The sequence below is a fragment of the Leptospira noguchii serovar Panama str. CZ214 genome, assembly GCF_000306255.2.
In the GTDB taxonomy this organism is placed as follows: domain Bacteria; phylum Spirochaetota; class Leptospiria; order Leptospirales; family Leptospiraceae; genus Leptospira; species Leptospira noguchii.
In genome coordinates this window covers 1-166,162 of sequence record NZ_AKWY02000010.1, presented here as the reverse complement: position 1 = coordinate 166,162, position 166,162 = coordinate 1, and the positions used below count along the sequence as shown (strand labels likewise).

General features: G+C 35.0%; 128 protein-coding genes and 3 pseudogenes. 75 read left to right on the top strand and 56 right to left on the bottom strand.

Going from position 1 to position 166,162, the window contains the following annotated elements; all coding sequences use genetic code 11:
• Positions 1-131: 131 nt before the first annotated feature.
• From LEP1GSC059_RS23985 to lpdA, 3 genes are all read left to right on the top strand, one after another.
• Positions 132-362, top strand: a complete 231-nt coding sequence (locus LEP1GSC059_RS23985) for a transposase (RefSeq protein WP_004426853.1) — start codon at positions 132-134, stop codon at positions 360-362.
• A gap of 47 nt (positions 363-409) precedes the next feature.
• Positions 410-811, top strand: a complete 402-nt coding sequence (locus LEP1GSC059_RS23980; protein ID WP_238323701.1) for an IS5 family transposase — start codon at positions 410-412, stop codon at positions 809-811.
• Positions 812-1,330: 519 nt separating this feature from the next.
• Positions 1,331-2,749 carry a dihydrolipoyl dehydrogenase gene (gene lpdA, locus LEP1GSC059_RS04645; protein ID WP_020980362.1) on the top strand — a complete coding sequence of 473 codons (1,419 nt, stop codon included), beginning with the start codon at positions 1,331-1,333 and terminating at the stop codon, positions 2,747-2,749.
• Here lpdA and perRB read toward each other — a convergent pair.
• Positions 2,746-3,183 (bottom strand): peroxide-responsive transcriptional repressor PerRB, encoded by a 438-nt coding sequence (gene perRB, locus LEP1GSC059_RS04640; RefSeq protein ID WP_002178866.1) that lies wholly within the window; start codon positions 3,181-3,183, stop codon positions 2,746-2,748. The genes lpdA and perRB overlap by 4 nt on opposite strands.
• A gap of 916 nt (positions 3,184-4,099) precedes the next feature.
• On the opposite strand from perRB, the gene LEP1GSC059_RS04630 reads away from it, so the two are divergent.
• Positions 4,100-5,545 carry a sodium:proton antiporter gene (locus tag LEP1GSC059_RS04630; protein ID WP_002178885.1) on the top strand — a complete coding sequence of 482 codons (1,446 nt, stop codon included), beginning with the start codon at positions 4,100-4,102 and terminating at the stop codon, positions 5,543-5,545.
• 535 nt (positions 5,546-6,080) lie between these two features.
• Here LEP1GSC059_RS04630 and LEP1GSC059_RS04625 read toward each other — a convergent pair.
• Positions 6,081-7,052, bottom strand: coding sequence for a hypothetical protein (locus LEP1GSC059_RS04625; protein WP_017214534.1), 972 nt, complete (start codon positions 7,050-7,052; stop codon positions 6,081-6,083).
• Between the two features lie 390 nt (positions 7,053-7,442).
• A complete protein-coding gene (locus tag LEP1GSC059_RS04620) occupies positions 7,443-8,054 on the bottom strand; it encodes a helix-turn-helix domain-containing protein (protein ID WP_002178678.1) in 612 nt (203 codons plus the stop codon).
• Positions 8,055-8,941: 887 nt separating this feature from the next.
• Between LEP1GSC059_RS04620 and LEP1GSC059_RS04615 the strand changes: the two genes are divergently transcribed.
• The gene (locus tag LEP1GSC059_RS04615; protein ID WP_020980366.1) at positions 8,942-9,721 is read left to right on the top strand and encodes an RluA family pseudouridine synthase; all 780 of its coding nucleotides are present in this window, start codon (positions 8,942-8,944) and stop codon (positions 9,719-9,721) included.
• A gap of 419 nt (positions 9,722-10,140) precedes the next feature.
• On the opposite strand, the gene rsmI (LEP1GSC059_RS04610) is transcribed toward LEP1GSC059_RS04615, so the two are convergent.
• From rsmI (LEP1GSC059_RS04610) to LEP1GSC059_RS04600, 3 genes are all read right to left on the bottom strand, one after another.
• Entirely contained in the window at positions 10,141-10,875 is a 735-nt protein-coding gene (gene rsmI, locus LEP1GSC059_RS04610) for a 16S rRNA (cytidine(1402)-2'-O)-methyltransferase (protein ID WP_020980346.1), read from the bottom strand.
• Between the two features lie 643 nt (positions 10,876-11,518).
• Positions 11,519-12,331, bottom strand: coding sequence for an HAD family hydrolase (locus tag LEP1GSC059_RS04605; RefSeq protein WP_002178829.1), 813 nt, complete (start codon positions 12,329-12,331; stop codon positions 11,519-11,521).
• On the bottom strand, positions 12,332-13,120 hold the full coding sequence (locus LEP1GSC059_RS04600; protein WP_020980350.1) for a M23 family metallopeptidase: 789 nt from the start codon (positions 13,118-13,120) through the stop codon (positions 12,332-12,334). It abuts the gene before it with no gap.
• 929 nt (positions 13,121-14,049) lie between these two features.
• Between LEP1GSC059_RS04600 and LEP1GSC059_RS04595 the strand changes: the two genes are divergently transcribed.
• The gene (locus LEP1GSC059_RS04595) at positions 14,050-15,864 is read left to right on the top strand and encodes a WGR domain-containing protein (protein WP_020980331.1); all 1,815 of its coding nucleotides are present in this window, start codon (positions 14,050-14,052) and stop codon (positions 15,862-15,864) included.
• 463 nt (positions 15,865-16,327) lie between these two features.
• On the opposite strand, the gene ruvA is transcribed toward LEP1GSC059_RS04595, so the two are convergent.
• From ruvA to LEP1GSC059_RS04575, 3 genes are all read right to left on the bottom strand, one after another.
• Positions 16,328-16,966 carry a Holliday junction branch migration protein RuvA gene (ruvA, locus tag LEP1GSC059_RS04590; RefSeq protein WP_002178730.1) on the bottom strand — a complete coding sequence of 213 codons (639 nt, stop codon included), beginning with the start codon at positions 16,964-16,966 and terminating at the stop codon, positions 16,328-16,330.
• A gap of 508 nt (positions 16,967-17,474) precedes the next feature.
• Positions 17,475-17,954, bottom strand: coding sequence for a flavin reductase family protein (locus LEP1GSC059_RS04585; protein ID WP_017214526.1), 480 nt, complete (start codon positions 17,952-17,954; stop codon positions 17,475-17,477).
• A gap of 600 nt (positions 17,955-18,554) precedes the next feature.
• A complete protein-coding gene (locus LEP1GSC059_RS04575) occupies positions 18,555-19,508 on the bottom strand; it encodes a helix-turn-helix transcriptional regulator (protein ID WP_017214524.1) in 954 nt (317 codons plus the stop codon).
• A 250-nt stretch (positions 19,509-19,758) separates the two neighbouring features.
• Here LEP1GSC059_RS04575 and LEP1GSC059_RS04570 point away from each other — a divergent pair, with 250 nt between their 5' ends.
• Positions 19,759-20,148 (top strand): hypothetical protein, encoded by a 390-nt coding sequence (locus LEP1GSC059_RS04570; RefSeq protein ID WP_017214523.1) that lies wholly within the window; start codon positions 19,759-19,761, stop codon positions 20,146-20,148.
• Between the two features lie 468 nt (positions 20,149-20,616).
• On the opposite strand, the gene yqeK is transcribed toward LEP1GSC059_RS04570, so the two are convergent.
• Positions 20,617-21,213 carry a bis(5'-nucleosyl)-tetraphosphatase (symmetrical) YqeK gene (gene yqeK, locus LEP1GSC059_RS04565; protein ID WP_002179626.1) on the bottom strand — a complete coding sequence of 199 codons (597 nt, stop codon included), beginning with the start codon at positions 21,211-21,213 and terminating at the stop codon, positions 20,617-20,619.
• 999 nt (positions 21,214-22,212) lie between these two features.
• Here yqeK and LEP1GSC059_RS04560 point away from each other — a divergent pair.
• Positions 22,213-22,749 carry a DUF1564 domain-containing protein gene (locus tag LEP1GSC059_RS04560; protein WP_017214520.1) on the top strand — a complete coding sequence of 179 codons (537 nt, stop codon included), beginning with the start codon at positions 22,213-22,215 and terminating at the stop codon, positions 22,747-22,749.
• 216 nt (positions 22,750-22,965) lie between these two features.
• Here LEP1GSC059_RS04560 and radA read toward each other — a convergent pair whose 3' ends face one another.
• Positions 22,966-24,345: a DNA repair protein RadA gene (radA, locus tag LEP1GSC059_RS04555; protein ID WP_017214519.1), complete on the bottom strand. Its 1,380-nt coding sequence runs from the start codon at positions 24,343-24,345 to the stop codon at positions 22,966-22,968.
• Complete coding sequence (locus tag LEP1GSC059_RS04550; RefSeq protein WP_017214518.1) at positions 24,342-24,980, bottom strand: ribonuclease D; 639 nt, start codon at positions 24,978-24,980, stop codon at positions 24,342-24,344. Before LEP1GSC059_RS04550 ends, radA begins: the two co-directional genes overlap by 4 nt.
• Positions 24,981-25,096: 116 nt before the next feature.
• On the opposite strand from LEP1GSC059_RS04550, the gene LEP1GSC059_RS04545 reads away from it, so the two are divergent.
• The 3 genes from LEP1GSC059_RS04545 (at position 25,097) to LEP1GSC059_RS04535 (ending at position 29,416) form a co-directional block, all read left to right on the top strand.
• Complete coding sequence (locus LEP1GSC059_RS04545; RefSeq protein ID WP_017214517.1) at positions 25,097-27,037, top strand: glycoside hydrolase family 36 protein; 1,941 nt, start codon at positions 25,097-25,099, stop codon at positions 27,035-27,037.
• Between the two features lie 55 nt (positions 27,038-27,092).
• Complete coding sequence (locus LEP1GSC059_RS04540; RefSeq protein WP_002179636.1) at positions 27,093-27,578, top strand: putative lipoprotein; 486 nt, start codon at positions 27,093-27,095, stop codon at positions 27,576-27,578.
• A 182-nt stretch (positions 27,579-27,760) separates the two neighbouring features.
• Positions 27,761-29,416, top strand: coding sequence for a hypothetical protein (locus LEP1GSC059_RS04535; protein ID WP_235592089.1), 1,656 nt, complete (start codon positions 27,761-27,763; stop codon positions 29,414-29,416).
• Between the two features lie 43 nt (positions 29,417-29,459).
• On the opposite strand, the gene LEP1GSC059_RS04530 is transcribed toward LEP1GSC059_RS04535, so the two are convergent.
• The 4 genes from LEP1GSC059_RS04530 to LEP1GSC059_RS04515 form a co-directional block, all read right to left on the bottom strand.
• Positions 29,460-30,032 carry a hypothetical protein gene (locus LEP1GSC059_RS04530; protein WP_020980370.1) on the bottom strand — a complete coding sequence of 191 codons (573 nt, stop codon included), beginning with the start codon at positions 30,030-30,032 and terminating at the stop codon, positions 29,460-29,462.
• Positions 30,033-30,203: 171 nt separating this feature from the next.
• A complete protein-coding gene (locus LEP1GSC059_RS04525; protein WP_017214513.1) occupies positions 30,204-31,313 on the bottom strand; it encodes a SpoIIE family protein phosphatase in 1,110 nt (369 codons plus the stop codon).
• 1 nt (position 31,314) lies between these two features.
• Positions 31,315-32,130 (bottom strand): hypothetical protein, encoded by an 816-nt coding sequence (locus LEP1GSC059_RS04520; protein ID WP_002179640.1) that lies wholly within the window; start codon positions 32,128-32,130, stop codon positions 31,315-31,317.
• 2 nt (positions 32,131-32,132) lie between these two features.
• On the bottom strand, positions 32,133-33,041 hold the full coding sequence (locus LEP1GSC059_RS04515) for a histone deacetylase family protein (RefSeq protein WP_002179635.1): 909 nt from the start codon (positions 33,039-33,041) through the stop codon (positions 32,133-32,135).
• Positions 33,042-33,142: 101 nt separating this feature from the next.
• Between LEP1GSC059_RS04515 and pyk the strand changes: the two genes are divergently transcribed.
• The 8 genes from pyk to LEP1GSC059_RS04475 all read left to right on the top strand — a co-directional run bounded on the left by pyk (position 33,143) and on the right by LEP1GSC059_RS04475 (position 43,071).
• Positions 33,143-34,570: a pyruvate kinase gene (gene pyk, locus LEP1GSC059_RS04510; RefSeq protein ID WP_017214512.1), complete on the top strand. Its 1,428-nt coding sequence runs from the start codon at positions 33,143-33,145 to the stop codon at positions 34,568-34,570.
• Positions 34,571-36,029: 1,459 nt separating this feature from the next.
• Positions 36,030-36,986 carry a sensor domain-containing diguanylate cyclase gene (locus LEP1GSC059_RS04505; RefSeq protein ID WP_017214511.1) on the top strand — a complete coding sequence of 319 codons (957 nt, stop codon included), beginning with the start codon at positions 36,030-36,032 and terminating at the stop codon, positions 36,984-36,986.
• Positions 36,987-37,092: 106 nt separating this feature from the next.
• Entirely contained in the window at positions 37,093-38,037 is a 945-nt protein-coding gene (locus LEP1GSC059_RS04500) for a sensor domain-containing diguanylate cyclase (RefSeq protein ID WP_017214510.1), read from the top strand.
• A 28-nt stretch (positions 38,038-38,065) separates the two neighbouring features.
• Positions 38,066-39,019 (top strand): sensor domain-containing diguanylate cyclase, encoded by a 954-nt coding sequence (locus LEP1GSC059_RS04495; RefSeq protein WP_002179651.1) that lies wholly within the window; start codon positions 38,066-38,068, stop codon positions 39,017-39,019.
• Positions 39,020-39,042: 23 nt separating this feature from the next.
• Positions 39,043-39,981: a sensor domain-containing diguanylate cyclase gene (locus tag LEP1GSC059_RS04490; protein ID WP_002179669.1), complete on the top strand. Its 939-nt coding sequence runs from the start codon at positions 39,043-39,045 to the stop codon at positions 39,979-39,981.
• A gap of 79 nt (positions 39,982-40,060) precedes the next feature.
• Positions 40,061-41,008: a sensor domain-containing diguanylate cyclase gene (locus LEP1GSC059_RS04485; RefSeq protein ID WP_002179637.1), complete on the top strand. Its 948-nt coding sequence runs from the start codon at positions 40,061-40,063 to the stop codon at positions 41,006-41,008.
• Between the two features lie 84 nt (positions 41,009-41,092).
• On the top strand, positions 41,093-42,013 hold the full coding sequence (locus LEP1GSC059_RS04480) for a sensor domain-containing diguanylate cyclase (protein WP_002179666.1): 921 nt from the start codon (positions 41,093-41,095) through the stop codon (positions 42,011-42,013).
• Positions 42,014-42,117: 104 nt separating this feature from the next.
• On the top strand, positions 42,118-43,071 hold the full coding sequence (locus LEP1GSC059_RS04475) for a sensor domain-containing diguanylate cyclase (RefSeq protein ID WP_020980357.1): 954 nt from the start codon (positions 42,118-42,120) through the stop codon (positions 43,069-43,071).
• Positions 43,072-43,143: 72 nt separating this feature from the next.
• On the opposite strand, the gene LEP1GSC059_RS04470 is transcribed toward LEP1GSC059_RS04475, so the two are convergent.
• From LEP1GSC059_RS04470 to LEP1GSC059_RS04450, 5 genes are all read right to left on the bottom strand, one after another.
• A complete protein-coding gene (locus LEP1GSC059_RS04470) occupies positions 43,144-44,400 on the bottom strand; it encodes a chloride channel protein (RefSeq protein WP_017214509.1) in 1,257 nt (418 codons plus the stop codon).
• A gap of 10 nt (positions 44,401-44,410) precedes the next feature.
• A complete protein-coding gene (gene purM / locus LEP1GSC059_RS04465) occupies positions 44,411-45,445 on the bottom strand; it encodes a phosphoribosylformylglycinamidine cyclo-ligase (protein ID WP_051196095.1) in 1,035 nt (344 codons plus the stop codon).
• 122 nt (positions 45,446-45,567) lie between these two features.
• Positions 45,568-46,176: an adhesin Lsa19 gene (gene lsa19, locus LEP1GSC059_RS04460; protein ID WP_002179671.1), complete on the bottom strand. Its 609-nt coding sequence runs from the start codon at positions 46,174-46,176 to the stop codon at positions 45,568-45,570.
• 512 nt (positions 46,177-46,688) lie between these two features.
• Positions 46,689-47,732, bottom strand: a complete 1,044-nt coding sequence (locus LEP1GSC059_RS04455) for a putative porin (protein WP_002179653.1) — start codon at positions 47,730-47,732, stop codon at positions 46,689-46,691.
• Positions 47,729-48,031 carry a Bor family protein gene (locus tag LEP1GSC059_RS04450; RefSeq protein ID WP_002151573.1) on the bottom strand — a complete coding sequence of 101 codons (303 nt, stop codon included), beginning with the start codon at positions 48,029-48,031 and terminating at the stop codon, positions 47,729-47,731. Before LEP1GSC059_RS04450 ends, LEP1GSC059_RS04455 begins: the two co-directional genes overlap by 4 nt.
• A 679-nt stretch (positions 48,032-48,710) precedes the next feature.
• On the opposite strand from LEP1GSC059_RS04450, the gene LEP1GSC059_RS04445 reads away from it, so the two are divergent.
• Positions 48,711-49,904 (top strand): kelch repeat domain-containing protein, encoded by a 1,194-nt coding sequence (locus tag LEP1GSC059_RS04445; RefSeq protein WP_002179660.1) that lies wholly within the window; start codon positions 48,711-48,713, stop codon positions 49,902-49,904.
• A 56-nt stretch (positions 49,905-49,960) separates the two neighbouring features.
• Here the strand turns inward: LEP1GSC059_RS04445 and LEP1GSC059_RS04440 are convergent, their stop codons facing one another.
• The 5 genes from LEP1GSC059_RS04440 to LEP1GSC059_RS23975 all read right to left on the bottom strand — a co-directional run bounded on the left by LEP1GSC059_RS04440 (position 49,961) and on the right by LEP1GSC059_RS23975 (position 54,839).
• Positions 49,961-50,386: a thiol-disulfide oxidoreductase DCC family protein gene (locus LEP1GSC059_RS04440; protein ID WP_002179670.1), complete on the bottom strand. Its 426-nt coding sequence runs from the start codon at positions 50,384-50,386 to the stop codon at positions 49,961-49,963.
• Between the two features lie 415 nt (positions 50,387-50,801).
• Positions 50,802-52,961: an alpha-glucosidase gene (locus tag LEP1GSC059_RS04435; protein ID WP_017214506.1), complete on the bottom strand. Its 2,160-nt coding sequence runs from the start codon at positions 52,959-52,961 to the stop codon at positions 50,802-50,804.
• Between the two features lie 90 nt (positions 52,962-53,051).
• Positions 53,052-53,546, bottom strand: coding sequence for a hypothetical protein (locus LEP1GSC059_RS04430; protein ID WP_020980353.1), 495 nt, complete (start codon positions 53,544-53,546; stop codon positions 53,052-53,054).
• Between the two features lie 198 nt (positions 53,547-53,744).
• A complete protein-coding gene (locus LEP1GSC059_RS04425) occupies positions 53,745-54,593 on the bottom strand; it encodes a sulfurtransferase (RefSeq protein ID WP_017214504.1) in 849 nt (282 codons plus the stop codon).
• A 54-nt stretch (positions 54,594-54,647) separates the two neighbouring features.
• Positions 54,648-54,839, bottom strand: a complete 192-nt coding sequence (locus LEP1GSC059_RS23975) for a hypothetical protein (RefSeq protein WP_235592088.1) — start codon at positions 54,837-54,839, stop codon at positions 54,648-54,650.
• On the opposite strand from LEP1GSC059_RS23975, the gene LEP1GSC059_RS04420 reads away from it, so the two are divergent.
• The 4 genes from LEP1GSC059_RS04420 to LEP1GSC059_RS04405 are packed head-to-tail and all read left to right on the top strand — an operon-like array spanning position 54,816 to position 59,384.
• Positions 54,816-55,652: an LIC11113 family protein gene (locus LEP1GSC059_RS04420; RefSeq protein WP_036057056.1), complete on the top strand. Its 837-nt coding sequence runs from the start codon at positions 54,816-54,818 to the stop codon at positions 55,650-55,652. The genes LEP1GSC059_RS23975 and LEP1GSC059_RS04420 overlap by 24 nt on opposite strands.
• Positions 55,645-57,099 carry a S1C family serine protease gene (locus LEP1GSC059_RS04415; protein ID WP_017214503.1) on the top strand — a complete coding sequence of 485 codons (1,455 nt, stop codon included), beginning with the start codon at positions 55,645-55,647 and terminating at the stop codon, positions 57,097-57,099. The genes LEP1GSC059_RS04420 and LEP1GSC059_RS04415 overlap by 8 nt, the downstream gene beginning before the upstream one ends.
• On the top strand, positions 57,096-58,433 hold the full coding sequence (locus tag LEP1GSC059_RS04410) for a PDZ domain-containing protein (RefSeq protein ID WP_017214502.1): 1,338 nt from the start codon (positions 57,096-57,098) through the stop codon (positions 58,431-58,433). Before LEP1GSC059_RS04415 ends, LEP1GSC059_RS04410 begins: the two co-directional genes overlap by 4 nt.
• Before the next feature lie 36 nt (positions 58,434-58,469).
• Positions 58,470-59,384, top strand: a complete 915-nt coding sequence (locus tag LEP1GSC059_RS04405) for an ATP-binding response regulator (RefSeq protein WP_020980339.1) — start codon at positions 58,470-58,472, stop codon at positions 59,382-59,384.
• Here the strand turns inward: LEP1GSC059_RS04405 and LEP1GSC059_RS04400 are convergent.
• Genes LEP1GSC059_RS04400 through LEP1GSC059_RS04390 form a run of 3 tightly spaced genes read right to left on the bottom strand, consistent with a single transcriptional unit; the run spans position 59,364 to position 63,341 of the window.
• Positions 59,364-61,091, bottom strand: a complete 1,728-nt coding sequence (locus tag LEP1GSC059_RS04400; RefSeq protein ID WP_020980336.1) for a hypothetical protein — start codon at positions 61,089-61,091, stop codon at positions 59,364-59,366. The two genes, LEP1GSC059_RS04405 and LEP1GSC059_RS04400, sit on opposite strands and share 21 nt — an antisense overlap.
• The gene (locus LEP1GSC059_RS04395) at positions 61,088-62,374 is read right to left on the bottom strand and encodes an oligosaccharide flippase family protein (RefSeq protein ID WP_002179647.1); all 1,287 of its coding nucleotides are present in this window, start codon (positions 62,372-62,374) and stop codon (positions 61,088-61,090) included. The genes LEP1GSC059_RS04400 and LEP1GSC059_RS04395 overlap by 4 nt, the downstream gene beginning before the upstream one ends.
• 1 nt (position 62,375) lies before the next feature.
• Positions 62,376-63,341, bottom strand: a complete 966-nt coding sequence (locus LEP1GSC059_RS04390) for a phosphatase PAP2 family protein (protein ID WP_017214499.1) — start codon at positions 63,339-63,341, stop codon at positions 62,376-62,378.
• Between the two features lie 225 nt (positions 63,342-63,566).
• On the opposite strand from LEP1GSC059_RS04390, the gene LEP1GSC059_RS04380 reads away from it, so the two are divergent.
• Entirely contained in the window at positions 63,567-64,364 is a 798-nt protein-coding gene (locus LEP1GSC059_RS04380; RefSeq protein WP_002179644.1) for a lysophospholipid acyltransferase family protein, read from the top strand.
• A 28-nt stretch (positions 64,365-64,392) separates the two neighbouring features.
• Positions 64,393-67,770 carry a methylmalonyl-CoA mutase family protein gene (locus LEP1GSC059_RS04375; RefSeq protein WP_020980344.1) on the top strand — a complete coding sequence of 1,126 codons (3,378 nt, stop codon included), beginning with the start codon at positions 64,393-64,395 and terminating at the stop codon, positions 67,768-67,770.
• 1,206 nt (positions 67,771-68,976) lie between these two features.
• Here LEP1GSC059_RS04375 and LEP1GSC059_RS22805 read toward each other — a convergent pair.
• Entirely contained in the window at positions 68,977-69,150 is a 174-nt protein-coding gene (locus LEP1GSC059_RS22805; RefSeq protein ID WP_155243399.1) for a hypothetical protein, read from the bottom strand.
• Positions 69,151-69,835: 685 nt separating this feature from the next.
• Here LEP1GSC059_RS22805 and LEP1GSC059_RS04365 point away from each other — a divergent pair.
• A complete protein-coding gene (locus tag LEP1GSC059_RS04365) occupies positions 69,836-70,969 on the top strand; it encodes an alpha/beta fold hydrolase (RefSeq protein ID WP_017214496.1) in 1,134 nt (377 codons plus the stop codon).
• A gap of 761 nt (positions 70,970-71,730) precedes the next feature.
• Here the strand turns inward: LEP1GSC059_RS04365 and ilvD are convergent.
• On the bottom strand, positions 71,731-73,413 hold the full coding sequence (gene ilvD / locus LEP1GSC059_RS04360) for a dihydroxy-acid dehydratase (protein WP_020980334.1): 1,683 nt from the start codon (positions 73,411-73,413) through the stop codon (positions 71,731-71,733).
• Between the two features lie 720 nt (positions 73,414-74,133).
• On the opposite strand from ilvD, the gene LEP1GSC059_RS04355 reads away from it, so the two are divergent.
• Positions 74,134-75,480 (top strand): leucine-rich repeat domain-containing protein, encoded by a 1,347-nt coding sequence (locus tag LEP1GSC059_RS04355; RefSeq protein WP_017214494.1) that lies wholly within the window; start codon positions 74,134-74,136, stop codon positions 75,478-75,480.
• 20 nt (positions 75,481-75,500) lie between these two features.
• A complete protein-coding gene (locus tag LEP1GSC059_RS04350; protein ID WP_002177666.1) occupies positions 75,501-75,791 on the top strand; it encodes a YciI family protein in 291 nt (96 codons plus the stop codon).
• Here the strand turns inward: LEP1GSC059_RS04350 and LEP1GSC059_RS04345 are convergent.
• The 3 genes from LEP1GSC059_RS04345 to LEP1GSC059_RS04330 form a co-directional block, all read right to left on the bottom strand.
• Positions 75,788-77,113: an adenylate/guanylate cyclase domain-containing protein gene (locus LEP1GSC059_RS04345; RefSeq protein ID WP_002245757.1), complete on the bottom strand. Its 1,326-nt coding sequence runs from the start codon at positions 77,111-77,113 to the stop codon at positions 75,788-75,790. The two genes, LEP1GSC059_RS04350 and LEP1GSC059_RS04345, sit on opposite strands and share 4 nt — an antisense overlap.
• Before the next feature lie 865 nt (positions 77,114-77,978).
• Entirely contained in the window at positions 77,979-78,872 is an 894-nt protein-coding gene (locus LEP1GSC059_RS04335) for a glycosyltransferase family 2 protein (protein WP_017214492.1), read from the bottom strand.
• 63 nt (positions 78,873-78,935) lie between these two features.
• Complete coding sequence (locus LEP1GSC059_RS04330) at positions 78,936-80,999, bottom strand: O-antigen ligase family protein (protein WP_020980364.1); 2,064 nt, start codon at positions 80,997-80,999, stop codon at positions 78,936-78,938.
• 139 nt (positions 81,000-81,138) lie between these two features.
• Here LEP1GSC059_RS04330 and LEP1GSC059_RS04325 point away from each other — a divergent pair, with 139 nt between their 5' ends.
• From LEP1GSC059_RS04325 to LEP1GSC059_RS04295, 7 genes are all read left to right on the top strand, one after another.
• Positions 81,139-81,441, top strand: coding sequence for an STAS domain-containing protein (locus LEP1GSC059_RS04325; RefSeq protein ID WP_002177655.1), 303 nt, complete (start codon positions 81,139-81,141; stop codon positions 81,439-81,441).
• Positions 81,438-81,875, top strand: a complete 438-nt coding sequence (locus tag LEP1GSC059_RS04320) for an LIC_11090 family protein (protein ID WP_002177652.1) — start codon at positions 81,438-81,440, stop codon at positions 81,873-81,875. Before LEP1GSC059_RS04325 ends, LEP1GSC059_RS04320 begins: the two co-directional genes overlap by 4 nt.
• Positions 81,876-81,990: 115 nt before the next feature.
• Positions 81,991-82,938: an MbnP family copper-binding protein gene (locus tag LEP1GSC059_RS04315; RefSeq protein ID WP_017214490.1), complete on the top strand. Its 948-nt coding sequence runs from the start codon at positions 81,991-81,993 to the stop codon at positions 82,936-82,938.
• Positions 82,939-82,992: 54 nt separating this feature from the next.
• Positions 82,993-84,192 carry an MbnH family di-heme enzyme gene (locus LEP1GSC059_RS04310; protein ID WP_002177685.1) on the top strand — a complete coding sequence of 400 codons (1,200 nt, stop codon included), beginning with the start codon at positions 82,993-82,995 and terminating at the stop codon, positions 84,190-84,192.
• On the top strand, positions 84,164-85,042 hold the full coding sequence (lsa30, locus tag LEP1GSC059_RS04305; protein ID WP_017214489.1) for a laminin/fibronectin-binding adhesin Lsa30: 879 nt from the start codon (positions 84,164-84,166) through the stop codon (positions 85,040-85,042). The genes LEP1GSC059_RS04310 and lsa30 overlap by 29 nt, the downstream gene beginning before the upstream one ends.
• Complete coding sequence (locus tag LEP1GSC059_RS04300; protein ID WP_020980358.1) at positions 85,042-86,028, top strand: LIC11086 family outer membrane transporter; 987 nt, start codon at positions 85,042-85,044, stop codon at positions 86,026-86,028. Before lsa30 ends, LEP1GSC059_RS04300 begins: the two co-directional genes overlap by 1 nt.
• A gap of 173 nt (positions 86,029-86,201) precedes the next feature.
• Entirely contained in the window at positions 86,202-87,566 is a 1,365-nt protein-coding gene (locus LEP1GSC059_RS04295) for a class I SAM-dependent RNA methyltransferase (protein WP_017214487.1), read from the top strand.
• Positions 87,567-88,250: 684 nt separating this feature from the next.
• On the opposite strand, the gene LEP1GSC059_RS04290 is transcribed toward LEP1GSC059_RS04295, so the two are convergent.
• A complete protein-coding gene (locus LEP1GSC059_RS04290; protein WP_002177687.1) occupies positions 88,251-89,387 on the bottom strand; it encodes a hypothetical protein in 1,137 nt (378 codons plus the stop codon).
• Between the two features lie 291 nt (positions 89,388-89,678).
• On the opposite strand from LEP1GSC059_RS04290, the gene LEP1GSC059_RS04285 reads away from it, so the two are divergent.
• Positions 89,679-90,803, top strand: a complete 1,125-nt coding sequence (locus LEP1GSC059_RS04285; protein WP_002177658.1) for a SpoIID/LytB domain-containing protein — start codon at positions 89,679-89,681, stop codon at positions 90,801-90,803.
• 411 nt (positions 90,804-91,214) lie between these two features.
• Here the strand turns inward: LEP1GSC059_RS04285 and LEP1GSC059_RS04280 are convergent, their stop codons facing one another.
• Positions 91,215-91,598 carry a hypothetical protein gene (locus LEP1GSC059_RS04280; RefSeq protein ID WP_002245756.1) on the bottom strand — a complete coding sequence of 128 codons (384 nt, stop codon included), beginning with the start codon at positions 91,596-91,598 and terminating at the stop codon, positions 91,215-91,217.
• 1,022 nt (positions 91,599-92,620) lie between these two features.
• Here LEP1GSC059_RS04280 and LEP1GSC059_RS04275 point away from each other — a divergent pair.
• Genes LEP1GSC059_RS04275 through LEP1GSC059_RS04265 form a run of 3 tightly spaced genes read left to right on the top strand, consistent with a single transcriptional unit; the run spans position 92,621 to position 96,759 of the window.
• A complete protein-coding gene (locus LEP1GSC059_RS04275) occupies positions 92,621-93,316 on the top strand; it encodes an ABC transporter ATP-binding protein (protein ID WP_002245760.1) in 696 nt (231 codons plus the stop codon).
• A 5-nt stretch (positions 93,317-93,321) separates the two neighbouring features.
• Positions 93,322-95,796 (top strand): ABC transporter permease, encoded by a 2,475-nt coding sequence (locus LEP1GSC059_RS04270; protein ID WP_017214486.1) that lies wholly within the window; start codon positions 93,322-93,324, stop codon positions 95,794-95,796.
• A gap of 60 nt (positions 95,797-95,856) precedes the next feature.
• Complete coding sequence (locus LEP1GSC059_RS04265; RefSeq protein ID WP_002177656.1) at positions 95,857-96,759, top strand: hypothetical protein; 903 nt, start codon at positions 95,857-95,859, stop codon at positions 96,757-96,759.
• An 819-nt stretch (positions 96,760-97,578) separates the two neighbouring features.
• Here the strand turns inward: LEP1GSC059_RS04265 and LEP1GSC059_RS04260 are convergent.
• Entirely contained in the window at positions 97,579-97,992 is a 414-nt protein-coding gene (locus LEP1GSC059_RS04260; protein ID WP_002177647.1) for an ExbD/TolR family protein, read from the bottom strand.
• Positions 97,989-98,513 carry a MotA/TolQ/ExbB proton channel family protein gene (locus LEP1GSC059_RS04255; RefSeq protein WP_004436270.1) on the bottom strand — a complete coding sequence of 175 codons (525 nt, stop codon included), beginning with the start codon at positions 98,511-98,513 and terminating at the stop codon, positions 97,989-97,991. The genes LEP1GSC059_RS04260 and LEP1GSC059_RS04255 overlap by 4 nt, the downstream gene beginning before the upstream one ends.
• A 356-nt stretch (positions 98,514-98,869) precedes the next feature.
• Between LEP1GSC059_RS04255 and LEP1GSC059_RS04250 the strand changes: the two genes are divergently transcribed.
• From LEP1GSC059_RS04250 to LEP1GSC059_RS04240, 3 genes are all read left to right on the top strand, one after another.
• On the top strand, positions 98,870-99,622 hold the full coding sequence (locus tag LEP1GSC059_RS04250) for a ubiquinone/menaquinone biosynthesis methyltransferase (RefSeq protein ID WP_017214485.1): 753 nt from the start codon (positions 98,870-98,872) through the stop codon (positions 99,620-99,622).
• Between the two features lie 140 nt (positions 99,623-99,762).
• Complete coding sequence (locus tag LEP1GSC059_RS04245; RefSeq protein ID WP_017214484.1) at positions 99,763-101,802, top strand: LruC domain-containing protein; 2,040 nt, start codon at positions 99,763-99,765, stop codon at positions 101,800-101,802.
• Between the two features lie 44 nt (positions 101,803-101,846).
• Positions 101,847-103,217: a PrsW family glutamic-type intramembrane protease gene (locus LEP1GSC059_RS04240; RefSeq protein WP_020980359.1), complete on the top strand. Its 1,371-nt coding sequence runs from the start codon at positions 101,847-101,849 to the stop codon at positions 103,215-103,217.
• On the opposite strand, the gene LEP1GSC059_RS04235 is transcribed toward LEP1GSC059_RS04240, so the two are convergent.
• The 3 genes from LEP1GSC059_RS04235 to rpmG form a co-directional block, all read right to left on the bottom strand.
• Entirely contained in the window at positions 103,210-105,309 is a 2,100-nt protein-coding gene (locus LEP1GSC059_RS04235; protein WP_061231634.1) for a hypothetical protein, read from the bottom strand. The two genes, LEP1GSC059_RS04240 and LEP1GSC059_RS04235, sit on opposite strands and share 8 nt — an antisense overlap.
• Positions 105,310-105,870: 561 nt before the next feature.
• Positions 105,871-106,323 carry a TraR/DksA family transcriptional regulator gene (locus tag LEP1GSC059_RS04230; protein ID WP_002177673.1) on the bottom strand — a complete coding sequence of 151 codons (453 nt, stop codon included), beginning with the start codon at positions 106,321-106,323 and terminating at the stop codon, positions 105,871-105,873.
• Between the two features lie 21 nt (positions 106,324-106,344).
• A complete protein-coding gene (gene rpmG, locus LEP1GSC059_RS04225) occupies positions 106,345-106,509 on the bottom strand; it encodes a 50S ribosomal protein L33 (protein ID WP_001206796.1) in 165 nt (54 codons plus the stop codon).
• 1,626 nt (positions 106,510-108,135) lie between these two features.
• Between rpmG and LEP1GSC059_RS04220 the strand changes: the two genes are divergently transcribed.
• Both LEP1GSC059_RS04220 and LEP1GSC059_RS04215 read left to right on the top strand, forming a co-directional pair.
• Positions 108,136-110,463: a putative Ig domain-containing protein gene (locus LEP1GSC059_RS04220; protein WP_020980347.1), complete on the top strand. Its 2,328-nt coding sequence runs from the start codon at positions 108,136-108,138 to the stop codon at positions 110,461-110,463.
• 119 nt (positions 110,464-110,582) lie between these two features.
• Positions 110,583-111,110: an Lcl C-terminal domain-containing protein gene (locus tag LEP1GSC059_RS04215; protein WP_004436203.1), complete on the top strand. Its 528-nt coding sequence runs from the start codon at positions 110,583-110,585 to the stop codon at positions 111,108-111,110.
• Positions 111,111-111,970: 860 nt separating this feature from the next.
• Here the strand turns inward: LEP1GSC059_RS04215 and LEP1GSC059_RS04210 are convergent.
• The 3 genes and pseudogenes from LEP1GSC059_RS04210 to LEP1GSC059_RS23570 form a co-directional block, all read right to left on the bottom strand.
• The gene (locus LEP1GSC059_RS04210; protein ID WP_017214481.1) at positions 111,971-112,678 is read right to left on the bottom strand and encodes a hypothetical protein; all 708 of its coding nucleotides are present in this window, start codon (positions 112,676-112,678) and stop codon (positions 111,971-111,973) included.
• Positions 112,671-113,234, bottom strand: coding sequence for an orotate phosphoribosyltransferase (gene pyrE, locus LEP1GSC059_RS04205; RefSeq protein WP_036057063.1), 564 nt, complete (start codon positions 113,232-113,234; stop codon positions 112,671-112,673). Before pyrE ends, LEP1GSC059_RS04210 begins: the two co-directional genes overlap by 8 nt.
• A 21-nt stretch (positions 113,235-113,255) precedes the next feature.
• Positions 113,256-113,351 (bottom strand): annotated as a pseudogene (locus tag LEP1GSC059_RS23570) (orotate phosphoribosyltransferase); the annotation flags it as partial.
• On the opposite strand from LEP1GSC059_RS23570, the gene nadE reads away from it, so the two are divergent.
• Entirely contained in the window at positions 113,350-115,278 is a 1,929-nt protein-coding gene (gene nadE, locus LEP1GSC059_RS04200; RefSeq protein ID WP_020980380.1) for an NAD(+) synthase, read from the top strand. The pseudogene LEP1GSC059_RS23570 and the gene nadE sit on opposite strands and share 2 nt — an antisense overlap.
• Positions 115,279-115,969: 691 nt before the next feature.
• Here the strand turns inward: nadE and LEP1GSC059_RS04190 are convergent.
• Positions 115,970-116,671: an LIC_20245 family lipoprotein gene (locus LEP1GSC059_RS04190; protein WP_002177649.1), complete on the bottom strand. Its 702-nt coding sequence runs from the start codon at positions 116,669-116,671 to the stop codon at positions 115,970-115,972.
• Positions 116,672-116,784: 113 nt separating this feature from the next.
• Between LEP1GSC059_RS04190 and LEP1GSC059_RS04185 the strand changes: the two genes are divergently transcribed.
• The 6 genes from LEP1GSC059_RS04185 (at position 116,785) to recJ (ending at position 122,499) form a co-directional block, all read left to right on the top strand.
• Complete coding sequence (locus LEP1GSC059_RS04185) at positions 116,785-117,525, top strand: LIC11073 family putative lipoprotein (RefSeq protein WP_017214476.1); 741 nt, start codon at positions 116,785-116,787, stop codon at positions 117,523-117,525.
• Positions 117,522-118,274: a 16S rRNA (cytidine(1402)-2'-O)-methyltransferase gene (gene rsmI / locus LEP1GSC059_RS04180; RefSeq protein ID WP_020980354.1), complete on the top strand. Its 753-nt coding sequence runs from the start codon at positions 117,522-117,524 to the stop codon at positions 118,272-118,274. The genes LEP1GSC059_RS04185 and rsmI (LEP1GSC059_RS04180) overlap by 4 nt, the downstream gene beginning before the upstream one ends.
• Before the next feature lie 12 nt (positions 118,275-118,286).
• On the top strand, positions 118,287-118,610 hold the full coding sequence (locus LEP1GSC059_RS04175) for a flagellar biosynthesis anti-sigma factor FlgM (protein WP_002245764.1): 324 nt from the start codon (positions 118,287-118,289) through the stop codon (positions 118,608-118,610).
• 76 nt (positions 118,611-118,686) lie between these two features.
• Entirely contained in the window at positions 118,687-119,853 is a 1,167-nt protein-coding gene (locus LEP1GSC059_RS04170) for an iron-containing alcohol dehydrogenase (RefSeq protein WP_002177674.1), read from the top strand.
• A 394-nt stretch (positions 119,854-120,247) separates the two neighbouring features.
• Entirely contained in the window at positions 120,248-120,568 is a 321-nt protein-coding gene (locus LEP1GSC059_RS04165; RefSeq protein ID WP_002153107.1) for a bactofilin family protein, read from the top strand.
• A complete protein-coding gene (gene recJ, locus LEP1GSC059_RS04160; RefSeq protein WP_017214475.1) occupies positions 120,568-122,499 on the top strand; it encodes a single-stranded-DNA-specific exonuclease RecJ in 1,932 nt (643 codons plus the stop codon). The genes LEP1GSC059_RS04165 and recJ overlap by 1 nt, the downstream gene beginning before the upstream one ends.
• 605 nt (positions 122,500-123,104) lie before the next feature.
• On the opposite strand, the gene pcnB is transcribed toward recJ, so the two are convergent.
• Positions 123,105-124,568 (bottom strand): polynucleotide adenylyltransferase PcnB, encoded by a 1,464-nt coding sequence (pcnB, locus tag LEP1GSC059_RS04155; protein ID WP_002177638.1) that lies wholly within the window; start codon positions 124,566-124,568, stop codon positions 123,105-123,107.
• Between the two features lie 53 nt (positions 124,569-124,621).
• Here pcnB and LEP1GSC059_RS04150 point away from each other — a divergent pair, with 53 nt between their 5' ends.
• Both LEP1GSC059_RS04150 and LEP1GSC059_RS04145 read left to right on the top strand, forming a co-directional pair.
• Positions 124,622-125,638: a M23 family metallopeptidase gene (locus tag LEP1GSC059_RS04150; RefSeq protein WP_002177688.1), complete on the top strand. Its 1,017-nt coding sequence runs from the start codon at positions 124,622-124,624 to the stop codon at positions 125,636-125,638.
• Positions 125,639-125,946: 308 nt separating this feature from the next.
• Complete coding sequence (locus tag LEP1GSC059_RS04145; protein ID WP_002177689.1) at positions 125,947-126,903, top strand: prolipoprotein diacylglyceryl transferase; 957 nt, start codon at positions 125,947-125,949, stop codon at positions 126,901-126,903.
• Between the two features lie 819 nt (positions 126,904-127,722).
• Here LEP1GSC059_RS04145 and LEP1GSC059_RS04140 read toward each other — a convergent pair.
• Together LEP1GSC059_RS04140 and LEP1GSC059_RS04135 are read right to left on the bottom strand one after the other, a co-directional pair.
• The gene (locus LEP1GSC059_RS04140; RefSeq protein WP_017214473.1) at positions 127,723-128,346 is read right to left on the bottom strand and encodes a class I SAM-dependent methyltransferase; all 624 of its coding nucleotides are present in this window, start codon (positions 128,344-128,346) and stop codon (positions 127,723-127,725) included.
• Between the two features lie 1,223 nt (positions 128,347-129,569).
• Positions 129,570-132,395 (bottom strand): FtsK/SpoIIIE family DNA translocase, encoded by a 2,826-nt coding sequence (locus LEP1GSC059_RS04135; RefSeq protein ID WP_017214472.1) that lies wholly within the window; start codon positions 132,393-132,395, stop codon positions 129,570-129,572.
• 153 nt (positions 132,396-132,548) lie between these two features.
• On the opposite strand from LEP1GSC059_RS04135, the gene LEP1GSC059_RS04130 reads away from it, so the two are divergent.
• The 8 genes from LEP1GSC059_RS04130 to LEP1GSC059_RS04100 all read left to right on the top strand — a co-directional run bounded on the left by LEP1GSC059_RS04130 (position 132,549) and on the right by LEP1GSC059_RS04100 (position 138,806).
• The gene (locus LEP1GSC059_RS04130; protein ID WP_002177648.1) at positions 132,549-133,919 is read left to right on the top strand and encodes a DUF389 domain-containing protein; all 1,371 of its coding nucleotides are present in this window, start codon (positions 132,549-132,551) and stop codon (positions 133,917-133,919) included.
• Between the two features lie 468 nt (positions 133,920-134,387).
• The gene (locus LEP1GSC059_RS23565) at positions 134,388-134,525 is read left to right on the top strand and encodes a hypothetical protein (protein WP_002245774.1); all 138 of its coding nucleotides are present in this window, start codon (positions 134,388-134,390) and stop codon (positions 134,523-134,525) included.
• A gap of 50 nt (positions 134,526-134,575) precedes the next feature.
• Positions 134,576-134,848, top strand: coding sequence for a DUF736 family protein (locus LEP1GSC059_RS04125; RefSeq protein ID WP_002245767.1), 273 nt, complete (start codon positions 134,576-134,578; stop codon positions 134,846-134,848).
• 64 nt (positions 134,849-134,912) lie between these two features.
• Positions 134,913-135,515 carry a LemA family protein gene (locus tag LEP1GSC059_RS04120; protein WP_017214470.1) on the top strand — a complete coding sequence of 201 codons (603 nt, stop codon included), beginning with the start codon at positions 134,913-134,915 and terminating at the stop codon, positions 135,513-135,515.
• Between the two features lie 162 nt (positions 135,516-135,677).
• Positions 135,678-136,871 carry a TPM domain-containing protein gene (locus LEP1GSC059_RS04115; RefSeq protein WP_020980337.1) on the top strand — a complete coding sequence of 398 codons (1,194 nt, stop codon included), beginning with the start codon at positions 135,678-135,680 and terminating at the stop codon, positions 136,869-136,871.
• 15 nt (positions 136,872-136,886) lie between these two features.
• Positions 136,887-137,450: a TPM domain-containing protein gene (locus tag LEP1GSC059_RS04110; RefSeq protein WP_020980361.1), complete on the top strand. Its 564-nt coding sequence runs from the start codon at positions 136,887-136,889 to the stop codon at positions 137,448-137,450.
• A gap of 3 nt (positions 137,451-137,453) precedes the next feature.
• Positions 137,454-137,816: an MmcQ/YjbR family DNA-binding protein gene (locus tag LEP1GSC059_RS04105; RefSeq protein ID WP_002245769.1), complete on the top strand. Its 363-nt coding sequence runs from the start codon at positions 137,454-137,456 to the stop codon at positions 137,814-137,816.
• 480 nt (positions 137,817-138,296) lie between these two features.
• Positions 138,297-138,806 (top strand): DUF3592 domain-containing protein, encoded by a 510-nt coding sequence (locus LEP1GSC059_RS04100; RefSeq protein WP_020980374.1) that lies wholly within the window; start codon positions 138,297-138,299, stop codon positions 138,804-138,806.
• A gap of 351 nt (positions 138,807-139,157) precedes the next feature.
• Here LEP1GSC059_RS04100 and LEP1GSC059_RS04095 read toward each other — a convergent pair whose 3' ends face one another.
• Complete coding sequence (locus LEP1GSC059_RS04095) at positions 139,158-139,556, bottom strand: SufE family protein (protein WP_002177657.1); 399 nt, start codon at positions 139,554-139,556, stop codon at positions 139,158-139,160.
• Positions 139,557-141,028: 1,472 nt separating this feature from the next.
• Positions 141,029-142,135 carry a hypothetical protein gene (locus LEP1GSC059_RS04090; RefSeq protein WP_017214467.1) on the bottom strand — a complete coding sequence of 369 codons (1,107 nt, stop codon included), beginning with the start codon at positions 142,133-142,135 and terminating at the stop codon, positions 141,029-141,031.
• Between the two features lie 653 nt (positions 142,136-142,788).
• Here LEP1GSC059_RS04090 and LEP1GSC059_RS04085 point away from each other — a divergent pair.
• The gene (locus LEP1GSC059_RS04085) at positions 142,789-144,816 is read left to right on the top strand and encodes an LIC_11051 family fibronectin-binding protein (RefSeq protein ID WP_017214465.1); all 2,028 of its coding nucleotides are present in this window, start codon (positions 142,789-142,791) and stop codon (positions 144,814-144,816) included.
• 168 nt (positions 144,817-144,984) lie between these two features.
• Here the strand turns inward: LEP1GSC059_RS04085 and LEP1GSC059_RS04080 are convergent, their stop codons facing one another.
• Positions 144,985-146,334, bottom strand: coding sequence for an ankyrin repeat domain-containing protein (locus LEP1GSC059_RS04080; protein WP_020980335.1), 1,350 nt, complete (start codon positions 146,332-146,334; stop codon positions 144,985-144,987).
• A 612-nt stretch (positions 146,335-146,946) separates the two neighbouring features.
• Between LEP1GSC059_RS04080 and LEP1GSC059_RS04075 the strand changes: the two genes are divergently transcribed.
• Positions 146,947-147,810 carry a hypothetical protein gene (locus LEP1GSC059_RS04075; RefSeq protein WP_235592121.1) on the top strand — a complete coding sequence of 288 codons (864 nt, stop codon included), beginning with the start codon at positions 146,947-146,949 and terminating at the stop codon, positions 147,808-147,810.
• Between the two features lie 202 nt (positions 147,811-148,012).
• A complete protein-coding gene (locus LEP1GSC059_RS04070) occupies positions 148,013-148,837 on the top strand; it encodes a WGR domain-containing protein (RefSeq protein ID WP_017214461.1) in 825 nt (274 codons plus the stop codon).
• Positions 148,838-149,092: 255 nt separating this feature from the next.
• Here the strand turns inward: LEP1GSC059_RS04070 and LEP1GSC059_RS04065 are convergent, their stop codons facing one another.
• The gene (locus tag LEP1GSC059_RS04065; RefSeq protein WP_017214460.1) at positions 149,093-150,268 is read right to left on the bottom strand and encodes an SH3 domain-containing protein; all 1,176 of its coding nucleotides are present in this window, start codon (positions 150,266-150,268) and stop codon (positions 149,093-149,095) included.
• Between the two features lie 817 nt (positions 150,269-151,085).
• On the opposite strand from LEP1GSC059_RS04065, the gene LEP1GSC059_RS04060 reads away from it, so the two are divergent.
• The 5 genes and pseudogenes from LEP1GSC059_RS04060 (at position 151,086) to LEP1GSC059_RS04040 (ending at position 155,931) form a co-directional block, all read left to right on the top strand.
• On the top strand, positions 151,086-152,342 hold the full coding sequence (locus LEP1GSC059_RS04060; RefSeq protein ID WP_036033946.1) for an adenylate/guanylate cyclase domain-containing protein: 1,257 nt from the start codon (positions 151,086-151,088) through the stop codon (positions 152,340-152,342).
• 41 nt (positions 152,343-152,383) lie between these two features.
• Positions 152,384-152,829, top strand: a pseudogene (locus LEP1GSC059_RS23970) (hypothetical protein).
• Positions 152,830-152,934: 105 nt separating this feature from the next.
• Complete coding sequence (locus tag LEP1GSC059_RS04050) at positions 152,935-154,197, top strand: ankyrin repeat domain-containing protein (RefSeq protein ID WP_017214457.1); 1,263 nt, start codon at positions 152,935-152,937, stop codon at positions 154,195-154,197.
• A gap of 448 nt (positions 154,198-154,645) precedes the next feature.
• Entirely contained in the window at positions 154,646-154,993 is a 348-nt protein-coding gene (locus LEP1GSC059_RS04045) for a hypothetical protein (protein ID WP_020980351.1), read from the top strand.
• A gap of 515 nt (positions 154,994-155,508) precedes the next feature.
• Positions 155,509-155,931, top strand: a complete 423-nt coding sequence (locus LEP1GSC059_RS04040) for a hypothetical protein (RefSeq protein ID WP_002177650.1) — start codon at positions 155,509-155,511, stop codon at positions 155,929-155,931.
• Positions 155,932-156,020: 89 nt separating this feature from the next.
• Here LEP1GSC059_RS04040 and sph read toward each other — a convergent pair whose 3' ends face one another.
• The 4 genes from sph to LEP1GSC059_RS04020 form a co-directional block, all read right to left on the bottom strand.
• Positions 156,021-156,737 (bottom strand): sphingomyelinase, encoded by a 717-nt coding sequence (sph, locus tag LEP1GSC059_RS04035; protein WP_017213173.1) that lies wholly within the window; start codon positions 156,735-156,737, stop codon positions 156,021-156,023.
• Positions 156,738-156,987: 250 nt separating this feature from the next.
• Positions 156,988-157,758 (bottom strand): glutamate racemase, encoded by a 771-nt coding sequence (gene murI, locus LEP1GSC059_RS04030; protein ID WP_036025899.1) that lies wholly within the window; start codon positions 157,756-157,758, stop codon positions 156,988-156,990.
• A gap of 32 nt (positions 157,759-157,790) precedes the next feature.
• Complete coding sequence (locus LEP1GSC059_RS04025; protein WP_017213172.1) at positions 157,791-159,095, bottom strand: pyridoxal phosphate-dependent aminotransferase; 1,305 nt, start codon at positions 159,093-159,095, stop codon at positions 157,791-157,793.
• A gap of 38 nt (positions 159,096-159,133) precedes the next feature.
• The gene (locus LEP1GSC059_RS04020; protein WP_002245775.1) at positions 159,134-160,231 is read right to left on the bottom strand and encodes a S1C family serine protease; all 1,098 of its coding nucleotides are present in this window, start codon (positions 160,229-160,231) and stop codon (positions 159,134-159,136) included.
• Here LEP1GSC059_RS04020 and LEP1GSC059_RS04015 point away from each other — a divergent pair.
• From LEP1GSC059_RS04015 to LEP1GSC059_RS03995, 5 genes and pseudogenes are all read left to right on the top strand, one after another.
• Entirely contained in the window at positions 160,230-161,345 is a 1,116-nt protein-coding gene (locus LEP1GSC059_RS04015; RefSeq protein ID WP_004441530.1) for an aminopeptidase, read from the top strand. The two genes, LEP1GSC059_RS04020 and LEP1GSC059_RS04015, sit on opposite strands and share 2 nt — an antisense overlap.
• A 268-nt stretch (positions 161,346-161,613) precedes the next feature.
• A complete protein-coding gene (locus LEP1GSC059_RS04010) occupies positions 161,614-161,997 on the top strand; it encodes a DUF4087 domain-containing protein (protein WP_017214455.1) in 384 nt (127 codons plus the stop codon).
• 38 nt (positions 161,998-162,035) lie between these two features.
• The gene (locus LEP1GSC059_RS04005) at positions 162,036-162,995 is read left to right on the top strand and encodes a family 43 glycosylhydrolase (protein ID WP_002177644.1); all 960 of its coding nucleotides are present in this window, start codon (positions 162,036-162,038) and stop codon (positions 162,993-162,995) included.
• 812 nt (positions 162,996-163,807) lie between these two features.
• A complete protein-coding gene (locus tag LEP1GSC059_RS04000) occupies positions 163,808-164,839 on the top strand; it encodes an LIC10774 family surface protein (RefSeq protein WP_017214454.1) in 1,032 nt (343 codons plus the stop codon).
• A gap of 771 nt (positions 164,840-165,610) precedes the next feature.
• Positions 165,611-166,140: pseudogene (locus tag LEP1GSC059_RS03995) on the top strand (DUF1564 domain-containing protein).
• Positions 166,141-166,162 lie beyond the last annotated feature (22 nt).

Genomic DNA, 166,162 nt, shown 5'->3' with positions numbered 1-166,162 from the left:
CTTGTTCTTTAAACTCCGGAGAGTATTTTCCTTTTTTATTCATTTTTCACCTTTACCTCATTTGCTGAGAAAAAGGTGTCCGTTTTTACGTAACTAGGTTAGGTCGCAATCGAGTACCAACACGAGTAGTAATGTCAGGTATCATCTATCGAATGAAAACAGGCTGTCAGTGGCGTGCCATTCCGAATGAGTTTGGATCAGGCCAAACTTGTCACAGAAGATTTCAAGAATGGGAACGAGCAGGAGTATTCAAAAAGATTTATAAATCTATTTTAAAATATTATGATGTAAAGAATCAAATAGCATGGGACTGGGCTTCGATGGATTCGGCAATGGTTAAAGCTCCCAAAGGGGGAGCTTAACTGGGAAAAACCCTACAGACCGTGCCAAATTAGGGGTTAAACGGCATATTCTTACAGATGGAAATGGAATTCCTTTGGCAATTACATTGACTGGAGCTAACGTTCATGACAAACACGGTGTAAAAGATACGTTGAATTCAATCCTAATATTTTCCGGAAAAAGAAGAAAGAAGCCAAAACATATTTGTTTAGATAAAGGTTATGATTTCAAAGATATAGAAGTTTTAATCAAAAGAAGAAACATTCAATCTCATATTCGGAAAAAAGGTGAAAAGCCTCTCATCGGTAAATATAAAGGAAAACCTAGACGTTGGGTCGTTGAAAGAACTAACAGTTGGCACAATCGATTCAGGGCTATCCTAATTCGTTGGGAAAGAAAATCTGAAAATTATCTTGCATCTCTTTATCTCGCAAGCTCTATCATTGCTTTTAACTTTTTTGATAGGTAGTTTTGAGACCGGCTCTTAGTTATTAACGGTCGAATTTTGGGAAAAATAGAGTTATTTAAAAATTAACGCAAATGCGGGATTTGCGATATTTTAGAGCATGGCTAAAACATTCAAATTATTGAAACAATCTAATCTAAGTATTCTATTTATGCGTCCGAGTAGTAATTTATTATAGAATCCCGCTTCAATTGATTTTAATTCAGTAATTAGGAATATTATAGGTTACGATTTGTAATTGCCTAAAAATGATAACAGTAACTAACGTGTGTTAGACGGAAAACCAAGCCGAACTAAAAACTCAAGTGTTACAGATTGTACATAATAATCTCTTTCACATTGGTTATACCGAACTAGTATTAAAATAGTGAATGCAGAATCGAAGTGAAGATCGGCACTAGCAGGTTCGTCTATTGTTTGAAACGTAGTAGCCACCATGATTGTTTCAAAGTTATTCTTAAAAAAATCCTTGCACAATCTTTTCCGATTCGATTCTAATAACTCCGGAGAATTTATAAATTTATGCCAGAATCTTACGATCTCACAGTCATCGGCGCGGGGCCAGGCGGTTACGTAGCCGCAATTCGAGCCGCTCAATTGGGAATGAGCGTTTGTATTGTCGAAAAAGACAAACCAGGTGGAATCTGTTTAAACTGGGGTTGTATTCCCACCAAAGCTCTTTTAGAATCGGCCCATCTTTTAGAAAAACTCCATTCTGCCAAAGAATATGGGATCAATCTTTCGGAAGCTAAACCTGATTTTACCGCAATCATTCAACGTTCTAGAAACGTAGCGGAAGGTATGGCTTCCGGTGTGGAATTTCTTTTAAACAAAAATAAAATCACTCGTAAAAAGGGTACTGCAGTATTCAAAGATCCGAATACGATTTGGCTTCCGGATTCTTCCAAAGAAGAGATTACATCTAAATATTTTATTCTCGCAACTGGAGCAAGGGCAAGAGAACTTCCAGGTTTACCTTTTGACGGAACCGCGGTCCTTTCCTCAAAAACTGCCATGATCCAGGAAAAAATTCCAGAATCTCTTTTGATCGTTGGTGCGGGCGCGATCGGCGTGGAGTTCGCCGACTTTTATTCTACGATGGGCACCAAAGTTACGTTAGTCGAAATGTTAGATCAAATTCTTCCCGTTGAAGATAAAGAAATTTCAACGTTCCTTGAAAAGTCTTTTGTCAAAAGAGGAATTAGAGTTCTTACCGGAGTTGGAGTTTCCGATCCCAAAATCGAAAACGGCAAAGTAAAAGTTCTTCTCAAAGGTAAAAATCTTCCCGAAGTGGGAGAATCTTTTGAAGCAGAAAAAATTTTGGTTTCCATTGGTCTGGTTCCAAACACGGATTCTATACGTTTGGAAGAAATCGGAATTTTTCTTCAGAAAGGTTTTGTTAAAACGGATACTAAATATAAAACGAGCGTTCCTCATATCTACGCAATCGGAGATTGTAACGGCCCTCCACTTCTTGCTCACGTTGCTTCTATGGAAGGAATCAAAGCAGTAGAAGCAATTTCAATTCACTCCGGAAATCCCCATCATCTTAGTTATATTCCGATTGACTACAACGCAATTCCGGGTTGTACGTATTGTCATCCGGAAGTCGCCTCCATAGGATTTACCGAAAAAAAAGCGACTGACATGGGTTATACGATCAGTGTGGGTAAGTTTCCATTTGTTGCCAGCGGTAGGGCCAAGGCCATGGGAGATACTGGAGGTTTTACAAAAGTAATCGTAGATAAAAACTCGGGTGAAATTTTAGGAGCCCATCTCATTGGTCCCGGTGTGACAGAACTTTTACCTGCGGTTTCTTTGGGAATTACTCAGGAGCTGACTGCAAAAGAAATTGCGTCTACGATTTTTGCTCATCCAACACTTTCAGAAACCGTAATGGAGTCTTTTGGGGCGGCACTTGGTGAAGCAATCAATCTCTAGATTTCTAAAACTAGGTTTCCGGTAAGTAATATATCTGTTTTGTTAACCTGAAATTCGGGTGGGAGTTTAGAATTAAGAGAAAGTAAAGAAGGATCTATATCGTGAAACTTTCCGCTTTTCTCGTCAAAGAAATGATAGTGATCTATGATATTGCTGTCATAAACCGACTTTCCCAAACAGGAAAATTTAAACTCTCTCAATAATCCGGCGGAAACTAAAATGTTCAAAGTATTATAAATAGTCGCTAAACTCATTTTAAACGAACGACTATCCACCCACTCTTTGACTACTTCCGCAGTTGGATGATCGGCTTCACAGAGTACATACTGACAGATTGATATTCTCTGCATTGTAGGTTGTATGGAAACTGATTTTAATCTCCGCTCTATTTCCATCGGAGTGAGACAAACTTTTTTAGCAAATAACGCTTCCATTTTTTTAGAATCCCGTTTTCGGGAACCTCTTACCAATAAGACATCCGAAAACTTTGTTTCCGCACAATTTTATTTGGAACTTGTTTCAAAACCGATCAATCCATATTCTGTAAACTGTGGTAGTTCCCACAGTTTACGTCACATTGGATAGTAATTTTGTATGCACCGGCTCGTCCGACAAAGAAGTATAAAAATGATATATGAGTTCGTCTTAAAAGTTAGAACTCTTTCTAAAAAGCCAATTATCCTGGAATAAACAAGTTCGCGTAAAAACTTGATTTGTATGAGTTCCCACATTTTATTTTTTAACGAAAACATAAATCACGATTCTTTAAAACCAGCCCAAGTTCCTCGGGCCAACCAACAATCACATCTTAGTTTCTAAAAAATGTGGGAACTACCACTTTTTTTATTACAAACAATTCTAATAGAGTTGTTGGAAAATGAATCGCCATTTAGTTTCTGTTTCATGCAAACGGTCGATTGAAGTAGTTTTATTGATCGTTACTATGAAATTTTTCAACAATTCTAATGAATAAATATTACTCAGAATCATAAAATAAAATAGTCAATATTTTGCACTGAAGCAGTTTTTTTACGATAAAAATGAAAGATGCTCAAGTTTTATAAAGATCAGTAGGATATAAAAAAAATTCCCGTAGAAAACCATTTGTAGAAATCATTCTGCACAAAGTGGCGTTTTACGAACCTCGACAAAACACGGATTTTTAAAAATTCCTCCGCCTAACCTCTAAAAACAACTTTGTCTTTCGAAATTTTTTATGTTTTGAAACATTTTCAAACGCAAAGCTCGAATCTAAAACCACGTAAAAAAAAATAAACAGAAAGTCTTTTTACTTTTACTCTTTCTTTCAAATTCATAATATGTCTAAAAATTCTTCAGATGATACAAACCATGAAACAAAAATTTACATCCGTCTTTCTGGCGATTCTACTTACCCTATCCGCTTCAACACTTTTAGCAGACGAACCGCAAAGTACGGCCCAAGATTCTTCTCATACACAAGAAGCTAACTCGGGCCACCATGAAGTCGAAGGAGAAGATCTTCCCTACTGGAGTGTAATTCCTTTTGCACTTATACTTTTAAGTATAGCACTGTTACCAATCGTTTCGCACACAACCTCTCATTGGTGGGAAAGTAATACCAATAAACTGATCCTATCACTAATGTTAGGCGCAGTTTCTTTTGTTATTTTAGTACTACACGGTTGGTTTGGTAAAATCGTTCATACATTGGTGTTCGAATACGTTCCATTTATCATTTTACTAGGCTCTCTATTTTACATCTCCGGAGGAATTCGTCTGAAAGGTGATATAGAAGCAACTCCCTTAAATAATACTATCTTTTTGATCATTGGAACCTTCCTGGCTTCATTTATTGGAACTACAGGAGCTTCCATGCTTTTAATTCGTCCAATTTTAAAAACGAATTCGGAAAGAAAACACGTAGTTCACACAGTAGTCTTTTTTATCTTTTTAGTTTCTAACATAGGAGGTTCTTTAACTCCTCTCGGAGATCCTCCTCTATTCTTAGGTTATCTGATCGGAGTTCCGTTCACTTGGACATTTAAACTCTTACCTGAATTACTAGTCGCAGGAATTCTTCTTTTGATTCTTTATTTTATCTGGGATTCGATCGCTTATAAAAAAGAAACCGCAAAGGATCTAAAAAAAGATCATACTCATAAGGAAAAAATCAGCCTAGAAGGTCAGGTAAATTTTATCTGGCTACTCGGAGTTGTCTTGTCTGTCGCATATTTAAATCAAAACTACATTCCCGCAATCCATGAAAATCCTTATATAGCATTCATAAGAGAAGGGGTATTGGTCGGTTTGATTTTCGCGTCTAAGTTTACTACCAAGGGGCATGTAAGAGAACACAACAAATTCACACTTCACCCAATTCAAGAAGTCGCTTATCTGTTCATAGGAATTTTTATCACTATGATTCCTGCACTGATTCTATTAGAACATCACGGAAAAGATTTGGGAGTTACCGAAACCTGGCAATTTTTCTGGGTAACCGGTTTATTTTCGGGAGTATTAGACAACGCACCTACTTACCTGACATTTCTGTCTTTGGCAAAAGGAACTCTGGGATTGAACAATGTCGCTCAAATTCTTGCAGATCCACACGCAGAAAGTATTCTAAAAGCAATTTCGGTTGGGGCCGTTTTTATGGGCGCTCTTACGTATATCGGAAACGCACCTAACTTTATGGTAAAAGCGGTTGCAGAAGAAAATAAGATTAAGATGCCTAGCTTCGGTGGGTATGTACTTTATTCTTTTGCAATATTGGTTCCTACCTTTATACTTCTTACATTTATCTTCTTTCGTTAAGAAAAAATTTTCTCCGGCCCTTTTCTATTCGAGAAGGGCCTTCTTCTCGAGTTGTAATATTCAGACCGAAAACGGACAAACTCTTCTTGGCTCGTTTTAATCTAATGCGGATTTAGTGTAAGAAATTTAGAATATAATGTGAATTTGAAATAGAACTTTTCTCAAAACTTCAAAGAATTTTTTTACACGATCATTCTTTAGAAATTTTTAATAAAATAGAGTAGTTCCCACAAATTTTTAAACAATAGAATTATTGAAAAAATTCCATAGTTCAGATTAACAAAACTGTTTTAATCAGCGCTTCCATGAAACAGAAACAAATAGAGATTCATTTTTCAACAACTCTATTGTATTAAAGAATGGATCGATAAAGTTCAGATCCGAATTTTTTTCAGAAAAATGAATTCCTTACACCGAACTCACATTATAGTATAAAACTAAATTTTTCGTAAAAAAGCTGAATGTGAGAACTACACGTTCTTTCTATAAAGAAATTTAATTTTATGAAAGTTAGTTCTTTAAATCAAATTCACGACTACTTAGAATCTTCTGGAGGAAAAAAGATCACGGAATCAATCTGTTTTCCTTCGATATAATTTACTTCTAATTTTCTTTCCAAAGCCGGCTTATACATCATTAAAGCAGAAATCAAATCGTAGACGGTTAAAGAATAATCGATCGCAGTGACAACCGCTTGAAAAACCAAAAATCTAGATTTAGTAACTGGCTTTATTTCTATTTCTTTCCCAGCGATCATCCATTTGTAAATTCGAGTAGAACGATTGACGTCTTTTAAAAATTCTAAATCGATCTTTCCTTCTGGAAGAACTGCTTTCGTTTGACGAAACACAACCTTGATCGGAATCTTTTTTTCCTTGGATTCTTTTAAAGCCGCGGACAATTGTAAATCAAACGTATCATCATCTAAATATTCAATTTCATTACAGCTTGCAAAAACTGTATTACAAATATCGCCGTATTTACGATGAACAAAATAAATAAGAAAGACGTTTAATGTCTCAGGATGGTATAAAACTTTAGCGTGATAGTCGGAAGTTTTTCTATAATAAATTTTTTTATAAATCCTTTTAAAGACATCCCAACCAACAAGACCAACATCCTTAAGAAAAGGAGGATCAGGAAGTTGAAATGAACGAACAGCAATATGTAGTTTTTCGATCGCAACCTTACCATCTCGTTTTGAAATTTCTTCCAAAATGGTTCTAACATCGCTCAAATCTTCCGAATCAAATTTTCTAGGAAAATCGGAAGAATCGATCAGAATTTTTCCAGCATTCTCCGACATAAGATCTAAAACCTTAGATCGAACACCTTCAGAAAGAAGCTCCTCCAATTTAAAAGAGATACAATCGTTTGGATGACAGGAAATCTGTTCCGCATAACTCGATTCAGACGAAACACTTTCCGAAAATAAAAACGAAAATGGAATTGTAACAAGAAAGAAACTTAAAAAAAACAAAACAATTGGATGAAAACGTTTTAACATTCTTTTTTAGATCCAAAGGAGAATATCGTAAAATTCAAAATTGTAATAGTTCCCACATTTACTAGAATAAGACTTAAAACTACATCATTCATCCTTAAAATCAGATATAAAATTGTATCTACTTTAACGAAACAATAAACGTTCAAGAATCTCTACAAAATTCCAATACAACGATCTATCATTAAATTTCCTGCATAAAATCGCCGTTTGTCGACTATTCTTAAATAAAAAATTCATTTTATAGAGGTTTTCCTTTAATAAAATAGATTCTTAAACTTATGCCAAAGGATGGAAAAAATTTTACTAAAAATGAAGACATATTTTAAAATTTGAAACGATAAACTAAGATTTTTTACTCAATCAAAAGATATTTAAAAGATTTATAATTTTCTAATTTATTTCGTCTCTATAATCCATAACCAAATACATTAGAGTTTCTTGATCTGTCGGATTAGAATATTCATGAGGAATATCCGCTCTGAAAAAAACGGAATCTCTTGGTTCCAACTCCACAACTTTTTCGCCAACCCTAAGGCGAAGTTTACCAGAAACTACAACAATATTTTCAGTCGTGCCGGATGAGTGAGGGTCCGCGACTTCGATCCCTCCCGGTTTTAAAATAAGTTCATAAAACTCTGTTTTGCGATTTCCATTATAAGGAAAAAGCGCTCGGCTGGAAAAAACTTTAGAACTAGAAAATAAAACCTTGGTGTTTTCCGCCTTCATAACAATTACACCTTCGGTGCCTTTTTCTTTGAGTAATTCGCTGAAAGGTACATTGAGCCCATTTGCAATCTTCCAAAGAACGGAAATGGTTGGAACACTTTTCCCTTGTTCAATTTGAGAAAGCATCGCCCTACTGACTCCGCATCGAGAAGCGAGTTTATCCAAAGAGAACCCTTTAGTATGGCGAATGAGTTTTAGATTTTCTTTGACGACTTCGGTGATATGTTCGGAGGAAGACTCCTTCCCCTCTTCTAATTCTTCCATAGCTGGGTTCATTTGCTCTTTTTTATCTAATATAGCAGAAATTTGTCAATCTAAAACTACCACTTGAAAAAATAGACGTAACGCTTGTCTCAAAACTTAAAAACTACGAAAATTTACTGTTAGTACGTATAAAAATAATACTAAAAGTTCCAAATCGATTTTACCAAAGATATGAAAGTTTTGGAAAAATTGCATTTAACTCCAATTTATAGACTTTTTGAAAGAGATCTAACGTGTTAAGTTTTGAAATAAGTACAGCATAAGTATTATTTTTATGCGTCAGAGTAATAATAAAAACTGTAACGTTTTCAAACATCCAGTGGAAACTCCAGTATTATATTAGAAATTTCTAAAGAATTATTATTACTACCTCAAATTTTTATCGCAAAATCTTATTACAAAAAAATATTGATTATTTTATTTGATAACTCTAAACAATATATTTTTATAAGTTTTTGTAGGAATAGAATCTTAATAAAATCAAAGATAAAGGAGTTGTTTAAAAATGAATCTATTTCATGGAAATAGTCAATTGAAATGGTTTTGTTAATCTGAATTATGAAACTTTTCAATAACTCTTATTTTAAAAATCGGATTTTACATAAAATTACCGTTTAACAATCATTATCAAATGAAAAATTCATTTTACACAAGTTCCATTAACGAAAGGCCGAATCCTTTCATTTAAAACAAACTAAAAACGTCCATTCTCACTTTACAATCCAGTATAAAAAATTAGAATGAAAACCTTCGAAGTTTTAAACAAATCCAAAAAATCTATAACAAAAAGTTTCTATTTTATAAAAAAAGTAAAAGAATCCAAAAGTAACCTCACAAACGGAAGACTTTTTTAAAAATAAAATAAACCAAAATTTTTCTTTAACCTCGACAAAAGAACTATGGAAAAACATTCTAATATTAAAATATTCTATGAAAGTAAATCTTTTTTATTTGCAGAAAAACCTCCTGGCATTCCAGTTCATGCAACCAAAGATTCGAAACGAGAGAATTTTACTGACCAACTTCAAAAACAACTTTCTTTAGAATATCTTAGAACTGTAAATAGATTGGATTTGGATACAAGTGGTCTCGTATTTTTTTGTAAAAATCCGGATAAAAACGAAGAAGCCAACCAGATTCTAAAAAATTCATTAAAGATTTATATTTGTGTAACTTCTGGACAAATTACAGAAAAACATTTTACGGAAACCTGTTATATCAAAGACGGAAACAAAAAAGTTCGTAAAGTTTTTTCAGGTGGAGATAAAGCGATCACGGAATTTTTGACTCTGAAACAGAACTCCAAAGAAAATTATTCTGTTTTACTCGCAAAACTACATACTGGCAGAAGACATCAAATTCGATTTCATTTAAGCGAAAAAGGATATCCTATCTTAGGAGATTGTGTTTATGGAAAAAACAACGAACCAAATGTAAAAGAATTAAAATTCGTTTCACCAGTTCAGACAAAAAACAAAATTTTAAAAAAAAACTCAAACGAGTTTCATATAAAAAATTCACCCGTAAAACGTACACTATTACACGCAATTGGTTTTGCATTTCAAACAGAAGAAGGTAAAGAAGAAAAAATTTTTTGTCCTCCTCCAGCCGATTTTCAAGAATTTTTAGAAGACGTCATTTTAGATCTTTCTATTTTTTCTAAATTCTCTCTAAAATAACGTAAATTCGATGTAAAAAATCTATATCTACGATTAATAAAACGTTTTTATCAATTCGTTTTAATGAAAAAAAGAAAACTAATTTTCCAACAACTCTATAAACTATTTCAAAAATATTTTAGAATAACTACAATCAGCATTTTAGGTAAAGATAAAGTATTTTTGAAATGGTTTTTAATGAGAAAAAATATATACTAAAATTATTGAAAAATTCCATAGTTCAGATTAACAAAACTACTTCAATCGATCGTTTCCATAAAACAGAAACAGACGGAGAATTTATTTTTAAACAATTCTAATTTATAAATAGTATATTTTAATTTACTTATAAATTTTCTTTCATCTTACTTTTACCAACTTTTAAAAAAAAATGAATTATGGATCCCTTACATTAAATTTAGGTTATTTTACTGAAAACTTCATCTTAATTTTTTTGATTTTGAAAATCGATCCCACTTTTCTTTTCTTTGAGAAATAACTATCACAGGATTTCCTTTAGGAAGAGTATCTAAAATTTTTAGAAGATTTTCTAATTTACCACGAAACTGAAATTCGGAATTCAGTGTTAAATCCAAACAGAAAAAAATTTCTCTATCATCCTTTATCTTTTTAAAAACCCAATCCAAGTCGCGAAGCACCGCTTTATATCGGTACGGAGTCTCGTAAAAAACAATCGTATGTCCAGGTTTTAAATAATAGATCAGTTCTTTTTTTCGCTCGGCAGAATCTCTGGAAAAAAAACCACAAAAAGTAAACGGAGAAATTTTAAAACCGGAAATACTCAAGGCAGCTCCAAACGCAATTGGACCTGGCGCACTACGTACATTTCCGCCTCTTCTCAAAACCTCTTGTATAAGTTCCCTGCCGGGATCTTCAATTCCAGGAGTTCCTGCATCAGAAACCAAAACGGTTAATCCCGCATTGATCACCGCTTCTCCAAGACTTCTAATCTCTTCAGGAGTTGTATGTTCATTACAGAGAAAAAACTGTTTAGAGATTGAAATCGATTTGAGTAATTTAGAAGTAATCCCAGGTTCTTCCCCTATAAGTATATCAGAATGTTCTAATAAATCTTTAGCCCTTGTAGTCAGATCACCAGGATTCCCCAAAGAAACAGAAACTAAAACGAGGGTTTTTTGAAATTCGATTTTCATACTTTATAACTCTTTTAAATTTCGAATTTTATTGTAATTCAATTCCATTGATAACTATGTAGCGAACAATTCCGTACTCGAACGAGTTTTTGCGATAAAAATTCGTAACACTCTGTTATATAGTTTTGAGTAAGACAAAATATTTTTAAAATTGTTTTTATCCATTAGAGTTGTTGAAAAATTAACTTTCTTTCGTTTCTTTTTTATTAAACAGAAATACAACTTCTCTAATACTAATCTCTATAAAAATAAATACCGTTAATTCTATCACAAAACGCTGATTCTATGTAAAATATTAGGTACTTTATAATATAGTTTTGAGTAATAGGTAAAAAACTCTTCAATAACTCCATTATATTCAATTCTAAAGAGGTTACCGAAAATATAAAAACTAGTTTCAAGATCACATTGGATCACTTAAAAGTTGATACTACTTTTCCAGAAATATGTTTTTAACTTCCACTTTACGCCTACTATACATATAAGAAATCTATATAAAATAAATGTTTAATTTGATGATAACCACATAACAAGATTTTATGGGAAAGTGATTGGACGATTCTTATTTTTAGATTTGATAGAATAATTCTATAACTAAAATTTTTACGTTCTATCTAAGTTTGTAAATTCAAAATTAAAAGAATCATACAAACACTTGATCCAATACTTTCCAATTTTCAACCGGTTGAATTTTTACGGACAAAGGAGGTATTACACCTTTCCCCCTATCTAAAAAAATTCCCGCTTGGGTTGCCGAATTTAGTAAATCGAAATCATTGATAGAATCTCCAAAAACAAGATCTGCATAACCGCCCATCGCTATTTTTAATCTTTCTACTTTTCCAATTCCATACGTGAAAGGTTCTAAAATTTCAGGAGAGTGAACTTCGTTTTTAACGGACAACTGCATTCCCAAAACCATTTCACTCGGAATTCCAAAAAGATGAGAAACAGATTGTATGATTTCTTCTGGAGAAGCTGTCACGATCCAAATTTTCCATTTGTTTTCAATTAGATGATCTAAGAGTTCTTTCATCGGTTGGTAAATTTTAACGGAATGTCTACCTGAATCGATAGCGTGTTGGTTCCAGACCTTCTTAGAAATTTCTTTCAATTCTCTGGGAGAATGACCAGAAAATATCCAAGAACTCCACCGATAAGACGCTTCCAGTCCAAATTGAGATTGAATAGTCTCGTATTGAGAAAGAACAATAGAACGAAATAAATCCGGATTTTGAAATCTATAAGAAAGCGCTTTGCCCCCATTCTCTCCTAAAAGAATAGAAATGTCTTTTTTATAGGCCGGAACTCCTTCCAAAAGAAAGGACTCCATTACTGCTTCCCCAAAGTCGTTTTTTACAAGAGTATTATCAAAATCGAATGCAGCCGTGCCTGGCCGCAACTGCATTAGAATATCATAATGTTCAGGATCCCAAAAATCCCGCGTGAGAGTCACTTATTCTTCAATTGTCTCCCGAGCAATCGCAACACGAGCCTCGGAAGAAGATTGAAAGACCGGAAGATAATGTTCCGGGTTTAATACTACGTTCTGATAACGAACTTCAAAATGTAAGTGAGGTCCAGTAGTATGGCCCGTATTTCCGGAAAGTGCAATGATCTGTCCCTTTTTTACTTTATCCCCTTCTTTTACATAAAGAACAGAATTATGCGCGTAGAGTGTATTGATTCCGTTGATTCCAGGATGAGAAAGTAGAATTTTATTTCCATAACCGCCATCTTTTTTTGATTCTAAAACCGTTCCATCCGCAGCGGCAATGACAATAGACCCTGTTGGGCAGGCTATATCAACTCCGGAATGCATTGCGTTCCACCTTCTTCCCAATCGAGAAGTTACAAACGAATGTTTGAAACTGATCGGCCAAATAAATTCTCTCTGATCAGATCTAAATATTTCACGTCCCTTATCTTCTAATAAAAGACTTCTAATAAAGTTTTCGTTGTAGGGAAAAAATACAGGTTCAGTGAGTGGAATCCTTGTATTATCCGGAATTCCATTGATCCTTTTGATTTCGTGTTCGGTCGTTCCAAAATTATGAATCAAATCCCCTATCGATTCTTTAACTCGATTGGGAACGATCCAAATCCCTTCTTGACCTCTGTAGGTCTGAAGGTATTGATTATCTAATTTAATTTCTTCGAGATTTGTATTGGCAAAGGATTTAATGCTGAAGAGCAACCCTATTACAAGGAATCCCGCCAGTATGTAACCGGTTTTTTTTTTCATTTTGTTTCTTCCAAAATATGTCGCCAAAGAAAACCCGAGGAGACCCGAGACCTAAATGGAACTTCGGCAACGGAAAACAACTTCTGAAGTCAGTCTTCTAATTTTAGAATTCCATTCAAGGATTTTTCCTCATAGTTTTTGATATAAAAATCAAAGATATTTGATAATTTAAAAGGAAAATCTTTCATTTTTACTTAAAAATATACTTTATTACTCTTTTTTAAAGAATTTTTACTTTTTTCGTTTTATTGAGAATTTATTCTTATTTAAGAATGAACGTAGATTTTCAAACGAACACAGTTCAATAAAAATTTTATCCGTAAAATCTAAAATTTGTAAGAGTTCCCACATTTTTAGATTTTATCTGTAAAATCTCTAATTCGTAAGAGTTCCCACATTTTTAGATTTTATCTGTAAAATCTCTAATTCGTAAGAGTTCCCACATTTTTAGATTTTATCTGTAAAATCTCTAATTCGTAAGAGTTCCCACATTTTTAGATTTTATCTGTAAAATCTCTAATTCGTAAGAGTTCCCACATTTTTAGATTTTATCTGTAAAATCTCTAATTCGTAAGAGTTCCCACATTTTTAGATTTTAATATACAAATAATTAGTAATTTAAAAAACTTAAATCGTTGGTCATTTTAAAAATCTAAATCAAATATCCATGAGAAAAACAAATCTTAAAAAAATCTAAGCTACAACAAAAGATTTCAGCGCTACAGGCCAAAAAACGTGTCTTAAAATTTGGAAAATATCTTTTATAAGAGCCCATAAAAAATGAACAAAATACCAACACAAGATTTACAAAGAACCATTTTGAAATTTTCTCAAATAAAAATGTTAATTCCAAAAAACTAAAGTAAAGTTTTATAAAAAGAATTTGTTTTTAAACAATCCCAAAATTGCAATCAAAGTCATAAACGTATATGAAACATCACCTAATATTCAAAGAAGGAAACTCCAATAAATTTTGGCAGATAGAAGTTTCCGGAAATTCTTTCACCGTAATCTATGGAAAAACTGGTTTTTCAGGTCAAACACAGACTAAAAACTTCGATGATAAGGAAACCTGTCTTAGAGAAGCAAAAAAATTACTCTCTGAAAAATTAAAAAAAGGTTATATAGATGAGAACGAATTTGTAAAAGCTACTACACCAGAACCTGTTCTAAAAAATCATATAGAAAAATGGAACGAAATTATAAAGTCCAAAGACTTACAAAAAGAGTTAATTAAATATTTTGAATATTTAATGGATACAGACGGATACAAACAAATCTTAACTTCTCTATTTAGTCAAGTCGAAGACGCAAAAATAAAAAACGATACACTTACGATTCTTTTTAAAAAAGGTTTCCAATTGATAGCCGGACCACCAGGAGATAAAAATAAATATACCAAGTGGCCTCAAACATTCCAAGAAAAAATGGTTCATCATTCTACTCTATCCTTTATAGACGAAAATCATAACGGTGTATTTTTACAAGAGGTGGATTTAGATCCTGTATATGATCTTGAATTAGACGAAACTGAGTTGAACGAGTATCAGCTAAAATCAATAAAAATACCAATGAGCGATTATTCAAATTTCTGGATATACCATCCGAAAGAAAAAAATCCCTCAAATGAACCTTCTCTTATTTTTTACGATCACGGCGGAATTCTTGATCTTACCCCTAACTTTAACATAGGCGCTGCATTTTTAAAAAGATGCGCTGAATTATTAGATCTTCGTTTAGAACCGGAACCTGCAAAAAAAATCCAAACCAATCAGCTCAATATAAAAAAGATAGGAACACTTACTTTACCGGAAAATATTGAAATTCGATATATTCGATCATTCATCTTTCCTAAACAAAAAATATTAGTTGCAAAAATAGATTCCCCTAATATCAATTCAGACCTATTAGTATATTATGATATAACTAACCCTTCGTTGCCTATTTTACTTAAATCGGAAAAATCTAATTCATTTCACAAAGTTCGAATCCAAGAAAATACTTTAGAAATCTTTCATGATCATTCGGTCCGTTTTATCAAATTGGAAAATAACGAATTTCAACAATTAAAAAAAATAGACGGACCAATGCATGGTGCAAGAATTTATAAGAATAAGATTTATTTTTCAAATTCTGTTACACAATGGCGGGGATTGCACGTTTATGATATAGAGACGGACTCGGTTGTAAAGTTAGATGATGCTATGGATAAATACAAATCTCACGTCGAGGCTGGGGATATTTGTATTTGGGAGGATCTTCTATGGCTGATCGGGCAGGATGAGGTAATTTTGTATCAATTGCAAAACTCGTCCGTTCAACGTTTAGTTTTAAAACCTCATAATACAATTATAGAACCCGAAGTAATTTCTATGTTAGACAAAAATAGAATTGCAGTCGTCGATAAAAACGACGATCCAGATTCAGGCTTCGGTCTCTATTTGATTACTTATGCAGATAAAAAAATAAACACTATGGCAAGACTTTTCCCAAAAAAAGGAGTTGTTGCATGGAAATTTTTTGAAAATCAATTTTACCTCATACTATTATCTAAACGCAAAAATAAAAACTACTACAGCTTTTCTATTTGGCAACCAGACACAAATCAAATTACAGAATATGAACTCCCTGAACTAACTTGCGAAAAACACTTCTCTCAGGGAATATGCGACTTTCTGATAGAAAAAGAAATGATTTATCTTTATAAAAATAACGGAGAAATTTTTACAATAACCGGATTCTAAACGAAAGATAAATTTACAGTAGAATTGTTGAAAAATTAATTCTCCATCAGTTTCTGTTTCATGGAAATGATAGATTAAAGCAGTTTTATTGATCGGGAACTATCGAATTTTTCAACAACCCTACTGTATTCCAGTATTTTATCAAAAGATCAATCTGTATCGCTTCTATTTATTACTATAATTTATCTCAAAAATACTTTATCTTTGCTTAAATGCTGATTCGATTATTCTAAGATATTTTTGAGATGACTTCCAATAACTACAAACTACAATATTTTGTGTTCAAAAAGGTTTTTTACGATAAAAATTAGCGGTATTTTTTTATCCTTTCGTTCTGAGTAAATACTCAACAAATTCTTATATCTTTCTTAAAGACTTCAGTTACGGGCAAAAAAACGAACTCTCGTTTAGATATAGAATTTTAATATATACTGTTTTTCTAATCAATTAAAAACTAAAGTTCTCAAAGACTTTTTAGGATCTCGCGAATAATTTCTCCGGGATCGTTCGATGAGAAATTTTTTAGGATCTTATCTACCTCTTTAGAGGCTGTCTTTTCTTCAAATCCTAATTGAACTAAACCAAGAATTACAGTTTCTCTCTTTTTGGAAAATGCAATTTCTTCCGGAGATTGAGAAAGAGAAGTTAAAGTTACGGAAGACTCTTTCGAAGAACCAGATAAAAATAATTCTAGTTTTTTGAGATTTTGTTTTACTTCGAAAAAAATTTTTTCCGAAGTTTTACCTTTCACCTTTGGAATTTTTTCCAGTTCTTTTGCTTCTCCAGATTGAACGATTCGATACAACTCTTCCGCAGAAAAAAAGGATAAAATTTTGAGTGCGGTCAATTCTCCAATTCCTTGAAGACCTTTCATTACCTTGAAAAACTCTTTGTCTTGTTCCGTTAAAAAACCAAATAGTTTTTGTCCTCTTTCATTAATCGCGTGAAAAATTTGCAATTGAATTTCCTTTTGCAAAGGAAGATTTTTTAATTCCAAATAGGTTTTAAAAGAAATCGTCACTTCATAAGTGATTCCCCCAGTTTCTATATGTGCAAATCCTACTTCTAATTTTTTAAGAGTTCCTTTTAAACCTGAAATCATAAATCCACTTGGAGTTTTTTATTTTTATAGTAAAGATAAATTTTTAATCTACGAACATTCAACTAAAACAAACATCTTAGCGATAAGATAAAATGACAAACTACAGATATTCTACCGTTCCATTCAATCATGTAAATTCAGTGTAAAAAAATTTATGCGAATCCGACGTTGCTGGACCGCGCTTTCACTTTCAACTCCAATCAACAAATCAGGGGGTTGCTTAAAAACAAAATCTTTTTCTAAATTCAATTTGTTATAGAACGCAATCTACAGAACGACCCGTCAGGAGTGAGACGCTGAGTTACTTCGAACGCTCATAGAAACGAAACGCTGAAATTTGAAAGAGTGTTCTGCTGAGTTCCCCGCGTTAATCGATGCTCTGTCACAATCTTTATGAGTATTTGATTTCATAGGGATCGGTTCTAAACACAAAAAAGAAATACACAGTAAAAATTCAACCAACTTAAAACATACCTTCATTTTTGAAATAAAAGTATATTTAAATATTCTAAATTGAATAATAATTACGTCTGTAATACAATAGAGGTCGTAGTTCATCATCCGATCCTGCAGAAATCACTTTTCCGATTACAATAGAATGATCCCCACCGTCTACAAACCGATCCACTTCGCATTCAATGTAAGAAAGAATTCCTGGTAAAATAGGAACTTTTAAATCGCCGGTTTTACAACCAAGTTCCTCAATGAAAGAATGTTTATCAGTTTTACCTGATGCAAACTGATTGGAAATAGTATCTTGCCCTTGAGCTAAAATGTTCACTACAAATTTTCCAGAATCACGAATAGGATCGTGACTCGTTATATTCTTTTGAAGACAAAATAAAACCAAAGGAGGATCTAAAGAAAGAGAACTAAAACTACTAACGGTAAGACCGCTGTGTTTTCCAAAATAAGAATATGTGATAACGGTTACACCTGATGGAAAATGGGAAAGTGCGTTTTTAAAAACTTCGTCTGTAATTTTCATAAGGTCTACCTTAAAATAGAAAGGCCCTCTGTCAATCGATCGAAATAAGAAAAGAAAGATAGGGAAATCATAAAACTACAACTTTTTGACTGGCCATTTTTTTTCAATTATCCCAATAAATAGATTGGATTTTGCGATTCGAACCTATCGTTTTTAAAGTCCTATCAAAGAAGAAAAATCTATAATCAAAGAGAGTATTAGAGTTGTTGAAAAATTCCATAGTGTTGATTAACAAAATTGCTTCAATCGATCGTTTCCATAGAATAGAAACAAATGGAGAATTCATTTTTAAACAACCTTATTGTATCTTTGATTTGAATGAGTATAGTAATTTTTCTAAATATTCATTTGTGTAAATAAATCTTTATAATTTGCCTTACCCTTTCAGAAACTTATGCTCTAGAATATTATAATATAAATACATTATGAAAATTAATTCTATGTCAATTTTACTGCTCTTATTATTTGTAATGAATTTAGAAGCAGGAAATTAAAAAGGAAATAAAAAATTGAACAAAAAAGGAAGTAATTGCACTGATGGAAACAAAAAATAATTTTAAAAGAGTTAAATTAAACAAAAATAAATTTTCAATAACTCTATTATAAAGTTTTAGAATAGAAATCTATAATTTTTTCTACAGAACTCAACACAACCTTTCGCAATTCCTCTGGTTCCCATAAAACGACACAATCCCCTAAACCTAAGATATGATGTAACGCCCATTCCTTGGTTTCAAGATCTGCTTTTACCTCAACCCAATCCTTATCTATTTTTGAATATTCTAATATTCTTGCGGATAATATATTCTTAAAAAAAGAGAATTTTGAAACGCGAATTTTAAAATGCACCGGATAAGTTGGAATTTTAGATAAAAAATTCAGTGTATTATCTTTCCAGTATCTCTCTAAATCAAACTTCTTTGGTCTTTCAAATGAATCCCGTAACTTGGCTTCTATAATCCTTGAAACTCGGAAAGTCCTGAATTCTTTTTCATATTTCGCTACCAAATACCAAATTTTTCCTTTAGCTACAAGTCCCAAAGGAGAAACGATTCTCTTTTTAGATTCTTCATCCGTTTTATATCGCAATTCGATTTTCTTTTCCTGCCAGACTGCTTCTTGTATGAGAGATAAAAAAGGGAATTCCTCTTCTGAACAACTCCAACCAGCACCATCTACATATATTCTTTGTCGAACCATCTCCGCTTCTTTTTGATAAGCAGGAGGAAGCGAAGCCATAAATTTCATAAGTGCCGAATCTAAATCCTTTCTTCGTCCAAGATCGGATGCAATTCGAGTAGAACTCGTGAGAATCATAGAAAAGATCTCTTCCTTTTTCATTCCGGTAAGATTGGTTCTATATCCTTCCGATAATTCCCAACCTCCTTTGGATCCTCGCTCCGCAAATACTGGTATTCCAGAAGCGCTCAAGGCTTCCATGTCTCTGTGAATCGTTCTTTCAGAGACTTCTAGTTTTTTTGCCAGATCCTTAGACGAGATCCTGCCCTTTGCTTGCAGTTGTAAAAGTATGGAAAGAAGTCTATCGGCACGCATGTTTCCAGTTTACTGTTCAATATAAGACAAGTATTGTCATATATAATTTTTAATTTCAATACAAATCTTTTTTGATTATGATAAAACTGATTTTCGTTTTATTTAAATTTAGAAAATAAATGACATCTCTTGTCAATTTCTTAGATTAAAATTTTGTTATGAATCAAAAATATATAATTATGAATTGTGTTCCAATATAGCGGCTCGTAAGCTGCTTTTAAATTTTACTATGTGATTTACAAGGAATATTATGAAACAACATTTAGTTCGTATCTTTAGTTATGGTTTTTTAGTCTGGTTAATTCCTTTTGCTGTTGCAATTCCGTTTCATTCCAGAGACGGAAAATTACTGACCGATTTATTTTTATTCAAAACCGTGATGATTCTTGTAGGAAATTTCACAGGTTGCGTTTTGTTAGCCTCTCTTATTTTGAAAATTTCAGGGAAAAAATTTAGGATTCTCTTCGCCACAGGATTCATCTGGCTTGCAATCAATTGGAGCCTGGACTTTTTAATTTTACTTCCTATGTCTAAAATGAACGTGGAGAATTATTTTATCCAAATAGGACTTCGTTACCTCACTATGATTTTTATTTCTTTTACGGTGGGTTGGGTTATGGATCGATCAACTAACAATTAAAAGACGATCTTTCTAAAACCAGACATTTCGTTTTAAGCGCTCTTAAAATCGCGGACTTAAAAGTTTTTTTGATTTTTGGAGAACCTCTAAAAAAGATTCTACCTGATAACATTTTGGATATTAGAGTTGTTGAAAAATTCTATAGTTCAGTTTAAAAAAATTGCTTCAATTGACCGTTCCCATCAAAAATAAACTGATGGAGAATTAATTTTTCAACAACTCTTTTCCATTGTGCTATGTTTCAGCAAAAATTCATTTCCGAATAACGATAATAACACGACTCAAAATCTGTAATTATTTAAAAAAATGTAATTTATATAAACTACTACGTTTTGTTACAATGCGACAATAGACTCATTTTTTTAAGTTTTTGAGACAGAAGAATTCTGCATTCAAAAAATTCACACATGAAACGAAACACGGTATCAATTTAATATTTAGAATTTTATGAAATTTAAATATTATTATTTAGGATAAAAAACATTTTGAGATTGCAAGATTGTAAGTAAAAACAGTTTGCGGATGAATCGATTTTCCAGATGAGATCAAATCTTCTATCGTATTTCTGGCTTTACACAAAACTCCTTGATATAAATTTTTTTTAGCTTCTTCTTTCCAATTTTTGTAATGTGGATTTTGTTCTGCGTATTCTGAACCTAAAAAATCGGCTGCGTATAATATTAGATCCAAAGGCCCGGGAGTTTCTGCTCCTAAAGTATGGTTTTTTACTGCGGATAATATTTTTTCGTTTTGTAAATTATATTGCGATTTGAGATAAATCGCCGCCGAATATGCATGCCATGCGGCAGAAGGAAGTTGTTCCAATTCTTTCTGATTCGATTCCATGAACAACGTTCTATGAAATTCAGGAGTCTTTTGTTTTGTTATATCGTGTACAATCCCAGCTAAATAAGCAAACCCTGCTTCTTCTTTACAATGAACGATCGCAAGTTCTTTTGCAATTTCTGCCACGCGTATGGAATGTTCCCAACGTGTTTTCGTAATTTCTGTGGGAACGATCTCTTTAAACTTTTGAATTTGAATTTCCAATTCTTGTAAAGTCATTGAATTCTAACTTTTGAAATCGTGTTGGTATGTCCAGCGACTTACTGAATATAAAAACGATGGTAATGTTTCGTAACTCTACTGGATTGTCTTAAAAACTTAAATTTTCAATTTTTTAATTATCCAAAAGTCTATAAATTGCTGTAAGAAACGTAATTTGTGGGAACTACTGCTAAAACTAGACCCGAATTTAGGCTCAGATAAATGATACTAAAAATTAATAAGTGCCTTTGTGAAGATGTAAAGGTTCTTACAAATTACATCGAATCTGGAATGAACGGCTTTTTTTGTGGTAGTTCCCACAAATTACAGTTTAAAACTAGATCAAACTAACATGCGTCCGAGTAGTAATGTGAATTCAACATAAGTAATTTTTAATTTTGGAAAATTTATCTTTCTTCAAAAATGTGGGAGCTACTACAGCTATTTTTACGGACCAACTCAAGTAAAATTCCAAAGTTTTTGAAAGTTTCATTGTGAAATTTTAATTTGTAATAGTTCCCGCATTTCCAAAATCCAACTGTAAAACATAGATTTATGAAAGATTCCACAAATTACGTCTCTTTTTGCTTTTACACGACTGTGCCATCAATTTGAAGAAGGCTCACTTTTTTGAAATTTAAAATTGTACTTTCATAAAAAACTCTGCAGTAGTTCCCACACTTTCAAAAAATTCTATCTACCTATATTAACTTTACATGCAAAAAAGGGAATTTTACTTTTTTGCATGTATTTTTTTAAGGGAACTCCTCTAAAATAAATTTTTAATTTCTATGATACTCGTAAAACGGCAATGTCACACAAAAATTTGATTGGACAATGATTCTTTTTGCATTTTATAGAGGTTACTTTAAATTAAACTCAGGTTTTAAAAAAATATTCTAAAATTATAATAAGCTTATGTTTTTTTTAGTTTTGGCTCTCAATTTTTTTTTTAAGATATGTGATTTTTTGATTCAAATTGAATCCGTTTTACTCTTTGCGAGAACCGTAATGAGTATGGGCGTTTTATTACTCAACTCTGATCATGAAATTAGTTCTACACTTCAAAAAGATCCTTCCGAGACTGTGACTCTTTTGATTCCAGAAGATACTTGGCTTCTTTTTCCTGAAAAAGACGTTAAGTTGCTTACTAAAAAAATTCCTGTACTTTTGAAAATTTATGGGAAATATCTTTCTTCGTCGGAACGTCTCGGCAACAAGGCGGGCAGAACTTTATATCAACCTAGTCCAGGTAAATTAAAAATGAAACGAATCAATGTTCGTGTTCCTTCCGGAAGTTGGACTCTTTTGGGAACGTTGGCTCAGGCTCATGGTGTGTCTAGGTGTTATCTTTTTAATTATCTTTTGAAATTGGAAGCTCTTGGGGTCGGGAATTCTATCTTGAATACGGTTCGGGCGGGAGTTCCCACATTTCACTGGTCTTACAGTTATATCCTGCACTTAGACCTGCCAAACAACCGAGTAACTCGAAAACTATACTGTGAACCAGAATCCTATTTTCACGTTTTAGACTTGGAATGGTTTTCTACGTAAAATTACTGTTTGGCTCTTCGAGAGTTAAGGTCAGCGAGCAAATTCAAAAGAGCACAACATAATAATTGCGTTCGCCTTGTTACTTACAGAAACGAAAAGATCGTCCCAAAGCGATAGGCCTTTAAATTTTTGGTTTCCTAGGATTTTATGAATATTTTGGAACAAACGTTAAATTATAAAAAAAGAATATTCAAAAAATATACTTTATTAAATAATTCAATTGGCTCCCGGAAAAATAGAACGGAGATCGTTCAAAGAACGAATCCCTTTGATTTGTATCTCTAAGTTTTGATCCAATTCGCTTAAATTTCCTTCGGGCAAAATTACTTTCTTCATACCAACTCCAGCCAATTCCTTAACCCTAAGATTAGCCTGACCAATACTACGTACTTCTCCCGAAAGCCCAACTTCACCCAGAACACAAGTCCCTTTGGGAAGAGGTTGATCCAGATAACTAGATATAATCGAGGCACAAATCGCAAGATCCAAAGCTGGTTCATCCGCACTCAAACCTCCCGCAAGATTACTAAATAAATCACATTCCCCTAATTTAATTTTAATATACTTTTCAATCACAGCGGCAAGTAAGATCACACGACGAGTATCCGGGCCTTCCGCCATTCTCCTTGCCTGAGCAAAACCAGTTTTACTGACCAAAGCCTGCACTTCCACAGTAAGCGCCCTGCTACCTTCTAGCACCGCACTGATCACAGAACCGCTTCTTTCTTCTGCACCAGCACTTACAAAAACACGGTTTCGATCCCCTACCTCTCTTAAACCGCCAGAAAACATTTCAAAAATCGCAAGATCACCAACTGCACCAAAACGATTTTTCACCGCTCTAAGCAAACGATAATAATTAAGTCTATCTCCTTCAAAGTAAAGAACCGTATCTACAAGATGTTCTAAAACTTTAGGTCCGGCGATCGTCCCTTCCTTGGTAATATGTCCGGTCATTAAAATTGGAATTCCAGATCGTTTTGCAGTCTCCAATAAAACTTGAGTACATTCTCTGAGTTGTGTTACAGTCCCAGCTTGGTTTGGAAGAGCCTCTCTTGCAATCGTCTGAATCGAATCTACAAAAACCACGGCGGGCCTTTCTCCTTCAATCATCGAAGAAATATTTTCAGCAACCGTTTCAGATGTAACAAAAAGATTAGAAGCGCGTATCTTCATTCTTTCGGCGCGCATCCTAATTTGAGAAGGTGATTCTTCTCCAGAAATATAAAGAACGTTTTTATTTGACTGTGTCAGATAACGTGAAACTTCCAAAATTAAAGTGGACTTACCAACACCAGGTTCTCCACCGATCAAAGTCAGAGAACCTGGAACCAGTCCTCCCCCTAAAACGAGATCCAGCTCTTTTAAACCGGTGTTCATCCTTTTGAGAGATTCTTCTTCTACTCTGTCTAAAGGAATTGGTTCCTTATAAGATTTATTTTTTTGAGAACTTACATTCAAAGAAGAGAAACGTTCACCACCGATCTCTTCCACAATTGAATTCCAACTCCCGCAGGATTCACATTTCCCCGCCCAACGAGTATAATCCTGACCACAAGATTGACAGATAAAGGTTCGAATAAGTTTCTTTTTCAATGTTCAAAAAGAGTCGGCATTTCAAGCCAATCGATCTGATTAAAAACCGGAAGACAACGAAAAGCTTCTCTTGCCAAAGAATCCCTACCTTCTCTTACTAAAATTTCAGTAAGTTTTTGTTCTAGAGAAATCAGATACTTAACGTCTCCACTAGCATACTCTACCTGATCTTTAGTAAGAATTTTTTTTCCCCAATCGGAAGACTGATTTTTTTTATCAATGACCTCGTCGTAAAATTCTTTGATAAGATCTTTTAGACCGTGTTTGTCCGTATAAGTACGAGCGAGTTTACTAGCAATCTTTGTACAAAATACATTCTGCAAATTGATTCCCAAACGATAACGTAGAAAAAGAGAATCCATTCTCGCAAAATGAAAAATTTTTACGATCTCAGGATTTTCAAATAAAGACTTAAGTAATGGGGCTTCTTTTTGATCTGGAAGAATTTGAACCAAACTTACGTTATTCGAAGAATCACAAATCTGTACTACACAAAGTCTGTCTCTTCTAGGATTGAGTCCCATCATTTCACAATCGACTGCTAAACGATCGTCCAATTTATATTCTTCAAATCTTTGTTCCGAAAGATCTCCAAGAAAAAGCTCTGGTTTTATAGTTGAAGGTTTTAGAGGCATAATTTCATAATAATCCGTGCCACGCGGTTTTCGGGAATCAAAAATACGAAGTGGAAATTCTCTTATTATAGAAAAGTTTCCATTCGGAAAAAAGAAAAAGATGAGCGATAGAGATTATGAGAGCCATTTTAAACTACAAAGTCTATGAGAATTCCTTTACATCCATTTTTGAAATATCAAGTAAAGAAACCAAAACCTACAGCGATTGTCGAAATTTTTCACTTTCTCTTGGGCATAAAAAAACAGGAAAGAATGAAACTTTCAAACCTCATCTAGAATGGATCGGAGAGCAAAGACCCAAGGCTGGAACAGAATTACTTACCCTGGAAATTGAACTTCCATCACACCAACTGAGCGAACCTAAAATTTTTCAACACGGTTATCAATCCTGGAGCCTTTCCGGAGTTTATCCACTTTCGGAAGTAGACGAATCTCCAAAGCTGGATTTTCTAAGATATTGTCAGGAGAATTTTTACACACATCATTCCGGTGCAAATGGAGATTGGCACAGCGAAGGAATGGTCCTTCTGATTTCTTCTTCAAAAGAACCAAATTACTTTGCAGGTGCAATCGGCCCGGGAGAACAAGGAGTAAAATTCAGAGTCATCTCTACTTCCAGAAAAGAAGAACTGGAAAATTCTAAAAAGAAACCTGAAATTTCCAACTCAGGAATTTCTTTGATCTATGACTTTTATCATTACGAGGATTTTAGAGGAAATAAAATTTCTCTGACTCCAATAGGAATTTCGCGTTTTACGATCGAACCAGAATCACACTTAAAAAAGTATTTTAGTGAATTAGGAAAAGCTCATAAAGTAAAAATTTCCACCACTCCAGTTCCCACCGGATGGTGTTCTTGGTATCAATACTATACTAAAATATCCGAAAAAATCATTCTGAAAAATCTTTCACTCGTAAAAGAAAAAAAACTTCCGATCCAATTCTTTCAGATAGACGACGGTTATCAAAAAGAAATAGGAGACTGGTTGACTACAAATGATAAATTTCCTGGCGGAATGAGACTGTTAGCCGAAGAAATTCGAAGAGAAAAATTGACTCCTGGAATTTGGCTCGCTCCTTTTTTAGTTCGAAAAAAATCCGAATTTTTCCAAAAATATCCAGAAGCAGTTTTAAAAGACAGAGACGGAAAACCTACTCCCGCACTCTGGAACCCTCTTTGGGGAATGGATCATACGTATTGTATAGACGTAACTCATCCTACTTCTAAAGATTTTTTAGAAAACGTGTTTAAAACAATCGTAAAAGAATTTAATTATTCTTATCTCAAACTAGATTTTCTCTACGCAGCCTTACTTCCTGGCTGGACTTACGACCGTGGAGTTTCACCTCACAAGCGTTATACGGATACGATCAAGTTCATCCGCAAGGTAGTAGGAAAAGAAATATTCCTACTTGGATGTGGAGCCCCTATCTATCCTTCGATCGGACTTTTTGACGCGATGCGAATCAGTTGCGACGTAGCTCCTTTTTGGGGAAGAGAAAAAGTGAGAATTCTATCTAAAGACAAACACGCCATTTGTACGGAAAGAGCTTTGATCAACGATATTAACCGTTCTTCGATGCATAGAAATTTATGGATCAATGATCCGGATTGTCTTTTAGTTCGAGAAAGTAAAAATAAAATGACCGCCTCACAAACCCAATTGATGGCGAGCGTAATGGCGGTAAGCGGAGGAATACTTTTTATCAGCGACGATCTTTCTCTGATCGGAGAAGAAAGACTCAGCTTTTTAAAAAGAACTTTGGAATTAGGAACCAAATGTAAAAATAAAACTCCGATTCCGGTAGGAATCAGTTCCGGGCTTTTTCCATCTGCGCTTTACAATCCGGCCGGTTTTTTAGGAATTTGGAATCCTAGCGAAATAGAAAATACAATCGAAATAAAAACTCCTTTCGTTTCCAAACTCAAACAATTTACAGATTATTGGACCGGGCAAGTTCCAGAATCTTTGGAATATTCCGGAAAAACGGGGATTTTAAAACTAAAACTCCCAGCTTATGGATCCGTGGTATTACAAACCGGAAAAGTTGTTTGACTGAAGGCCAAGCTATAAAATAAGATTCCAACCGAAAATAAGGAGACTTCGTTTGATGAAACGTATTCAAAAACTACTGATCGCTTTTATATTCGGGCTGACCATCATTTCTATCAATGACTGTATTATTTCTGACTCCGTTTCCAAGGCAGTCGATTCTCTCAGTAAATCCTCCGATTCTTTGGAAAGTCTTTCTAAATCAATCAAATCACTTTCCACGTCGGTAAGCTCTATCTTTTCATCTTCTTCAGACGATGACGAAAAAAAAGAAAAAGCGTATCTCAAAGATGTTAGAGATTTGACAGCAATTCACGTAGAAAACGGATTTCAAGAAATTGAATTTAAAAATGATCTTACGACTTTGGCTCTTCACAACGGACTCACAAACTGGAAGTCGTTGCGCGTAACGTATGTAGGAATTGGAAGTGGGCTTAAAAAAGCGGGAGTAAAGGAAGACAGATTTCAAACCTTTCTTTCCGAAATCAAAACTTCCAATCCAGAAATTGTAGAATCCATCCGAAAAGGATTTCATCAATTCTAAATTTTTTTTCCATTCTGTTTTGGATAGCCCTGTTCTTTGCGACGGGGCTTTACTCAACTCCTACAACCGCAGATTTTATTTATGTAGATTCGAACATAGGGCAATCCAGTGGAGGACATACCGGAATTCGAATCGGAAACAAAGTATATCACTATCAATTCTTTCCAGACGATATTTTTCATCTGGTTCGAGAATCCTACGACGATTTTGCTTTTGATTATAATATCATCTCTAATAGAACCAGCGTTCTAACTAGACTCAAACTAACCCAACAACAAATATCCGTATTAGAATCCGGACTCAATCGTCTTTATCTGGTCCAATTTAGACACCTGCAAAATCTGGAAATGTTAAAAAAGGAAACCAAGTTCTTAGAAGAATTAAATTCTCCCGAAAAAAAAATAGGACTGAGAGCCACCGCCTACTTTACTTCCAAAAACAAATCAGTTCTTTCTAAAGATTTAAAATCAAAACTTATGACCGCGTTAGGCGAGAATTTTCTAAAAGACTTAGAACAAAACTTGAAGGACGAAATGCTCTCGCCTAATAACTTACTTGTAAAAATGGAGTTTTCTAGTTTTCCCGAAAAAATGCACAAGTATGTTTTTCCGTTTTTCAAACCGGGGTCTTATTTAAAAATAAGAGATATACTCGAAGGAATTTTATTTTGTCAAATTTTAAGGGAAGAATGGGCCTTAAACCAAGAATTCAAAATATTGAATATACAAGAATCATTAACTACAAAAGAAAAAGAACTTTTAGAAAACTTCGGTCAAAAACAAGCAGAAGGATTGATACAAATCTTATCCGACCAAGATCCTGGTTGGGCTTATAGCGCACTTGTAACTTTAGCCAGGTTACACACAATCGAAGAAAGTATTCGAATAGGATCTCCCGTTTTTTTATCTAGTTTTCCGGACAATTCTACTATCGTTTATAAAGAAGATTCACAAGACGAACAAGCGCTTCGCCATCTTTCCAAAGAAACATGGGCAATCGTTTCACTCGCTCGAAAAAAAATTTCCACCTTAAACGAACTTACAGAAAAAGAATATCAAATCTGGGAAGATTCGTCCAACAGAGCCTTTGAATTCCAAGAAGGGATTCAAACTTCAATTCCGGTACGAGTGACCTCTGAGAAATTGCTTCCTCAAAGGGAAAACAAATTTCTAATTCCTATGTATTTGCCAGAAAACTCAACACTTCAAGAATATCTAATATTCGCAAAACAAAGGGAAAAAGAATACCATACACATTTAAAAAAACTTTATCCTTTTCGGATACTATTTGAAAACTGCACGACCGAAATTTTAAAAAGCGCCCAGAATTCTTTCGACCAAAAAGAAATTCCTTTTCCTGGAAAAAAGATAAATTTTAATTTTTCGCTCTCCTTTATTCCTTTTTACGCCTCTTATTCCGTTTCCAACAACTGGAACAATGAAGGAGAAAAAATTTTACTTTCATATAGAAGAAAAAAATTGGCCAAACTACTTGAACAAAATCCGAATTTAAAAACTCGTATTTTAGAATCGTTTACATTTTCTTCTTCTATTTATAAACCAAATCGAGAAGATCATTTCTTTCCATTATTTACAGACGACGTATTTTGGGGTAGACCCTTGTATGGAACCGTAAACTTAACGGCTGGGTTTGGCGCGAGTTTGATAGGAATTTTCACATCGCCCTTTGACAGAGGAGAAAAACTTCAAAAAGGATTCCAATCCTTATTCTTCAGTCTTCCAGAATTAACTTTTTTTAATATTCGAAAAGGAACATTTCCTTCCGTTTCCATAAAAGAAATCCCAGAAGAACTTTTTCAGTTTCAAGACGAGGATTAAAGACAAGATTTCAACAAAACTTTGTTTAAAATATCAATTACAATCATTCTTGATCTGCTTCCCACAACTGATCTTCAACGTTCGCTTTCTCTTGAGCTTTTTTTAGAAACACACTGTCGGAACTTGCTCCGAGAATCCTTTGAGTAGCAGAAACGTTTTCAAACATCCAAATCATTCTATTTTGAGATTCAGGCATACTTGTTTGAGATTTAAGCCTTGTAATGGCTTCTAAAAAAATTTCCAGGACAATCGGATCTTTGATCGCTTTCATTTTTTCTTCTAAAACGGGTAATGCATCCTTATAATCAAGATCCGCGAAAAGGGCGGCGATGTAACCTAACTGATCGTAAAATTTACAATCTTTTAGAAATTTAAGCGCCTCAGAACCGTTTTTTTCTAAAATTTCAAATACGGCATCTAAATATTTACGGTATAGATCGTTTATAAAGGAGTTATAATCTTCCCAATTCGGATTGTATTTTTTAGAAATCTTATGATGATACAAATCGCCATAATCATAGGCTTTAATTTTTTTGAGAACGATCATCGGATCTTTGTTCCGTTTTTTTTCCAATTCCCCGATTTCAAAAAGAATTTCGTCTTTAAAACTTTCCATTGATCAACTTTCGTAAACTACTTTTAAGCGAAATAAAAATCATACCAGACATTCGGTATTTTCAATCAAGTATCAAATCAAACAATGAATTTATTTATTATATTTCCTTCATATTCAATTTAAAATTGGCAGAATCTATTGACCCAAAAACGAGCAACTATCAATTCTTTTTCAATGAATTTCTAAAAGAATATAAGAAGAGTCGTCTCTATATTCCTTAGAAGGAATCGAAGTACGAACAAAATCATCCAAAGCTTTTTTCATAGGTTTGATAGGATTCTCTTCTGACTTATGGATACGATCTAACTCTGAAATCAAAGGATGGTTAAGATTATTTATAATCCCGTCTGAAAAAAGAAAAATTACGTCATTATCTTCCAAAAAAACTTCATGACTCGGAAAATCTAAGTCTTCTAAAATTCCCAACAACTGGCCCGATTTTTCTTTTAAAAAAGAAAATCCATCCTTATGAAAATGTACAGGAAACGGATGTCCCCCTCTCGCATATACCAACTTCTTATCATTAGGAAAAAGAAGTACACAAGCAGCGGTCATACTATGAGTTCCGATATTCAGACAAAGTTCTTGATTCATTCTGTGAAGAATGTCGCTCGGATTATTAGAATTTTTGAATTCTTCTCTAGCAATCGTAGTCATCAAAAGAGCAATGAGTCCAGAAGTAACTCCGTGATCTTCCACGTCTCCTAAAAGTACAAGAGCCGATTTTTCTTTTTTTAGGATCACATTAAAATCTCCGCTTACAAAGGAAACCGGAGTAATATCCGCTTCCACTTTATACGGACTTAAATCCGGAATAGAAAAAATTTTTCCTTGAACCCTGGAAGCGAGACGAAGGTCTCTCATGATCACTTCTTCTCGTATATCTTTTTCTTTTAGAATAACATAATAATCGTATGCTTTTTGAATTGCAATTTGAACCGTTTGAATTGAAAAAGGTTTTAGTAAAAAATCGCTCGCCTTATGTGTCAAAGAAGTGACCACATTATTGATGTCCCTTTCGCCGGTCATCATAATCACTTGGGTTTTAGATTCCAAATTTTTAAAATAGGGAAGAATTTCAAGACCACTCGTACCGGGCATGTGAATATCCAGAAAAACAATCGGGTTCAATTCTTTTTCGAAGTATTGTTTTCCTTGTTCCACAGAATCGAAAAATACACTTTGATAACCTAACTTATTTAGGATAAGCTCTAAAGTTTCTCCGACATCTCTGTCGTCGTCTAAAATGATGATTTCTGGTTTTAGGGAAAATTCGATCATATTATATTTTCCTGATATACCTTGTTTCGGAAACGATCCTTTTTACTTTTTTATCATATTCTTCGTCAAAAAGAGTCGCTTCCATATAAGAATTGACACAGGAAACCATTTCTCCGTATTTCCAAACGTAAATATTTCCAGTGGAAGCCTCATAAATTTTCTCTTTGTGAATTTGATCGCTCAGTTCCCTCAAATTGGTTCTGCTAAAAGATTGGAGAATCGCTCTAAACCTTCCCTCTTTTTCGGGGTCCACAAATTGAAAAGACTTATGAAATAAAACCGCGTCGTGAAAGTATTCTGGAATATTAAAAGCTCCGTATGCTCCCAATTTGGCTGCAAGAATTTTAATAAACAAAGTGATTTCATTCATCAGAGAAAGTCCAGGATACTCTTGTCCCTGATAGAGTTTCTTTTTGGCTTTCATATTTTTCATTTTTAAATTCTGAGTCAGGAGCCAGTCAATATAAACGAGCTTATAGGAATGATCCAGCTTTTTAAACTGAAAGTCGGAAAATTTTAAACGCATATGGACCAAAATTCCGCCAGAAGGATCTTTGATATAAATTCGATTGTCCATATCAGAAATTCCATCCAAAGAAATTTCGTAATCTTGATAACCTCTCACTTTCAAAATCCGAAAAATACCCGCGCTTTCGAGTATCTCTTTTACTTCTTCTTGAGAAAAACGATTAAAAAGTCTATTTTCGATTCCTAGAGAAGTATGAAATTCCCTGGAAATGTCGATCATTCCCAACTCTTGGCCATCCCAAAAACCTGGGTTTCCTTTTTTCTTGTCGGAATCGGAAAAGATACCCATGCTCAGTTGGCCGCAAATATTTTAATCGTGTTATAATGGATCGTTACCGTATCGTAAAAATCTTTTGCATATCCTCCGGCGGGAAGAATAACAACCCGAGTGTCGTTCAACGAACATGCAAAGTCTTTTACTATCTGATCCCTTTTTCTCAAACCCTGAAATGTAAGTTTTAAATCACCTAGAGAATCTCCTTCAAACGGATCTGCCCCCGCGATATAAAAAATCAAGTCCGGTTTAAAATTAGATTCAATTTTACGTAAAGATTTTTCTAAAAGTTCAAGATATTCTTTATCGTCTGTTCCTTCTTTTAAAGGAACATCTAGATCAGACTTTTCTTTCTTTGGATATAAATCCTCCTGATGCATGGAAAACGTAAATACATTCGGGTCATCTTGAAATACAAATGAATTTCCATTTCCTTGATGAAGATCCAAATCGATAAAAAGAATTTTTTTACCTGGATGTTCTTTCTGATACAACTTACTCGCAATCGCCGCATCATTCAGATAACAGAATCCTTCCGCACGATCGGGCATACTATGATGGAAACCGCCGCCTATATGATAAATAAACTTATATTTCTGGGTCAGTTCCATAGAGAGAATGGTACCTCCCACTGCTAAAACAAAACTATGAACGATTTGTTTTGTAAGAGGAAGTTCGGAATACTGAGTTTTTTCTGTGATTTTAAGAGAGAAAAAATCATCTAAGAATTCTTGAGTATGAACTAAAGATAAATCTTTAGTTTTAGCTATATCCGGTTTATAGATATAAAGATTGGAAAGTTTAGAATCCCGTTTTACAAGATCATAAACCATTTGGTATTTCCTTGCGGGAAATACATGAGGCCCCAGATCTAAATTATAATCCGGGTGATAAACCAAACCGATACGTTCTAAGTGCTTCTCCAAGAAGAGGACGCCTATTTTTGGTTATTCTATTTTCCGGTTTCCGTTCGTAAAGAGGAAATATTCGCTGGAAGAACGAGTATATTTATCTACAATTGCCTTGTATGAAAATTCTAAACGGGAAAAAAACCAAAATCGTCTGTACCATAGGCCCGGCTTCTTCTTCCGAAGAAACCATACTTTCCATTCTCAAAGCGGGAATGGATATAGCTCGGATGAATTTTTCACACGGCACGCATGATTCTCATAAAAGAGTCTATGACACGTTACGCAAGTGCGAACAAATTTTCGGATTTCCTTTAGGAATCATGGCAGATCTGCAAGGCCCTAAAATTCGAACTGGAAAATTAAAACTCAACTCCATTCTACTTCATAAGAATCAAGAAATTCAAATCGTTCCAGACTCTGATATTTTAGGCGACGAACATACAATCGGTTGTACATATCCAAATCTAATTAGAGATATACAAGAAGAAGACAAGATTCTAATCGACGACGGTAAGTTAACTTTAAAAGTGATTTCTAAAAAACCGGACTCCGCCATTTTAAAAGTGATCGTAGGTGGAATCTTATGGAGTAACAAAGGAATCAATCTTCCAGGAACTCCTATCTCCGCTCCTGCACTTTCAGAAAAAGACATAGAAGATCTTAAGTTTGCGCTTTCTTTAGGGGTAGATTACGCGGCTCTTAGTTTTGTTCGTACTGGGGCCGACTTAGAATTAGCAAGATCTTATTTGGAGGGCACATATACCGGACTCATCGCAAAGATAGAAAGACCAGAAGCAATCGGAAATATAGAAGAAATCATAGAAAGAGCAGACGGAATCATGATCGCAAGAGGAGATCTGGGAGTAGAAATTGATACTGAAAAAGTTCCCATTCTACAAAAAGAACTTATCTATAAACTCAATCAAGCGGGTAAACCGGTAATTACCGCGACTCAAATGTTAGAATCTATGATTGAAAATCCAAGACCGACTCGTGCAGAAGCAAGTGACGTAGCAAACGCGGTCATGGACGGAACAGACGCAGTTATGCTTTCGGCAGAATCGGCTAACGGTCATTATCCGGTTGAATCCGTTGAAATCATGTCTAAGATCATTCAAGAAACTGAAACCATCGATCATATCTATGAGGTTCACTGGAATATTAAAAAGACACTCTTAGAATCGGAAAGAACCGCACTGGGAAACGCCGCAAGAGAAATAGCCCACGGAATCCACGCAAAAGCGATCATCAATTTTACAAGAAGTGGTTATTCCGCATTGATTACCTCTGAAATGAGACCCAAAGTTCCAATCTACTCTTTTACTCCTTTTACGACCACCGCCAGAAAGATGAAACTCTATCGAGGTGTGGTTCCATTTGTAATGCCTTTCTTTACGAGATTAGAAGATATGATTGCTTACATGAATCAGAAACTCAAAGAGGACGAATTTCTTTTTCCAGGAGACAAGGTGGTAATTCTTTCCGGAGCACCAGGAACCACGGTCAGAAGTGTAGATTTTTTACAAATTTATAAAATACATTGAGAATTTGACATACAAACCTAAAAATGTGGGAACTCACACAAATTCTGAAATTGACTTTATAAGTCAGGCAAATCATATCATCTACACATTGTTAGTTTGTAATTAAAACGATGAGTCTCTATTGAACATGATTCATTTTTCTGAAAAAAGTTAGGATCTGAATTTCGCAGATCGATTCTTTAAATGTGGGAACTAACCACAATTTAAAACATGGAAGTTTATAATAATTGAACTAGTCGTATCCAAGTGTGGTACTATTACAAATCTGAACTTAAACTTTACAAATCGGTTAGGGCCACAGCCAATCACGATTTTATGAACAAATTCTAAAATTGTGGGAACTATTACTTTTAAAAAATTCTTTCTCAGCCGAACTCGCCTTAAAATAAATGAGATTTAAATTTTGATGATGGCCGGAAAACAGCGTTTTTGTTCAGAAATCTAATTGGACAATGACTCTTTTTGTATTTTGTAATAGTTCCCACAATTTAGAAATCTAACTGTAAAATCTCGATTTGTAATAGTTCCCACATTTTTCAAAGTTTAACTGTAAAATCTCGATTTGTAATAGTTCCCACAATTTTAAAGTTTAACTGTTAAATCCACGATTTGTAAGAGTTCCCACAATTTTCAAAGTTTAACTGGTAAATCCATGACTTGTAATAGTTCCCACATTTATTTTTTTACAAAAAAATTGACCTAAGACAAAACTGATTTCTTACATCAAACTCACGTTATTTTAGAGTTCTATAATTCTACCGAAAATCATTTAAGGAAAGTTATCTGGTCAATTCTATAAATTATCTCTAAAATTTTTCCATTCAAAACTACATAGTTGAACACCTAACATTTTTTACTAAAACAGGACGTTACCATAAATTGATGATGCCAATTTTATAAAAAAACGAAAGTTCGATTCCTATTTTAAAAATAAAAATATTAAATTCGCCTAAACCTGATTAGATGGGTACAATAAAAATGTAAAAAAAACAAAAGTTCGGTATAAGAAATCCATTTTATAAAAATTCATTTTTAAGTATTTTGAAATCGGATAGATGCACGTAGAGATCTAATCAGCACATCTTAATTCATATTATCAATTGGCGCATTTTATAAAAAGCTGAATAGGAAAGATTTTAAATAAACATTCAACAATCTTCCGTTTTTATAATTTTAATTTTCAAAAAACAAACATTCTATAATTCGAATACAATTTATTATATAATGTTCATCTTTCAATTTGGTTTTTTTACTTTGCAGTTATGATTTTTAGTTATAAAATTGCGTCTATTAAAACTACTTTTACAAGAGGCAAAACAAAAACATCTGTGGAGTCAAAGAGAATCACTCTTCATTCATACAAAAACTTTTTACAAAACGTCTCAAACCGAATTCTTATGACTAAACAAAACTTCTTCTTTAATTACCTCATTCATTTCTTTTATATCCGAGGAATCGTATGAAATACGAAGAAATGAAATACGATATCGAAAAATTTTTTGATTATTCTTTAGATATGCTTTGTATAGCAAAACTAGACGGATGCATACTCAGAATCAACCCTTCTTTCCAAAAAGCATTTGGTTGGAAAAACGAAGATTTACTTGCCTTCGGTTCTTATATATTCCTACATCCAGACGATGTGGAGCCCACCTATCAAGTCGTAGAAAAATTAAAAAAGGGCTCTCCTATCTTATCATTTCAAAATCGCTATCGTTGTGCCAATGGAGAATACAAAAACTTTTCTTGGACGGCCTTTCCAGATTTGCGCTCTGAATTGATTTACGCCATCGCAAGAGACATTACCGAAATCGTAGAATCTAACCGTAAACTCAACCAACTCGCGGCGGAACTCAAAGACGCAAACGATAAATTATTTGAACAAGCCAGCACAGACCCTCTCACAAGGTTAAAAAATAGGAGAACATTTAACGAAGAATTAAACGATCGAATCGTCCACACGAACAAAAAAAAGGGGTTTTTATCTTTACTGATGATCGACGTGGACCATTTCAAAACATACAACGATCAATTTGGACATCCCGCGGGAGATCGGGTTTTAATCCGCTTAGCTTCCGTTTTTACTTATACCCTACGAGTTAGCGATTTGTTGGCTCGATTTGGCGGAGAAGAATTTGTAGTCGCATTACCCGACACCGGAGAACACAAAGCAATTGAAGTCGCAGATCGATTAGTAACTACAATCGAAAAAGAAACCTGGGAAAACCGACCTATCACAATCAGCGTAGGAATTGCAACCTTAGACTTCAATCTTCCAGTTTCTGCTATTTGCGGTACAGATCTTTCCACACGGATTGTAGAAGAAGCAGACCGGGCTCTCTATCGTTCCAAAGCCAATGGAAGAAACCGGGCTACTCATTGTTCCCAGATTTATTGTGATCCAAATTCTAAATAAAACAATTAGGATTCATTTTGAAAACGAACTCCATTTTCAGATTAAAAATGGCAAAGTCGACTCGTTGTAAAAGAAGTTAATTTTATAAGTTACCGGAGAAAATAATTTGAAATATAAAAACGAATACAATCTTGAAAAGTTCTATAACTATTCTCTGGATCTATTCTCCATTCAGAGAATGGATGGAACCGTCATTTCCGTAAATCCATCCTTTGAGAGAATTTTAGGTTGGAAAGAAGAAGAACTACTAGGTAGAAGCCCTTTCCACCTTTTACATCCTGAAGATCAAGAAACGATCGTACAGGAATTTCAAAAATTAGACGGAGGAATTCCCAGATACTCCATCCAAAATCGTTGTAGATGCGCAGATGGAACTTATAAACATTTTGCCTGGACTGGTTTTCCAGATGTAGAATCCGGTTTGGTTTATATTACAGGAAGAGATATTACCGAAACGATCGAATCCAACCGTAAGATCAGTCAATTAGCAACCGAACTAAAGGACGCCAACGATAAACTGTTCGAACAAGCTTCTACAGATTCGTTAACAAAACTTAAAAACAGAAGAGCTTTCAACGAAGCATTAAATCATCTAGTCCATTTTTCTCAAAAACAATTCAGTCCACTTTCCCTATTGATGATCGACGCAGATCATTTTAAAAACTACAACGATACGTTTGGACATCCTGAAGGAGATAAAGTTTTAATCACTTTAGCGGATCTTTTAACAAAAGCATTTCGAAAAAATGACGTACTCGCTAGATACGGAGGAGAGGAATTTATCGTAGCCCTTCCATTAACCTCCGAAAATGAGTCGGTCGAGATTTCGGAAAGACTCATTCAAACCGTGAGAGAATTTAATTGGGAAAAAAGAAGTATCACAATCAGCGTAGGCGCGGCCACACACGAATTTGATTCAAATCCTAAAAACATAAATATAGAATATTCTATAAGTCTAATTGAACAAGCAGATAAAGCCCTCTATTGCTCCAAATTGAACGGCAGAAATAGAATCACGCATTTTTTAAGAATACACTCCCTCCCCTTATAACAACATCAGAATACGGAATTAGGAAATTATGAATTTTGAAAACGAATATGACCTCGAAAAACTGGTAAATAACTCTTTGGATTTACTTACAATCGTAGATTTAAACGGAAACGTTCTACTCGTAAATCCCGCTTTTGAACGAACTTTAGGTTGGAAAAAAGAAGACCTAGTCGGTAAAGATCCATTTCATCTTCTTCATCCAGAAGATAAAGAAAGCACTTATCGAGAGTTTGAAAAATTAAACCAAGGCTTACTTACTCTATCCTTTCAAAATCGATACATTTGTGCAGACGGACAATATAGATATTTTTCCTGGACCGCTTCCCCGGATTTGGTGTCTGGTCTTGTCTACGTTACAGGAAGAGACATCACCGATGTGATCGAATCCAACCGTAAGATCAGTCAATTAGCAGTAAAACTCAAAGAAACCAATGACAGATTATTCGAACAAGCATCTACCGATCCGTTGACAAAACTTAAAAATAGAAGAATGTTCAACGAAGAATTAAATAGTCTCATCCATGTTTGTAATAAAGAATCAACTCCTCTTTCCTTGTTGATGATTGACGCAGATCACTTTAAAGATTATAACGACAAATTCGGACATATTGCCGGGGACAGGGTTCTAGTAGAATTAGCATCTCTTTTGACAAAAATTTTTCGAAAAAAAGACGTTTTAGCTCGATATGGCGGTGAAGAATTTATCGCGGCTCTTCCCAATACATCCGAACCAGAAGCGAACCAAATTGCAGAAAGACTCGTTCAAGCCGTGAGAGAATTTAGTTGGGAAAAAAGATCCGTTACGATCAGTGTGGGGATTACTACATCTAATTTTAATCCAACTTCGAAAAGTATAAATTCAGAATACCCTCTAAATCTAATTGAACAAGCCGACAAGGCTCTTTATTGTTCTAAAGTAAACGGCAGAGATAAAATTACACATTTTTCATGGATCCAAAATAAAAAGAACGGATCTATCTAAAACTAATATTATGGAATTGTAAAATGACGAATTTTGAAAAAGAATACAATCTTGAAAAACTTGTAAATAACTCTTTGGATTTACTTTCAATTCAGAGATTGGACGGGACTGTGTTACAAGTAAACCCCGCCTTTGAACGTCTTCTAGGTTGGAGAGAGGAAGAACTGATTGGTAGGAACCCATTTCATTTACTCCATCCGGAAGATCGAGAAAGTACCTTTCAAGAGTTTAAAAAATTAAACCAAGGTTTACCTGTCTTTGCCTTTCAAAATCGTTTTCTTTGTTCCGATGGAACCTACAAATATTTTTCTTGGACCGCTTCTCCAGATTTGACAGCAGGTTTAATTTATGTAACCGGAAGGGACATCAGCGATCTAATTGAATCCAATCGTAAAATCAGCCTGTTAGCCGCGGAACTCAAAGACGCAAACGATAAATTATTTGAACAGGCTTGTACCGATCCATTAACAAAACTGAAAAATAGAAGAGCCTTTAACGAAGAACTAAATTCTCTAATCCAATTGTCTCAAAAACAATTCAGCCCTCTTTCCCTGTTAATGATCGACGTAGACTTTTTCAAAGACTACAACGACAAATTTGGACATCCGGCCGGAGATAAAGTCCTGACCATATTAGCCTCCCTTTTAGCAAAAACTCTTAGAAAAGACGACGTGACCGCACGCTACGGCGGAGAAGAATTTATCGTAGCATTACCAAACACATCCGAAAAAGAAGCGATCGAAATTTCAGAAAGATTAGTTAAGGTAATTGAAGAATCGAAATGGGAAAAAAGATCCGTTACGATCAGCGTAGGAATTGCCACTTCTCAACCGAATCATTCCAATCCATCGAATAACACTGATCATTCGGTAGATATTATAGAAGAAGCGGATCGTGCACTCTATCACTCAAAGGTCAGCGGCAGAAACAGAGTCACTCATAGTTCCCAAATATCATCTTAAGCGGGTTTATGAGATTTTTTGAATGTAATTCAACTTTTTCAAAGTATTTCTATTTTTTTTAAAATGAATTGGCTGACAAATGCAATACGATTATGAAAAATTTTTCCACAACTCTTTGGACATACTTGTTATTGCAAGAATGGACAACGGTCACGTAATTCACGTTAATCCTTCCTTTCAAAGGATTTTTGGTTGGTCGGAAGAACGTCTTTTAGGATTAGGTTCTTACGAATTTCTTCACCCGGAAGATTTTGCATCCACCCAAGAAATAGCCGCTAAACTTGCTATGGGAGCTCCGGTCATATCTTTTGAAAACCGTTATCGCTCGATTGACGGAAATTACAGAACCTTATCTTGGACCGCGGTACCAGAACACAAAAGTAGTATGGTTTACGCAATTGCAAGAGACATTACGGAAGCAATCGAATCCAACCGTAAAATCAGTGAACTCGCGGCAGAACTTAAAGACGCAAACAATATGTTACTGGAACAAGCGAGCACAGATCCTTTGACTAAATTAAAAAATAGAAGGGCGTTTAATACTGAACTCAATCGTTTACTTCAAGTCGCTCAAAAACATTCGAGCCCTCTTTCTTTATTGATGATAGACGCGGATCATTTCAAAGATTATAACGATCAATTCGGTCATCCGGCGGGAGATCAAGTTTTGATCGACCTGGCTTTTCTTTTAACACATACCTTGCGTCAACACGATGTGATCGCAAGATACGGAGGGGAAGAATTCATTGTTGCCATGCCCGATACTTCGGAAGCCGCTTCCTTACAGATCGCGGAAAGACTAATTCACGTCGTACAAGAATTCAATTGGGAAAAACGTCCAGTGACTATCAGCGTGGGTGCAGCGACACTCAGCGCAGGTGTAGTAACACTCAAAACTTTTCTTGAAGAAAATCGTCATTTTATAAATCTTATCGAATCCGCAGACAAAGCCTTGTATCATTCTAAGATGAACGGAAGAAATCAGGTTAACCATAGTTCCAGAATTCTTCCTTGTAAAAAAATATAATCGTATAGAAAAAATCCGCGCATTCTTTGCGCTTAGTTTGTGTATAACAACTTATTTACAAATTCTTTTTTGGAAAAGCATCACATGAGTTATCAAAACGAATACAATCTCGAAAAATTCTACAATTATTCTTTGGATTTGTTTTCGATCCAACGGATGGACGGCACAGTGATCTCCGTCAATCCCTCATTTGAAAGAATTCTCGGATGGAAAGAAGAAGAACTTTTAGGACGCGATCCATTTCATTTATTACATCCGGACGATTTAAAAAGTGCCAAAGAATTTGAGGAACTAGACGGAGGAGTTCCGAGATCCTCAATTCAAAACCGAATTCGATGCGCAGATGGAACGTATAAACATTTCGCTTGGACCGGATATCCGGATCTAGAAGCGGGGCTAGTCTACATAACCGGACGAGATATTACAGAAACAATCGAAGCAAATCAAAAAATCAGTCAGCTTGCGACCGAGTTGAAAGAAGCAAACGACTTATTATTTGAACAGGCGACAACCGATCCTTTGACTAAATTGAAAAATCGCAGAGCGTTTACGGAGGAACTTCACAATCTTCTTAGGTATATTCAAAAAGAGAAAGGTTTTCTTTCGCTTCTTATGATCGACGTGGATCATTTCAAAACTTACAACGATCAATTCGGTCATCTTGCCGGAGATAATGTATTAGTTTGTCTAGCTAAAGTTTTTGAGAATACTTTGAGATCAAACGACTTATTGGCGCGTTTTGGAGGAGAGGAATTTGTAGTTGCATTACCTAATACCAATAAGGAAAAAGCGGTCGAAATCGCAGAAAGATTGGTTAACGCGGTCCGAGAATTCAATTGGGAATATCGTTCCATTACGATCAGTGTAGGAATTGCCACTTCAGACTTTGAAAAAAAACAATTAGGTATTAATTCCACTTTTTTGATCGAAAGCGCAGACAAAGCTCTTTATCAATCTAAAGTTAATGGAAGAAATAAGGCCACTCATAGTTCTCAAATATATTAATTTATTTGAATACGATGTTTTTTCCGTTTTTTTAACACAGATCGACTAACAATTCCGAAAAGAACAATCTTTTTTATATCAATTCAATTCCAGGAAAATTAAGAATGAATCACGAAAACGAATATAATCATGAAAAATTTTTCAACTACTCTTTAGACTTACATGCCATTCAAAGTATGGACGGTGTCGTTTTACAAATTAATCAATCTTTTCAACGTATCATGGGTTGGACCAATGAAGATTTAAAAGGACGTACACATTTCCATCTATTACATCCGGAAGACGTAGAATCCAGCTTAAAAGAATTCGAACAATTAAACGAAGGAGTATCACATCTATCGATTCAAAATCGGTGTCGTTGTGCCGACGGAACTTATAAATATTTTTCATGGACCGCATTTCCGGATCTCGAATCCGGCCGGATCTACGTGACCGGAAGAGATATTACGAACATCATCGAGTCAAATCAGAAAATCAGTAAACTTGCTTCCGATCTAGAAGAGGCAAATAACAAATTATTAGAACAAGCGTCCACGGATCCACTTACAAAACTCAAAAATAGAAGATCCTTTGACGAAGAAGTAAACCATCTTATTCGTTTGGGAGAACGTCAGGAGAAATCGATCTCACTCATGATGATCGACGTGGATTTTTTTAAAGACTACAATGACAAATTCGGTCATCCTGCAGGGGATCGCGTCTTAATTCAATTGGCCGAAGTCTTTATAGAAACACTCCGGGCATGCGATCTTGCGGCGCGTTTCGGAGGAGAAGAATTCGTAGTCGCGTTACCCGACACCAATAAGGAAAAAGCGGTTGTAATCGCAGAACGTTTGATGGCTAACGTTAAAAAAAAATCTTGGGAAAATTCTCCGATTACAATCAGCATTGGTATAACAACCCTGAATTTCAACGATCTCGCTCCAATACATCATACCAATCTTTCAACAAAAATTATAGAAGACGCGGATCGTGCACTCTATCGTTCTAAGGCAAACGGCAGAAATCAAGCGACACACAGTTCGCAACTCAAGACGGAATCTACTCACAAAAATTAAATTTTAGCTTTTACAACAATTCACTTTTTCTTACAAAACGATGTTTACAAAATGGCCGAGTTTTTAACGGTTTTAGTTTTCTTTTCCTTGAGTAGAAATAAACGGTTCTTTTGGAGATAAAAAATATCCGCTCAGACTCGCAATCAGCACTGGAGTAAAACTATAAAATCCGGTCAGTTCGGACAATAAAATCGTAGTAGAAATAGGCGTTTTAGTTACGGAAGAATTTACGGCGGCCATTAAACAGATCATCAAAAAAGACTCATTTTCACTCGAAAAAAATCCAAACAAAAGTTTCCCAGAACAAGCTCCTAAAAAAAATAAAGGGATAATCACTCCTCCTCTCCAACCACTCGCCACTGTGGTACTAATCGCAAAGGTTTTCCAAAAAATCAAAGTAACTAAAAAAATCGGCGTAAATTTTCCTTCTACAATTCGATTTAACTGATCGTGTCCAAAAAAACGAGTGAGTGGAAGTTGCCACGCGATCAACCCTAACACAAGTCCACCTAACAAAGTTTTCCAATAAATTTGTCCCGGAATTTTTGAATAAAACCAACGATTGACTAAGAATAATCCATGAAACATCCAGCCTAGTCCCGCTCCAGCCCCTCCTAACAATATTGCATATAAGAAATCTTGAATGTCTCCTGGAACATACTGAGGGAACTGCCAAGTAGGTTGTAAACCCACGTGAGTCATCCACAGAAAGACGAAAAATGCAGAAGTACTGGATAAAAATGCTGGGAGCAAAGCCTTATAGTATTCTACGACGTGTCTATGTTGTAAGACCTCAAGAGCAAATAACGCACCTCCCAATGGAGATCCAAATAATGACGTAAAACCCGCGGCCATTCCAGCGATCGTCATAGATCTGTATTCTTCTCCCGTAAGTCTTAGTTTCTCTGCAAACCAATTTCCAAAAGAACCGGTTATCTGTACCAACGGGGCCTCTGGTCCGGCGCTTCCACCCGCAGAGATACTCAAAATAGAAGAAAGAGCCATAGAAGGATTTTGACCCGTTTCCAACTTTCCTCCCCGAAATCGTATATTATCAATTACTAATGAAATTTCTCCCGGTTCACCTAAAAAATGGATAACCAATCCTATGATCAATCCAGCTATTGCCATATATGGAACGGTTAAGATTTTCGAAATTGTAGAACTTAAATGTATTAGATATTCTAAAAACATCCAAAACACCGCCGAAAAAAGTCCTCCGACAACTCCTAAGATTACGTAAAAAAACGTAAGCCTAGAAAGCATAAATGGATTTTTTCTCGAAAGTACAAGTACGGGGGATCGAAGTAGTTCAGAGATCCTATTCATAAAAACACCGTTAGACGAACTGAACTTCTTCCTTGTTTCCGGATATTATCTCTCCGATTTCGTGAACGACTTCACCGAAATTTTCCATAATTTTTTTTGCAAGTTCTACGTTTTCTTCGGAAACAATCACCATATATCCGATTCCCATATTAAAAGTAGCAAATAGTTCCGACTCTTCTATTTTATGATCTTTTTTAATTTTTTCGAAAAAATATCCGGAAGGAATTTTATCCTTAAAAAATTTCGACTGAGTTCCTTGCGGAAGGATCCTAGGTACATTTTCCTGATACCCTCCCCCCGTAATATGAACCATTCCTTTAACGGAAACTTGTTGCAAAAGTTTTAATATACTAGATACATATATTCGTGTAGGTTTGAGCGCGTAATCTCTTAAAAATTTTACCTGCTCCGGATCGGTAGGCAGATATTTTCCTTCTTTTAAAAGTAGTTTTCGGATAAGAGAAAAACCATTGCTATGCGGTCCACTGGATTCGAGCCCTAAAATTTTATCTCCAGGTCGAATTGTAGAACCGTCTATCATCGAATCCTTTTCAACTGCCCCTACCACAAAACCGGCGAGATCAAATTCGTCCTCTTTCATCGTTCCTGGATGTTCGGCGGTTTCTCCTCCTAACAAAGACGCGTTAGACATCTTACATCCTTGTACAATTCCGGCTACGATCTGATCCATCTTTTCGGGATCTAACTTTCCACAGGCAATGTAATCTAAAAAGAAAAACGGTTCTCCTCCACAGACGAGTATGTCGTTTACACACATCGCCACTAGATCAATTCCTATCGTGTTGTAGGTTTTTAGAAGTCTGGCGATTTCTATTTTTGTTCCTACCCCATCCGTTCCAGATAATAGAACAGGTTGTTTGTATTTCTTAAGTACGCCTACGTCGTAAGCTCCTGCAAAACCACCCAGACCACCAATTACCCTCGGCCCGTGAGTGGATTCTACATTACGTTTGATTTTTTGTACGAACTCTCTTCCCTTTTCGGTATCCACTCCCGCGCTTTTGTATGTAATCTTTTCTTCCATTCCTTTAGGTCCCGATTCTCTTTTAGAATAGATTGAAAAAATCAATATCCCTGCACACAAAAAAAAACCGGACTCACTTGGAAATCCGGCACTTAAGGACGAAGATTCGGGAATTCAGGAAATCATTTCATTTGGTCGATCTGCTCCATGGCTGCTAATTCTTCTTTGGCTGCGGTTCTTATTTTTAAGTCCTTATGATCCGGTTTGAGATCCAGAGCCTGGCCCGCTTCGATTAAAACTTTTACATTGTCTGATTTACGTGTAATTTCAACGGCTCCTTCTCGAACCGCAAATGTCCCACTCTCGTCTTTACCGTTCACTCTTCCCCAAAACTGAGTTCCTCGAACGGCTGCAACTACGGTAGGAGTATGCACAAGTAGGCTTTGTCCTTTTGCAAGGTTACCCGCTTTGATCAATACGTTTCCTTCGGAAACTTGGAACGAAGCGCTCTCAGCATTAAGAATCGCTATGGTTGCGGTACTTCCTCCCAATAGACGAAAACTCCCTAATTTAGAAGTAAGATCTAAGACGGTTTCCGATTCAGTTTGTACGGATTGTTTTTCAGTTACGTTTGCATATGGAGAAAGTTCCTTACCAGTCTCCATAACGAAAGCCTTTCCTTTGAGAAAAGTGACTACTGCGTCCGAACTTTCGGCGGTTTTAGGTTTACAAACATTGCAAAAGATTAAAACCAAAAACACAATTAATAATCGAATCATAGTAACTCCCATTGAACGTTCTATAAATAAGTCTTCGTATTATACTCTAATTTGAAAAAAACGGTCTAGATTTTTATCTCAAACTTCAGAAATTTATTTCCAAAAAATTTCAATTCCTCTTTGGAAATTTATTTCCAAGAATAGGCGCTTTTTAAATTAGGAAAAAAATTTCCAAAATCGTAGAAACACATTTCTTTAAGAATAAAATATTTTTTACTCTATTTCTACATATAAACATCATAAACTCCAAAACAAATCTCCGTTTCGGGCACAAAACTATATTATAAAATTATATTTTTTAAATAGTAGGAATTTCGCAGACACCAGCAATTCAACGTAAATTCTCACATTTTCAGAATTGATTCGTAAAATTATGTTTCGTGGTAGTTCCCACAAATTACGTCTCTTTGAGCGGTTTTTTGAATTTCAAAAGGATTTTTGAAGTAATAGCTGCTACATTCTAAAAGTATAAAGTAGTTTTTAGGTTTAAAGAAACAGTTTCAATTTTAGAATCAAAATAAAATTTAAAAAAGAAAAATAGAAACTCCAAGCGACACTTGATTTTGAACGGAGTAAAGCCAGTACTGTTGATTAAAAGATACAAGACCAGCATACCAGGATTCGGGGCCGAGTCCAGCTTTGACATGCGACTTACCTTCAAATTCCCTAAAAGATTCCGTCCAATTTAAATTTAAAATTAAATTTTCTGAAAGTTTATAGTTAAATTTGATCGTATGAGTCCATCCGTTCCCATATGCAGATTCTAAAAAAGTAAGAGTTCTATACCGGTGAAAGTCCCTGGATTTGATCTCCGAGGAAACAAAACTGAATGAAACCTCTAAACCCCACCTTTGAAAATTAGTTTGAGTACCTATACCGTATTTGATCTCGTTGATAGAATTTGAATAAGAAATATTTTCTCCGTTTAGATAACCAAAGTAAATCTTTCCAGAACTCAATTGTGAACCGGAAGCTTCATTTACGATAAATTTTAAATATTCGTAAGAATATCCTCCAATTACAAAAAGACCAAAACCTTTAACGTTCGGATTCGGAGAACCCCCACTCGGAAAATATCTTACGTCAAATCCAACAATCGAATCGTTTGCTTTCAAAGAAGAATCAAAATCGGACCAATTACTTGTCCCAGAAAAACGAGTAAGTTGATGATTCCCCCAAATCGGATCATAGCCGTAAAACGGCCCATAGTGAGCAAATCGATTGGAATAATATGAAGGAGTGAACAAATAAAAATCTTCGTCTCTAAAATTTCCTGAGTTTCGATAACCAAAGGTGGAATGTCCTTGAAGTTGAAATTCCCAATTCTTTTTGATATAAATCGCACTAACACCTAAGAGTGGATATTCCCTCGCATAAGTCAGTCTTGAACCACTGCCATAACTGTTATCCTTAGAGGAAGGAATCAGATTTCCCCCACCAGTTTCAAAAATAAACCTACCCTGATTGTATTGAACGTTAGGCGTAATTATCCATCCAGAATCATTTGCAAACAGTACTGAGATCGGAAAAAAAAGTAAGAGTAAAAATTTTAAAAATAATATTCTCATTCCAATTCACAATAAACGTTCGTGAGTTTAGGAGAATATAATGTATAAGTAAGCACTATCACCAGCATAGAAAGAGGAGTGTATTTAGTTTCTACGTAGGAAACTTCTTTTCCCTTACAAGCATCCTTGAGATTCAGGTCCTCGGATTGCGCCAAACCCCAGATAAAAAAATGTCTGTAAACGCTATAAGTTGGAACTCTTCCAGGTTTTTCCACTTCCTGTTTCCAATAAAATTTTTCCGTTTGACAACCAGTGGAAATAAAAATCGCAAAAAACAATATGAGTGAAGTTAGTTTCATTCCATTTTCCTAAAAAGGAGAAGATTCCTTCTAGATTATTTTTCCGTTTCTACAGGTCAAGATAGTACAAAGTTCAATAACGTTATTGTTTATTTAAAGTTTGTTCAAAACCTCAAAAAAATCTCTTAGCTTTCCTAATAAAGTGTATTAGTACTCATAAATTACACTTGTTTATAGTTTATAAACTTTTGAAATACGCCAGCCATAAAGTGCGAAAATATCCTTTAGATAAAAAATCCTGAAACCTCATAATACAATGTTTATTCAAAATTATATTATAGAATGCCGCGAATTTTATCATCAAACCAATTGGACACAAAATATTACTCAAAACTATATAATAAAATATCCAATCTTTTACACTTCAATGTGTGAAATTTAGCAAAAGAAAACCGGGCGAATCCGGCGCTGCCGGACCGCGCTTTCAGCTCCGATCAACAAATTGAAGGACAAAATCTTTTCCTGAATTCAATTTATTGATCACGCCTCAATCGCTTTCGCATTGGATTTAACCGAAAACGCGTTAACCGACACTTTGTCATAACATTTATGGGTACCTAATTCCATAAAAATTAGTAGATACTACGTTATATAACTATGAGTAGTAATGAAATCGGATAAAGAACTCAGGTTGTAAATTCTGATTGTGTTGTTCTTTTACAAAACAAACTTTGTTTTTATGTCTTACAAAATGGAAACTCACTTTGGAATCAAATGTTTTGTTTTATTCTTTTTTACTTCGAGTTGTTTATTACATCATACAAATGATAAAATCTCTAAAGCTCCTTTAGGTTTACTTGCAATCCTTTTCAGTAACTCCAACCCATACTTAAATTCAGCCGAGTTATACGATCCAGACACTCGAAGTTTTTCATTTGTTAAAAATTCTCTAAATTTTCCGAGGTATCATCATACTTCTTCTATTTTACAAGACGGACGGGTTGTAATCACCGGAGGTTATTATCCTTATCTTGAATCGTATATGCTGGATCAGATTGAAATCTATGATCCAAATTCAGATACGTTTCAAAACTCGACCCAAAATCTTCTGATGCCTAGAAATTTACACGCGGCCACTCTATTACAAGACGGGACAATTTTAATTACAGGCGGTCAATGTCTTTCGGATTCTCCTGCTACAAATAAAGTTGAGATTTTTGATCCACAGACCGAGACTTCTACTTGGACGGGAAACTTAAATTTCGCAAGATGTAGACATCAGTCCGTCTTATTGTCTGACGGAAAAGTATTGGTCGCTGGCGGGGTCGATCCAATTTCTGGAAATGGAATCCTTCCAGTAGAAGTTTATAATCCTGTTAGCAAAACTTTTTCTTTAAAAGGAAATCTTCTCCAACCTAGATATAATTTTTCAGCCCTCGTCCCCAACATAGGAAATCCAATTTTAATCGGAGGAGTGAATTATTCTTCAACTACAAATTCTTATTCTACTCTTTCCGAAACAGAAAGATTTGACGAGGTTACAGGTCTTTTATCCGCGGGACCTTCTTTAAGAAAACCGGTCCGATCCTTTACAGCTAACGTATTACAAGACGGAAGGATTCTAATTACTGGCGGTTCTAACGAAGATGGAACTTCCGATTCTATTCAGATTTTAGATACTACATTTACAGAAATCAGTCCTAAAATGTCCGTAAGCAGACAATTTCATACAGGCACAGTTTTAAATAACGGAAACGTTTTAATTGCAGGTGGAAGAACTTCCAGCGTAATTCATCCGGAGGCGGAAATTTTTGATCCAAATTCAAATTCGTTATCTTCTACAGGAAATTTGATTCAGAAACGATACGACGCGACATCTCATATATTACAAAATGGTAAAGTTCTAATTTTAGGAGGACGGTCCTCATATTGATCCTTTTTTATTTTTACGGTTTTTACAAATCAAAAATGAGTTCCAAGGCCATCCAATCAATCCTCTAAAAACCTGTGTTTTAAACTTGGGTCTGGTATCCTACATGTTTCCAATTTTCCGAACCAACGATAACGATTTCTTGCAATCCAATTATAAATAAGATCACGAAAACAAGCCGGAACCCATCTAAATAAAGGAAGAAGATTCCAAGGAAAACAAAGGTAAGCGCTGATCTTTAAAATCGCATTCGATTTTTGATAAAGAATTCCCTCTTCCAGAAATAAAACCGAAGAAGGTGAATCGTTAAGACCTACCTTGTTTCCAAGAATTCTTTCCGCAGCCATAGACTGTAAACTCGCGAATTTTAAATTCCCTTTTTGATTTCGATCCAGAAAAAACAAAACAACAAAATTACAAAGATTGCATATTCCATCAAAAAATACGATTGGATCTTTTGGTTCTCTAAAAATTTCAGATTTCATTCTTCTTTAAACCACCTAAACGTAACTATACTATAAATTTTAACACAAATCTGCTTAGATAAAAAATTTTTAGATACTCCAATATAGCGGCAAAGATTATAATCGAAATAATCTTAAACACGTTAATTTACATTGTTTTTTTCTAAATTTCACAAATAAGTTTTGATAATATAAAATTCGGATGAGTCAAGACCTGAAACCAAAAGAAACGATCCGATAAGTATAGTTGTTGAAAAATGAATCGCCACTTAGTTTCTGTCTCATGGAAACGGTCGATAAAGCAGTTTTGTTGATTGTCGTTATAAAATTTTTCAACAACTATAATAAAACAAAAAAATCTACATATATATTAATGCGAAATCATTTAACATTCAGATTGAGAATGAATCAAATTTAAATGTAATAGAATCGCAATTTATCTTTTAAATTTATAAAGAGCATCTTTCAATTTAGAATACCAGATTCCATTTTTTTTCAAAAAAATTGCAGGGGCGCCTAATGGAGCTTCCACTTTGACTTTGTTTTTTCCAGTAAAAATTTTTCCCGTCCAAATGTGTTCCCATTCTCCTTCTGGTAAATAACCATACACAAAAGTTTTCCCCTCTTCCAAAACCGGAAAAACCAAAAGTTCTTCGCCTAAAAGAAATTCTCTTTTGAGTTCATGAGTTTTTCGATCGGTCGAGTAATGTAAGTAAAGCGGCCTTACAACAGGAAGTCCGGTTTTAGAGGCTTCTTTTACCAGTGACTTGAGATATTCTTTTAATGCGAAGTGCATCTTTGAATATCTTGCAAATTCTCGGATCGTTTCCTCATCCGAATAAGATTGATGATTTTTTTCGGGACGGTTTCCTTCGTGAGTTCGAAACACTGTACTAAATACATTCAATTCCGCCCAACGTAAAAACAATTCTTTGGATCTATGATAGTTTCGGATCGGATTGTTGATCGTAGTATATCCGCCTATATCGCTATGGTTGAGTGAAATCCCACTCAACCCACCGGAAAGAAGAGCGCTCACGGCAGACACAATTCCGTCGTGTTCTCCCCAACTTACCATCTGATCCCCTTCCCAAAAAAGGGTAGAATGTTTCATCGAACTACTATATCCGGATCTCGTAAAAAATACAATCTTCCCTTCTTTTCCAACATTTCGAATCGCTTCTCTGTTGATCCGAGCCCATTCTACCGGATACACGTTATGATAAACATCTGCGGAAATTCCGGAATACAAATTTGCGTCTAAGGGAAGCCATTCTCCAAAATCGGCCATCCATCCAGAAAGTCCGACTTCGATTAAATTTTTTTGAATGATTTTTTGAATCCATTTCACAGCTCCCGGATGAGTGAGATCCAATAGAACCGCAGGAAAACCTACGGTTTCAATTATGTAATTGTTTCCATTTTTATCTTTTACCAAATATCCTTTTTGTACAGCTTCTTGATAGAGCGGCCCTTCGGTCGCTAAAAAAGGATTCAAATATCCTAATACATGAATTCCTTTTGAATTTAAATCAGAGCAGAACTTTTTGAATTCCGGATAAGATTTTTCATCCGCGATCCATCTCCACCACAATTGAGATCCGAAATTAGTTTTCCTTCTTCCAACCCAGTCTTGAATCCAAAGCGCCGTAATCGGATTTCCTTCTTTTATAGCAGCTTCGATTTGTTTTAGGACTTTTTCTTTTCCACCTTGTATTCCCAACCAAGTCCCATAGGCCCAGTCCGGAAGTTCCGATGCCCTTCCCGTTTTTTCGGTAAACTTATGCACAAGTTTGATAGGAGAAGAATCTTTCCAAATGATTCCTTGAAGTCCGTTTTCCCTAAACTCGATCGAAATTTCCTCTGGTTTAGAAAAATCAAATTTTGAATAGGATGAATTTTCAAAATAAACGGATCTATTTTTGGAAGTCAGAAAAAAAGGAATCGGAACATAAGTAGTATATTCGTTTCCACCTGCATCCGCCAGAAGATTTGCTCCTGCGGTGATCGGTTGATCCCCTCTTCCAATTCCTTGTTCTTCGGTAAATAAAAAGGGGGTTTTACCTTTTAAATTGAAATGACTAAATTGTTCTCCAAGTCCAAAAATGTTTTCGGTTTCGTCAGAAATCATTCTAAAGTAAGAACGATTTAAAGAAACGTCTTCAATTTTTACCTTAAATCGAATAGATGTTTCGTCTAACGGTATAAAAACAATTTCATATTTACTTCTACAATCCTTTCCTTCTAAGGTTCCTGAAATTCTAAAATCATTCGAAGAAGAAATCATAGTTTCAATGTTCTGAAAATTGCATCGAAATATGATTTTATCTTTAATACGGAAAGAAGCGAATTTATATTTCACTTCCTGTTCTCCCTTTGCCGCAGATAAAAAGGGTCTTGCCAGAGAAAGTTCTAAAAAAGTTCCTGCAACAGAACGTATTTCTAGAACGTTTTCTTTTTGGATTGCTTGAAAGTTTTTACCGAAGGAAAATTGTTTTTCAGAAGGAAGATATATTTTAGTGTAGTCTGCAAAAGGTCCGGAACAAGATAAAAAACTCGAAAAAATAAACGCCAAAATCACACGTTGCAAAAACATTCAATTTTCCTTATAAACTCAATAAGATATTTTTAAATGAATTCTAATTTTATTCGGGTTAAAATTCTAAAACGATCAGAAAACTCCGGTTCAAACCGATTCGGTAGATAAAAGTAAGGATGGATTTAACAAATTCCGCATCGAATTTCCTCTCTTTCGAACGCTCTCGTATTTTTCCGTAAAATTCGCGTTTGGCCAGTTTTCATTGGTATCGAAGTTATGGATCATCAGAAGCACCTTAGTATCCGTTTTTCTGACTAGTCCGATTAGATTTTTGTTTGGATGTTTTATAATTTCAAATTCTTTAACAGAAAGTTTTTCCGGATCCACATTTGTAAAATACGTCAACGAAATTGTATATCTTCGGTCTATAACTATCTCGTAATATGCTGGTTGTGCATATTCCCAATCATCGTCCACATAGATCGCAACTTTACAATACGTAATTCCGGTCTCTAATTCCCCTATTTTAGTTTTCCCTTGATACGGATTTTCGGGCCAATTCAGATAAATACAACAAAGTAAAATCGCCTGTATTATATTCAATATGAGCAACCATATATAATTTTTTCTGAAAAAGAACATTTTTAGATCCTCAAAAGATTCAGAAAACTTTAAATATAGGAATGCGTTCGCTTTTTAACGCCGAAAATTCACAAACAGACTTTTTAAATCCGCAGATATAACCGGAGCTTGTTTTTACTTCCTTACAATTTTCGCCGTAAACGGTATTTTAAAAACAAACTTTACGTTTATAGTATATTCAAAATTTTGAATTAAACTCTACTTACGATCCGCACCGCCCACTCTGGGTGGCGCACCTCCGGCCCCGGTTTGTCCGTAAACCGAGACTGCCTGTTTAGGAAGACTGGATTTTCTCCATTCGAACCAAGAACCTTGGTATGTATGAACGTCCAGATAACCTACTTCGCGTAACATCAAAGCTAAAAGTGAGGACCTTGCTCCGTTATAATCATAAATGATAGTGGTTCTTTCGGGCATAAACGGAAAGGATCTGAGTTTTTTATTAAACTGAGTTTTTTCGATTAAATTCCCTTGACCATCGTATAAAATTCTCCAATCCCAAAGAAACGCACCAGGCAAACGACCGCATAACGAACCTGGCTCGGGAGCCGTAAGTCTAGGAAGTTTTCCTTCGTATTCTTCTTGAGTTCTTGTGTCAAAAATTTGAAGTCGAGTCAAATTTTTTTCTAAGAACGCCTTGTCTACGATCCCTTCTAGTTTTCTAGGTTTATCCCCTGGACCTAGTTCCATTTCTCTGGAACCTTTTTCTTGAGCAATTCCAGAAACCGGCCAACGATTTCCATATAAAAACGCATCCTGAAAACCTGCCGCCCTCAAAAGATAAACCATTCTAGAAGCAAACATTCCCATCCCTTCGTCAAAAGCGATGACTCTAGTCGCTCCTTCTTTTTCTATGAGTTTTAGAATTTCTTCCAAAGGTCCTGTCATCTTCTTCTGAGATTCAGGATCCGAAGCAAAAGCCTTTTTAATAAAAGGAAAACTGTAAGCCCCTTTGAAAGTAGCCTCTTGATACCCAGTAGCCGAGCGACAATCGATCAAAAAATCTTTATCGTTTAATTCAGTTTTTATAAAGTTCCAGCTGGACAAACAAACCACCCTATCGCTTAGAAACGATTCTCTATTTGAATTTAACCATTATTTTCAGCCCAAAAATTCCGATGTACTTTTTTTTAAAAAACATCTTAAATTTGGGACATAAGTTTTTATAAAAATGAAAGACCCAATTCTACCAAAGAAGTAATTCGAAATCCATTTTCTTTGTTCGATAGGATTCAACATCCAGGGGGAAGAAATCCGATATTCTAAACAATGATAAAAGAATTCAGGAAATATCCCCGAAAGATACGAATGTGGGTTTTCTTTCTTTTATTTTTTATTTCGGGTAATGTCCAATCAGAAGACACAAACCAATTCCCAGAAATCCTTAGGTCCTTTGTTCAAGAATTTCAAAAGTATCCCTCCGAATCCACAGTTCAATCTTTTAGAACCAAATACCCTTCCTTTAAAACCGGAGACTGCGGTTTTGAAGAATCAGAACGTTTCGAAAAAGTTGTCTATCTTTCCTACAAATGTAAGGAAAAAAAATGGCCCGGTTTTATTTATTTGGGTGGAGGTTCTGAATTTTGGAAAGATCCTTCCGCAAAAATTTCTTTTGGAGAAATTTTAAAAATTGGTAAGAAGATTTATCTAGAAGTAAAACCCTCCGATCAAGAAAATTTCGAAAAAAAATCGTTTGTGAATTCCAGTAAAAAAAATCAACTTCCGTCAAAAACTCACCCCAAAGAATATAAGGACAATCATGGACTTCAGTATTTTCTAAGTATTGCAAAACATCCCGCAAAAAGAAATCTAAATAGCGGAAAAGAAATTTTTTTCGATTCTACTTGTCCTTTGATTTTTTTAAAAAAGGATTCTGATTTTTATTGGGAGAAGGCGATCTATTATTCTTTTCAAGCGAGTTGTATCCCTTCTTCTCCCTATTCTTATATCCGAATTCGTTCTGATTTTTTGGGAAAAATTAGACTGGACGATAAAGACACGGATCAGATTCAAGAAGGCGCTAAATATCTAGGCAAATTAAAAATTCAATCCATAGAAGCGGATAAAATTCTCTGGCATCAGGAAGCGGAAATCTACAATGAGTAAAAAAATATTTTTGAATATTCTAATTTTATTATCCATATTTCAACTTTCCGCCCAAAATAACAACTCAGCGGATCTAAAAGTTTTATTGGACGGAGTAGTTATCATCCGGAGCGATACTTTTTCGGAAAAAGAAGATCAAGATAACTATTCCGAAAAATCGATTTTACGGGACGCTGGTACCGGCATGATCATTTCCGGAAACAGGATTCTTACAAACGCACACGTAGTTTCCAATTCCAGTTATCTTAAAGTAAAACATTTCAATTCTACTAAATTTTATAAGGCGGAAGTCCAATACCTAGGATTTGACTGTGATCTCGCCATTCTCAAAGTAGAAGAGGATGAATTTTTTAGCAATGTAGAACCTTTGGAGGTTACGGAATCCTCTCCCGCTCTCGGAAGTAACCTTTTGATTTTAGGTTATCCCGGAGGAGACGAGAACATTACATTAGAAAATGGGAATGTTTCTAGAGTAGAAAGAGTACGTTACTCCTTTAGCGGTTTGGATTATAGAAAAGCGATCCGTGTCAATGCGAACATCATTCCCGGTTATTCAGGCGGACCGGCCATTCAAAACGGTAAAGTAGTAGGAATTACTTTTCAAGTCAGTCAATCTCAAGGAAACGTAGCCTACTTGATTCCTCCCGAAATTATCAATCATTTCTTAAAAGATATTGAAGATGGAACCTATCACGGTTTTCCGTTTCCTGGTTTTAGTTTTCAGAACGGTCATTCTTCTTATTTAAAATCCTATCTTAAAATTCCGGAAGGTCTAAATGGTATTTTGATCAATACGATTTATCCGGATTCTTCTTTTTCGGATCTTTTACAACCGGAAGATTTCGTTTATAAAATTGATAATTCTTATCTAAACGGAGACGGTGGAATTATGGACGAAATAGGAGGTTTTATAGGAGATCTGATAGAAGAAAAATTTATCGGTGATCCTATTAAACTTTTCTTTTATAGAAACGGCAAAAATTACAAAGTAGAAGGAACCCTCAAACGCGTTCCTACATTAGATATTTATAGACAACAAAATAAAAGTTCCAGTTTTTTATCTGGAGGTTTTTTGTTTCAACCTGTAAATCGAGCGCTCGCTGGGGGAGATTCTAAACGTTTGGAAAGTTCTCTTAGGTATCACTACAGTTATTATATTCAAGATGAATTATATCGTTTTACGGACAGAGACATTTTACTTTCTGGTATTTATCCAGATCCGCTTAACTCTAAATATGCGAGTTATCGTTATAAAATTCTAGAATCGATCAATGATCGTACTCCTTCCGACTTGGAAGATTTTAAATCCTTATGGAAAAAATTTTACGGTGGTACGATCAGTTTGAAGTTCAGAGGTGTAAATCTTCCGATCATTTTAGATCAAGACACGATCGATAAAATCAATATTCGTATTAAAAAACGCTTCGACGTGGAGGCGGACGAATGAGATTTTATTTTTTCAAAATTTTTATTTTAATCCTATGTAGTTTGATGTTTTCGGTTCCCTTAAAAGCGGAAACGATCTTGGTTCACTTTAGAAAATTCTCTCATCAAAATCCTTGGCAAAAAGGCTCACACTACGAAAGAAAAGTTCCGGCGATTGTAGCCGATCAGGATTTTTTACTGGCACTTCTTACCCCCGGAGAATTTCCTCTTTTTTCGGAAACCAATCCGGAAACAAAACCGGGAACCCGCTTATATTTATTTAAACACGATCCCCAAACGGGTTTGGCTCTTTTTTCACACAAAGGTAAATTTTCCTCTAAAAGAAAATCCCATTTTGGAGATTCCAATCATTCCATTTGTTCTAAATTTTTTCCAAAACAGGAATGGGGAAGTCCAGATCTTTCTAATTCGATTTTAAAAATGAGCAAAAGACCCGGCCCGGAAGGAAACACTAGAAATTTCTTATATTCAAAAAATATAATTTGTGGCTATACGGACGGACACTGGAACATTCCAGCAGAATACCTTTACTTATTTCTTCGTTCTTCTTCCAATCATCCCATCGTCCATCCAGGATTTTCATTTGACGATTCTCTTACAATTCCAGAAAAGAAATTCTACTTTCCAGATTCTTCTTATGGCGTAGTGGTTTCGGAAGTTTTTCCGGGAGTTGGGCCGGCACACAGCCTATTTCCAGGTGACGCAATCTACGCCATCAATGGTGAAATTTTTACTCATTCCCCAAACAGACAGGAAGTATTTTCTAAAATTCTTATGAACCATCATCGTTTGGCACTTCCAGGAACCAATGTTACCCTCTCCGTATTCAGAGCCGGTAAAAGAAAAGAAATTACATATCCTTTAAAAAGTTACACAGAGGATTCTTTTTTTATTCCTTCGGACTCTGGTGCTTCACCTCCTCCGTATCTAATTAGCGGCGGACTTTTTTTTACAGAACTAACAGGTGCTTATTTAAAAGAATCCGGAGATAGATATAGGGAAAATTCGGATAAAAAACTTCTCTATCTTTACGAATCCTTTAACAAAAAGGTTCACCCTGAAAAAAATCGTCTCGTATTTATCAGTAGAGTGTTTCCAGATTCAGCAAACCAAGGGTTTCACGACTTCCAAGATCAAATTTTAGAATCCGTAAATGATCAAACGGTTCGGTCTCTTTCCGATCTCAAAGAAATTCTAGATGGAAATCAAAAAGAATCGATTGTGTTTCGGTTTTCCGGAAACCGTATCGCTGTGTTTTCTAAAGAACAACTTCAAAGTTTGAACCAGAAGATTCTCTTAAATTATAACTTGGACAAATTAGACAATTTACATTGATAATATCTTGACGGATCTATTCCGGAAATGTAATGTTTGATTCCTATGCGAATTCTTTTTTTAGACGATGAAGAAATGATCCGGGATCTGTTCCGAGAAATCTTCGGAATCATACACGATCTCACTTTAATCGGAACCGCCGAGGAAGCTTTAGAAATCTGCAAAGATAAAAGTTTCGATCTAATTATAACCGACGTGCGTCTTCCTAAAATGAGCGGAATTGATTTTATCTCCAAACTGAGAGATAAAGAAATCAACACTCCATTTATAGTAATTACTGGAAATCAAGATATAGAAATTTCCATCCGGGCACTTCGATTAGGTGCCGTGGATTTTTTTATCAAACCTTTTAGAATGGATGCGATTCGACATTCTCTTCAGAAATTCGAGAATCTATTCATTTTTAGTCAAGAACTCATCAGTAAAAATCACTTTCAATTGACTCATTCCAAACAAAATTTTGCAATCAGGCCCAGTCTCAAAAATTTGAATCAGTACGTAAATCTGGTCATGCGTTCTATTTCTTTAATTCCGGGAATTCATACAGATGATATACTTTCTATCAAACTCGCATTATACGAGTTACTCGGAAACTCGATTGAACACGGTTTTGCCGGGATCAGTTACGAACACAAGGCAAGTCTTCTCTCTTCCGATGTAGACTACGTCGATCACGTGGATCGGATCTGTTCCGATATAAACGAATGTGTTTTACTTGAAATTGGTTTTGAAGACCACAAAGTTTACGTTTCTCTTAAAGATCGAGGAGCTGGCTTTGATCCTTCTAAAGTTCCAGATCCGGTCACAGATCCTAACGCGAGTTATCTTTCCGGCAGAGGAATTTTTTTGGCAAGAATGAACGTAGATGAACTCGTTTACAATGACATTGGCAACGAGGTAAGTTTTAGCAAAACCTTAAAAAGAGCTAATTTAAAAGTAAACGCCAGCTGAAAGATAGATCCTGGAATATTCTCGTTTCGGCTCTTCCACTTTCCATTCCTCAAAAAATAGTTTTTTTTCCTTTTGCGGATTTACGTATGCATAAGATAAACTCATTAGAATATAAGAATGTTCTGATTGATATCCTCCCGTCAAAACTCCTTCCCATCCTCGTCCAATCGCAGAAGTAGTAGTTACGATCATTCCCTGAACGGTCCATTTATGATCCCAATTTTTTTGGACTCCGAGTTCTAATAGCTTGATTCCTTTATTTTCAAAATTTGGTCTTGTTACTACACCGTCTTCTTGGAATACACTTCCTTCTTGTATCAACAGACTTTCCATCAATAAAAAGGATGTTTTTCCTCCGTATCCTCTTGGATCAGTTCTAATGCCTGAATATCCATTTGACTTTCGGTCGATTCTCTGTTCCTCGTCTTTGGAAGTATAAAATCCTCCCAAAAAATACTCCGCTTCCGGTCTTTCCCATACTATTTTAGATCCGATCCAACTCCCTTTTGTGGTCTGAGTGGTATCTTTACTTTGAAACGGATCAAGTCCGTATTCCCTCGATCCGACCACCTTGATCGCGTCCAAATCGACCCTAAATCCAAAAAATTTAGAAGAAGACAATTCAAATCCATAATATTGATATACCCCATAAGGTCGAAACGGTTCTTCTTTTCTATATAAATCCCCTCTGACCGCATCTTGTCTGGATTCTTTATATAAATAGTAGAATATTCTAAAATTCTGAATCAAAGAATTTTCCAATATTTGGATACTTCCACCTAAAATCCTTTGTGGGGATTCGTTTCTATCTCGTTCTGTATATAAGGTGGTATTCTGCATCTGTGCTCCCATCGCAGATGCGCTTACGCCGTATTTTTTCAAATGAATTTGGAATTCTCCGTAATTTAAAAATCCTACGAACATAAATCCATTTCTATCTAATCTTTGATATCCTCTTCCAGTTTCGATGCCGATCCGTAAATTTGGTGATTCCATCCCTGCAATCCATAAAAACTCACCGTCCGCACCTTTAATTACCGTTCTGTTTCCATTTACGTTTTCTTCATACTGTAGGTATAGAGACATTAGTATTTTATGATATACTCTTTCACTTTTGTATTTCCATCCAACTTCGGGACTAAGTATCCCTCTGGAAAAACTTCGGTCCGGTTTTTCTTCCTCAACCCCTCCTTTCTGTCTCAACCCCCTATAAATCAAGGTCCCGTTTCCATAAAATCCGGTGGATTGTTTTTTATAGTCTGGACCCTCTTTTTCTTTGGATCCTTTTTTACCGGCTTCATTTACATTTATATTTTCATTGTTAGAAGATTGTAACTTTGTTTCTTTGTTTAAACTTTCATATTTTTCCGGTTCAATTTCATCGTATCTTCCTTTTCCGGTCAGTTCCCTTTTTCCGCCCTTGAGCAATAACAGATCATCCAACCTATATCCGGAATAGGACTCTGCCATAATTTCTTTAGAAATTAAGAATATACAAATTATGAAATATACAAAAAATTTTAAATTTCTAATTTTCGATTCTTGCAACGCAAATTCTTTGGATTTTTTTTTACGAGTCGATAAACTTTTTAAATGATTTTTTTTTGTTTTTAGATCGATTAGAAATTTACAGACCGAAACTGGAAACCTAACCCGTGTAACAAAACCGTTCGCTCGTTTCTTTTGCGTTCCTAAGCTTAATTTCATCTTCTAAAAAACGCAAGAAAATACCCAGTCAAGATCAACCAAGAGACGATCTGCCCAAAAAAATAAGAAGAAGCCGCTCCGGTTGGACCATATTCTGGTATTAGTAGATTTGCCAATACCACCCCGCATACAAGTCTCAATAACGCTAAAAAGGCGAGTATCCTTGGTTGACCTAACGCGAATAAGGCGATTCCTAACGGAGAAAATACCAATTGCAACATATAATTTGGATATAAAATCTGAAACACTCCGATTGAATCCGCGTATTTTCCCTTGAACAATAGATTTAATATCCATTCCGCCAAAAAAAAACCGGGCGACAATAATACTGCCATTCCAACGGACAACATTACAGACTTCCATAAAAACTTTGGGAACTCATCTGAGTCGACTAACCTAGATAGTTTTGGATATATGAGAGAATTGATCACTGAAAATAAAATCACAAATCCGCTGAACAGCTGTAAGGCGGTTCCATATACGGCGGCGGATTCCTGAGAATAGTACCACTTCAAAAAAAATATTTCCATTCTATCCGAAATCATTGCAAAGATAGACGCCAAAAAAGCGTATCCGTTAAACGAAGTCAGAGTAGAAGTCATCTCCCTAATTCCGCTTTTTTCTCCGCCCCAATTGAGTTGTTTTCTTGGAAATACAAAAAAGAACAGTATCAATACAAACATAGGTGAAATCGTAAAAATAGCCAGTATGTCTAAATGTCCTAGGGCTCGTTGGGTAAAACGATCGGCGCTGTACAGTATCACAAGTCGGATTAAATTGGGGAGAGGATTCCAAAAAGATAAAGAGATATAATTTCCAAAGCAGATAAAGATACTTTCAAAAAAAGAATTAAAGGAAAGTATAAAACTTCCTAACACTAAAAGAGTCACCACGATTGTGCTTTCCTTTAACAGCACGGAGGCGATCAAACTGATTATGGTCAAGACAACTAACGCACCTAACTTGATCAATAAAGAGGAAGACAATAGGTCTCCTATTTTTTGTTTGTCCGTTGTTACTGGTGCTAAAAATTTTACGAGCGCGGTCGGAAGTCCGAATTCTGCAATTGCCAGTAATACTGGTATAAATCCGGCGTAGTATTGAAAAAGTCCGTTTTCACTTTTTGTGAGTATGTTTACGGAATATACCATAAACACTAGATTGAGCAATGAAGAAATTGCTTTGGATACGCTTACAAATAGGGAAGATTTAAACATTCCGGATCGACGAAATTGAAACCATAGACCCGAAACTTTTTGTATCTTCCCAGAAAGATTGTACATTTTATTTTTTGAATCTGCCTTTACTCTTCACCATGATATTTACAGAGAAAAAAGCGATATAACTGCTAACGATCCCGTACCTGAGGTATCTTGCAACCGGATTTTCCGGTAGGTATTTTTGGATCAGTATTCCCGGCAATACATACAACAAAAGTATTCCTAAAATCAATATTACTGCTCTTTGAATTCCTTCTTGGATTGAATCTGCTTTTCCCCATTCCAAAGAATTCATTTTAGAAAAAAGTATTCCAATCAAAAACCCTCCCAACGCTCCACTGGCAGATATTACGTTTTCATACGATTTTATTTTTTCATATGGGTCTGTGTTCGCATAAAGTAATACAGAAGGTAAAGTCATCACCACAACGATTAAAGCCATCGTTTTTGTTTTGGAAAAAGTTTGTCTATCCAAAGGAGTAGAAGATTCCAATTCTGGGAAAACTCGAAAGATAATCTCTATCAGAACGAGTCCTAAAAGTCCGAAAATAAATCCTCCTAAAACGTCTCCTGCAAAATGTACTCCCGCATACATTCTGGCAAATGGCATAAATACTATGACTAAAACCGAAATCAAACGAGCCGTTTTACTCTTTAAGTGAAGTAAAAGTAATCCCCAAATCACTACTGTAGTTTGTACATGCCCCGATGGAAATCCATAAGAAAGTTCAATGAGTTTTCCAGGACCGTTCCAAGGAAGAGCGGGTCTTGGACTTTCAAACAGAATCTTCAAGAAAGCGTTTAGGATTGCCGTGGTGAGTAAGCCTACCCCAAGCCGGATTCCAAGTTTACGATCGATATAAACATAAACGATGGAAAGAAGAGCCATAAAAAAAAATGTCTCTCCCAGATAATGAAATACCAATGCAAATACGCTCAAAAGCGGATCAAATACACTACCTCGCAGAGATTTCAAAAAGGTTTCTCCAAACCAAAAAGAATCTTGAAACCAATTTATATTTTTACTCATTTTTACTTTCCCCTAATTTTTTAAAATGGATAGAGAGATAAACGGTCTTTATTTTTTCGTGGAATCCATAAATACAATTTACTCCGATCTTTCTACACTTGTAGTTGTTGGGCAGTATTAGTTTTATAACATTCTAAAAATCCAACTTGATGAATTCGATTCCTTTCCGTAGAATGATTTCTAATCCTATATTGATTGAACACACGTTCGAAAAGCAGACCTTGCATGGAAACCCAATCTGATCCACTTGACAGCCTATTTCTGATTCCCAGAGAACCGGTAAAACAATTTTTAAAAACACTTCTTCACCTAGTGTATTCGGTAGAAGTAACCGGAACTGAAAATATTCCCGAAACCGGCGGAGCGGTTCTAATTTCCAATCACACAGACAATCTAGATGTGATCATACAAGGAACCTCCGTTTTAAGAAAAGTGATTTATCTAGGAAAATACGAATTGTTTCATCCTCAAGAAACCATTTTAGAAATCTTAAATAGTCCGGCCTCTCCTTTGAATTCTTTTCCTTTAAGTTTGATCAGACAATCCCTTGTGTCTGCTCTAAACACTTTAGGAGATCTTCAAGGCAAACAACTCATGCACTGGGGAGGACATCCTATATTAAGAGCGCATAACGTAAAAGATGCTAAATCAGCCGCGGCCTATTACGAAGAGTTGGAAAATTATATGGTAGAACTGATCCAAAAAGGAGAGCTCATTTCGGTGTATCCCGAAGGGACACGAACTGAAACAGTTCTTCCTGGTTCTTTTAAAGCGCTTTCCGCTAAATTGGCAATCAGAGCCGGAGTTCCGATCATTCCAAGCGGAATTAAAGGAGCCTGGAAAATGTTAAAACCAGAAGCATTTATTTCCGGGAAAGCATTTGGAGCCAAAATTACGTATAACATTGGTAAGCCGATCTATCCACACGAATTCCCGAAAGAACCTCTCAAAAAAGCTGCAAAAATTGTTACAGAAGAATTGGAAAATCGGGTCCGGAAACTGATAGAGACCCCGGAGAAGTAAAATTATTTTTTTGAATAATAGAATTTATATGGAAACTCAAATTTATACTCCTAAACACAAGGTTCGTTTTATTACGGCAGCCTCTCTTTTTGATGGCCACGACGCTTCTATCAACATCATGAGAAGAATTTTACAATCTTCCGGAGTAGAAGTTATTCACTTAGGCCATAACCGTTCGGTCAGGGAAATTGTAGAATGTGCAATTCAAGAGGATGCACAAGGAATAGCAATCACTAGTTATCAAGGCGGCCACGTAGAATATTTCAAATATATGATAGACTTGCTAAAGGAAAAAGGTGCGAGTCATATTAAGGTATTTGGCGGCGGCGGCGGCACGATACTTCCTTCCGAGATCAAAGAATTGGAATTGTACGGAGTTACACGAATTTATTCTCCCGACGACGGTAGAGCATTAGGACTTCAAGGAATGATCAACGATCTTATCCGTAGATCGGATTTTATTCCACCCATTACGTTCAACGGCACCTTACATTCTTTTTTAAAAGATAAAAATCCTTTAGCAATCGCTCAAATGATCACTCTCGTAGAAAATACTTTCGAAAGAGAAGATCTCGAAAAATCGGCGTTAAACGAAAAATTGAATTTTCCTTCCGGAACAAAATCGGTTCCAGTTTTAGGAATTACCGGAACCGGTGGCGCTGGTAAATCCTCTCTGACTGACGAAATAGTACGAAGATTTTTAATCGATTTTCCGGATAAAACGATCGCTATCCTTTCGGTGGATCCTTCTAAAAGAAAAACGGGAGGTGCTCTTTTAGGAGATAGGATTCGTATGAACTCAATTTCTCACGATAGGGTTTATATGCGTTCTTTTGCTACGAGAGAAGCCAACATTGCACTTAACAAAAATGTTAAGCGAAGTATTGAAGTTTTAAAAAGTGCGGAATTTGATCTGATCGTAGTAGAAACCGCTGGGATCGGCCAGAGCGATTCTGAAATTACAGAGGTTTCGGACATAGCATTATATGTGATGACTCCAGAATACGGCGCGGCAACTCAATTAGAAAAAATTGATATGATAGACTATGCAGATCTAATCGCGATCAATAAGTTCGACAAACGGGGTGCCTTAGACGCTCTCAGAGACGTCAAAAAACAATTCCAAAGATCCAGACAACTCTTTGATCAAAACATAGATTTAATGCCTGTGTTCGGGACCATCGCGTCTCAGTTTAACGACCCAGGCACCAATCTTCTTTACGGAAACGTAATCCGCTTTCTCTCCAATAAACTAAATCTTGGTTGGGCTTCTTCTTATGGAAAAGAAGAAGGAACGAGCGAAAAAATATTTATCATTCCTCCAGATCGAGTTCGTTATCTGGCGGAGATTCGAGAAGAATGCAACCGTTACGATCAGATCACAAAAAACGAATCCAACAAGGCTAGAAAACTTTTTCAACTTTCAGGCGCAATAGACATTTTAAAATCTTCCGGACAAAACACAAACATTCTAGAATTAGAATATTCTAAAATTGAAAATTCACTTTCTCCAGATACAAAAAAGATACTTTCCAGCTGGGAGGAAAAACTTAAAAACTATCAAGGAGAAAACTTTACGTATAAAGTTCGGGACAAAGAAATCAAAGTCTCCAATACAACAGTTTCGCTTAGTAATCTGAAAATTTCTAAAGTTGCAGTTCCTAAATTCAAAGACTGGGGAGAAATTGTTCGTTGGTCTTTTCAGGAAAACTTTCCAGGAGAATTTCCGTTTACATCCGGAGTTTTTCCTTTTAAAAGAACCGGAGAAGATCCGACTCGTATGTTTGCGGGAGAAGGTGATCCGGAAAGAACCAACGCACGTTTTCACTACGTAAGTTTAGGAATGCCCGCACAACGTTTGTCCACTGCTTTCGACTCGGTCACGTTATACGGAGAAGACCCAGGAGAAAGACCAGACATATACGGTAAAATAGGTAACTCCGGAGTCAGCATAGCCACGTTAGACGACGCCAAAAAATTATATTCCGGTTTTGATTTATGTAATCCCACCACTTCCGTTTCTATGACGATCAACGGCCCCGCTCCAATGGTGCTTGCATTTTTTATGAATGCCGCAATCGACCAAGCTTGCGAAAAACACATTTTAGCGACAGGAATCGAAAAAGAAGTTCGTCAAAAAATAGAATCTATATACAAAGAAAAGAATATTCCAATTCCTAAATACAATTCACAAATTCCAAAAGGGAACGACGGTCTCGGGCTTATGCTTTTAGGAGTTACTGGAAACGAGGTTTTAGAAAAAGAAGTTTATGAAAAAATAAAACAGGAAACCTTAAAGTTAGTTAGAGGAACTGTTCAAGCAGACATCCTTAAAGAAGACCAAGCGCAAAACACATGTATCTTCTCCACTGAATTTGCTCTTAAGATGATGGGCGATGTTCAGGAATTTTTTATCAAAAATCAAGTTCGTAATTTTTATTCCGTTTCTATTTCAGGATATCACATTGCGGAAGCAGGAGCCAATCCGATCACTCAGGTGGCATTTACTTTGGCAAACGGCCTTACATATGTAGAATATTTTTTAAGCAGAGGAATGAAAATAGACGACTTCGCTCCTAATCTTTCTTTCTTTTTTTCAAACGGGATCGATCCAGAATACGCTGTCATCGGTAGGGTTGCTAGAAGAATTTGGGCAAAAGCAATGAAGTATAAATACGGAGCTAACGACCGTTCGGCGATGCTAAAGTATCACATCCAAACTTCGGGAAGATCCTTACACGCTCAAGAAATTGCTTTTAACGATATTAGAACCACTCTTCAGGCTCTTTATGCGATCTACGATAATTGCAATTCTTTGCATACAAATGCATACGACGAAGCAATCACTACTCCTACGGAAGAATCCGTTCGTCGTGCGATGGCGATTCAGCTTATCATCAATCGAGAATTAGGTCTTGCTAAAAACGAAAATCCTGGTCAGGGCTCTTTTATCATCGAGGAATTGACAGATCTTGTAGAACAAGCAATTTTAGAAGAATTTCATAGAATCTCCGAAAGGGGTGGTGTTTTAGGCGCAATGGAGATGATGTATCAGAGGAATAAGATACAAGAAGAATCGCTATATTATGAATCCCTAAAGCATAACGGAGAATTTCCAGTAATCGGTGTGAATACTTTCTTAAGCAAAGAAGGTTCTCCTACGATAGTTCCACAGGAAGTAATCCGTTCTACGGACTCGGAAAAACAATCCCAAATCAGCGCCTTGAAAGAATTTCACAAACGGAATGAAAATGATCTAGAAAATCATTTAAAAAAATTAAAATCTGTCAGCCTTTCCAACGGAAACATTTTTCAAGAGCTAATGGAAACTTCTAAAAAAGTTTCTTTAGGTCAAATGACTCATGCACTTTATGAGGTAGGCGGACAGTATCGTAGAAGTATGTAAGAAAATGAGAAAAGGTTTTCCAAAAATTTAAACTTCTACAATTTTAGAACCTGTTCGTAAAATCGCGATTTGTGGCAATTCCCACAAATTAAGTATATTAGAGTTATTGAAAAATGAATTCTCTATCTACTTCTGTTTCATGGAAAAGGTAGATTAAAGCAATTTTGCTAATTTTCACTATGGAATTTTTCAACAATTCTATTACAAATTTTTAAACAGTATGAGTTTCCATATTTTAGGAATTGATTCATAAAATTCAAATCCCAACTTTTTTTAAAAAAATGAATTCCTTACGCCAAACACGCGTTAGATTACGTCTCTTATAAGTTTTTTAAGAAAGCTTTTTATCACGAACTTTTTGTATGAGTTCCCACAGTTAAAAACCCGGGCTGTAGTTACGACCCAAGATTTTACTGATAAAACTTAATTTGCAGTAGTTCCCACAGTTTTCAAAAAAATTATCTCTATTGAGAATTTGTATAATAGGTTAACGTGAGTTCGACGTAAGAAAATTGGAGCGAATAATAAACTCAGGTGCAACGGGTCATCGTTGCAGCTCGCAAATTTCAAAGCTAAATTGACTCGCAACTTAAAACGCTTTGGTAAAAAGCGTTTTATTGAGTTCTTTGCACTCCAATTCCTTCGGAATTTTTCAAACTCAGGTGCTGCTCTCTGTGGATCGCAGCATAATAATCACTTTCGCATTTGTTATGTCGAACTCACGTTAGATTATTAAAAATTTAGTTTTAAATCGTTATTTATTTACAAATTCAATGAATCGATTACGTAGACATCAGTAAGTGGTAAAAAGGATCTTTCTAAAATTCCAGTAAATCAATCTCTAATTTATAGTTATTTGAAGATTAAAAATTACCTTACAAAGGTTTTTTTAAAACTCTAAAAATTCAAAATGTGGAAACTTGAAATATGATCGAAAAATAAAATCAATCTGAAATTGGATATAATTTGTGGGAACTCTTTCAAAAAACAAGAAGTTCAGGTTAGATGCAATTTTTGAAAACTTTCTGTATCTTTGCAAAAATGAATCATTACATTCGGACGTATGAAAATGATATTTATGATAAAGTTATTTCAAAACTTAAAATGTTGAGACCTACTTCAAAAGTCAATAAATCGCAATTAAATGCAATTTATTGAAAACGTCACATCTTTGGTAAAATCAATCTCAAACTTTTAGCATCATTTTTATGTGTCCGAGTAATATTCATCTCTATAAAACTGCATGTCTAATTTTTTATTACAAAGCACCGTGTAAGTTTTACAGAGGATTCGTCGTAATTCCGACAGATTTATATTGAGATCGGTGGGTAAAGTTATGACTTCGGTCGCGTTAAACTCAGCAAAACGCTTTTCTATCATAACCTTACCCACAGTTGAAGAGAATTTTAGAATCAGAAAGATCAAAAACGCACATTTTTCAAGTGTTCCGACAAGAATGAGTCTTTTTACTTGCAAAAAGTATGTTTTTCTAATATAGAAAAGTCTCCACCCAAAATTAGGGAAAACTCATGCAACGCTCTCTCAAACTCAGTGTCTCACTCCCAATGAGTCGTTCGACAGATCGCGTTAAACTCAGCAAAACGCTCTCTATGGATCGCGTTTTAAGATTGATATGTTTAACTGTCGGTTTAGGTTCTTAATTATGTTGTTCCGAATAGTAAAAGTTTTTAAATGGAATATTCTAAAAATTAAATTTTCTACAATACACATTATAAAATTATAATATATATTCCGAATTAGAATATTTTTAGTTCCAAAAATCTTTTTTATCTCGTAATAACCTAACAACCGTTATTTTAACTTAGAAAATTACCCTTTTTAATTAACTGTGATTGATCACCAAATGACGATTTTACGAAGGAATTTGACTTTAAAATCGTTATTTCCTTTGAAATAAAATATTTCCTAGATTAAATTTGCCTTCTAGTTATTTTTTTATTGACAAACCAACTATTATAAACTCGAATTTGCCTTCCTAGTTTCAAATATGTCTTATAAATAGAGTACAGTTTTCTTCTCTCAATTTAGATCTGGAGAAAATTTTATGAAGAGAGAATGGAACAACTTTTTGATCCGTTTTATGATTCGAAAAATCGGGATAACGTTTGGTGTTGCGATCGTTTTATTCGTTACACAGTCGATCAGTGCAGCGTATGAAAGAACGGTTTTGACCTATGATGTTATAGGTCGTAACTTTTATAACAACAGTCAAACCACAAATTACCGACTAAACGTGATTAAATACAGTAAAACAGGGGTTATCATAGATCCCAACCTAAAAAGTGTATTGTGCATTCATGGATTTGGTGATAACAGTACAATCTATGAACCTCTTGCTAAAGAACTGATCAACAAGGGAAAGGCGCGTAACGTTTATATTCTGGACTTACCAGGACATGGAAGTAGTACGGTAACTAAAGGTAGTGCCTCTCTTCCGAAATACGCGAGCGACTTGACTCTAATACATTACTCTGATGCTCTTCGTGCTCTGTTATCTCAAATGACAGTGACCGAAAGTAAAAAAATTCATACGATCGTTGGTCATAGTTTAGGTGGAATTGTAATTCAGCTTGTTCAAAACCAACTTGTAACCAGAGGTTGGGGAGGAAATCTTCTATCTAGCTTTGGAATTGAAAATACAATTCTTATCGCAAGTGATATTCCTTCTCCTTTACCCTGGTATCCTGGAGACACGGATATGAGCGATCCTAATTCTGCAAAAAGTCTAGTATGGAATTTTAAAGTTCAAAAAGTTGTATATTTTAATATTGATCCCCCTGAAGTAGTCTATGGTAATTTTATAGATAGCCCGGACGACTTTTTTATTGGTACTAAATATTCCGTCAACGGTGTGCCTGTTTCAGGAGCTCCTACTTCAAACGAAATTCCTTTGATGAATAATTTAGAACCTTATCCTGCAGGGGCAAACGTAGTCGGTTTAGACCCATCGGGTGAAACCACGGAATCCAGACCTCGTTTGAGTATTACACAAAATATTTGGAACGGGTTCAATCTTAAGGTTGTATGGTTAGATAAAGATCCTTTTTTCAGCCAATCAGAACTACAAGGATTAGCACAATATCTTAAAGCTGGTTTAGATGTGATCACAATCTCCGATCCGGAAGCAGTACACGGAACACCTTATTCCAAACCGAGTTTGTTAGTTCCTTTATTTTAGATCGAATTGTTTTCTTTAAAACCGTGTCTTATTCGGACGCGGTTTTTTTATAATAGAGTTATTAAAAGCTCTATAGTTCAGATCAACAGAACTATTTTAATCTACCGTTTCCATGAAACCGTAAACTGATGGAGATTTAATTTTTTAAGAACTGTAATCTTCGTTCATCCTAACGATCAAAATACACAATAAAAAAATAATATTCTAAATATTGAGTACCATTAATTAATTTTAATACTCAGAGGCTATTATTCAGAATTATACAACAGACTATATAATAACGTTTCCCTTGGAACAGTGTTTTAACTTCAGTTCAACGTAAGAAAATAAGAAAGTATTTTTTCTAAAAATGCGAGTCTCTATAATTTTAGAATTTGTTTGTAAAATTGCGATTTGGGGTAGTTTCCACAAATTAAGTCACATTTGCGAATTTTCGAGCAATTCTAATGTCATTAAATCTTTGTAGTAGTTTCCCACATTTTATGGAACTAAAGCGTCCCACTTGTTCGAGGAAACTCAGCAAACACCTCTATGGGCGGCGTTTAGGCCTTGGGGCAAATTCTTAATTCAGTGTAACCAATTCGAAAACAATTATTACGTTACTCTCCATTGAATGAGACCCATATAGAAAGCAACATTGAGTTTTTTATTCTCCAAAATTTTCTCCACGAACCCACATTAATTCATAATATAAACTAACGGACCATATCACCTAACTTAGACTAGGCGACGGATTTTATTTTCAGTAAATCAACTGAGGTTCAAAGCAGATTTGTAATTGCTCCGTTAGTTGCCGATTGGACTAATTTCACGTATTTAGCAAGAACTCCGGTCTTGTATCTAGGTTCTATCGGTTTCCAGTTCTTTAATCGATTGTCAATTTCTTCCTGAGAAATTTCTACTTGGAGTAAATTCTTACTAGAATCTATAGTTACTCTATCTCCATTTTGAACGATTGCAATCGGACCTCCGTCAAATGCTTCGGGGGAGATATGTCCTACTACAAGACCGTGTGTACCTCCGCTAAATCTTCCGTCCGTCATCAATCCCACATCTTCTCCCAATCCTTTACCAACAAGTGCGGAAGTTACAGCGAGCATCTCCCTCATTCCAGGACCACCCTTTGGACCTTCATAACGAATGATGATCACGTCTCCCGGTTTAATTTTGTCAGCCATGATCGCGTTAAAACAATCGTCTTCGGATTCGAAAACTTTTGCAGGACCCGTAATGGAAATTTTTTTCAAACCTGAAATTTTTGCGACGGCTCCTTCTGGGGCTAAGTTTCCTTTTAAAATTACAAGTGGGCCCGAAGGATGAAGAGCCTCCGATTTTTTACGAACGACAGTTTGATCAGGAACCAAGTCAGACATGTCCTTTAGATTTTCTGCAATCGTTTTTCCGGTAACCGTTAAACAATCTCCATGAAGCATTCCTTCTTTTAAAAGATACTTCATTACTCCATGAACCCCTCCTACTTTGTCAAGATCGGTCATGGCATATTTACCGCCCGGCTTTAAATCGGCAAGGTGAGGAGTTTTTTTACTGATTCTATCAAAGTCGTCCAAAGTTAGATCTACTCCAATTTCTTTGGCGATCGCAATCAAATGAAGTACAGCATTGGTTGAACCACCTAACACTAGCACTACGGTTATCGCATTCTCAAATGCTTTTTTAGTTAAAATCTGTTTTGGAGTGATTCCTTTTTTGATAAGTTCTATCAAAGCCTTACCGGCTTCGAAGCAGTCGTCTGATTTTCTGGAACTTACCGCGGGCATGGAAGCCGAACCCGGCAAGCTCATTCCCAACGCTTCGATCGCGGAAGACATCGTGTTTGCGGTGTACATTCCTCCGCAGCTTCCCGCACCCGGAATCGCGCTTTGTTCGATTCGAATAAACTGTTCTCTGGAAATTTTTCCCGCATTGATCTGGCCCACCGCTTCGAAAACCGAAACGATGTCCACGTCGTGTCCGTCGCAATGACCCGGGAGAATAGTTCCTCCGTAAACGAAGATAGAAGGAACGTCGATTCTACAAAGGGCCATCAAGCATCCCGGCATGTTTTTATCACAACCTCCGATCGCGATTACTCCATCATGTCTCATTGCGTTAGATACGATTTCGATCGAATCTGCGATCACTTCTCTAGAAGGAAGTGAAAAGTGCATCCCTTCGTGTCCCATCATGATCCCGTCGGATACGGTGATTGTTCCGTAAATCTGAGGAACTCCTCCAGCGGTACGAACTCCTTCTTTCACTTTTTCTGCGAGTTTATTAATATGAATATTGCAAGGTGTTATTTCACTCCAAGTAGACGCGATCCCTATCATCGGTTTGTGAAAGTCTTCGTCTGTAAAACCGACCGCACGAAGCATCGCTCTATTAGGAGCACGGTTGTCTCCATCCGTAGTCATAGAACTTCTTTTTTTTAGATTTTCGCTCATCTTTGATTCCTCTATTTTAGCCATTCCGAATCGTTCTTGTCGGAACAGATTTTAAAGTACAGTTTTGTGAACGATCTTTTCAGTCAAATGGAAAAGGTTAATTCGTATTGCAGGAGTTCCCACAAGATTTTCTAAATCAAACAGCGGTCGTAACTACAGCCACAGCAGGAGTTCCCACAGATTTCTAAATCAAACAGCGGTCGTAACTACAGCCGCAGCAGGAGTTCCCACAGATTTCTAAATCAAACAGCGGTCGTAACTACAGCCGCAGCAGGAGTTCCCACAGATTTCTAAATCAAACAGCGGTCGTAACTACAGCCGCAGCAGGAGTTCCCACAAGATTTTGTCTCTTGCGGAAATTTTACTATTTGAACGATGCTATTGTGAACTTGTTTTAAAAGTTGGAATCTGAACTTTATAGATCGATTCTTTAAATGTGGGAACTACCACAATTTAAAAAGTAAAAGTTTATAACAATTGAACTTGTCGCATTCAAGTGTAGGAACTATTACAAAACTTAGGTTTGTCTGTAAAATAATGTGGGAACTACTGATAAATCCGCAATTTGTGAGAGTTCCTACAAATAAGTCTCTTGGGCCGTTTTTTAGGCTTCATGAATGATTTTCCAATCGTTTAAAAACGCTGGAGTTCCTACACTGGGCAATTTAGAGACAAGCGCTCCATTCCCAAAAAATCCAAAAGCCGTTCAAGGAATTGATCATGAATTTCCAATCCATAAACATTCGTTTAAATAAAAGACTCACGATTCTTTTGATTCTGATCTGTTTTTCTTGTAAGCTTCAAGCCCAATCTAAAGAAACGCAAACATATCGTAATTTAACCGAGGCTCTCCAAAATCCAAAGGATGTTCGGATTCTGAATTTGAACGGTAGCAAACTCGCGACTCTTTCGAAAGAAATCGGAAAACTTCAGAATTTACAAGTATTGAATTTAGGATTTAACCAACTTACGACTCTTCCTAATGAAGTCGGACAATTACAGAATTTACAAGTGTTGGATTTGTATAGTAACAAACTTACGATTCTTCCAAAAGAAATTGGAAAGTTACGGAATTTACAAGTATTGAATTTAGGATTTAATCGACTTACGATTCTTCCAGACGAAGTCGGACAACTACAGAATTTACAAGAATTGAATTTGGATCTTAACAAACTCACGATTCTTCCAGAAGAAATTGGACAACTTCAAAAGTTGCAAATCCTGAATTTAGGATTTAACCAACTTACGACTCTTCCTAATGAAATCGGAAAATTACAAAATTTACAAATCCTGAATTTAGAAGGCAATCAGCTTACTACCTTTCCAAAAGAAATCGGAAAATTACAAAAATTACAAGAATTGAATTTAGGATTTAACCAACTCACCACTCTTCGAGAGGAAGTCGTACAATTGCAGAATTTACAAATATTGAATTTGATTTCCAATCCTCTCACGACTCTTCCCAAAGAAATCGGACAACTACAAAAATTACAAGAATTGAATTTATATGGTATCCAACTGAAAACTTTGCCGCAGGGAATCATACAGCTACAAAATTTACGAGGATTGAATTTAAACTATACCCATCTCACTATTCTTCCAAAAGAAATTGGACAACTTAGTAAGTTACAAAAATTGTATTTGTATGGTAACCAACTGACAACTCTTCCAGAGGAAATAGGACAACTGAAAAAATTACAAGAATTATATTTGGGCAATAACCCGCTCAGAACTCTTCCTAAAGAAATCGAACAACTTCAAAAGTTGCAAACCCTGCATTTAGAAAGCAATCAGATTACTACCTTTCCCAAAGAAATTGGACAACTGCAAAATTTACAAGAATTAAATTTAGGATTCAACCAACTAACAACACTTCCAAAAGAGATCGGGCAACTACAAAATTTACAAGAATTGAATTTAAAGTTTAATCAACTTGCGACACTTCCAAAAGAGATTGGGCAACAGCAAAAGTTACGAAAGTTGAATTTATATAACAATCCAATTGCATCGGAAAAAATAGAAAGAATTCGAAAATTACTTCCTAAATGTATTATTTATTTTGAATGAAAATCAAATCGGAGAATTTTATGAAACAATTTATCGTAGTACTTCGTTATCTCACACCGATCGAAACCGTAGACCAGTATGTAACTGCACACAGAGAATATTTATCCAAAGGATACGAACAAAAAATACTGCTCGCATCTGGACCACAAGAACCTAGAACCGGAGGAATTTTCATTGCGAGAGCAAAGTCTCGCAATGAAATTGAATCTTTCTGTCACCAAGATCCTTTTTATAACAACGGCGTTGCGGAATATCAGATCTTAGAATGGAACCCAGTTAAATTCCAAAAAGAATTTGAATTTTGGCTTTAAAGCTTACCCAGTTCGTAGACGTCTACAGGCTCTTCTCTTCCTTTTACATGGATAGAAGAAAGATGTCTACCTGGAACCGTATCTTTAATATCGTCGTAAACCGCTTGTGTAACTAAGAATTTTGTTCCAAATTCCTTATTTAAGGACTCAACTCTAGATGCTAGATTGACGACGTCTCCGATAATCGTATATTCTTTTCTAGCTTCAGAACCTACGTTACCCGTCATTGCTTCTCCAGTATGAAGTCCAATTCCAATTTGAGTTTCTGGAATTTTACCTTCCTGATTTAAAAACTCTATTTTTTTGAGAAGTTCTAAAGAAGCCTCAACCGCATTTTTAACGTCGTTACCTCCGTCCGAAATGGGAGCCCCAAACACAGCCATAAACCCATCTCCAAGAAACTTATTGATCATACCGTTGTGCGAGTTTACAATATCAATCAAATGACTAAATATATAATTTAGATAATCGATCACTTCACCTGGAGGTCTCTTTTCAGAAAACCGAGTAAAGTTACGAATATCCAAAAACATAACACACACTCGTTTGAATTCTGAGAAACTTTCACTCTTTTGTTCTAAAAGTCTGTCTACCACATCCGGTGAAACATACTGTCCAAACATTCCTACTACTTTATTTTTTTCTTGAACCGCAGACATCGCAGAAACCAAAGAACGTTTCAATTGGATACCTACAAGACCAGCTGCAATTCCACTGAAGAAAAACAAAAGAGATTTAGAAATAAAAGGAGCCACGGAATTAAAAAAGTTGATCGGCATCGGAATCGGATTTTGAGGAATATAATAAACCGCTAATACTAAAAGCTCTGCTCCGGCCACAAACCCAGTAAATGCACTCAACCAAAATTCAAGTCGGAGAACCGAAAGAATGATAAATATAAAAAAAGTCAAAACCGCAGGAGAATAAAGAGGGATCAAAGGAGATGCAAAAGCTCCTATATTGAACCAAAGCAATAGACCTACGGAAGAAATTTCAATGAGCACATTTCCGAATCTTGCAACTGAAAAAACTCCTTTTCTTTTTTGAAGAAAACGATTAAACACACGGTTTATGATCAATTCATAAATCGCAGTTCCTAAGTTTACACCTAAAACGGCGTAAAAAGGAAAATGGCCACCTGTTTCTTTTACGATCCATTCGTGAAAAACAACAAATATGACCGACATAATAACGGACGTAGACGCAAAGAAAATAAAAAGAATTTTCGTTCGAATGATTTCACTTTTGAGGATTTCATAAGAAAGAGGATCCATCGTTGATTTTTTAAATTTCTTGGTCAATTCTTGGATTGGATTCACCATTTTTTTTAGCTCCGATTATTCTTTAGCCGGATGATTATAAACGATCCGGTCAAAGTTGGAAATAACTTTTGAAAGTGTTATAAAAAAGAAAACCATAAATCCTAAAAGTAGTTAAAAAAGATTTAAAAAATCAATATAAACGTAATAGACCTTACTAACGTAAAATAAAACACCAGAATCTTCTCGGAAAAATTTTGTCTCTAAACACACGTAAGTCAAAATCGATAAACATAGGAACATTTTAGAAGTAGATTTGATTTCTAAAATGTAGATGAGATGATTCTTACGAACCAATTCACGATTAAAAAGTTTTGTCTCTAAACGTATCGGAATCTGGAAACGGCAGTTTTTTAAAATCAATTTCAGAAAATCTTAAAGTTAGAGTCCTTTTTACCGTGAGAAACTAGAAAAAGTAGTAATTCCTACATTGAATAAGGTTTTAAAACTGTAATTTAACGTAAAGTTCGACATAAGAAAAATCTGGGCGAATCCGGCTGCCGCAGGCAGCCGACCGGGCTCTCAGCTTTGGTCAATAAATTGTATACGAGAAACGTTATACAACATATGTTTTTAGTTTCAATTTATTGACCTCGCATCGATCCCTTTCGCGATATACTACCAACTTCACGTTAATTTAGAAATTTTGTGTGAGTTCCCACATTTACAAAATGTATCTGTAAAATCAGGATTTGCGGGAGTTCCCACAAATCACGTCATAATGGCGACTGATAGAGGTCTTCTATTGTTCTTAAATCTTGTGAACTCAATCTTCTCGCAAGCGCGCTCAAAAGGTTTTAAGACAAAACGTAAATTGATTCCTTAGTTTACATTTTTAGAAATCTAAAAAGAATTCAGAAATTGAAACTCAAATCCAATTTTGATTTTCTAGTAAAAACTCCTGCATCTGGATTCCAAAGTAAGAATCCAAACCTTCTTTCAATACGGAATCTAAAATAAGATCCAATTCTTCCTTCCAGTTGTTTCTTTTGACTCTTCCCTGCCTTAAAACCCCCCACTTTATAAAAAGATTTTGTTCGGCAAGTCGTCTTTGCGTTTGATTGAGTAAATGAGAACTTAATAATTTTAAAATAGAGTAAATTCTAAAACGATCCATAGCAGGATACTGAAAAGAAAGTTGATCCTTATGTCCCCCATATCGAACGAGTAGAAACTCATCTAAAAGAACAACAGTAGTTTGAGAAGTGATCCGTAACCAAAGATCATAGTCTTCGCAAGCGAGAAGTTTTTCATCCATTCCACCTTGATTTTGATAGAGTTCTTTTTTTAAAAGAACTGAAGATGGAGTAACACTACAAAATTCCAGACTTTGTTCAAAAATATCTCCGTCTCTTTTTGAAAGTCTAGTCGGAGGATTGACCTTTCTTCCATTTCGAATCCAAATTTCTTGGGACTGAAGAATTTCAGTCTCTGGATGTTCTTCTATATGTTTCCACTGTTTCTCTAATTTTTCAGACAACCATTCGTCGTCCGAATCTAAAAACGCAATCCAATCTCCAGTTGCATTTTCTACTCCTCGATTTCTTGCATGACTTACTCCCTTATGTTCTAAAAGTAGAATTTGGATCTTATCCGAAAACTTTTCTTGAATTTTAGAAACTGTAGTATCAGTGGATCCATCATCTACTACGATAATTTCTTTCGGTGGTAAGGTTTGTTTTAGAACGGAAGAAATTGCATTGAGTATCTTATTTTCTCGGTTGTAAGTAGGAATTACGACAGAAATAGGAACGTTATTCATAAGTAAACTGTTTTACTCTAAAATCTCAAACGTAAGAGTTCCCACAACTTATCACACAGTATTTCAGTTCATCCGACGAACTTTTTTTCGAATCCGTATTTGAGAACAAAATTTTCTAGGTTCTGGATCCAAAGGAGTTGGATTCCAAAAATTCAAAGTTGACAATGGTGGTTCTGTTTTGTGAATTAAATTACATTCTGTTTTTAGAATATTCCTACCTTTAGAGGCTCGAAAATACAAAGAACTTCCATTTGAATTTTCAATTTCTATCGGATCAATCTTTCTTTGAAACCTACCCCAAATGGAAAAAGATAAATTTCCAAGTTTTTCATCCATGTCCAGAAAATATATCTCCTCTTTAGAAGACAAAGTCATTCTACCATTTCCTACTAAAACCCAACCAGAGTTTTCTTTTTCTCCAGGAGGAAAATAAACTCCAAATCGAAATTTTTTAGTGGGAAAAAAGATCCAGGAACTAAAAAGTAAAATTAGAATTAAACATAAAGAAAGTAGAATATTCCTTAAATTTAAAAAAGAATTCGTCCTGGTTAAAAACCCGGAACCTATCTTTTCTTTCCAAAAAAACGGAAACAAAGCGATCCATTGAAAATAAACGGATCTCAAGTAAAACCATTCCTGAAAAAAAGAATAAACAAATACCGCCGCAACCGAAGAAAATAATACAGAAACAACTAAAGTAGATCGGCCCCTTCTTTCAGTTTTTAAGAGTTCATAAAAAAGAAAACACCACAGTAAAGAATACAACACTACTCCCACAATACCTAGACCAGAAAAAATCTGTAAATATTGATTGTGAGTCGTGTGATAAGTAGAAGCTCTTATATTACTACTCAAACAACATTCGTTGTACCATCCATAACTTTCAAATCCACCACCTAACAATAATTTTTCGATTCCTAACTTCATCCCAGAAGAAAAATGAGAGAACCTTTCCGGGTCCATCGGACCTACAAGCGTCCAAACCACCCAGATTGGAAATAAAATTCCGGCCAACACAAAATAGGAGATAAACACAGGAGTTAACACACGAGAAATACTTTTGTTTTTAATAAGGAGTAAAAAAAAGATAAAAATTGTAAAAATACAAAACGTTAAAAAAGAAAACATTCCCCCCCTGGCACCGATCAAAAAAAAGACCGTTCCTAATATTGTAATGATAACCGGAAATAAAACCCAAACGATCCATCTAATTCCAGACTTTCGGTCCTGTGATAAATTATTATCTATTTGAGAATTTTGGAATATTCTTATTATGGAATTTTTAGACCCGTTAAATATCCAATAAAACAAAAAGGGAAGACCTGAAATCAAATAAACCGCAAACCAACTGCGATTCCAAAATAAGGATTGAATTCCAAATCTAGGCAGGTAACGTTTCAAACCAGGAATCAAAGAATGAGGCAGAGCTAAAAATTTATATCCGTCCAACCAACGATGATAATAATTCAATTTCCATTTTAAAATCGGCGAAAAATATTCTATCCAACCAAATCCGATCGATACGATCATTCCAAAACCAACACCAGAAGCAAAAACCAAATAAAACGAATTTGTTTCCGAATTTTTTCTTAACCAATTCTTACGCGCGATCAATCCAAATAAGAATAAGATCCCAAGAAATAAAAGTTTAATCGGATAATACGGCTCTAACTCTGTAGAATGTAAAAACCAAAACCAACCTTTTTGGTAATATTTAAAATCTAAAAACAAGTCAGGATTGGCGATCAGACTTAAAATTCCAGTACCAAAAAACGAAAGTAATAACACTCCGATTGGAGATTTCCAAAATGGATCTTTTAAAATCCGATTTCCATAAAGTTTATTTTCTACAATCCCTCGAACGCACCAATAAATCCAAAGACAATCTTGTAATTCTAAAAATCTTCCTCCTGGATGATTTCCAAAAAACATTCCCGAAGCCGCCAAAAAAAATGTGGCCACCAAAGGAAACAATAGATCTAAAATCGTAAAACATACAAAAAGAAATACAAAAAAGATTCTGTATTTCCAAGGATAAAAAGCAAGTAAAGGCAGGATTAATAGAATTCCAAACAAAATCCAGATCAGGGATTTAAACTGAAATAATTTTCGTACCCGATCTTTCATAAGGATACAAAAGTTAAAAAGGTATTTTTACGAAACGATAAAATCAAACAAGCGTTTTAATCCACGAGATTTAAAATAAACGTTTTTTTGTTTCCAGAAAAAACTCTTCCTTAAAATAGTAGTAACAGAGTTTTCTTTTATGCAACAACTCCAAGAGTCTACAATCTATCCGGATAAAAATTCTTTTCGAATCGAGTTTCGAAAAAACATTTGTTCCGTCGAAACAGAAGAAATCCAAGAAATACTTTCTCAAATCAGAGAAATCCGTCCGGATAATGTAATTTTAGATATGACTCCGGTTGTTGCAATCCCGTCCATGGTTCTCAATCGAATTTTAAAATTGATTTCTGAATTAAAAAAAGACCAAATTCAAGTTTCAGAAGTAAAAATGAGCGAAGGTCTACAACTCGTATTTTCCAAACTCAAAATCAATTTGGGATGAAATTTTCCATTTCCATATTTTTATCTGTTTCGGTTTTATTCCAAAGTTTAGTTTTTTCCAGCGGTCTTTTCGGATGTATCCTTTCAGAAAAGGCAAAAATCTGCGAATGTAATCACGGTAGTAAAATTCAAAAACATACAAATAAAGAAGATGTTTTTTTTTCCAAAAAAATACGTTCTTTCAATCGATCCACTACTTCCAAAACTTTTCCTAACTGCCATTCCGCTCAATCGGGAGAAGCCCATTCCTGTGCCTGTAAAAAATCTGAAAATAAACTTTCTCAATTGAGTGCGTTTTATTCCACTTTTTTTTCTCAAAAACAAACTTCTCATATCCGCCACGATATAGATCTCATTCAAATTATCACTTTAGAATATTCTAATTCTGGAATATCCTCTTTTTCTTTTCTTTTAAAACCTCCTCGAATTTCCTAATATTTCCATTTATCAAAAATTTTTTCAGAAAATCTATTATAACTTACGCTCATGGATCGTTTTTTCTTTGTCGTTCGTTTTAGTAGGAAACTTAAATACTAGGAGTTATATTTTTATGACTAAAAAAGTTTTAGTCTTAGGTTCTATCGTTTTATTTTGTCTTTCTTTGATTCATTGTTCTTCAGATAAAAATGATAACAATTCCGAATTGTTTTCATTAGCTGCCTTTATCGCACTCAGAAATCAAGGAATCCAATTTTCGGCTTACGCCGGTTCTCAAAAGTTAGAATGCGGCCAAACTCTCAGAGGTCACTCTAGATCTTTAGAAACGATCCCTTTTATTCCCAACGCACATATCGCCGAAAGTACTACGTTTCAGTTACACGACTTTCGTCTTTTTATACATGGAATTACTTTGATCCAAAACTCTGGAGAAGAAACTACTCTTACCCTCAACCAAGACGGCAAATTTCAATCTGGAGAAATTGTCCTTTTAGACTTTGAAAATAAAACCGGAAAGTGTAATGGTACTACAGATACAAATAACGTCGTTTCTGCGTTAATTCCTTCGGGCACATATCAAGGTATCAAGTTTATCGTCGGAATACCAGAAAACAAAAATCATTTAGATGCAGATAACCAATCCCCCCCACTCGATAACTCTGGGATGTTCTGGAGTTGGACGAGTGGTTATAAGTTTTTAAAACTGGATTTTGAAACCGCCGAAACCTTAGGCGTAGAAACTTCGGTCCATATAGGTTCTGCCAATTGTGTAGGCTCTGGAAGTTCAAGCACTTGTGCAAGAGCCAATCGAATTCCGGTCACCCTGACCCCGGAAGGTGGTTTTAATCCTTCCACTCAAGAAATCAAAATTAACGTTCAAGCTCTTTTACAAGGAATCGATCTTACCGCCAACTCAAACGCTGCGATGTGTATGTCTGGACTTGTAGGTGCAACAAGTACAGGCTGTCCTACTATCTTTGCAAATATCGGTTTGGATCTAAATACAGGTACCCCGATCACTCCGGCTAAAACCGTTTTTTCGATCAAGGCTAAAAATTAATTAAAATCGCCCGAATACAAATTTTTGTCTCGGGCGTTTTGAGGATTATAATACATGAGATTTTTAGTATATTCTATTTCTATTTTGTTTCTAATTGAATGTGGATCTGGGATACTTCCTTTTGCTCCATTCGACAAAAAACATTCCAATACCAACGAACTTTTATTGTTACTTTTGATTCCACAAAATTCTTACATTTGGAACTTACCTCCTGGTTTTCCCACTCCGGTTGTTCCCGCTTCCAATCCTATGACTCAAGAGAAAGTAGACTTAGGTAGATTTTTATTTTATGATCATAAACTTTCGGGCAATCAGACTCAATCCTGCGCTTCTTGTCATAAACAATCTCTTGCTTTTACGGACGGTCTGATCAAAGGAGTTGGTTCTACAGGAGAAGTACATCCCAGAAACGCTCAAGGAATTATCAACGTTGCATATAACGTGCGTCAAACTTGGGTCAATCCGACTCTAAAAGACTTAGAAGATCAGATGCTCGTTCCTATGTTTGGTGAACATCCGATTGAACTTGGACTAGCAAACCGCGAAAACGAACTACTCGATCGTTTGAGATCAGAAAATCGTTATCAATCTATGTTTCAAAAAGCGTTTCCATTTGGAGATCCTTTTACAGTTTCTAACGTAATCAAGGCAATCGCCTGTTTTGAAAGAACACTCATCTCTGGGCGTTCTCCCTATGATAAATATCTATACGACGGAAATATTTCCGCGCTTGGTAATTCCGTTCAAAGGGCTTCTATTTTAAGAGGAGCTCAGATTTTCTTTTCGGAAAAAGGAGAATGTTTTCATTGTCACGGTGGGTTTAATTTTACGGAAACGAGTATCCACTCCGGGGCAGTTAATGCAGAAATTACATTTCATAATAACGGTTTATACAATATAGGTGGAACTGGAGATTATCCAGTAGACAACCCTGGGTTATTTGAATTTACGGGATTAGCTTCTGATAAAGGTAAATTCAGAGCACCTTCTATTAGAAATATTGAATTAACTGCTCCTTACATGCACGACGGTTCAATCGATTCTTTGGAAAACGTTGTAGAACATTACAACTCAGGAGGCAGAAACGTGCTCAATGGTCCTTATGCGGGAGACGGAAGAGCCAATCCAAATAAAAACGCATTTGTCTTTCCGATCGGTCTAACTGCAGGCGAAAAAACGGACCTAGTCAATTTTCTAAAAAGTTTAACGGATACGGAGTTCGTAAATGATCCGAAACACAGTAATCCTTTCTAATTTTTTTCTTTTTTGTATCCTATTCGGAAACTGTACATTCGGTTCGGTTGGAGATTCCAGAAAAGAAAACGCAAAGATGTTACAGAGGTTTTTATTACTTTTTAGCGAAAGACCAGCCTCGTTTCATACTCTTTTATACTATACAGACGATCAACAAAATTCTAATATAGGAAACTTTAATGTAGTTTCCGGAGCAACCACATATAACCTTCAATTACAACCGGGTTCTAAAATTGTATGGGAAGGCATTTCCATACGAGTCAATCCGAATCCAGTTCCTACAGTTCCAGGACAAACCAGAATTTTTGAAGCGGGGGAACATTCTACCCAATCCCACACTCCATATACTGTTCCTTTGGATCTGCCTATTTCTTCTCCATACTCTCGAGAATACGGTACTTCTTCGTTTGAAGATTCCAACTTAGAGTCCACTACGGAAACAATTCTTACTGGAGACGTGCACACTTCTTCAGTTCCTATCATTTCAGGAATTCCTTCTGGATATTTGACTTCCGTAAAATATAAAATCAACTCTTTAGATCTTACGTTTCAAATCTTGGCCCCAGTCGCAAAAACAGTTAGGTTGAATATGTCCTCTTTTGTATTAGAACTTTTTCCCAGATGTAGATTCGATATTATTTCGGAAAACTTAGGTAGTTTTCCTGTGACCTGGAAATCCGACGGAGTTTTTCAAGATCAAGGTTCCGTTTCAATTTTAAATTCTATCTCAGCATTACCAAATCCGGTGGACATCAATCCTTATCAAAACTCAAACCTATACAATCTGATTTTGGAAAATTTTAAACAACAAGATCGTATTTTATACCAGACGGGTTGCAATTTATTTTAATGAAACAAAATATTCTAATTTTCTACTTTATTCTTTTTTTATATTTTATAATCCCTTTAGAAGCGCATCATACCGGGATGGGAGGAAGCGATCAATCTTCCACCCGTTTTGTAGACCCTTTTACGGGAAAAAGAGAAAAACCCGCAAACTATATGGTTTTAACCCAAGATTTCTTTAAACAAACAAACGAGAACAGCAACATACACACTAGCACTTTCTTCGGAGAAATAAATCTTAAAAATGGAATGTTCGCTTTAAATCTAAGCGTTCCTTATACGTATTACGAACAAAAAGACCGCTCCGACGCGGCAAGAATCGGCAAAACATACATTGGAATCAAATATCTACCCTTAGTCGATTTTCAAAAAAACTACTTTATCGTTTTTAGCGCAAACGTAGGTTTTCCTTCGGGTCCGGATACGGACAAATTTACGGGAGGAAATTATTATTCTGGTATTCCCGGTTTGACATTCGGTTATCTTTTAGGTAAGTTCAGCTTTGTGGGAAAAGTAAGCGGTATATTCCCTCTTTCTAAATCACAACCTTATAATCTTCAAGACAATGATGGAATTGTATATTGGTTGAGAAATCCTTCTTCTTCGCCGCCGGAAGAAATGTATCTCTTAAAAAAAACGAGCCTATTTTCTGCATACGTTACGTATCTTTGGAAACCTGGACTTTCTTTTTTTACCGGTTTTTTATATAGAACTCCTTATGAAGGTGTGGATCTTAAAAGATCAAGTCAAGGAAAGGTTCCTTCCATCTTTAGAGAAGTCAGCCTTGGTTTTTCTGCAAACATCTCGGAAAAACTCAACTTCAATCTTTCCTATCGTCATCCTCTTTACAGAGGAGAAGATTATAGATTGTATGACTATGCGATTACCGCAGCAGTCTCAATTGAAATTTCAGAATTAGAAAACTCTAAACCAACAAAAGTAGAAGAAGTTAAAAAAGAACCAGACGAAACGACTCAAGAGACAAAGTAAAATTCTATAAAATGGATTTTTTATTTTTATGATGATCGCAAAAGATGATTTCATACAAAAACTTGATTGAACGATCTTTCTATTTGGATTTTATAAAGTCTACCAATTCTAAACTACATTGTTCTAGAACAAACTAAAATTTACCCAAAATACAAAATCGATAAGCTGGTCATATGTCGGATAAGACTACAAATTTAACTCACCAAAGTAAAATTGAATTCGTAAATTCTAATCTTCGTGGAATCGGTTTTGTAAATAATACCAAAATCGAAGTCCCCTATTCTCTACCGGGGGACGTCTATAACGTAACTTTTTTTAAAAAGAAACGCCGAAAACCTTCCACCAAATTAGAGTTAGTTTCTCAAATCCAAAGATCCTTTATCCCTCCTTGTTCCGCTTTTACAAAGTGTGGAGGTTGTTCTGCCCAACATATTTCTTATCAAGATCAATTTCGTTATAAGACTTCTGGTCTTTTAGAAAGTTATAAAAAAGATTTTGAAATAGAACCCATTTTATATCCAGCTCAAAAAACGTTTTATTATAGAAATCGAATGGACTTTGTTGTATTTCCGGGACCAATCGTTGGCCAAAGGGAAATGGGCTCTTTTAGACATATCGTGGACTTGGAATCCTGTTTGATTCAAAGCAAAGAGTCAAACGAAGAATTGTACAGATTTAGAAATTTAATTTCCAAATTTCCAAACTTACCCTATGATAGAAAATCAGATTCAGGATTTCTAAAATACATTACTATTCGAAAAGCAAAAAACACTTCCGAATTGATGACCATTCTTACTTTTGTTGAAGAATTTAAAAACACGATCGAAGAAAAAGAATTTGAAAACGTATGTTTAAAAAGTTTAAAAGCAGATCATATTCTTTTTTGTTTTAATAGAAGAAAAGGAGAAATTTCTGCGACCGGAGAAATCAAAATCCTCAAAGGTAAGGATTCTTATAAAGAATTAATTTACGGAAAAGAATTTAGAGTTCCTTTCGATTCTTTTTTTCAACCCAATCCGGAAGGGTTCCAGCCGATTTTAGATTTTATTGAAAAAGAAATTCCAGATTCATCCGATCATTTAATCGATTTATTTTGCGGTTCAGGTTTTTTTAGCAGAATTTTTGCACATAAGTTTTTGAAAATCACAGGAATGGATTCAATCGAAAGCTCGTTGGAAATAGCACGCAAACAGATGAGTGTTGATTTTCCAAAAATAGATTTTTCGTATTTAAAAGTAGATTTATTTTCAAAACATTCATCTTCCGAATTGAAAGTTTTATTTTCGTCTTCGAACAAAAGTGTTCTAATTGCAGACCCTCCCCGTGCAGGTTTAGGCGAATTTGTTTTAGATACGTTGAAAGATTCTAAGATCTCTTATTTCTTTTATGTTTCTTGTAATCCCACTTCGCAAAAATCGGATTTATGGAAATTGAAGGATTTTTTCCAGATTCAAAAAATCTTAATTACAGATCCGTATCCTCAAACCCCGCATTTGGAGTCAGTTGCTTTTTTAAAACGTAAGAATTTTATGATATAGCTACAAACTATCAAACACTAATAAAAACGAGACGTTTTAGTTTTTCAAGCATCTATTAAATTGTTCTAAAGTTTATAATTACTTAAGGAAACAATAAAAACTTGTCGAACGACCCTTGGGAAGTAAGATGCTGAGTTTTTCGAACGACCTTAGATTTAGTTCCATAAAATGTGGGAACTAATACAAAAATTTAACAACATTAGAACAGTTCGCAAATTGCCAAATGTAACTTAATTCGTAGAAACTACTGTATTTTAACGTGAGTTCGACGTAAGAAAATTGGGGCGAATAATAAACTCAATGCAACGACTCCCTACGGGTCGTCGTCGCAGCTCGCAAATTTCATAGTTAAAATGGCTCACGACCTGAAACGCTTTCGTAAAAAGCGTTTCATTGAGTTCTTTTCGCTCCAATTCCTTCGGAATTTTTCAAACTCAATGCTGCTCTCTACGGATCGCAGCATAATAATCGCTTTCGCATTTGTTATGCCGAACTCACGTTATTTTATTAAAAATTTCTAAAGAATTATTGCATAAAATTCGTTGAGATTTAGAACAAACTTTAAAATCAAATCTATATATAAAATCGATTTTTACTTAATAATTATATAATATATCACATCGAATTTTTATCACAAAATCCAGTTATATATACCATCCAATAAATCATAAAATTTTAATTATATTATTTTTTAATAATATGAATTAAACTCGATTTTATTTCTTTTTGTAAAAAGTCAAAACCGAAATCCGTTTTTCTTTCTCTCATTTTCTGATATAGATTATTTCCGTTATACAACGCTTCTATTTCTAAAACAACCGGTTGATTAAAACTTCCGCCGTTGACTTCGGAAACTCTATTGACACCTTTAATACCTCGAATTAACCCCTTTATATCTTTATCTACATAGTCGTCATAGGAAATTCCTTCTATTTTGAGTAGGATCAAACTTCCCGGCTTCCATTTTGTAGATATTTGTTCCCGAATTTTAGGATATATCTTTTCGACCGCCTTTCGGATTGCTTCTTGAATTCCAGTATCTTGATTTATGTGTAAAGCGGCTCCACTTGTATTATCGGCAGCAATGATCCTTTTCGTATTAACATCATAAATTTTAAATTGAAGTACAGCTTGATATGATTTCAAATCGCTATTCTCAATCCCTCCAACATTTGTCACTTGTGTTTGTCCGACCAATAATATCTGAGCTCCCGTTTCCGATGCGGCGGACAGTATCTCCGTTTCAAATGTTTGATTTCCGTAAATTACGATCGATTTTCCAGTTTGTTTTGTTAAAACTTTAGCCAATTGATTTTTTTCCAGAAAATCAAATTCTACAAATTTTTTTACAATTGAATTTTCCGATATAGATGTATTTGATTTTCCTAGGATCGTTTCGTCTATGATCATCAAAAATTTAGGTTTTCCTAATTCTTTATATCTTTCTTTTAAAGAGCCTTCGATCAACTTATGACTTACTTTTCCTTTAGCGTCTGCTTCTAATAAGTTTCCTCTTTTGCGAAAAGATCCGATTCTGTAAAATTCAGTTACATATCCTTCGGTAGAAGAATTAGTTATCGTTTCTTTAATTTGTCCATCGATCGACTGTGATCCGCCTTCGATCAGTTCTCCCAATCCTTTTTCTAATATTTTTCTTTTTGCGTTGAGTTCAAAATCTTCTTCGTTTTTACCTTGAACATTTTCTACATATACAAATCGATTTTCAGAGTCTCTAGTCCCATCTTGTATAGAAGTACAAACATTGACCGAGAAAAAAATCAAAACACTAAGTATCAGATCCGATTTTACTCTATAACACATTTCCTTCCCCTTTTTATATATTCCATCATATCTTTCTATTCTATATGAATCGTTCAGTCGATCGTTATAATTTTCTCATTTTAACCGGGCGTTTTATCTTCAATTTAAAACGGTCAACTACAATTCTGATTGTGGGAACTACTACAAATCAGTGATTTTACCGTCATATTCGCAATTTGTGGGAACTAATATATTTATTGGAAGTTTCTACGACCACCAACCTGGCACTAAAATTTCTATAGGGATTTTGAATTCGATTCGATATTTAAAAAGAGGATTTCTGGAATTTCTATGACCAAAAAAATTATTTTACTCTTCATTCTTTCAATGATTCTTTTGGAAACGGGTTGTAACACCGTCATCATTCGTGCTTGGACCCCTCCTTATAAAAGTCGTCCCGTCCATGAAATCAGAGTTCTACTCGGAAAAATCGAGGGGGAACTTCAAATTCGTGGAGACGGAGTTATTTCCGTCTACGACGCAAACGATCTTTTGATTAAAAAAGGAATCGACATCATCTCTTTTGACTCTTCCCGTCTAAAGGCTCCGATTCGTTTTGTAAGTCAGAACACAAGTTTAGAATTCAAATCACATAAAGTAAGAGGTTCAATTCATATAATTCCTCAAAGCCAAGGCCCGGCGCTTGTAATCAACATACTCCCCTTGGAAGAATATCTTTTAGCAGTCGTTCCTTCGGAAGTTCCTTATAGCTGGCCGATGGAAGCCCTAAAAGCTCAGGCGATTTGCGCAAGAACATATGCAGTTCGTGAAATATTAAATAAAAAGAATACACTTTACGATGTAGAAGCGACAACAAATTCTCAAGTATACGGCGGAATTGAAAAGGAACATCCATTTACTACAAAAGCGGTTCAAGATACAACCGGAGTCATGGCGGTATTTGAAGAAAATCCAATTCAAGCTTTCTTTCATTCTAATAGTGGAGGAAAAACAGAAACCCCCGAAAACATTTGGGGTGGTAAAAAAATTCCCTATCTTTCCACCGTCTCTTCCGATTTTGATCGAGCTGGAGAAAACTTTTATTGGAAAGAAATAGTCTCTCAAGATCTAATCAATTCTAAATTTTCAAACTTAAAGTTAGGCGAAATTCAATCGATCCAAGTTTTATCTAGAACCTCTTCGGGAAGAGTCGATCTTATGGAACTCAACGGCACAGAAGGTACTTCTAGAATTCGAGGAAAAGAATTCAGACAAACCCTGGGCGCTCCAGTACGTTCTTTACGTTTCGGAATTCAAAAAGAATCAAACGGATTTCTTATCAAAGGTATGGGTTCCGGTCACGGTGTTGGTTTAAGTCAATGGGGAAGTTTTGGGATGGCAAAAGAAAACTATAACTATATTGAAATTCTAAAATACTACTATCCAGGTACAGATCTTGCGAGAATCACTCGTTAGAAATAGTTTGAAAAAAAATTAAATATCAGTAATTTAAACTTTTATAAAACTATATTCCCGCATTCATAAAAGATGCGGGAACTCTAACAAAGCTCTATTTTACGGATAAATCTAGAATGAGTAACTTTTTGTAAAATGAAAATTACATTTTATTGATTCTTATACAATCAATCTACCGTGCATTTTTATTACGCAATTACGTTCCAGAGTGAGTTTCAATATTCAGTTTTTAGAGAAAACTTCTTAAAATAGAAAATCGTTTTAAGCAAATTTCAAGTAAGAGTTTGTTCCAAGACCTATAAAAATAGATCTTACACTGATGCTGATCATAAAACAAAGATCTCATGCACAATTTAATTTTTATAGTTTAGAAAAAATTTCTAAAATCACTTTAAAATCAAAATTATAAACTCAATTTGATTTCGAAAATAAACCTGCCCAACCTTCTAAAATCAAAAACACGATATGAAACGTAACACCCATACTTCTAGTAGCTTCGCCATTTGGAAGTGTAGCGAAAAAATTCCAATGAAATATATACACCACTAAAATAAATAAATGAAATAAAGCGCCAACTCGATTCCATTTCTTTTTATTTCCTTCTTGATAAGATCCCATCCACAAAACGATACCGGTCAATCCCGCCAAAAGATAAGCTTGAATCAGCCCCACATGACCTAGATTATGATTGTATAAAAAACTATAAGGTCCCGTTCCGAATAAACCCAAGGTAGAAATAATGCTCATCGCAAATCCCATTGCAATCAATAACGTTCCATGAACTCTTAAAACCATTATACGAGTTGTTTCCACAGTTTAAACCTCTTTGACCTTTACTTACTTTAAAAAAGTGTAATAACATTTTATGTTATTACGGTAAAAAAAATCAATGATTATCAAAAAGATAATTTAATGAAATTTCAAAAAAGAATTCAAAAACATATAGAAATGTAAGTGGCGCTTAATAAATAATGATAAACCTATTTTAATTCAACACTCCTTTCAAATAGCTAGCAAAAAATATTAAATCAATGATGATGTTTTTATACTTTAAAAAATTATAATTTTTAAAATTAAATATTATTGATTAAAAATTAAAACTCGGATGTATAAAAAATATTATGATAAACTGATTTCAAAACTTAAAATGCAAGATCTCTTTAAAAAGCCAATGAATTAGAGTTAAATATAATCTATTAAAAACGTTACATTCTTGGTAAAATCGATCTAGAACCTTTAGTACCGCCCAACTAGCAATACAAAAAACCAGGATAAACTTTTATAAATTAATGTTTTTAATAAACTACAATTAAATTTCAATACGCGTTCTCAATAAAGTCGAATCATATTTATATCAAAAGAATTCAAAGATCTAATTCATTAGAAAAATTTATTTGTTTAAAGTGTGATAAATTTTTTAATTTTATCTATATACATAATAAAAACAGAATAAATTTTGAGATAATCATCCCGCTTAGAAATAGAATTTTAAACATTTTATTAGAGTTGTTAAAAAATTTCACAATTCAGATTAACAAAATAACTTTAATCGACCATTTCCATGAAACAGAAATAGATGGAGAATTCATTTTTCAAAAACTCTATTCTAAAAACTTATATAAAATGTTTTGATCGGAAAATTTCGCCAAACAAAGATTTTATGCACAATTAATTATAGGATCATTCCTTTTAGATTTTATATCATTCCCTTATATAAATAAAAGCGTAAACTTTAATACTGCTTATAACTTTTATCAAAATTAGAATTTTCACTTTTCATAAATTTAAATTTCAAATCTAATGTTCATTTCAAAGAAATGACGAACCAAAATAAAATCGATTTTCAAAGAATTCGAGTTTCCAAATTACATAAATCGTATCAGATCGGAAAAATTAAAACAGAAATCCTCAAAGGATTGGAATTAGACATTCCAAGTCATTCCATTGTTACACTCATGGGACCCTCCGGTTCTGGTAAATCAACTTTTTTGAATATACTTTCTGGCATAGACACTCCAGACTCGGGAGAAATTTTTGTAAACGGAAATGTTTTACATTCTATGAACGAAAAAGAACTGACAAAATATAGAAGAGAAAAAACCGGAATTATATTCCAATTCTTTCATCTACTTCCCTATTTAAACGCTTTAGAAAACGTGGCCGTACCACTTTATATTTCCGGAATTGGAAAAACAGAAGCGCATATCATGGCAGAAGAAGCTCTTGAAAACGTAGGACTTTCCAAAAGAAAAATTCATAAACCCGACGAACTTTCAGGAGGAGAACAACAAAGAGTCGCGATTGCAAGAGCAATCTGTAAACGACCTTCTCTAATTTTAGCAGACGAGCCCACCGGAAATTTAGACACTAAGAATGCAGAAAACGTAATACAACTTCTTGTGGACCTCCAGAAACAAAACGGATTTACGCTTTTTATAGTTACTCACGATCAAAAATTAGGTTCATTGGGAGAATTTCGTCTAAAAATGGAAGATGGAATTTTAACTAATTAAACGTTATGTCTTTTCGAATTTATATTCTTTTTTTATTTGAATACTTTCGAAACCATAAACTAGGAACATTTTTTGCGTTATCCGGAATATCACTAGGAGTTGGACTTTTCATTTCCACTACGGCAAATGGAATCAAGGCAGAAAAAAGCCTGACAGACTTTGCGATGGGATATTTTCAAGGAGAATATAAGATTAAAATATCTTCTTCACTCGGAGATCAAAATCTTCCAGTTTCTATCATTCGAGAATTATCCCAAGATACAAACCTAACTTGGATAAAAAAAATTGTTCCTCGATTTCAAAAAGAAATCATCGTAAATGATTCTGTTCGAGTCGTTTATATCGGTTTAGATTTATTAAAAGAATCAGCCAAATTTAGATACAAACCCAATAAGAAAAATGCAGAATCTTTAATATTTATAAGTCGCTCCCTTTCCGAAAAGATAGATACTTCTAAGATAAACATACGTGCAAATTCCAGAATATTTACCATCTCCGAACCAGTGGTTTTAGAAACGGAAGGTGGTAGTATTCTTATGGAAGACATTGAATCCGCAATGGAAAAATTCGGTTCAAAAGAACACGTTAGTTTCCTTTTGATACAGCCAAACGAATTTCGGCCGGAACAAAAAAAGATCTTAGAACAAAAATTAGGTCCCGATTACAGAGTCGAAACGATAGAAGACATTCAAGAAAAGTCCTCAAACGCGTTACGCTCCTTTCAACTCAATCTATTAGTAATTTCTTTTATTTCACTTGTTATAGCTCTTTTTATGGTTTCAAACACTATGTCCGGTTTATACTTTAGTCGCGAAAAAGAACTAGGAATTTTAAAAACCATGGGACTTAACACGCAACAAACATTCTTGCTCTTTATATCTCAGGCGCTGCTTTTAGGAAGTGTGGGAAGTTTGTTAGGATTAGGACTGGGTTTACTTTTTTCAAGACTTGAATTTTTTAGCCCGGAAACAACTTCTGCAGATCTTTCGTATCTCAATACTTATCGATCCCTACCTTTCTCCGCTTGGTTTTTAGGTTTGGGAGTTGGAATTATCGGTTCTTTTTTATCCGCCGCACTTCCTTCTTTTAGAGCCGGAAAAATTTCTCCCGTTTCTATTTTAAGAGAAACTTCTGCGGAAACTTATCTTGTAAACGAATATCGTTTACTATCGATAGGAATTTTTTTTCTTTTCATTTTTGTAATCATCGCTTTTCTTCCTTTACGTTGGAAATTTCCGGTTACTGGTTTAATTGGAATCGGTGGAATTGTAATTGGATTCACGTTATGTTTTCCTTGGGTGTTTAAAACTCTAATATTCGTTCTTTTTAAATTAGGTGACTACTCTGATCGTTCTCTCGTTTTTATAAAAGTCGGTTTAGAAGAAATAAAAAATCAACCCCTTAGAAACACTCTTACTTCCGCTACCTTAATGCTTGCAACTTCTCTTGTAGTTTGCCTATCGATTTTAACGGATAGTTATAGAAAATCTCTAAATGACTGGGTTGAAACCGAGTTTCCGGCAGAACTTACGATCATCAATAGCGTAAATCTTGCCGCGGGAATTCAAGGGGGAGTTCCAGAAAATTTATTAAACGAACTTTCTCAAATTCAGGAAATACGGTCCCTAGACGGTTTTTCCATCAATACAAAAGTAGAAACAAATAAAGGAAACTTTACAATTCATGCATATACCTTTGCAGCATATAATCAGAAAGACTCTCCGGAACAAAATATAAAAACAGAAAACGAAATTCTAATTTCTTCTAATATGGCTTACCTACAAAACTTTAATGTAGATGATTCAATTTTAATCGATACAAAATTCGGAAAAAAAGAATTTAAAATTCGGGGAATTAAAGAACATTTTTTTTCGGAACGAGGAACGATCATGATGGATATTAAAAATTACAAAAAGTTTTTCGATCTTAGCGGATATAACTCAATTAAAATATTCTTAAAAAAAGAATCAAATTCAAAGGATGTAGAAAAATCAATTTCTAGAATTTTAGAAAAAAATTCTAATTTAAAATTGTTTAATGCAAAAGAACTTAAGGAGCTTTATACGAACGGAATGAACAAAGTATTTGGAGTTTTAGAAACTCTAAAAATGACCGCCTTAATCATAGCGGTGTTATCCTTGATTTCTTCCTTATTTCACAATCTCATTTCTAAAAAAAATACTTTAGGAATTCTCAAATATCTAGGAGCCGACCAAAAACAACTTGGAAAAATTTTATTGACCGAAAGTATATTTATTACTATCGTTTCGGTTTGTTTCGGAATTCTTTTGGCATTTTTTCTTTCCCCGATCGTATTATATGTAGTCAATAAGAATGCATTTGGATGGACTTTAAAATTCACAGTTTCCCCGGAAATACCGGTCTTTTTTCTGGTATTATCTCCTATTCTTGGAATACTTTCTTGTTTGGTTCCGTTATACACTTTACAAAAATTGAGTTTTCGGATCAGCCGAGAATAGTAGCAAAACTAAAACTAACTTGATTCGAAAACTGATTCGCAATAGCATGCTCTCATTCTTATGAGTGCATTAAGCGAAGTAGCATTACAAATTGCTTCTGAAATTCGAAAGGTAAATCTTCGTGAAGATCAGAGAATTCCAACTTCGGACACTTTCATCAAGGAATTGATGAGCCTTTTTTCCAGAGAACCGGACGAACTTAGAAACATACTCGAAACTCTTCGCACAGCTAAGATTATATTCATCATTAAGATCGTACTTCCAGATGACAAAGCGAGTAAAATGAACGATCCCGGCGTAGATGCTTATGCATACGCGGATCTCAAAATTCTTAACGACTTAAAATATTATTCGGAAAAAAAATTAGAACGTCTTTACGAAGCAACCTATTATAAAAAGAAATCTCCTTCTACAATTACCAGAGAATTATTTCCCAAAATCAGGGAGTTGAACAACACACCGATCGGGCGAATTGTCAATATAGCCGTCATGCTCGAAGAGTATATACGGATGATGAACAATAATCCGAACGAGTTTCAGGAAGAATTTCGATCTCAGGCCATGGAGGATTTACTTTTATCTAAAGGAGACACTTCAGAAACGCCCGTTAGACAAACTCCATTGTCAAATTCTTTCGGACCGAACCTTTCTCAAAGGGCCACGGATATTCCGAATAACATCAATCCAAATAGTCCTTGGGGTAGAATGGTTTCCAAATTTTCGATCGATTTTTTACTCAGAGTACATCTAAGAAAATGCGAATTTGAAACGGTCCGTAAATTGATCACTTCTGGAAAAGTAACCAGCGAGGAAAATCTTCGCCTAATCCGAGATAGTTTATTGAAAATGGAAAAAAATGTCAACGTGGATAAAGTTCTTGCTTCTTATCTGGATGAAATGACCGAATTGAGAAGACTTACTCAAAGAAAAATCAACTCAATTGCCAAACCTAAAACGTTTTAGTTTTTTCTTAAAAAACCGCAACTAATATACTCCTTTAAATTTTTTGTTCTTTTGAATTTTACGAAACTAAAGCAAACACCTGTCGGTGTTTAGGTTTTGAAATAAACTCTAAATATTAGAATATTACAAATAACTTGAGCATACACTTGGGCGAATCCGGCTGTCACAGGCAGCCGGACCGGGCCCTCCGCTCTGGTTAATAAATTGCATGAAAAAAACATAATACAATATTTAGTCTTAAATTACAATTTATTAACCCTAAAACGCTTTCGTAAAAAGCGTTTTGCTGAGTTAACTCGACCCAGGAAACTCAGCGAATGCCTCTCTAAGGATCGGCATTCAGGAGAGTGTTTTGCTTTAGTTCATTCATCGATCCCTTTCGCGTTACTACTCGGACACATAAATAAAATACTTGGATTGATTGTTTCAAAAATTTGAATGTTTTGGTCTTACTCTAAAATGCCGTAAATCGCGAATTTGCAGCATTTTTTAAGTACTGCTATTTTTTTGCAAATTCGGTCGTTAATAACTTGGTATTATCTTTATACGTCCGAGTAGTAATTCACGTTAAATAATATGAATTCTATATAAAAAGAAAATTCTTATATAGGGAAATGTCCTGGAATACCGTTCATTGATTATACGATTTTCAAAGAGACGACACAGAAACTTAGAAGTAATTTTTCCACAAGAAACAAAACAGAGTTGTTGAAAAATGATTTTTTTTGTTTCTTATTTATTAAAATGAACAGATAATATCGTTTTATTAATATTAGAGTATGAAATTTTTAACAACTCTTACTTGTTGATCCTACATAACTATTCTTTTTTGACAGCAATATGAAGTTCTTTTAAATTAGAATTTTTTAAACTATTCAGCACAAATACAAATTTACCGTAATTTACTTCTTTGTCTCCATAAATCCATACAATTTGGTTTTTAAACTCACCCTCGGAAACAAATTGTTGCCAGGTATTTTCCGTAAAATCTTGTTTTGCATAACGTAGAATTCCTTCTTTTAAAAGAAATATTTCTTTTTTAGTTCCACTACTTCCTGTTTCAGTTTTACCTTTGGGAAGATCCACAGGTAAGGAATGGGTTTCTTTTTGAAAACTCATTGCAACCATCGCAAAAATCAAAAGGATAAAAACTACGTCCAGCATACTCGTCATGTCGAGGGTAGAATCTTCGTTTTCTAAAAGACGTTTTCTTTTGGGGAAACTTTTTTTCATTTTGAAATCTTAACCGAAACGTTTTCAGAATCGATCGAGGATTTCAGTTCTATTTCCGTTTTATGAAGTACAACTTTCAAATATTGAAATCCTAAAAGAGAAGGAATCGAAACGCAAAGACCTTGAATCGTAGTATTTAAAGCGAGTCTAATTCCTTCCGAGAAAATTTCTAAACTGACCGAACCTGCATTTTTCATTTCTTCGAAAGCTACCGAAATTCCGATTACCGTTCCGAGAAGTCCGAGCATGGTAGCGATCCCTGCTAGATTTCGAATCCAAGAAATCATCGTTTCTGGAACAAAAAACTCTTTGATAAAAAATTCTTCCGAGTCTTCGAGTAGAAATTTTAAATCTATATTTGGTTTTTCTACACTCGAGTCGTTATCTTGAAGTCTAAATAGAATTTTTCTTTTGAGAACCGGAAGAAAGGTGCGAACCCGTATAAAAAGCCCTAAATTAATAAAACTTACGATCAGAATAAGAACCGAAACCCAGCCACCTTTTGCCAATAAAACTTCCACAAAATCCCCCGAAATTAAAGGCAGATTGTTATTTCCTTTCTCTTTGTCATTCCAATCCCGATTTACTTGTTTCGTAAAACCTACTCGAATTTATATAATAGAGTACCTAATATTTTGCGTTTAAGCAGTGCTTTACAATAAAAGTTTATGGAACTCAATTTTATAAAGATTGGTAAAACGTAATCATTTCCACATTTTTAGATTTGTTACAAATTTTCAGAGATTTCCATACAAATCAAAAATCAAGCAGAGTATGAGTTCCCACAACTCGAAATTCATTTTAGAATTCTTGCCCTTACACCTTTCATCGTAAAAACTCTACTTGCCAAACATAAAGAAACCATTTCATTAACCGTATGTCTGGATTTCAAATGCCTCAGGCCGATTTTAAGGCTGGATTTGTTCGAGAAAATTTTAATAAAATCGCAAAAAAATACGATCGATTCAACGATTGGAATAGTTTTCTACTTCATCGCATTTGGAAAAATCGTTTAGTACGAGAAATCGAAAATCATTTTTCTTCCGGTCGTTTGCGCGTGTTAGATCTATGTTGTGGAACCGGAGATATTTCGTTACGTTTAGAAAACTCCATTTCTGTAGATCATGTGACCTGCGTAGACTTTTCGGAGAATATGCTGGAAATTGCAAAAACCAGACTTAAAAAACAAGCTCAAAAAGGTAGAGTTCATTTCGAACTTGGAGACGCTACAAAACTGATTCAATTTCAAAATTCTCAATTTGATGTGGTTTCAATTGGTTTTGGCCTTCGTAATGTAGATGACCTTTCTAAAGCAATCGGAGAAATCTTTCGAGTTCTAAAACCGGGAGGATTATTTCTCAATTTAGACGTTGGAAAAGTCAAAAATTCTTGGGTTCGTTGGATTGCAGATTTTTATTTTTTTAGAATCGTTCCTATTTTAGGTTATATTCTCTGGGGAGGGAAAAATGAAATGTTTGATTATCTTCCCGTTTCTTCCCTTTCCTATCCGGATCAGGAGACTTTAAAATCAATTCTTGAAAAAGAAGGCTTTCAAGAAGTACGATATAAGAATTTTGTTTTTGGAAACGCAGCACTTCACGTCGCAAAAAAACCTCTTAAAAAAACATAAAATTTATTTAAAATATCATTCAAGATAAAAAAAGTCCTTCTTGAAATCAAAAAATCACCTATAATTCCTTCCTCGAACAGTATTGAACATTTAGTATTCTTCGTCTTTTATTTTAAATTATAAAAAAGGGATATAGGGTTATGAAGAAAATTCTAATATTATTGATTGCTTTAAACTTCGCAATTATAGGCTGCAGTCATAAGAAAAAAGGAATATTACTTCCATTTCTAACTTTACTCAATCAAGACGCAGGTGCATCTACAGCTAAATCCGAATCTAGTGCCGGAACCGCAACGGCTTCCAACGGAGGAAGTGTAGTGATCGTAGATAATACTGGAGGCGGAAATAATTCAGGCGGCGCACTACTTCCAAATAACAATAGCGATTCTCAAACTTCTGGAAACAACTCCTCGAGTTCTAACTCGTCCGGTTCAAGTTCTAATTCTGGATCATCCAATACCGCCTCTGGCTCTAACACAGGCTCCAGCTCTTCTTCCGGAAATGATACAAATTCAGGTTCTTCATCTGGAAGTGATGGAAATAGTTCTAATTCTGGATCATCCAATACTGCCTCCGGCTCTAACACAGGTTCCGGCTCTTCTTCCGGAAATGATACAAGTTCAGGTTCTTCATCTGGAAGTGATGGAAATAGTTCTAATTCTGGATCGTCCAATACTGCCTCCGGCTCTAACACAGGTTCCGGCTCTTCTTCCGGAAATAATACAAGTTCAGGTTCTTCATCTGGAAGTGATGGAAATAGTTCTAATTCTGGATCGTCCAATACTGCCTCCGGCTCTAACACAGGTTCCGGCTCTTCTTCCGGAAATGATACAAGTTCAGGAGCGGGTTCGAATAACGGTTCTTCTACAAATACTCCGCCAGCTCAGGAAATTACAGGCGTAATCACAGTAAATGATCAAATAGGAAGTATTCCTTTTACGTATAACACTGTACAGACGATTCCACTAAACCTAGTGATAACCGATAAACAATCCAAGCCTGTCTCTGGGGCTACGGTGATCGTTTCAGACAACGAAGGGCATATCTTATTTCAAGGAATTTCAAACAACGTAGGAAAAGTTTCTGGAACGATCACTGTAGAAACCGCACTGGGTCAAATTACACTTGAGGTTACTACAGCTGGAGAATCCATCTCTAACTTAATCAATCTAATTAACGTAGTCGGAATCAATCGAGAAATCAAATATGAGATTCTACTTCCTGCTCTTGCAACTACACCAACGGATACGGACAAAGACGGGGTTCCGGACACGTTAGATACATATCCTCAAGATCCAACTCGTTCTTCTTTAATACGAATTCCAGCAGAAGGAGTAAGCACTGTAGCGTATGAGGATTTATATCCAAGCGCGGGAGACGCAGACTTAAACGATTATGTGCTTCACATACATAACGAAGAAGACTTAAACGCGGCGGGAGACGTAATTAGGTTGAGAGGAACTTACCAACACGTAGCGCGAGGTGCAGGATACAAACATACTTTCTTTTTAAAACTACCTATAGCGGTGGGAGCTACGTTTTCTAGAAAAGTGGTAAGAGACGACGGTAAAGTAGTTACAGATCTAACCACAAAAACGGTTTCTTCATCGGATCTAAATCAAGGAATTCAAATACACGAAGAATCCAATAAAACCACATCCAATCCAAACGTAAATCCAGGAGGAGTTTACAAACCAGGATATATAGCAACAATCGAAATTGTATTTAACTCTCCTGTTAAAAAAACCGCACTTGGAAGTTATCCCTACGACATTTTTATCAAAGTGATCAATACCGGAAAAGAAATTCATTTTCCAGGACTTTATAAAAACGCAAATGGAACGGATAAGTATTTAGATTCTAATAATTTCCCTTGGGCAATTTTAGTTCCAGGAGCGTGGAAGTATCCGTATGAGGGTTTGGACATTCGTAAGGACGCACAAAGCGGTTATAAAGAATTCAATCTTTGGGTGGCGTCTAATGGAACCTCTTACAAAGACTGGTATAAACACATTACCAATCAAGCAAAGGTGTTCCCAGTTCCGGATGAGGATTCCGAATTGATGGGATTTTTACTACGCTCCATAAAAAAGAACGCGATTCTTATAGCAATTTTATTGGTCGGCGCAGGGGCAGCGGTAGCATATATTTTGAAAAGAAGAACTCTTTCTCAAGCTTAATCGATTAACAAAAAAAGGAGTATATTCCGATATTTTAAAGGAATATGCTCCTTTATTTAGAATCCGAAGGACTCTTAATCTCTTTTTTGAAATTCGTAACAACGGTTTTCGCCGCCGGGTTTTATTGGTTTTTTTACCGGAACACATACTACCATCCAAATCGAAAGAGTTTTGATTTCTCCGGAATTTTCTGCGGAGTTTTAACCGTAGGACTGGCGATCTTTCCAGAAATATTAGCAAAACAATATATAGACGAAAACTCATATTTTGAAAGAGCATTTCCAGGAAGTTCTCTTCTAGAGGAAGTACCAAAACTGATAGTTATTCTATGGTATTTTAGAGGACTGAAATCGGTTTATAACACTTCCGACGGAATCTATTTCGGACTTACATTAGGTGCTTCTTTTGGACTTCTAGAAAATTTTCTTTACTCTCCAACTCTGAATTTCTGGCCCTTATTTTTAAGAGCTGTAACGTCCCTTCCGATCCATACGTTTACAGGAGGGATCTACGGATTTGCTGTAATGCAATACTATCATTCCAGACCTTCTTCCTTTAATTTTTTAGGAATTTATTACAGTTTATTTGGATGTTTTGTTTTACACGGAATCTTTAATTACATTTTACTCATGGACGGAGATTTAGTAATTTTACTCCCATTCATATTAGCAATTGGATTTTTTGTTTTGGAATATTTACTTACGATTTCTCAAAACATACTTCCTATCGAAGTCCTTCAATCCATCGGATTATTTCGAGACGATTATACAGTAATTTCTAGATTTACGCGGTACGATTCCTGGATGCGCTCAAGTCAAAGCCAGACTCAAAAAGTAGAATCAATTCCATTGTTTAGGCAACTTTCAAAAGTAAAGGTTTTTGTATCCGTATTTTTATTTTTAACTCCAACTTTATTATATTCTATTTATTTAAAATTTCCGGAATTGATACCACTTCTCTTGGGAGGAATTCGAACTTCCGAATTCATAGGACTTTTTTTAGTTTATCCGATCTGGCTAAGTGTATTGACACTTTTTAGGGGAATTCTCAATCCAAAATTTTTTAGAGAAAGAATTCTCAAGATTCCTTTGTTTATAGCAGTCACAATTGTTCAAGAAGAAAGGGAATATCATTCATTGGCGTATTCTTTATCCGGAAAGGGATTTTATTCTCCGGTTGAAAAAGACCTAATCATTGGAGACAGAGTCTACGTAACTTTTTATGTAGCAGGTAAAGAATTTTCTAATATACTTGCAATTCCTGTTTGGTTAAACGTAAGAGAAGACGATCCTGAGTTTGAACCCGGAGCAGTTTTTATTTTTGTAAATCCACCTTGGAAACTTTTACTTTGGAGATTATCGGTCCGAATCAAACAACAGTTTCAAAATCTAATTCATCAGATTTGGGTCATCTAACTCTATTTAAGCCGTCAAAATCTTCGGCAGAAATGGCAAATTCATCCGTAGAAGTTTCCCAAAAGGAACGGGGAAGAATTTCCGCTTTTAAATATTTGGCGTTGTCTGGAACGGTTAGTCCGATCGAACTTACATTTGTAAATAAAGGTAATGTTTTGGATTGAATTTCAACCCAACTCGGCCCTAAAAAAGACCAACGAACATGGATCTTATCTTTTTTAGAAAAGTTTTTTCCTTCCGGAATAAAAGCTCTTAAACTGATCGGAGCCCTACTTGCTAATACCCAAGTCGCGCCGGAAGAAAATTCATGATAACGAATTCCATTTTGAATCAAACCTTGTTTTTTAGCCATAAGTTGGTAAGACTTTAATTCCGCATAACGGAACTCAGGTCCCCATAAATTCGGTGCAATTTTAATTAAAGAGTAAAATAAAATGAAAGTCCCCAAAAATAAAGAGAGAAGATTAAATCCACCTCCGAAAGCCCTGTGTAGTTGTCTCGTTTGAGAAGAAGAGGAAGTAATTAACCAAAGACAAAAAAAGGCAACGGTTCCGCTACTTCCAGTCCAAGGCATAAAAAAAATAGATATGGGTAAAAGTAAAAATAAAACCTTCCAATGATCGCGTAACGCAACTTCCAAACCTATCCAACCCAAAAAAACAAGAACTAAAAAAATCCCACCGTCGTGTAATAAGAATAAGAAAGAAGAAAGCCCCAACTCCCTCATTCCTCCGGATGGAATTGGATTGGAAGATCTAGAATCGATCCAATTGAGGACAAAACTACCAGCGCCGTTTCCTAACCAAATCGATTGTTTAGTCCAATTCCAAGCAGATCTAGTTTGAATCCATCCTTCTCCCCCATAAAGATCTAAAAAACGAAGAATACCTCCTCCGGGACTACGAAAACACTGGATCCATGTTTGATGAAGTTCCTGCCAAGATTCAAACGACCAAGAAAATGATCCGATCCATAAAATCAAAATTACAAAAATAATCCATACGATTACACAAACCGGAATATAAAATAGTTTCCACCAACGATTTTGAATTTTAGGAAAGTTAATAACGGAATAATCGTATGCTAAAAGAGTAAAAAGTAAAATCCAAGAACCTGCACTAAAATATTTTCCTAAAACTAAAAAAGGAAACAAAAGTCCAATGCTCAAAATGATTTTTGTAGGGGAACGCCAATTTTTAGAATTAAGGTAGTAAAAAAAATAAGCGATCCAAAGAGGGAAAAACCAATTGAGAGATTTTGAATCAGCAAGAAAACCGGAAACTGAATAAGAACCTCCGATGATAGGAGTGAACGGAATTACCGAACCTCGTGTAAATCCTTGAATTAAGAATAGTAGAATATTCAAAAATATTCCAGCAAAAAGCCCTTGTCTCCAATACTTAACGGGGGAATCACTTTCGTGAGAGGAAGATTCTTCCGCTAAAAAATAAAGTATTACAAGCACCCAAGATCCTAAAAAATCCAAACTCAGACCAAAAGCATATCTAGAACTGATTCCAGGAAGATACGTCATATCCAAAACGCCGAAACCCTTAAAAGGAGGAGCATTAAAATAGGTAAAAAAACGTTCTATAAGAAGTAACAAACAAAAAATCAGAATCCCTACTTTAGGATTTTGATAAAACGGCAAAGAGGATTTATAAGGTCTATTAACATAAAAAAAACGGAATATAGGATCTTCTTCGTTTACAGTTTGCGAATGAAAAGTGGAAATATATTGTCTTAAAAAAATTCCAAAAATAGCGCCCGCGAACAAACCGCTCAGGGAACCAAATATTACCGTTTTATCATATAATAATCCGGGTAAAATAAGAGCACCCGTCATCGTAAATATTCTTCCCGGTTTACGATGATATAAGTTAGGAATCAACCCGAAAAGAAATTGGATCGCTCCGATCGCTATCATCCCGGCTCCTTCCGTTTCTCTTACAAAAAGGAAACTTCGGAACAAAAGATAAGAAACAATGGAACAGAGAATAAGGCCAAAAAACGTGGGTGTTCTAAGTGGTTTCAGTTTATAGAGTAATCCAGGCACGAATAAAGAGGATTTCGAAAAAGACTTAGATTTCAATCCAAAAACGATTGAAAAATGACTTCTTGAGCAACATAGATTCGGGGTAAAAAAATTTTCTAAAAATAAGAGTCCCTACATTTATGGAGAAGATTTTACCTAATCGTGTGTGAGTTTAAAAGAATTTTTTAAAAATATAAACTACTACAATTTTAGAATTGGTTCGTAAAATCGTGATTAGTGGTAGTTCCCACAAATTAAGTCACATTATAAATTTTTAAACAGTATGAGTTCCCACATTTTAGGGATCTATCTGCAAAGCCCAGGTCCCAACTTTTTCAGAAAAAATGAATTCTTTCACATGCCGAACTTACACTAAAATCAAATTTTGCGGTAAAAATGGAAAGGGTCCAATTTTATTAGGATTAAAAGCCATCTCAAAAACACTTTATCTTTACTTAAAATGATAATTCTAATTATTTTAAGATATTTTTGAGACAGACAATAGTCAAAAACAGGAGAAGTTCCCAGATTGGAACAGATTTCTAATCATTAAGATGGGTTTAAAATTATCTACAACTTCTAAAAAGAAAAATTAGAAACTAAGGACAAATAAAAAATTCAATCATCCATCGAATCCATATCGGATGGGATTTTATAAGCACCGGTAAGACTTCCGGCATTTTTACGAGAAAAACCTTTGCTTTTAGAAAGAGTTTCCGCATATTCGACAGTATAACGAGTCCAAGGAATTGCTTTGAGACGTGCGATAGGGATCTTTTTACCTGTTCCTTCGCAAACACCATAGGTCCCCTCTTCAATTTTCTCCAATGCTACATCAATCTCTCGGATGGTTTCTATCTCAGCTTCGGAAAGAACGGAACTCAGAGTTTCTTCGTTAATTTCGGATGCAATATCCGCAATATCACCCATTTCTTTGAGACCAGACGGTTTACTATTGTCTTCCCAATGGGCATACTTTTCTAAAAGAGCATTTTTTTTCTCATGAAGAAGTTCAGAGATTTCTTGGAGAATTTTTTTATCGTATGCCGGAGCTGATTTTTTTGCAGTCATCCTATCTATTACCTGGAAATTTTAGACCTTAGTTTCCTTGTATTCGGTGTGTTTTCTACAAAATTTGCAGAATTTTTTTGTAACCAATTTTTCAGTTTTAGCCTTTTTGTTCTTGGTCAGCAGGTAAGTACTTTTCCCCTTGGAACATCCTGGCTCCTGACAAACAAGCTTAATAATTTCTCTCATGGCGCTAATGTCTCGATTTCAATAGATTCCTCATCAGTAGTCCAATTTTTCTGAAAATTTGGAAATTAAGTTCCAAAGCCGACTACTGGAGGTTACTCATTGTGCTATAAAATGGGAAAGGGCTTAAAAATCAAGGAGGATTCAGTGAAATCCTTGAAAAAGAAATCATTTTCTCTAACTTAAGGGGCGCCCGGTCTTTTGGATTTATAAAGTTATCGATTCCCATACGTTTTTAAAAAATGTAGAAGTTTAAAATTCAGCAAGTAATTCTCATCTTTATTGCCAATTCAAAAATCAAACAAATTAGGTCTTAAATTCAATTTCTATAATAGAATTATTGAAAAATTAATTTTCTTTCGTTTTTTCTATTAAAAACGCATCGGCAAAAGCTGTTTTATTAAAAGTGATCTCAAAAACTTAAAACGAATAGAAATCGGTATTTTAAGCGGAAATAAAGTGTTTTTGAGAAACTATAGTCACAACTATGAATTTTTTTCAACAATTCGAACCTACAGTTTTTAGTGATAACTAAATTCAAGATTTATTTTATAGAGTTTTTTATCTTATAATCTTGAATTTTTTCCATAAAATGCAGTAGTTCCCGCAAACCGAGGCTTTTTACTGCTCAGAAACTATGTATAGAACAAAAAATCATTTTTCTAAACGCAAATTTGCCCAAAAGTTCACTGTACTCAATTTTATAGAGATCCGTAATGTTATAAACTTTTGAATGTTTTAATTTTAATCGCTATCAAAATCTCTCATGAGTTGATACTTTTTTAAGTTTTAGCACAAAGTCTAAATTCAAAAATAAGATCTTTAAAATGATCTAAAATCTATATTTGTTGGTATTTTTGAAATGAATGGATTTGAAAAATAATTCAACGCGTTTTATCTGAACTATAACTTAAATTCCGAAAATTCTATTCTACCCAATGAAATCATTGTTAACCTGATTACTCAGAACCTATAAACAGAAATCGATTTCAAAATTCATAGTATTTCTTATATCTATAACCGCATAACATACCAGTATTTTGGCTCTAAACGGCGATTTGTCTTAAAATTTTATGAGTTCTTTATAAGGAATCAGCCATTTAAAAGTTTAACAGAGATTACATCTCTAACCTTTAAATAGAACTCTATTTTACAGTAAAATTACATTGTATTAGATAATAACAAATAGGAACGTTAGTCTCCATTTTGTTTTATTTTTATACACTTGAATTTAAAGTCAGATAAACTCTTTTTTATCACATTATAGATCTTTTGCATTAGAACCTGCTTCAATTCTATTTGAATAATTTGTGCATAATTTTTGTTCTAAAATACACAAAGTCTAAGGGGCTATTTAAAACTCTTCACGTTATAACACGATCGGAACTAATTTCGATTTTGAGGTAATTTATACATCTAAGAGACAAAGCTGTTGTTGGGTTCGATTCAATTAGCTACATGCAATAAATCGAAAAACAAAAATGATGATGTTCGGTGAATTTTAAGTTTTTCTTAAATACAAAAAATGGGAATATTCTTTTGAATTCGATATCCGGTAAACAACTGCTTCTTTTGGTAAAGCAATTTGCATTTTGAATTGCGAAGAGTTTTAAAAAGGTAGGGATTTTTATGAAAAACGAGAAAGGCCAATTCAAAAGCTCAAAAGAATTATTGAATAGAAAAATTTTTCCTATTCTCTTCCTATTTATCATTCTCCTAAACCTTGGTGGTTGTATCGGAGGAAATGGTTCCACTAGTTTTAAAGGAATCATTTTTGGACCGATGAATCTATTACAATCTTCATCTACAAATGACCCCGTTTCCGTTAATTATTCTCTAAGCCCTTATATACTTACAAAAGATGCTCCTATTGCACCAATTCAACCGAGTGTAAGTGGATCCATCGAACAATGTTCATCCAACCCTACCCTACCGACAGGACTTGCTATTAATGGAACTTGTACCATTACAGGGACTCCAACAATCAATCAACCTGCTACGAACTACACAATTACTGCTTCCAATCTTTCTCAAAGTAAAAGTACTACAATTATAATCACTGTAAATGCAAACCCGCCAGCTGCTTTGAATTTTGCGGCACCTGCTTTTACTTTTACTGCTGGCGCTATGCCTGGGTTTGCTCCTATCGTTCCAAACTATACGGGTACAATTACTAATTGTACCTCTGATATTCCTCTACCTACAGGGCTTTCTTTGGGAACGACAAATTGTTCTCTTTCTGGATCTCCTACTATAACACAAGGTCCAACCAACTATACAATTACTGCAAGTAACTCTTTTGGAAGCACAAGCACCCTAATCACAATTACAGTTAACATAGCACCTCCGTCTGCTTTGAATTACGCAGGTAGTCCTTTTGTTTTTACTCAAGACGCAACAATTGCAGCCATAACTCCTTCCGTAACCGGAACAGTTACTGCATGTAGTTCTGATATTCCTTTACCTACTGGGCTTACACTTGGGGCAACTACCTGCGCGATTTCCGGAACCCCAAACGCAATTCAACCAGCAACCAACTATACAATTACTGCCAGTAATTCTTCTGGAAGTATTCACTTTCCAATAACAATTACAGTCAATATGGCTCCTCCGTCTGCTCTAAGTTATGCTGGAACACCATTTACTTTTACACAAGGTGCAACAATTACTACAGCTACTCCTTCTGTAACTGGAACAGTTACTGCATGTAGTTCTGATATTCCTCTACCTGCTGGCTTAGGAATCAATGGAACTACTTGCGCTATCTCTGGAACTCCTACTACAACGCAAGCTGCTACAAATTATACGATCACTGCAAGTAATGCTTACGGTAACACAAGCACTACAATCTCGATTCGTGTTAACCTAGCTCCTCCGTCTGGACTAAGTTATGCTGGAACACCATTTACTTTTACACAAGGTGCAACAATTACTACAGCTACTCCTTCTGTAACTGGAACAGTTACTGCATGTAGTTCTGATATTCCTCTACCTGCTGGCTTAGGAATCAATGGAACTACTTGCGCTATCTCTGGAACTCCTACTACAACGCAAGCTGCTACAAATTATACGATCACTGCAAGTAATGCTTACGGTAACACAAGCACTACAATCTCGATTGCGGTCAACCTAGCTCCTCCGTCTGGACTCGCTTATACGCCGACTGCTTTAGTACTTTATAAAGGAGTTGCAGGAACGGTGACTCCTACGGTTACAGGAACCGTGACTGGCTGTAGTCCAAACATAGCTTTACCGGCAGGGCTTACTTTGAACGTTACAACTTGTGCAATCTCTGGAACTCCAACGGTATTTCAAGCTTCTGCAAATTATACGATCACCGCAAGTAACTCTTCCGGAAGTACAAATACTACAATTAGTATTATGATTTTTGGAACACCACCTTTGAAAACGATGCAAACAAACTGTTGGGACACAGCTGGAACTATAGACACAACTTGCGCGACCGCTTCATCCACAGGTCAAGATGGAAAGTTACAAAAAGGAACCACGCCATCTTTTACCAATCAAACGATCAATATATCAGTTGGTGTGGATCATTATACAACATTAGACAATAATACTGGGCTCGTTTGGAAAACCTGTCATGAAGGTAGAACAGGTTCTACTTGTGCAGGTGGCGCCAATGTATATCACGATCTAGCAAGTGCCACAACCGCTTGTACTAATTTAAACGCAGGAACAGGTTATGCAAATCGAACCAATTGGAGACTACCTACTATTTCCGAAATGGAGACCTTAGTCGATTTCAATGTAGCCACAGCCCCAAGAACTTTCGTTACATCTTTTCCGGGAACGACCGGAAGTTATTACTATTGGAGTTCTAACTTATACCTACCAGATACAACGAAATCCTTGGTTCTTTATTTCTCCAGTGGATCAACGACTTGGACGGATAAAACCGTTGCGGGTTCTTTAGCGCGTTGTGTGTCACCTTAACTTAGTGACAACAAATAATGAAAGAAATGTAAAAATATTGTAATATTCTCAAATATCATAAACATTTCCAAAAAAGGTTTATGATAAGAATTTTACAGACTTTTAAGAGAGGGTCAATTATGAAGTCAAAAACTATGGTAACAAAAACCAAAAACCGGAAATCATTTTTCTTTTATAAGTTGATTTTGGTTTTTTTTGGATTCACAATTTCAATCACTTCGGCGCCTTTTGTGGACAACAATGACGGAACCATTACTGACATAGGCAATGGCCTGATCTGGCAAAAGTGTACAAATAATCTTGCTGGTACAACTTGTACTGGAGGTACAGGGACTGCCCAGATGGATTGGGCAAATGCCCTTACTTTTTGCAACGGGCTTAACGCTGGGGCAGGTTACACCAATCGAACCACTTGGAGATTACCCAATGTAACCGAGCTGAGAAGTATCATAGACTATTCTTCGGGCACTTCACCGGTGATCAATACTACTTATTTCCCAGCCACAGTCTCTCAATACTATTGGACATCAACTACTTATAAACTATTAACGTCTAGTGCTTGGGCTATTAACTTTCAATCTGGATTTACTTCTGGGAATGGAAAAAATACAACCTACTATGTTCGTTGTGTTGCCTCTCCGCCCTGATTTGTCCTTCTTTTAAGCGAATTTATGATTTCTCTTTTTCATAGCTGTAACGTATAACAAAGTCTACAGTTATACGCAATTATTTTTGCAAGATTAAATTCTAACGTAATATCCGTTAATCGAACAAGTCCTCTAAAGACCTATTGCCGGGTGGCGGATCGAGCCAGATAATTGCCGAACCTTGGGTATTATTAATCTAACATGGGTTCAGTGTAATCAATTTGGGCAAATCCGGCTTACCAGAGTTAACTGGACGGCTCTCAACTCTATCAATAAATTGCATGCAGGAAGCATAATACAACTATCTTCTTTAGTTTCAATAGAACGCAATTTACCAAGCACCCATAAAAGTTGAGACACTAGTTTGAAAAAGCGTCCTACTGAGTTTCCAGCATCGACTCCTTTCGTCTTATACTGAACTCACGTTAATATGTGTACAAACATTTTGTATTGTCCATTAGAATTTTTGAAAATTCCATATCTAAACATTAGAAAAACAGCATCCATTCACTTTAATAAATAAGAAACAAAAAATTACAAAATAAGAATCGATCTATAAAGCTCAAATCCCAACTTTTTAAGAAAAATGAACTTATTACGCCTAACTTACATTTTCTTAAGTAAACCAAGTTTTCTTATCACATTCTATCTATTTTTTTTGATTCTTTTTATATAAAAGAATCGTTGAAAAATTAATTCTCCATCTGTTTCATGAAAATGGTAATTTGAAGCACGTATTGCCAATTTGAGCTATGGAATTTTCCAACAACTCTAAACTTTCTACTTCGCTTTTTCCCTCAGGTTTATTCATTTTCATAAAAATAAGATAAAACACATGATAAAAATTTAATATAAAAAAATTATAATAATTTTAAATATATCACACACTGTGCAATCAAAAGCGCGCCTAAGAGAAAAATCCACCTGCGTTTTGCGGAATAAACAAGCCTTACTTTATCTTCCGGAAAATAAATCGTGACAATCAGCGCATTTATATTTGCAATTAAATAAAAAGATTCCATCTTAAAATGGAAAGGTTTATAAAACAAAGCACCGAAAGCGGCAAAAGAAGGAATAAAATACAAAATAGTTTTAGGATGTAAAAAACCGGGTCTCTGTTCTTGAACGATCACCTTTTTACCGATTTTTTTTTCTAACTCAGCTTGAAATCGATCTGGCTCCAAAAGATTCAAAACCGGAATCTGATCTTCCCGAGTAGCAATCAAAAAACGAACATACGAACGAAACATGTCTCTTTCAATCGAAACAACAGACTTCAGTTTCGTTTCCAAAGACTGACCTTTGGAATTGAAAAGTTTCAAAGAATTAGAAGTCAGTTCTACTTTAGCGCCCTTTAAAACTTTTAATTGTCTAGAAAAATTTCTATAAAGTAAAAAACCTAAAAGTACAGAAAGAAGGCCGAAAATTTTAACAAAATCGAATCGATTGTCATCCGGAACCTTAAAAAAGTTCCAAGCAATGAAAGCACAATAAAGAAAGATCACCGCCGTTGAACGAAAAATCAGATTTCTTGTAAACTTAGCTGAATCATACTGAAACTCACTCATGTTCCAAACTACCAAAATCACTTTTTTTGAATATAGGAAACATTTCCACACCTTCCGCAAGAATCGCCTCTTTTCCACCTTCTTGACGATCCAAAATACAAACACCTTGGACAACTTCGATTCCACAATCTCTCAAACTATGAATCGCTTGGATCGTGGAACCACCCGTGGTAATCACGTCGTCTACGATGACACATTGTTTCACTAAATGAGTCGAACCTTCCACCAATTTTTTTGTCCCGTGATCCTTGGAAAGTTTGCGTACGATTAAAGGATATACATTCTTATTTTGTTTTCTAAATTCTAAACTGATTCCGTAACAGATCGGATCGGCTCCCATCGTAAGACCACCAAAGGCCTGAGGTAGTAGAATTCCAGATTCACCTAAATGCTGTTCTACGATAAACTTACATAAAAGCTCCAAACGATCCGGAACAAGAGTAATTTCCTTACAATTAAAATAATGTCTGGATTTTTTTCCGGAAGCCAAAGTAAAAGGTTGTTCCGAATAACGATACACATGAGTTCGAATGAGTTCCAAAAGTTTTTGTTTCATAGAAAGTTCTTTCTTAAGTATTTTTAACCAGTGAATTTCCAAGAAAGAATCCGGAAACCCGTTTTCAAAATAAAAAAAACTTTCAAAACGGATTCCGACATGAATCTTGTAATACATGCAATCCGTAAGGCTTACGTCCGTTTCTCTCAAAACGAAAGTATTTGATTTTCAAGGAAACTTGGAAAAAATCAAAAGAGTTCTCGATTTAGAGAAAAAATCGGATCTTATTTTATTTCCGGAACTTTGTATTTCTGGTTACGGATGCGAAGACTCATTTTATTTTCCAAGAATCTGGAAAAAATCTTGGAACTCTTTAATACAACTACTTCCTTATACGGAAAATAAGATTATAGTAGTCGGTTTACCTATATTCCAAAATCCTTATTTATTCAACTGTGCCGCAGTGCTTTGTAACGGCGTCGTAGCGGGAATTGTACCTAAGTCCAATCTAGCTTCCACAGGAGTTCACTACGAAAACAGATGGTTTACTAGAGGCGAAGAATCTCAAGAAAATTTCGTAACCCCGGACGGATCAACAGTTCCTTTCGGTTCTCTTATTTTTGAAACGGACTATTTTTCTTTCGGCATAGAAATTTGCGAAGACTCATGGGTATTACAAAAACCTTCTATACCACTTGCAGAAGCAGGTACGGATCTAATCCTTTCTCCGGGAGCGTCCCATTTTGCATTTGGAAAACAAAGAATCCGTAGACAAATTTTCCAAGAAAGTTCAAGAAGAGAGTCTAACGTATATCTATTTTCGAATTTATGCGGAAACGAATCCGGAAGACTGATCTTCGAAGGTGGTTCCATGATTGTTCAAAACGGGAAATTACTTTCAGAATCGGGAAGACTTTTTTTCGGAGATTTTAGTCTTTGCTCCAACGAAATCGATTTCGAGGTATCTCAAGCCGATAGGGCAAAAAATTTCCGTCCTTCCGGAAACCGCTTTAGTAAAACAAAATCAATCGAAGAAAATAAAATCTATTTAGGTATAGAATTTCCCAAAAGAACCCCAAAGGTAAACAAATCTTTACTGGAAATTTCAATTTCCAAAGAAGAAGAATCATATTTGGATTTTACGAAAGCAGTAGCATTAGGACTTTTTGATTATCTAATGTATTCTAATACAAAAGGTTATACACTTTCTCTTTCCGGGGGAGCTGACAGTTCCGCGTGTGCCTTACTCGTAACTGCAATGAAAAAAATCGCAAAATTAGAATTAGGCGAAAACTTTTTTAAATCCAAAGGAATCCAAGAAGAAAACATACTTTATACACTCTATCAGGCAACTGAAAATAACTCGGATCGAACCAGATACTTAGCTGGTTCTCTGGCAAAAGAAATTCAATCGATTCACGGAGATTTGACGATCGATTCAGAAATTCAAAGTATTTCCGAAAAGATCTCCAAACTTACCGGGATTTCCTTTAGTTGGGATAAACATAACTTAGTTCTACAAAATATTCAGGCAAGAGTTCGTTCTCCCATTATATGGATGCTTGCCAATTTAAACGGACATCTTCTTCTTTCCACCGGAAATAGAAGCGAGGCAAGCGTAGGTTATACTACAATGGATGGAGATTCTTCCGGATCAATTGCACCACTAACAGGAGTTAGTAAGGAATTTATTTTAAGATGGTTACGTTTTATTTCAGAAGGAAAAGATCCAATCCTTCCGGCATATCCTTCTATCAAAGAAATCGCTCTTTCTCCACCCAGCGCCGAATTAAAACCACTGGATAATAAACAAGAAGACGAAAAAGATCTGATGCCCTATTCACTCTTACAAAAAATAGAAGAATTATTTATAGTAAGAGGAGCCGGATTTTCCGAAATCATACAACTTCTTGCAGAAGATTCGGAAGTACAAAATTTACCTCCCGGTTTTTTAGAAGAATCGGTAAAAAAATATATTTCACTGTTTCATAAAAACCAATGGAAACGGGAAAGACTTCCGCCTTCATTTCATTTAGACGATTATGGGGTAGATCCAAAATCTAGTTTTCGATTTCCGATCCTTTCAGAAGAAAATGAATTATAAATTTAGAATATTTTAAATTTATAATTCTTAAAAAGTCTACTTTTAAAAACCTTTATGAATTTAAAGACGATAGAATTATTGAAAAATAAATTCTCCATCAATTTCTCTTTGATAAAAACGGTCGATTGAAATAGTTTCGTTAATCGCCACTATGGATTTTTTCAACAAAATGTTCTTAAAATTAGTTTTTTCGTAAAATCACTGTTTTACGACCATAATTTAATAATAAATTTTTTTTAGAAATTTCAAGCAGTTAACCTTTTAAATCATTCTAATTTACTTTTTTCTGTTCTACTTTTCATAAGAACTTATTCCAAAACCTAATTGATATAAATTCGGTAACTTTTATAGAATTGAATTTTTCCGTAAAAAAAATGTGGGAACTATTACAAATCAAAGTTTTACAGTTAAATCCTAAAAATGTGGGAACTATTACAAATCAAAGTTTTACAGTTAAATCCTAAAAATGTGGGAACTATTACAAATCAGAGTTTTACAATTAAATCCCAAAAATGTGGGAACTATTACAAATCAAAGTTTTACAATTAAATCCTAAAAATGTGGGAACTATTACAAATCAAAGTTTTACAGTTAAATCCCAAAAATGTGGGAACTAACACGTTTAATAAAAATCGTACTTTCAAAATGGAAACGAAATCAATTCTAAATGTAAGTCCAATAGTTTCAAAATTTATAACATTCCTGCTTGTTTGAACGCGTTTTCCTTTTCTTTTTGAACCTGTTGTAATTGATTTTTAATAGATTCTTGAATGTTATTCAATTTCTTTTCGGTCTCTTCTTCTCCTGAACCTTTTTGAAGATCCACGAGATAATTGATAATATCCATTCGATCCTGAGTTTGTTTTTCCATGTTTTGATAATAAGAACGAATCTGATCCTGAGTGGCTGTTCTTGCAAAAACGTTACGCGCCGCTTCTGCAATCCGACTATCTTCCTGTTTCTTGGCCTCTTTTTCGGCGGGGCTTAACTTTTTAGGAATGAGAGAGTTATCCGGAAAACGTTCTCGCAACTGGCTAAAACGTTCCATCTCTTCGTTAGTATAGGGCTTGTTCGTCTGAGGATTCACAGGATTATCCGCGTCTGCAGCGTTGGGATCTGCTTCCTTTGTTTCTCCTTTACCGGGCTCAATGTATTCTCCCTTTCCAGACTTATAAAAGGAAGAATCAAAAATAGATTCGTTCGTTTTACCTCCAGAAGATCCGGAAGAAGACGAACTTCCTCCACCTCCGCCTAAAAGAAGTGCAACACTATCTGCTTCTTTACTTTTTCTTTCTTTTTCGCTGGAATCTTCTGAAGAAAAAAGGACCCAAACAAGCGCAATCAATGCGACTGAAATTCCGGAATAAATAACTAATTTACGAATGCTTATCACGAGAAACGCTCCGAGAAATTCGGGAAATTTTGATTGTAAGACCGTCGATCCAGGAAATTCTATCCTGGATTCGTCTCTAATTTTTGAGAAATCGAATCCTACGCAAGATAAAAATGTATTTTCAAATCTTTCGTTTCAGGCCTTTTCCAATACTTACCTTCATTTGGATTTTATTCGGTTGTGGTATGAATACAGACGTAGCACAATCACCCTTCATATTCATTTCTCCAGTAGGAGTTCCTCAGTTCTTAAGTATCCTTGCCGTAAACACAGGAATTACAGATACTGCTACAAAAGATACAGACTTTCAACCCGAGCCAAACGATTATAAACCTGAATTTTTAGTTCGTTATTACGTTACAAACGCAGAACCTCAATTCGTAGGTTACAATCTATATATCACTACCACGACCCCTTCGGTCGCGGAAACTCTCACTTCTGGAAATGTGTATTTAGAAAATGGAGTGCAACCTTCTTTTCCTCATCTTTCTTCCGAAGCTTCCACCAGTTCTTCTAAACTACAAACCCATAGAATTCTCAATCAAATTCCTCCTCCTGGAGTGTTTCCATTCATCAAATGTGAGATTTATACGTTCACAATGAGAGCACTTTTAAACAGTGGGATTTTCTCAAATCCATCTACTCCCGTAAAGATGTGTTCTTCTTCTCGTCCTTTTCTTTGCCCTGTAGGTTCTAGCTGCAACCCAGCGGAATGTAACAACTCCTCCTGTACTACAGCAGTAAAACAAAACTGTCCCGTCGGAACACTTTGTAATCCTTGTACAATTTCAGGAGCGGAAGAAACAGGTTGTATTTGTCCTTCTGGAGTTTCTCCTCCAGGTTGTAATCTATGAATTCAGAGGAAGAATCTTCGGAAACTTTTCTCGAACCCGGAACTTTATATGTTGTTTCCACACCGATCGGAAATTTGGAAGATCTAACCTTTCGAGCACTTAAAATCCTAAAAAATACAAATCGAATCCTTTGTGAAAACTCGGGACATTCTAAAAAATTATTTAGATTTTATTCGATCCACACTCAGTGTTCTACACTTTACAAAGATCAATCGGAAAAACCCTACTTAAGTATATTAGAAGAATTGAAAGAAGGAAAAACGTTTGCACTCGTTTCGGATGCGGGAACTCCCGGAATTTCAGATCCAGGTTCTCATTTGATTCGTGTGGTTCGAGAAAAAGGATTTAAAGTTTCCCCAATTCCAGGAGCAAGCGCTTTGACCGCACTGCTCGGGGTTTCAGGTTGGCAGGCCAATCCATTTTTGTTTCTAGGATTTTTATCCGAAAAAAAAGGAAAAAAAAGAAATCAACTCTGCGAATGGAAAGAGTTCCAAGGTCTGATTATGATTTTTGAATCCGTCCACAGAATCGAAGATACTCTGAACGCCATCCAAGAAGTATTTTCGGACTGTGAATTTTTGGTAGGTAGGGAAATGACTAAAATTCACGAAGAAATCCTCTATTTTTCTCCTTTTACAACCGAAAAATCGCAAGAATTTACTTCTAAGGGTGAATTTGTGGTTTTAATCAATACAAATCGTAAAAAAATGCTTAAAGGCTCTATAGGATCAGCCGATAGAATTCAGTAGAGGTAACAAATCATGACTATCGATAAAATCGGTGGGATCGGTGGAAGCGGATACGAACCGAAAAGAACTGCCCCGGTTAAAAAAGCGGAATCAAAAGAAACTTTTGACAACGTTTCTATTTCCGACACCGCAAAACAAAAAGCTTCCGAAGCAAAGCTACAAGCGGAAATTCAAACTATAACTCGCAAAATTCTTTCTACTCCGGACGACCAAGATCGTTCCGTTAAATTGAAAGAAATAAAAGAAAAGTTAAAAAACGGAGACTATGACAATCTAAGTCCAGAAGTTTTGAATACGATCGCTGATAGAATTTCAGAAACCATGTTGGGCCAATAAAGAAACTGTACACATTAACTGATTTTTACCTCTATCTAAATTAGAAAATCGCTAGGGTCTTCGGGAGACGACAACGATGCCGATACTCCCCGATTGGGTTCACTTTACATTTCCTCCAAAAATCCACTTTGAAGCAGATTGCGGCTACAAAGTGGGTAACTTCGTTAAAAACATAGGTTCAAGAACCGTCATTTTTTCCACACAACAAGAACTGGAAAACATGGACGAACTTTCCGTCATCAAGACTAGTTTAGAAAAACATATCGATGGGGTCATCTTATACGATGACATCGTAAAAGAACCTTCCCCCGAAGAATTGGATACTGCTGCCTACTTTGCAAAAATCGCAAATGCGGATTGTATCATCGGCTATGGTTCTTATGAATCCATCAGTATGACCAAATTGATCGCTCTACTGATTACAAACGATATTTTTGCGGAAGATATGATCAACGACAGGAAGTTAAAATTAAAAAAGCCAATTCCATTGATTTTGATTCCTACTCATCCTGTTTTCGGTTTAGAATGTTCTCCTATTTCTACTATTCTGTTAGGGAATGAAAAGATTACTAGATACTTTTCCCACGAACTTCTTTTTCCTGAACTGATCATAGCAGATCCTAAAATTTCTTCGTTTATGAGTTCGATGGACATTTCCAAAGTAGGAGTGGGAATTTTGGCCGCCGCCGTAGATACGATTCTTTCTAAATTTTCCACGGAACTTACAATTTCTTCGGCGCTTCGCGCAATTGAACTTTTACAAAAGAACCTGATTCCATCAATCCGAGATCCTAAAAACATAAACTATAAAAACGGTTTATACGCGGCTAGTCTTTTGACTGGAATTGCACAATCTTCCAGCTCGCTCGGACTTTGTTTTGCTCTTTCATTAGCAAGTTCGAATATTACAAATTTAGATATTTTTCAATCTATGTCTATTCTTCTTCCCCACGTGATGGAATATAATTTAACTTCTTCTGCGGGTAAATACGTAATGATTGCTAGAGCCTTAGACGAGGACATCACTAATATTTCTGTAATCGAAGCCGCAATTAAGGCGGTAGAAGGTATCCGTAAAATTTTTATCGAATTGAAAATTCCTCAAAGGCTTTCGGAATACGAAGTAAGAAAAATTGATCTTCCCTCAATTGCAAATCTTGCGGCTTCATTTCCTTTTTTAGACTCTCTTCCGAGAGAACTTCCTAAAAACGAAATCGAAACGATTTTAATCGCTGCGTTCTAAATTTCATCTTTCCTTTGCATTCGATCCATACCGATTTTGGCTACTAAGGAACCATATCGAAAGAATGAATATCACAATCCCAATTTAGAATTCGGTATTTTAAGCAAAGATAAAGTATTTTTGAAATGGCTTGTAGTAAGTTCTGAGGAAATCTCTCATATTCCTATTTTTCGAAGTGTTCTGCTCTCTGAAAAGACTAGTCGAAAACAATTTTTAACCTAAATCTACAGTAAGAAAATCAGAAAAAATTTCTTAAACGTGGTGTTCCCACATTGAATTTTTTACGAAAAAATTGACCTGTAAAACGAACCTTTTACGACGAACTTAAAAGCTATTCAAAACACGCAAAAAAACATTTGAAACTGTCTCTCTCAACCTAAAACTTGGAGCCAGAATGAGCGACGAACAAATCGATACAATCATCGGAGACGATATTCATTTCAGAGGAAAATTGAAATTCAACAATTCTCTGAAAATCAAAGGTAATTTTAAAGGTACAATCGAAACTACCGGAAAACTTGTAGTAGGAGACACCGGAGAAGTGGAAGCAGATATCCAAACAGGAACTTTAGAAGTAGAAGGAAATCTAAAAGGAAACGTTTCCGCAAACCAAAAAGTAGCCATTCGAAAAACAGGAAAAGTAATCGGTGATATCCGCACGCCCGATTTAGAAATCGAATCCGGAGCGAAATTTAGCGGAAACAGCGCTATGTAATGACTCAACCCTCTCCTTTTTCACACGGCCCGGGCTTAAAGGAATTACATCCTTCAAGCTTGCGACCACATTTTAGTCCTCTTCAACATAGATTCTACGAAACACATCTGCGGGAAAAATCCCATCCAGAACATCTACTCTTTCACGGTCTGAGAGAACTCCCCTCTCCTTTTTTACTTCCGGATTTAGAACCCGCTTTGGAACTTCTAAAAGAATTCATTCAAAAAGAAAAAAAGATCCTTCTATTTGGGGACAGAGATTGTGACGGTGTATCTTCCACAAGTTTACTCGGAAGTTTTTTAAAAAAGATTCATCGAGGTGAGCTGATCCTTAAAACCTCAAACGAAGAAGACTACGGTCTTTGCCCTGCAGCACTTGACTTCGTTAAAAAAATAAAACCAGATCTTTTGATCACTCTTGATTTTGGTACTACAAATCACATCCAGATCGACGAACTTGCATCCATAGGAATCAAGGTTATAGTTTTAGATCATCACGAAATCCCGGAAAGAATCCCGAACTGTTATCTGATTTCTCCAAAACGTTCAGATTCTATCTACCCCAATAAAAAAATTTGCACTTCCGTTTTGGCTCTAAAATTCATTCAGGCTTACCTCTATTCCTCTTTAGAGGAATACAATCGTGCAACCTGGATTGGAGACGGTAATTCCTTATTTTCAGGTTTTCTAATATACCGAGGTAAACTTCTTTTTCAAGGTGATAAACATGAAGCGGAATCTAAATTTTCTCTTACTATCCAGGACGAAAGTTACTCTTTCCAATCTTCTTACCCAGAAAGAGAATGGTTTTATCAAGAATTTCTAAAATATCCCGCAGTCTTAGAACAATACCTTCAAAACTTCGACTTGGCTTCCATTGGAACTGTCTCGGATATGATGCCTTTATACGGTGAAAATAGAATCATCGTTAGAGAAGGTTGCAAAATTCTTTTTAAACTTCATAAAAAAGAATCTTCGCATAGAGAAGGTCTTTTCCAACTTTTACAACTCATGGAATTTGCGGACAATCGTGTTACTTCAAAAGACCTAGGTTGGGGATTAGGTCCCATGATCAATTCTGCTGGAAGAATGAATCGTACCGATGTAGCACTGAATCTTTTGTTAGAAGAAAATCCAGAAGTTGCAAAGTCGGGCGCCAAAGAACTTCAAAAACTCAACGAAGAAAGAAAAGAAAGAACAAAAAGAAATATTTTCAAAGTGGATAGTTTTTTAAAAAGAAAAAAAGAAAGAACCGAAAGATCGGTTCTTTTTTGTTATGAACCGGACTTTGAACCTGGCGTTTCCGGTATCGTGGCCACAAGACTTGTAGAAGAATACAAAAGACCGGTTTTATTTATCACTCCAGATCATGGTCACGCTAAGGGAAGTATTCGCGCTTATGGTAAAGAAAACGTATTAAATCTTCTTAAAAAAGCAGAGTCCGTCTTTTTACAGTTTGGCGGGCATAAAGAAGCAGGTGGCTTTTCATTAGAAATAGATAAAATACCGGAACTTGCTAAGTTAATTTTTGATAACGCGGACAACTGGCTTGCAGAAGAACAAAGGACTTCGACTTTGGAACAAATCGAAAGTCTGATTTCTTTAAAACCGGAAGAATTAAATCCTAATATCTTTCAGGAACTTTCTATCTTTGAACCGTTCGGCCATGAAAACCCAATTCCATTATACTCAATCAAAAATGCTAAGATCTATCATACAAAACCGATGACGGATGGAAAACACGTTCGTTTTAGAATCCTAGGCGCTCCGGAATCGATCCAATGTTTGATTTGGAATCGTGGAAAAGATTTTTTAGAATTGATTAGTAAAGCGGTAAGCTTGGATCTCTGGGGTTCTTTGGAAGAGTCCACCTTTCGATCCAAAACTTCTCTTCAATTTGTTGTGAATTACTTTCAAGAATCGGAAAATTAAACCCAGATAAGAGTTTTCAAAGTTGTTCCGTTAAATCCTGAATTTGCAAGAGTTCCCACAATCAATTTTTTTAATAAAAAAATGAATTCTGCTCTATGAAACACAACATAATAATCGCTTTAGTATTGGTTCTACCAAACTTCATGTTAAAAAATGTAATGGGAATTTACTACATTTGAATTTGTCGTTGGTGTTTTACAACTGTTGAAACAAATTTTATGAATAACCTAACTTAGGCTCAATGACTAAAGAGAATCTATATAAAATTTCCAAAAAACGTCGTCCCAATCAAATTTTTTGCATAAAATGGCGGTTTTACGACCACCTTAAAAATGAAAAAACTATTTATTTTGAGTCAGTCCCCAAAAACTTAGAATGAATCATTTGAGTAAAATGTGTAGTTCCCACAAAAATCATCGTATTATATGATTTATAGTTTTTTAGAATTCTTTTGTTATTATAATTTCTGTAAAAGTTCCCACAGTTTTGTAAAACTGCCCCTACTTTGTAACAGCGTACAACAATGTGTTGAGTTTTTAAAAGACATTCACTGAACTTCTACGGTCGCTCGAAGTAACTCAGCAATTTTAGTTTATAAAAGTAAACTAAAATTCATTTCCTGGATTTTCAGAAGGAAAATCTTCTTGAGAATTTTCCTTTTGATTTTTGCGATTTTGTTTTTCTGATTCGGAAAAATTTTGAATGTCTTCCCTACGATTGGAACGATCTTCTTCTCGATTTTTTTGAAAATTTCGATTCCTATTTTTATTGGGGCGAGTTCCGTTAAATTTTTTTACGGGAGTTGGTCTTTTTCTCACAGAAATTTCCCAGAAAAACGCGCTCTGAATCGCCTTTTCATCGTTTTCTGCAATCGCTCCAATTTTAAATACCATAAATGCATCGTAAAAATAATCTTTCATCCGAAAGAAATTATTCTGAGAAGACTTTTCGTCTTCTGTACTTAAAAATCTCTGTTGACTTGCAAAAATCTTAATTAAACGATCTTTATCTTTTTTAGGAGTTTCCAGTCGTTTGAAAATCGGTTCCAAACTGTTTTTGATTGCTGGAACCAAATGCATATTCTCTTTTTGTAATGCTTCCGAAACAAGATCTGAAAAAATCAAAGCATAAAATATATGAGGAGTCATCTCCTCTCTCTCAGTCAGTAACTTATCTGCAATCGCAAGTCGTTTTCCAATATTAGTCTCTAAAAATTTTTCACCAAAGCTGGAATTCTTTTTTCTTTCCTTATCAAAGGCTTCTTTAAAAAGAATTTCTAAAATTCCGTGTTCCGCCATTCCTTGAAAGATCAAGGAAGTTTTCCAAGTCCGGAAAATCTTATTGTATTCTTCCAACATTCTAGAACTAGAAGCTTTTTCTAATTCTGCCTTATGTTTACGGATTGCCTTGGCGGTTATCTTTTCAATATTAAGTCCTAAAATTTCAGCAAACTTGACCGCGCGTAACATCCTCACAGGATCTTCTCGAAAAGAAATATCCGGATCTCCGATCACTCTTAATACCTTATTTCGAATATCCTCAAAGCCGCCCACATAATCTATGATGGAGTCATTTCTTACGTCATAATATAAAGAATTAATTGTAAAGTCTCTACGAGCCGCATCTTCCTGAGGTGTTCCAAATTTATTATCCCTCTTGATGAGATAATCTTGATCCTCTACCGCTTTTCCCAATCTGTAATCGGGCAAGGAACGAAAGGTACTGACTTCTATTACTTTTCCGCGGAAAAGTATATGCACAATTTTGAATCTTCTTCCGATGATTCTACAATTATTGAAAATCTTTTTGATCTGGTTTGGAGTCGCGTTAGTGACAACGTCAAAGTCTTTCGGTTTTCTTCCCAGAAGAAGATCCCGCACTCCACCTCCAACGATATAAGCCTTAAAACCGAATTTATTCAGCCTATGGATGATTTTGACCGCGTCCTCATCTATCATATTTTTACGGATCAGATGAGCATCCCGATAATAACGTTTACCGTCCGGGTGGGAGAGAATATCCTCAACTGATCCTATTTTTTTCTTGAACAGATTGGACAGGAATTTCATATAAAGAATGGGTCTATAATCCCTTTGATCTCCCTACCTGCAAGTAAAAATCTATGATAAGTCCGGCAAAGTATGATCTCAAATTGACCCATTCTGAACGTCTGCAAGTCAAAATTCTCAAATTCAAAAATAGATTTCGGAAATTTAAAGAATCTGGTTCTAAGAAGATCTCTTTTTTACTCGTTCCTCATAGTCACGAAAATGTGATTACTATCGAACTTAACGTTTTTATGGCTTGGTTCCTCGGAATTCTTTCAGGACTCATTCTAATCTTAGCATTCCTATTTCTTTCTTATTTGAATTTTTTCTACCGCCCCGATCAAGACCTGTTTCAAAAAAGCGACGAGAACGTCAGCCAATATCTTTACTACGATATGCTTCTTCAAGATGCTAAAAAGGAAATCCGCGGCTTAGAAAGAAAAACCGAACAACTCAATCTTGTGGCTTGGGACGAGGTTCCTTGGAAAAGAATTCTGACGTATGAAGTTATACCGGAGTTTCATCTTAAAAAGGAAATCCCCGATTCGGAAACCAATCTAGAACTTTATAAAAATACGGTAGAAGGTTTTGCGGTTCAGAATATTGAACTATTTCGGATTCGTCAGGCGTTTGAAAACGCATTCGACTATCTCGAAGAAAGAGAATCAATTCTCTACGCTCTTCCAAGAGGTCGACCTCTCAAACCTGGAGTCGGTTTCGTCTCTTCTACGTTTGGTGGTAGGGTAGATCCATTCGGCTTAGTTATATTAGGCGAACATCATTCCGGAGTAGATTTTGCATCTGCGGAAGGAACTCCTATTTATGCGACTGCGCCCGGAATCGTAGTCGAGTCCGGGCAGTCTTCGGGTGGTTTAGGTAAAAATATTAAAATCAATCACTTAAATGGTATTTTTACGGTTTACGGTCACTGTTCTCAGATTCTGGTAGAAAAAAATCAAATCGTAAAACGAGGAGATCTGATCGGTCTCGTTGGTTCCACCGGTAAGGCCACTGGTCCACATGTTCATTACGAGGTTCATATCGGTCAAGACCCTCCTTTAGATCCTGCCGAATTTATCAATATAGAATAAGTTTTCTCAGTAGGTAAACTTTAGAAGACAAGATCGTGAGAGTTCCCACAGTTCAAAGTTTGACTGTTAAATCTCAACTTGTGAGAGTTCCCACAGTTTACTTTTTTAGAACAAAAAACTCAGGTTCATTTTTACTGGGGAAATCAGTTTCAGATAAGATTCAATTCCAATCTTTCTATAAATGTGGGAACTCACACCTTGAAATCAAATAAACCATCTGAATTTTCTGATTTGAATTTATCATCTATTGTATTCAAAAAAGGATAATGGATTGATCCATTCCAGCAATCAAAGGTATTGGTTACACTATGATCGATAGAATTCCAGTACCGTTTCTCAATCCTTTATTCAAATTCTTATTCAATAGAGAATGGGACGGACCGTCCACATTCAGCATCCTAATGATGATCGGTTTTTTAACTGCATCTTATCTTCTTCCTAAAGAACTAAAACGTAGAAAGTTAGAACCGGAACATTCCGATTGGTTGCTCCTTTTAGGAATTTTAGGTACTTTAGTAGGGGCTAAAATCTTTTTTATCTTTGAAATTTGGGATCAAATCTTTATAGAAACACCCGGTTTTGACGGAAAATATATTTATCCACTCACTCATTGGTATGGTTTTCCGGGAAGAATGTCTTTTTGGGACAATTTGTTTTCAGGAAGCGGGCTCGTATTTTATGGAGGATTTTTATTCGGAATTCTTTTTATCACTCTTTACATGAAATACTTCAAACTAGACATTCCATCTTACTTAGACGCTGCGGTTCCAAGTATGGCGATCGGTTACGCGATTGGTAGATTGGGTTGTTGGGTTTCTGGTGATGGATGTTATGGTTTTGCAACTGACATCAAAATTCCACTTTTAGTTTTTGATTATCACGGAGCTCATCCTTCCGGTGTGCCCGTTTGGAACACTCCATTGATCGAATCGATCGTTTCTTTTTTATTTTTCTTTTATTTTCAGTTTTGGGCGAGAAATCAGAACTTTAAAAAATTTTCTATTGGGGCCCAATATTTGATCTTACATGGTTTCGCAAGATTGATGGTTGAATTTTTAAGAGTTAATAAGGCGGTATTTCCTTTGACGACCCCTCCCTCGCTCGTAAATATTCCAAACGTAGAACAAAATCCTGCGTTTCTAACTCAGTATTACTGGCACGGTTTTTCTCAATCCCAATTAGTTTCTATTGCAATCATTTTAGTAGGTGCATTTTTTATCATAAAATGGAAACTCTGGAAAAAAGAAAATACATCTAACGTTTAAAAATTTTTATTTAAAACATTATAAATTTAGAATATTCTAACGTGAGCAGAGCGTAAGAAAACTTGAGCGAGTCCGGCTGCCATAAGCAGCCGGACCGGACTCAGCTGTGGTCAATAAATTGTATATAGGAACGTTATACGACTTATCATCTTAAATTTAGAACGCAACACCTGCAGAGCGACCCATAGGGAGCGATGCATTGAGTTCAGAGAGCGACCCACTGAGTTCCCCCGCATCGATCCCTTTCGCATTAATTCAAGTTATTCTAAATTTAGATTCAAGATCAATAGAATTGTTGAAAAATTCCATAAGGGCGATTAACAAAACTGTTTCAATCGACCGTTTCCATAAAACAGAAGTAGATGGAGAACTCATTTTTCAACAATTCTATTCTTTAATATTTTAAAAGTTTGTCTCAAAACTTAGGGACTCACAAAATTTTGATAACGAAGGAACTACTGGAAAATTTACAAACTGCCAGATAGGACTGTTTCAATGTGAGCTTCTACAATTTTAGAATTGGTTCGTAAAATCGCGATTTGCAGTAGTTTCCACAAATTAAATCGCATTACAAATTTTTAAATATTTATCTTTTGTATGAGTTCCCACATTTTAGGAATTGATCCATAAAGTTCAGATCCAACAGCCGTGTTTAAATTTTACCGACAAGAATGTATACAAGAACCAATCGATTATCCGGTAAAAATTTTTACAAAATTTACATTCAATTTTATTGATTTAAAAAACTAAAATTCGATCAATAAAAGAAAATTTATATATAATAAATCTTCAATTGACCAATAATTACAAAATTAGATTTTATCTTTTTTGTCCTACAAATCGAATTACGGAACCCTTTCCATTATGAAACAAACCTTCTTTTAATTCTATTTCTACTTCTTCTAATTCTAATATTTTATAGTTCACAAAATCAGATTTTATTTCTTCAATAGAAAACAACATATCTATTTCTCTGGGACCACCTATCTTTTCGTTTTTCAAAACGTAGTCTATGTGTTTTTTGCTAAACGCCTCAAAGATTATAAATCCATCTTTCCGTAAATATTGATTCAAAGTCTTATGATAGAATGATTTAATGTCTGCAGGAAAATGTGCATAAATAAGTGCAATCGCATCAAATTGTTCAAAATGATAATCTAATGTTTGTAATTCACCAACTTGATAATCCACTTTTACTTGATTTGCTTCTGCAAGTCGAAACGCTTTCTTTTTTCCTTCTATACTGATGTCAAAAGCGGAAACGTTCCAACCAAGCTTTGCCGCAAAAACTGCGTTGCGCCCCTCACCTTCTGCTGGAAAAAGTATCTTTCCTACTTCTAGTTTTTCTAATTGTTCTTTTAAATATTCATTTGGTTGTTCGCCAAAAGCAAACTCGTCTTTACTGTATCTTTCGTTCCATCTGTCTGTCCAAGGATCGCTCATAGTTTTGTTATACCCATAATATAATTAAAATTGAATTTTTATTTAGACGATCTTTTCCAAACAGCGATTTAAATTGGACAATTTTTTTTAGACTTTATAGAATTTTACTGAGACTATTTTAACGTAAGTTTAATATAACTACAAACTATCTTAGAATTCGGCATTTTAAGCAAAAATAAAATATTTTTGAAATAGTCTCTAACCCATCTCTATAAAATTGAATATCTAAATGTTTATCACAAAACGCTGATTCTATGTAAAATATTAGGTACTTTATTATATAGTTATGAGTAACGTGAGTCAACGCGAAAGGGATCGATGAATGAACTAAAGCAAAACGCTTTTTACGAAAGCGTTTTAGGTCGCTCGACAGGTCGCGTTATTAGTATTTTATAAAAACTAAATCTGGTTCTGAAATTTCACAATAACTTGAACGGAGTAAGAGCCCGGTCCGGCTGCCTGTGGCAAGCCGGATTCGCCCCGGTTTTATCCTATGTCAATTTTTTCGTAAAAAAATAGATGTTTAAAAATTTGTAATGCGACTTAACCTGTGGGAACTCTCACAAATCGTGGTTTTACCAGTTAAACTTTGAAAATTGTGGGAACTACTATAAAAGAATCGTCGTCCATCCGATTTTTGCACAAAACCGCTGTTTTACGATCAACATCAAAATTTAAATCCCATTTTAACGTGAGTTCGACGCGAGTAAAAATTTTCTATAAGTATGAGTTCCCACAATTTTAGGAATTGTCTGTAAAAATCGTGATTTGTGAGAGTTCCCACATAATTTTACAGATAAACATAAGTTTTGTAATAGTTCCCACACTTGAGATTCAATTATTATAAACTTCTATTTTATAAATTGTAGGAACTCCCACAAATTGCGTCGCTTAGAAACCGTTTATCTTTTTTAGAATTTGATTTTTGTAATAGTTCCCACGTTCTAAGATTGTTTTGGATAATCTATGTGATTTCTCAAACTCAGGACAGCGAGAATCATCTAAATTCTAAATGGAAATGAGTGTGAGTTCCCACATTTAAAGAATCGATCTGTAAAGTTCAGATTTCAACTTTTTTCAGAATCATGGATCCTGCTCATGTTATATTACGATTGATAGGGTTTGTTTGTTAGATTCAGAAAACAACATTCATTTTGAACAAAAGCAATTTTAGAACAATAAAACGCTAAGCGACTTACCTTGATCTTTTTCAGAATATCAAGTTATTTTAATATTTCTCTTCCTTTTGATCCAATCTGAGAACTGACGTAACCTCTTTCTTCCATCAATTCCATCAAACGCGCCGCTTTATTATAACCGATTCTCATTCTTCTTTGTAAATAACTCGCGGAAGCCTTTCGATCGGTTCTAACGATTTCCCAAGCCTGTTCAAAAAGCTCCTCGTCTCCTTCATCCACTGCCGAATTCTCGATTTCTTCATCCAAATCAAAATCCACATAAGATGGTTTACCGAACTTACGCGCTTCTTCTACAATTTTTTCGATCTCTTCTTCCGATACGTAAGGAGACTGAATTCGAATTAGATCTGCTGCCGTCGGAGACTTATATAGAAAATCACCTTTTCCTAATAGAGATTCTGCTCCGTTTTGATCCAATATAATTTTTGAATCCGTTTTTTGAGCCACGTGAAAAGCCATACGAGCGGGGCAGTTCGCTTTGATCAAACCTGTAATCACATCCACGGAAGGACGTTGTGTTGCCATAATCAGATGGATTCCTACCGCTCTTGATTTTTGAGTAATCCGAGTGATCGCGTCTTCTAGATCCTTACCAGAAACCATCATCAAATCTGCAAGCTCATCTATAAAAATGACTATATAAGGCATCTTTTTATATCCGTCTCTGTGTGCGCCCTGTTCTACTTTTTCGTTATACGTTTTAAAATCTCTACACTTGAGTTTGGAAACGGAATGATACCTTGCTTCCATTTCCTGAATGGCCCAAGCCAATGCGCGAGTCGCTTTTTTAGGATCAGTGATAACCGGCATCAAAAGATGAGGAATGTCTTCGTATAACGTGAGTTCCACCATTTTAGGATCGATCATGATAAAACGAACTTCTTCGGGAGAAAGATGAACCACCAAAGAAGAAATCATAGAATTCAAACAAACCGATTTACCGGAACCTGTAGTTCCCGCGACGAGCAAATGAGGAAGTTTATTCAAATCGATTCCGACTAACTTACCGGATATATCTTTTCCGATTAAAATGGATAAATCTTTTTTAGGACGAAGACTTAAGTTTTGATGAAGAATATCTCCTAGAAATACATCTTCTCTGATACTATTAGGAACCTCGATTCCGATTGTAGACTTACCTGGAATTGGCGCTACGATCCGAATATTTTTTACCGCTAGATACAAACGAAGTTCATCCGAAAGAGAAGTAATCCTACCGAGTTTAACTCCTAAGGGAGGAGTAAGTTCATAACGAGTAATGATTGGTCCCCTTTCCATAGAAACAACTTGGGATTCATAACCATACTGACGAATGATCTCTTCTATCTTACGAGCTACTTTGTCTGCTTCAATTTTAAACAAAGGATCTTGAATTTTTGTAGTAGTCGTTTTTAAACTTTTAAGAGGAACGTGATAGATAGAACGTTTTGATTTTACTTCTGGAACCAATGTAGCCGGAGGAAAAGGTAAACCAGGCTCAAACTTCTCTTCTGTTTTTTCCGAAGAAAGTACGGAAGAATTAGAAATAGGACTTGGGGAAACTTCTTGGAAATTTGAAATCGTAGAAGTTTTAGGATCTTCAGAAATATTTTTTTCGGTAGAAGTTTCAGAATTTAAAGTTTCTTCTTCTGGAAGGTTCTCTTCAATATTCGTATCTTCTTTCTCGTATAATTCTTCTCCCAGTTCAGAAACCGCTTGTTCAATCCTTTCTTTTTCTTCGAACAAAAATTTATCCGGTAATTCTTCCGATTGTAATATAAGATCCGTCTGATTCCGTTCTTTTTTTATTTCCAATTCAGCAGGAACGACCAATGTAATAGAGGATTCTTTTTCAGAAATAATATTAGAAAAACTAGAAGTTCTAAAGTCTATAATCTCCCAACGAGAAGGAGTTTTTTGAAAGTTTTTTTCTTCTTTAATTTTTTCAGAAAGAGAAGAAGATACCGATTCAAAACGAAATACCTTTCCTTGTTTCTCAAAATTCCCGGTAAAGGCTCCGTGATTTTGAAATCGAATCCTAGACGTTTTTGGAGTTTGAGTTTCTAAAGAACTTTTATCCACCTGAGACAAAAAATCGGAAAGTTTACCTTCTTTTCCAAAGGTAGAATGAAGCACGTTTTGCAAATTGGAAGGTTGTTTGTTTCCGAAATTTCGTCCAAATGATTCGGTTTGTAAACCGCTCAAATCATTTGTGTTCGTGGAAATCCAAGGTGGAACCGATTCTTTTCTTTGAAATTTTTCCACCGCAGATTGAAAAAGTGAACCTAAACCTTCTCCCCGTTTTCCAAATCCAGATATAAATCCTTCTTTATACTTTGCCCCGGCGGTTCCGAGTGCTCTTCCAATAAAATGAAGCGGGGATTCGTTTAACAATAGTATTAAACCGTAAAAATAAAATACTAAATGAATTAAAATCTTTCCGGTGGAGCCAAATACAAATTCTAAACCAGAAGATAATAATTGTCCTATAAAACCTCCCTGAGAAGCAAATGGAATCGTTGAAACGTGCCCCGTTACTTGAAGAGTTACCGTATAACATAATAAGAAAACCGGAATAGAAAATAGTCTGTTGGTAAGTTCAAATCCTTCTTTGGCAAGTCGAAGAGATCCTAAACCGATTGTAAAAAGTCCGGGCAAAAACGACGCAGCCCCAAACATAAAAAACATTCCATAAGAAATATAATACCCAAGCCTTCCAAAAAAATTATATTCTACACCTTGTTCCCCAGCGTCGAAAGAACCCAAAGAAAGAGTTAATATAATCCCCGCAAAAAGAAGTAGGTATGGAAGAATCATCTTTCCGCTTTGCAAATTCCAGGTTGGTTTAAATTCTTTGGATTTAGATTCCATGTTTTTACTATCGGAACACGGCTAAAAAAAGAAAAGAGACTTAATTTTTGAGTTTGGACTTTGTAGATTCCATTCTAAAAAATCTTGTGCGGAATCAAGATAAGATATAACATCTGTCAGATGTTTTCGTCAGTTTTATAGGAGAAAAATTCTATGCAAAAAAAAACTTCTAGTAATCCACAACCTAACTTTTGGGATTTATTGGGGCCTTTGTTCGAATTTATAAATCCTTTGTTTCATATCAGAAACGATACGGACGAGTCAGGAACCATAGAATCGATTAAACGAGGTGTCAATTTTTCGGGTTCCGCTTTATGGACTTTGATTTTTGCGATCTTTATCGCTTCTATAGGTCTCAATATCAATTCCACAGCTGTAATCATTGGAGCCATGCTTATTTCCCCCTTGATGGGTCCGATCATGGGTGCGGGGCTTGCCTTAGGAATTTATGATTTCGAACTTTTAAAAAAATCACTTCGTAATCTCGCTGTGATGACATTTTTAAGTCTTTTTACGTCTGCACTTTACTTTTTGATTTCACCTCTTTCAGACGCTCAATCGGAACTTATGGCCAGAACCTCTCCGACCATCTACGACGTGTTAATCGCTTTTATCGGCGGAGCCACTGGAATTGTTGCCGGTTCCAGAAAGGATAAAATCTCAAACGCAATTCCAGGAGTGGCGATTGCAACCGCCTTGATGCCACCTCTTTGTACCGCTGGTTACGGTTTGGCCAATTGGAATTTTAAATTTTTCTTAGGCGCTTTTTATCTCTATTTGATCAACAGCGTCTTTATAGGTATCAGTACTTTGATTTTTGTACGTTATCTGAAATTTCAGCGCACCGTTTATACAGACCCGGCAGTTGATAAAAGGATTTACCGTTATGTGTACTTGTTGTCTGTATGTTTGATTCTTCCTAGTATTTACTTCGCCTATGACATAGTAGTTGATTCTGCTTTCAAAAGGAATGCTAAAAGTTATCTCGAAAATCAATTCACATTCGAAAAAAGTAAAATTCTATCTGCTAATATTATCAGGAAAGGTGGTGAAAAAAAAATAGAAATCACTATGATCGGAGAAACCTTGTCCGAAGACGTTCTTTCCCAATTGAAAACAATTCTTCCTAAATACGGTTTGGAAGGTACAGAATTAAAAGTCATTCAATCCTATAAAGATAGTTCTCAATTGAATCAACAGTCAGGTTTTTCTTTCCAAAACGAAGCCGGTTCTAAAATTCAGGAAGAAAAAATTCATCTTTTAGAAAACGAACTTAGGATTTTAAAAGATAAAGACCATCTGGCGCAATCCGTTGCCAAGGAGATCAATATTTTATTTCCTTCTGTTGATTCGTTTTCCTTGGGAGATTTTTTAGTCCAAAACGTTCAAGATTTTTCTTCTTCTAAAGAAGTAACGGTTCTAGTTAAATGGAAACATCAGGTTGGAAGTGTTGAAAGAAAACGATTGGAACTTTTTTTAAAACTCAGATTGGGTTTGGAAAATTTGCAAGTTTTGGATCTTTAATTCGAAAAAATCTGCGGTAGTTCCCACGTTGGAGTTAGAATTTCTTGAACTCAAAAAAAAGTATGAGTTCCCACGTTGGAAGTTTTGTGTTATAGGCTATAATTCAAATCAAACGCAGTGATCCATAGAATAACGCTACTTGAGCGATCAATAATAATCTACCGGTCTTACGACCTAATTTTAAAATTTCAAAAAATTTCCGAACTTGTTCGCACTATATTCCAAAATCTACTTCAAAATCTTAGAATGTGGGAACTCTTACAGGAGCTTTTCAGCAATAAAATCTGTGGGAACTACCTCAAATCACGATTTTACAAACAAATTTTAAAATTGTGAGAACTCATACTTTTAGAAAATTCTTTCTCATTTTTTTACGCCGAGTTCACATTACTCAAAAAAAATTCTCTCACTCATATTTTTTGTCCGGGGTAAGCAGTATTCTAAAACTCAGATTGAGAGGTAAACAATATGCAAACCATAACTACAGAATGGATGAACGAAAGAATTGAAATCATCGCGGAAATACTCGCCGATCAACTGATCGAAGAAATCCGTAAAAGAGCCTTAGAAAAAGAAAAATTTCCAAACCAACCAGAAGCGGCCTAAAAACTTAGGTCGTATTCCAATCCAGACTCAAACAATAGGAGGATAAAAAAATGGCAGAATACACACTCAAAGAAAAAAAAGGAAGTCTCTTCAGCAACGCAACCAAAGAAAAAGAAACTCAACCAGATTACACCGGTAAGGTGCTTCTCGAAGGTAAAACGTATCGACTCGCCGGATGGATCCGTAAGTCAGCAACTGGAAAAAATTATCTTTCACTCAGTCTTTCAGAACCGAATTTAGAAAAAAAGTCAGAAGGAAGTTCAGTCGTAACGGTAACAGACGGAAACGATTTTACGGATATAGAAGAAGATTTTCCGTTTTAAAAATTCGATTTACTTCTCGGCATAAAAATAAAAAAATCCATCCTGATTAGGAGAAAGGAATTTTTTGAAGACTAAAATTGATTTCAAATTGTTTTTGATAACGACTCTGACTCTTGTGTTTTTGACTTCTTCCAATTGCGGTTATAATACGATCCAAGAAGAAGATGAGGCGATCAATGCATCATGGGCGGAAATACTCAACCAATATCAGAGAAGATCCGATTTAATTCCAAATCTGATCAACACAGTAAAAGGTTATGCAGCCCAAGAAGAAAAAGTATTAACCGGAGTAACAAAAGCCAGAGCGGGAGTAGGCTCCATTCAAGTGGATGAAAAAACCTTAAATAACCCCGAACTTTTTAGGAAATATTCACAGGCACAAACACAGATGACTTCCGCACTTTCTAGATTACTTGTAATTGCAGAAAATTATCCCGACTTAAAATCCAACGAAAATTTTAGAGATCTACAAGCTCAACTCGAAGGAACTGAAAATAGAATTACCGTAGCTAGAAACAGATATATTCATGCGGTACAAAAATACAACGTTACAATTCGAAAATTTCCAAATAATTTAACAGCAAAGTTTTTCGGATTTGAAACCAAACCTTCTTTTAGTGTAGAAAACGAAAAAGAAATTTCTAAACCGCCTGAAGTTAAATTTTAAAATAATTGAACATAATCGAAGCATTCAATTTTTTTTAACTTTCTATTTTTTGAAACATAAGAAAATTTAAATTTTGCTTTGTCTCCAATAGAATGGTTCATAAATATATCATCAAAATTGAATCTAGATAATTCATTTCAATTTAATATTACAGCGTAAAAAATGAATCTTTTAAAAACTCAAATAATTCAATCGGTAACTATAAAAATTTTATTCTTTGTATGTCTTTTAGTATGTACAGCCGGGATCCATTTAAAAATTGGAAACCCACATTCTATTTTTATCATAGAACAATGGAAAGCAGAAGATCCAATCATTCCACTTCTCCGTAATCCGATCACGGATATTACTTCCACTCTAACAAAAAAAGAAAAGACTCAGCTCACAAATAGGTTAATTTCATTTGAAACGGAAAAAGGAAGTCAAATCGCAGTCCTGATCGTAGGTTCTACTGGTGAATGGACTATAGAAGAATACGCGGTCAACGTATTCGAAAAAACTAAATTAGGTCGTAAAGAAATCGATGACGGAGTACTAATCGTAGTAGCTATCCAAGATCATAAAACAAGAATAGAAGTCGGCTACGGACTGGAAGGAATTATACCCGACGCAACTGCAAAAAAAATCGTAGAAGAATTTATGATTCCTAAATTTCGAGAAGGAAATTATTTTCAAGGAATTTCAGACGGAATTGATGCGACTATGGCCAAAATCAATGGGGAAGAATTATCACAAACAAATAAAATTCCAAAATTTTTTGAAGTAATCAATGAATATTCAATTGATATCTTCCCGACTTTTGTGTCGATCATTGTTATAATTAGCATCCTTATTTCAATAGGGATCTTTGGTACAATTGGAATGGCAGGAATCTTGATTTTCATAGGATACATATGGGAATCCATCATATTAGGAATTGGTATTTTAATTTTATTGATCTTATGCTTTTCAATGACAGTATATCTAAAAAAGAAAATGCGGCGGAAATCTTTTTGGGATTACATTATAGTCTCCGTATATATTTCATTGGTAATCTTTGGTACAATTGGATTGATAGGAGTCTTATTTTTTATAGGACTCATATCGGAATCCATCATATTAGGAATTGGTATTTTAATTCTATTGATCTTATTCTTTTCAATGACGGGGTATTTAAAAGAGAAAATACGACGGAAATCTTTTTGGGATTATATTTTGTTCGGCGCCACAACTTCATCTTCCGATTCTTCGCGTTCGGGACGGAGTAGTTCCGGCTCCTGGGGAAGTAGCAGCTCTAGTTCAAACAGTGGTGGTGGAAGTTCCTGGAGCGGTGGAGGAGGCAGTTCCGGAGGCGGAGGGGCTTCGGGAAGTTGGTAAAGAATATCTAATATTATGATAAATCAATATAAGAATAAAAAAACATTAATTCTAAGAATTTGGAATCATACCTTAGAATCCGTTCTATCTTTTTTCTATTTTTCACAAAATAACCCCAAGTCTCATCGTTTCAAAAAATATTTTAGTATAGAAGATTTAGAAAAAATAGAATCTGCGGTTTCCAAATCGGAAATCCTTCATAAAGGTGAAATCAAAGTCATTTTAGAAAGTAGTCTTCCGATTTTCAAAATAATCAAAGGACTTACCACAAAACAAAGAGCCGAGGAATTATTTTCACAAAAAAGAGTTTGGGATACGGAAGAAAATACAGGAATTTTAATATATATTCAATTGATAGACCGTAAGATCGAACTATTAGCAGATCGAGGAATTTACAAAAAAATAGGTCAAAACAAGTTAGACGAAATTTGCCAGAGGATGCAGACCGGATTTCGTTCAGAAAATTATCTGGAAAGTATTCTTTTTGCGATTGAAGAATTTACACTACTTCTTCAAAAACATTTTCCTTCTGAAGAACAAAATCCAAACGAATTATCGGACAAACCAGAAATAATATAAACGATGATCCTGATCCAAACGAACAACCCTATCTTTGAACCAATGCGCAAGTTCTGCCTTTCTCTTCCTTTTGTGACGGAAGATATTAAATGGGAAAAGGATTTAGTATTTTCCGTTCATAACAAAATGTTTTGTGTTACCATGACAGAAGATCCTTTTGCGATCAATTTTAAATGTACTCCACAGGACGCCGAACTTTTAATTCAAAAAAAAGGAATTATACCCGCGCCTTATTTAGCAAGATATGACTGGGTTCAATGTGAAAATTTAAAAATACTTTCATTAAAAGAACTTCAAAAAAGAATCCAAAATTCCTACCAACTCGTTTGGGATAAACTTCCCGCAAAATTGAAGAAAGGAGAATAACTTTCTTAGATTTTTTTACTAACATTAACATGAATTCGTTCTCAGAAAGTTCAAATTCTTTTGAAAAGATCAAAACTTCATTTTAGAGTTTTCGCGCGAAGGATACGAAGGGCTTGGTCCGCAAATTCTTAACATTTTTTTCCTTGCGGACCGGAGCAACGCGTAGCCCGAAGTAGCCTGACCCGAGTTGATTTTATTTAATTTTGAAATTCCGGAAATTTTTACGAGGGGCGCGCCCAGAATTTTTTTCAGGCGTCTAACTCACGTTAGTTACTTTGTTCATGAAATTCTAATTTTTTCAATGGATTTCTAAAATTACTTTTTCGATCTAGATTTGATTAGATAATTTTCTTTGCAAATGTCGCAGAACCAAACCTTTGATATAGAGTTTGTGCAAACTCTATATTTACGCGCTCCGAAATATAGAAACTACTACTTTTTTTATGAAGAACTGACGTTACATTGAATGAGGACAAATTTATGCCCGTTGTTTTATTTTTTTTCGTTGGAATCTTTATCGGATCGATTGTAGGGTTCATAGTCGGAAGACTAAAAGATTTCGAATGGGGAATAGGCATCGGCTGTTTAATTATAGGAATTTTCGGATTAGGTGTTACGATATACGTAGGAATACATCAATACTATGAACTGAAAGGAACAGTCGAAACCAAAGGTACACTCATTGATTATATCGAAAAAAATGAGCTTAGCACCGAGAGCGATTTAGACGATTACTATGTAACTCGTTACATACCGATTATTCGCTTTTCGACTCCCGATGGAAAAACATATACCATTCAAGATCTCGGCGGTTCCAAAAAATGGGAAATCAAAGATAATATAGATATTCTATACAAGCCATCAAATCCAGAACAAGGATTCATAGCCAATTTTCAAAATACCTGGGGACGAACCTTTGTGCTTTTATTCCTTAGTTCTGTGCCACTTTTGATAGGATTCGGTTTTATAGGCGGGAAAATCTGGGGCTAAAAAGTGGGTTTATCGAAATGGAATTAGGAATCTTAGTATTCTTGTGTATTGAACTGAAATATAATATAAATTTTGTCTTTAGTTTCAATATAGAACGCGATCCATAGAGAGCGTTCTGCTGAGTTTAACGCGATCTGTCGAGCGCCTATAGAAGCGAGACGCTGAATTTGAAAAAACATTCTGCTGAATTTCTCGCATTAATTGCTCCCGCATTGGATGATAGCGAACTCGCGTTAACCGACGCTTTATCATAACATTTAAAGTTATTCAGTTTTATAGGGATCAATAAAGTTGCATTCATGCAAAAAGTCAGCGGGTTTGATTCAAAATCAAAATTTCGTTCGATAGGTATCAACTGTTTCTCAGAATATTTACCATAGAATAAAGACCATTTCTTCTGGACATAGAAAGATGTTTGTCTAAACCAATTTCTTTTAAAAATTCAAGAGAGGCATTTTTAATTTCATCCCGTGTGCGTCCTGAAAATACTCGAATCAGAAGAGCAATCATTCCGCGAGTGATCGCCGAATCGCTATCTGCTTGAAACTCTATCTTACCTTCTTTTTCCTCAGATACGATCCAAACTCTAGACTGACAACCTGGAACTAAACGTTCTGTGGTTTTTTCAGAATCAGAAATCGATCCAAGTTGATCCCCCATTTCAATTAGAAGTTGATACCTTTCTTGCCAATCTGTACATTCCGAAAATTCGGATATAATTTCTTTCTGAACTTCCGCAATGCTGTTCATATCTCTTTCCAACTTTTACTCAATTCTTACACAAGCAATCATAAAAACCTCAAAGTGATCCAAGACATTACGCTCGAATCGTAATTTTATAAAAACACAATCATAGAAAATGAGATTTTAAAATTTATACTGAAATTTTAAAACTTGAAACGTTCCAATGATCCTCTGTTATCCAAAACGAAAATATCTGGAACAAAACAAATCGATCACTTACAAAATTACTTAAATCTAATTAGTGATTAATCTTTCTAAAATTTTAATTTTATCCAAAAATATAAGTCTCACAAAACAACAAATCTCAAATAGTTATTTTTAATCGTATCAACTTTAGTTTGTCTGTTTTTCTATTTCTTTTAAGATAAGATTCCTTATTCAGAACCATATAATAAAATACTCAAAATATTATCTCAAAATACTTTATATTTTACTAAAATAAATAATTATAATATATTTTTAAACTGACTTTTATTATTTTTTAAGTTAAAACAGTATTTTGTAATCAAAATTTACTGTGTTCAATTTTATAGAAATCGGTAAAAGTGAAAAAATCTACTTAAGGTCGGCACAATCGAGTTGTTGAAAAATTAATTCTCTATCAGTTTCCGTGTCATAGAAACAGTCTATTGAAGTAGCTTTGCCTATCGTCACTATGGAATTTTTCGACAACTCTAATATACAAAAAGTGAATTTTCTAAAAGTAGCCAATACAAATACAATTTATCTGCAATTACAAACGAAACGGCAACAAGTTACTCAAATTCGCAATTGTTTTTCTAAATTAGGAGATTCGATATTGCTCTAGAAATTTTGGATACGCTCCCTGAAAAATTTATTAAATAATTTATAATATTAGTAAAATACTATATATCATAAAACTTCATCTGCAATCGCGAAAGAGTCTATCCAAAAACCGTCCAATGTGGGGACTACTACGAAAATTTAACGAGATTAGAGCTGCTTAAAAGTTGATAAATTGCCAAATGAGACTTACTACTCGGACGTATGAAAATGATACTAAGTTCTTAACGGTCGAATTTGGAAAAAAATAGCGGTATTTAAAAAACAACACAAATGCGGAATTTACGACATTCTAGAGTATGACCAAAACATTCAAATTTTTGAAAAATTTAACCTAAGTATTCTATTTATGTGTCTGAGTAATAATTTATAGAGACTACTGCATTATATTAAAAATTTCTAAAGAAGGATCGCATAAAATTCTTTGAGTTTTTAAGACAAGTTCAACATTTTGTAAACAAATTAGAAGACGTAAGGTTGATTTATATCAGATTTTATTGTAAAGTGGATATAATTTTTATCGCGTATTTAAGAAAACAATACTTTACGTTTAGAGATTACAGATCAGATAAATCTATTTTTTGATTTATAACCACAAAATTCTTATTTCTCGGGCTGTTAGTGCCAGCCCGAGAATAGGATATTTCAAATTCAACTTTTCAAACGATCAAAGGTTAATTGGAATGACTTTTACAATAACCTTCTGGAATTGTAAGCTCTAATGGTTTTCTAATATAAGCATTGTTTTGAACATTCGATTCATGGAGCCAACTTCCACGATTGAGTCTCAGATCAAAAGTATGTTTTTTTTCTGCAAGTGAAGTATCTACTTCTAAAGATTCATTTATCGGAAAGTAAATCGGAAATGTGACAGTGATTGTTTCACCTGGTTGGATTATCGAAGTGTATCCAATTCCATTTCCATGAATTTCATCAGGTTCCAATGCGTTTATGATACCTACATTTGGCATCACCGCGCTTGGACCTTCGCCTATATTTTTGATCTCAGCAGTGATATACATCATTGGTTTATAAGCTCTACATTTCATTCCACTAGGATAAATAGAGGCACGTGGAATGATTAAATCCGGTAAAAGTTCTTCAGACTGTATCGAAATCGGAAAACAATTCGTATTATTGCCCTCATTTGACTCGGCAATTTTAGATCCTATATCCACTCTCGCACATAAATAATAATCTCCGGCTGGTATGTTTTTAGGAAGTATATTGGAACCTTCACTTACAGTAAGGAGTGCACCCATGGCCAAGTCGGGTGTGTTACTGATTCTTCCCCCGCCTAACAATACATCTTCTTTAAAATCGGCAGAATAAGTAGCATAACCTTCAGGTACGACTTTGTCTTTCGATAGAACCAAATCAATCATATAACCTTCTTGATCAGGACGATTCCCAGCCACAAAGTTTCCCCCAAAGTTGGCAACTTGAAGACTCAGTTTTCGAGAAATATCTTCTCCTGGCTTCAATTGTCTCGAGCCTGGGAAATAAACATAAACCATAAGATCCGACTCTGAAGAACTATTGTATTCAATCGCTTCGAATCCAGAATCAAATTCCGGTTCAACTTGATTTACATCTGTATTTTGGAATCCTAAACTTGGCGCTTCGTAAGAATCAGTTTGGGTCTGCAAAGAGGATTCAGGGCCTAAAAGCATTAACAAAGAGGAAGAATCCATTTGCTTTTCTCCTCCACAACTCGAAATCACATATAGTATCAGAAGAACGCTCGCCCCTCTCATCACCTTTTGTAAGAACTCTTTCATTTGAATCTCCTAAAAAATGCCTTCAGGCACTTTTGTTATTCAAATAAACGAATTCTGATTACGAATTGAGCCAGGCAAAATAATTCAAATTATAACATAAAATATAAATGACCAGAAAAACCGATTTTAAAGTGTAGGATCTCGTTTTTTAAGCTAAAAAAAGTGAATAAAGTGAGCTCGAAGCAAGAAAATGAGAAAGAATTTTCTAAAAGTATGAGTTCCTACATTTAAGATTTGTTCGTAAAATCGAGATTTGTGGTAGTTCCCACATAATTTTACAGACAAATCGTGTGAGTTCCCGCACTTGAATACGACAGATTTAGTTGTTATAAACTTCTATTTTTTAATTGTGGTAGTTACTACATTTTAGGGATCAATCTATAACGTTCAAATTCCGACTTTTCTCAAAAAAATGAATTATGACTGTACTCACGCTGAGTAAAATAAATTCTATGTTAAGAAATATAACGATGTTTCTGTGGAAACCCAAAGATTTAAAAATAATTCATATACAATTAGTGTAAAAAACCGGGCCGTAACAAAAACTAAAACCACTCTAAATGAGCATCCCACATCTTATTAAAAATGGCTAAAACCGTAAATTTTGAACCACTGAATCTTTTCAAGATAACCTCTAATCCAACAGGAAAAATATGAAACACTACCTAACCTTCCAAGACGATAAATCGGATAAATTCTGGCAAATCGAAGTTTCCGGAAATTCGTTTACGACAACCTACGGAAAGACCGGCTCTTCCGGACAGACACAAACAAAAACATTCGATGACGAAGAAACCTGTCTCAAAGAAGCAAAAAAATTACTCTCTGAAAAATTAAAAAAAGGTTATATAGAAGTAGACGCACCTATTTTTTCTGCAAGCCCCGATTCTTCCGGTAAAAAATCCGCTCCCGAGAAAAAATCAAAAATAGATACTTTGACCTCGGAAACATTCCATCAATTTTTAAAAGTTAAAATCCAGGATATTTCTTCTTCAAAATATTCTAAAATACTTAAAAATACAGATTGGGAAGCTCTAGCGGGAGAGATTTTCGATTCGGTTTATACGTATTGGGAAGAATTGAATAAAAAAGAAAAATCTCCAATAGGAATTTTTGACATAAGATGGGACGACGCGAGCACAGATTACTGCATAGAATTCGATTATGATTTAGAAAGTAACGATCCTAAAAACTCTATGGAAGAAGGCGCCATTCGAAACGTTCCCGTAGTCAACTTTTCTAATTTTATTAAAAATCAACTCAAACAAAAACCGGAAAAAATCCGGGAAATATTGGAAGACGAAGACTTTTCTATTTTAAAAGATATTCTATGTAAACTAACGCAGGAAATAATTTTACAAACTTTAAATGCAGAAGTTTTTAAACAAATTCCAAAACAACAACCATATTTTCTAATGTTCTCCTATTACCACGACGAAGACGCTTCCGTGTTTTTCGATTCGAACGAAAAAGAACAAAAAGATTTATACTCCATACTCAAAATCGCAAAATCTCCTCTATTTAAATATTTTTTAAGTGGGGAACAATCCTTAATCATTTCTGATGTTTCAAAAATAGATCTTAGCGATATAAGTCTTTTCGAAAACTTAAAAAATTTCAATATTTCTAATTGCGAAAATATAATTTCTCTCAAAAGTTTAAGTGAATTAAAAAATATTCAAAGTATTTCCATAGAAGAAGCAAAATTTTCCGAGTTTCCAGAATTTTTACTAAAACTTCCATCTCTTAAATCTTTATATCTCACAAATAGCAGCTTATCTATAGAAAATAAAATTAGTACATTCAATTCTTCTCAATTAGAATTACTTTGTCTAAACGCCAACTCTTTAACTGCAATTCCGGAATTCGTATTCCAACTTTCTAAATTAAAAAAGCTGCTTCTTATAGACAATCAATTGACAGAGTTGCCGGATCGATTGGCGGATCTAAAATTCCTTCAAAACTTGAATTTGTCCGGCAACAAAATCACTCAAATTTCCAATTTAAACCGGGAGTTCAGTGAAATTATAGAACTTGGTCTTTTTGATAATCGACTCACTTTTTTGGATGGAATTGGACGTTTTCCCAAATTGAAAGAACTTTTGATTTGGGGCAATGAATTAGAAACAATTTCACCGGAAATTTCCAGTTTAAAAAATCTAACTCGTATCGACGTGACCAAAAATAAAATTTCAAGTTTTCCTAATATAGGGGCCACACTTGAATCGGTCACTGATTTGAGTCTGAGCAAAAACCAATTGACTCAAATACCGGAGGCGTTGACCCAATTTCCAAATTTAAAATCTCTGGGTTTAAGTGATAATCAATTTGAAGAAATACCTGACGAACTATTTGAAAATTTTCAAAAATTGGAAACCCTTTCATTAAGTAACAATCAGCTATCCGATCTTCCTAAATCCATCGCTCAATTAGTATCTTTAAAAAATATCTATTTGAAGAATAATCGGTTCGTACAAATACCCGAAGTCCTGAAAGAATTGAAAAAACTTAAAGATGTATCTTTGAACGAAAACCAAATTTCAGAGTTACCTGAATTTCTTTCAGAAATGACGGCTCTGAGAGAATTAAATATTGGAAAAAATCCGGTCGCACAAAACCCGGAAAATGCAGAAGCCAAGATAAAAGAGATTAATCCAAAAGTAACACTTTATCTTTCTTGAATATTCTATTTCTTTGAAATTTTTGTCATTCCTTTTTGGAAAACTTACCGGTTTATGGATTTAACACAATTTTTGACCGGGAACGAAATTCATTTATTCAGAGAATGTAGATCAAACGTAAAGTAAAAAACGTTCGATCTACATTCACATCTTACTATTTTAAACGACCTAACGAGCCAAACCCAATTCGTCCAGAGTATCCTCGATCGGAGCGAGTTGTTCTTGAGAGTATTTAGAGCGAGCTACATCCATAAGTTCGTGTAACTGAACCGTATGATCAATATCGATGGAATGAATGTACTGAGTGAGTAATTCCAAATATTTCGCCTCTCCTGTTGTAACGAGTGCCTGCATTGCATAACCTCCCGCTTCCAACTCTTCGTGCACATAGATTGTGTCTTCTTCTCTTTCATTTGCCACCAGAATAAGTGACACATAACGTTCCACAAGCAAGCGTAATTCTGGTTCGTCTATACATTTTAAAAAGAAGTCCGCTTCGTCTACTTCGTCTCCCGGAAATTCCCATTCAAGCCAGTGATCCGGGCTTTCATAATCGGGATGAGAAAATACGTTTTCTTGTAGGTTCTTTGTTATCTCCAGCATGTTTTCTAAAATCGTTTTGCGATCCTTGCCTTTCAGTCGCACTACATCATTTTCAATTTCTAGTTTCATAGCAGGTTTCTTACTCGCTCCGTTTTTTTTCAGTTCCGCAAGAATAGCTTTGCGGTTGGATCCGTATTTCGTCACGGAGTCAAGAGGACTCATACCCACTTCAAAACCACCTCCATCTTGTGTTATGATTGCATTTACATCTGCACCAAGAGAGACTAACGTTTTTACCATATCCAGATCTCCGGATTTACACGCATAATGGAGCGCGGTTTTTCCAGCATGACTTACATGCAGAGGATTTATTCCCTGTTCGATCAGCCAGTAAGCAATCTGATTTTTGTTTCTATACGGAGTACGTTCTATCGTTTCCATTAATAGAGTTTCTCCATAGGAATCCGGTTTTTCATCGGAAACTCTAAGTCCTAACTCTACAAGCTTACTTATCATTTTCATCCCTTCTTCTTGGCGAAAAGGCGCCGTTGCTAATGCTATTTTTTTAAGAAGAGTTTCTCCTTCTTTATCTCTACCTTCCACTGTAGCGCCGCGTTCAATGAGAGAGATAAACGGTTCCCAATTAGACGCAAGCCAAATGGGAGTCCAATTAAATTGATCAGCTGCATGAATATCCGAACCAGCCTCTAAAAGAAGTTCTACGGAACGTTTATCGTATCGCCAGACCGCATTATGTAAAGCGATACGTCCTCCTTTAGTTCTATCGTTAATACGAGCTCCTTTTTGAATAAGATACTCTACCATTTCTGGTTGTTTAAGATAAGCGGCGAGACTCAGAGCGTTATGATCTCCATCCCCTTCGTAAGAAGTAGGATCACAACCTTCATCTAAAAGTTTTTTCATTACGGTTAAATTTTTTTTTCGAATTGCTTCAAATAACTCTGATGGATTCATATTTCTATTTTACTTTCCTTGTAAATCGAATTCTTTTTAAAATCAGTTTTGTTTTTACTGTGTTTAACAAATTCGTTTTCATTAAATTATTTCTGTGCCTTTTTAAAGATCTTCCACTGAAAATTCGACTGTTTTATTTTTTATCGATGCGAAACGAAATCTTTTACTGACGGAGATTTGATATAAAAAGAAAGTGAAATATACTTCTCCCCGGTAATTATAAAACGATTTGAAATCATTCCATATAAATTAACGCGAAAAGGATCAATGCGAGGGTACCATGATCGTCGACAGATCGCGTTAAACTCAGCAGAACACTCTCTCAAACTCAGCGTCTCGCTTCTATGGTCGCTCGACAGATCGCGTTCTAAATTGAAACTAAAAACGATTGTTGTATCTATACAATTGATTGACCAGAGCTTGAGAAGCCCCCAGACTTGACTATGACAGCTGAATCGCCCATATTTTCTTAAAGAAAAACGAATTGCAGAATTCTAAGATCGTTTAGAGTATGCAAATATTCTAATGGAATTTACTTTCGAATTCAAACAGACAAATTCTATCTCATTTTATAAAAAACGGGAATCCAATCGTTCAAAAAACAAGTTGCTTATGAAAAAAAGAAACAAAATCGTCTTCAATGTCTTAGTTTTACTTTTAAACTACTGCGTTTCGATTCCGAAATACCAATTGTCCTCGGATGTGCCGCCAATTGAAAAAAACCGCGAAGCAAAATTGATTTCGGCTTTTTTTGGTTTAGATAATTCTTTACCATGGCGCTCCATTTTACTCTGGAGAAGCGCGCCTGGAAAAGATGGAATGCCACTCGTTTTTTCACACGAGATCGATCCTACTACAGTTGATCTTTCCGATTTTAGGATCACTACTAAAAAAGGTGAAATTTTTTATCCTCTATTCGCCACATTCGTGCCTTCGCTGGAGCAGTTCGAGCTGAGGACCATTTTGTTGATCGGTCAATTCGGCGATCATCCGGACAACGAACCTAACGAAGTCACCATCGTAGGCGAACTCAAAAGCAGGGATGGACAAAATTTAATCGGACAAAAAATTCAAGTCACTCCTTTAACCGCAGGACCTTTTATCAGTTATGCAGAATATTTCAGATTCGAAGATTCATACCCTTATAACGATTCTGGACACGGTGCAGATTGTCCTCTAACTGAAACAACGGTAGTAGTAAGAACCGTGTGGGCCGGAGGTGTTCGAGCAATCGACGGCGGGGAGTTAGGTGATAGAGATCTGAAAAAATTCAAAATCGAAATGATTTCTGGAAGTGAGACCTTTACAGTATCTCCTTTTAAAATCGCAGACATAGACGACAATGATAATAATATCGATCTGTGTATCGCCGAACAAGGAATTCCAAAATCAGTAGAAGTAGACGCAGATACAGTTATTGACCCGCGGGGCGATCAAAACCCTATTACAAAAATGGAAATTTTGAGTCGTTGGTAATAAATATTTTACACCATATACTTTTAGAATCAATCCGAGTAACTTCATTTAAAACATGAACCAATTAATTCAGTTCGGATAAAAAATAAAAACCTTTGTAAAAAAGAACAAACGAGATACATTTTTTTACAGTAAGATAAGTCTTAATTAAGATACAAAAAGTATATATATATTTATCCATCCATCTTTAACAGGAAAAACTATGAAACACCACTTAACCTTTCAAGACGGAAGCTCCGATAAATTTTGGCAGATAGAAGTTTCCGGAGATTCGTTTACCGTAACCTACGGAAAGACCGGTTCTTCTGGACAAACCCAAACTAAAAACTTTGACGATGAGGAAACCTGTCTCAAAGAAGCAAAAAAACTTCTCTCTGAAAAATTAAAAAAAGGTTATATAGAAGGAGACGCGCCCGCTCCACCCCAAGGTAGTGCTAGAAAAGAAATTGAAGAAACGGTGGAAGAATTAAAAATCGCAGTTTCTCAATTACCGGAATTAGCTCCGTTTTTAGAAAGATTATCCGCGCTTCCTTGGAACGAATACGAAAAACAATTGTTTCATAATGTTGTAGAAGCGTTTGAAAGTGCAAAAGAAGAAACGGAGGATGAAGAAGAAAAACTAACTGGTTTTGTAGCAGAATGTGATAACCAAAACTTTAGAGAATATGGAATCGGTTGTGCGGAATTTTATTTTGGCATCGGAGAAGACGATGAATACTTCGAAGAAGGGCCAACCTTAGGAGGATTTTCTTTACACGAACCCGGTAAAATCATGGCAGACGCCTACGATTCGTTAGGTTATCAAGATAAAGGGTATAAGTTACTTAAAAACTATATTTGGAATTTAGTGGCTAGAACAATGGGACGTGCCGTTTCTCTTGCGGTAAAAGATAAATCTTTTAAAAAACTTAAAACCGTAAAAAATTTCAGAGTGTATGTATGCGAACACGATGGTTGGGGATGTTCAATGGATCCGGAAGGATTGGTTTTTGGTAAACTTGAAGAAGACGACGAAAATGACGATTAAGAATACTTGATCTAATTCATCACTTAAAGCCCGGAATTTCTTCTTGCACTCAAATACACGGCACTCTGTAAGAATCAATAACAAATACGTATCTTTATCAAATGCAAATTCTATAAAGATACGTATTATAACATTAAAGTAATATTTTAAACCGTCATCTTCGAGCCAAAGATATAGATACCTTCTTCGAAAAATACATTCAAAAAGAATCAACACAACATATAGATTTTGAATACGCCAGTTTTTTTCTCAAATCTAACAAGCATCCCCACCCGCCAAAAACATAGGTTCTAACTTACCATTTTTAATTTTAGAGAACTCATTTATAAAACCGTCCAATCCATTGTGATGCCAAATTAAAATCGGAGTTCCGTCCTCGTCTAAGTCAAACGAATCTACAAAATGATACTTTCCTCCGTAGGCAGCTTGATCTTTTGATAACACATCAAATTTTTCGAATATCTTTTTTCCTAGGTTATCGTTTTCCAATTCGTACATAGAAGTATGATATGATTTTTCTTCCGATTCGATTTGAATAGAGTATCGAATTATAACATATTCTTTTTTTGGAGAAACGATCTTATACAAATCTCCTTGTTTCAAAAACTTTAACTCTTCCGACTTAGGATGTTGTTTTTTAAAAAAAGAATTTTCCGTTGATTCTAAAACTTTAGATATTTTTTCAGAAGGGAGAAATTTTTCAGAACGAACCTGATCGCCTATTTTAGAACCAAACATTCCAAATATAGAATATTTTAAAGTATTAATTTTCTTATAGGAATTTAAATTTCCTTTTAAAACATCATATCCTTCACAACCGGATTTGTCGCTTTTTTCAGGGATAAATTCCCCAGCAACGTTTGTCTGTTCATATACTGTTCCCTTTTCTTTTGATTTAAGTATCTTTTTTTCTAAATAGAGAGTTTCTGCCTCGTATTCTCCAGATCCAGCGGGAACCCATCCTTCTTTTGTTCGAATTGCCAAGGGCCGAAATTGAGTGCCTTGTGTATCCGTATGAACCGAGCCAAAAAGTTTTGCGCTTTCTAATTCTTCCGGAGATTTTTTACCTAAAAATTCTGTAGCTACAAACCCCTTCGTTTCCAATTTTGTAAGTATTTCATTCTTAATTATTTCAACCCAACCATCAGAATTTGAATTTTCTTTTACAAAAACGGATTCACCTTTTTGCAATTGAAACAACACCTTTCCGTCTTTCGGTTTTTCTCTAACGTTCAACTTACCTTCCGAGATAAGAACATATTTCTTGACTTGTCTTTGTTCCGCCATCCCTGGACTAAAAAAGATAGAAAAAAACAATACGAATATTATAATTTTATAAACATTTGAACTCATTGTATTCTCTTTTATTGTTGGAGATTTAATTCTGTTTTTATTAGGGATATTTTCTTTGGTTTTTATGGAAAAATTCATGTTTTTATTTTACTCTTTACTTAACGTGAGTTCAGCATAACAAATGCGAAAGCGATTGTAGCGGAAATTCCGAAGGAATTGAAGCGAAAAGCGCGGTCGTGAGCCATTTTAACTATGAAATTTGCGAGCGATTCGCCCCAATTTTCTTACGTCGAACTCACGTTACTTATCAAATTTTCGAATTTCCTACAGATTTCATTCAACGTAATTTAAAATTGAAAAAATAGAAAGAACTTTTCTCAGACATGTTTTTCCACGAATAACTTTACTCTTTACAAAAAAAATCATAACAAGTATTACTCACTTTTAAACGTAAATTCTACGTAAAAAATTGGGCGAATCCGGCGTTCGCCGGACCGCGCTTTCAGCTCCGATGAACAAATTGAGAATCGATTGAAAACAAAATCTTTTTCTAAATTCAATTTGTTCATCCCGCCTCAATCGCTTTCGCATTGGATTCTACCGAAATTGCGTTAACCGACACTTAGTCATAAAATATTCGATTTATAGAAATCCGTAAAGTGAGTAAAATTGCATATATAGATGATTAATTAAACCCATATGAAAAAATTTAAACGACGCTTTAACTAAAATCCCCTACTCATAACTATATAATAAAGTATCTAATATTTTGTATGGAATCAGTGTTTTGTGATAAAATCAACGGTACTCAATTTTATAGAGATCAGTAACATCCATATTTTTTTCTAACTACTGAATAAATTTCTAAACCAATTGATTTAGAATCTTTTTAAAATTTTTTCGTAAAATTAAAAAGCTGGAAGTTTAAAAGAGAATTATGTATTCGGTAAGAAAAATGGAAACGTTACGTAATTTAATCTCATACGAAATAGCTCGTTACTTTTATCATCATCTAATTGAAGAACTTTCCAAACCGGAACCACTTCAAATGCAGATGGGTTACGATGGTAAAACTTCGGGAGAAGCCAATCGCGACATATTATCCAGACTTTCTATTGAATTTCCAAAAATAGAACAAACCGAAGAGCCGCCTTTTAATTTAATTCGAGAATGGGCAAAAAGAAATCGATTTTTCTTTCACTACGACGAATATAATTTTGACCGTTATAATCGACTTTACATAGAACGAATATTAGCACTTCGCAATAATGCTCCAGAAATAAATTCTCGCTTTAAAGAAGCGACTTTAAACAATTTTAGACAATTTGATTATAATAGAACTGGATTTTCCATCTCCTTTTTGATCCGAGTAGAAAATAATATGCGTGAGTTGATGAGAGAAATCATTTTTACAATTCCTAATATAGATCATAACAAAGCATGGCAAATCATCTTTGAACAAAGCAAAGACTATCAAGAAAACGTAAACGAAATTTTTGAGAAGAGACTCCAAGACGCTCGAGACGAATCCGATCGGTTATTACACAATATTCTTCCAGTTTCTATTGCAGCCGAACTCAAAAAAAACAACCGAGTGGCGCCCGTGTCCATAAATTCAGCGACGGTTCTATTTACAGATTTTAAAGGTTTTACACAAATCTCAGAAAAAATGTCTCCCGAAGAACTGATTTCTAATTTAGACGAATGTTTCTCGTTATTCGATCAGATTTGTGCGGAACACGGTCTCGAAAAAATCAAAACGATCGGAGATAGTTTTATGTGTGTCGGCGGAGTTCCGGAAGTAAATCATACTCACGTTTTTGATGTAGCTCTTGCGGCTCTCAAAATGTGCGACGCGATTCAAAAACTCAAAGAAGAAAAAAAGAAAAACGGTATTCCCTATTGGGATGTTCGTATTGGATTTCATACAGGTCCAATTGCGGCGGGAGTAATCGGTAAAAATAAATTCAGTTATGATATTTGGGGAGATACAGTAAACATTGCAAGTCGAATGGAGTCTTCCGGAGAACCGGGTAAAATTAACGTTTCAGAAACGAGTTACGAACTTCTAAGTCCGTTTTTTACCTTTACTCCCAGAGGCCGTATCGCCGCAAAAAATAAAGGGGAAATCGTAATGTATTTTTTAGAAGGATTAAAATCTGAGTTCGGTACCACTCAATCACATAACATCGATTTTGCGCTATTAAATTAATATGCTTAAATTATATAATCGCGACCCAAGTATTCTACATTATGAATATAGAAAAATTTAAAAGTGATAATTTATCTAAATATCTAATTCAGAAATTATCCGAAGAAAAACCGGACTGGCTACAATTTCTTACATTCCAAAAAAACGAAGACAGAAATTCACATTTTATCAATGTAGATTTAAACTTTTTATCGAATAGTTTCAAAACATTTTTATTAACTACAGAAAGAGACGAATTATCCTTTTTTATGGAGATTACGACGAAATATATCAAGAAGCGATTCATTTTATTCAGGACATAACTGAAGAAAAACTCATAACAGTCTATGCACCCGTAAACGATGAAAAATGGTTTTATTCTACTCGTATAAAACCAACCCAAGTTGAAAAAGAAATAAATGAAATTTTTTTAGAAAGAGAAAATTCAAAAATTGTAATTCAACCTTGCTTAAGTAACTTTAATCGAATCGTCTACGGAACAAAATGATAAAAAACAGAACTTTTATCACACTGACATAGTTGCAGAAAATTTGCAACTTTAGATTTAAACGGTTTCAAAATTAAATTTTAAAAAATAAGGATTCTCAAAAATATGAATATTAAAAAATCAAAAAGTCATTTCCCGAAGCAGATTTTAACAATCGGCTATGAAGAAATTGAAAATTCTTTAGGGCGAGAATTCTCGATCCTTTCGAGTTGGTGCAAAAAAGAGTACAGTAAATTTACACAATTTCTAAATTCTGGAAATTTCAAAAAAGCAGAAACGGTTTGGAAGGAAGTTTTTATTTCTCGCAAAGACAATTTTTTGAAAGTGTTACAAGTGGGAAAAAAAGACACAAAAGCCGAAGAATTTGTCGCGGATTCGTTTTCCTTAGCTGCAATTTTAAAAAATCATGAAATCGTAGAAGCAATGTCATTTTTAAAAGATTACGATTGCATAAATTCTAATATATTTTTTCAGAAAGCACGTTATTATACAACGACCAATCATAAAGATGAGATGTTGAGTTCGATCCGAGATTGTCTCATTATGGGTTTATCAAAAGATCGCTTTTTACAAGACGAAATCTTTCAACCATTGATTGAAGATTCTAATTTTATAGGGATCCTCGAGAAATACCACGAAATCAACAACGAGGTTCAAAAAACAATAGAAACCATTAATATTCAAACTTTTGAAAATATACTCTCTTTAATCCCTTCTTTTTTAACCATGCAAATTTTAACTCCCAAAGGTTTTGGTGCTTATTTACCACAAGCCGCGGCTTGGCATTTGTGTCAAAAGGAGGATTTGCAAGCAATTGATATGATGCAGAAAATTATCCAAAGAACGCCTAACACAATTATAGGCGAATGTCTTGTGAATTTGGCCTCCGAAAACGAATATTTAGAACCTTTTTCTTTTATTTTAGAATGTGGTGCTAATCCTAATACCCAAAATAAAGAAGGATATACTGCCTTAGGCAGAGCAAAAGGGAATGGTTGCGGAAAAATTGTAACTTATTTGACAAAAAGCAATGAAGGACTTTCACCAAAACTTGCGAAAGCGATTGAAGAAGGAATTCAAAAATTTTCTCTCGAACATGGAGATAAAACCGTAACCATATTAGCAATTGAAGACAGAACCTTATCTTTTGGATTGGATGGAGAAGATCCTAACAATTCAGGCTCCTGGAAATACCAAGGGTTTTATGAATTTTCGGAAGAAGTTTTTGATTTAGGCGCTTATGAGACGGGTAAGATAGATCCAGATTCATTCAATGAAATATTAGATAATTTGAATCAAAAAGGTATTTTTAACAACCTCAATAAAACTGAAAATTTTAAATATCTTTTTTTAGGACATATTTATTAAGTTTAGGTTTTTATTGATTTGTATATAATAAAGTGCTATAAATTTTAAAACTATCCTCGTTTAAAGATGGAATTTTGGCACTCTATTATATAACTCTAAGTAATCTTTTGATTTGAAGATTTGCAAAAGATAAGATGATTTTAATGCTAATTGATTGTTTTCTTAAGTAGATTTAAGATCTTTTATAAAACCTTTACAAACATCTTTCCTTTCGATTAACCTTTTAAAGACTCAGATTAGATAAAACTTAAATTTTGTATAAAGATATAAATGAAAAAAACTTTTTAAACACCATCCCATTAATAAAATCGACAAGTGCATTTGTTTTATAAAAAAACTTTGCGCTTATCAAAATTTATAGACTTCTATAGAATATTTAACAGAATGAGTTTTTATTTTTTTAAGAAATCATACATCCGATAAGTCAATAAAATTATATAATCATAATATGAATCAACCATTTTTTCCAGGAAATGAAATAAACCCAAAACATCCATTTTACAAATGGATAGACTCTATAATAGAAAACATTAAGAAAAACACATTTAGAACTGAAATTAATAAAAAACTAGCAATTCAATTTCTGGAAAAACCAAGATATTATCTTCTATCAGTACATCCAATTTTAACTTTTAAAAATAAAACATTCGATGTTCATCAAAAAGAAATTCACGATTTTATAACAGAAAATTTTAATATAGATACAATGGAAGGAAAGGATATAATCATTCTAGACAAAGAACTGAGGCCACTTTTAGTCGGAAACCATGATGGTCAATTTTTTTTAATTTCTTGAAGTTCATATTTAAATAATACTCTAAATTATAAAGTTATAATTTAAAATCGTTCTTAGTACAACATAAACTTTTATTTCTAAAATAATTCTCATAAAATATAAAATAGAGTTGTTGAAAAATTCCATAGTCCAGGTCAACAAAACTGCTTCAATCGACCGTTTCCATGAAACGCAAACTGATAAAGAATTAATTTTTCAAAAACTCTATTTCAATACCACTCTTCAAAAGTTTATTTTATAGAGTTTGTATAGGATATAATTTTAATTAAACTTTCAAATTTCAGGCCAATTGTATTAAAAAACGAATATTTTAATTTATGAAACAGTAAGTAATATTCACTTTATTAAGTCTTAATAAATGAGTGTTACTTTTATACTTTATACTTAGAATCAATTTAAGTTTATATAAAAGTAGATTAAAAGTTTTGACAGCAAGCGAATCTAAGTGTTTTTTTTAAAAAAAGTAATGATCACTTACTTTTTTTAAAACCAAGTGATCAACTATGAGGAAATCTATGTTAAAATTTCACGCCGAAAAGTCCCTTCCACTTTTGTTTACGATGGGCTTTACACTTCATTTAATTAATCTTGCCCACTATCTACGCGACGGAAAAGCTGATCCGGGCCAAGTTATGACTCCAATTGTTGATATAGGATTGTCTATAGTAATGCTTTACAGTGCATTCGCTCTCATTTGGGAACATAAAATATTTTTTAAAGTTTATGGATTCACGAATAAATTAGGTCATAAAATCGGCTATTGGTTTATAACGACTTATGTAACCGCAAGTATTCCTGGTCACGTGTATTATATCATGACCGCAGATGGCTCTTATTTTGAAAGTTTCGGTTGGTGGTTTAGTCCGATTATTATGACCGTTTATGTATCTATGATTGGATTTCTTTATAGTTTAAAACCTGTGGATTCAAAAAGCTGAACCTTTTTTACCGAAGTAAAAATATAAAATAAAGAAGAGGTAAAAACAAATCCTCTTCTTTATTTTATAATATTAAGTTTTTCTTATCTCTATTCCTCAGGGCCATTATGCAACTGAACATAAAAGTATGCTCTTTCAATTCGAGGAAATTTTTTCCAAAGAAAAAGATATTCATTCCAACTGCCTCCATCCCAATCTATGACAAAATAATCATCCTGAGTAATAGTATCATAATCTGAAAAAAGTATTCGATCTCCTGATTCCAAACAGTCGCTGACTTTTAAAACATAAAGTTTAAGTCTGTTAGAACCGTCCTTATACTTAGGGTAATAGGCGTAATTGCCCGCGCCTCCACCGAGCCACCAGTTCCAATAATAATTTCGATATGCAGTAGGTTCGACCCGGATAGGACCGCTTTTGATACAATTCGGATCTCCCCCATCCTGATATAGAGTAAACGTCGTAAAATCTGTGTTACTCGAAGCATCTACTTTTAACCATCCGTCAGGTCGTTCAGGATCTGCTTGGATTTTTTTTCCGGTTACTTGGGATGTAAAAGTAACCCAGCCGTATTTCCGTGTCGTTTTAGACTTTTCAGTAGATTTATTGTTTATCAATTTTATACTTTGTTCCTTTGGAAGAGAAAGTAGAGATAGAAATAAATTATCAGAAGTCTGTGAATCAGGCAAACAATCAAAAAGAAATAAAAAAACAAACAAGTAATAAACTCTAAAAAGTTTAGAGTTTTTTAGTTGGTTCCATTTTTTAGCTTCTTTCTTTCGTAAAATATTTTGTATCATTTTCATATATCCCCATTCAAAATTTTTATATATCGTAGCACATAATCTGAAAAAGATAACAGAATCGAGTTAGGACAAAATACCCTATTTAAATAAAATTTAATATAAAAAATCTTAGCTATAAATTGGAACCGAAAGTTTCAAAAGCGAATTCTAATAAAACTTAGAAGTTATAAACTTAAAATATAATTCAAATGAAAGTCAGAAATAAGAATATAATAGAAATTGGATTTCTTTTTGTTTTATAGAGTGTTTTTTATTTTTCCGAAGATAAAAGTTCAGAAGCCAGTCGAAAGTGAAACTCTTCTTCGCTGTTCAGAACCAGTTTATAGGTAGACCGAGTATTTAAACTTCCATTCAATATAATTCCTGAAACTTGCAAAGAATTCAATAAATGTTTGATTGTCCCAGAATTTCCGTCATAAATTTTTACGTTAGGAAAGTTTTTTAGAATCATCTGTTTTAGAAAAACATAATGTGTACAACCTAAAACCAAGTTGTCCACATTCTTCTCTTGTAGATCTTTTAAAATAGGTCGGAGATATTTTTCCGCCTCGTCAAAATTTCCCTGATCGACAAGTCCGGCCAAACCCGGGCAAGAAACCGGAAGAATCAAATCTTCCGCATTTAGTTCGGATTTTAGTTTTTGTAATTTTTCTTCTCTTTGTGTAACCGGAGTGGCAAGTAGAGCCACCTTCTTTCCTGGATTTTGTAATATTGCAGGTTTTATTGCAGGTTCCATTCCGAAAATAGGAATCGAAAATTCCTGTCTGAGAGTTTGTGCAGCTGCCGAAGTTGCAGTGTTACAGGCAAGCAATATCGCCCTTACGTTTTCTTTTTGTAGAAGATTACAAACGTTCCTGACAAGTTCTAAAACTTTAGAAACTTCTTTTTCTCCATAAGGACTGTTCTTTAAATCTCCGTAATATATAATTTCCAGTTTGGAGTCGTATTTTAAAAGTTCTTTCAGAACGGACAAACCACCCATTCCAGAATCCATTAGACCAATCTTGAACGGCTCTTTCAATTTCGAGTCCCCATTTTGGTTTTAATTATACGTTAGGCGGAAGCGATATACTCGCCAATCTTATCCCTAAGTGTTCTGTAAATCCAGTTGAACTTTTCCTCGTTTTCTTCTAACAACGTTACGCGAAATCCATCTTTTAAAGTACAAAACGCAGACAAAGGGACTACACAAATACCCGTGGACGCAAGTAAATAATATACAAACCTTCTGTCGTTTGCTGCAGAAGCCAATAACGGTTGGATAAATTCGTCCGCCTTTTTATTTTCTACGTTTAACTTCATGGAAGAATTTAAAACGTCATCGTCAAAAGCGACCGTAAGATAAAAAGCGCCCTTAGGTTCTATCACCTTGACTCCTTTTAATCTTGCAAAATATTCCGTTGCCACATGTGCTCGTTTTTTAAATTTTTCGTTCCTTCTTTTTAGATGAGGAATAAAATCAGGATGAGAATATACTTCCGGAATCGCCATCTGAGGTAAGGTAGTAGAACATACTTCGAGCATCTTTGCGTCTAACAATGATTTTACGTAACGGCTAAAAACCGGATCTTTCTCTTTGTTAAAAATTTCCAACCACCCGCAACGCCCCCCAGGCCAAGGAAATTCCTTAGAAATAGATCTAAGCGCCATTCCGGGAACCTTATCTCCGATTACTTCCGATAAATGAAGCGGACCGTGATCAGAATAATTTACGTGTGCATATGTTTCGTCACAGATAAGCATCAGATCATATTTTTCGCAGATTGCCACTATTTTATTCATTAAGTTTTTATCATATACTGCACCGGTGGGATTGTCTGGATTGATCAGTAGAATACCAGTTATAGAATCGTTATATCTGACCTTGTTTTCCATATCTTCCAGATCTGGCATCCAATTGTGTTCCGGAAGTAAGTTATACGTTAGGTGTTCATATCCACTATGCGCTGCTTCCGCGGAAGAAATCGTTGAATAGGCTGGGCTCGGTCCTAATACTCTTGCCTCTCTTCTCATAAAACCAAAAATTTTTGCGACCGCGTCTCCCAATCCGTTAAAAAATAAAAGATCGTCGGCTGTGATCTGAGCCCCTCCTCTTTCGTTCACTTTTTCGGCTAAAAACTTACGAGTTGGTTCGTATCCTTGTGTGGCCGTATAGGCCCAGGACTTATCTTTTAGAATCAGATTGGAAACGATTTCTTTCATCCAATCTGGAATCGACTCTCCTTTTAAGATGGGATCTCCTATGTTTTCGTAAGTGATCTGAAGTCCCAGCGCCTCTAATTTTTTTGCGACGGTTACGATCTGTCTGATTTCATAGATCAGAGCATCCGCTCCGCTGTGAACGATGTTTCTTCTCATCGAGTCTTCTCTTTTCCCTCTAAAAAATTCTTATCCATTTATTTCTGAATCAACCTTACCGAAAGTTCCTGCATCGATTTCTCCCGGTAGATACGTAGCTTGATCTTGCCGCCAAGTCCTACTATTCCAACCTGTTCTCGTAAATCATTAATATTTTTGATCGGAGTTCCATTCGCTTCCAGAATAAAATCGTAACGTTTAATTCCGCCTAATTCCGCGGAAGACTGTGGATCCATATCATAAACTAGAACTCCATTCCAAGATTCTGGAATTCCAAGAGCAATTCTATGATCCGGTAGTGGAACAGTTGCCATCACTCCTAAAATCGCGGAACGAATATGTCTGCCTTGATTAGATTCTATCATTCGTATAATCTTTAAAGCGTAATTGCTTGGAATGGCAAAACCGATACCGGAGTTACGACCAGTTTCACTTCGAATCAACCGGTTGATTCCTATCACCTCTCCATAGATATTCAAAAGAGGACCGCCGCTACTTCCTGGATTGATCATACTATCGGTTTGAATATGAGTCTGTCCGGTCTCGTCTAAATCTTCCCTATATTTAGCGGAAACAACCCCTACACTAAAAGACCGCTCTAAACCAAAAGGAGAACCAATCGCTATCGCCCAATCGCCTACTTCGATCCGATCCGAATCTCCAAATACAACCGCACGTAAACCAGAACCTTCCCTAATTTTTAAAAGTGCAATGTCCGCCCTTTCGTGACTTCCAATATACTTTGCGGGGTGAACACTTCCATTGGAAGTAATCACTTCTATACTTTCCGCGTCCTCGATCACGTGATAGTTCGTAACTATATAACCTTTTTCATGAACAAAAAACCCACTTCCAAAAGAGGCGAGTCTTTCGTTTCTAAAATCAAAATAGTGATAAGGACTTGTAATCGATTCGCTTTTTTTTGTTCGAATAGATACAACTGAATCCTTTGCGAGACGATAAACGTTTCGAAAAGAATTTTGAATTTCGATCGCGCTTTTCTGTTCTCTAGGGCTGATCGGTTTTTTACCGTAGAAAATAGAAGACAACGAACAATCCTTCGGAAAAATCAGAATTAAAATTAAAACGGCTAAAAGAATTCCGTTAAAGACGGGGAGAGAACGTATCCATTCCATGTTAGAACCTAAATTCAATTTTTTTACTTCTATAAACAAACGTAAATCTAAAACCGCAATCCGATTCTATAACATTCTAGTCTTAACCTTACTTTGTTTCACATTCGAAAATTGTGTAAGTTATCTCTGGCATCTAGGCACCGGACAGTTAGACATTTTATTAAAACGAAAACCCATTCCATCCGTTCTACAAGATTCCAACACAAAAGAAGAATTAAAAATCAAATTACAAGAAGTCGAAACATTCCGAGAATATGGAATCAAAGAACTATCTCTCAACCCTTCTGCTGGTTTTAAATCTTTTGTTCAATTGGATCGAAAAGAAATCGGTTGGCACGTAACCGCTTGTTATCCTCTTAAATTGGAATCTTATACTTGGTGGTTTCCGATCGCCGGAACCGTTCCTTATAAGGGTTATTTTGATTTGGACAAAGCAAAGGAAGAAGAAAAAGAGCTTAAAGGAAAAGGATTAGATACTAGGATCCGAGTCACGGCGGGTTATTCCACGTTAGGTTGGTTTGAAGATCCTATTTTTTCTTCTCAAATAGAGGACACAAAGCCTTATGAAGTCGCCTCTCTTGTATTTCACGAAATGGCACACGCTACGGTTTATTTTCCGGGAGATTCTATCTTTAACGAGAGTTATGCGAGTTTTGTAGAAGAAGAAGGTGTCTTTCACTTTTTAGAATCCGTAGAAGGTAAAGAAAGTCCAATTAAAAAAGAAATCCTTTTGAAAAAAGAAGAATCCCAAAAATTAAAAAAACTTTTGGTTACTACGGCAAATAAATTACGCACGTTATACGATTCGGATCTAAACGACAAAAAAAAATTAGAAGATAAAAAAAGAATTCTGGAAGAATTTAAAAACTCTCTACTTGTTTCCAAAGAAGAATTCAAAACAATTCGTATAGAAAAATTGGCATCTAAAAACTGGAACAACGAAGATTTTGTGGGTTATATACGTTACCATTCCGGTTCTGATTTTTTTCAAAAGGAATTTGAAAGAGCAGGTTCAAATTTCGCCAAATTTCACGAAAGAATGAAAACATTAGTCCATCTTTCCAATGAAGAACGTAAGGAATTACTTTTCTCCAATCCTAATAAGAACGAATAACATAAACCGTAACGCAGTGGCAACATTTACGTATATAATTTTGAACTTAGCAAACAAGCGTATTTGCCCGTTTCATATAATAGAGTTGTTGAAAAATTTCATAGTAGCAATTAACAAAACTACTTCAATCGACCGTTTTCAGGAAACGAAAACTGATGAAGAATTAATTTTTCAAAAACTCTGATGAATATCCAAAAACCCGCAAGATATTAAGTACTCTTTATATATAATCAATAATAAAACTATAAGGTAACAAAGGCAACACAACATGTTAAAAAAAATTTCAATCTCATTCATTTTAGTCTTCATTGCAGCGTTTCCACTTTTCGCAAAAGAAAACGTATTAGAAACTCGTTGTGGATGGTTTCATAATCCTTCTCCAGCTAACATTACTTTATATGATCGTGATGGCGAATGGATTCTTGGTGTTCAAGGTCGTTACCAGTTAAAAGAAGATTGGGAATGGCCAAAATTTAAACCGTCGGAATGGGTTAACACAAACGTAAACTACGGATACGGATGTATTTGTATGAACGCGGTTGTAAACCATAAAGATCGTAAAGTGATTTCGATCCAAACGTTAAAAGCAAAACCATTGAAGTCCTGTCAAAAAGATCCTGCATTAAAAAAGTGGAAATCCTTTCTTCAGTAAAACTATACAACGAAAACAAAACTTAAAAACTCTATTTTATGAAAACCTCCGACTTCAAAAAGATCCGTTGGGAATTATATCCGAGTAATCCTATTTTGAAAAGTCCCCCATTTACCCCTTTGATCGCAGATCCTTCCCTACTTTTAGACACAGAATCTCCAGATGGAAAGTTTCATCTTTTTTGTCATACTCTTTTCGGAATACATCGATACGAATCCGAAGATGGGTTTTGCTGGGATTCAGGCAGGCTTTTATTTCGACACGCAATGAGGCCTTTTATATATAAAGAAAATAATATATTCTATTTATTGTATGAAAGATACACTCCGTTTCAGATTGTGTTTTCTTGGTTCACATTTTGGAAATGGGACTCGCATATCGAAATACGAACTTCCAAAGACTTAAAAAACTGGTCTTCCGCAAAAAAAATTTTAGAACCTTCTTTAGATTGGCACATTAATGCGCGTTATGGTAAATCGATTGGAAATCCCTGTCTTGTAAAAATAGAGGACAAATATAGACTTTATTACAGCGCGTCTCTCAGTTTTATTCCAGATTGTGGATTTTGTGAGCCTACATATATCGGCGTTGCAGAGTCGGATAAAATTTGGGGGCCTTATAAATCCTTAAAGGATCCTTTAATCTCTCCTGATACTTATAATCGTAATTTAGCCGCAGGCTCCATCAAAGTTTTGAAAACCGAAAATGGTTTTGTAGGTTTTGAAAATTGTATCTATCAAGATTCTAACGGTCGCTCCGGTTCTTCGATTTATCTTTTAAATTCTTTCGATGGTATTAAATGGGATTTTCTTTTCCAAAAACCAATCCTTTCTCCTTCATCCGATTGGATGAAAAGCCATATTTACGCCATGGATATTAAGTTTCATCCAATAATCAAAAAATGGTTTCTCTATTTCAATGCTAGAAACGACTGGCACTGGTCCAAAGGCAAAGAAAAAATCGGTTTGTTAATTGGAGAAATCGAACAACCATTTTAAATGGTTAGTTGGTATTTTCAAATCGTATTCTGATCTCCATATGGTCAGCCTGTGTTTGTTATATAATAAAAGTCACATATACTCTCGCAGAGTGTATTCAAGCGATAAACCGAGATGTCCCGTTTTTAGTGTCAGTATAATGTTTTAAAAATCTACTTAAACAGAACGTCTTAAGTATTCCAAAAATTTTTACATCTTTGGTAAAATTGATCTGGAACTTTTAGTACTATTTTTATACGTCCGAGTAGCTAACTGCAGATTTTCAAAAAATGTGGGAAATCTTACAGAAATTATATTAGAGTTGTTGAAAAATTCCATAGTGGTGATTAACAAAACTGCTTCAATCGACTGTTTCCATAAAACAAAAACAGATGAACTCTAATATTAAATACAATATAACGATTTCTGTAGGAAGGAATACTTCTTGTTAGAGATCCAAAGTCAATTAGTTATAAGTTTTGAGACAGATTTTAAGTAATAACTCCCATATTTTCAGTGTTAATCTGTAAAATCTATTACAGCAAAAAATTAGAACCCTCTTCCTAATCTAAATTGATAGAATTATAAAAATAAACCGTTAGGTGTATTTGAATCCATACTTATAAGATTTTAAAATTTAAAACGACTTTAATAATTTTATTTAAGATCAAAACAAGTTTTATATTTATAATTTTATAAATTCTTTTATAGCCTTACTACCTAAGAGCAAAACTTTTTTCGCTTTTGTGAAAAATATTCAAACAAATCTGTTAATTAAGCTAATTTGACGATAAGATGTAAAAATTTTATCGTCGCCCAATTAGGAGAAATCAATGACACGATTTTTATTACTATGCCTTAGCATCATTTTACTGTTAGGCGGTTGTACAAACGAAAAAGAAGGGGGGAAATCCGACTTAACACTTCTATCTGGAATTATAGACCAAACGAATTTAAATATATCGAACCCAAACAAAAATGATTCTCTGAGTCTAACCATCCGAATACCTCTCTTTGTAGATAAAGTTGTCGGAAACGATAACTGGCCGGGATCTAAGGATGCGCCATTTCGAACACTTACCAAAGCGATTGCTTTGGCGGGAAATAGACACGACATCCATGTTGCACCAGGTGAATACTCTGAACAAACTGGAGAAAAATTTCCAATCCGAATTCCAGATGGAGCTACTCTTATTGGGGATGAATTAGGAAAAGGATTAGGTTTTGTCCTCTTCTACAATAAATCAGGAAATCATCCCAGTCCAAAACCGACTACAATTCAATTTCATGCAGATGATCTTAAAGAAATAATCCAACTCGGAGAAAATTCTACCATAGCTGGATTCAATTTACAGAATCCAATCGCTTTGAGAGCATACGGTTCTAAAGTTAGAAATAATACAATCTCTCAAGGAATCGGAATCTTTCCCGCAAACACATCGAATGTACCATCAGGAGGGCATACCATCAGTGGAAACTTTATCGGCTCCAAAAAAGCACCTGACTATAACTATGGAGTTGGTATCTTTGTAGAAGGGACTACTTACGAAAATAAAATAGAAAATAATACGATTTATCGAAATCGGTACGGAGTTGTAATTCGTCCGTTAGGTAAAGCAGATTTAGGTGGAGGTTCCCAAGGAAGCGTTGGAAATAATACGATTTCTTGTAGTTTAGAAATAGATTTAACATTTCTATTTGATTCAAACAGACGACTTTATGCCCAAAATATAAAATTGGATCACAATCCTCCAACGTATGAGGCCTCACAACATTTTCCAGAAGGAGTCGATATATACAGACCAGGTCCTTACGGAACCATAGATATTTCTGGATATTCTTTGGCTTCAAGTCCTTGCGATTAATGAGCATTAGGGAATCTTAATTTTTTTAAGGTAAATCGAAACAAGACCTTTCCAAAATTGGAAAGGTCTTATAGAATTTAAGATTATTTGTAAAATGACGTATATGAATGTGAGCTTTATATCAGAAACTAAGTCTTTATAAAACTAAATTTTATATAAAAATAATATTATAAAATTTAATAATTTACAATTTTCTATCTAGACGCATACAATAATACGATGCTTCTATTTTTTTTGAAAGTCAGAATGTAGTTCTGTTTCAAAAAAAATCTGAGTTATAATCTTTGAAAATGTAAGAACTATTTTGAACTCTAATTACAAAAGATGAATGTTTAAATACTCGCAATATGATTTAATTTGTGGGAACTACCACAAATCGAAATTTTACAGTTCCATTCTGAAAACTGCAGAATAAATTGAGAACCGTCTCTAAAAAATGATTCGCCTGTAAATTCAAGGCGGTCTTTTTGATTACACAATTTCTATTAGAGTTGTTGAAAAATTAATTCTCTAACAGTTTGCGTTTCATGGAAACGGTTGATTGAAACAGTTTTGTTGATCTGAACTATGGAATTTTTAAACAACTCTAATAGGAATTAACCTTTCAAAAATTCTCTTTAAAAGCCATCTTAGAATCGATAGTTTAAGCAAAGATAAAGTATTTTTGAGATAGATTCTAATTTTTTCCACGAATTCACATTACTTACGTTTAACTCACGTTAAAATATTTTATTTCCTTCAAAAAATTTTTTCTATAAACCGTTTTCTGGTATGGACATTCTTTTATTAGATGACGGTCAAAAAATTGAGTCTGCTTTGGTAGAAGATTCTGTTGGTACAGATTCTCTTTTGGTTCCAGATGTTTATTGGAATCGTTTGAATTTTCAGGAAAGAAAAGCTCTTCGGGGCAAACTCCCCTTTTTGTTGAGAAAATATTCTAAGCAGATCGTTTCTATGAAGCGTCTTCATAACCGGGTGGGTAAAATCAAATACAATCGAGACGTTGGCAAAATGAAAAAGTTTAGTATTCGGGTTCATACTGGTGTTTGGGCGACTTTAGGTGTGTTGGCGGCGGCTCATGGGGTTTCGAGGTGTTATCTTTTTAATTACATGCTTTGGTTGGAGGACAAGGGGGATTTTTTTGTGAAAAGTTTAAACCGGGAGTTCCTAGCTTTCACTGGACTTACGAAATGACTTGGAAGATCAACAGAAGACAAAATCTCATTTCAAGAGAATTACAATTTGAACCAAACCCGATGACAGACAAATACCCATACTATTTACAGGAATTAGATTCTTAGACTTCCAGATTTTATATGAAAG

Bases quoted from the DNA above. Each gene is read 5' to 3' on its own strand.
- LEP1GSC059_RS23985 (WP_004426853.1), top strand. From the start codon at position 132: ATGTCAGGTATCATCTATCGAATGAAAACAGGCTGTCAGTGGCGTGCC.
- lpdA (WP_020980362.1), top strand. From the start codon at position 1,331: ATGCCAGAATCTTACGATCTCACAGTCATCGGCGCGGGGCCAGGCGGT.
- perRB (WP_002178866.1), bottom strand. From the start codon at position 3,183: ATGGAAGCGTTATTTGCTAAAAAAGTTTGTCTCACTCCGATGGAAATA.
- LEP1GSC059_RS04630 (WP_002178885.1), top strand. From the start codon at position 4,100: ATGAAACAAAAATTTACATCCGTCTTTCTGGCGATTCTACTTACCCTA.
- LEP1GSC059_RS04625 (WP_017214534.1), bottom strand. From the start codon at position 7,052: ATGTTAAAACGTTTTCATCCAATTGTTTTGTTTTTTTTAAGTTTCTTT.
- LEP1GSC059_RS04620 (WP_002178678.1), bottom strand. From the start codon at position 8,054: ATGAACCCAGCTATGGAAGAATTAGAAGAGGGGAAGGAGTCTTCCTCC.
- LEP1GSC059_RS04615 (WP_020980366.1), top strand. From the start codon at position 8,942: ATGGAAAAACATTCTAATATTAAAATATTCTATGAAAGTAAATCTTTT.
- rsmI (WP_020980346.1), bottom strand. From the start codon at position 10,875: ATGAAAATCGAATTTCAAAAAACCCTCGTTTTAGTTTCTGTTTCTTTG.
- LEP1GSC059_RS04600 (WP_020980350.1), bottom strand. From the start codon at position 13,120: ATGAAAAAAAAAACCGGTTACATACTGGCGGGATTCCTTGTAATAGGG.
- LEP1GSC059_RS04595 (WP_020980331.1), top strand. From the start codon at position 14,050: ATGAAACATCACCTAATATTCAAAGAAGGAAACTCCAATAAATTTTGG.
- ruvA (WP_002178730.1), bottom strand. From the start codon at position 16,966: ATGATTTCAGGTTTAAAAGGAACTCTTAAAAAATTAGAAGTAGGATTT.
- LEP1GSC059_RS04585 (WP_017214526.1), bottom strand. From the start codon at position 17,954: ATGAAAATTACAGACGAAGTTTTTAAAAACGCACTTTCCCATTTTCCA.
- LEP1GSC059_RS04575 (WP_017214524.1), bottom strand. From the start codon at position 19,508: ATGCGTGCCGATAGACTTCTTTCCATACTTTTACAACTGCAAGCAAAG.
- LEP1GSC059_RS04570 (WP_017214523.1), top strand. From the start codon at position 19,759: ATGAAACAACATTTAGTTCGTATCTTTAGTTATGGTTTTTTAGTCTGG.
- yqeK (WP_002179626.1), bottom strand. From the start codon at position 21,213: ATGACTTTACAAGAATTGGAAATTCAAATTCAAAAGTTTAAAGAGATC.
- LEP1GSC059_RS04560 (WP_017214520.1), top strand. From the start codon at position 22,213: ATGGGCGTTTTATTACTCAACTCTGATCATGAAATTAGTTCTACACTT.
- LEP1GSC059_RS04550 (WP_017214518.1), bottom strand. From the start codon at position 24,980: ATGCCTCTAAAACCTTCAACTATAAAACCAGAGCTTTTTCTTGGAGAT.
- LEP1GSC059_RS04545 (WP_017214517.1), top strand. From the start codon at position 25,097: ATGAGAGCCATTTTAAACTACAAAGTCTATGAGAATTCCTTTACATCC.
- LEP1GSC059_RS04540 (WP_002179636.1), top strand. From the start codon at position 27,093: ATGAAACGTATTCAAAAACTACTGATCGCTTTTATATTCGGGCTGACC.
- LEP1GSC059_RS04530 (WP_020980370.1), bottom strand. From the start codon at position 30,032: ATGGAAAGTTTTAAAGACGAAATTCTTTTTGAAATCGGGGAATTGGAA.
- LEP1GSC059_RS04525 (WP_017214513.1), bottom strand. From the start codon at position 31,313: ATGATCGAATTTTCCCTAAAACCAGAAATCATCATTTTAGACGACGAC.
- LEP1GSC059_RS04520 (WP_002179640.1), bottom strand. From the start codon at position 32,130: ATGGGTATCTTTTCCGATTCCGACAAGAAAAAAGGAAACCCAGGTTTT.
- pyk (WP_017214512.1), top strand. From the start codon at position 33,143: ATGAAAATTCTAAACGGGAAAAAAACCAAAATCGTCTGTACCATAGGC.
- LEP1GSC059_RS04505 (WP_017214511.1), top strand. From the start codon at position 36,030: ATGAAATACGAAGAAATGAAATACGATATCGAAAAATTTTTTGATTAT.
- LEP1GSC059_RS04495 (WP_002179651.1), top strand. From the start codon at position 38,066: ATGAATTTTGAAAACGAATATGACCTCGAAAAACTGGTAAATAACTCT.
- LEP1GSC059_RS04490 (WP_002179669.1), top strand. From the start codon at position 39,043: ATGACGAATTTTGAAAAAGAATACAATCTTGAAAAACTTGTAAATAAC.
- LEP1GSC059_RS04485 (WP_002179637.1), top strand. From the start codon at position 40,061: ATGCAATACGATTATGAAAAATTTTTCCACAACTCTTTGGACATACTT.
- LEP1GSC059_RS04480 (WP_002179666.1), top strand. From the start codon at position 41,093: ATGAGTTATCAAAACGAATACAATCTCGAAAAATTCTACAATTATTCT.
- LEP1GSC059_RS04475 (WP_020980357.1), top strand. From the start codon at position 42,118: ATGAATCACGAAAACGAATATAATCATGAAAAATTTTTCAACTACTCT.
- LEP1GSC059_RS04470 (WP_017214509.1), bottom strand. From the start codon at position 44,400: ATGAATAGGATCTCTGAACTACTTCGATCCCCCGTACTTGTACTTTCG.
- purM (WP_051196095.1), bottom strand. From the start codon at position 45,445: ATGGAAGAAAAGATTACATACAAAAGCGCGGGAGTGGATACCGAAAAG.
- lsa19 (WP_002179671.1), bottom strand. From the start codon at position 46,176: ATGGGAGTTACTATGATTCGATTATTAATTGTGTTTTTGGTTTTAATC.
- LEP1GSC059_RS04455 (WP_002179653.1), bottom strand. From the start codon at position 47,732: ATGAGAATATTATTTTTAAAATTTTTACTCTTACTTTTTTTTCCGATC.
- LEP1GSC059_RS04450 (WP_002151573.1), bottom strand. From the start codon at position 48,031: ATGAAACTAACTTCACTCATATTGTTTTTTGCGATTTTTATTTCCACT.
- LEP1GSC059_RS04445 (WP_002179660.1), top strand. From the start codon at position 48,711: ATGTCTTACAAAATGGAAACTCACTTTGGAATCAAATGTTTTGTTTTA.
- LEP1GSC059_RS04440 (WP_002179670.1), bottom strand. From the start codon at position 50,386: ATGAAATCTGAAATTTTTAGAGAACCAAAAGATCCAATCGTATTTTTT.
- LEP1GSC059_RS04435 (WP_017214506.1), bottom strand. From the start codon at position 52,961: ATGTTTTTGCAACGTGTGATTTTGGCGTTTATTTTTTCGAGTTTTTTA.
- LEP1GSC059_RS04430 (WP_020980353.1), bottom strand. From the start codon at position 53,546: ATGTTCTTTTTCAGAAAAAATTATATATGGTTGCTCATATTGAATATA.
- LEP1GSC059_RS04420 (WP_036057056.1), top strand. From the start codon at position 54,816: ATGATAAAAGAATTCAGGAAATATCCCCGAAAGATACGAATGTGGGTT.
- LEP1GSC059_RS04415 (WP_017214503.1), top strand. From the start codon at position 55,645: ATGAGTAAAAAAATATTTTTGAATATTCTAATTTTATTATCCATATTT.
- LEP1GSC059_RS04410 (WP_017214502.1), top strand. From the start codon at position 57,096: ATGAGATTTTATTTTTTCAAAATTTTTATTTTAATCCTATGTAGTTTG.
- LEP1GSC059_RS04400 (WP_020980336.1), bottom strand. From the start codon at position 61,091: ATGAAATTAAGCTTAGGAACGCAAAAGAAACGAGCGAACGGTTTTGTT.
- LEP1GSC059_RS04395 (WP_002179647.1), bottom strand. From the start codon at position 62,374: ATGTACAATCTTTCTGGGAAGATACAAAAAGTTTCGGGTCTATGGTTT.
- LEP1GSC059_RS04390 (WP_017214499.1), bottom strand. From the start codon at position 63,341: ATGAGTAAAAATATAAATTGGTTTCAAGATTCTTTTTGGTTTGGAGAA.
- LEP1GSC059_RS04380 (WP_002179644.1), top strand. From the start codon at position 63,567: ATGGAAACCCAATCTGATCCACTTGACAGCCTATTTCTGATTCCCAGA.
- LEP1GSC059_RS04375 (WP_020980344.1), top strand. From the start codon at position 64,393: ATGGAAACTCAAATTTATACTCCTAAACACAAGGTTCGTTTTATTACG.
- LEP1GSC059_RS22805 (WP_155243399.1), bottom strand. From the start codon at position 69,150: ATGATAGAAAAGCGTTTTGCTGAGTTTAACGCGACCGAAGTCATAACT.
- LEP1GSC059_RS04365 (WP_017214496.1), top strand. From the start codon at position 69,836: ATGAAGAGAGAATGGAACAACTTTTTGATCCGTTTTATGATTCGAAAA.
- ilvD (WP_020980334.1), bottom strand. From the start codon at position 73,413: ATGAGCGAAAATCTAAAAAAAAGAAGTTCTATGACTACGGATGGAGAC.
- LEP1GSC059_RS04355 (WP_017214494.1), top strand. From the start codon at position 74,134: ATGAATTTCCAATCCATAAACATTCGTTTAAATAAAAGACTCACGATT.
- LEP1GSC059_RS04350 (WP_002177666.1), top strand. From the start codon at position 75,501: ATGAAACAATTTATCGTAGTACTTCGTTATCTCACACCGATCGAAACC.
- LEP1GSC059_RS04345 (WP_002245757.1), bottom strand. From the start codon at position 77,113: ATGGTGAATCCAATCCAAGAATTGACCAAGAAATTTAAAAAATCAACG.
- LEP1GSC059_RS04335 (WP_017214492.1), bottom strand. From the start codon at position 78,872: ATGAATAACGTTCCTATTTCTGTCGTAATTCCTACTTACAACCGAGAA.
- LEP1GSC059_RS04330 (WP_020980364.1), bottom strand. From the start codon at position 80,999: ATGAAAGATCGGGTACGAAAATTATTTCAGTTTAAATCCCTGATCTGG.
- LEP1GSC059_RS04325 (WP_002177655.1), top strand. From the start codon at position 81,139: ATGCAACAACTCCAAGAGTCTACAATCTATCCGGATAAAAATTCTTTT.
- LEP1GSC059_RS04320 (WP_002177652.1), top strand. From the start codon at position 81,438: ATGAAATTTTCCATTTCCATATTTTTATCTGTTTCGGTTTTATTCCAA.
- LEP1GSC059_RS04315 (WP_017214490.1), top strand. From the start codon at position 81,991: ATGACTAAAAAAGTTTTAGTCTTAGGTTCTATCGTTTTATTTTGTCTT.
- LEP1GSC059_RS04310 (WP_002177685.1), top strand. From the start codon at position 82,993: ATGAGATTTTTAGTATATTCTATTTCTATTTTGTTTCTAATTGAATGT.
- lsa30 (WP_017214489.1), top strand. From the start codon at position 84,164: ATGATCCGAAACACAGTAATCCTTTCTAATTTTTTTCTTTTTTGTATC.
- LEP1GSC059_RS04300 (WP_020980358.1), top strand. From the start codon at position 85,042: ATGAAACAAAATATTCTAATTTTCTACTTTATTCTTTTTTTATATTTT.
- LEP1GSC059_RS04295 (WP_017214487.1), top strand. From the start codon at position 86,202: ATGTCGGATAAGACTACAAATTTAACTCACCAAAGTAAAATTGAATTC.
- LEP1GSC059_RS04290 (WP_002177687.1), bottom strand. From the start codon at position 89,387: ATGTGTTATAGAGTAAAATCGGATCTGATACTTAGTGTTTTGATTTTT.
- LEP1GSC059_RS04285 (WP_002177658.1), top strand. From the start codon at position 89,679: ATGACCAAAAAAATTATTTTACTCTTCATTCTTTCAATGATTCTTTTG.
- LEP1GSC059_RS04280 (WP_002245756.1), bottom strand. From the start codon at position 91,598: ATGGTTTTAAGAGTTCATGGAACGTTATTGATTGCAATGGGATTTGCG.
- LEP1GSC059_RS04275 (WP_002245760.1), top strand. From the start codon at position 92,621: ATGACGAACCAAAATAAAATCGATTTTCAAAGAATTCGAGTTTCCAAA.
- LEP1GSC059_RS04270 (WP_017214486.1), top strand. From the start codon at position 93,322: ATGTCTTTTCGAATTTATATTCTTTTTTTATTTGAATACTTTCGAAAC.
- LEP1GSC059_RS04265 (WP_002177656.1), top strand. From the start codon at position 95,857: ATGAGTGCATTAAGCGAAGTAGCATTACAAATTGCTTCTGAAATTCGA.
- LEP1GSC059_RS04260 (WP_002177647.1), bottom strand. From the start codon at position 97,992: ATGAAAAAAAGTTTCCCCAAAAGAAAACGTCTTTTAGAAAACGAAGAT.
- LEP1GSC059_RS04250 (WP_017214485.1), top strand. From the start codon at position 98,870: ATGTCTGGATTTCAAATGCCTCAGGCCGATTTTAAGGCTGGATTTGTT.
- LEP1GSC059_RS04245 (WP_017214484.1), top strand. From the start codon at position 99,763: ATGAAGAAAATTCTAATATTATTGATTGCTTTAAACTTCGCAATTATA.
- LEP1GSC059_RS04240 (WP_020980359.1), top strand. From the start codon at position 101,847: ATGCTCCTTTATTTAGAATCCGAAGGACTCTTAATCTCTTTTTTGAAA.
- LEP1GSC059_RS04230 (WP_002177673.1), bottom strand. From the start codon at position 106,323: ATGACTGCAAAAAAATCAGCTCCGGCATACGATAAAAAAATTCTCCAA.
- rpmG (WP_001206796.1), bottom strand. From the start codon at position 106,509: ATGAGAGAAATTATTAAGCTTGTTTGTCAGGAGCCAGGATGTTCCAAG.
- LEP1GSC059_RS04220 (WP_020980347.1), top strand. From the start codon at position 108,136: ATGAAAAACGAGAAAGGCCAATTCAAAAGCTCAAAAGAATTATTGAAT.
- LEP1GSC059_RS04215 (WP_004436203.1), top strand. From the start codon at position 110,583: ATGAAGTCAAAAACTATGGTAACAAAAACCAAAAACCGGAAATCATTT.
- LEP1GSC059_RS04210 (WP_017214481.1), bottom strand. From the start codon at position 112,678: ATGAGTGAGTTTCAGTATGATTCAGCTAAGTTTACAAGAAATCTGATT.
- pyrE (WP_036057063.1), bottom strand. From the start codon at position 113,234: ATGAAACAAAAACTTTTGGAACTCATTCGAACTCATGTGTATCGTTAT.
- nadE (WP_020980380.1), top strand. From the start codon at position 113,350: ATGCAATCCGTAAGGCTTACGTCCGTTTCTCTCAAAACGAAAGTATTT.
- LEP1GSC059_RS04185 (WP_017214476.1), top strand. From the start codon at position 116,785: ATGTATTTTCAAATCTTTCGTTTCAGGCCTTTTCCAATACTTACCTTC.
- rsmI (WP_020980354.1), top strand. From the start codon at position 117,522: ATGAATTCAGAGGAAGAATCTTCGGAAACTTTTCTCGAACCCGGAACT.
- LEP1GSC059_RS04175 (WP_002245764.1), top strand. From the start codon at position 118,287: ATGACTATCGATAAAATCGGTGGGATCGGTGGAAGCGGATACGAACCG.
- LEP1GSC059_RS04170 (WP_002177674.1), top strand. From the start codon at position 118,687: ATGCCGATACTCCCCGATTGGGTTCACTTTACATTTCCTCCAAAAATC.
- LEP1GSC059_RS04165 (WP_002153107.1), top strand. From the start codon at position 120,248: ATGAGCGACGAACAAATCGATACAATCATCGGAGACGATATTCATTTC.
- recJ (WP_017214475.1), top strand. From the start codon at position 120,568: ATGACTCAACCCTCTCCTTTTTCACACGGCCCGGGCTTAAAGGAATTA.
- pcnB (WP_002177638.1), bottom strand. From the start codon at position 124,568: ATGAAATTCCTGTCCAATCTGTTCAAGAAAAAAATAGGATCAGTTGAG.
- LEP1GSC059_RS04150 (WP_002177688.1), top strand. From the start codon at position 124,622: ATGATAAGTCCGGCAAAGTATGATCTCAAATTGACCCATTCTGAACGT.
- LEP1GSC059_RS04145 (WP_002177689.1), top strand. From the start codon at position 125,947: ATGATCGATAGAATTCCAGTACCGTTTCTCAATCCTTTATTCAAATTC.
- LEP1GSC059_RS04140 (WP_017214473.1), bottom strand. From the start codon at position 128,346: ATGAGCGATCCTTGGACAGACAGATGGAACGAAAGATACAGTAAAGAC.
- LEP1GSC059_RS04135 (WP_017214472.1), bottom strand. From the start codon at position 132,395: ATGGAATCTAAATCCAAAGAATTTAAACCAACCTGGAATTTGCAAAGC.
- LEP1GSC059_RS04130 (WP_002177648.1), top strand. From the start codon at position 132,549: ATGCAAAAAAAAACTTCTAGTAATCCACAACCTAACTTTTGGGATTTA.
- LEP1GSC059_RS23565 (WP_002245774.1), top strand. From the start codon at position 134,388: ATGCAAACCATAACTACAGAATGGATGAACGAAAGAATTGAAATCATC.
- LEP1GSC059_RS04125 (WP_002245767.1), top strand. From the start codon at position 134,576: ATGGCAGAATACACACTCAAAGAAAAAAAAGGAAGTCTCTTCAGCAAC.
- LEP1GSC059_RS04115 (WP_020980337.1), top strand. From the start codon at position 135,678: ATGAATCTTTTAAAAACTCAAATAATTCAATCGGTAACTATAAAAATT.
- LEP1GSC059_RS04110 (WP_020980361.1), top strand. From the start codon at position 136,887: ATGATAAATCAATATAAGAATAAAAAAACATTAATTCTAAGAATTTGG.
- LEP1GSC059_RS04105 (WP_002245769.1), top strand. From the start codon at position 137,454: ATGATCCTGATCCAAACGAACAACCCTATCTTTGAACCAATGCGCAAG.
- LEP1GSC059_RS04100 (WP_020980374.1), top strand. From the start codon at position 138,297: ATGCCCGTTGTTTTATTTTTTTTCGTTGGAATCTTTATCGGATCGATT.
- LEP1GSC059_RS04095 (WP_002177657.1), bottom strand. From the start codon at position 139,556: ATGAACAGCATTGCGGAAGTTCAGAAAGAAATTATATCCGAATTTTCG.
- LEP1GSC059_RS04090 (WP_017214467.1), bottom strand. From the start codon at position 142,135: ATGAAAGAGTTCTTACAAAAGGTGATGAGAGGGGCGAGCGTTCTTCTG.
- LEP1GSC059_RS04085 (WP_017214465.1), top strand. From the start codon at position 142,789: ATGAAACACTACCTAACCTTCCAAGACGATAAATCGGATAAATTCTGG.
- LEP1GSC059_RS04080 (WP_020980335.1), bottom strand. From the start codon at position 146,334: ATGAATCCATCAGAGTTATTTGAAGCAATTCGAAAAAAAAATTTAACC.
- LEP1GSC059_RS04075 (WP_235592121.1), top strand. From the start codon at position 146,947: ATGAAAAAAAGAAACAAAATCGTCTTCAATGTCTTAGTTTTACTTTTA.
- LEP1GSC059_RS04070 (WP_017214461.1), top strand. From the start codon at position 148,013: ATGAAACACCACTTAACCTTTCAAGACGGAAGCTCCGATAAATTTTGG.
- LEP1GSC059_RS04065 (WP_017214460.1), bottom strand. From the start codon at position 150,268: ATGAATTTTTCCATAAAAACCAAAGAAAATATCCCTAATAAAAACAGA.
- LEP1GSC059_RS04060 (WP_036033946.1), top strand. From the start codon at position 151,086: ATGGAAACGTTACGTAATTTAATCTCATACGAAATAGCTCGTTACTTT.
- LEP1GSC059_RS04050 (WP_017214457.1), top strand. From the start codon at position 152,935: ATGAATATTAAAAAATCAAAAAGTCATTTCCCGAAGCAGATTTTAACA.
- LEP1GSC059_RS04045 (WP_020980351.1), top strand. From the start codon at position 154,646: ATGAATCAACCATTTTTTCCAGGAAATGAAATAAACCCAAAACATCCA.
- LEP1GSC059_RS04040 (WP_002177650.1), top strand. From the start codon at position 155,509: ATGTTAAAATTTCACGCCGAAAAGTCCCTTCCACTTTTGTTTACGATG.
- sph (WP_017213173.1), bottom strand. From the start codon at position 156,737: ATGAAAATGATACAAAATATTTTACGAAAGAAAGAAGCTAAAAAATGG.
- LEP1GSC059_RS04025 (WP_017213172.1), bottom strand. From the start codon at position 159,095: ATGAGAAGAAACATCGTTCACAGCGGAGCGGATGCTCTGATCTATGAA.
- LEP1GSC059_RS04015 (WP_004441530.1), top strand. From the start codon at position 160,230: ATGTTAGAACCTAAATTCAATTTTTTTACTTCTATAAACAAACGTAAA.
- LEP1GSC059_RS04020 (WP_002245775.1), bottom strand. From the start codon at position 160,231: ATGGAATGGATACGTTCTCTCCCCGTCTTTAACGGAATTCTTTTAGCC.
- LEP1GSC059_RS04010 (WP_017214455.1), top strand. From the start codon at position 161,614: ATGTTAAAAAAAATTTCAATCTCATTCATTTTAGTCTTCATTGCAGCG.
- LEP1GSC059_RS04005 (WP_002177644.1), top strand. From the start codon at position 162,036: ATGAAAACCTCCGACTTCAAAAAGATCCGTTGGGAATTATATCCGAGT.
- LEP1GSC059_RS04000 (WP_017214454.1), top strand. From the start codon at position 163,808: ATGACACGATTTTTATTACTATGCCTTAGCATCATTTTACTGTTAGGC.